The following is a 230686-nucleotide window of genomic DNA, read 5'->3' as shown; positions in this document are numbered from 1 at the left end:
CAATACGCTCAGAGTGACAAACACCATGTCGCCCACCGCTGATTTACAGGTGAATTTCATTCCTATTTCCGGGATTGACAGTATTTCCTATACGGCTTCTCTGGGGCCTTACGAGACCTTGCAACTGCATGCTCCGGAAGACTTTTTCGGATCCGCCGTCATGGACGGCGGGGGCCAACCCATCGCCGTGACCAATCAGTTCTCCGGGGAAGGGAACGCGGCGGTAGGCGGTTTCGCCACGGAGGCTCAGGAAGTCGCCATTCCGACCATTCCCCACGATACAAACGGATTCACCTCCAATATTTACGTTCAGAATTTGGGTTCGGATTCGACCGGCGTAACGGTAAACTATTACGGAGAGGACGGGACGTCGTTAGGGACAAGCAATTACGGCCTTTGCGGTAACCAGGGTTTTGTAACCTCGTCCTACTCATCGCCGCAAGGCGCCGCTCAGGCCGTAGTCACCAGCAGCGATCAACCCATCGCCGTTACGATAAAAAGCACCAATAACGACGGCGACGACGCTTTTGCTTTTCAGGGCGTCCCGGAATCGGATGCTTCCAAGCTGGTGTGTTTTCCAGGGGTTTTTAACGCATTCATGGGGGAAACTACGCTGATTTCCATCAGAAATTCAGGCGGTTCGGAGGCAGATGTCGATATAACAATTCGTAAGCAGGATGGATCCGTGGCGGTGTTTTGGGGGGAAACCATTCCGGCAGGAGGCAGCACGGTCGTCGATCTCAGCTCCATTGAAGAGTTGCCTAGCGGATTCGCCGGCATAGCCTTTATAGAGTCCGACCAGGACATCGTGTGCGTGGGAATAACCCGGGACGCCGATGGAAACAGTTTCGCCTACGAAGGCGGCCCCCTGACCAGCCGCAAGCGGGACGCCGTATCCACCCTGGTGTTTCCCGCCGTCTCTTCGAGTCCGTATGAGGCTATTGAAGAGTTGATTCAGGAATATGCCTCCAAGGATAATGATCTGGATTGCTTCATCCAAGCGCTGGGCGTGAAGTAGCCTTTTGCCTTTAGAATATTAACCCACCCCTTATTGCAACCCAAAACGCCCCCGGACGCATTTTGGCGCCGGGGGCGTTATAATTTCCGTTCAAAAAATCGGGGCGGCGGCTCAAGCGTCCGCCAAAAGCGCCTTGCGCTCTTCGTCAAAATCGGCGAACTCCAGGGCGCCTTTTCTCGGGCCGGGAATATTTCGCTTGCCCAAAGCAAGTTATTTTTGATATCGTACGGTATCGAACGAAATCCATCGTTCCTGTCTTCGCCTTGATTTCATTGCCATATTAAGGAGGGTTCTTCATGTTGATCCAACCTTTAAACATCCCCGGTAGACATTGCGCCAGCAGCGGCTTGCGCAACCTCGCTGCATTTCACGGATTAGGCTGGTCCGAGGCCATGTGTTTCGGATTAGGGGCCGGCCTCGGCGTCTGGTACATTAAAAGCAAAAGTCCGTCCCGCATGGTGCATGTGCGTTCCGCAGACATTGAGGAGCAGTTTTTCATTCGTATCGGCCAGCCCTTGCCGTGGGACAAGTTTAAAACCCCCGAAGAAAGCCATGAAGACCTGATCGCCAAATTAGGCTCCGGTCTGCCGGTCATTGTTCAGACGGATATATTTTATTTGCCGTATTACCAGTCCAGCACGCACTTTCCGGGACACATCATAACCGTCTGGGGTTATGATCCGGACAGGGAGGTGTTTTTAGTTACTGACACGGAACGCCCGGATTTGATTGAGGTGGCATACAGCGACATGGCAAAGGCCCGGTTCTGCAAGGACGTCTTTTTTGACATCAAGGGAAACTGCATGGCGCCTAAAATCCTTGCGGCTCCGGAAGACATGGGGCGAGCCGTGCGGGAAGCCATTGTTTTTAACAGCCGCGTGCTGATGGATCCGGCATGGAAGATGCAAGGTATGGAGGGATTAAAAACCTTTTTAAATGAGCTGGATCTCTGGGCTGGATTTGACGACTGGCAATGGGCGTTCCGGTTCGCCTATCAGGTGTTTGAGAAGCGTGGCACCGGGGGAGGGGGATTCCGGCTGATGTATAGGGACTTTCTGGATGAGTCGGCGCCCTATTTACCGGAAATTAACGACCTGGGGCTGCCCCAGCTTATGGGAGACGCCGCCCAGGCCTGGACGGATTTGGCCATGACTTGCAAAGAGGCGTCTGAAAAGGATGCGGCGGATGTCACGGACATTCGCAGGGATCTGGAAAATCTTCTTGCCGTAGAGACTGCTTACCATGAGACTGCTTTAAAGTTGGAAAAAGGAGCGTAAACGCGCGACAGTGAACGACCCGCCGGGCAGATTCTATAGGGCGGGCGAAAAATTCAGGCCTTGAAATCATTTTAGCGCATTCCCTTTTGGCGCAATTCATCAGGAGGAAATTGTGAATCAGCACCCGATTATACAAAAAGTTCTATCCGCCGGCAGAAAAGCATTAACGGAATCGGAGTCCAAAGCCTTGCTGGCTGAATACGGCGTTCCCGTGGTTGAGGAAAAAATTGCAGATTCGCCCGAAAAGGCGGGGGAGCTTGCTGAGGAGACTGGATTTCCCGTGGTTCTTAAAGGGCTGGGCGAAAGCCTTACCCATAAGTCGGAAATGGGGCTTGTGGCTGTCGGCCTGGCTGACAAAGACTCGGTCGCCGCTTCGGCCAGGGACATGAAGGGCAGGGCGGGCGATGCGCTGGAGGGTTTTCTGGTTCAACCTCTTGTTCGGGGGGACAGGGAGTTTGTGGCCGGACTTTTTACGGATCCCGTTTTCGGCCCGGTGGTCATGTTCGGGCTTGGGGGCGTTTTTACCGAAGCCCTGTCCGACGTGGTTTTTCGTTTGGCGCCCTGTTCGGAGAAGGATCTGGAGACCATGCCTGATGAAATCCAGGCTAAAAAGCTGTTGGGGGATTTTCGCGGGCAAGCGGCGGCTGACAAACAGGCCATCTTAAATGCTCTGGTCGGATTGTCCCGATTGGTGCAGGACAATCCCCAGGTGGCTGAGGTGGACGTCAACCCGCTTAAGATAGGGCCTGACGGGGCGGTCACGGCTGTTGACGCCTTGGTGGTTTTGCGAGAAGAGCAAAAAGAAGTCGCCCTTCCTCCCGCCATTGCACCCAGAGATGTGGCCCGGTTTTTCACGCCCAAATCCGTGGCATTGGTGGGCGCTTCCGGCACTGTGGGTAAATGGGGCTTTTCCATCGCCACATGCATTTTGGGCGGCGATTTTCCTGGGGATCTGTACTTGGTTAATTCCAAGGGCGGGGAAATTCTGGGTAGAAAGGTTTACAAAAGCGTGTCGGAAATCCCGGGGCCTGTAGACATGGCCTGCATCACCATCCCGGCCGCCCATGTAATGGGGCTTTTCCCTGAGTTTCAGGCCAAGGGCATCCGATATGCTCTCTTGATCACATCCGGGTTTGGGGAAACCGGACCGGAAGGCAAGATCCTGGAAAAAGAACTGGTCGCCAAGGCGCGGGAGCACGACATCATCATTCTCGGCCCCAATACCATGGGCCTGAACAATCCCCATAACACCTTTTATTGTACGGGAACCCACATTCGGCCCGAGCCGGGCGCCACCGCGTTTGTCTCCCAGTCCGGCAACATGGGCGGGCAGTTGATGGGTTTCGCCTTGGAGCAGGGCATCGGCTTGCGGGCCTTTTGCGGGTCGGGCAATGAAGCCATGATCTCCATTGAAGACAGTATGGAAGCCTTTGAAGTGGACGAACTCACCAGGACCGTGGTGTTGTATCTGGAAAGCGTCAAGAACGGACGCCGTTTTTACGAGAGCGCCCGGCGTTTAGGCAAAATCAAGCCGGTGATCGTCCTTAAAGGCGGCCGCACAGAAGCGGGCGGCAAGGCGGCTGCCAGCCACACGGGGGCCATGGCGTCCAACGTCAAGGTTTTCGACGCCGCATGCAAGCAGGCTGGCGTGGTCTCTGTGGAAAAGCCCATGGATTTGCTGGATCTTTCCGCCGTCTTTTCCGCGCTCCCGTTGCCAAAAGGAAAACGGACGGCCATCATGACCTTGGGCGGGGGCTGGGGAGTCGTCACCGCAGACCTTTGCAGCCGGTGGAATCTGGATGTCCCGCCTTTGTCGGACGACCTGGTCAAGACCATTGATAAAATCCTGCCGCCTTATTGGAGCCGGGCCAATCCCATCGACCTGGTAGGGGAAAACAATCCCCAGTTGTTTTTTGACGTAGCTCAGGAACTGGCTCATTGGGACGGCTGCGATGCAGTTTTGGTTTTGGGCATTGTCGGTAGAAAACTCGCCTTAAAGCGCTGGATAAGCAGCGCCTTGAAGACGGATCCCAACGCTGATAGAAAACAATTGGACGCCATGCACGACATGCTAAGCAATATGGAACACGATTTTTTCGTTCATCTGGCCAAACTCATGGACGAAACGCACAAGCCGTTTATCGGCGTCCGCATGGGAAGGTCGGAAGACAGCGGCACGGTGATTAAGGTTCCCGGCTGCAAGTACGAAGACGTATTTTTTGAAACTCCGGAGCGGGCGGTCAAGGCCCTTTCCGGCATGTGCGAGTACCGCGCCTTCCTGGATCGGGAAATAGGCGACTAAATAAAGTGCGTTAATTAAAGCGGGCGATGCGGCTTGTTTTGACTTAAGCCGCCGTCCGCTTTTTTTTATTATCTTTGCGAATCTTCGCCTCCCATTTCAGCATATTGAGGAATAAGCGTGCGTTTAATACAGCGTCCATGCCCTGCCTGCACGCGAATACGGCGTATACGTTTTTAGCCCTTGAGTTTGCGGCGAAGCTTCTGGCCAGCCAGGAGTGCAACTCGGGCTGGCTGTAAAGATAGCGGCTTCCCTGGCTTCTTCCTGAAAATCGTAGATAAGCCAATTGAGAGGTCAGCCTGCCGCGGCCTGAGTAATTCCTGATGCGAAAGGTGTCCGTGGCCGCAAAAGCTATATTTCTGGGCTTAAAAAATGCGATGGCTTGCGAAAACGCCTCCGGCCTTTGCCAACCGGTGTTCAGGAACTCCACGGCGCGGGCGAGGCCGCGTGTTTTGTCGTCCATCAAATCCAGGTACGCAAAGGACGATTCGTTTGGTTCGAACCATGGGGGAAAACGGCAGACTACTGCGCCAAGTTTTCCAGACTCCATGGCAGGACGCATGCCCGCCGTGAACATGTCAAATCCCATTTCCAGAATCTGCTTGGGAAACGCCTGAATTTGGCGTTTTTTCAGCAATTCCGCGTCCAGGTCTCTGGCGATGATGCCGGGAAGGTTTTTAGGTATGACGGGAAAACCGGTCAGCATTCCCGGAATCTGAAAATGAAAAACGAAGTGGTCCGGCGTCTGGTTCACCCAATGACTGACTATTTCCATGGTTGGGATTCGGAAAAAAGTAGAGGCTGTCTCCACAGTGGAAAAGCGGGACGCGTAATACTTAAGGAAATCCCTTTGCCCCAGGCCGGGGGGATAAAAGGCCCGTTCGCCTGCAAGGCTTGCATGTGTCCATCCTGCTGCGCCTACCCGTATCATGATTCATCAAAAGCCTATTCTTCGGTAAAAAAAGTGGCAGGAAATTCCCTGCCGGACTGCAAACAAATTGATTTAAAAAGGTCAACCGGGATACTTCAGGCTAAGTGGTAAAGTGGTCGATCAGGGTGATCTGATGTGAGAATACGCTTGGGTAACGAGCCGTAAGGTAGTGGGGTCCTTACGAGGCGCCTGAAGTTTCCCGGTTAATCGTTAGCGCGCCTGGGGGCGCGAATATTTCTTGCCAGTATGGAAACGCCGCGCAGGCCGAATCGGTTGACCACGCCCTCCACCACCAAAACGGTTTGGGACAGGACGATTTTGGCGCAGCGCTTGCCGACGTTTTCAAACACGGTCACGTCAAACAAGCCCCTGGCGTCCTCCAGGGTGATGAACATAACCCGTTTGCCGCTTTTGGTCGGCGGCGTATGAATGATGATGACCCTTCCGCAGGCTTTGACGTAGCGGCCGTCCTCGCACCACCTGATCCGGTCGCTTTCCATGCAGCCTTTTTCCCAGACTTCGGGCTCCACGGTTCTACACCTTTCGGATCAGCCCGGCCATTACGCCGAGCACGCGCACGTCGATAAAATCCTCTTCGGTGTAGCAAAAAGGCTTGTACCTAACGTTGGCGGGACGCAGTTCAATGCGGCTTCCGTCCCTGTGGAAATACTTGAGGGTAACCTCGTCATTCACCAAAGCGGCGACAATATCGCCGTTCCGGGGCGTGGCCGTGGGCTTGATGACCACATAGTCTCCGTCTTCTATATGGGCTTCGATCATGGAATCCCCTTCAACCCGTACGGAAAAAGCATCGGAGGAGCCGAAAAAAGCCCGGTCCACGTCCAGGGTGTCCATGACGTTTTCCACCGCAAGGATAGGCGCGCCTGCGGCGATGCGGCCCACCAAAGGGATTTTGCCTCCGGCGCCGGGCGGCGTCTTTAAAACCGTGATGCCCCGGTTTTTGCCCTTGGCCGACTGGATGTACCCTTTGTCTTTTAGGCCTTTCAGGTGAAAATGGGCCGTGTTGGGAGACTTGAACCCCAACTCGTCGCATAACTCCCGCACGGTGGGCGGATAACCGTGGTCAGCCGTGTATTCCATGATGAACTCAAAAACCAGGCTTTGTTTTTCCGTCAGGTCTTCCATGGAGATCCTTTATTTCATGCCGTCAAAGCGGTCGTTATGAAAAAGCATGGCGCCGCCGAACTGCAGGCTGGCCCTGGCCCTTTTGGCGGGGGGAAGGGGCGAAATCCCCTTGGAGGAAAAAGGCCGGCTTGTCATGGGCCTTGCTTTTTTTACCGCAAGGCCGAATTCCCGCCCGGCGTCGCCCACGCCGGACTCCAGAAGAAAGTTCCGCACCTCCCGCGCTACGAATCCGGCGACCACCATCAATATTATGGGAAGTATCCAATGCCTGTTTGCATTAAAAATCGTGATGAAAAGATCCATGACTTTGCTCCTTCGCTTTTTTGTCCAGGAGCGCGGCGGCGCCTGAACATATGTTCTATAGAGGGAGGTTATAGTACATATGTTCAGGTGTCAAGCCTTTTTCAGGAAAAATTTTAAATTATAATAAAATGCGGTTTTTTATCGCCCGAATAATCAACTGGCCCATGGATTCCTTGACCTCCGGCGTTTTTTCCAAAACCACCGGACGGTCCAGGCGGTAGAACCGGACCATGCGTTGGTTAAGGTAGCCTTCGGGAAAGGTGTCCAGGGGATTTTTCTTATGCATGGTGACGTAGGGCAGTTTGGGCAGCACAATGGGGCCTTCCCCGTCGGGCGGATTTTCCAACAGGGCCTCCCGGGCCAGCCTGGCTTTGTGGTGGTTCAACGTTTCTGGGATTAGGACCACTTGAAATGCGGCGTTCAGAATATGAAAGCCGAAAAACAGAATCAGGCATATGTTGGCGGCGGTTTTCATTTGAAACAGGGGTTTGCCTTTGACAAAAAAAAGGGATTCGCTGTTTTGCACCACGGCGATCATGGCCGGAACCGTCAGCAGGAAGATGAATAAAAATGGCGCGGTATAGGCCCGCGCGGCCAGCGGGGTTCCCATGGAAATGCGGCTGATGACGTTCATGATCAGCATGAGGCAAAAATTCATGAAGACGAGCAGCCCGAAAATCGCGGCGTTATTGGGAACAAAATCGTCTTTCTTTTTTCTGCGCCCCCAAATTCCCACGATCAGCCAGGCGATTAAAAAAGCCAGGACCGGAATCATATACAGCTTGGGTTTGGCAGTCTCCATCAGGGTGTTTATGAGCACCTGCCGGGCGTCTTGCCACAGGGGCAGGTCCGGCGCATTTATAAAGGCCCTTTTGTCTGCGACTCCGGGGGAAAGTGCGATTATCGCCAGCCCCGCTCCATGGAAGGCCAGGAACACGGCGTAGCACGCATACGGCATTTTGACTATTCGCCGGAAAATATACGCCGTGGTGCGCAACGCCTCTCCGGCAAATCCTCCCAGGTTCGGCGCTTTGGCGTCCGCCGCCTTGATCCCTAAAAACACCAGGCAAAGGCCAATGGCCATGGATCCGTATATTTCCTGGCATCCTGCGGCTAAAAACGAAAGCGCTCCCGCAAAAATCAGATTGCCTGCGCCGCCGCCCTTGGCGCAGCGATCCAAAAAAATCAAAACCAGGACGAAAAGGTAGAACGACGTCATATAAACCGACGGCCCCTGAATGCACAAAAGCACGTCCGCCTTGTAAGGAATTATCATGAGCACCATGGCCGTCTCCACGATGCACAGGCTCCAAAGCAGGCCTTTACGGACAACTCCGCCCTGGGCCTTGCTTCCCAAAAACCTTTTTTGCAGCAGATACAGGGCCCCGGCGATCAAAGCGCTTTGCACCAGCCCCAGAACCCTGTGCAGCGGGACCATGGTGTTGATTTTTTCCATCCAATACATGAGAAAAAACGAGACGAAACGGCCGTCCGACTCGTAATAATAATACTTGATAAAGCCCCAAACCCCATGATCCCTCATGAGCAGAATGTGCTTGAACTCGTCATCCACAAAATGATTGAAATATCCGTGAAATGCAACGATCGCGATGTACGCCAGACTAATCCAAAGCAGTATCTTGAGCCACGCGGTTTGAAACTCAAAAGCCCTGATGTCAGACCGCAACCCATTCGGCATTTCCACTCCACCCATCTAAAAATCTCCAACCTGGCAAGCGCTTAGGAATTACCATAGAAGCTATATGGAAAGATGATAGATAGGAATCGGAAAAACTGCAATGGAAAAACCCGGCCGGCCCCTTTTGCGGGCCGAGTCCGGGCTTTATGGTAGATGGCGACAAGGGTCCTTGATGAGAGTCCCCGCCACCCTAAAAATCTTGCAAGGCGGTTTCAGGAAGCTCCGTACTTCCTAAGGCGTCAGCAATCTAAAGAACGAAACGCGGGATTAGAACATTTCCAGCATCTTTTGCGGAACCTCGGGCTCGGACTTCACCGCTTCCCGGGCCAGTCTGGCTTTTCTTTGGGTTTCCGTCTCCACAAACAAATACACGCTCAGGCTGAAAATCACCAACGCCGCAAATAGCACGCCCATAATCAACATCCAAACCATCCGCGCCTCCTGCTCCTCATAAAAAATCCATGAAAGGCCCGCCGCATTTGAATGCAGCCGCAATAATATATCGGCCTGATTGGGCGGCGGCTTAAGTTTTTACAATTCGTTTACAAAAGATTTTCTTGACAGGAGGGCTTGTCGTGACGAAAATTGAATTTGAATTCAAATTCAAAAATCGCGGAGAGAACTCCGCAGAGGCTTAATAGAGGACGCTTTTAGCCATGACCGAACAAACCAAAGAAAACCGCATCCTGGACGCAGCCACCCTGGAAATCGCCGAAAACGGATACGCCAATGCAACCATGGCCCGCATCGCTAAAAGGGCCAATGTATCCAGCGGCTTGATTTATTTCTATTTTCCCAAAGGCAAGCTCCAGGTTCTTTTGTCCATAACCGTCCGCTTCTGGAAGATTTTGAACGACAGGCTGGAGACCCAGTTGGAAAGCATTTCCGACCCTGTCGCCAGAATCACCGAAGTGGCCCGGCTGGCGGAGTTCATGCTGGTCCGGGACAACAACCGGCTGTACCTGGCCAAAGTGCTCATCGAGGAATTGCCTCGCATGTTCATGATCAATGACGAGGAGCTTAAAGACACCCGGATGGAAATCACCATCCAGAACCGCAAGTTCATTCACACCATCGACTCCATCATCAAGGATGGACAGGATCAGGGAATATTTGACCGGGACCTGAACCCCAGCGCCGTGCGGCAGGTTTTGTACGGCGCCGTGGAAATGCTTTTGTACGGACTGTTCATCAAGGCCTCCCGGAACGAAGACCTGGGCTACGGCAAGGACGACGTCAAGCATACCCTGGACATGTTGATCTGGAAATTTTTATGCAAAACCCCGTAAGTCCTCCTTAAGGAAAAAGGAAGGGATATTATGGAAAAGACGCATATGACCAATCAGAACGCCTCCGGCCTCCACTCTCTGGGTTTGTGTCTGGGGGCCTCCACCATTACCATGGCTTCCATCATTCAAGGCGGCGGCGTTCCGTTTGAGGTGGAAAGAACCCTGGCATTGCCTCACGAAGGCAATCCCCGCAAGGCCCTGCTCAAAGCATTGGAGCAGTTCGACCTGAACGCTTACGACCGCATTACGGTCACGGGCAGGCGCCTGCGCAACCTTTTAAACCTGACTTCCATTCCCGAGCCCGAGGCCGTGGAAGCCGCTTATCAACTGTTTAAGCCCGAAGGCGAGCCCTGCCAGGCCGTTGTGTCCGCAGGCGGGGAAACCTTTATGGTTTACCAGCTTGGCAAGACCGGCCAGGTTTCCAATGTGCTCACCGGCAACAAGTGCGCTTCGGGCACGGGGGAATTTTTCTTGCAGCAGTTGCGGCGCATGAACGTAACGCTGGAGGAAGCCGCAACCTGGGCGGCCACGGAAACTCCGCACCATGTTTCGGGCCGTTGCAGCGTGTTTTGCAAGTCGGACTGCACCCACGCCACCAACAAGGGGATTCCCAAATCCCGGGTTACGGCGGGCCTGTGCCAGATGATGGCCAACAAGATTTTGGAGCTTCTTAAGAAAGTCGGCCGGGACCGGATTATGCTTACCGGCGGCACCTCCCAGAACCAGATGATGGTCCATTATCTGAAGCAGGAGATTAAGGACCTGGTCATTCCCGAGCACGCCTATTGCTATGAGGCCATCGGCGCGGCCCTGTGGGGCTTGGAAAACAAGACCCTGGCCTTTCCCGGCATGGACGGGCTTTTTAACGCCAACGCCGCCGTCATGGACATTTTGGAGCCCCTGGCCTCTTTTGAGGATCAGGTCCATTTTAAAACCATGACGACCGGCGAAGTGCAAAAGGGCGACGTATGCATTTTGGGCTTGGACGTGGGCTCCACCACCACCAAGGCCGTGCTGCTGCGCACTAAAGATAAGGCCATGCTGGCTTCCGTGTACCTGCGCACCAACGGCGATCCCGTGGGCGCTTCCCGCCAGTGCTATCAGGCCATTTTGGAGCAGGTGGAGGAAAAGGCTCCATCCGAGTCCATCTCCATTATCGGGCTGGGCGTTTGCGGCTCGGGCCGGCAGATCGCCGGGCTTCACGCCCTTACGGACGGGGTGATCAACGAAATCATCGCCCATGCTACGGCGGCCGTGCACTTTGACCCCAAGGTGGACACCATTTTTGAAATCGGCGGCCAGGACGCCAAATACACCTGGCTGACCAACGGCGTGCCTTCGGATTACGCCATGAACGAGGCTTGCAGCGCGGGCACGGGATCCTTTTTGGAGGAAGCGGCCTTTGAAACTCTGGGCGTGAAAATGGAGGACATCGCCGACATCGCCCTTCAGGGCCAGTCGCCTCCCAACTTTAACGACCAGTGCGCGGCGTTCATCTCCTCAGACATCAAAAACGCCATCCACGAAGGCATTCAGCACGAGGACATTGTGGCTGGCCTGACCTATTCCATTTGCATGAACTACTCCAACCGGGTCAAAGGCGCCCGGACCGTGGGAGAGCGCGTGTTCATGCAGGGCGGGGTCTGCTATAACCGAGCCGTGCCTTTGGCCATGGCCGCCCTGGTGGGCAAGCCTATTGTGGTGCCGCCCGAGCCCGGTTTGATGGGCGCTTTCGGCGTGGGTTTGGCTGTGCAGGAAAAAATCGAGCAGGGGCTCATGGCCCCTCAGACCTTTAACCTGAAAACCCTGGTCGCCCGGGACGTGGTCTATAAAACGCCTTTTATCTGCAAGGGCGGCAAGGAAAAATGCGACCGCAAATGCGAGATTGCGGTCATAGAAATTGAAGGCAAAAAATACCCCTTCGGCGGCGCGTGCAACCGGTATTACAACCTGCGCCGTGAAATCAAATACGAGATTGAAGAACTGGATCTGGTCCGCAAGCGCCAGGAGCTCATATTCCATAAGTACGGCGCTCCCCAGGGCGAGGCCAGGCAGGGAATTCAGAGAGGGACTGTGGGGATCAACCGCAGCTTTCTCACCAATACCTACTATCCCCTGTATTCCCATTTTTTCGCCAACCTGGGACTGGCCCCGGTTGTGCCGGACAAGCCCTCCCAGAAGGGTATCGACGCCAGAGAGGCGGCCTTTTGCTACCCCGGCGAATTGGCTCACGGATTTTTTCACACCATGATCCAAAACGATCCTGCGCCGGATTTTATCTTTCTGCCCCACTTCAAGGCGATTTCCATCACCAACGGTTTTAAAGCCTCCCAGGTCTGCCCCTTTGTCCAGGGAGAGCCCTTTTTTCTGGGCGCCACATTCGCCCGGGAAATCCAGGCCCTGGAGGCCAAAGGGACGCAAATGCTCACCCCCACCCTGGATTTTTCCAAAGGCGTTCACGCAGCGCGGAACGCCATGGTGGAAGCCGTCCACGCTGCGGGAATTCCCCGGAGCGAGGCCAGGGAAGCCTTTGACAAGGCCCTGGCCGTGCAGCAGGAGTGCATGGACGAAATGAAAGCCCTGGGCGCCAAGGCTCTGAAAGCCCTGGAAAACGATCCGGACAAAATCGCGGTGGCTTTGTTCGCGCGGCCGTACAACGGATTCGTGTCCGAGGCCCACATGGGAATCCCCCATAAAATCGCCTCAAGGGGCGTCATGGTCATCCCCTTTGATTTTCTGCCCCTGGAAAACGAACGCACCAAACGGCATATGTACTGGGGCATGGGCCAGCTCATCCTAAAAGCGGCCCGGTTTGCGGAAAAGCATCCCCAGTTGTTCGGGACATTCATCACAAACTTTTCCTGCGGCCCGGACTCCTTTGTGGTCGGATATTTCCGGGACATCATGGGGCGCAAGCCGTCCCTGACCCTGGAACTGGACAGCCACACGGCGGACGCCGGCCTGGAAACGCGCATCGAGGCATTTTTGGATATCGTGGCGTCGTACAGGCAGCTTTCCCGCCTGAAGACCATGGCAAAGCCCAAAAAACTTTTCACCCCGGCCTCCGTGGGCTTGGAGAAAAAAGGCCCCTACGTCATAACGTCCTCGGGAGAAAAACTGCCCTGGACGGACCCCAGAGTGACGGTTATGCTGCCATCCATGGGCAGGATTTCCAGCGAGGCCGCGGCGGCGGCCTTCCGGGGCATGGGGCTGAACGCCGTGGCCCATCCGCCCTCGGACGAACGCATTCTTAAGCTGGGCCGGGCCAACACCTCGTGCAAGGAGTGCCTGCCTTTGATTCTCACCACAGGCACCTTGCTCAGCTACCTGGAAAGGGAGAAGCGCGAGGACGAAATCCTCATTTATTTCATGCCCACGGCCTCGGGGCCGTGCCGGTTCGGCCAGTACCATATTTTTATGGAGGACCTGATTAAAAAGCGGGGAATCCCAGACGTGGCCTTGTTCTCCCTGACCGCGGAAAACGCGTATGCAGGCATGGGAGGCAATTTCCAGGTTTGGGCCTGGAGATCCCTGGTGACGGCCGACGTCATGGAGGACGTGCGCTCCATGCTTTTGGCTTGCGCCACAGACACGGATTACGCCATGGCGGTTTTCGAGGAGGAATGGACCAAAATCCTGGCGGCCCTGGAGACGCAGAGCTTCTTCCGGCTCAAAAGGCAAGCCCTGGCTTCGGCCAAAAGGCTTGGGGCCATCCCAAGAAAGACGGCGGCTGAAGACGTTCCCGTGGTTTCCCTGGTGGGGGAAATCTATGTGCGCCGCGACTCCCTTTCCCGCAGGAAGCTGACGGAGAACCTGGCCAAGCGGGGCATAGCCGTGCGTTGCTCCCCCATCGCTGAATGGATTATCTACTCCAACTATTTGGTGGAAAAAGGGCTTGTGGAGGCGCCGGTCGGCTTTAAGCAGAAAGTCATCCAATCCATTAAAAAACGCTTTTTGGCCCATAGCGAGAAGCGCATCAAGGAATGGCTGGCGACCAGCGGCCTGGTTCCCGACCATACCGTGGACATGGAAGGCATCATGAACTGCGGAGGCGCCTTTATTTCGGAAAACCTTACGGGGGAGGCCATCCTCACTGTGGGCAGCGCCCTGTACGAAGTGGGCTCCCATACCTGCGGGGCCATCGCAATCGGGCCCTTCGGGTGCATGCCCAACCGATTGAGCGAGTCCATTATGGCCCGGTCCATGACCAGGGAGCAGAAAATCAGACTGACTTCCGGCAACGGCAAGCTGACCCGCATTTTGTCAGACACGGAAACCCTGCCGTTTTTGGCCATAGAAAGCGACGGATCGCCTTTTCCACAGGTTATTGAGGCGAAATTGGAGGCCTTTTGCCTAAGGGCCTTGCGGCTTCACGATAAAATGGCTATGAACAGGGAGTTGCATTAACGCCGGGACTCTGCAAAATGCGGCGCAAAGGATCTCCCTATGAGATCAACTCAACTTGCGAGGATGACGTTCTCCCGTTGATTTGGAAAATCAATGAGGGCGAAAAACTATTTGGCGGCGAAACGGCCGCCCAAAGGGCTCCCTCCCCCTTGACGGGGGAGGGTTGGGGTGGGGGTGACATTTTATGCTTCTCGCGATAATCCCCCCCATCCTGTCCTTCCCCCGCCAGGGGGGAAGGGACGAAGACTCCTGGGCTTCCGTTTTAAGGCGGATCTGAGCTTGACGCCAAATCATCCGGTTTCAATCTGTTTTATTTTCGGAAGTTGAATAATTGATTTGTACAAAGAACGCACATGGCCCCGTTTCCGCGTTGTTATGAGAGTCCCGGATTCAACGAACAGGAAGAAGCCAAGTGACCGCACAAAACGCACCAATGGACTATCGAAAAAAGGGCTTGCTCGTCCTGGCGGGCATAGCCCTTTTTCTTATCCTGTTTACGGCCCTCGCGTCCTTTCTGGACCTGGACCGGAAGGTTACGGCCCTGTTTTATTCGCAGGAGCAGGGATTTTTTCTGGCTGAAAAACAGCCCTGGTTGTGGATGTACCACCAGGGGACGCTGCCCGGCGTGCTCTTTCTGGTGGGGGGCTTGTGCCTGTGGTTCGGCGGGTATTTTTATTCCGGCCTGATCAAATGGCGCAAATACATGCTGCTGGTCTTTTTGACCGGGGTGATTTCCAGCGGAGTCCTGATTAACGGCGTGCTCAAGCCCTATTGGGGCAGGCCAAGGCCTGTGGAGATCACGGAGTTCGGAGGCGAGTGGCAATACCACAACGTGTTCGATCCCGGCGATCCTGGCAAGGGGCAGAGTTTTCCCAGCGGACACGCCGCCATGGGCTTTGCTTTCGTGCCCTTGCTGTTTTTTCGGAAAAAATCCCGCGCGGCCTTTGCCGGGGGCGTGGCCAGCCTGGGCTTCGGCGTGTTGATGGGCGCCACAAGGGTGGTTCAGGGCGCTCATTTTTTGACTGACGTGACGTGGTCGGGCGGGATCAACTTGTTCGTAGCTGCGGCCCTGTATTTTTTCATCCTGAAAATTCCCGAAAAGGAAGAGCCCGACCCGGACCGGAAAGCCTCGGTCGTCAAAAAGCTGGTTTTCGCGACCATTTTCGTGATCCTGGCCTTTAGCGTGTCGTCCTCGTATTTCACCCGGCGTCCTATTTTTGAGACCTTCAAGAAGGATTTGACCATCAGGCCCTATGTGCAGGAATTGGTGGTGCACACGGATTTCGAGCCGGTGCATGTGGAAGCCCGCTATGCGCCCGGGGAGGCCAGCCGCCTTCTTGTGGATTCCAAGGGATTCGGCGTTCCCTCCCTGGACCTGGACGTGCATCCGGACTCCAGGCGGATTGGAAACGCCCAGCACATATATATTTCCATAGGCATCCACGGAAAATACGTGGAAATGAATCATTCCTTGACCGTTATCCTGCCCCAGAGCCTGGAAAACAGGGTTAAGGTGCGTTTTGAAACAGATGAAAAACCGCAATAAGCCGGCGATAAAACTCCGGCGTGCAAGGAAAGTTTGACAAGCTCCATGGATAATCAAAAGCAATGCATGGTTTCACGAAAAGCCGTGGCCCACGGATTTCAAATTCGTCATTTTCTCCGGGCCGCGCCTGAAGACGGCGTCCTTTCCGGCTGGGTTTTTCTTTACGGCGATGAAGACGCCAAATACAGCGGAAATTTTGACAATTACGTCACCGTAAAGATTAAAACCATCCTCGAGCACAACCCGTGCGTGTCCCCCTACCTGGATTTCTCCGAAGGTTCGGAATTCATTATAAACGAGAACAACGGACAGGTCATTCCCCTGCATGAAGAAGAAGAGCCTGCGGAGCCGGAGGCGCCTGCGCCCAAGCCGGAAGCGCTTGTCTTGGAGCAGGAGGAGTACCCCAAGGCGCCCGAGTCGGAAAAGGCCCCCTTTGCCCTGGAACAGGAAGATTACCCACGGCCGCCGGAGCCGCCTAAAGAGGAGAAGCCTCTCCCGCCCGGCGGGAAAAATCCTGAAAACCAGGAAGGTTTCGGCGAGGACTTCAAGCCCCGGAGGTCCAAAAAGCCCCGGGTCAACATCAATCCCCTGGTGTGGGCGACGCACTATCCCGTCTGGCCTGCCGTGACCGGGCTCAGCTTTATTCCGGCCGTTCTGATCATGACCCTTGTCTCCCAGTGGATAGGCGGCGCCCTCCTGGGTCTGTGCGTTCTGGGAACCGTATTTTATTGGATTTCAGTATATTCCCGGTTTCGCAACGCCCGGGTGTTGCCGGCCATCGTCATATCCGCATCCCCGCCCATGGCCGCCGTGACCATGGATCTGGAAAAAGGGCAAAGCAAGCGCCCTGCAGTCCGCATTCTCGAATTTCCGGCCACAAAAAAGGAACGGGAAAGCCTGAAAACCGGCCTGCGCCTGCCTGCCGCGGCCAAGCGGATTGAGCAAAAAGGAAAGGACGGCAAGCCTTATTGGGCGGATTTTTCCTTTGTGCTCATGAACTGCGCGGTCAGCGACAAAAAGGCTTTGTCCCAGTTGCTGCGCAGTTTTCCCGATCGCCAATGGGAGGAGTTGGAGTCCCGCATCGCCATGCTGCCTCCGCCGTACGAGCCGGGCTTGTACACCATGCCGGATAAATAGGTTTTGGCCCGAATCTTGTATATTCAAATTGTCGGACAGGATGGCCGGGAGGCCAGTCAGACCGGTTTTGCTTAAAATGCAACGGCCCCGTGCGTTTAAAATTGCCGGGAAGCCCGCGCTTGTTGTATTCTAAGCATGAAAGGGGGCGCTAAGCTCCCTTGCCGGACGAATGGAGGTCATGCTCTTAAAGGGCTGCTGAACCAGTCTCCTGCGCCGCATTGCCGATTCCGGGGCCTCGCCCCGCCGAATCTTCTCCTGCGCTCTCTCGCCTGAAAAACCAAGCCCTCTTTTAATCGCAATCCATGGATAAAGGACGCAGGCGCACCTGTGCCTGCCTGGCAATAACGGATTGGGAAAGGAGGATTCGCCATGAAATCAGACAAAACTTCATTGTTCCGGGACCTGGAGGAGCATTTTGTGGAAAGGGTCATGTACAATGCCGGCAAGGAGCATTTGCCGGACGGCCGCGTGATTTTTTCCCAGGGGGATCCTGCCGAACGGGCCTATTTCCTCATCAAGGGAACCGTCGAACTGACCATCGGGAGCGAGGGCCGTTTGGTGTACACCGCCGACAAACCCGGGGAGTTCATAGGATGGTCCAGCCTCACGGGCGGGGACGTGTATTCCGCCACAGCCACCACAGTGGGCAACACCCGGCTGCTTTCCATCAAACGGGAGGATTTATACGAGGCCATGGAACGGTATCCGGCCTCGGGCATGATCATCTACGAGCGTTTGGCGGCCATTCTGGGATCTCGGTTGATCCGGATTTACCAGACCATGTCCGAAAGCTACGGGGATTTTCCGCTGCCCATGGACAAGGACCAGCCCTTGCATTTCATCGCCGCGGAGGCGTGATCCAGAAGGCTAAGGGGACAAAGAAAAAACTTCGCTGACTGAATGATAAGCAGGGCGTCCAAAACGGGCGCCCTTTTTTTTATTGGTAAATCTTCCCGGAGGAAGAATTTGATTTCACGTTCCTAAATGCTTCCATACCAAATTGCTTTCAAACAAGTAATCATATCCTTGGGAAAACCCAAAGAGGACACTGGGTCCCGGCTTGCGGGACGGTCTTCAAAAGCAGACCGTCCCTTGCCGGGATGACGAACTTTTTGGGTTGGCGAAAGTGCAGAGAACGCTTGAAGCCCTTCTGTCAGGGTAAAAGAGCATCCAAGGCCCTATGGCTGCTATAGCCTCCGTTCTCCGTCATCCCCGTGAAGGGAGGCGGCGGGATGATTGCGTTTTTTGCAATCATCATGACGCACTCCCGGAAACGGGGACCCAGTGTCTTTGCGGAATGGCGGTTGGGTATGGAATAAAGGCCATGAAAGCGAATGAACAAATTACTCGAATGACTGCGACTTGGTATCATTCTTGATTTTTATTCTGTATAAGTTGTACGCTTTTTGCGAAAAAGTGAATTGACGGTTTTTCGAGGGAGGATTCCGGCCTTTGGTTCAGCCAAACTTTTCCCCAACAATTCCAAATTTTCCGTTGACAGGCCGGGATGCTTGGCGTATAAGGCTTCTCACGCTCCACTTCGGGCGGGCTCGCGATCGTATAGATTTGCAGGCTTTTTGACAGCCTTTCAAGGCGCGTGTTAATTGAAAGGCGGTCCTTCTTCCCCAGTAGCTCAGTTGGCAGAGCAAGTGGCTGTTAACCACTGGGTCCGCGGTTCGAGTCCGTGCTGGGGAGCCAAAAAACAACACCCGGTCCTTTTGGGCCGGGTTTTTTTATTGCCTGGCCCCTCTTTTTCCTATGAAGTCCTAATAAAGAGCTTTTGTTCGGTAGTTAGTGGATTATGCAGGATGTCCCCAAAAACTTGTCCGTTCTCAAAAATTTGTCACTCCAGAATTAGAGAATTAGTTTGTAACTCAAAAACTTTCGGGATTGGAAGTAATGTTTTGAAATCAATTAATTACGTTGGAACATAGGACCTGTCTATATACCAGAGCCGAGAGTCATGGTCCCTTCCGCCCCTGGCGGAGGATGGACAGGATGGGGGGCGCACAGGAATACTAAATAATAGTAAGCGTCCAATGAACCACCCGGCAGAGGTAAGAATCAATCGTTGGTGAGGTTAAAATCGGGGGTTGGCAGGAGCGATAGGTAATCTTCCCAAGAGGTCGCCAAGGGGAGGGTATTGTCCACGGCATTGTCAGATTAAGTCGTAGCTACTTCAGGTTACTTCACTTCACATTGCAGGATTTCCGCGATGAGGATGGCCTCGGCAGTTTTCCGCATGCTATTGCATGTCTCCAGGCTTTTTTCCTGAATCCAGTGGAAAGCCTTGTCGCGGGAAAGCCCCTTTTTTTTCATGATAATGTTTTTCGCCTGTTCAATTATTTTTCGGGTTTTCAACTCCTCTTTTATGAGACGAGCACGAACCATGTGCTCCGCTTTTGTAAAGGCGCTTGTCGCCTGACAAGCTACACCTTTTAATAAGGATATGTCGGCCTCCGTGAAGTCACGCTCTTCACGGGTATAGCAATTCACCACCCCCACAACTTCATTTTGTCCGGTCAGCATCGGTATGCTGAGCATGGACATAAGAGAAAGCCTTACCGCCATCTCTCTCTCCTTGAACCGAGGTTCCTCCAATAGTTTTCTAATTGCCATGAGGTCCTTGGTCGCAGCCACATGCCCCACAACCCCTTCATTTATGGACAGGGTTGGTTTCTTAATACAGGTTCGATCAATAGATTGGGTCGCCGCAAGCCGCAAGACCCTATCACTTGGTTCGTGAAAAAGCCACAAGGAACAAATGTCGACACCAGTGACTTTAACCGCGGCAAAAGCAATGAGTTTCAAAATGTCATCAAGAAAAAAGTCGGCTGCAATATTGCGGCTTATCTCGTCCAAGGTTTTGCTGAAGTAATCACTTGTCCCAGGATTGACTTTTTCCATATCTATTGATGTTAACATGGCTTTGAGGGAGTCATCAAATTAGTCTGAAATAATGAACGTCTTCATAGCCCGTCACTCCTTCATCCAGATATTCATGAATCAGTTCTTCAAGAGTATCGTAGCCGCTCCCAAAGTATCTTAGTTTTGAGAAAAAAGGTCGTTCCTTTTCCATATTAACAATAATGGCGAAATGTTTCGGAAAAACGGGGTCTCCCAATACCATTAGGTATTTTTCCCTATTATTGGAAATTTTATACCCAGGCGTGATATCCGTCTTATTAATTTCGACAAAATTGATTTTTAAAAGCTCCGCGGCATAACACTCGTCAATATCCTGCATCGATAAAAAGTCGTCCGCCTCACAACAGCCTAAAACATACAGCGCAACGCTGAAAGAACTAATCTGATCATAAATCGGATTCTCTCTTGCGGACATATTTTCAACTTCATCCATCCGCTCCATCATAAGCACAGAATCGATATCCAGCCCATTTGTTGTTTCAGCCGCATAATGCCCATCTTGAAAATAATAATTCATGGCCAACCTCCTTTTCCAACACATTCGTGCATAGTAGCTGCCAGAATCAATTTTGTAATTCTGGCAGCCCCTATTGCGTTATTTTCTATAGGCTCAGCGCTTTATTTACGATTTTCTCGCAACAATGCATCAAATCCAACCACGAAGTTTCATGGCTTCAACTACGCGCTCAACAGCGACTACATAGGCTGCCTTGCGCATATTGATGGCGAATTTTTTGGAGGTATCCAATACGGATTTATACGCCACCGTCATTTTGTCATCCAAACGATGGCGAACAGTTTCCTCACCCCAATTGTACATGTAGGCGTTTTGCACCATTTCGAAATAGGAAACCGTAACCCCGCCCGCGTTGCACAGAAAATCCGGTATTACGTGGACCCCTTTTTCATACAGGATTTCATCCGCTTCCGGAGTCGTGGGGCCGTTAGCCAGTTCGGCAACGATTTTTGCCTTGACATTCGGGGCGTTTTTCTCGGTGATGGCGTTTTCCAGCGCCGAAGGGATCAGAATGTCCACATCCAGTTCCAACAAATCGTCGTTGGAAATGTTTTCCGTATTTGGGCAATCGACGACTGAGGATGTGTCTTCTTTGAAGGTGCATACCCCTTCCTGATCGATGCCATCCTTGCAATACACAGCGCCCTTGCTGTCGCTGACGGCGACAATTTTACAGCCAAAAAGATCCCGGGCCAGGCTTGCCGCAAAATTTCCTGCGTTTCCGAAGCCCTGCACGGCAACGGTAGCCCCTTTAAGATCCAGGCCTAACTCCCTCGCTGCCTCGCGAATGGTATACATTCCTCCTCGGGCAGTTGCATCTCCCCTTCCCAAGGATCCCCCCAGGTTAATCGGTTTGCCGGTTATGACGCCGAATTGGTTCCGGCCGATGATCGTGGAGTACTCATCCATCATCCAGGCCATTACCGCCGGTGTTGTATAAACATCGGGCGCAGGGATATCTTTTTCCGGCCCGATTATCTGGTAGATCGCCCTGACGTAGGCGCGGCTTAAGCGTTCCAGCTCGGATTGAGACATTTCTTTTGCATTGCACACCACCCCACCTTTTCCACCGCCGAGAGGGAGGTCCAGGAGTGCGCATTTCCAGGTCATCCACGCCGCAAGGGCGCGCACGGTATCAATGGTTTCGTCGGGATGAAAGCGAAGCCCCCCTTTTGTTGGCCCCCTTGAATTATTGTACTGCACCCTGAAACCCTGGAACACCTTTATGGAGCCATCATCCATACGCACCGGCATGGATACGTGGGCTTCAAACATGGGGTTGCGGAGAAGATCATGCACATGGGGTTCCAGCCCAAGAATTTCCGCACAGTCAGCAATTTGTTTTCGTGCAATTTCAAAAGGGTTTTGGCTCGACATCCGGTTGCCTCCTTTTTTAGGTTGAGGTTGATACATTGTTCCAAATCCTTTCCAGCATAACCGGCCCTTATTGGAGCAAGGGGCGTACCAACTCCGGCGACGGAGCGGCAATATCTTATAATGGATTGTATTTATTATATTAAGGTAATAGTTAGATAGTGCTCTCTGCAAGGAAGGGAAGGCGTAAAGGCAAAATAATTGTGCAATACTTGAACAGCGCTGGTTGTCTTTTGAACTCATCCTACTGGAGGACGGAGCCGGGAGGCCTATTTCCCTTCATCAAGAAAACACACCGCTTTTTGATTTTTCGAATCGGCTACTATTTTGGCGTATTTTCCGCCGGTTGCTCGGTGCACGTCTATGACCTTGATAAACTCCGCATATTGTGATGCTTGGGGGAGAATTTCACACAGGATATTTGGGGAAGAATTAAAAAAAGTGAAATTGTATTGCGTTGCGGGATTGTCCGGGTAGACTGGGAGGTAGATTATTTGTGATTCCACAAGATCCAGGAAAAAATGGGTGCCATAGGAAAGCTCCGGAGTATGTCCAGCCGTTTCCAAAGCGATTTCCACCAGGGCCGAGGTATTGTTTATGTCAGCGTAGGAGGTGTTAACGCCTAGATTGATGTTGGAACTGCCCCATCGGCCAGGACCAGCTATGATGAACCTGTGTTTCGCAAAGGCAGCGTGCCGGTTCAGGTCGCCCACCACGCGTCCCAGGGATTTTTTCACCTCCAGTGAGGCCCTGTTCGCATAAGCCTTGGGATCAATATATAGGATGTAGCGGATTTTGTCCGCCACCCCTCCGGGAATCATGCGCGTGGTGCGAAAAAGAACGCTTTGTGTTCGCAAATCCTCGGGGGGCATAGCATCTTCTGGAACTTTGGCTCCCGGCAGTCTCATGGGGCGGCACTGCAAAAGATTGATTCGAACCTCGTTGTCCGCGCCAATGGAAGCGGTTAATTCCGTATCAACCGGATACCCATAGGCCTTCTCCAACTTGGCGGTCATTTCCCGCATTACCTGGATAAAATTCGTTTGTCTGATAAGGAGGTTAAACGTCAGCACCGAATTTTTAAGGTCTTTGAGCAAGGCGCTGGCGGGATCCCGCACATATCCATGCTCGACCATGGAAACGAAAAGATGCAAGCCAGGATAATCCCCTCCTGCGACTAAGTCGTTAAATCTTTGTGTGTGAAACTTATTTTGGGAAAGATCAAGAACGTCCACACGGCGCTGTGAATAGGCTGAAATTTTGGCCCCAACCTCCTGGCGCAGTTCCGGGTGGCTAAGAGCTATTATACGCGGGTAGTCGCCTCCAACCCGGTCCACAGCGCGGGTGCCCAGCCCGAAGACAAGGCGAACCATGCCCTGCAAGGGATCAATCCGGTCGGTCCATCGGTAGAGATTGTGAGAAAAAGCCACGCCGGCCATTTGCGGGAAAAAAAATTTTTTGTAGTTGAAGCCCGAGACTCGCTGGACCAGGATGGCCATCTGTTCATCCGACTCCCCAAGTCCCCTCTGCCTCCGATAGGCCAGGGCGTCCGGGTTCACCGCGCTGGCATAAACCAGCTTCACCGCCCGCAGAAAATCATCCATGCGTTGTTCCGGAGTGTCTTGATTGACGCAGAACTCGCTTCGGTATTTACCAGCAAAAGCATTGCCGAACCCATCTTCAAGCAGACTGCTTGATCGCACGATAATCGGAGCCTGTCCGAAATATTCCAACATGTCCTGGAATTGCTCCATGATTTCAGGCGGGAATTTTCCAACCAGAAATCGACGCTCGACCTCCTCAAATTCCTCTTGTGTTATCTGGGAACTGCGTGTGAGGCGCATTCTAAGCCGGAACAGACCATTATTAACCAAGAAACTGAAAAATACGTCCGAGCCTATATAGAAAGAGTCATGCTGCTCAAGCACCTTTCCGAAATTAACTTCCCCTGGCGCATCCAGGAGAATCCGGCGCGCCACCAGCATTCCGGAGGCTTTTCCACCGATTCGGCCGGAGCCGATCATCCGATATCGGATGTCAAACAGATCTTGTAAGGTGAGGTAATCGTCAGCGAGCCGATTAAACTGGGGATGACTTCCGATAATCATCCGGGCAAACTCCATTTTCAGGGCGTCCCTCTCTTGAATCCGCTCCGGGGCGGTGATCTCGGATTCCTCAAACTGGGCAAGTTTCCTATAAACCTCATCCCAAGGCACGAAGGAATCTGCTTTGCGCCGCAATGGCTGCCTGCTGGCGTGCGCCAGGACCACGGACGCCTCGCTGCTTTGGGAAAGGGGGGTTAAGGACGTGCCATGGAACTTGTGGGGGATAAACATTTGAGGAGAATATCGGTCCAATACCTTGAGAGCCTGAATGTAGAGATGTCCTTGCACGTAGTACACATCCATCAGCACCTGCGTGGTGCTTCGTATCTTGGATAGTGCAACGTGGGAGTGCTGGCCTCGCGTTAAAGCAAAATATGCTATGGTTTTCATTTCCCGCAGATACGGGCACGTCACCTGAAAAAAATTGGCCAGCAGTTCGTCCGTGGCCCAGTCTTCCACTAGGGCCGATAGATTGTCAAACACGTAAAAGGTATGGGGGCCGTGCTCGTCAATGATGTTGCTCACCTGGGTGCAGAAACTGTCGAAACCAAGGCCTGGGTCTACTTCCAGGGTGAGCAGACCTTCCCGAGGCTTCATGATCAAGGGATGCGCGGCGAACCGTATGTATACCAGTTTGCGGTGGTGATCCAGAGCCAAGTCTGCAAAAGCCCGTGCAAGAATAGAGTAATTCTCCAGGCTGTCCACCCGCCAGACTACGTTATCGCCTATCCGAAGCCGGTCTATGATTTCATCAAGCGCCGGAAAGCCGCTGCTAATTTCTTCCGGTGATCTTTGGGTTGTTTCCATACGGCCCAAAAGCTCCTTGGCTTTTCATTACCAACTTGGATGCAAACTTAACCTGCCAGCACAAAAAGAAAAGATAGCATATTACGCGACGCAAAGTGAGGCGGGTCGGGATTTCGATTAATCATAGCTCTTTTCATTGAGCTTTTTAATTCGGCTTCGCAGGGTGTTCCGACTGATTCCAAGCATTTTAGCGGCCTGAACTTGGTTGTTGCCGCAATTCTCTAAGGTTTTTTTTATCAGCGCCTCTTCCACCGTATCCATGACTTTGGCGTGCGCATCTTGGTTTGCAATCTTCATGATTCCGGTGATGAGCTCGTCCAGTTTCTGTATTAAATTCTCCGGTAGGTGCTCCTTGCCCTGGCCCTGAACGCAATTCTCCGACTCCCGCTCCATCGCTATGAGATTTTCCTCCACAATGATTTCTCCGGAGCAAAGGAGAACGGCGCGGCGGATACAGTTTTCAAGTTCTCTGACGTTTCCAGGCCAGGAATAGGCTTGAAGTCTTTCCATTACTCCGTCCGAAACATGCTGGACCGGCTTAGAATACTCCTTGCTGAATCGGCTGACAAAATATTTTACCAATTCCGGTATGTCTTCAGCACGTTCCCTGAGTTCAGGCATGTCAATGGAAATAATTTTTAACCTCCAATAGAGATCCTCCCTGAACCGGCCATTTTTCACTTCCTCTTCCAAGTTTTTATTGGTTGCCGCTATGATTCGGACATTAACCCTTATCGTTTCGGCACTCCCGAGCCTCTCAAAGGCCTCCTCCTGAAGCACCCTCAGAATTTTTGCCTGCGCGGATGGGGACATGTCTCCAACTTCATCCAGAAACAAGGTTCCGCCATCGCACCGTTCAATTTTCCCAATATATACACGATCCGCTCCCGTAAAGGCCCCGCGCTCGTAGCCGAACAATTCGCTTTCAAAAAGAGAGTCCGGTATGGCTGCACAGTTGATGGCCATAAAGGGGCGGTCTTTGCGAACGCTGTGGTGATAAATCGCTCTTGCAACCAACTCTTTTCCCGTGCCGCTTTCTCCTCCTATCAGAACAGAAACGTTTTTTTCAGCCACTTGTCCGATCAGCTTATAGACATTCTGCATCTTTTTGCTGCTGCCGATAATGCTCAATGCCCCTCTTGCCGCAGTGGGGGACGGTTCTCCCCCCGACTGTGGAAAACGGACGACCTCCTTCATCTGCCGATTGATAACGAGGGCATCATAGCTGATTTTGCTCAAGTCCTTTCTGTCGAAAGGTTTGGGAAGGTACTCATAGGCCCCTATCTTCATGGCCTCGATGGCTGTTTCCGTTGTCCCGTAGGCCGTCATGATGATAACAGGCGTTTTAACCTGTGATTTTTTAATCCTTTTGAGCGTATCAAGCCCGTTGAGCCCCGGGACTTTGTAATCCAGAAGGATCAGGTCAAAAGGTTCCCGGGCGATCAGATCCAGGGCGGACAGGCTGTCCGTGCATACTTGGACCTTATAACCCTTTCTTGAAAAAAAACGGTTAAGAAAGTGGGTTAGTCCCTCATCATCATCAATGATCAGTATCTTTTCCATAATGTTTCTAAAATCCTCAGTGCTGCTCTGTTGGAAGAAAAATGGAAAAAATCGTTCCTTTGCCAACAGTGCTTTCCACACGCAGCCCTCCCCCATGGCGCTGTATAGCGCTGTGAGCCATCGACAGTCCGAGCCCGGATCCAGACGCTTTTGTTGTAAAGAAAGGATCAAAGACGTTGGGGATGTTTTCTTCTGAAATACCAGACCCTGTGTCTGATATGTCCACCCTGACGCACGATACGTCCTTTCCATCTATTTGAAAAGAACCCATTTTGGCAGACACGTCAATTCGGCCCTGGAGTTCCATAGCCTCCAGTGAATTGATCAGCAGGTTGATAAGGGCTTCTTCTAAAATTTTTTTGTCTCCCTGTATTTTGGGTAAATTCGCGCCAATTTTTTTATACACAATGCATTCTTGTTTATTGGCCATAGGCCTGACAACGGAAAGAACGTCTTCTACTACCTGCTGTATATCCATGGATGAAAATACCAATTTTTGAGGCTTCGCAAAGTCGAGAAAACGGTTGATGGTGTTTTCTATTCTCGTTACTTGCATCATCGCGATCATAAAATCCTCTTTATAATCGGGCGATATCTCTATCTCGCTCTGAACTGATTCCAGAAAAAGTTTGATTGATGTAAGGGGGGTTCTTATCTCATGAGTCACCCCCGCGCCCAGACGCCCCAGCGCTGCAAATTTTTCAGACCTGGCCGCTGCCAGCCTCGATTGTTGCAACATGATATCCGTTTCATGCAACTCCGATTCTTTCAAGTCCACTTCCTTTGCAAGGGAGTCCTGTCTCTCCTTAAGCTGTAACGCCATGTGGTTAAATGCTTGATAGAGTAAACCGATCTCATCCTTTCGGTCGGTCCGGACTGCAGCCTTGTCAAATTCTCCGTCGGCGAGAATGTTTGCGGACCTGCTCAAATCTTTTATAGGGCTGATCAGGTAACGGGAAATAGCCCAAGCCAATACCACCGCATAGCACAAAGAAAACGCCGCTATTAAAAAGAAGTGGCGTTTCAATATTTGGGCGCTTTGAAAAGCCTCGTCCCGGTCCTGCTCGACAACAAGGTACCAATCGGTCCCCGGCACTTTCCGAGAGGTTCCTAACACCTCAATGCCGCGATAGTCCAAGTAGGCCGTCTCTCTGTCTTGCGAGACGAATATGTTTGTAAAACTTCCAGAATGGGAAATATTTTCCGTCAAAATCCTACGGGGGTCGTTGTGCGCCAAAAAGGCCCCATTTTTGTCCACCAAGTAGCATTCCCCTGTTTCGCCAAGACTTACTTTCAGGATGATGTTCAGGATAGAGCTCGTCCCCACTGTGGCGAAAACGGTCCCCCGTGCATGGCCTTTTTCGTCAAGAATAGGGGCGGCAATACGAAAAGCGGACTCCTTATCTCCAGGCCTGAAAGTAATTTCTGACATGAAGTAACTGTCTATGGGGTACTCAAGGCCATCCCTCCATTCCTCGCCCGATTGCACACCTGTATTTCGAAAAACAATCTCCCCTTCGGAAGATATTACGAAAACCTCCCTGTAAACTTTGTAATTGGAACAAACGCTATTTAGATAAGGTCCAATTATATCAGGATCCATTGATCCGAGGAAGGAAGAATCCGCTATCACTAAAAGATCGGCTCTGCGTTCCGTAAGCCAACGTTCAAGCAAGTTTACCTTGTCATCGGCCACATTGTTCATTTGGATGTTGACCATGCTGACGACGATTTCTTCTGCTGTTTTTAGGGAAAAAACTCCCACCGCCACCATCGGGATGAGGGATAGCGGCAAAAAAAGTGCAATCACTTTTATTTGCAGGTTATTTTTAATGCGATTATTCAACAATAAGAGTCCCCCTCTTTTGAATGCATGGTTTTGCTTATCACACTTGAAGAAAAGAAGGAAACAGGAAAGGATTGCAGGGGGGAACAGCTTTTGGCTCAATGTTTGCGACTCACTATAACATTCTCCCATATTCCGCTTTTCGCCTCCTTTTAGCCAGCCAAACCAGAAAGGAGTGCATGGATTTTGTGTCGGCCAGTAAGGCCCCAATATGGTCTTGCCGGACATGCCCCCCCTGTGGTTTTTGGGGTTTTTGGGGACGGGGTTTTTGGGGACGTCCCTTAATAAGCTAGTAACTTGACAACCAAAGCATAGTGAGGTAGGTTTGAGCATCATGCCTCGCAAATCCCGATTAGACGCGCCTGGATTATTGCATCATGTGATGGTCCGGGGCATCGAGCGCAAGCCGATCTTCGCCGACGACCAGGACCGGGACGCCCTGGTTGATCGCCTCGCATCTGTGCTGCCCGAAACCCAGACCGCATGCTACGCCTGGGTTTTCATGGACAATCACGCCCATTTTCTGTTCCGCAGCCCGCCCGCTGGAATCTCCCATGTCATGCGCCGCCTTATGACCGGATACGCCGGATATTTCAATCGCAGGCATTTCCGTCATGGCCCCTTGTTTCAAAATCGGTTAAAGTCCGTGCTTTGCCAGGAAAACGCCTATTTCAAGGAACTGGTCCGATACATTCATCTGAATCCCCTGAGAGCGGGAGCGGTTTCCGACCTCAAGGGCCTTGCAGCCCACCGGTATTGCGGTCATAGGGTCCTCCTGGGAAAAAGCCCATGCCCCTGGCAAGATGCGGAGTTTGTTTTGGCGTCTTTTGGAGGCTCCTTGCGCGCCTCCCGCAAGCGTTACAACGATTTTGTGAAGGCCGGGCTGACCATGGGCAGGCGAGAGGATCTGACAGGGGGCGGCCTGGTTCGGAGCCTGGGAGGATGGGACGCTGTGAAAGCCGTCTTTCCGTCCAAGGAGTCCAGGCAGAAAAGCGATCAGCGGATTTTGGGGGATGGGGATTTTGTGCAGTCGATCCTGAACCAGGCCAAGGAAAATCTTTCCGGCAAATACCTTTTGGCTGTCAAAGGCATCGACAAGAAAACGGCGTTGGAAAAGGCCTCGGCCCTTTTTGGCGTCGCGCCGGAGTGGGTTCTCGCCAAATCGCGGCAGCGGCCCCTGGCTGACGCCCGAAGTCTTTATTGCTATTGGGCGGCGAAAAAGTTGGGGGTGTCCCAGCCAGAACTTGCCCGCGAGTTGGGTATGTCCAGTGGAGGGGTAACCCATGCCGTGAATCGCGGCCGGAGAATAGCCATGAAAAACAAATATATATTGGATGGTTAAGTCTCTGGCGAGTATTCTTCAAATTCAAGTTAGTATTTTATTAAGGGACGTCCCCAAGAATTACACCCTTCCTTTGGTCGGAGGCGCTGATACCCACACTTATTTTACCAAATAGGAATAATAAATGAACGGCATCAAATATGTCAAAGAAAGAGGCATTTATCTTTGGGAAAATAAAGACCCCTATTTGAAAACGGGTTTTTTAACACTTACAATTGTTGCTGAAAATAAGTCCCTATTGACTGAATTTTTGGCAGTATTCTTGGAGAACATTGCCTATCTTTATAAAAGCATTTTAAGGTGGAAAACTTGGGGAGGGGAGTTCAAAGGTAACCGAATGCAGAAAAAAAAGCTGCTGGATTCACAACACACTCCTCCTCCTGGATGTAAAAGCGTATATGCACCAAATGAACTTGTTAAGAATGTGCCCTGCACGGTTTGTGAGTTATCCTTGCCATTTAATAGCTATCACTACGATTGTATGAGAAGGGGCAGAAAAGTCATGTTAGTGCTGCCCACGGACGATTTCTTCACCCCCAAACGCCTTTTTGAAGATGCAGTCGATTATTTACTCGGCTTAACAGAAAAGGAGCTTTTTGACTTTTTAGATAGGAGAAGGAATGCCATGGTAGCCCGCGCCTGGGAAGATGAAGACATCCACGCTGTTTTTCAGTTTATAGGAGGGGAAGAGTTGATAGAGCAGATATCGTATGAGATAGAGAAGGAAGGGATACCTACAGGAATTTTTAGGGGACGTGAAAGTTTAGGGGACGTCCCTTACTAAGTGAGTAACTTTTTATCTGTTTGAAATAATAAATAGGGTTTACTAAAAAACAAATAACTTATTGAATTTTATCTTTAAATATGCTAATTATGCTGGCATTGATGCACGAAAAATGGGCTTTTGGGCCCAAGAACCTTGCACCTTGTCAGGAGCTTTCATGTACATCCGCGATGCAAAACAAATGACCTTTGAAGAATTCATCCTGCCTTTCGGCGGCAAGCTGTCTCCCGAAAATCGCTGGGTCAAACAGGCGGAAGTGATGCCCTGAGATTCTATGGGACGTCCCTTACTAATTGATTAACTTTATATCATTCTGAAATAATGGGTAAATTCCCTCTTTGAAATCCAGCGCCTTGAGGGCGCTGGGTCCCGGGTTGCGGTACGATCTCCCAAACCAGACCGTCCCTTGCCGGGATGACGATCTTTCGGAGTAACGAAAATTCCGAGGGCTATTCCAAGCCCTTTTGGCTGCAATAGCCGCCAGTCTTCGTCATCCTCGTGACGCCGTCCCGGATGCGGGCGCCAAAAAATAACAAGGGGTTAGCTCAAACAGGGCTAACCCCTTTTATTTTTTATGGGCAAGTTTGGGCGGCAGACCGTCTTGGGTCAATCCTGCACCATATTCCACTGCTGCAAACGCTGTATGATTTCTTCGGCCTGGGTCATGATGCCGTCTATGAACTCCCTGACGCTGGGCAGGGAGTCAACCACGCCCGCATCCAGGGAAGCAGGACGCCCAGCATTCCGGTCAGGTTGTTTTCTATTTTCATGTCCCGTCGCTCCGCCCTTTATGTTGATCTACACGAGCCCTAACCGGTCAGCCGTTTTGTCCAGATGATACTGCACGTCGCCGAAAGCGGCTTCGCAGGCCTTGGCTTTTCGATAATAAAAATGCAGGTCGAATTCGTCGCAAAAGGAAATCGCCCCATGAATCTGATGGCTCAGGGCGGTCACCCTTTTGGCCGCTTCTCCGGTCCAGGCCTTTGCCATGGAGATTTCCGCGGAAGCGGGAAGCCCCCTGGCCACTCGCCATGCCGCCTGATAGGAAATGAAGCGGGCGCCGTCCACATCCACGACCATGTTGGCGCAGTGGTGCTGGATGGCCTGGAAGCTGCCTATGGCCCGGCCGAACTGCTTGCGGGATTTGGCGTATTCCACGCTTTGCTCGAAGGCCGCCTGGAGGACGCCCACTGTTTCGAGGCATTTCGCCAATGCCGCGAACTCCAGGAGGCCTTCCAGGTCTTCCCGCATTTCCCCCATCGTTCCCAGGATGTTAGCGCGCGGGATAAGCACATTCTTAAACGTTGCATTGCATTGTTTTTCGTAAGCAAAGGTGCTCAGGGGGGAGCTCTGGACGCCGGGGCTGCGGGGATCCACCATCACCACGCTTAAACCCTTGCCCGGCCCTTGTGCAACGCAGAGGATGTAGTCGGAGATATGGGCGTTCTCCACAAAAAGTTTGGCGCCGTTGAGAACCAAATCCTGGCCGGTGTCCGTAAGCGTGGTTTGAATATCGTCCAGCCCGTACCACTGCTGCGGTTCGGCGACCGCCAGGGACAAAATGAGATTCCCTTTGGAAATTTGGGGGAGCAGCTCCTTTTTTTGCTCTTCGGTTCCCAAATTTATAATAGCCGTAGCGCCAAGCGCCACGGTGGAGAAAAAAGGCCCGTTGCAGCAGACTTCGCCCATGGCTTCCAGGATGAGGGCGAGGTCCAGGAAATCGCCTCCCATGCCATCGTATTCCTCGGGAATCATGATTCCCTGCCAGCCCAGGACCGCCATTTTTTTCCAGACGTCCCGGGAGAAGCCCTCCGGGTCGTCGCGCATTTCCCGCACCGTGGAGACCGGGCATTCCTTTTTTAAAAACTCCCGGGCCGACGACTTGATAAAGCCTTGTTCCTTGGTCAAATCCAAATCCATTGATACGCTCCTTTTATCGCTTTTCCCATGGGAAGGATTTCCTGTTTATCAAGCCCTTACTTGGACGGCAGCCCCAGCCCCCGCGTGGCGATGATATTGCGTTGGATCTCCGAGGTTCCGGCGCCGATGGTGGCGGAGATGCAGTCCAGGTATCCCCTGGGCGCCATGCCGTTCATGGGCGCGCCCTGGGTGGGGTCCATCAACAGACTGTATGGGCCGAGGATTTCCATGCTGGCGTTGGCCAGCATTCGGCTCAACTCGGTGGTGACCAGCTTGAGGGCCGAGGACTCCACGCTGGGAATCTTCCCCCGGTCCAGCAGGGTGGCGGTTCTCCAATAGAAAAGATAGGCAATCTCCACCCTTGCGGCGATTTCGGCCAGCTTTCTCCGCACGTGGGGATCTTTGCCGAGAGGCTTGCCGCCCCGTTCCGTCTGCTTTACGTAGTCGCAAAGCATTTCCAGGCCGTGTTTGAAGGCGCCGATATTCACGATGAGCCTTTCGAAATCCAGGGCGGTCATGAGGTAGTAAAAGCCCATGTTTTCCTGCCCTATGAGGTTTCGGGCGGGAACGCGCACATTGTCAAAAAACACTTCGTTGAACGAGTGCACGCCTATAATGTTAATGAGAGGGCGAATGGCGACCCCGGGGGTATTGTTGTCCACCACCAGGATGCTCACGCTCCGGTGGCGATGCCCGTCCGGGTCGGTGCGCGCGATGACCCAGCCGTAATTGGAGGCGTGGGCCAGGCTGCTCCAGATTTTCTGGCCGTTGAGAACGTATTCGTCCCCTTCACGGACGGCCGTGGTCCGGATGGAAGCCAGGTCGGACCCTGCGTCAGGCTCGCTGTATCCCAGCCACATTTCAATTTCGCCCCTGGCGATTCCAGGGACCCAGTCTTCCTTGTTTTCCTCCGTGCCTATCTGCAGGATAGTGGGCCCCATGATGGCCGTGGCAATGTTCAAGCTGGGGGCGCGGTAGTAGCTGGTGCGTTCAAAATAGATGGCCTGCTCCATGTTGGAGAGGCCCCGGCCTCCGTATTCCTTGGGCCAGGAGACCGTAAACCAGCCTTCATCCACCATTTTTTGCTTGAAGATTTCCGCGTCTTGCCGATCCTGTTCGGAATCATATTCCATGGCGCCGTATCCGCCGGGCCAGCTTCTGGCTCGTTCCTGCCAGTCCGGGGGGAGGGCGCTTTTGATGAATGCTTCCAGTTCAGCTCTGAAAGCCAATTCTTTTTCCGTGAATTGAAATTCCATGCTTGCTCCTTTTTTGATCTGCAAAATCATGGGCGCCCGGGTTGAATCCTGCTTTCCGGCCTTTTTAGAAGCCTTCGAGCCGGGCGATCACCTGGCACATGACCTCGTCAGCCCCGCCGCCGACGGAAATAATGCGGGCGTCCCGATAAAACCGCGTAATCAGAGCTTCGTTCATAAAACCCATGCCGCCGAACATCTGGATGCAGTCCGCTGCGACTCCCTGCAAAACCTTGGCGGCTTTCAACTTGCCCATGGAAATCTCCCGGGTGCATTCCAGGCCCGCCATTTTCATTTGGACGATGTGATAGGTGAGGGATTTCAGGCACTCGATCTCGGTCAGCCACTGGGCCAGGCGATGCTGCAAAAGCTCCCGTTTGATTAACGGCTTGCCGAACACAACGCGCCCTTTGATATAGTCGAGCGTCAGGTCGATGATATCCTTGGCCACAATGTAGCCTCCGGGGATGGCGGAAAAACGTTCGTGCTGGAATTGCTGCATCTGGTAGATGAAGCCCTCGCCTTCCCGGCCTATGAGGTTTTCCTTGGGGATGCGCACGTCGTCGAAAAAAAGCTCGGCCGTGTCGCTGCTTCGCATCCCCAGTTTGTCGAGCTTCTTGCTGACCTGAAAGCCCGGCAGGTTGGTGGGAACCACGAACAGGCTAAAGGAATGGTATCCGGGATCGTCGCTTGTGCGGGCGAGCAGCGTGAGATAGTCCGCCTGGGTTCCGTTGGTGATGTAGGTTTTGGACCCGTTGATGACGTAATGGTCCCCGTCCTTTTTGGCGGTGGTGGCCAGGGCGCTCACGTCGGACCCGGCGCCCGGCTCCGTGACGGCGATGGAGGTCACCATGTCGCCCGCTATGGCCGGAACCAGATAGGTCTCCTTCAAGTATTCGCTTCCGAATTCATAGATGGCGGGCGTGGCCATGTGGGTTTGCACCGCAATGGCCACGGGCAGGCCAAGGCCCTGTATGTGGGCCAGCTCCTCCAGAAATACCAGTTCGTACCAATAATCCAGGCCCTGACCGCCGTATTTGGGATCGTACCGGATGCCCAGGAATCCCAGGTCACCCATTTTTTTGAACAACGCGTGCAATGGGGTTTCTCCGGTTTCCTCCCATTCGTCCAGGTTGGGGGCGATTTCCTTTTTCACAAAATCCCGAACCGATTTTCGAACCAGGTCATGTTCTTTAGTGAAATACATCTGGTCTGCCGTCTTGATATTTTGCGTTGTCATGGTTTCTCCCTCTATTTTCGTTGATGGAATAAGCAGTACGGTTAATACTTCAACTCTTGGAGTTGGAAGTAATGCCTTGAAATCAAGTAATTACGTCTGGACCTAAGATCTGCCTATATGCCAGAGCCCTATATTCATGGTCCCTTCCCCCCTGGCGGGGGAAGGACAGGATGGGGGGGACTCTGGAATGCCAAGTAATGTCACCCCCACCCCAACCCTCCCCCGTCAAGGGGGAGGGAGCTTTTTGAGAGTCGGCGTTGACGTCTAATTCCTCTATGCCTGTCACAATTTCCTAAATATCTGGAATATACTTCACTCCCAGAAATTGGGTTAATAAGGTTTATTTGAAGGCTGGCGCTTTCAGTCAGATTTTCAGGACTTGGGAAAAGAGCCCGGCTTGGGGCCTTCCGCCGGAGGACCGGCGAATACCTGAGCCACGGACATCCATTTTTCCGCCGTGTCTCCAATCACTTCCAGCTTGGTATCCTTAAAATGCCGGCGCTGGATGACCACCAGACAAAAATCCTCGGCGTCGCCCACAATTTTGTCCGCGGCCGTCTTATCGCCCCAGGTCCACAAGTCGCCCGAAGGCCCTGTCAATTCCACCCGCACTGGGGCGTCAGGAAGCGTCAGGTCCCGAACCTTGAAGCTCCAGCCAAAGGTGGCTACCCCAAGATGTGCGATATGCTTTAAGCGGTCCGTGGCCTCCCGCTTGACGCCCAGAGCGTCCACCACGTCCTGGCCGTGGGCCCAGGTTTCCATAAGCCGCGCCGTAGCGGAGGAGCGGGCGCTCATGGGGATGTGCCAGGGAAGGCGCTGCTTGGGATCGCATGCCAGATAGGCGTCGATCATGGCCTTGCGTTCCGCCCTCCACCACGAAAGAAGCTCCTGGTTGCTCCGGTTCATGCCGGGCTCCAGGGTGACTTCAAAAAGCCGGTCGAAATTTTCGATCATCTTGGTCATTTCCATGTCGAAAGATTCCTTGTCCGAAGCGGACAACCGGGCGATATAGTCGAAAAAAGCAATGTGGGCGATTTCCGCCTTGACGGTCCAACCGTCGAATGGCGTTACAATGTCCCATTCTTCATCGCTGATATTTGCAACAATGTCGTCCAATGCCTGGCCTTCGGCGGCCAGGTCCTCGCAAATTGCCTTCATGCTGCACTCCTTATTGGATTGATTTATTGAACCAGCCTTAATCTTTCTTTGGCTCGAACATGACTTTTTCGGTGAAGATGGTAACCGGAATGCCGTCCTGATTTTTTACAACATGCTTCAGGTTCACCAAATATTTGCCCTTTGACGTCACGCGGTCCACATAGGCCTCCACCTCCACCTGCAGGGTGTCGCCGGGAAAGGCCGGATATTTCACCACGGCCTCCAGCCCCACCATGCCGTGGAAGGCGCCCAGGTTTTCCTCCTGGGCCAGGGTATTGATGACGTCCATGATTCTGGTCGCGATCAGGCCCATGCCCAGCGAAATCAGCAAAGGCGCGGGAGCGAACCGTTTATTATGCAGGCCCGGCAGGGTTTGCTGGACAAACTCCATATCGATAAAAGGGGGCTCGTGCAGCCCGACCAGGTTTACAAAATTGACAATGTCGGTTTCGGATAGAGTCCTCCGGTGAGAGGTTATGCGGCAGACCTTCTTGTTTTCCTCGTTCACAACCACCTCAACTTTTCCTACCATGGCGCCCTCCTTTCCTAATTATTCGCCTTCCTCCTGAACAGAAGATCAGGTTTCAATGACAAACATCACGTCCCCGTCTTTGAGGGTTTGTTCGTTTTCCGCAAGGATCTCCACAATGGTTCCGTCGGCCGTGGATTTGACCTTTTGAAAAACCTTCATGGTTTCCAAGAGCCCCAGAATTTGTTTTTTCTTCACCACGTCCCCTACCTCGCAATAAGGGGGCTCCTCGGGAGCGGGTTTGCGATAAAAAACCCCGGACATCTTTGCTTTGACCTGTTTCTTTGCCATGCGTGCCTCCTATGGGAATTTCACAATATAATTTTTTTCGCGCAAATCAGGACGGCGCTGACCCATGCCGCTTGCTTCTTTCCGGCAGGGTTTCTTCCTTGTCCTCGGTGATGATCAGGGCTTCGATGATCATTTTCCTCGTGTCCTTGGGCAGAATGATTTCGTCCACCATCTGGTTGGACCAGGACATGGCCGCATCAAAGGCGTCGACTTTTTCTCTGGGGTATTTCCAGAAAGTTTCCCGCACATCCTCCTCAATGCAATCTCCCAGGACTTCCTTGTAATCCATGGTGGAAGCCTCCACCGCAAACTGGGCGATGGGCCAGGCGTAGGTGATGTCCGCACCCATCCCCTTGAGGCCGCTCATAAACAGGCTGCCGGCGTCTGCGTAAGATTGCCTGAGCACCACCCCGATTTTGGGAATGGTCGCCGTGGCGTATACGTCCAGAACCTTGCCTATGTGCCGGAGCACTCCGCGCACCTCCTCATCCTCTCCCGGGACGAGCGGCGGCGTGTCCACCAGATTCACCAGGGGGATGCTGTATGCATCCAAAAGCTGCAGAAAGCGGTAGTACTTGTCGCAGGCATCCACATCCAGCGCGCTTCCGGGGTATTTGGGATTGTTGGCCACAAGGCCCACGGATCGGCCGTCGAACCGGCAGAAACAGCAGATCAGGTTTTTGGCGTATTCGTCCTTGATTTCAAAATACTCGCCCTCATCCGCGATGGCTTTGATGACGTCGTGCATGTCATAGGTCTGGGAAAAGTCGTCCGGGACGATGTTCGCCAGTTCGGGGGTTTCCCGGTCCGGGGCGTCGGTTTTTTCCCACCTGGGGGGCTTGCGGCGATAGTTGGAGGGCAGATACCGGAGCATGTCCCTGCACATGAGCAGGGTTTCCTTGTCATCGTCTCCCACTGCGTCGCAGGTGCCCGTATATTGCATGTGATAGTCGGCGCCGCCCACGTTTTCGTCATAGACTTCCGACGTGGCCGCCTGGGTCTGGCGAGGCCCGCCCAGCCACAGGGTTCCCGAAATCCGGCTCATGAGCAAGAGGTCGCACAGGGTGGGCAGATAAGCGCCGCCGGCAATGCACGGCCCCATAAGCACCGTAATCTGGGGAATCACTCCGGAGTACCGGCCCTGCGTCCGAAAATACCAGTCTATGCCGGCGAAAGGCACGTCCTGGTAGCCCAGCCGCCCGCCTGATGAGTCCATCAAGTGGATCATGGGAAGGCCCCACTGGATGGCAAGCTCGTTGCCCCTTGCCAGCTTCATGAGGGTTTGGGTTCCCCCGGAGCCGCCCAGGACGGTGAAGTCCGCGGAATGGACCATTACGGTCCTGCCGTGTATCCGGGCTGTGCCGAAAAGCACCCCGTCGCAGGGGGCGTCCGACTTTCTGCCGTCAATGCGGACGCCCGTGGTGTTTACGCAGGTTCCCACTTCCTTGAACGAGTTGGGATCAACCAGGATATCAATGCGTTCGCGTGCGGTTAACTTGCCTCTTTTATGCTGGCGGTCAATATGCTCCTGTCCGCCTCCCAGCTTGTTTTTTTCCTGTATATCCAAATATTTTTGAATGGCTGCATCCATTGTTGCGCCCATGTTTCTTTCCTCCCGTCGCTTGATCAGGCCGGTTTGATGGCTCTTCTTTTCTTAGGCGTGAGTTCCCGCTTGCTGGCCGAGGCTTTCAAGGCTTTGACGATGCGCTTTCGCGTGTCCCTTGGGTCAATGACTTCGTTGACCGTGTAATAATGGGTGTAGGCCTTGCCGAAAGTCATGACGCTGAATTGCTCCCTGAGCGTGCTCAGGAGAAAGTCGTAGACTTCGTCATAGTTGCCGTCCTCCTTGGCTTTGGCCAATTGCTTATGGAACACGGCAAGCACAATGGATTCAGGGCCGGTGGGCGCGAACTCCGCCGTGGGCCATGCGAAAATAAAGTCCGGCCCCATTTTGGAGCAGCCCATGGTGATATTGGATCCCCCGTAAGAACGCCGCAGCACCAGGGTGATTTTCGCCGTGGTGACGTTGGCGTAACCATGGAGGTTTTTGGCGCCGTGGCGAATTACGCCCTTGCGTTCCCACTTATCGCCGGGCGGATAGGCCGTGGTGTCGGAAATGTTGATAAGGGGAATGTTGAAGGTGTCCAGAAACATCATGAAGCGGTCGTACTTGTCCGAGGAGTCCGGCTCCATGATGCCGCTCAATTCATCCGGGTTGCTGGCCACAATTCCCACGGGCATGCCGTCAAACCGGGCGAATCCGGCAATCAGGTTGGGCGCGAAATCCTCCTTGATTTCAAAAAATTCCCCATTGTCCACAATCAGCTCTATGACCTCGTGCATGTCATAGGTGAACTTGGGGTTGTCCGGCATGATGGTGAGCAATTTCTCCTCACGGCGATCCGGGTCGTCGTCCGAGGCGATTGTCAAAGGCTTTTCCCAGCAGTTTTGGGGCATGAATTCCAGCAGGCGCCGCGTGAGCTCCATGGCCTCCTCGTCGCTGCCAGCCAGAAGGTCCACCTGGCCGCTTTCCTCCATGTGGAAGTCCGCGTTTCCCGCGTCCTCGCTTTTCCGTTCGCCTCCCAGCCACATGAATCCCGTGTTTTCGTTCATGATGGTGAAGTCGGACAGGACCGGAATCTGGGCCATGGGGCCGGTGCAGGGGCCCAGGACCAGGGAAATCTGGGGGATTACCCCGGAATACAGGCAGTAGTTGCGGATCAACCGTGCATAGCCGTATAAGCCGATGGCGCCGTTTTTCAGGCTCATCCGGGAGCCTGCGCCGTCGAACATTCCGATGATGGGAACCTGCTCCTTGCCGGCCATGTCCACCAGTTCGGCGATCTTCCAGGCCCCTTGATCCCCCAAGGCGCCGGACATGACCGTGAAGTCCAGGGCGTAAATCATGACCTGGCGGCCCGCGATTTCGGCGGCGCCCATGACAACGCCGTCAGCCGGGGTGGGCTTGGATATCTGGCCGGAGGCCTCCCGGAAATCCCGCACCAGGGCGCCCATTTCCATGAACGAACCCTCGTCCACCAGAAGATCAATCCGCTCCCGGGCCGTGAGTTTGCCCAGGCTATGCTGCAGGTCGATGCGATCCTGACCTCCTCCTTCCAGGTTCTGCTCATGAACCGCGGCCAGCCGATCCATGAACCCGTCCATCCATTTTCCCATTTTTTGTTCCTTTCTTCGCAGGATATCCTAATAGATCGTCTTAGGCTCCGACGTTTGCCCGAAGCACTTTTTTGTCCAGTTTGCCCACGCTCGTCAGGGGCATTTCCTCGATAATCTCGATTTCCTTGGGAACCTCGTAGGGCGCCAGGTGCTCCTTGGCGAAGGCGATGATATCCGCCTTCAAGGCTTCCCGGTCGCCGTCAAAAGCGTATTCCGCGTCCAGCGTGACAAAGGCCTTGGCCAACTCCGAACCAGGCCTGTCGGGATTGGGCGCGCCGATCAGGGCCATGATCTCGATGGCCGGATGGTCCGCCATGATGTCTTCCACCTTTTTGGAAAAAACCTTGAAGCCGCTCACAATGAGCATGTCCTTGGTCCGGTCCACCAGGGTGATGTACCCGTCCTCGTCCATGAAGCCCACGTCGCCGGTGTGCATGAACCCCTCGGAGTCGACGGCTTTCCGGGTTTCTTCGGGCTTTTTGAAATAGGACTGCATGATCATGGGGTTGCGGACCAGGATTTCGCCCGGCTCGCCCAAAGGCGCCTCTTCGCCGGTGGCGGTATCGACGATTTTGACGTCCGTATTGGGAAGAGGCAGGCCGACCGCGCCCAGTCTTTTTTCTCCGTGGAGCGGATTCATGACCGCCACTCCCGTGGTCTCGGTCATCCCGTATAGCTCGATGAGCTTTCCCTGGCCGATAACGGCCTCCAACTGCTTTTGGGAATCCACGGGAAAAGGCGCGGCCGCGGAAACGCACTGGGCGAGGCTTGAATGATCGATGGTTTTAAACCGGGGCTGGGCCAGGAGCATGTAATAGATGGAAGGGACATTGCCGAAAATGTACGGCTTCTCCTTTTCCAGAAAATCCATGATCATGTTCACGTTGCGAGGGTCCGGCAGCATCATCTGGGTCATGCCGCAATAAATGGCGAAGGCGTTGACCATGAGGCCGGCGATGTGAAACATGGGAAAGGCCGACATGATCCCGACCTGGAGGCCGGTCCATTCCATATAATGGGTGGTGAGCAGCAATTCGGATACGAAATTCCTGTGGGTCAGAACGGCGCCTTTGGACGGCCCGGTAGTGCCCCCGGTGTACATCAGATAGGCTGCGTCATTCGGCCCGAGTTCCACCTCAAAGACCCCTGCGGCGTATTCCGGATCTTTGAGGATCGAGGAGAAGGCCATGACGGTCTTTCCGGGAAGAGGGCGCAGCTTGCCCGAGGGGACCTTCTTCAGCAGCTTGCCCAGGATCTGTTTGATTTTGGGCAGAAAGCCGGCCACGCTCGCCCCCACCACAAGTTTGAGGTGAGGCAGGCGGTCGGCCATGGGCGCCACCCGGTGGACGAAAAGCGCGTCCAGGGTTACCAGGCCCTTGATCTCGCCGTCGTTAAGCTGGTGCTCCAGCTCCTTGGGAGATAAAAGCGGCGACACGCCGGAACTGATGCACCCGGCCCGCATGATTCCGAGCCAGGCGATGACGTACTCCGGGATATTGGGCAGGTTAATGCCCACCACGTCTCCTTTGCGGAAGCCCTGCTTGATCAGCATGCGGGCGAAACGGTCGGCGTAGGCGTCAATCTCGCCGTAGGTGATCCTCACGCCCATGAAAATCATGGCCGTATTCTTCTTGAACCGGTCCATGGATTCATTGATGACCGTAACGCCGTCGGTTTCGAAAAGGTTCGGATCCAGGTCAGGAATCTCTTTGCCGTAGGATTTTCGCCATATCTGCTCCATTGCCATTCTTCCCTCCTTATCTTCAGTTCCGGTTGGGTTGCTTCCGATATTGGGATTGAACTTTGGATTAAAACCCTTCGAGCTTGGCGATCACGTCCTTCATGACCTCGTCGGCGCCCCCGCCGATGCCCAAGCCTATGGAGTCCCGATAGTACCGGGAGATAGGCATTTCCTTCATAAAGCCCATGCCGCCGTGCATGCGCAGGCACCCGGCGACCATGGAATTGAAAATCCTTCCGGCGTAGAGCTTGCCCATGGAAATCTCCTTGGAAGCATCCAGGCCGGCCATCTTGATGCGAACGATTTCATAGGAGAGTTGCTTCAGGCATTCGACTTCCGTGATCCAGTCCACCAACTGGTGCTGCAACGCCTGCCTTTTGATCAGCGGCTTTCCGAAGACCACCCGCTCCCTTAAATAGTCGACCGTCATGTCGATGATTTCCCGGGCGGCGGTGTAGATGGGAGGCAGCAGGGAAAAACGCTCGTGCTGGAACTGGCGCATCTGGTAGATAAAGCCTTCCCCCTCCTGGCCGATAAGGTTTTCGGCGGGTATTCTCACGTCATCGAAAAAAAGCTCCGCCGTGTCGCTGCACCAGACCCCGATCTTTTCCAGTTTGCGGCTGACATGCACCCCCGGCAGATCGGCCGGAACCACAAAAAGGCTGAAGGCATGGTAGCCGGGTTCGTCGCTGGTCCGGGCCAGAAGGGTGTAGAAATCCGCCTGGGTTCCGTTGGTGATGAACATCTTGGAGCCGTTGAGGACGTAACAGCTTCCATCCCTTCTGGCAGTGCTCTGGAGCGCGGAAACGTCGGAGCCCGCCGCAGGCTCGGTGACTGCAATGGCCCCCACCAGATCGCCGGAGATGGCGCCCCGCAGATATTTGTCCTTAAGGTATTCGCTGCCGAACTCGTCAATGGCCGGCGTGGCCATGTTGGTCTGCACGGAGATGGCGATGGCAAGCCCCAGACCCCGGATTCGGCCGAGCTCCTCCAGAAAAACCGTTTCGTACCAATAATCGAGCCCCTGGCCTCCGTATTTGGGGTCGTACCGGATGCCTAAAAAGCCCAGATCCCCCATTTTCTTGAACAACTCCTTCAAGGGGGTGATGCCGGCCTCCTCCCACTCATCGATATTGGGGTTGATCTCCTTTTTTACGAAGTCGGCCACGGACTTGCGGATCATGTCGTGTTCTTTGGTGAAATGGATTTGGTTGATGGATTTGACTTTTGAGTTGCTCGCCATGGTTGTCGCCCCTCCGATCGGCTGGAAGTTGTTTGTGAAAGCAAATTCGCCTGCAGGGAAAACGCCGCCCGTTCAAGACCTGGAATCCGGGGGATGGAGATAGTGTTATTGGATTAAGCACAAACCATGCCTAAGATAAATAGCCAGTTATATTAATATGTTGTAATGGCGAGTGTTGATTTGGCCCAAGAAAGCGGGGTGTTTTAGCCGAATACGGTGAAAAGTGGTTGCCAAATAAGGCGAAAATTTGATAGGTTTTTTCAGGGAATTCCAAAGCCTTCCATATCTCCATGAAATTTAAGGAGTTTTAAATTCCCGGAATTCCTCCCGCGATAAAAATTCGCCGAATACGGCGAACTTAACCAAGGAGCCTGGCCCATGGTCGACCCAAACGCCTTTTTTCGGGAAACCTCTCACCCCCTGAACGCCAACCTGGACCTTTTCCGCGCAGTGCGCCAATGCCGGCAGGCGCTAAAACGGTACATGCCCGCCGAAGGGCTGGCCATCATTCAGTTGGAGCCCTCCCTCAAGTCGGCGCGGCCTATTATCTGGGACCATGACGGCGGCATTCATTCGGATTTGATCGCGAAATCCGTCATCAGCATTCCCGTGGACACCCGCACCCAGTGGAAAAAATCCCCCCTGCCGGACGCCCGGATCATCAACCGCCCGGAAGACGATCCGGTGGGCTACTATTTTCAGGAGATCAGCGGGCAGGATTTTTCCAATTTGGTGGTCTTTTTGGAAAAAGACGGAGTGCGCATCGCCATTGCGGCGCTCATCACCGCGGACCGGGACCGTTACACTCAAAGGGATCTGGATTTATTTTCCATGCTGAAGGAGCCTTTCGCCAAGGCGCTGGACCATTATTTGCTCGGCCAGGAAATCATCAAGCTCCAGAGGACGCTGGACAACACGGCGGTGGACACCCGGGGCGGGATCGCCCTGGAGGAAATAATCGGCCACAGCTTTGGGCTGAAAAACGTGGCCAATCTCATAGAAATGGTGGCGCCCCTGGACAGCCCCGTCCTGATAAGCGGAGAAACCGGCGTGGGCAAGGAACTCATATCCGGCGCCATCCACAAAATGTCCACCCGGCGGGACGGGCCGTTTATCTGCGTGAATTGCGGGGCCATCCCCGAAACCCTGGTGGACAGCGAGTTGTTCGGCCACGAAAAAGGCGCCTTTACGGGCGCCATCACCCGGCGAAAGGGCCGCTTTGAGAGGGCCCAGCACGGGACGATTTTTCTGGATGAAATCGGGGAGCTCAAGCCCGACATCCAGGTGAAGCTGTTGCGCGTATTGGAAAATATGGAGATAGAACGCGTGGGCGGCTCCGAACCCATCCGCATGGACGTCAGGATCGTGGTCGCCACCCACAGGAATCTGGAAAACATGGTCAAGGAAGGCGCCTTTCGGGAGGACCTTCTGTTTCGCATAAACGTCTTTCCCATTGTCATTCCTCCCCTCCGGGCCAGAAAAGGCGACATCCCGGCCCTGGTGGATCACTTTATCCAGAAAAAATCCCGTTCCCTTTCCATCCACCCCATCCCGTCTTTAGGCGGCGACGCCATTGACATGCTCATGGACTACAACTGGCCGGGCAATGTGCGGGAGTTGGAAAACGCCGTGGAAAGGGAGTTGATCGTCAATCGCAGGGGTCCCTTATCCTTTTCCACCTTCCACGCAGTGTCCTTGGAACCCCCAAAAAAAGCTGAGGAGGGCCGCCCAAGCGAACTGCTTTCCCTGGACGACCTCCTATCCGCGCATATTATGCGTGCGCTGGACCAAACCAACGGCCGGATTAGCGGTCCTAACGGCGCAGCTAAAATCCTGGGAGTCAACCCCAGCACCTTGCGTAATAAAATGATTAGATTGAAAATACCCTTCTCCAGGGCGCAACAAAAAATTCGGGGTAAATGATGTTCCTAAAAATTGGTTTAAAAACCCTTGTTTTCAGTTAAGTTAGGATGGTTGCTTTTCAGAATGACACTGGGTCCCCGTTTCCGGGAGTACATCACGATGATTGCAAAAAAACGCAATCATCCCGCCGCTTCCCTCCACGGGGATGTCGGAGAGCGGCGGCTATGGCAGCCCAAAAGGGGAACCAAGCGCCCACGTTACTTTCGCCAACCTCGAAAAATCGTCATCCCGGCAAGGATGATCCGCTTTTCAGGATCGTCCGCAAGCCGGGACCCAGCGTCACTTTTCCAGTTTGGCTTTGAGTTTGGTTACTTGCTTGAAGGCGCCAGACCTTAAACCGCCTGATCCGAGCGCAGGACGACCTTGAGGATTTCGCCCGGGCGCCACAAGCGCATCCTGGGTCCCCAGGTTCCTGTGCCGCGGCATACGATGACGGCCATGCCGTCCACCTGGTACCGGCCGATGAATAAGGGATACTCCCGTTTCACCAAAAATCCGAAAGGCCAGATCTGGCCGCCGTGGGTGTGGCCCGAAAGCATGAGGTCCGCTCCGGCCTTTGCGGCGGTTTGGGCTCCGTCCGGCCGGTGGGACAGGAAGATGACAGCTGCATCCTCGGGGATTCCCTTAAGGGCTTTTTCCACATTAGGAAAGCTGGTGCGTTTGTTGTATCCGCGAACGTCATCCACTCCGGCCAGGATCAATCCCGGCCGCACCTCCCGCCAGTGGTCCGTGAGAACATTCATGCCAGCCGCCATCAAAAAATTGGCGCCGGTTCCCACGCTGCCGTAGCTCTCGTGGTTGCCTGTCACGCCCCAGACTCCCAGGGGCGCCTTCAGCATTTGCAGGGCCGGGATGACTCCCCATTCATGATCTCCGCGTCCCTCGATGATGTCGCCCACCGCGAAGATGATGTCCGGCTCCATGGCGTGAATTTGTTCAACCCGTTTTTCCATCCATCCTTTTCCCACAAGGGAGCCCAAATGCGTATCCGAGATGACTGCCGCGGTCAAACCGTCCGCCTCCGCCGGAAGTCCGGGCATCACAACCTCATGCTCCGAAATCACCGGAGGCCGCATTCCCTGGAACATGGCCGCCGCCGATAAAATGCTGGCGCAGATAAAGGCTGCGGTTCTCAGGCCGGGGACGAAGCGTTTCAGCCATAGGCCGAATCCGGTTAAAACATCCACGACTCCAAAGCAAAGCCAAAGCAGAAGCATCACGCCCATCCACTCAGCGCCGAAAAACTCCAGGGGATAGGCCCATTTTCCCACTCCCAGACGATCCAGAGCGTGGCCGCCCAGAAAAGCGCCCCAGGCGACGAACATCAGACAATAAACGTACTGCCGCGGAATGCGTTTGGAGACAAAGGGAATGGAACTGATTCTCCAGAAGACGTAAAAATGAAAAGCGGTCCAAATAGTAAGCAGCTTGACAAAAAACACCCGGCCCTCCAAATTTTAAAAAATTAAGGGTGCGAACGCCCTTAATTTTTTGTGCGTAGCCGCATTTATAGCAAGATCGTTAACAGTTGTACAAACAAACGGAGGGTAATTTACCCTGGAACGCATTATCCGTCCAGACCAATCGCTTTTATTGCAGCCCGAATTTAGGCGGCCTTACAAAACTCCCCTGGCTCTTAACAAAGGAATGGGGTCGATCAGGCGCCTGGTGAACCAGTCTTTTTTGCCGGCGTCGCCCAGGGCGATGGCCAGCAGTTCGGAAAAATGCATGACCGGAATTTTCTTTTTGGAAGTCACGCGCATTTCCAGGTTCAGGCTATGGGCAGAGGAGCTGCCGCAGCAGTTCCAATCTTTAAGTTCTACGAGTTTATAGCCAAGGCTTTCGCACATGGCGTGCAAGGGCTGGTTGTTTTCCTTGGCCGTGGTGGCCATGGAGCAGCCGGGAAAATACGGGATTCGTTTTGGGATTTTATTTGCCATCGTTGCGGGCAGATGGTGGAGCAGGTATTGCAGCCTACGCATGTCCAAATGGTTGTGCTGTTTAAAACGGTTTTTTCCTGGCCCAGCAGCACAAGGCGCAAAATCGCGGGAGGCGAATAGTCCATGGCTTGCACAAAAGGGCAGGTATTTTAGCAGGCCCGGCATTGGAAGCACATTCGCGAGTCCGTGTGGGCCAGCCTGTTGACTTTGTCGGCAAAGATTTTATCCAGCTTTTTAAGTTTTAGGGTGGGTTTCGCATTGTTTGAAGTATCCACAAGATTTCAGCATGAGCCCTGTCACAAAACCCCCCACAGGTTTCAATCAGTCGACAAATAGTTCTGTACTCAAGTAACGCTCTCCGGTGCTGGGAAGAATTGCTACAATCAACTTGCCTTTGTTCTCCGGCTTTTTCGCCGCTTCCATGGCGGCCCACACCGCTGCGCCGGATGAGATGCCGCATAAAACGCCTTCTTTGGCGGCAAGCAGGCGCGCAGTTGAAAACGCCTGTTCGTTGGTGACGGTCGCAACCTCGTCAATCATGGATCTGTCCAGGATTTCGGGCACGAATCCGGCGCCGATCCCCTGGATCTTATGAGGGCCTTTGGCGCCCCCCGACAACACGGGGGAATCCGCCGGCTCCACTGCAATGGACCGGAACTCCTTATTGCGTTCCTTAATCGCCTGGCTGATCCCGGTGATGGTTCCGCCCGTACCCACGCCCGCAACCAGAATATCGGCCTTTCCGTAAGTGTCCCGCCAGATTTCCTGGGCCGTGGTTTCCCGGTGGATCGCCGGGTTGGCCGGATTGGCGAACTGGTTGGGCATAAAGGCGTTGGGCGAGGACTTGACGATTTCCTCCGCCTTTTTGATGGCGCCGGCCATGCCTTCGGCTCCGGGAGTAAGCACCAGTTCCGCGCCAAGGTGCTTCAGGAGCTTGCGGCGTTCCATGCTCATGGAGTCGGGCATGGTCAGGCATAGCTTCTGGCCTTTGGCCGCGCACACAAAAGCCAGGGCTATGCCCGTGTTGCCGCTGGTGGGCTCCACGATCAAGGTTTCGGGAGTTATTTGACCGCTTTTTTCACCGGTCCGGATCATGGCCTCTCCAATGCGGTCTTTGACGCTGCCCAGAGGATTGAAAAATTCCAGCTTGGCCAGAATGGTCGCTTCAAGCCCCTGGGTAATTGCATTTAGCTTTACCAGAGGAGTTCCGCCTATGGCGCTTGCAATATTTTTTAAAACAGGCATGGCGTCTCCTTGTTAACGATAGCTGAGCGTGGGCGGCTCCATAATCACCCGGGTTCCGGGCGGTATGGACTCCGTCAGCCACACGTTGCCGCCGACGACCGAGCCCTTGCCGATCACGGTTTCTCCGCCCAATATGGTGGCCCCGGAGTATATGATCACATCGTCCTCGATGGTCGGGTGGCGTTTTTTGTTCCGCAAAGCCTCCCCGGCGTTTTTAGGCAGGGACAAAGCCCCCAGGGTCACGCCCTGATATATGCGGACGTTCTCGCCGATTTCCGTGGTTTCCCCAATAACCACGCCGGTTCCGTGGTCTATGACGAAACGGCCGCCTATGGCCGCCCCGGGATGGATGTCTATCCCGGTGAGGCCGTGGGCGTACTCCGTCATAGTCCTGGGCATAAGGGGGATGCCCATTTCGTACAGCTTGTGCGCTATCCGGTACACAAATATGGCGTACAGCCCCGGATAGCTGAAAATAATCTCGTCGTGGCTCTGGGCCGCCGGGTCCCCGTCAAAGGCGGCCTGGACGTCGGTCTCCAGGACGTCCCGGATTTCGGGCAGGGCGTCCAGGAGAGCCAGGGCGGCTTCAAAGCCGCGATCCCCGCAATCGCTGCATTCCTGATCGTAGCGCATGCAGTCGTGTCGGATGCTGTTTGAAATCTGCTGGGAAAGCATTTCAAACAGCACGGTCACGGTCCTGCCCAGGACAAAGCTCAGGTTAACCGGGTCCAGGCGCTCTTTGCTGAAGTAGCCGGGAAACACCACCTCCCGCAGCTTGTCGATGATCTCCTCCAGGTTCTCCGTGGACGGAATGGGATCGTAGTCCACGTGGGAGATGCACGAGTCCTTGCCGCAGTTATCCAGGATTTTGTCCACCACGCCCGGCAGCTTTTTCCGGTACTTGGCGGTCAACTCCTCGCCGACCCGGCACGTATGCTGGTCTTTTCGGTCGTCTTTCATAACAGCGCCTCCGTTATTGGGGCCTGTCGGCCCAGAACGGGGACATGTCCCTCAGCCGCTGGATCACAGGCGGCAGCTTTTCAATCACAAAGTCGATTTCCTCCTGAGTGTTGTATATGCTCAGGGAAAACCGGATGGACCCGTGGGCGCAGGTAAAGGGAACCCCCATGGCTCTCAGCACATGGGACGGCTCCAGGGAGCCGGAGGTACAGGCTGAGCCGGAGGATGCGCAAATGCCCAGTTCGTTCATCATCAGCAAAATGGCCTCGCCTTCCACGTACTCAAAGCTGATGTTCGTGGTGTTGGGCAGGCGGCTGTCCGGATTGCCGTTGATCCTGGCGTTGGGGATTTTTTCCAGCAGTCCTTTTTCCAGGCGATCGCGCAAAGCCGCCACCTGGAGGTTTTCCTTGGCCATGTTCTTGGCTGCCAGCTCCGCAGCCTTGCCCAGGCCGATGATGGATGCCGTATTCTCCGTGCCTGCACGGCGTCCCTTTTCCTGATGCCCGCCGATCAACATGGGCGAAAACTTGGTTCCCTTGCGGATGTACAGCGCCCCCACGCCTTTGGGGCCGTGGAGCTTGTGGCCGGAAATGGACAGCATGTCCACCGACGAATTGGCCATGTCGAGGGGGATTTTGCCCACCGCCTGCACCGCGTCCGTATGAAACACAATGCCGCGTTTTTTCACCTGGGCCGCGATTTCCTCAATGGGGAATATGGTCCCGGTCTCGTTATTGGCCCACATGATGCTGACAATGGCCGTGTCGTCGTCCAGGCTGTCGAACAGGAATTCCAGGTCCAGGTCTCCCTTGGCGTCCACCGGAACGAAGGTGGTTCTGTAACCTTTGGTCCCAAGGTGCTCCACCAGGCTTTTGATCGCCGGATGCTCCACCTTGGTGGTGACGATGTGCTTTTTCTCCGGATGGGCGTTCAGGGCCGCCATAACGGCCGTGCTGTCGCTTTCCGTCCCGCAACTGGTGAAAAGGATCTCGTCGGGGGAGGCGCCGATCAACTTAGCTACTTTGGCCCTGGCCTCCCGGATTTTTTCCGCCACCTGCCCTCCAAAGGAATGCATGCTGGAGGGGTTTCCGTACAACTCGGAAAAATAGGGCAGCATTTCCTGCAATACTTCGGGCGCCGTCATGGTCGTGGCGTTGTTATCCAGGTAAATGGTATCCATAATTAAACCTCCTCCACCACAAGGGTATCAACCACCAGTTCACGCAATTTGGCCTCCACGTGGCCTTTCAGGGTCGCCTGGGAAGCCTGGCAACTGGAGCAACGGCCCTGGAGCCTGACAAGGACCTTATCCCCGTCCACGTCCACCAGCTCGATGTCTCCGCCGTCCTGCTTCAGGGTGGGGCGGACTTCCCGCTCCAGGGTCTCCTGAATAAGCTGGATCTTCCGGATGTTAGTCAACGGAGCCGGTTTGGGCTTAACGTCTCCCTTGTAGGAGTCCAGGATTTCCTGGATGTCGGCGTGGCACTTCTGACAGCCGCCTCCCGCCTTCACGTAATTGGTGACCTCCTCGATGGAGGATAGGTTATGCTCTTTCACCACACGGTGGATTTCCTTGTCGGTCACGCCAAAACAATCGCACACAATCTGGCCGTCCGCCTTTTTGGCCTCCTGCCCCCGGAAATTGGAAATGGCTTTTTCCAGGGCGTCGCGGCCCATGACCGAACAGTGCATTTTCTCCCGGGGCAGCCCGCCCAGGGCTTCGGCAATGTCCTCGTTGCTCACCTTTTCCGCCTCTTCCAAAGTCATGCCTTTAAGCATTTCCGTGAGTACGGACGAGGAGGCAATGGCGCTGGCGCATCCGAAGGTCTGGAACTTCACGTCTTCAATTTTATTGTCGGAACCCAGCTTGAAGCTGAGCTTGAGTGCGTCCCCGCAAGCCAGGGAGCCTACTTCACCGATGCCGTCCGCATTTTCCACAACGCCCACATTCCGGGGGTTGAGGAAATGGTCTTTAACTTTTCCTGTGTATTCCCACATAGACACCTCCCGCCGCTTTGAAAACGGCCCCAAGCATATATTTATGATTTTAAAGCTGTTCTTGCATTATAGCATTTGGCTTCTTATCTTGAAAAGTACCACATTGTGGTATATACTTCAAGCGCATAAAATATGGTGCATGCTTAGGGAGCCTGTCAAGGGTAAACTTATATAGGGAAGTTTAAATTATTGCAAGGCGGGATTCCGATTATGGACAATGAACAATTTATATTGTTGCGAAAAGCCCTGAAAAAAACCCAGACGGCCCTGGCGGATCTGTTGGGCGTGTCGGTGAAGGCCGTGCACAGTTATGAGCAGGGTTGGAGGAAGATCCCGGCCCATGTGGAAAGGCAGATGTATTTTTTAATTTCCCGCAAGGAAAAAAAAGGAAGAAAGAAGGCGTGTTGGGCTGTAAGCAACTGTCCGCCCAAGGTGAAAAGAAGTTGCCCGGCCTGGGAGTTTCAGTCCGGGGATATGTGCTGGATGATTCATGGCACCCAGTGCCAGGGGCATTCCTCGCACGATTCCAAGGATGTCCTGGGACGGTGCCGGGAATGCGGGGTGATCAAGTCCTTGTCGCCCGCGTTTGACGATAAAGGAGCGGGGGAAGGAGAACCGAGCAAATGAAAATAGTCTCTATTGCGTATAGCAAGAAAAAGGGAACCCGTAAGACCTGCGTGCAGGAAGCCCTCTTGATCAAAGAGCACGGGTTGGAGAATGACGCCCATGCAGGCCCTTGGCATCGGCAGGTGAGTTTTTTGTCGGCCGAGGCCATTGACTGGGCCAAGGATAAGGGCCTGGACGTGGGGTTTGGAGATTTCGCCGAGAACATTTCCACCACGGGCATAGACTGGAAAAATGCGCCAATAGGCTCACGATTCAGGCTGGGTAAAGAGGCCGTGGTGGAAATCACCCAGATCGGCAAGGAGTGCCACAAAAAATGCGCCATTTATTATCAGGCCGGGGACTGCATCATGCCCCGGGAGGGCGTGTTCGCCCGGGTTTTGAATGGGGGAAGCATTTCGGTAGGGGACGCTGTAGAACAGATTGATACTGTTTAAGGTCGCAGCTTATAAATGCGATGCGCCGGAGCTTTCGCGCATGCGGTCGATGTTTGTCCTCTTAGACATTTTTCATAAATTCACCCTGCCTTCTTACTTCTATGTCAACCATTGGTAAAGTTTACCAAGTTATGATATGCATAACTGATTATGGGCGGTATTTTTGACTGTATAATTCCTGTCTCAAGTAGTTGGTATGGAGATTAAGCATGAAAAAGTTGGCATGTGTTGCATTGATGATCTGTTTGGCGTTCTCGATTGGTTGTGAAACAGCACGAAAATCCAATGTCAAGTATAGCGCCTCAACGTATAGCGCAAATAACCGGAGCCTGATGATCGGGAAATGGCTGGGGGAAATGGTGAATGATCAAGGAGAACAGCAAAAATGGCTAGTCACAAGATCATCCGACGGCACATACAAGGTTCAGTTTCAGACTTCAAAGCCAGGCGCGCAATACGTAAGGGAGCAAATCGAGGTGGGGATGTGGGGCGTATCCGGCCCGATCTATTTTACCATTACAAAAGGGGCGCTGAAAGGTGACCAGTTCTTGCCTGCGGACCCGGAAGATCCATTATATTATGATGCTTATGAAATAATATATCTTGATGAGGATACTATGAAATATCGTCACATCGATATGGACGTCACTTTTCAGGTTCACAAGGTCGCTGAGGATTTTGAATTGCCCTAATCTTTCTGGGCGGCTTTGAGTTTAGGAAAATAGCTGAAATTCTCCGGTGGAGTAGATGTTGTCGCCGGAGAAGATGCGGAAGGCGTACCCTTCATCCTGAGGCCACAGGCCGGCCTGGATCGCTTCCACGCCCCGGGGGATTTCCCGGGAAAATTGGACGACCATGCTTTGGATCTTGCCGCCCTGGGGAAAGGCCGAGGCGATGAGGGTTTCCAGGTAGTCAAAGTACACGGCGTTGTTGACGTGGCCCAGGGGATCGTAGTCGGACGGCCGGGTGGGGATGGTGCAGACGTGCTCGGGAACGGCTTTTTGGTCGGGCTTCCATTCGTCGATGCTCAGGTCCCAGTCAATGCCGGGCTCCTGGGTGTAGGTTTCGCTGGCGTGCTTTGGGGGGCGGACGATTTTTTTCCGGGCCAGGTCGATGAACAGCCAAAAGCTCTTGGCCGAAACTAAAACCTCATCCCCGCAAAGAATTTCAAAATCGCGATAGGCCCTAAAGGCCTTTTGACCCGTATGCCACGTGAGCACTTTCAGCTTTTCTCCCAGGGTGGGAGGCCGGTGGATTTGCACGCCGATCCTATGCAGAACCCAGGCGTTTCCTGAATTGATCAGATCCTTGGCGCCGAACCCCACCTGCTCCGAATGGATGGCCGCAACCTCTTGCAGATAGTTCACCAAGGCCCGGGGCCGCAGGGAAAAATCCGCCTTAAGCTCAAAAAACCGGGTTTGCTTTTCCAGTTCAACTTTCATGGGAATTCCATTCCCTGATTATGCCGCCGGCCGCGGCCTTGCCTTGTTCGTATCCTTCAAGGAGCACTTTTTTGTCTTTGCCCAAACGGCCGGGTTTGAAATTTTCCGGCGGGCAGATTTCCTGAATCCAAACGCCCGTTGGGGGTTTGCGAATCAGTTCTATAGATTCGTTGTAGCGCCGCACTCTATGGGACGCCGCCTGAGCCAGGGCCGGATAGTTTTTTAATTGGCGCGACAGAATTTTTTGCGAGAATTTTTCGTTTTTAAAATAACTTTTCGGCCTGGATCGGATGACCATAATTTTTTTTGCGCCCATTTTCAAGGCCTGCCTGATGGGAATGGGATCGGCCACGCCTCCGTCCACGCAAGCCCGGTTGTCGATCCGGGGAAATCCTCTATACAGAATGGGCAAAGCGCTGGAGGCTTTCAGGGCTTCTTCCAGGTCGTCCATGCCGGGCCTTTTGTAGACGGCTCGGCCGGTGTTCACGTCCGTGAGGCAGATGATGAACTCCTTGCCGGAAGCCATGATGGTTTTCAGGTCCAGGCGGACTTCCTTGATGGTGATATCCCACAGCCAGTCCAGGTCCATGAGGTGGCCGCATTTGAGGAAGCGGAATAAGCTGATGAATTGGGGGCGTAACGAGTAGTCTGTGAAGACTTTGAGGTTTCGGCCGGGCATTTCCGCCAGGAAGGCCGCCAAGTTGGCCGCCCCGGCGGAAACTCCCAAACACAAGTCAAAAGGATTAAACCCCTCTGCAAGGAAGCCGTCCAACACACCAGCAGCGAAGACTCCCCGCATGGCTCCCCCTTCGACGATCAAGGCTCGGGGAAATGGCCGATCTTTCCCAATGTGGTTCTTTGAATAATCTGTGGCCATTTCCCCTCTTACAATAGGAGCCTTGAAGGCGCCTTTTTCGGGCCGGCAACCGGATGACACCGGCCGAAAGGCTATATATAAAATCACCCTCCGAAGCAGTCGTCCGGAATCTCAATGGCTGCGCCGTTTCCTTCGTTCATGGCGTCCATCTTGCCCAGGGCGACGGGCAGCACATTGTAAATAAAGAACTCCGCAGTTTTAATTACGCCGGAGTAATAGGCTTTGTCCTTGCTCTTGGCTTTTTCCTGGGCCTTTACAGCTATATTGGAACGCCATAAGAGCATCCATGCCATGATCACGTCGCCGGTGGCCTCCATAAACGGAAAAGCGGAAGCGAATGACGTTTTAATCAGGGGGGTGGCAAGGTTTTTGGATAAGGACTGGGCGGTTTCTCCCAAACATGCCAAGGCGTTTGCGAGACGGTCCGCCATGGCGGAGAGCTCCGGAACTTCCAGTGCGGCGGTGATGCAGCTATTTACTTCGTTGGCGAATGCTTGAAACAGGGCGCCTCCGCGCATCTGCAGCTTGCGGCCCAAAAGGTCCATGGCCTGGATGCCGTCCGTGCCCTCGTAAATGGAGGTGATCTTGCAATCGCGTAAAAGCTGTTCGATGGGGTATTCCTTGGTGTAGCCGTAACCTCCGTAAACCTGCATGGCGTTGACGCACACGTCAAAGCTCCTCTGGGCGGAATAGCCTTTGACCAGGGGGATGAAAAAGTCAATGAGGTCCTGACGGTTTTGCGCCTGGTCGGAGTCGGGCTCGGCTTTCATCCAATCGAACAGGGACGCGGTGTAATATATAAAGGAGCGCATCCCGTCCACGTGGGCTTTCATCCAAGTAAGCATGCGGCGGATGTCGGGATGATTGACAATAGTAACGCTGGGGCTGTTTTTGCCTGCGGTCAGGTCTTTGCCCTGGATTCTTTCCTTGGCGTAGTTGCAGGCGTATAAATAGGCGGAAGAGGCGTAGGTAAAGGCCTGGAAGCCCACGTTCAGGCGGGCGTCGTTCATCATGTGGAACATGATTTTCATGCCTTCGCATTCCTGGCCCAAAAGCAGGCCCCGGCATTTGCCGGCGCCGCCCAGAGTCAGGCTGCACGTGGCGCTGCCGTGGATGCCCATTTTTTCTTCCACGCCGGTGCAGACCACGTCGTTGAAATCGCCCATGGAGCCGTCTTCGTTCACCCAGTACTTGGGCACGATGAAAATGGAGATGCCCTTGGTTCCTTCGGGCGCTCCCTCCACCCTGGCCAGGACCGGATGCACGATGTTTTCGGTCAACTGGTGTTCGCCGTTGGTGATGAAAATCTTGGCGCCGGAAATGGAATACGTGCCGTCTTCGTTTTTCACCGCCGTGGTGGTCAGCGCGCCCACGTCGGATCCCGCCTCGGGCTCGGTCAGGAGCATGGTGCCGCCCCATTGGGCGGTGTACAGCTTATCCAGGAAAAGGTCTTTTTGCTTCTGGGAGCCGAATGCCTCGATCATTTTGCCCGTGCCGTGGCCCATGGTGGCGTAGTTGACCAGACAGTAGTTGCCTCCCCACAGGTATTCGCGGGTGGGGAAGTTGATGAGATAAGGCGTGCCCTGTCCGCCCAGGTCCGGGTCTTCGTTCATGGCGGTCCAGTCGCCTTCCCGGATCAGGTCAAAGGCTTTTTTAAAGGATTCCGGAACCAGAACCTCTCCGTTGTCGAAGGTCACGCCGATTTTATCGCCGTCCGCGTTGGTGGGCAGGATTTCCTTGATGGCCAGGTTTCTGGCTTCGGTAATCATCATGTCGAACAGTTTTCTGTTCATGCCTTTGTAGACGGGCGTCTTGGTGAGCTGCTCCATGTCAAGCTGCTCATAAAGGACAAAGTCTATATCTCTTCTGTCTGCAAGTACCTGCGCCATTTGGTTGCTCCTTTTCGGGGGCGTAAGCAGTATGCCGTATTTATTGTGTTGCGGCGCCTGCTTTTAATGGACGTGGGGGGGGGATGCTCCATTAAAAGCAGGCCGCAATCGTTATATAGTAACACCCGGCGGCCAAGCCGCCGGATGGGGGCGCCGCTATTTGCCTTTAAACTCGGCCTTGCGCTTTTCCAGGAACGCGGCCATGCCTTCCTTCTGGTCTTCGGTGCCGAACAGCATGCAGAACAGGTCCTGCTCGATGTTAAGGCCGTCTTTCAGGGAGACGTTCAGGCCTTTGCGCATGGCTGTCTTGGCGGCCCGCAGGGCTACGGACGATTTGCTCATGAGCTTGCTTGCGAGCTTTTTGACTTCGTCCATCAGCTGGTCCTGGGGCACAACGCGATTGAGAATGCCGTAGCGTTCGGCCTTTTCCGCCTTCACCATGCCGCCGGTCATGACCATTTCAGCCGCCAGGCTGTAGTTGATCAGCCGGGGAAGCCTTTGGGTGCCGCCGCCGCCCGGGATAATGCCCAGGTTGATTTCAGGCAGACCTACGACCGCGGTCTCGGAGGCGATCCGAAAATCGCAGCAAAGGGCCAGTTCCAGGCCGCCGCCCAGGGCGTAGCCGGAAATGGCTGCGATGGTGGGCTTGGGAATGTCGGCCAGGCTTTCCTGAATTCTGAAAGAGCCGTCCGTAAGCTTGAATGCGTCGGAAATCGTCCCTTTGGACATGTGCTCGATGTCGGCGCCCGCCGCAAAAACCTTGTCAGAGCCGGTGAGGACGACCACGCGAACGTCGTCATCCGCGGCAGCGGCCGCTACGGCCTGTCCGATTTCGTCGAACACCACGTGGTTCAGGGCGTTGAGTTTGTCGGGGCGGTTCAGGCGGATCCAGGCGATGCCGTCTTCCGTGCTGTACAAGACATATTTAAGGTCCATGATATTCCCCTTGATGGCCTATATTATTTCTTGGAGTAGTCGTACCAACCCTTGCCGGTTTTCTGCCCATATTCGCCCTTGGTATAATGGGAAACCAATTGAGGCCTGGGCAGGTCCGCGGGATCGCCGCTGACCCTGAATGATTCCATGCCCATGGTGTAAGCCAGGTCGATGCCGGTGAGGTCCATGAGGGTGAAGGGGCCCATGGGATGGCCGGCGCCGTAAACGCACGCTTTGTCGATGTCTTCCACGGAGGCCACGCCCATTTCCAGCATCCATTGGGCTTCTTCGTAAATTCTGAGGAAAATGCGGTTCAACAGGAAGCCGTTGACTTCTTTCTTCACGTGCACGGCGACCTTATCCAGCTTGGTGCACAGATCCATGGAGATCTGGCAGGTTTCATCGGAAACGTGGGGGCCTTGAACCACTTCCACCAATTTCATGACCAGGGCAGGGTTGAAGAAATGGAGATTCAACACCTTTTCAGGCCTGGAGGTGGCGTCCGCAATGCGGGAGCTGACGATAGCCGAGGAGTTGGTGGCCAGGATGGCGTGGGCCGGGGCCATTTTGTCCAGGTCGGCGAAGATCTTGCGTTTGAGGGCCAAAACTTCCACAGCCGCCTCAATTACGTAGTCGGCGTCCTTGGCGGCGTCGGCCATATCGCTGGTAAAGCGCAGGCGGGCGCGGGCGGCCTTGGCGTCGTCTTCGCTCATTTTGCCTTTGGCCACGCGGCCGGGCAGGTAAGAGTCGGCAAAGGCTTCGGCCTTTTTCAATTGTTCTTCAGAGATGTCAAAGCAGGTGGTGTTGTACCCTTTAATAGCGCATTGCAGGGAAATCTGGTGTCCCATGTTGCCGGCGCCGATAATGCAAATATTCTTTACGTCATCGATATTCATTACATTTCCTCCATGATTAAAAAATTTATCCTGATTATGGGAGAGCCGCCCGCGTCCTTCACGCCCTTTGACCGAAGGAGAGATGAAGAACGCGGAGCGGCAGGCATGGCGCCTTAAGGCATGGCCGCCTTAAGCTGGTTATTTATTTTTGCAAGTTCTCAATCAGGGTGGCGACGCCCAGACCGCCTCCGCAGCAGGATGAGAAGAAGCCGTAGCGTCCGCCCCTGCGGATGAGTTCGCGCATGCAGAACATGCCGATGCGGGCGCCGGAAGCTCCGTTGGGATGGCCGTAAGCAATAGCGCCGCCCATGGGGTTCCATTTTTCCATGTCGATGGTTTCGCCCATTTGCTTTTCCACTTCCTTGATGACGGCCAGGTTCTGGACGGCGAATGCTTCGTTGCATTCCATGACGTCCATATCGGAGATTTTGAGGCCGGTGCGTTTCAGCATATTGACGACTGCGTAGGCCGGCCCGATGCCCATGATTCTGGGATCCACGCCGTAGTCGGCGCCGGCGACCCAGCGAGCCATGGGGGTGTATCCCAACTCTTCGGCCTTTTCAGCGGACATCATGAGCACGAAGGCGGCGCCGTCGTTGCGGCCGGAAGCGTTGCCGGCCGTGACCGTACCATCCTTGGCAAAGGCGGGGCGCAGTTTGGCCAGGCCTTCCAGGGTGGTGTCAAAACGGGGATGCTCGTCCTTTTCAAAAGCGAATTCCGGGGTCTTGCGCGTGGCCGGAATTGTGACGGGCACGATTTCGCCTTCGAAGTAGCCTTTTTCCCAAGCCATCTTGGAACGCATCTGGCTGTTGTAAGCGAATTCGTCCGAGGCTTCCCTGGAAACGTCGTACATTTTCTGCAGGTTCTCAGCGGTGATGCCCATGCCGATGCACTCTTCCTCCACCGGAGAAAGCATCTGGGGGAGCGGCATGGGCGGAATCAGGCGGTAAGGCTGCTGGGACATGGAGAATTTGGCCGGAATCTGGCTGTAGGCTTCGGAGCCGCCGGCGATGATGATGTCAGCCTGGTTGCACTTGATTTTCCATGCAGAGTGGTTGATGCTGTCAATAGCAGAGCCGCACTGCATTTCCACGTAAGATGCGGAGGTTTCGTAGCCCAGTCCGGCGTAAAGGGCGGACCACCGTGCGGGGTTCATTGCCTTGGAGTCGTGGGCGGCGCAACCCATCATGACCGTGTCAACATGGGCCTTTTCCTTGATCTTGGTTTTGTCCACAAGGCCTTTGATGCAAATGCCGGCCAACTCGGCGGCGGTAAAATCACGAATGGTTCCGCCCATGCGTCCAAAAGCGGTGCGAACAGCGTCCACAAATACGACTTCTCTTTCAGCCATTTTAAATCTCCCTTCAGGTAATCCGGTTTATTGTTTCAAGGTTCCTAGTGATGAATTCCATAAGCGATTCCCGGCTCATGCAGCCGAGTATCCTGTCCATTTCCTTACCGTTATTGAAAAACAAAAAGGTTGGCGTGCCTTTCACGTTGAACTTCTCGCAAAAACAGCTCATGAGTTCTTTTGAAATCACAAATACGCCCAGCGCATCTTCAAACTGTTTAACCGCCTGCTCCACAAGCGCCATCTGCTCGTGATAAATTTCGTTCTTGAGCATGCAGGCCATGAGGAGAGGGCGGCTCTCATCCAGTATGACCGCCTTCAACTCGTCCGGATTATGGATCGTAATCGGCCCTTGTCCGGACTGGTTGGAACTGCGTGTTTTATCGAAAGAATTGTTCAAGACCCGCTCCTGTTCTCCGGTCGTGTAATATCAAACAGCGTGCCAAGTCGGATTTTTGGAGCGGATAATGGGTGTATAGACAGGGATACTAGGGATTTACACAGTTGTGAAGAAAGAGGGCGCGACTAGAAAAAACGGGGCGAAAAGCGGGACATGTCACATAGGTGTGGCGGGTCAAAAGTGTGACATGTCACATGTTTTCCGCCGGAGACTGGATCCCGTACTTCTCGATCTTCCGATAAATGGTCTTTCGACTCACGCCCAACAGCCGGGCCGCCTTGGCCTTGTTCCAGCCGGTTCGCTTGAGGGCGTCGATGATTTCGTTGGGTTCGTCCGCCGCGGGCTGCTTTTTAAGGCGGGGGCCTGCCAGGGAATAGGCCTCGGCGATTTCGCCGGGGATGTGCTCCAGGGAGATCATTTTATCCCGGCAAAGCACGGTCGCCCGTTCGATGCTGTGCTCCAGCTCCCTGACATTGCCGGGCCAGTGGTAGTTCATGAAGGCGTTCATGACCTTGTCGGACACGCCGGGGATGGTTATGTTGAATTTCTTCTCAAACCGGGCTGTGAAATGGTCCGCCAACAGGGGGATGTCCTCCCTGCGCTCTCGCAAGGGGGGGAGTTTGATTTCCATGACGTTCAGGCGGTAGTACAGGTCCTCCCGGAACTCGCCCAGGCGGACTTTTTCCTTCAGGTCCTGGTTGGTGCAGGCGATGACCCGGACGTCCACCTTGATGGGCTGGACGTCGCCCACCCGTTCGAACTCCCGCTCCTGGAGAACGCGCAGGAGCTTCAACTGGATGCGGGGGGAGATGTCGCCGATTTCGTCCAGGAGCAGGGTGCCGGTGTGGGCCGCCTGGAATCGCCCCTGGTAGTCTCGTATGGCGCCGGTGAAAGCGCCTTTTACGTGGCCGAAAAGCTCGCTTTCCAGAAGGTTTTCGGCCAGGGCCGAGCAGTTGACCGAGACGAAGGGCTTGAAGGCCCGGCTGCCCGTATGGTGGAGGGCTTTGGCCACCAGTTCCTTGCCGGTGCCGCTTTCTCCGGTAATGAGCACGGTGGTTTCAAAGTCGGCCAGGTTTTCCAAAAGCTGGTATACGGCCTGCATTTTATGGCTGGCGCCGATGATGTTGTGGAACTGGTTGCGCTCCTGCAACTCCCTTTCCAGGTCCACCAGGCGGGTGATGTCCCGGATGACCAGCACGGCGCCCAAAAATTCGCCGTCCTGGCTTTCCAAAGGGGCGCTGGACAGGCTGACTTTTTGCTGGGGCCGTTGCTTATGGTTGCATTCCACCTGGAATTCCCGGATGGCGGTTTTGCGTTTGAGGGTTTCGGCCAGCACGTCCCGGCAGGCCTGACAGCAGTCTGTTGGGCACAGGGCGAAGGGGTTGTTTTTGACATTCTTTGCTGCGATGCCGCAAAGGGTTGCCGCCGCCTTGTTGGCGTCAATGACCTTGAGGTCCTGGTCCACGGTGACGATGGCGTCCTTGACGCTGCGGAAAATGGCCTCCAGCCGGGTTTTATGTTTGGCCAGCTCCATTTCGGCCTTGCGGCGGTCCGTCACGTCGCGCATGATGCATCGGTAGCCGTCGGGCTCGCCCTCCTTGTTTCGGCGGAGGGTGATGGAAATTTCCACAACGCTTTTGGAGCCGTCCTTGCGGGTGATTTCGTAATTAAAGGCTTTTTTGGGCTGGCCGGTGAGATACACCTCATTGAAGACGCGAAAGACCTGCTGGGCGTTTTCTTTATCCAGATAGGTTTTGTATCCCATGCCCTTCATTTCGCGGGCGGGATACCCTACAATCCGGCAAAGGGCGGGATTGAAATACTGGGTGAATCCGGCGAGATCGCACTCCACGTAGCCGTCTTCAATCTCCAGGAACACGGTCAAAAGAGCGTCCCGCTCCTGGGTGACTTTTTCCAGCAGTTCCAACGGATCTTGCGGTTCTTTTTCCTTGGCCATGGTTTGACTACCCGTTATCCGGCTCTTTGGCTTTTTTTAGATACTCTTCAACTTTAAAAGTAACTGCTTGAAGGTCTTCCTTGATTTCATGCTCCCAGACTCGCAAAACTGTCCAGCCTTTGGATTCCAGTTCCTGAGTGATTTTTTTATCCCGAACAACATTTTTTTCCAATTTGGTTTTCCAGAAATCCCTGTTGGATTGAGGCAATTGGCCATGAATCGGGCATAAATGCCAAAAGCATCCGTCAACAAAAACGATTAGTTTGGCAGACACAAAAACAATGTCTGGCTTGCCTGGAAGGTTATAATGAATGCGATACCTCAAACCTTTGGCCCATAAGGCTTTTCTTAAGCTGGTCTCAGGCTTGGTGTTTTTGCCTTTGATTCTGGACATGCACCTGGACCGCTGTGTCCTGGTCAGCACATCCGTTCTTTTCTTGTTCATTTATTAGGATTTATTCCTCGTCCTGCTCAACCGGATAGGAAAGCTCAAACTCCTTTCCGAATGTCAAGGCGCCAGTCTGAATGGACACCGAGTCAGGGCGAATTCCGGCAGGCAATTTCTTAAATGTCTCTATGACTGACACTGCAAGTTCTCTATTTTCCTGGCAGATTCTCATTTTGGCGCCTTTTTCGGAAACATTGTACAATCGATAGATATCATACCGTCTCGAAGCGCTGGCCATTTCAACAAGTTCGTTCATTGATACATGAATAATCCTGTTGAATTCACCCGTTGTTGACTTGGCGTCCAGGATCACCCCCGTTCCATCATTGTTGACCAACTCAAAATCGTAGGGTGCAACAGCATTTTTTTCCGAAACCCATTCAAACGACCTGAGTTCGCCAGCTTCAACTCGTTTCTCCAGGAAAGCATTCAGGATTTCCTCCCCTAAATGGCCTATATTTTCAGCCTCTTTCCTACGTCTTCTGAGTGTGCTTTGTGTAATCGGTCTGGTGGCATGCCGTTTGAACAGATTGGCCCTGCCGCCTGAGCCTCCCAAGACTGCATCCTCAAGATCGGAATCCAGAAGAAAGTCATAGACAGGGTGCTCCGGCGCAGGCCCTGCCTTGTCCACAATGGTTTCCAGATCAACATAAGGCAGTTCTGTCATGCTTTTTCTGCCCATCCACTCCAATATCACCTCATGGAGCACTCTGTCCTGCTCTTCATCAACTGCAATCATAAGAGTTTTGGCCCTTGTGGGCACAGGTGATCCTTCAAACTCAAAAAGGGCGTAGTCACCCTCTTTGAGAACGTTGAACCTTTCAGGCTCTTCATCCGGATTAGGAATATACTCCCCGTTAAGCCGCCAGTTTTTATATGATCCGGGCTGTTTGATGATTTTTCTCTGAACATTATAGGGAAGAGAGACACCCGGCCCTAAAAGGTATAGATCCAAAGGGACACGGTTATCGTGTTCCAGCGCCCACTCCGGAAGTTCCGGATACAGAATGTCAATGAATACATTCCGGTTTAGGTTGATTGCCTTTTGCTTTCCGCCCTTTTCCTGGTTAACGAATTGCCAATAGAAAATTGTCAGATCTGAGTTGGTCAGGCGCTTGATCGCCAGTCGTCTTTTCATTTATTCCCCCCTCAAGGCCTTTTTTATTTCAGCAGCCAGGGCGGCTGCCATCAGGGGAGGAACGGCGTTTCCAATCTGTTTGAATCCTGGATTCATGGTCCCACAAAAAATAAATCCATCAGGAAAAGACTGAAGTCGTGCTGCCTCCCTTACTGAAATTGTCCTAGCCTGCTCGCTGTCATAGTGAATATGTGAATAGCTATCCTTGCCAAGATGGGCCATCAAGGTTCTTGCCGGTAAATGGCGCTCCATTTTTCGCCATTTATTGGGAAACTTTCCTGGATCATAAGGGGGGACTATAGAGGCTTTCAATGTCTCGTAGTCCTGGCTGTCTTTTTCAATCCTTTTTCCATTTTGTTCCAGTTCATCCAGTTTCTCCCGCAGCATGTCCAGGGCGTGCTGGTATGCCTGTGGGTATTGGTCTCCGCTGTTCATGCGTTTAAACAGTTTGTAATCTCTGGGAAGGTATCGAATAACGTGATCATAAATACCTTTGTCATTCTCAAAACCGGGCCATGTTCTCATAAGGGTCTGATATTCATTCAGGGATGTGTCGTTGGTATACTCGATCAGTTCATTAAACCTTCTCGCGCCGCGTTTAAGTTTTCCTTCCAGATGCAAGGTGATTTTCGGGAGGTCACCCAATGCATCCTCCGCGCTGACAGCCCTGGCCAAGGACTCCCGGTTGCTCTCAGGCGCGGGGACATAAAAAGACGGCTTTTCAAACAGACCCCAGTTAATATTTTTCAGGGCAACCTGGCGTGAACCGTAATAGCCTTGGGGCAGATCAACCCAATGAGTGGGGCTTGGGAAAGTTACCTTCTCTCCCAATTCATTTCGGTAGGCTATAAGGAACATTCTTTCTCGCATTTGAGGGACGCCATAAAAAACTGAATTTAAAAGTGTATAGCTACATGTGAATCCTTCATCAACCAGGAATTCGCAGACTTCCTCGGCAATGTTATGCCCCCCATGATTCAGAACGTCAGGAACGTTTTCCATCAGAATGGCTACTGGCTTCAAGGTTTTTACATAGGCAAGATAGCGCAGGTATAGATTGTGTCTTGGGTCTTTAAGAAAGGCTTCTGGATGGGCTGCCACCTCCCTCAGCTTGGCTCTTCCCACGCGGGCAAATGCTTGGCAGGGAGGCCCCCCAACAATCACATCAAAAACCTGTTCCGGAAGCATGGGGAGGGCAAGTTGTCTGACAAGGTCCTCAGGATCTATTGCGGTGATATCAAGCGCACGGGCGTGAGTATTTTTTGTTGCGGAAGATGAATCCTGAAAAAAATTAAGTGCATGCGTTTCGGCTGCAATAGGGTCTATTTCCACGGCGCCATCTATGGAGAATCCATTTCTGTGAAATCCCAGGGAGATCCCGCCGCATCCGGCAAACAGATCAAGTAGTCGAGGCGTCCTGCCTCTCCTTAAAGCCTCCAGTTTGTCTGTGATAATTTTGCTGTCCATTTAATCCTGCACTCCAATATATTAAACATATCGGCCTGGAGGCTTCAAGGAAATGCTAATAACCCGTTATGATTTGATATTTGATATTTTTTCTGAACCGATGAAAAAATACCATAATCTGCGGTTGGCCTCAAGGATAAGATGTTGTTTCTCATTACTATCTGAATTAAAACATGAAATTGGTAAGTTGAGACAACGGACATTTATTGGGTTGAAGAATTTTCCACCTCCGTGTTTTTCGATTGATGCAAATGAATCATGACGGCTGATAGCGCCGCCGGAGTGATGCCCTCCATGCGGGAGGCCTGCCCCAAGGACACGGGCTTGAGCGCGCCCAGCTTGGCTTTCAGCTCGTTGGACAGGCCGTGAACCGCCTCGAAGTCAAAGCCTTCGGGGATGCGCACCCTTTCCATTTCGCGGAATTTTTCAATCTCGCGCAATTGCTTGGCAATGTATCCTTCGTACTTGATCGCTATTTCCACCTGGCGGGACACCCTGGGATTGATCGGCTCCGGGGAGGGCGCCAGCTTTTCCACGGCGTCGTAGCCCAGCTGCACCCGTTTCATCAGCCTGTCCAGGGGTGCGGCCTCCTTCAAGGGCGCTGTTCCCTTATCCTCCAGGTATTGATTCACTTCCGGCAAAGGCTTGATTATTGTGCTGCGCACCCGATCCAACTCCGCCTGGATCTGCTTTTTCCGCTCAATCAAGTCCTTAAAGGCGTCGTCATCTATCAGGCCCAGGCCGTGGCCGTATTCCATCAGGCGCAGGTCCGGGTTGTCCTCCCTCAGCATAAGCCGGTATTCGGCCCGGGAGGTGAACATGCGGTACGGTTCGGAGGTTCCGCGGGTGACAAGGTCGTCCACCATGACGGCCATGTAGGCCTCGGACCGGTCAGGCAAAAAGGGCGGCCTGCCCTGTATTTTGCACGCGGCGTTGATTCCGGCCCACATGCCCTGGGCGCCGGCCTCTTCGTAGCCGGATGTGCCGTTGATCTGCCCGGCGGCGTAAAGGCCTTTCACCAGCTTGGTTTCCAGGGTGGGCTTCAAGCCCGTGGGATTGAGAAAATCGTATTCGATGGCGTAGGCCGGCCGCATGATTTCCACCTGCTCCATGCCCGGAATGGAGCGGTAGAGCTTGATCTGCACTTCCAAGGGCATGCTGTTGCCCAGGCCGGAAACGTATATTTCCCGGGTGTGTACGCCCTCGTGCTCCAAAATGATCTGGTGGCTTTCCCGCTCCGGAAATTTGACGATTTTATCCTCAAAGGACGGGCAATACCTGGCCGAAACCCCTTTTACGATTCCCCCGTACAGCGCGGAACAGCTCAGGTTGTCCCGGATGATCCGGTGAGTCCTTTCGTTGGTGCGGCCCATAAAGCTGGACATGGGCGTTAAGAGGCTGGCTTTCGAAAACAAGGAAAAAGGCCTGGGGTTCTCCTCGCCTGTCTGTTCTTCAAAGCACGAAAAGTCGATGCTGTCCTTGGCCACTCGGGCGGGAGTGCCGGTCTTCATGCGGCCCATGGCGAATCCCAACTCCATTAGATGGGAGGCCAGGCTGTACGAGGCGAATTCTCCGGCCCGGCCGGCTTTCATGGACTTGTGGCCTATATGGATGACGCCGGACAGGAAAGTGCCGGTGGCCAGGATGACGGCCTCGGCCTGATATTCGTATCCAAAATGATCCACCACGCCGGCGACCCGGTCTCCGTCCAATACCAAGCGGTTGATTTTCGCCTGTTTAAGGTCCAGGTTGGGCTGATCCTCCACGCACTGCTTCATCATCTGATGATACATGTGCTTGTCGTTTTGGGTGCGCGTGCTTTGGACGGCCGGGCCTTTTCGGGTGTTCAGGGTGCGGTAGCTGATGGCGGTCCGGTCCGTCACCCGGGCCATGGCCCCGCCCAGGGCGTCCACTTCCTTGACCAGTTGGCCCTTGCCCGTGCCGCCTATGGACGGGCTGCACGGCATGCCCGCCACCGAATCCAGATGGATGGTGGTCAGGAGCGTCTTGCATCCCATGCGGGCGGCCGCCAGGGCCGCCTCGCATCCTGCGTGGCCCGCTCCGATTACTATGATGTCATACCGTTTACACATGTTGTTTGACCGTGTATAAGTCTCAAAGCGCAGTGAATAAATATTTGACTTATTTAAAGTGGAAATAAAAATAGAATCCCCATAAATAAGTGCGCTGCTCGGACTATTTAAGTTGAGGAAGCCCGCAAGTCTTCGTCCCTTCCCCCCTGGCGGGGGAAGGACAGGATGGGGGGGCATCAGAACGCTGCAGCGTGTCACCCCCACCCCAGCCCTCCCCCGTCAAGGGGGAGGGGGCAGGCGGCCTCTTTGCCGTTAAATTCGTTTTTGGTTGCAACAAACTCCTGAATCAATGGAGACAATGCCATTGCAAAAGCTCAAAATAATATAACACGAAGACTGCCATGAACGAAAAACCTTATAAAGATCTTGCCGGTTTTCTCCGGTCCAAATACGGTTGCAGAGTCCAGAAGATCACAGTAGACGCCGGACTTTCCTGCCCCAATCGGGACGGAACACTGGGCGTCGGCGGATGCATTTACTGCAACGAGAGGGGATCCGGCACCGGCGCTGCATCCCAAGGGCTTTCCATAACCCAGCAGATTGAACGTGGCAAGGGCACTTATGGAAAACGCTACAAGGCCAAGAAGTTTTTAGCTTATTTCCAGGCCCATACCAACACCTACGCTCCGGTTGAGCGCCTGGAGGCCCTGTACCGCGAGGCTCTTTCCGTGCCGGATGTGGTGGGGCTTTGCATCGGCACCCGGCCTGATTGCGTGGACGATGACGTCCTCGCCCTGCTGGAAAAACTCGCGGCTGACCACATGATCTGGGTGGAGTACGGCCTGCAGTCTTCCTGCGACAAAACCCTCCGCATTATAAATCGGGGGCATGACGCCGCCTGCTTTGCCGAAACCGTAAAAAAGACAGCGGGACGAAACATTCTCACCTGCGCCCACGTGATCCTGGGCCTGCCCGGGGAAACCCGTGAGGACATGCTGGAGACGGCCCGGTTTATAGGCGCCCTGCCCGTGGACGGAGTCAAGATTCACCTGCTTTATGTAATTCGCGGCACAGCCCTGCATAGGATGTACGAACAGGGGCGGTATCAGTGCATGGAACAGGAGGACTATGTGGAAACCGTCTGCCGGTTTATCGAATTGCTTCCGCCGGATATGATCATTCAACGGCTGACAGGCGATCCCAACAAGGACGAACTGGTGGCCCCTCAATGGTCCGTGGAAAAGGGGAAGACGTTTCTCCTTATCCACGAGGCCATGGCCCGGGAGAACTCCCGGCAGGGGCGGTTTTACTCCCCGTCCTGATCCTTGAACCGTTGGGCCACGGGATATCTTCTGCCCTCGCCGAAGGCCTTGGAGGTCAGCTTAAGCCCGGGCGCCGCCTGCCTGCGTTTGTATTCGTTGCGCACCACCCGCCGGACGATATCCCGTACGATTTTTTCCTCATAGCCCATGGCGATGATTTCCTCGGGATCTTTCAAATCCTCTATGTAGGCGTGCAGGATCGGGTCCAAAACCTCGTACGGAGGCAAGTCGTCCTGGTCGGTCTGGTCCGGCCTAAGCTCCGCGGACGGCGCTTTGGTCAGGATGCTTTCCGGGATGATTTCCCGGTCCTTGTTAAAATAACGGGAAACCTCGTAAACCAGCTCCTTGGGCAGGTCGGATATGACGGACAAGCCGCCGTTCATGTCTCCGTACAAAGTGCAATAGCCTACGGCCACTTCGGACTTGTTGCCTGTGGAAAGGACCATGGCGCCGGTTTTATTGGAAAAGGCCATGAGGATGGAGCCTCGGGTGCGGGCCTGGATATTTTGTTCGGTAACGCCAAAATCCTCCTTGTTGCAGAAGCTGAGGCTGCTCAGGAAGGTCTCGAAAATAGGCGTGATGGGGATGATCTCGTAAGGGCAGCCCAGGTTGTCGGCCAGTTCCTTGGTGTCCGTATAATTCTGCTGGGATGTGTATTCCGAGGGCATGAAAATGCTGTATGTGTTTTCCGGCCCCAAGGCTTCGGCGGCAACGGCCAGGGTCAGGGCGGAGTCTATGCCGCCGGACAGGCCCACCACCACCTTGGAAAAACCGCATTTGCGCACATAGTCGCCCACGCCGGTGACCAACGCCTTGGCCAGGGATTCGGCTTCGCTCTCGCAAACCGGGTGAATGTCTCCCTTGCCGGTTTCCGTGTCAAAGGTTACCAGGTCCTCTTCAAACTCTCCGGCCAGGGCCGCCAAATCGCCGCCCGGCGTATGCACCGTACTGGCGCCGTCGAATATCAGATGATCGTTTCCTCCCACCTGATTGACGTACACGCAGGAAAGGCGGTGCTTTTTGGCGAGATGGCTCATGATATTGCCGCGAACGGCCCGTTTTCCGGCATGGAAAGGGGATGCGGCGATATTGATGATCAAGTCCGTTTTTTTGTCAGCCAGGTCTTGAACCGGGTCCCAGTCGTAAAGCTGCTCGGGAAAAAGATCCTTGTCGTTCCAAGCGTCTTCGCAAATGGTCAGGCCGATGTTCATGCCTTTGTACATAAAAGGTTCGGCCTTGCCGCCGGGAGCGAAATACCGGGACTCGTCAAATACGTCATAAGTGGGCAGCAGCCTTTTGTGGACCACTTCCAGGATATTGCCGTCCTCAAAAAGCATGGCGGCGTTGGCGATGGGCTTGCCGGGGGCGCCTCCCACCCGATCCACAAAACCCAGAATAACGCCTATGTCATGGATGTCGTCCAACAGGCTTTGGACGGTGTTCTGACACGCCCGGATAAAACTTTTTCTTTCCAGCAGATCCCTGGGGGGATAGCCGCATACGGACAGTTCCGGAAATATAACAAGGTCGCAGGAGAGATTTTTCGCCTTTTGGGCGAATTCCTGAATTTTACTCCTGGCGCCTTTAAAGTCGCCGACAATGGGATTAATTTGAGCCAATGCTATTTTCATTGAAAAGCCTCCGTTCAAACACGGTATAGATATTTTGCGAGGCATTTTCAAGACCCATGCTGCGGGTTGCGCCGAAAAAGCCTTGACCTTGGTCTGTATACCGCCATAATAACGAAAAATTCCATCCTTAGTATAGCATTTCCATGGAGAGGCCTTGAATAAAAAATCGGGATTTCAAAACATCGCTGCTTTTTGCCTTTCAGCCATCCCCTGGCTGGCTTTTTGGGCGGCGATCACGCAAAACACGGCGGATCCGGACCTTTTCGGTTACCTGTCCTTCGGCCGCCTGTTTTTTGAGTCCCATGGATTTCCCTATGAAGACGTTTTTTCCTATTATCCGGTTAAAAACCCGTGGGTTTACCACGAGTGGCTGACCGGCGTGATTTTTTACAAAATGTATAAAGCATTAGACCCCTGGGCGATTCAGGCTTTGAAGTACGCCCTGGCGTCCGGCTGCCTGGGCTTGGCCTGGATGACCGCCAGGTTGAATAAGGCGGACGGCAAGGTCGTCGCAGCCGCTGCTATGATGAGCGTTTGGGTGCTGACCCAGGGCTGGAGCCCGGTCCGGGCCCAGGCATTCACCTATTTTTTCTTTGCGCTGACTTTATACGCGTTGGAAAGGGTGCGCCTGCACGGCGCGGTGAAAATGCTATGGGCGGCGCCTTTTATATTTTTGATTTGGTGCAATCTCCACGGCGGCTTTCCGGCCGGATTGGGAGTACTGGCCATCTATGCGTGCTGGTTTTGGGCCGGCGGCAAAAAAAGAGAGGCGGCCGCCTGCACAGCGGCGCTCGCCGGATCGGTCTTGGCGACTTTGGTTAATCCTTACGGGATCGATTATTGGATTTACCTCAGCAATTCCCTTTTTATGTCCAGGCCCTTTATCGTGGAATGGTGGCCGCTTCCCAAAACTTTGGCTCATGGATTTTATCTGCCTGCGAGCGTCTTTACGCTGATTCTGTTTTTATACGCCGCTGTTATGCTTCCCAAAATGTTCAAGGATTGCAATCCCGGAGCCGTGCTTTTGCCTGTATTGGCGGCGCTCGCTTTTTTGCATCATCGCCACGGGGTTTTCTTCGCTCTGGGATTCATCGCCCTTGTCCCCGGATATTTGTCCATCAGAAAGCCTAAAAAAATATGGGGATGGGCGGCGTCGGCCCTGGCCGCCTTTTGCCTGGCGGGGAATATGCTGCTGGCCGGATATCAGGGCTTGTATTTATTTTCAGGCTCTCCCTTTGCTTTGAACGCCCCCTCTTACGAGCAAGCCCCGGTGAATGCGCCTTATTGTCCCACGGGCGCTGCGGATTATTTGCTGGCTCGCGGCATGAAGGGCAATGTGCTGACGGACTTCCATTGGGGGGAGTATTTGATGTGGCGGCTGCATCCAAGTTTTCGGATTGCTGTGGACGGACGCTACGAAACCGTGTTCCCGGAGGGAATTGTGAACGAACATTTTTTATGCTTTGAAAATCCTCGGGTGAGAGCCAAGGATTTTTTCGCCTATCTTGAAAAATATCCGACGGACACGATCATCACAACGGCCCAAAGCGCGGCCCATGGCCTGTTGGCGCAAAACAAGGGCTGGCGCCTGATTTATCAGGACCCTGGAAGCGCGCTGTTTGTGCGAAAGAAATAAGGATTTTTTTGCTGATATTCTAGTCCTTGGCCAGGTGGCGGATCAGCACCCGGTAGTCGTCTCCGGCAATGTCTATGAATTTGACTCCTACCCGGTAGCCTCCGGATTCGTCGTCCTTGTCGTTCCGGACGACTTCCACCTTACAGGAAATGGGATTGGAAGCCCTGGATATGGTGACCCCGGTCTGATCGTCGTCTGCTTCGGAATTGGTAATGCGAAAAGCCAAACTTAACTTGGCGCCGACATCATACCGGGAGGGAGAGGAAAAGCTGAGGCCGCTCACGCTGATGTCTTTGCCTTCGGCTTCATGCTCCAGTTTTTCGGAAACCGGAAAGATCTTCCCGTTGATATCCACTGAAATTGTTTTGGAAAAACGGGGAAACTTTCTCCTGTCGCCGTTAAAATCGTTCATTATCAGCTCCGTAGGGAGGCCCGGTGCAGACTTCCTCCCGCTTCAGGTGATTTGCCCTGCATAGCATTTGCAAACAGGATCCATTGAATTGGTATCCCCGTAAATATACTATAAAGGACGCCTTGGATACAAGAGATACCATGGCATATTTTGGTTCATGGGCCAAACTTTCGTTTACAGTCTTGACTTTGCTTGGAAGTCAGTATAATTATAGCTAAAATAAACAAGTCTGCTCCCGGTGTTTTTGAGGGAATTTGCGTCTGAATCGGAAAGCAAACGGGAGAGTAAGCACAGTTCACCCCTTTCCAGGACAAGGCTATGAAGAAACCGAGAACGCAAGAGGAAATCGATCTGGTCAAAAGACAGATTCTGGATGAGGCTCTTGATATCATTACAGAAAGCGGATTCTCGTCGCTGACCATGCGGGCTATCGCTTCCGGCATAGGGATGACTGCCCCCAACATCTACAATTATTTCGTCGGCAAGGACGAAATATACATCACCTTGGTTATCCAGGGCTTTCAAACCATGTACCAGCAATTGCTGGATGCGGCGGCCTCCTATGACGACCTTAAGGAAAAGGGCCGGGCGTTCATTCAGACTTATTTGAAGTTCGGCATGGAAAACGCCAGCCACTACGACATCATGTTCACCCAGCCTACGCCCAAGTACGACGATTACGTGGGCACCCCGTTCCAGGATCTTTCGGAAGTGGAGCTAAAAATCTCCATGGACATTGCGGCGTTGGCCGAAAAGCTCATTAAAGAGGCCGGGGGCGCCGACATGGAGCAGGAAGCAGTGTCCGACAAACTATTGGCTTTCTGGAGCATGCTGCACGGCATGGTCAGCCTGCACAATTCCAATGTGGCCTCCTACGTGGTCAAGGACGTGCGGGCAACCTGCGACAGAATCACGGAAGACATGCTGAACTTGTTTTTTCCCAACCTTTAGGTCCATGCCAGATGAAGCCGGGCTACTTGATAAAATTCGCCGCCTGCCTGCTCACCGTTCTGTTGTTTTGGCTTCCTGCATACGGCATGGGCCCCAAGCCCAAGGTGGATGAAACGCAAACCGGAGCCGGGGAGGACTTCACCGATCCCGCCACGGGCATGGAATTCATTTGGATTCCGGGCGGCCCCTATTTTATGGGCTGCGGGGACTGGGCCGGAGATTGCGACCTGGACGAGGAGCCCGCCCACGAGGTCCAGCTTCAGGGTTTTTGGATATCCAAAACCGAAGTCACCCAGGGGCAATGGAAAAAAATCATGGGCTTTAATCCCTCCCATTTCGACCTGGGGGACGATTATCCCGTGGAAAACGTTTCCTGGACCAATGCCAAGGAGTTCGTCCGCAGGCTTACCGTTGCCAATGACATGAAATATTGGTTCGACGTTCCCTCGGAAGCGCAATGGGAATACGTCTGCCGCAGCGGCGGCCAAGCCGAGCAGTTTGCAGGAACCGCAGACCCTTTGGAGGCGGCCTGGTTTTTGGAAAACAGCCAGGGGACAACCCATCCCGTGGCATCGAAAAAGCCTAACGGGCTGGGGGTTTACGATATGTCCGGCAACGTGTGGGAATGGTGCCGGGATCAATATGACGTAAAAGCGTACGCCAAGCATGAACCCAACGACCCGGTTTTTCGAGGGGAAGAGCCGTATCACGTCATTCGCGGAGGGGCCTTTAATTTTAACGCTTTCAATGTCCGGTGCGGAGTCCGCAACGACAGCGCGCCCGGAGATCCCTACTACGATATTGGATTTCGTTTGGTTCGAACGTATTGATTAGTTGGAGTATTGATTAATTTGCGGCCCCTTTTGGGGCCTCTCGATTTTGCGGAAATCCATAGAACATGAGAATGTTTTTAATGCCGCTTGTATTGGCGGCTCTATTATTTAATCCGACCATGGGCCTTGCAAATTGCGAAGAGGCCCGCACCATGGCCGCCCAAGCTCAGGCATTCTTTGAAATGCAACCCCAAAACAGCCTGGAATTGCTTGGAAAAGCCCATCAACTATGCCCCACTGATTACGCCATTCAATATAATTTGGGCCTGGCCTTATACCTGACGAACAAGCCCGGGGAATCCTACAAAGTATGGGCGGCGCTGGCCATGCGTCACGCCGACTCCAAATTGCTCGTCAACCTGGGCTGGCTCGCCCTGGAATTGGGCCGCCCGGAAGAAGCCGAAGAGTGGCGCAAAAAATCCGAGGAGCACAACGCCTCCGATCCCAACGCCGTGGCCCTGCACGTGGAAATTCTGTTCGCCCTGAATAGGCCCAAGGAGGCTTTGGACATCGCCGCCCTGAACAAGGGCAGGGTGCCGTTTAATATTTCCCGGGATCACCTGGAAAAGGTCACCGCCGGCATCCGCCAAACTTATGAGGACGGCGACAAATCCGAGGCTGCAGACCAGTTAAGGGACGCCATTCGGGAATATCCGGAAATTAAAAAGCTCCAGTCAGCCCGCGACCTCATGCGCATTTTGTTTTTCGACCGCAAGGTGGAAATGTCCGGGGAGGAAAAATAAAACCGTGAAAAATTATTTGGTTATTTGTCTCCTGGTTTTGTTTTTTCTTCAGCCCGTAGCCGCCCCGGCTTCGGAAGTGGGAATCGACGTGGAATGGGAGCCCATCGCGGGAAGCGACTCGTCGTCCTTTTTGCCTCCCAATCCGGGGCAAACCGGCCAAACCTGGATCGAGCCGGCCACCGGCATGGAGTTCGTGTGGATTCCCGGTGGATGCTTCACCCAGGGAACCCCCACCACGGAGCGGGGCCGGTATCACGACGAAGGCCCGCAACGTAAGGTTTGCGTGGACGGGTTCTGGATGGGCAGGACCGAGGTGACCAACCTCCAATTCCGGCATTACAAAATCACTCACGACAGCATGGCCTTTAAAGGCCGCTCCCTGAACGCAGACCAGCAGCCCGTGGTTTATGTAAGCTGGCGGGACGCCATGGCCTTTTGCGACTGGCTGACCGAGCAAAGCGGCTTCAAGCACTCCTACACCCTGCCCACCGAGGGCCAGTGGGAATACGCCTGCCGGGCCGGAACGACAACCTCCCGATACTGGGGAAACAGCCCTATCAACGCCTGCAATTTCGCCAATATGTCCGATAAAACCGCCCGGGAGGAATGGAAAACCTGGACCCCCAACAAATGCGACGACGGCTACGCCGTGTCAGCGCCTGTGGCCACCTTTCAGCCTAACGCATTCGGCCTCTACGATATGCTGGGCAACACTTGGGAATGGTGCCGCGACTGGAAGGGAAAATATCCCGAAAAGGGCGAGACCAACCCCACCGGCCCGTCTTCCTCCGAGCTGGGAAAAATCGTCCGGGGCGGATCCTGGGACAACGCCGCCAACGGCATCCGCTGCGGCAACCGCAGCTACGCCACCATCGGGTTTGAAAGATACAACAACGGGTTTCGGGTGATTAGAATTCGGTAATCTATAAAAATGCCCCTAAACCCGGTCCTCCATTAGCATTGGATGATTTCTGATAGCCCACGAAAGCATGAAGGTTCGACTCTTGCAGCGCACGCTTTTCCCATGGCGACGCAAAGGTCAAGACTCTGGATTCCCGACAGGGGCGCTCGGGAATGACGGTCCAAGGGGAGCATGGGCGGGCCTGAATAGATGACGAACCGACCAAGTCGTCATCCCCGCGAAGGCGGGGACCCAGCGTTCCGTCCCCATGCCCTTTTCTTTGACAGGTTGTTCAAGATTTTCAAGAAGCGGGGGATATGCTATATATTATTCAGGAAACATCATTGATGTTTACAATCAATTATTGATGGAGAGGTGAAGCCATGGACAAGTCGTTGGCAGAGCAAATACTTGCCTTGGAGCCCGCCGAGCGAATGCGGCTTTTGGACATTATCCATAGAAGTCTGGAAAAGCCTGACGCAAAGATCGATGACCTCTGGTTTGACGAAGCGGAAAAACGCTTGCAGGCCTATAAGGCTGGAAAGGTCAAAGGCGTTCCTGCGGATAAAGTATTAGGGCCGTAGTCATGAATATCCTGTTTGATCCTCTGGCAGAGCAGGAATACCATGACGCCTTCGAGTTCTATGAAACTAGGAAAATAGGCCTGGGAGAGGATTTTAAGAACGCCATTAGAACAGCTCTTCGGATTATTGAACTTCACCCGGAAGCTGGGCCGGAAGTCAGACCTTGTATTCGAAAGATACTTGTCAATCGCTTCCCTTACAATCTCATCTATTCTATTACCGACCATGGATTATACATTCTCGCCGTTGCCCACGCCCGCCGAGCGCCTGAATATTGGGTTGACAGAACATCATAACCTATTTGGATGCACATTGGCCGCGAAAGCACTATGGGCACGTGCTCTATGGTTATAGATTGTTAGAAAGATTCGCCAAGGGTATGTCTGGTGGAAATGTAGGGGGCTAATGCCCTGATGGTTGGCCTCATTTTGCAAGAGGTGAAACACAAGCCATGATTAATATTCGCACTTTCTTGCTTGTTGATAAAAATTTTATCCCTTTGGAAGAGTTTTCAGGCTCCTTTCGGGATAAATATTACATTGATGGCGGCATAACTCTCTCCATTTATAATACTCCCGTTTTGACTTTGGAGATGTGGGACCTCGTAGACCTGTTATGGGTGAATATTGTTGACCAATTGGAGGCTATAGCTTTAGGCCAAACAGTAGTTGTTTGTTTTCCAGATTGCCCTTTACAGTTATTATTTCAACCGATTGGAGTCAATTCCGTCAATGTAAAGACGAACGCAAAAAATAGTCTATCTGCAATGGCTCCAAAGGACATGTTGATCTCATGCTTGTGTTCTAGTGGATGGAGGTTTTTTAAAAGGATGATGGACCTTGCTCCTGCACATTCAGGTATTTGGTTGGCAAGTTTGGATAAAATTGAGAAGGTTAGTAAAAGTGATTTCTGGGCATAGTTGAATAGCAGGTATGATCTATGGGTTTCACTAAATTTCACGGGACGTCCTTAAGAAAATAATAAACTTAGTATCTCCTTGTATTCACAACCTATTCCAATATGGTTTCGGCTTGGATGAGAGCATTTCTAATACAAAAAGGGCGGCGTGGGTTTTGAAATGCTATTTGCTGAAGGCTTTGGAAACATAGCTGGTTTGGGCAAACTAAGCGGTTTCTAATGCACGTAGGGCTTAAATAAATGTCGCTGCGCGACCCCGGCAGGATACGGCTCTGCCGGGGCTACCCAACTACTCTTCCGGGGCGCCGTCGATTCACGCAAAAAAAGCGTCCTGCGGATCCCTGCGGCATAAAACAAAGACGCTGCCAGGGCTGCCCAAGTGTATTGGAAACGCGGCCTTCCAAACATCCTCTATATCGTCGGATTGCTCCGCATGAAAGGATGGGCGCCCACCAAGTTTTTATGGAGACTTTTACCCCTGCCTTATCCGGATTTCTATCCCGGCTCCGCGTAATCCGACCTACATGTCGCTGTGCGATCCCATAGGGATGCTGTCTTGCCTGGGGGGCCAGAACCCCAAGGACAATACGGGACACCCCTTCAGGACGCTCGGGAATGGCGGCCTTTACAGTCACGCGCCATGATCAGGCAAGAATTCGCTACGATTGAGCGACAGTTCACGATTTGCAAGAAGCAGGGGATGTGCTATTATTGATCCATGAAAGAACGTTGGATAGACAAGGTTTTGAATCATAAGGGGATTTTTGCTGAAGGCGGCGGAAAGGCCCAAAAGATAAAAAAATGGCGGAAGTGCATGGGAATCGAACCCACCCGGGACGTTGTTAGCGCCCCACACCGGATTTGAAGTCCGGGAGCCCCACCAGTGAGCTGCGCACTTCCGCGAAGCACTCTTGGTACACTATGCGCCCTCGGATTGTCAATGACTACTCGACGGTTTTCCATGATTCGCAATTAATAGAAAGGTTTTTTCAATGATACAAATAGACAGGCTTTCCGATTTCTTCTCCACTGTCGTGCAGATAGACTCGGTTTCCCGGGAGGAAGCCCGGGTGGCGGCCTATCTCACCAAGGAATTTGAGAAGTTGGGCGCGTCAGTGGTCATGGACAACGCGGGGGAGGCCGTGAACGGCGACTGCGGCAACCTCATCGTCCGGTTTTCCGGAACCGTGGATGCGCCGCCCTTGCTTTTGAGCGCCCACATGGACACGGTGGAGCCGGGCCGGGGCATCGTCCCTGTGCTGGAGAACGGAATTTTCACCAGCCAGGGCGACACCATTCTGGGCTCGGACGACAAAAGCGCCGTCGCCATATTGCTGGAAATCTGCACTGTCCTAGTTGAAAACAAGATTCCCCACGGCCCCTTGGAGCTGGTCATCACCGTGTGCGAGGAAATCGGGCTGTTGGGGGCCAAGAACTTTGACATGTCCCAAATATCCGCCAAGTACGGCTACGCTTTGGACGCCCGAGACCCGGACGGCATCGTCACCCGGGCGCCTTACGCCAACCGCATTGAATTCAAGGTGCACGGCATAGACGCCCACGCGGGCGCCAAGCCGGAAGACGGGATCAACGCCATCCTGTTGGCCAGCCGGGCCATTGCCGGTCTGGAGTTGGGCCGCATTGACGAGGAAACCACGTGCAACCTGGGCCTCATCAAGGGCGGCGTGGCCACCAACATCGTCCCCGGACTGGTGGAGATCTGCGGCGAAGCCCGGTCCCATAACCCGGACAAGCTGAAAGCCGTCACGGAAAAGATGACCTCCGCGTTTGAGCAGGTTATCAAGGAGGAGCGCTCCAAGCTGGCCGACCCCGGCGACCGCCCCTTTGTGGAGTATGAGGTTTTCGAGGATTTTGCAGGCATCAACATCCCGGACGACCACCCGGTGGTGGTCATGGCTAAAAAGGCGGGCAAGAACCTGGGCCGGGAAGTGTCCACCCGAATGTCCGGCGGAGGCGCGGACGGCAATGTTTTTTGCTCCCACGGCGTCATGACCGGGGTCATGGGCACGGGCATGAACGACGTGCATTCCACCCGGGAGTCCGTGGCCGTGGCCGATATGGTCAAGTGTGCTGAGCTGCTTCTGGAAATTATCAAGATCCATGCGGAAGAGCGCTAAAGATGACCGAAAAAAACCTGATAGCCTATTTTGACTGCTTCTCCGGCGTCAGCGGGGACATGACCCTTGGCGCCCTCATGCATCTCGGCGTTCCCAGGGAATGGCTGGAAGAGCAATTGCGCGCCGTTCCCCTGGAGGAATTCCGCCTGGAGCTGGAAGATAAGACAACCCACGGCATTACGGGCAAGCATGCCAAGGTGATTGTGGAGCACGAGCCCCACGCCCGGCATTTCGCCACGATCCGGGATATCATCACCCTTTCGGATTTAAGCCCCTGGGTGAAGGAAAAAGGCCTGGCGATTTTCAGCCGCCTGGCCCATGCCGAAGCCCAGGTGCACGGGCAGACTGTGGATCACGTCCATTTTCATGAAGTGGGCGGAACCGACGCCATCGCCGACATCATCGGCAGCCTGTTGGCTATGGAATACCTGGGCGTTTACGAAGTGCAGTCATCCCCTCTGCCCCACGGAACCGGGTTCGTTCGATGCGCCCACGGCATGCTGCCCATCCCTGCGCCGGCCACGGTTCTGCTGCTCAAGGACTGCCCCACCTATGGCACGGACGTCCCGTGCGAACTGGTCACGCCCACGGGCGCGGCCATCGTATCCACCCTGGCGGCCAGGTTCGGGCCTCAACCGCGCATGACCATTCAGGGCGTAGGATACGGCATGGGAACCCGAGTGCTGGAAAACCGGCCCAACGGCCTCCGCGTCATCCTGGGCAAGCCCGAATTGCTGCTGCAGACCGATACGGTGCTGACCGTTGAAACCAATATCGACGACATGAACCCGGAGATTTTCGGGTACGTGCAGAAGAAGCTGTTTGAGCAAGGCGCTCTGGATGTGGGCTGGATTCCCATGTTTATGAAGAAAAACCGCCCCGCCACTTTGGTGCGGGTGCTGTGCCCCATACACGCCAGGGACGAAATCGCCCGCACATTGCTCATGGAGACGACGGCCACGGGAGTCCGTTTTTTTGAAACGGCCCGGGAAAAGCTGCCCCGGGAGGAAATCCTTTTGGACACTCAGTTCGGACAAATCCGGGCCAAACGCATCACATGCCCGGACGGGTCCGTGCGCATCAAGCCCGAATACGACGCCTGCGAAAAAATCGCCCGGGAGCAGGGCGTCCCCCTGGTGCGGGTCTATGAGATGATCGGAAAGAAATCCGGATTGATCTGAGAAAATACGTTCGCAATCAGTAAAATGATTGGTGCTGTACATCTGCAATTCCTCCCCGTCCGACTTGCGCCGCGCTATATGCACGGATTAACGCCCGGACGGGGTTATTTTTTTTGCCAGGAGCCAGTCTCCATGCCCTCTGACCATGACCCAAAAAAAGCGCCGGCAGAGAGTGCAGAGGGCATTGCCGACCTCCATTGCAGCATTCATGCAATGAACAATTGACAAGGGTTGGATTTTATGCGAATTTAAATTTGTCCGATCGTTTAATTTTTCCGCACGCACTGCAATTCCTGGGGGATACGCCTTAATCACAGAAAAAAAAGGGGGGAGAGGTCATGGCAAGATCCGGCTGGATATTTCCGGTAATCGAAAAAACTTTTCCAAGAAGTATGCGCTGGATGGGGCTCACCAAAGTTCCGATTTTAAAACGCCTGATTGAATACATGTTTTTTGAAGGGGACCACCTGATCGTCTTGCCCCGGAATGAGGTGGTGGAAGTAAACCGAGCGGTTGACGACCCGGGACAGATGGCCTTGCCCACGGAGTTGGTGGACCAGTTGATAGACAGCATGGAATACCACTTTGTGATGGACTTTTGCCTGTGCCGGATTTCCATGCCTTGTGAGGATTATCCCAGGGATCTTGGCTGCATCTTCATGGGCGAAGCCGCCCGGGGCATCAATCCCAAGTGGGGCCGTTCCGTTTCCAAGGAAGAGGCCAAGGAGCACATCCGTAAATGCCAGGAAGCCGGCTTGATTCACGCCGTGGGTAAGAGCAAACTGGACACCGTCTGGCTGGGAATAGGGCCGGGGGAGAAACTCCTGACCATCTGCAACTGCTGCCCGTGCTGCTGCATCACCCGCGTCATTCCCCATACGCATGAGGTGTTTCAGGAAAAACTGGTCCGGGCGCCCGGTGTGGAGGTCATGGTCAATCAGGAGGAATGCGTGGGCTGCGGAACCTGTGTGAGCAAGGCCTGCATCCTGGAAGCCATCAGCCTGGTGGACGGCAAGGCGGTGATCAACCAAGCCAATTGCCGGGGCTGCGGCCGGTGTGCGGAGGCCTGCCCTACGAACGCCATCACCCTGACCATAGACGGGAGCCTTTTTGTTCAGGAATCCGTCCGGCAGATCGGGGCGGTGGTCTCGTTTGAATCCGAACAGGCGGCAGCCTCCGGCTGATTTAATTATTGGAAATCCTTGGACTTCCAGTCCACTTTGCCGGGGTTGGAGCTTCCCGCCTTTTCGGTGGACATGGAGAACTGCGGACCGTAGCTGGTCAGGGGATTAGTCAATGACTTCGGTTCATTGTCATTTTTATCGCCGCCTTTTCCCTTTTTCTTGTCGTCCTGGTCGTTCATCTCCTCCATGGCTGTTTTGATTTTCTCTTCCAGCTCGGGATTGCCCTTTGCCAGGCTTTGGGCCTTTCTAAGATGAAAATCGGCGTTTTTCATGTCCCGCCGTTTCATGTGATAGATCCCCAGGTAATAATGGGCCTGGTCCAATACGTTCATCCTGCCGTAAACCTGGCCCAGATAATAATACACCTCGGAGTTCCTATTGCTGAGCTCACGGGCTTTTTCCAGGGAGGCTGCGGCGTCCTGGAGCGCGCCGGACTCCATGTGCACCCTGCCAAGCAGGAAGTAGGCTTCCGGGACCTCCGGGGCGGCGGTAATGGCGTTGGTAAGCGAGGCTTTGGCTTCCGGGAACAATCCCGCCTCAAACTGAGCTTTGCCCAGTTCCCGTAAAATGTCGGCGTCAAAAGGCGACAGGGCCAGGGCCTTTTTCAATTCCTCCACAGCCTGGGTGCGCTGGTTGACCCGGGCCAGCAGGGTTCCGTAGCCGTAATGCAGCAGGGGCAAATTGGGGTTCTTCTCCACCGACCGGGCCATCTTTTGCAAGGTCAGGCTCGGATCTCCGTATAATGCAGCCAGCCGAATGCGCATTTTATTGTACGCGTACTCATCCAAATTCCGTTTGACGGTTTGGGCCTGGGGATTGGATTGCAGCCAGGTGTTGAGGTTGATGAAACGGTCCTCCACGGCGGGGTGCGTGGTCAGGTAGCCCGGCACCTGATCCTTGCCGAACCATGTCTTGGCGCGCATGACCTTCATGGCGTCCACAAGCCCCTGGCCGCTGTATCCGGCCTTTAATAGGTAGCTGATGCCGATTTCGTCCGCCTGCGCTTCATCAGCCCGGCTGTAAGCCAGCATGGCGCTGGAGCCTCCTGCGGATGAAAGCACCGCGCCGGCGGGAAATCCGGCCACAAGGCTGGCGATCATGCCCACGGCCGTGGCTGCGGAAATCTTTTTGTTTTTGTCGATTTTTTCCGAAATGTGGCGGCAGGTCACGTGGGCGATTTCGTGCGCCATGATGCCGGCAAGCTGGTCCTCGCTGTCCAAGGCTGCAATCAGGCCGGAATTGATCACCACAATTCCCCCGGGACCTGCGAAGGCATTATATACGTCTTCGTTCGCTACAAAGAACTTGAATTCAAACGGCTGGGCCGGAACCGCTTCCAGGAGGTTCTTCCCTATTTGGCGAACCGGCTCCACAATAACCGGGTCTTCAATGAAATCCATATTCTGCTCAAGGTACTTCAGGTACTTGTCGCCCAGTTCTTTTTCCTCGGATACCGTCATGGCGAGGCCGGGAGCGGCCAGGGGGCCGAGCATTAAAAAAATAATGAGCAGATAAAATGAATTTTTGAGGGATGGCATAACGTCCTTCCAGGGGCGGCTTTTAGATAGGTTGGAATCTTTAACAATTTCATCCAATTTCTACCATACTTTAACCATCATACAGTCCATTGTCGAGGATTTTGTTCCCCGGCGCTTTTGGATGGGCAATGGGCCTTGATCTAACCCGGCAGTTGGGGCATAGTGAAGCAAATTAAACTTTTCACCATTTTCAGGGGGGAGTATGAGCGATTACATTCTTGCCATTGACCAGGGCACAACGGGCTCCACGGTTTTGCTTCTTGATAAAGACCTTAATCTGGTTTCCCGGGGATACCGGGAATTCCGCCAGATTTATCCCAAGCCGGGCTGGGTGGAGCACGATCCGGGGGACATCTGGAATTCCGTAACCGGCGCAATCGCCGACGCCCTTAAGGAATGGGGCATGGAAAACCCGCCCATCAAGGCCATCGGCATTACCAATCAGCGCGAAACCTCCATTATTTGGGACCGCAGGACCGGCAGGCCCATGCACAACGCCATTGTCTGGCAATGCCGCAGGACCGCCGATATCTGCCAAAAGCTGAAAGACGGAGGCCATGAAGACCTGTTCCGGCAAAAAACCGGTCTGGTGCTGGACCCGTATTTTTCCGGCACCAAATATAAATGGATTCTGGATCAGGTGACCGGTTTGCGGGAGTCCGCTTCGGCGGGCAAGATAGCCGCCGGAACCGTGGACTCCTACCTGGTGTATCGTTTGACCGGCAGTCAAAGCCATGTGACCGACGTTTCCAACGCCTCCAGAACGCTTCTTATGGACATCCATAAAGGGGACTGGGACCCGGAGCTTTGCTCCATTCTGGATGTGCCGCAGTCCATCCTGCCTAAAATTGTCGGTTCAGCCGAGGTGTATGGTTACACCAAAGGCGTGCCCGGCCTGGCCGACGGCATCCCGGTGAGCGGCATGGCGGGCGATCAGCAGGCGGCATTGTTCGGCCAGGCCTGCTTTACTCCCGGCGAGGCGAAATGCACTTACGGCACCGGAGCTTTCATGCTCATGAACACGGGCGATAAACCGGCCATTGGATCGGGCGGCCTGTTGGGCACCATCGCCTGGAATTTGGACGGAACCATGCAATACGCCTCGGAAGGCTCGGCCTTTATCGCGGGCGCCGCCGTGCAATGGCTGCGCGACAGCCTGGGCTTTATCGAAAGCGCTTCCCAGGTGGAGGCTTTGGCCGCCAGCGTGCCGGATTCGGAAGGCGTGATTGTGGTTCCCGCCTTTGTGGGCCTGGGCGCCCCCCATTGGAGGCCCGAAGCAAGGGGCATTATGACCGGCCTCACCCGCGGAACCACCCGCGCCCATATCACCCGCGCCACCCTGGAGGGCATCGCCCTGCAGAACGTGGACATCTTAAAGCTCATGGAAAAGGAAAGCGGCCGGGATATCAAGGCGCTCAAAGTGGACGGCGGCGCTTGCGCCAATAACCTGCTCATGCAGATGCAGGCGGATTTTCTGGGATGCACCATAGTGCGGCCCAAGCTCGTGGAAACCACGGCATTAGGCGCAGCCTTCCTGGCCGGCCTGGGCGCCGGACTTTTTTCCGGAGTGGATGACATCCGCGCTTCCTGGCAGGAGGACCGGGTTTTTGAGCCCAAAATGAAGGATGCCGAGCGGGAGGAAATCCTGGCCCGTTGGAGAGAGGCGATCAACAAAGCCTGATTCGAAAAAAATGATTTACTTCACGTCCAAGGGAGGGCAGGAAATGCAATCGGTGATCGTGGTTTTTTCCCAGACCGGCAACACCTTGAAACTGGCTGAACGCATCCGGGAAGGCATTGCAGCCGAGTGGGGCGAATGCGAACTGGTCGCCCTGGAAAAGGCGGGCGGAATCGATTTTGCCGAATATGATTTGGTGGGCCTGGGGTGCCCCTCGTTTTATTGCAAAGAGCCTTTTAACGTGACGGATTTTATCGAGGCTCTGCCCCAGCTTGACGGCAAGAACTGGTTTGTGTTCGCTTCCCACGGATGCGAAATGGGGCCGGTTTTGGTTTCCATGGCGGAGAGGCTGGCCGAAAAGGGCGTGACGGTCATCGGCTCCACCCATGTTTACGGGGACGCCTTTCTGCCCTTTTATCCCCATCCCACATACACCACCGGCCACCCGCTGGAAAAAGACCTGGATCAGGCCTGCGAATTCGGCAAAACAATGGCGAAAAACTGCGTCGCCATCGCCAACGGGCAAAAGGATTTGATCGCCCCTCCGACCCTGGAGCACATCCCGGATTGGGCGCAAAAGGACCGGGTGAACCTCAGCCGGGAAATCATGCCCAAGATCATGCCCAGGTTCACCATCAATCAGGACGAGTGCATCCAGTGCGGCCAATGCGAAGACCTATGCCCGGTGGATGGAATCGACATTTCCGCCGACCCTCCCAAAATCCAGGAGCCATGCATCTACTGCTTCATGTGCGCCAAGTCCTGCCCGGAATGCGCCATCGAGGCGGATTGGTCGGGTATGGTCAAAATGGCGCCTGGCAATTATGCGCGGTATCTTGTCTCGTTAAAAGCGGCCGAAGCCCGGGGGGAATTTCAATTTATGGTGGATCCCGAGTCGATCAATTTCGACGACCCCATGCACGTCCAACAAGCCAGGAAAAAGGGTTCTTGAGCCTTTAATCATGTCGGGTTTGAAGTCCAAATACGTTCTTGGCGACCAAACACCTTGCCGCCGGACTTCGTAACCCGACCTACGACTTGGCTCCGTGATAGGCGCAGGCGATTGAAACCGAACGGCGATTTTCAAAAGGACGCTGGGTCCCCATTTACGCCATTGCTTCATGATGATTGCAAAACAACCGCAATCATCACGCCTCCATGGCTTCACGGGGATGACGGAGAGAGATGGCCGTTGCATTTTACGGGTCGTGGATGAGCCTTCGCCCCAACCGTGGGGAAACAAGCAACCTCAAACATTGCTCCTACCACATTCGTTCGTCATCCCCGCAAGGGCGATCCGCTTTTTGGGATCGACCGCAAGCGGGGACCCAGCGTCGTTTTAACAAAACGGCCGACAGCGCTTTTGTTGATGTTTAAGCAAATTGCCTGTTCAGGCAATTCTACAAATCAAAAAAGGGGAGCCTTTCGGCCCCCCTTTTTGATTCGTCTTGCTCCCATGCTCCAGCGTGGGAGTGTATTTTTTTGAAGGCTTGAAAGTCAGCCTTGTTTTTCGCCTTATGCCGCCTTGGCGATCTTGACGGCGCACACCTTGTATTCCGGGATCTTGGCCACGGGGTCCAACGCAGCGTTGGTGAGTTTGTTGGCCGCCGCTTCCGCATAGTGGAAGGGCAGGAACACGGTGCCGGGGCCGGTCATGTCGATGACGCGAGCCACCGCCGTGATTTCGCCGCGGCGGGAGGCGATGTGAACCTTGTCGCCGTCCTTGATCCCGTAAGACACGGCGTCTTCCGGAGACACTTCCACAAAGCACTCGGGCGCGGCCACGTTGAGCCCATCGGACTTCATGGTCATGGTGCCGGTGTGGTAGTGGTAGATCACGCGGCCTGTGGTGAGGTACAGGGGATATTCTTCGTCCGGCTGCTCGGCGGGCGGAATAAAGTCGATGCCGTGGAAAAGCCCCTTGCCCCTGGTGAACTGCCCTTTGTGCAGGATGGGCGTGCCCGGATGGTCCGGCGCGGGGCAGGGCCAGTGCAGGCCGTCCTTGTCAATGCGTTTGTACGACAAGCCGCCGTAAGAAGGCGTGACCCGGGCGATTTCGTCGAAAATCTGCTCCGGGTTGTCGTACTTCATCTCGTATCCCATGCGCGCGGCGATTTCACAGGTAATTTCCCAATCCTGCTTGCAGTCGCCGGGGGCGTCCACGGCCTTTCTCACGCGCTGGACTTTTCTTTCCGTATTGGAGAAGGTGCCGTCTTTTTCGGCAAAGCAGGCGGAGGGCAGGACCACGTCGGCTTTGGCCGCCGTTTCGGTCATGAAGATGTCCTGGACGACCAGGAATTCCAAATGCTCCAGGCATTTTTCGGCGTGGTTCAGGTCCGGGTCGGAGACCAGGGGATTTTCGCCGATGATGTACAGGGACTTGATCACGCCGTCATGAGCCATGGGGAGCATGACCGTGACGGGCAGGCCCAGGTTGCCGGACATGCCGGTAACGCCCCATTCCTTCTCCAGACGGGCTTTGACGTCCGGATTGGTTACGGGCTGGTACGCCGGGAACACGTTGGGCAGGCCGCCCATGTCGCAGGCGCCCTGGACGTTGTTCTGGCCGCGGAGAGGGTTAACCCCGCCGCCCTGGATGCCCAGGTTTCCGGTGAGCATGGAAAGGTTGGCCAGGGACTTTACGTTGTCCGTGCCGCAAATATGCTGGGTGATGCCCATGGCGTAGCAGATGCTGGCGCACTTGGCCTTGGCGAAAATCCGGGCGGTTTCCTCAATGTCCTTGGCGGGAATGCCCGTGATCTCCTCAGTATATTGAGGCGTGAATTTTTCCACCGCGGCTTTCAGGTCTTCAAAACCTTCGGTCCGGTTCGTCACATAATCCTTATCGTAGAGATTTTCCTTGATGATCACGTGCATCAGCCCGTTGATCCAGGCCACGTCGGTTCCCAGGTTCTGTCTGAGCCACTTGTGGGCCAGCTTGGTGATGGGAATCTGACGCGGGTCAACCACGATAATCTTGGCGTTATTTCTCTTAACCGCCCTTTTGGCGTAAGTGGACAACACGGGATGGTTCTCCGTGGTGTTGGAGCCGGTGATGAGAATCACCTCGGCTTTTTCCACATCGCCGATGGGGTTTGTCATAGCTCCGCTTCCGAATGCTGCGGCCAGACCGGCCACTGTGGAGCTATGTCAAAGACGGGCGCAGTGGTCCACGTTGTTTGTCTTGAGGACCGCCCGCGCAAATTTTTGGGCCAGATAGTTTTCTTCGTTGCTGATGCGCGCCGAAGTCAGAACGCCCATGACGTCTCCGCCGTGCTTTTCCTTGATCTCGGAAAACCTTTTGGCGACCAGGTCCAGGGCTTCGTCCCAAGAGGCTTCGCGGAACTTGCCGTTCTCCTTGATCATGGGGGAAGTAATGCGGTCCGGGTGGCCCACAAAATGGTATCCGAACCGGCCCTTGACGCACAGGCTGCCGTAATTGGGGGCGGCTTCCACGCCTTCCACCTTGACGATCTTGTTGCCGCGCACATGGAGTTCAAGCTGACATCCGACGCCGCAGTAGCTGCACGTGGTGCGGACTTTTTTGTCCACTTCCCAGGGCCGGAGACTGTAATGCACGTCCTTTTCCACCAGAGCGCCCACCGGACAGGCCTGGACGCACTCGCCGCAGTAGACGCAGAATTCGTTGGCCAGGGGATAGGAGGCGTCCTTGTCGTTGCGGTTCCAATCGATGGCCAGGTTGACTTGCACCTCGTTGCAGGCCGCTTCGCAGCGTCCGCACTTGATGCAGCGGGAGTAATCCCTCACAAAGAAGGGATTGGCCAAATCTTTGGGATATTCCTTGTCCGAAGGAATGTTCTGTCCCTGCACCTGATATTTGAAAGCCAGGTCCTGCAGCCGGCAGTCTCCCCAGACCGGGCAGAGATCCGTGGTTTCGTCGGATTTCTGGGCGCCCAATTGAAAATCGGTCCACGCTGCGTCGCTGGTTCCGCACACCGCGCAATTGTGGTTGCCGGTGTTGAGCATTTTTTGGATCGCCTCTTTACGGGCTTTGATGACCATAGGAGACTCGGTGCGGACGTTCATCCATACGTCTGCCGGGGTTTCACAGGCGCGGAGCATTTGCACGCCATTTTCCCCTCCGGCGACTTCCACCACGCAAACTCCGCAGCCGCCGTTGGATGTCGCCCTTTTGAGATAGCACAGGGTGGGGATGTCCAGGCTGTTAGCTTGCGCAACGTCCAGGATGGTTTGCCCCTCGCGAAAAGGAAAGCTCCTGCCGTTAATAGTGATATTGCCTTTAGATTTCATAACACCTCAGTGATGCTGAAAAACAGGGAGCGGCTGCTGTCTTTCGCCGGCCCCATTCACATTGAAAATCCAGTTTCTCTGGATTGTATCTCCATATGTTGCCGCATCATTGATATATTAGATCTATAGGAATTGTCAATTGGGATGCGTTTGATCAATTTTGACATAACGTAAAAAGTAATGAGAATTCCGTTCTTGCCTTCCTGGCCTTGTCGTGGTATCGCCAATACCGGTGAAAAGTCCGCCGGGGAGGGACTGGTGGACTATTTCATGGGTTGGCCGCAAAAGCGGTGATGTCAATATTCAATAACCCGTAAGGGTAAGCATACAACAGGAGAAAATACCGGTGTTAACAGCGTTTTTAGTCTTGGGAGTCCTGGGGTTGATTATTGGAGTCGGACTGGCTGCTGCTTCCAAAATCTTTTATGTCTATGTGGACCCGCTGGTTCTTGCGATTGACGATGTTCTTCCCGGCGCCAACTGCGGCGGCTGCGGCATGCCGGGATGTTCGGCCAACGCCGAGGCTATTGCCGCGGGTAAAGCGTCCCCCAGCAGCTGCGTGGCGGGAGGCGAGGAACTGGCGGCGGCCATCGCCGCCATCATGGGCGTTTCCGTGGCTGCCACGGAGCCGGATATCGCCAAGCCCGGCTGCTATTACGGTGTGAAGGACGCAGCGACCAAGTTCGTTTATGAAGGAATTCAGGATTGCCGGGCTGCGGCCATGATCAACGGCGGCATGAAAGAATGCACCGTGGGCTGTCTCGGCCTGGGAAGCTGCGTCAAGGCCTGTCCTTTCGGCGCTTTGGAAATGGGCGAAGACGGCCTGCCGAGAGTCATTGCTGAAAAATGCACCGGCTGCGGCACCTGCGAAAGAGTCTGCCCCAAAGGCATTATCAACATGTCTTCGGTCACTCGCCGGATCATCAAGGAATATACCACCAATGATTGCACCACGCCGTGCCAGCGCGCATGTCCTGCAGGCATTAACATTCGCGGCTATGTGGGCGCCATTGCGGAAGAAAAATTCGAGGATGCGGTTCTGATCATCAAGGAGCGCAATCCCTTCCCGGCGGTCATCGGAAGAATCTGCCCCCATCCCTGCGAGACGGAATGCCGCAGGAATCTGGTGGACGAGTCCGTGGCCATCAACTACTGCAAACGTTTTGCCGCTGATTTTGAAATGCAGTCCGGCAAACGCCTTCTGCCCTACAAAGCCCCCGAGACCGGCAAGCGCGTGGCTGTGGCCGGCGGCGGCATCCAGGGCCTGACGGCTGCTTTTTTCCTGGCTCGTTTGGGCCACGCCCCCACGGTATTGGAAGCCACCGACACTCTGGGCGGGCTCCTGCGTACGGCCATCCCGGAATATCGTTTGTCTCAAAAGGTTTTTGACTGGGAAATCCAGGGCATCCTGGATATGGGCGTGGAAGCCCAGATGAATACGGCTTTGGGCCGGGACGCCTCCGTGGCCGAATTGCTGGCCGAAGGGTACGACGCCGTACTGGCCGCCCCCGGCGGCTGGGACGGAAGGCTGAGCAGGCCCGAGGATAAGGAACCCAAACAGGTGCTGCCCAACACCAACCTGTTGATCGACGTGGCCAAAGACGCGGGCTCCGTAACCTGGGGCGAGAGCGCAATCTTTGTGGGCGGCGGCGCAGCCGTGGTGGATATTGCAGCCCAGACCAAGGCCAAGGAAAAGACCCTGGTGCTCAGGGGCGCTGCAGACGACGCTTTGATCGCCAAAGCCAAGGAAAAGGGCGTCAAGCTGGTTCAGAATTCCGCTGTCACCAGGCTGTTCGGTCAGGATGCGGAACTGAAGCAGGTGGAGATCATGGATCTCACCTCCAACGAAAAACAGGTCGTATCCTGCAGCAACCTGATTCTCGGCTCCGGCCGCGCCCCGGAGATGGTTTTCATCCGCAAGCCTGAGGAATCCGACGGAACCGAATCGCCGGCCGTTCCCGCCGAAGGACCTCTGGAATGGATCGGCGCGCCCCCTTACAAAAAGCCCAAGGACGACTTCAGTCCCGGCCTGCTTGCTCCTGCCGATCCGGTCAGCGATTACTCCGCGGCGGTGGAAGCCATTGGCGCCGGACGCCGCGCGGCTGCTTCGGTCCACATGATCATGAACGGCGAAGACGCCTTCCTGCCCGAAAATGTGGTTACGCCTTCGGTCTATGTCCAGGACGTTTTCATGCTGGACGCCGTGCCGCCCATTCCCAGGGAAATCATGCCCTTGCAGAAGACGGGAACGGAAGACGCTCCGGAGCTGGAAAAAGGCTACCCCAAAGAGCAGGCGGTAGCCGAAGCCTCCCGCTGCCTCCAGTGCGGCCTTATCTGCTACCAGAAAGGCAAAAGAGCGGCGTAAGCATTCATAAATGAACATCAAACCGGGAGGCGGCCCCAAAGCCCCTCCCGGTTTTTTTTCGCCCGGACATTTGGCCCGCCCCCCAACCGCCTTGCAATAATTTTCAAAAGGGTTATATTTATTTGTGAACGGTTTGCATAAAATCGGGGCTATCAACCCGGGCTGCCCCCGGGAGACGGAAGGTGAAAAATGGCGGACGATATCGGCGTTGTAGTTGGCGTGTACGGAAAAAAAGTCAGGGTGAAATCCCACAGAAACGAATGCTGCGACCATTGCGAAGCCCGGGACGGTTGCCGGGTGATGGGCGGCGGCAAGGATATGTTTTTTGAGGTGGAAAACAGCCTTAACGCCCAGATGGGCGATCAGGTCAAGGTCCGGGTTTCGGACAAAGCCTTTTTAAAAGCCATCTTTCTGGTGTACGTCATTCCCATGATCGCCTTTATCGGCGGCGCCTTTTGGGGAAACAGCCTGGGCGAGCCCCTGGGCATGGATCCTTCCGCCACGGCGGCCCTGGCAGCCTTTGGATTGATGGGCGTGGTCTTCGCCGTGGTGCGCGTGATAGGCAACCGGCTGGGCCAAAAAGCCGGCTACAAACCCAGGATGGTCTGCATTACAGCCCGGGCCGGAGACGTCCAGGAATTCGCCCCGGCTTCCTGCCCCAGTGAATAGTATACAACGCGGTATCCCCAGGAATAGCTTGTCAAATTGCAAAAGGCCTTCTCAATTTTCGGGAAGGCCTTAATATTTTTACGATTTATTTTCCATTCTCCCAGCCCGCATTTTATTATGGCGCGAGGTGGAGTAGAGTTTACGAAACCCAACAAAAAAAATTGTCGGGTTTGAAGTCCACCAGCGTTTTTGGTCGCGTGAAACGCCAAGCCGGACTTCGTAACCCGACCTACAATCTCTCCAACGGAAGCGCAGGTTGGGTAGAGCTTGCAAACCTTTCCTACGGAGGCTGCCTATTTTTGCCGGAATGATGATCAACGCCGGATGCATACGTGCGAAACCCAACAAATGGGCTTCCACCCTAAAGAGATTACCTCCACCTTTGCAGATCGTCATCACCGCATAGATGATCCGCTCTACAGTGTCGGCCGTAAGCTGAAACAAGGACTAACCTTCCTCGTAGCGAAAGATTTTTCCTTCGAAATTGCGAACCAGGACGGCGTTTTCTTTTTGTTCGACGATGCTTTCGGGCAGGGGGGCTTTGCCGCCGCCTCCGGGAAGATCCACCACGTAATGGGGGATGGCCGTGCCGGGAATGCTTCCCCGTAAAGCCTGCATGAGTTGAACGCCCCGGCTTATGGGAACGTGAAAATGGGCCGCGCCTTTCACCCGGTCCAATTGATGCAGATAATAGGGCCTGACGCGAATCCTCAGCAGTTCCTCCATCAACTCCCGCAATACCGCCTCGTGGTCGTTCACTCCCTTTAACAGCACGGTCTGGCAGCCCAGGGGAACGCCCTGATCCGCCAGGATGCGGCAGGCCTCCTCCGACTCGGGTGTGATTTCCCTGGGATGGTTAAACTGAATGTTCATGTACAGGGGATGAAAATCCGCCAAACCCTTGGCCAGCTCCGGCGTAATTCTTTGGGGCAGAACCCCTGGGATCCGGGAATGAACGCGCAGGGTGCGGACGTGGTTTATGGCGCGCAGCCTCCCCAGTAGATCCAGGAGCTTGTCGTCTTCCATCACCAGGGGATCGCCGCCGGAAAGCACCACTTCCCGGATTTCCTGATTGGAACGGATATAGTCCACGCCCTGGGCCAGGGCTTCCGCCGTGACCGGTTTTACGCCGCCCACTTTGCGCTTTCTCAGGCAATGGCGGCAGTATACGGCGCAGCGGTTTTCCACCTGAAACAATACGTGATGGGGGTAGCGATGGATCAGGCCCGGAACCGGGGACTGGTCTTCTTCGCACAAAGGGTCAGGCGATAGGCTTGCGTCGGAAAGCTCTTCTGCGCTGGGAATGACCTGCCTGCCGATGGGATCGTTTTGCTCGCGAATCAGGGACAGGAAGTACTTGGTGATCCGCATGGGATAGGTTTCCGCAGCTTTTCCCATGGCCTGAAAATCTATGGGAAGAACCCGGGACAGTCCGTCCGGGGAGATTATACAGTCCGCCATGGCCTGGAGCCAGGGAGGAAGGGAGGGCGTGACGGAGCTATCTTTCATAACAAAAAAACTACGCCTGCTTGAGCAGGTGCTCCAGGGCGGGAAGCATTTCAGGGTGTTTGAACGTAAAGCCCGCATCCAGCAGGCGTTGGGGAATCACCCTTTGCCCGTGCAGCAGGGTGTCGCCGAACTCGCCCATGATCAGCTTGAGAATAAAGCCGGGAACCGGAATGAAAGCGGGGCGTCCCAATGCTTTGCCCAAGGCCTTGGCCATGCCTTTGTTGGTGACCGGATTGGGCGCGGTAAAGTTAAAAACCCCTTCCAGCTCCTTGTTTTCCAGGAGGAACACAAAAGCGGAGGTCAGGTCGTTTGCATGAATCCACGAAAACCACTGTTTGCCGCTTCCCAAAGGCCCCCCAAGGCCAAATTTGAAGGGAGGGATCATTTGTTCCAGGGCGCCGCCGTGAGCCTGCATCACCACCCCGAAACGGGTGATCAGACGGCGCACCTTTTTGGCTTCCGCCTTGGCGGCTTCCGCCTCCCAGTCCTGGCAGACCAGGCTTAGAAAGTCGTCTCCCGGGGGAGAGTCTTCGGTCAGCTCTTCGTCTCCGGTAAAGCCGTAATATCCTGCGGCCGAGGTGTTGATGAATGTGAATGATGGATTTTCCGGCAAGGCTTCCACCACCCGGCGGGTGGTCAGGATGCGGGAATCCAGGATGTCCTGCTTGTATTGCGGATTCCACCGGCGGAAGATGGTCACGCCGGCGAGATTGACGACCGCGTCGTGGTCGTGCAAGGCCTGCTGCCACGATCCCGGCTCTTGGGCGTCCCCGCTTACGTAATGATATTTGTCGTGTTCTATTCGGCCTTTTCCCCGTCCCCTGGCCATGGCGGTCACATAGTGGCCTTTTTCCAGCAGTTTCTTGGACAAAAGAGTCCCTACAAAGCCGGTGCCGCCGACTATGAATACTTTCATATATCACCCTTGTTTGAGTGGCCCGCATGAATGCGGTTTGGGCGGCCATTGCCGGAGAACCCGGCGTCAATCCGCCTCTCATCCCTGAGGTTTCATACAACAATACACTTTGTTTGCCAACCAGGTAAAGGGCGGGAGAATCAGGCCCCATCATGTTGTGGCTTTGGGGGGGATTTGGAGAGAGGGGGCGGCACATGTGCAGCCCCCTGGTTAAAATGCGTTATTTCACCAGCATACGCATGTCCAAAGGCATAACGCCTTTTTGAAATACGCGCACCGGGTTGAGGTCAAGCTCCTGGATTTCGGGAAATCCGGCCATCAGGCAGGAGATTTGGCGCACAAGATCCACAAAGGCGTCAACGTCCGCCGGCGCCTGGCCGCGAGCCCCTTGGAGCAGTTTGTACACCTTCAAGCCGGAGAGAGCCTCCCTGACGGCGCTTTTGCGGGCCGGACAGGGGATGGTTGCCAGGTCTTTGAAGATTTCCATGTAGATTCCGCCCATGCCGAAGACGATGACCGGGCCGAACACCTCGTCCCTTTTTGCGCCGATGAACAGGTCGTGTCCTTCAGGCGCCATTTCGGCGATGCGCACACCGTCGAACCGGGCTTCCGGTGCGTGGGACTTCAGGTTGCTTCGAATGGATTCAAACGCCGCCTTGGCTTGCTCCAAATCCCGGACGCCGAGCTTCACCCCGCCAACGTCGGACTTGTGCAAGGCGTCCGGGCTGACCACCTTCATGACCACCGGGAAGGGAATGCCGTTCAAGGCCTTCTCCAACTCATCCACAGAGGCGGCCGCGGCGGATTTGGGGGTGGGAATGCGGCAGGCCTGGAGCAGTTCCATGGATTCCTCGCCCAAGGGCCCCTTACGGGCCTCCAGCCATTCCCGGGCTTCCGGAAGGCCGGCCAGGTCTTCGGCTCCCCGGCAGTCCTTCATTTGCTTTTGGCGGGTGTGATATTTCATCTGAAAAGACATGGCCCGGACCAGTTCCTCGGGGCTGTTGAAAATGGGCACGTTGATGGCCTGCTTAAAAGGCGAAAGATTGGGGGTGACCAGCGCCGCGCCCAAAGGTTTGCCCGAGGAAAGAATGGCGCCCCAGGACTCCTTGGACAGGTCGGTGCGGAGCATCATCTTGAAGACGCTGTCTCCGGAAGGCATGTCCGGGGTAAAGCTGACATACATGGCGCCGTCCACCTGGTCGGAATGCATGACCTCGCAGATGACGTGGGCCACGAAATTGGGATCGTAGATGTCTCCCAGGTCCAGGGGGTTGGAAAACTTGATGACGCCGGCATTGGAGAAATTGCGCAGACTTTCGTAAAACGCCTCACCGGGATCGGCGAATTCAAAGCCGGATTCTTCGCATAGGTCGGCCATCATGACGGAAAGGCCTCCGGCCGGGCTCATGACCACCACCCGGGGGCCTTTCATGGGCGGCAGTTTAAAGGCTTTGGCCACGGCCATGAAATCGTGGAAATGCCTGATGCGGATAATGCCGGAATCCTTGCATATGGCGTCGAGAATATGGTCGTCGCTGCTTACGGAGGCCGTGTGGCTCATGGCCGCCCTCTTACCGGAGTCGGTGGTGTTGGATTTGAAAACCACCACGGGCTTGTTGATCCTGGAGGCCATTTCCGCCAGTTCCCGGCCCCGGGTAATGCTTTCCAGATACATGAAAATGATTTCCGTGTCCGGGTCCTGTCCGAAGTATTCCAGAAAATCCACTTCATCCAGGTCTAACTTGTTGCCGATGCTGGCGAATTTCGCCATGCCAAGATTCTCGGCCTTAAAATGAGTCATAATCATAAGACCCACGCCGCCGCTTTGACTCACCACGGAAATATTTCCCAGGGGCGGCTTGACCACCGGGGCGAAGGGCAGGCAGAGGCCGTTTTTGACGTTGGCCAGGGTCAGGCCGTTGGGGCCCACAAATCGAATGCCGTATTTCCGGGCTGCATCCAGGGTTTGTTGGGCCAGGTCGTCCCCATGGCCTCCGAATTCCGAAAAACCCCCGCTGGGTATGGCCATGCGTTTAACGCCCATTTTACCGCAGCGCTCCACCATGTCCGGGACCAGCTTGGCCGGGATCAGGGTGTAAACGATGTCCGGGATGATGGGCAACTCTTCGATTTCGCGAAACATCTTGACGCCGTCCACATAGGCGTCGTTATTGCGGCCGTTGACTCCGAATATTTGCCCCCGATAGCCCCAGCGGAGCATGTTTTCCAGGCTGAGCCGGGGGATGTTGGATTTGTTGGAGGACAATCCCACCATGGCGATGGACTGGGGGTTGAACATTTTTTCCATGCGAAAAACTCCTTGCAAAAACCGGCAGGGCTGATCCGTCCGGGCTTTTTGCCGCCAGCCCCGGCGATTGTAAAATTGAGCGGCAGTCGCTGTATAGCCAAAGAAGTATCAGAGGGCAAGCCCATAAAAAAGCCCTATCTTGCATCCTGCATCATATTGGTTAGTTACCGATATGAATTTTCCACTACAATAAAAATATTTATTGAGGCAAATTCACTTTTTTGCTTCCCAAGGCGTGGGTCGATTCACACTATGTTAAATGATAATAGTCTGTTATGTCAAATCTAAGGCTTGGCGAATTTCTGAAGGGCGGCATCCTCTCAGCCTCCCCGATCCAAGCAAAGGTCCGTCAACTTTCAAAGATGCTTTTGCGAAATGAGTTAGGTCAGATTGAAACGGTCCCGCAAGCGGCGGGAAAGTTCCCGCACCACGCCAAAGGCCTTTTCCACGGTGACCTCGCCGTCCGGGTTGATCAGGCAGCAGGTGGCCGGGGAAATCAGGCTTTGGGCGAAAAGCATGTCCCGGTCCACGCCCCGGGAAGCCAGTTCATCCCACAGGCTCACCAGATAGTCCTCCAGGGAGACGATGCCTTCTTTTTCAAAAGGCTCCACGTTGGTGGGAACGATTCCCCAGACCAGGGTATTGCCCTTTTCCAAAAATTTCTTGATGGCTTTATGGTACGAGGTGAACACGTTTCCGTTGGAGTACACGTCCAGGGACAGGATGTCCATGTCCAGGCCTAAAAGAAAATCCCAGGAAGGATTGCCGCATAAATGAACGCCCCGGGGCCGGTCGATCATGGCGAAAAACCGGTCCAGGTCCTTTTTGGCCTTCATGTCGTCATAGCCGGATAAGGCGGAGAATATGAATTGCAGGCCCGGCTCGTCGACAAACATGAAAGCGTTGGGGTTCAAGGCCTGCAGGCGGGTGAGTTGCACGTTGACCCTTTTGGCCATGAACTCCATCATAAAGGGTCGAACCATGTCGTCGAAGATAATGGGCCGGTCGTTTTCGTCCTTGACGTTAAACCCGAAGCTCACCGGTCCTTCCAGTTGCCCGCGCACCGCCTTTTTTTGAGACAGGTCCATCTCCAGAAAACGATGGTGCACCGCAGAGTATTGGGGGCTTACGTCAAAATACGCCGGCTCCTCAAAATGAGCCATGGCCTCTTCCAGTTCCAGGGCGAATTTCTCGGTGGAAAAGCTCAGCAACTGGTTTTCCATGTCCAAAACAATGCCCGGAAAATGCTCCGAAGCCTGGACGTACATGTCTTCATAATACGAAAGCCTGGGCAGCTGAGGCCAAAATGGGACGTCCAGGGACCACGCGAGGTCCAAAGCCCTGTTTGCGTCCGTGTGGGGCATGACGGCCATGGCCGTAGTGCGAAGATTTCCGGGTATGGGCATGCTTATCCTCCTGTTTTATGGTCGTTTTGGCAATGACATCGGCATTCGTGGTCACGGCATTCCCTGACTTCAATGCTTACATGGGCCGCGTTGGGCAAATCCGCGAGTCTGGCCTGATACTCCCCGGGCCGGCGCCCCTCCCCGGTCACCACCGTGGCCAGGATGGACACCTCCTTGGAGCCCAGCCTCCATACATGCAGGTCGGCGATGCGGCTTTCGCCGTCCGACTCAATCAACTCCACGGCCTGCTTGCGGATTTCCGGGTCAATCTCGCCGTCCAGCAGAATCAATCCCGTGTCTTTGAGCAATCCGTAGGCCCACCTGCTTATAAGCAATCCTCCCACAATTCCCATGACCGGGTCCAGAAAAGACCAACCAAGGTACCTGCCTGCCAAAAGAGCGGCCAAAGCGAATACGGAAGTCAACGTGTCGGCTATGACATGCAGATAGGCGGCTTTGTAGTTTTGATCCTGGTGTCCGTGACCATGGTCGTGGTGATGATCGTGGTCGGGATCATGGTGATGGTGGGAATGGCCGTGGTCGTGTCCGTGCTCCCCGGAGTTGTGCAGAATGAAAACGCTGGCGCCATTCACGGCCAGGCCCACGATGGTCACCAGAATGGCCTCGTCAAAAGCAATGGACACCGGGTTGAACAAGCGGGAGACGGACTCGTAAATCATCCACAAGGCCGTGGCCCCCAAAAACAAGGCGCTGGTGTATCCCCCCAGAATTCCGAATTTGCCGGTTCCAAAGGAAAACCTGCTGGATTCCATGTGCTTCCTGGCCAGCAAATACGCGGCGTAGCTGATGCCCAGGGCGAAGGCGTGGGTGCCCATATGCCAGCCGTCAGCCAAAAGGGCCATGGACCCGGTGAGGTATCCGGCTGTTATTTCGATAATCATGGTGGATGCGGTGAGCAAGACCACCATGAGGGTGCGCCTTTCGTTCCTGCCGTCAGACTCGCCGAAGTGGTGGCCGTGGGCGATCTTGTTTACTGTCTTTGAATGCAACTTCCCGTACTCCCGGTTAACGTATTTTTTGTAAGTGATCGATGAGTTCGTCGATTATGGCCTGGTCGTTTTCCATGGCCGCTTTGGCAATGCAGCCTCGGAGATGATCTCCCAACACCTGGGTCCACACTCCGCGCAGCGCCCCGGAGGCCGAAGCGATCTGCCGCAAGACCTCGATGCAGTCCCGGTTTTGCTCCACCATCTTGGCGAGGCCCCGGATTTGTCCCTCGATTCTCGCCAGCCTTTTGATCAATCTTTCTTTATCCTGATCTGTGCCGCACAAGCTCATGGCTTTCTCCCGGTTAGAGTTCTGATATAGGATATAGGGGTATACCCTATGTGTCAACAGCGAAAATCAAAGCAAGGAAGATATTAGGGAACGAAATCGAAAAAATCCGCGCGTTCGAAAATTAACAGGCCGGGAAAGGCCGCCGGCCGCCCTGCTATAAGCGGCGGCCGGCGCTGGTCTTATTCTTCTTGGGAAGTGCATGGGAAAACGGATGGGAAAATCATTCCGCATCCGATTGATAGGTCAAGAGGTATTCCAGGTAAGCGTCTGAAAAATTGATTTCCAGCTCCACCCAGAGGGGCAGGTGGTCGCTCATTTGGAAGGTGCGCCATTCGCCGTAATATTCCTCCAGGGAGGCGTCTGACTTGCGGGCGGCTTCAATGGCTTTTATTTGATTTTCGGCCTTTTCCCGTTTCTTTTTGGATGTGGCCTTGGCCAGGTCGGCTTTGGCAATATTCAGCTTTGCTTTTAGCTGTTCTTGGATGACGGGCTTATACGTTTCAAAATCATCCGGGCGGTATACGCTGTCAAAGAATTGAAAGACCCTGTCTTCGCGTTTGGGCTCCAGCAGCTTTACTTCATTTTTCCGGGACCGGAAGGAAATCTGGTCATAATATTTCGTCCGGTCCCTGTTGCTGCCCATCCGGTTGCGGACGGCGGTGAATCCGTTTTTCTCCAGGGCGTCGAACCCTTTGCTGCCGGGTTCCAGGATGTTGAAGTCGCCCACCAATATCTGGTTGGCGTCGCTCATTTTGGCTTCCTTGGAGAGGTACTTGGCCACGGCTTTGATTTCCTCCACCCTGCGGGCGTAGGCTTGGGACTTGGTGGATGCGGAACCGTAATAAATATGCACGGTGGAAAACAGGAATTTAAACCAGCCGGACTGGAATTGGCATCCAAAGGGCGTCCGGGCGAACTGGCGTCCTTTGTCCGCAGCCTCGCTGATGAGCATTTTGTCGGGCAGGACGAGTTCCCCGGCGACGCCTTTAAACTTCACCTTGTCCTTGTCGTAGACAAACCCGAGCCTTTCCCTGTTGCCGCCCAGTCCGCTGTGGGTTACGTCCGTGACAATATAATCGTACTGATAGCCCAGATGATGCATGAGCCTGTCCAAAGGGGCCAGGTCCTCACAGATTTCCTGCACGGCCAGAATGTCGAAACGGGACATGATTTCCGCGATATAATAAAAGGACTCCTCCATCCGGGGGCCGTAATTGAAGCGGTCGTCGTCAAAGTTGCGGATGTTCCAGGTTCCCAGTATCAAAGACTCCGAGGTTTTTTTTCCCGGAAAATTCACTGCATCAAACTGGGCGCGCAAACGCTGAATACCCGCAATCGTGCGTTGGCGATCTTCCATGGGCATTCCCTTGAGCGGCTTGTAAAACGGCATGATTTCACCTCCTGAAAATAAGGTTGGCGGACGCGTGCAGCCGGGATGCTGACGGACGAAGCATCTCCACAGTGTGGCCGGCTTTCTGAAAATTTAAAAAATCTGACTAGTACTTTTAGTATTACCGTGGCGGCGGAAAATTTCAATAAATTTTTTCGTTTAAAATCTCTTCCATATGTCATGAAAATGTTAATCCGTCGCAATGGGACGGTTTTGGTGCGGATTCTGTTTTCTTGACTTATAGTACATATGTACTATATTATGATTCTAAAAACAGGCTCCTGGCCGGCGGCTTTGAGGACTTTCCCCCACCCCGGCCCGGGGCCTTTAGCGTCTGCAACCGGAGAAAAAGCGTGTTCGCTCATTTGCACGTCCATAGCGGGTTTTCGTTCATGTACGGAACCTTTTTGCCCGAAGCCCTGGCCGCAAAAGCCAAGGAGGCGGGGTTTACCGCCGCGGCCCTTACGGATAAAAACGGGGTTTACGGGGCCGTGCGTTTTTGCGCGGCGGCGGAAAAGCTCGGCGTGCATGCGGTGATCGGGACGCAGTTGAGCATCGAAGGGCGGGACGACCTGGTGCTGCTGGCCAAGTCGCCCAAGGGATACAATAATTTATGCCGGCTCATCACCCTGGCCCATGAGTACGGTCCGCGGGATCAGCCCGCCTGCCCGGAAAAATTTCTGGCTTTGCACAGCCGGGATATCGTCTGCCTGACCGGAGGCAGGGACGGGAGGTTTTTTAAGCTGGTGGAAGGGGCGGATGGGTCGCAGTACCGCCGGGCCTGCGGCTGGGTCTGGCGTTTGCAGGAAATTTTCGGCAAGGAGAATGTGTATGTGGAAATTCAGAACGCGGGAACGCTTTACGACGCCCGCATCATGCACATCATGGCCAGGGTGGCCGAAAAGGCGGGGGCGCCTTTGGCTGCGACCAACGACGTGGTTTGCCTGGAGCCCGGCGATCTGCCCGTGCATCAGGCCCTGGTGGATATCCAGAACCAGGTGCATCATCGCGCCTGTCAGCCCAGGGAAAGCAGGGAGTATTATCTGAAAAGCCAGGAGGACATGGCCAAGGTGATTCCCTATCCCCAGGCCCTGGAAAATACGGGGATCATCGCCCATGAGTGCCGGGCCATGCTTCCCCTGGGAAAAAGCAGCCCGCCTGTGTTTCCCGTCCCGCCGGGCATGTCCCAGGACCAAGCCCTGGCCAAGCTCTGCTACCGGAGTCTGGCCAGGCGCTTCAATCCCCTGGACCTGGAGGTCCTGCAGCGTCTGGAAAAAGAACTGGGGCATATCCGGCGGCGGGACTTATCCGGGTATTTTTTGCTGGTCAAGGAGATCCATTCATTCGCCAGGGACCGGCGCATCCGGGGCACGGTGCGGGGCAGCGCGGCCGGGTCTTTGGTGCTGCACCTGCTTTTGGGCGGGGTGAACCCTTTGGAGCATCGCCTATTGTTTGAACGATTTTTGAATAACGGCAGACTGGACATGCCGGACGTGGATATGGATTTCGACTCCCTGCGGCGGGACGAAATTTTTGAATATCTGATGGAGAAATATCCCAATCAGGCCGCCATGGTGGCCACGGTTTCCACCTTTCGGGCCAGGGGGGCGCTGCGCAGCCTGGGCAGGGCCTTGGGATACTCCTATGAAAAAATCGACCGCCTCACCCAGTTCGTGCCCTATTTTCTGCGGTCCCACGACATCCGCAAGGCCATTGAGCGCATGCCGGAATTGGAAGGCAGCCCCTTGCTTCAGGAAGACGAACTCTTATGGCTGGCGGAGAAGATCTCGGGCCTGCCCCACAATCTTTCCGTGCACTTGGGCGGCATGGTGCTTACGCCCGGCGAGATTTTCAACTGGAGCCCCTTGCAGACCTCGCGGAAAGGCATTCCCGTGGTCCAGTTCGACAAGGACGACGTGGAAGCCCTGGGTCTGGTCAAGCTGGATATCCTGGGGCTGCGCATGCATTCGGCCCTCCAGGCCGGGGTGGAGTTGCTGGAGAAAAAAGGCGTTCGCCTTTGCCTGGACGAGGTTCCCCTGGACGATCCGGCGACTTTCCGCATGCTTCGCACCACCGATTCGGTGGGGGTGTTCCAGGTGGAGTCCCCGGGGCAGCGGCAGCTTTTGGGGCGGCTTCAGCCCCGGCATTTTGAGGACATCATCGCGGAAATCTCCCTGTTCCGGCCCGGCCCCATGTCCGGCGCCATGGTGGAGCCTTACGTGCTGCGAAGAAACAACAAGGAGCCCGTGACCTATCCCCATCCCGACCTGAAACCCATCCTGGAAAGCACCTTCGGGGTGGTTTTGTTTCAGGAGCAGATTCTGGAGATCGCCCACGACATCGCGGGGATGCCTTACGGCGAGGGGGACCGCATGCGGCGCTCCCTCAGCAAGAAAGCTCCCCGGGCGGTTTTTCGGGAAATGGAGGATGCCTTTGTAAAAGGGTGCTTGAAAAAAGGGTACGACAATCCTACGGCCCAGGCTTTTTTCGACCTGGTGGCCAGCTTTATGGGGTACGGGTTTTGCAAGGCCCATGCGGCGTCTTTTGCGCACATCACGTATCAAAGCGCGTACTTGAAAACCCACTATCCCCTGGCTTTTTATTTTGGAATCCTGAACGCCGAGCACGTGGGCTCCTACCCCCACAGCGTGATCCTGAACGAGGCCAGGCGCATGGGAATTCCCGTGCTTCAGCCCCATGTGAATAAGAGCGGCGCGCAGTATCTTGAGGAAAACGGGGGCATACGCATCCCCTTGATTCGCATCAAGAATATCGGACCGAAATATTGCGCGAAAATCATTTTGGAACGGGAGAAGGGGTTGTTTTTAAGCGCGGACGACTTTACCAGGCGGGTTTCTTTGCCCGCCAAAGCCCGGTTCAGTCTGGAAAAGGCCGGCGCCCTGAAAGGCCTGGACGGCGCCTGGAACGCGCCGCCGCCCGTGTTCCGGGACCCCGTGGTCACCTCGCCGGGCCTTTCGCCCCACGCGGCGAGGTGAGAATTTTTGAGGGGAGGCGGTTGCTCCGGTTACACAAGAATGTTATTAAAAGATCATATTGATTCTTAAAAGAGAGATAGTCCCGAGTGGTTAAAAGCAAAGATCCAGAACACTTGGAGTAGGTAACTTATTCCAAACCTAAACTACGGTTAGGAAAGAAAAACGAATATTTGTTTGGGTTTTGTTTTGCATCAAAAATGCTTTTCAGGGGATTAAAGGTTGAATGATTCAGCAATAGTCCCAATGGGCGGGTAAGTCAGTGCTTCGGCTTATCACATCACAACAATGAGGTGATATATGGCAGATTCAATAGCGATAGCAATCTCCGTTCTTGCGCTGGCTATATCGGGGGTAACTGCGTGGCTTACTTTGCTTCGCAGAGGAACTGTTAGGATGACGCAACCCACTGTTATCTTTTTTGGCCCCGATGGTTCTATCTCTTTCAAGGAACAACCTCTTCCGAAAGTCTACTTACGAACATTGCTTTTCTCCACCTCGAAACGTGGGCGGGTCATCCAGAGCATGCATGCATCGCTAACGAGGAACGAGTCACAGCAAAATTTCAATATTTGGGTTCATGGCGATGACAAGCTGGTTAGAGGAAGTGGGTTATTCGTTGGTGAAACTGGCGTAGCAGCCAACCATCATTTCTTAACTCCTATCGACGGAAACTCCTTTCGGTTCTTGTCGGGTAAATATTGCTTAAAAGTATATGCACACTTGGTTGGCGACTCAAAACAGGTGCTTTTGTTCTGTCAGGAATTGGATGTGTCATCGGAGATGGCGAAATCTCTGGAGGAACCCGGAACTGGACTCTATTTCGATTGGGGACCGGACTCCGCATCTTATCTGCAGCATATAGAAAAGCGTTTGCCATCTCCTGCACCTGAAAAATTATTAGAAGCGTTAGCTTTTGTCGGCAGAGATAAAAAAGACTCGCCATGAAATTCCGACTTATGCCATGTGACATTTGCTGAGAGCCTCTGGGCGCAGTTGTTGTGCGCTATGTTTTTGATAGCGCTATTGACTTGGATGAATGAAGTGTATATTTATATAGAAGGACGAAAGCGTTCGATATGTCAGTGAATTTTTATTCAGGGACTGATTCCCATGACCGTCAAACTTGAAAATCTGCTCCAGGCAATCCTATCTCATTATGAGGGGAGTCTCGACGTCTCCACCTTGACGAAAATGGTCTACCTCGTGGATCTGGAGTCCGTCAGGAGGCATGGAGTGCAGATTTCCTGCATTGAATGGGTTCGGGATAACTGCGGCCCCTTTGGGAGTGAAGTACAAAATTGCGCTTTGCAGAATCCGGACATTTTTGATGTAAAGAACGAAAAGAACGGCGACAGCCTGATTAGTTTGAAAGATAGGACCTCGCCTCTCTCCAAAGTTTCTCCTGACGCCCTTGATCTTGTCAGAACCGTTATTTCCAACGCCCCCAACCCCAAGGAAAATTACCGGAGCTTTGTGGACTATGTCTATAAAACGGCGCCTATGCTGCTTTCCACGCAAAACGGCCCCCTGGATGTAGTCGCTTCCATATTATCTGAGCAGGAAGTGGACGAATTTATTCATTCCGTGGCGGATGATGAGGAGTGGCAGGCTGCCATGGACTATCTGGCCGTCAATTGAACTGCCTCAAGCCGGAAACCATCATTCTTTTCAACCAAAAAGCCCTGCGTGCGACCGGTGCAGGGCTGGTTCTGAACCGCGCCCAGGTGAATAATCTTCGTTCATATGTGGAAGCAACCGTGGGCTACCACGGTTTTGATGAACTGGAGACCTTCTGCCTTGCCGCCTACCTGATAGTCAAACAGCACAATTTCAGGGATGGTAACAAAAGAACGGCCCAGCATGTTTTGCTGAATTGTTTGCGGCAAGCCGGCTGGACGTATACGGGCAGGCCTATTGATCTGGCCCGCAGGATTGTGGAATTAAGCAAATCCGAGGCAAACCGAAAGACGGAATCCATCCTGGAATTATCCTATTTTTTAAAGCCCAAACTTCAAAAGAGACAATAACTTTTTTACTGCAACTCATCCCTGACGGAAATGCCCTGGCTTTTCAGGTGGTCCTTGATTTCCGGAATGGTGTAGGTTCCGTAGTGAACCATGGAGGCGATGAGGGCCGCGTCGGCCTTGCCCTCTTTGAGCACGTCGGCCAGATGTTGAGGGATGCCGCCGCCGCCCGAAGCGATGACCGGGATGTTCACGTTTTCCGAGATAAGCGCGGTCAGTTCCAGTTCGTAGCCTTCCTTGGTGCCGTCCGCGTCAATGGAGTTGAGGCAGATTTCCCCGGCGCCCAGGCGTTCGCCTTCCTGGGCCCACCACAGGGCGTCGATGCCCATGTAGGTGCGGCCGCCGTTGATGACGATTTCGTAGCCGGAGGGGATTTTTTCGGACTTTTCCACCTTTTTCACGTCCATGCCAAGGACCACGCACTGGTTTCCGAACGCTTCGGCGCCTTGGGTGATGATCTTGGGATTCTTGACCGCAGCGGAGTTCACGGAGATTTTTTCCGCGCCGGCCAAAAGCACATCGCGCATGTCCTCCACCGAGGAAATGCCGCCGCCCACGGAAAAGGGGATGAAAATGGTTTCGGCCACGCGGCGCACCACGTCGATCATGATGCCCCGCTTTTCGTGGGACGCGGTGATATCGTAGAAGACCAGTTCGTCGCAACCGGCTTCATAATAGATACGGGCCATATCCACGGGATCCCCGATATCCACATTGCCTTTGAACTTGATTCCTTTGGTGGTCTTTCCGTCCCGGACATCCAGGCATACGATAACGCGTTTGCTTAACATGGCTTTCCCCTGTTTCTTAAAATGATTAGAGCCGCCGTGCGGCCCTTGTTTGCCTTATGGCACAACACGCCGTGCATGTAAAGAGCTTGAAAAGCCTCCGGTTATGGTATGCACAAGGGCCTTAAAAACCCTTGAGTCTTCCTATCCCGCCAGTCTTCCTATCCCGCCCTTGCGGACTATGCACTTGCATGGTATCATTCAAAACGAAACGCAAGGGCCTGTTTGGCGCCATTCTTTTTTAAGATGAAAAGCGCCGGGGCCTTTGCCTTGCCGCCAATAGCCATTATGCAGGGGGGCGCCCGTGGCTATCTTGTTCGACATCCAGCGCTTTTGCATCCATGACGGTCCGGGGGTGAGGACCACCTTGTTTTTCAAGGGCTGCCCCTTGCGCTGCCAGTGGTGCCAGAATCCTGAATCCCAAAATCCAAAGCCGGAAATCGCCTTTTATCAGGAAAAATGCGTGGGCTGTTTTGAATGCCTGGAGGCGTGCCCCCGGGAGGCCATTTTAAGCCTGCCGGACCAACGCGTAGACAGGAACAGGTGCGACGCTTGCGGTAAGTGCGCCGAGGTTTGCACTCAGGATGCCTTGCGCCTTGTGGGCGGGGATTGGGACGCGGAATCCCTGCTGGAGGAGATTGCCGCTGACCGGGATTTTTTTCTGGATTCGGGCGGAGGCGTCACTCTTTCCGGGGGCGAGCCTCTCCTGCATGGGGATTTTTTGCTGGAATTTCTTTCCCTGGCCAAGTCCGAGGGGATTCACATAAACCTGGAGACTTGCGGCATGGCCGGATACGAGGTCCTGAGCAGCCTGACGCCTCTATTGGATTTGGTGTACTTTGACCTTAAACTCATGGACTCCCAAGAACACGCCCGATATACCGGCGCGCCAAACGCTCGCATTCTGAACAATTTTTCCCTGTTGGCTGAGGAGTTTCCCGCCGTCCAGGCCCGCATGCCGGTCATTCCCGGTGTGAACGATTCCGGGGAAAATATCTTTCAAACAGCCGCCTTTTTGCGTCATAATAACAAAGACAGCATCCACTTGCTGCCTTATCACAACCTGGGGCAGTCCAAGCTCACCCGCCTGGACGCCGGAGCCGAGCCGTTTTACATCCGGGACATCCCGGAGGATTATTTGATCCGAGCCAGGGAGGCCTTTGAAAAGGAGGACGTCCATGCCATTGTCTACGAATAAAAAGCAAGCCCGCCCTGCCTCGCCCGGGCTGTTCCTGGTTCAAAAAAAAGACCGCGTAACCCGCCTGAAAGAAGCCGTCCAGGCTGCAACGCCGGGAATTTGCACGGAGCGCGCATTATTGTGGACGGAATATTTCAAGGACAAGGCCAACCGGACTAAGCATGTTTACGTGCAAATGGCCGAGGCCCTGGCCCACTCCCAGAAAAACCGCTCCATCGCCATTCATCCCGGCGAGTTGATTGTGGGCAATTACACCTCCCGCAGGGTGGGGGGGCTGTTGTTCCCGGAACTGCACGGGCTGGTGGTCATGCAGGACCTGTTCAAGTTCCCCAATCGAGAAACCAACCCCCTGGAAATCTCCCGCCTGGACCAGGCCCGCCTGCTGTCCATCGCACCGTTTTGGGCCACCCGGATGCTGGCCGTGAAGACCTGCGACTCCTGGTTGGACACTTTTTCCTTGGTCCTGAATCAGCTTATGGGGAATTATTACATCATCAACGAAGCCGCCGGGATTTCCCATATCGCCCCGGATTACGAAACCCTCTGCCGCCTGGGAACGGACGGCATCGCCGCAAAGGCCGCCAAGCTCCAGAAGCAGAACCTCATGGACGCGGACAAGTGGTATTTTTACGAAAGCGTGAAGATAGCCGCCGAGGGGCTGGCCGCCTTTGGAGAGCGTTACGCCCAATTGGCCGGGGAAATGGCGGAAAGCGAATTGGACGAAGATCGTGCGGCGGAGTTGAAAGGCATCGCCGAGGTTTGCTCACGGGTTCCGAGAAAAGGCGCCAAGACCTTCCGCGAAGCCCTGCAATGCTGCTTTTTCGCTCAGATCGCCATCAATAACGAAAGCCTGGACAACTCCGTCTGCCCCGGCAGGATGGACCATTATTTATATCCCTATTATGAAAAGGACCTGAAAACCGGCCTCCTGACCCGCGAGGAGGCCAAAGAGCTTGCGGGCGCCTTTTCCGTAAAGATGTCCGAGATCGTGCCGGTTTTTTCCAAATACATCACAAGGACCCATGGGGGCTTTTTTAACGGCCAGATAGTCAACGTGGGGGGAACCCACAAAAACGGCAAGGACTCCACCAACGAGCTGACCATGATTTTTTTGGAAGTCATGGACGAATTGCGCATGCGCCAGCCCAATTACACGGCCCGGGTCCACAAAAACTCCCCCAAAGAATACCTGGACAAGGTTTATGGCATTCTTTCCAACGGCGCCAATTCTCCGTCCATTTACAATGATGAGGTGATTGTTCCGGTCCTGAAGCAAAACGGCGTGAAAATCGGCGACGCCCGAAATTACACCCCCGTGGGATGCGTGGAGCCTGTCGCTCAGGGGGTATCCTTCTCCTCCACGGACGCGGCCTTGTTCAATACGGCCATTATCCTGGAACTGGCCTTGAATCAGGGACGGCGGCTGGGCAGATTCGCCCGGATAGGCGCCAAAACCAAGCCCGTCTCCCAGATGACATGCATCGAGGACGTCCAGGAAGCCTTTGAAATTCAGATGTTTCATGGCATAAACCGACTGCTGAAGGATTTGCAGGCCATCGAAATCGCCAACGCGGAATATCATCCCACGCCGCTATCCAGCATGCTTTTGGACGGATGTTTGGAAAACGGGGCCTGCTCCACCCGGGGCGGGACGCGCTACAATTTTTCCGGCATTCAATGTGTGGGGCTGGTGGACGCGGGGGACTCCCTGGCCGCCATCCGGCAGGCTGTGTTTGAGGATAAAAAGCTCAGCATGGAAGAGTTGGCCGGCCATCTGAAAAATAACCTGGCTGACGACCGCTGGCGGCATTATTTGTTGAATATGCCCAAGTTCGGCAACGACGATCCCGAAGCCGACGTCTGGACCGCCTACGCCCTGGACGTTTTCAATGCAGCCCTGGACGGAAAGACAAGCACTCGGGGCGGCAAGTACACGGTGGGCGTTTATTCCGTCACCCTGCACGAGTATTGGGGGACGGTGGTCTCGGCCCTGCCAAACGGCCGCAGAAATGGCGAAAGCCTGTCCAACGGCATGTCTCCCTCCAACGGCCAGGATCGTAAAGGCCCCACGGCCGTGTTGAACTCCATGAACCGCATCGACTATTCAAAGACGGATAACGGCATCAATTTCAACATCAAGTTCGATGCAAACACCGTGGGAAGCCCGGCCGGCTGCATGGCCATGAAAAGCATCTTCTCCACCTATTTCAAGCGCGGAGGCATGCAGGCCCAGATCAACGTGCTGGACCCCAAGGTTTTGATCGAAGCCAGGGACAACCCCGAAGCCTATCCCCATTTGCTGGTTCGGGTGTCCGGTTACTCGGCCTATTTCAACGACCTCACCCCGGCCATGAAAGAGGAAATGATTCGTAGGACCAGCATGGGGTTGTAAAATAAAGGCTTATTTGGGCTCGTGGTCGGGAAAGTTTTTGTAAAAGGCCTGTTTGACGTCTTCCGGGACCCGGTTGGCCGGGCAGGACAAATGAAAGCACCGGTTGCACTGGGTCCTGACCAGAATCCAGGCGGCGGTAAAAAACGCCCATAAATTCCAAACCAGCATAAGCCATTGTTTTCCGATGACGAAAAACGGAACGAAATACAAAAACAGCACGGCGACGTAAATCAGCCATGCCGCCTGCTCCCAGGGGGCCATGGGCTTGGGATTGTACGCGGGAAGTTTGGGCAGCCCCCAATTGGCGTGGCAGCGAAGCGTTGCGCCGGGCTCTTTGTACGCCGGGCAATGGCGGCACAATAGCCATGCTTCGACATATCCGAAAAACACCACGCACAAGCCGGCCCACACAGCCAGACCCGACCAATGCCCGCCGGAAATCATGCCGGCAAAAAAGGGAATGGCCCATTGGACGAATAAGACGAAAAAATCCGCCAGGTCGGACAGGCTGGCGTAGCAAATAAGTTCGCCCTTGATTTCGCATTCCTGGCAGGACTCCCTGGCGCAGGCTGCGGCTTTTTGTTTCGGCGAATTATTCATGGCATCCTCTCTCGCTAAAAGCTAAAAAGGTAACTCGACTTTCTGTATAGCTGGCGGTTAAAAGTGTTGGATGAACCTGCGCGCGCACGGTTTTTTTGAAGAACGAAACTCGGGAAAGCATAATTCACGGGATTGCTACAAAAAGCATCATGCACAGAACCATCCAACCTACAAAACCTACTGAAATAAATCAAAATATCTCTGGGTAGAGAGTAGGTCGGATGGTTCTGCGATAGATTTTTCCCGCTTTATGTTTAGGCGCATAAACCATTGCTGCGCCGATTTGAATCCTATGCCCTTTTTCGCAGGTTCATCCGACAGCATTTTGCGTGTAATCCCGAAAGTTGAGGAGGTATTAAAAAAGGTCAATCAGGAAAAGATAATCTCCCTTTCCATGGCGTTGATGTTGGTCAGCAGCTCCAGCACGCCCAGGGGCTTGTGGTCCGGCAGGTAGGCGATGATGGTCCGGTGGAAAATGGGCGTGCCGTCAGGCAGTTGCAAATGCTCCGAGGCGTAATGGTCGCAAAACCAGGGCCGGGTGACCTGCCGAATCCGGGCCACGTCTACGTCCATGGCCGCGGACGCAAGGGGCGCTTTCCGCCATTGATCCAACGGGATCTGATTGTACCTCCATAATGGGACGAACATCCTCGCCAGGTCAATGCGGCTTTTATCCTGGCTGGAAATGAGCAAAAATTGTGTTTCGTATATTTTTCCGTCTTGTAACATCTCTTCCCGGGAGTCAAAATGGCCCATGACGCGGTTGGGGGGATCGACGAATCCGTCCGACAAAAATCGGATGGCGCCAAGCTCCAGCCGTTGCCTGAAATCATCCAAGGAGGAAGTGGGAACCCAAAGGGCTTTTTGCGGGCTTTCCCGGACCACCGTGCCGACGCGGGGCTTTTTTATGACCAGGGACTCCATCTCTAAAAGCTCCAGGGCCCGGCGTATCATGCCATGGCTTACGCCGGTCTGTTCCGCCAGTTCGTTAATGGTGGGAATTGGCGAGCCGGGCGGGCGGTCTCCGGAAATAATTTCCTGTTTTAACTGAAGATAGATTTGAAAATAGAGGGGAATGTTTCCCTTTTTAAAGGCCATAAAAGTTTCCTTTGCCGGAAGGTTTGATTTTTTTAATTGACAAACAACCTGGAATTTAGCAACTTCAATTTGATTTTGTCAATTTTATATCAAATTGAAGTTTTTAGAGGGGATTGTCAATGAAAAAAATGAAAGCAGCCTGCCTGACCAAAATACCAAAAGAAATTGAAGTCCGGGAAATCCCCGTCCCGGAAATCGGGGAAAATGAGTTTCTGGTCAAGATGCACGCCTGCTCCCTTTGCTATACGGACGTCAAGGCGTGCGTGCACGGCAAACATTTTTATATTGAGCTTTACGGCCTTCCCTGGACTCCGGGTCATGAAATGGCCGGGGAGATTGCGGTGGTGGGCGATCGAGTGACTGGCTACTCCGTGGGGCAGCGGGTGGCTGTGGCGCCTTTCAATCCTTGCCTGGAATGCCCGCCCTGCAAGCTGGGGGCTTACCGGTTTTGCCATAAGGCGCCGGGCAGTTTTGTACAGCCTGGCGGATTTGCGGAATATTTCAAGGTTCCCGGAGAGGGCGCCCATTTGCGGACGCTGGTCCTGCCCAACGCCGTCTCCTACGAAGAAGCTGCCCTGGTGGAGCCTGTGGCGTCCTGCCTGCACGCGGTTCGCAAAGCCGGAGTTCCTCAGGGATCCACGGCAGCCGTCATCGGCGCAGGCCCCATGGGCCTGATCTTGATGCAGCTTGCCAAAGCAGAGGGCGCGGTCAAGGTGTTCATGGTGGACGTGGACGACCAGCGGCTGGAGCAGGCTTTGGATTTCGGCGCGGACGAGGTGATCAACTCGGCCAAGGAAAACGCCAATCAGGCAATCCGGTTGAAGACCGGCTTTATGGGCGCCGACGTGGTTTTCGAAGCTGTGGGAAGCGCCCAGACCTATTTGCTTGCCCTGGAAATGGCCCGGGGCGGCGGCGCGGTGAGTTTGTTCGGCGGCATGCCCGGCGGGTCCACGGTGGAGATTCCGTCGGACCTTTTGCATTATCATGAATTGACCATCACGGGTACGTCATCGTTTTCTCCGGACGATTACAAAAACGCCCTGGAGTTGATCGAGGCGGGAAAAATCGACGTCAAACGCCTGATCTCCCACCGGTTTGACAGCCTGGACGGTGTGCTGGAAGCCGTCAATCTGAGTCTGGACAAGCAGGGATTGAAAAAAGTAGTGCTGCTTTAAAATTAGGGGGAGGAGTTATGAAATTTGAGGACTTGACGCCATTGGCCGTGGGACGGGTTTCCGACGTGTACGTGACGCAGGACAATCTTGTGTTTAAACTGCTGCACGATACCGTGCCGGATTGGAAGGTGGAGGAGGAGTTTGAACGCTGCCGGATTGTAGACAAGGCCGGCGTTCCTTCTCCCAAGGCTTTGGAAATGCTGGACATGAAAGGCCGCAAAGGCATTCTTTTCGAATGGGCGGGCAAACAGGATCTGTTGAAAGCCAAGTTGGGCAACCCTTTGAACCTGTGGTCCGGGGCGAAATTCATGGCTTCCGTGCATGCGGATTTTTTAAGCCGCGAGGCGCCCGATCTGCCGGATATCAAGGACGAAGCCTGGCGCATGGCGCACGCGGAGCTTCCCGAGGGGACCATCAAGCCGGAGCAATTCGACCTGCTCAGGCGCTACCTGGACGGCCTGCCTGACGGAAACGCAATTTGCCACATGGATTTTCACCCCTCCAATATCATGCTGACGGATGACGGAGGATACTCCGTCATCGATTGGGCCGAGGCGGTGAAAGGATGTCCCGAAGCGGACGCGGCCATGACTTCCTTTATGCTCGCCAATGCGGAAACCGCGCCGGGCAACAGCTTTGTGATGGAAATCATCATTTCCATATTCCGCAAGGGCTTTGAAAAGCAGTATCGAAAGCACATACAGTCCATGATGGGCTTTTCCGCAGACGGCTTTGAAAAATGGACCTTATTGCTGGGCGTCTTCCGCATGGCCATGTGGAAACTGGACAGCGAAAGGGAGTTCCTGGCCAATCTGATTCGGGAAAACCTGGAAAAGTTGGCCCAATAAGGAATCGAACAACGATTATTGAGAGACGCTCATGTTAGTTACCTTATCTGAAATATTGGCGCCTGCGCAAAAGCATAAATACGCAGTGATCGCTCCGGATTTTATAAGCATCGGCATGCTTAAGCATTATCTCCGAGCGGCGGAAAAATACGGCGCCCCGATTATCGCCAGTTATCCTCCCTTGCCCATTGACCGGTTCCGCCGTTTTGACCGGTGGATAGGCAAGATCAGGACTCTTTGCCAGGATTCCACGGTTCCGGTGTGCCTCCACCTGGATCACGGCAAGGACGTCCAAACCTGCTTACGGGCCGTCGCTGCCGGTTTTACCAGCGTGATGATTGACGCCAGCGCCTTTGAATTTGACCTGAATCGGAAAATGACTCGGCAGACGGCGCAGGCGGCCCGCCAGGCGGGAGTTTCCGTAGAGGCGGAAATCGGCCACGTGGGCGCCAATAAAAACAGCCTGGAAGGCAAGGCGGAGGAAAGCAACCTGACGGACCCCGATCAGGCCGCTTTTTTCGCCCGGGAAACCGGCGTGGACGCCCTGGCGGTGTCAATCGGCACGCTTCACGGGACCTACAAAGGAGAGCCTCGCATTGATTTTGACCGCCTGGCGGCCATCAACGAGGCCGTGGACGTTCCCTTGGTGCTCCATGGCGGATCGGGAACCGGCGAGGACAACCTCCGGCGATGCGTTGCCGGCGGAATTTGCAAGATCAACGTGTTTACGGAGCTCATCAAAGCCTATCTGGCGGCGACCAAAGCGGGTTTTAATCCCTTGGTAAAAGGAAACGCCGGATTTCATCAATACAATGCGGTGGACAAAATCCTGGAGTTTTATTTTACAATCTCCGGCAGCATGGGCGTTGCGTCCGCCTAATCAAATATTTCAGGGAGAGCAAAAACAAGCAAAGGAGCAGCCATGTTACTGGAAAAAGAACGAGAACAAGTGGTTGTATATTGTCAAAGGATGATCTCCACGGGGCTTACCGTGGGCACAAGCGGCAATATAAGCATTTATAACCGGGAGGAAGGCCTCATGGCCATCAGTCCCAGTTCCATGGATTACATGGTCATGGAGCCGGTGGACGTGGTGGTTCAGGATTTGGACGGAAATGTGCTGGACAGCCCACGACGCCCGTCCTCCGAGTCCGACCTGCATCTGATCTGTTACAAAAACAGGGAGGACATCAACGCGGTGGTGCACACCCATTCCCCCAACACAACCACCCTGGCGATTCTGGGCTGGGAGCTTCCGGCGGTCCATTACAACGTGGCGTACAGCGGCGGCTCCACCATTCCCGTGGCGCCGTATCGCCTGTTCGGGACTATGGAGCTTGCGGAAGTCGCGTTGAAAACCCTGAAAGGCCGTTACGGCTGCCTGCTGGCCAATCACGGCGCTCTGGCCGCCGGATCCGGCATCAGCCATGCATACGCCTTGGCCGAGCAAATGGAGTTTTGCGCGGAGATTTACCTGAAAGCCAAAGCCGTGGGCGAGCCCAATGTTTTGAGCGAAGAGCAGATAATTGAAGTTATCGGCAAGTTCATTGCCTATTCCAGTCAGGAAAAATAGCAGCACTGAAGTGCGGACGGACGAATCATGCAGTACAAAAGAGAAGACCTAGTTAAAAAAATCAGCGCGGAAGATTGGGACCTGATTATCATCGGCGGCGGCGTCACCGGCGCCGGCATCCTGCGGGAAGCGGTCCGGCGCAACCTGAAAACCCTGTTGGTGGAGCAGCGCGACTTTGCCTGGGGCACCTCCAGCCGATCCGGGCAGTTGGTGCACGGCGGCCTGCGGTATCTCCAGCAGGGGGATTTCATGCTCACCTATCAGTCGGTCCGCGAGCGGGAAATGCTTTTGCAGGAGCTTCCCGGCCTGGTCAAACCGTTCGGCATGATGATGGCCGTTTATAAAGGCTCCCTGCTGCAGCGTTTGATCGTCCATGCGGGCCTTTTGACCTACGACGTCATGAGCCGCAAATTTCGGAAGCACACCTATTCGGTCAAGGAAATGCTCAAGCGCTTTCCCGGCCTCAGAGAAAAAGGCCTGGAATGCGGCCTGTTGTTTTACGAATCCGTGACGGACGACGCAAGGCTGGTGCTTCGGGTTTTGCAGCAGGGGAGGGAAGAAGGAGGCGTCGCTCTTAATTATTGCAAGGTCACGGATTTATTAAAGGAAGAGGGCAGGGTGTGCGGCGTGGAACTGGAGGATACGGTCTCCGGCGGAAAAATGCAGGCCAAGGCCAAACAGGTGATCAACGCAACAGGCGCGTGGGCCGACGATTTTCGGAGCAAGGTGAGGAGGAAAAACTCCAAACACATCCGTCCCTTGCGGGGCAGCCACCTGGTTTTTTCCGCGGAAAGATTGCCCGTTTCCCAAAGCATTGTGATCACGCATCCGGTCAGCAAACGGCCGGGGTTCATCTTTCCCTGGGAAGGCCGGGTCATAACAGGCAACACGGACATCGACCATAGAAAAAAATTGAACGAAGAAGCCGCCGCAACATCCGGCGAGGTGGACTATTTGCTGGAAAGCGTTCGGCATTACTTCCCAAAACTGGACATAACCCGCAAAGATATTATAGCTACCTATTCGGGCGTCCGTCCCGTGGTGGGATCGGGCAAGAAAGACCCGTCCAAGGAATCCCGCGACCACGTGGTCTGGCAAGAGGACGGATTGCTGACCGTAACCGGCGGTAAGTTGACCACCTTTCGGCTGATCGCCCTGGACGCCTTGAAGGCGGCCCAGCCTGCCTTGGGAGATCTGCCGGACCTGGACAAAAAACAGCGCGTGTTTTCGCCCGTAAAACCCTTGTCCGCCGAAGCCGCAGGTCTGGACAGGGAGATCTTGACCCGCCTTCAGGGCAGGTACGGCGCCCGGGCGGAAGACTTGATCAAGGACGCCCAGCCCGGCGAGTTGGAGAAAATTCCGGGCACGGAAACCCTCTGGGCGGAGTTGCGTTGGGCCGCAAAAAATGAAATGGTAGTGCATTTGGAGGATTTGATGCGCAGACGCACCCGCATTGCGGTTTTGTTGAGGCAAGGCGGTGTAACGCATCTGCCCGGAATCAAGGAAATTTGCCAGCCGCTTCTTGGCTGGGATGACGAGAAATGGAGTCAGGAAGAGAAGCAGTATTTGCAATCGTGGCAAAAGTACAATGGGGTGAAATACTGAATCAACTTGGAACAGGAACTTGCCGCGCGAACTCGCCCCTTGGGGAGGGATGACGTTCTTATTGCAGAAAACTGATTCTTGCCTGATGAAATGACGCAGGGCCGTCCAGTCCGCCTTAGCTCCTTAAAATCCCAAAACAGGAGGGCGGGCGGTCCTGCGTAATCGCAATCCCAAAATCCGCTTTTTCAGCCAGTCGAACTCTCAGCTTGCACTACAAAAAAGAGCATACAGTTTTTGATTGATCTTTTTTCTCACAATAAGTACGCTTAGACAAAGCAAATGATATCAGTTGACTACCCCTTGAACGGAGGGTATCTTGGAATGGAGGAAAGGGTTTCCGGGTATTTCGAGGATCATCGTAGCGTTTATCCTGCAAGGAATCCTGATCTTAAAAGGCAACAGTACCCAGATGAAGTAACTCAAATTGGGGCCGAAGAAGGCCTTTTTGAAATTGAATTTCCTTGCCCGGAAAAGATAAAGTTCGGCGCTGCTCCGAAGTCAAGAGAAGATGAAGCAAAAGCAATGCAAACAAAATATTTGTGGGTGGTGGCTATGGAGAATGTCCCCGCCGCCCTTGAATATTGTGGTAATGGGCGGCATTTTGAACGAGGGCGACTATCACACACAAATCTCACAGGCGGAAAAGCAGCTCATACCGCAGGAGAATTATGGTTTTATGACGCCCGTACAGTGGTGATTAATGGAGGATCTTCTCGCTATAAACCTCGTAATTCAGAAGAGTTGGCGAGTGCTGCTCAAGCCTTTAGGGATGCTGGCTTTTCAGTTGCCAGCATGGGCTGGGATAATGAAACAGCAAGAGAGTTTCGTTTTTTAAGAGGTGAACCTGAATGGCTGGATTAGATAATCTTGAGCTTGCCCTTATTTTCGGTTTGGACAGCAAGGGTGAAACACCGGAGGAAAGAGCTCGTTCCTCCCAAAAACTTTTTGTCAGAAGCCAGGATCAAATTGCTGAATATAGCCCGGCCTCCACAGGCCGGCGCCTTTCAGCATGGGAAGCCTATAAGGCGTACGGGCTTCCTGTTTTACAGGAAATCGCCTCGTATGGAAGCGCTATCTTACCTGCTAATCCCGATGAGCCTGCTGCGACATTGGCTGATAGAAGAAAACAGATTGGCTATACGGAGTCCGAACTTGCCCAACGTGCTGGGCTAAGTATTTCAGATATCAAAAATGCGGAAGATCCCATGACCCGAAATCCAATCCGAGTTCTGGAGAAGATCGCCCAGGAACTGGCTCTGGATGGACATAAGATTTCCTTTGCACCAAAGGCTGGCGGAGATGACCGTTTAGGATACAGATTGCGAGATCTCAGGAATACCGGGGAACCTGCCTCAACAGAGTTGATATCCCGGTTATGTGAAGCTGCCTGGGTCATCATGAAGCAATATCAGTTGAGAGAATGGCTTTTTCCTCTCAAGGAATTTATTGGTTTTACTCCGTCTGCCAACTATGGAGCCCCCGGTTATCCGGCTTGGCGCCATGGATATTATTTGGCGCAGGAAACCCGAAAGACCTTGAGTATCCCTTTTAACCAACCTATCTCAAATTTGCGCACCCTGGTCGAGGATGAGTTAGGGATACCAGTGGTTCAGTTGCGGCTTCCGAAAGGGTTTGCCGGGGCCACGATTGCCAATGGAAATGACAGGGGCATAGCTCTTAATATCGTCGGGGAAAATAGGAGTGAATGGGTGCGCCGTATAACGCTCGCCCATGAATTGGGCCACCTGTTATGGGATCCAGATGAAAATCTGACAAGCCTGCAACTTGACAGGTATGACGATCTGGAAGAGGCTCCCTGGCAGCAAACGCAATATGTGGAGCAGAGGGCAAATGCCTTTGCTGTCGAGTTTATAGCCCCGCAAGAGGAGGCCTTAAAGATTTTTAAGGCCCACGAAAATTATAACGCTGGACTTCGCGCAGTTATGGAGACTTTCGGCCTAAGCTATACAAGCGCCAAATACCATATATGGAACGCATCTGACCGTTCTGTCGAGTTGGGTCAATTGACTGTAGACGACACAACGCCGACTGATGATTGGAAGGGCAGAGAATCGTTCTCCATTGACTATTTCAAGCCGGAGTCGACACCGGACAGCAGACGTGGAGAGCAATTTGCAGGTTTTGTGTTTCATGCAAATGCAAGTAATTTGATCTCACTGGAAACGGCAGCGGATTATCTTGGATGCACGATCGATGAATATGTTGCCAACCTTGATTTTTTACGGGAATTTTTTTCTTACTGATTATCCGTCGAAAAATGTCAATTCATTCTTTTAGGCAGGGTTCTTTATGCGTAGGTATTGTCAAACAACACACAGATTTTTCAGTTCCGACAAGAGCATCCACGAGAAAGGCTCTCTTTGGCAGGGAAACACGGCCCGGTTGGTGTAAAGGGGATCCGCCTCCAGATCGTACCGGGAAGACGCCTTGGCCTCTTCCCACAAGGCCGTATGGGGAATGGGCGTGTAATGGGTGAGCACTGGCCGGATTCCCGCCTCTTTGACGATGGAAATGGACTCTCTCACCGCGTCGTAATCCTGGTTGGGCAGGCCGATCAGCAAATAGGCCCCCACAACGCTGGCGTCAAACCCGGCTTCCTGCATGTTTTTCGCGCCGTCCAGGAACTCCTGTCGGGTAATTTTGGCGTCCATGCCGTTGCGTTTTGAGAAGACCGCCGTCTCCAACCCCAGGCGGATGGTTTTGAATCCCGCCTGGAACATGGTTTTGGTCGTCCGCGGGGTCAGGTTGCGGATGTGGACTGCGTTGGGCGTGTGAAAGCGCCAGTTCAGGCCTCGGGAGAGGATTTTATCCATCAAGGGCAAAAAATACTTTTCCGGCTGCACCAGCATAGCGTCGTCGTAAAACACGTAATCCCGAAGGCCGTAGCGTTCGTGCCAATAAAGCATTTCCGCAAACACAGCGTCAGGATTTCTCCGTAAAAATTCCGGGTTCAAGAACCCCGAGGCGCAATAATGGCAGCGAAAGGGGCATCCTCGCGAGGTCAACACGGGCGCAAACACGGGAGTCCCCTCCAGATCCAAAGCGGGGTAGGGGAACTCGTCCAAAGCGCCGGACCTGACAGGGTTTTCGGCGCTCCAGCCTGTACGGCGATTGGCCAAATCCACAATGCGTTCGTCAGCCAGGCCCGTAAAAACCTCGTCCGCCCCCGAAAAATTTCGTGCGTGGTCCGTCCATAAAGTCGGGTAGGTTCCGCCTAAAACCAAAGGGACGTCCGGCCAGATTTCCTTGGCAAGAGCGATGGCCTCAAACACTCCCGGATACCAATAGGCCATGAGGGAGGTGACCAGGATCAAATCCGGCTTGTCCATGCCCGACAAATCCCTGCGCACCTGTTCCGGCTCCAGGCCGTAGCGGGAAAAGCGCCGTTTGACGTCCCCGAGGATTTTCGGCGTGGGCAGGGCTTGCTTGAGGTACGGGCCGGCGCCGTAGCGGTTTTTTTTCAGATGGGATGTATCCGGCCTGCCCAGGCAGTCGTAATAGGATACGGCAAAGCCGGCTTTTCGCAATATGGCCAGGATGTAATACAGCCCCAGGGGCCTGGCCCACACGTCGTAGGCTGCAAAGTCGTGAATCCAGGGGTTTAGGCCCAGTATGCGGGGCGGGGATGCGTTCATGGTCTTGGCGTTATGGGGTTCATCTTGAGGCATGGGAGTGCATAGCATACAAGTCAGGGCGTAGGGAAAACAAATTTTGAGCTTAACCGGATATTAATTTGACTAAATTGAAAATTTCTTTATCATTAAAGGTTAATCGCCGCGTGCGGCTTTAATATATACTTAAACGAAAGGATTTGGAATCATGGCAAAAGTGGCTTTTGTAGGTTGGAGAGGAATGGTTGGCTCGGTGTTGATGGACCGTATGAGGGCTGAGGGCGATTTCAAGACTACCGGTCTTGATCCCCTCTTCTTCACCACCTCCCAGACCGGACAAAAGGCCCCGGATGTTGGACTGGGCGAGTCCCTGCTCCAGGACGCCATGGACGCGGACAAACTCCTGCCCATGGATATCATCGTCACATGCCAGGGCAGCGGATATACCAAGGAAATGCATCCCAAGCTGAGGAGCATGGGTTGGGACGGATACTGGATCGACGCGGCCTCGGCCATGCGTATGGACGACGACTCAGTCATCGTTCTGGATCCGGTGAACAGGCCGGTCATTGACAAGGCTCTGGCTTCGGGTGTGAAAAAGTACATCGGCGGCAACTGCACGGTCAGCCTCATGCTCATGGCTTTGGGCGGACTCTTCGAGAATGGCCTGGTGGAATGGATGACCTCCATGACCTATCAGGCGGCCTCGGGCGCCGGAGCCAAAAACATGCGGGAGCTCATCGCCCAGATGGCTTCCATTTCCGGCGCCAGCAAGGCGCTGTTGGACGATCCCGCTTCGGCCATCCAGGATCTGGACAGGACCGTCCTGGAAACCATGCGCTCCGGGGATTTTCCCACGGACAATTTCGGCGTGCCTCTGGCCGGCAGCGTCATCCCCTGGATCGACTCGGAACTGCCCAGCGGCCAAAGCCGGGAAGAGTGGAAGGGCCTTGTGGAAACCAACAAAATCCTGGGAACCGAAAAGCAGATTCCCATTGACGGCCTGTGCGTCCGCATCGGCTCCATGCGCTGCCACAGCCAGGCTTTGACCATCAAGCTCACCAAGGACGTTCCCGTGGATGAGATTGAGGACATGCTGGCCAAGGCCAACGACTGGGTCAGGGTCATCCCCAATAACAAGGCGGATTCCATGAAGCTCCTGAGCCCCACGGCGGTCACCGGCGGCCTGGAAGTGCCGGTGGGCAGAATCCATAAGCTGAACATGGGGCCTGAATATCTTGGGGCCTTCACCGTGGGCGACCAGCTTTTATGGGGCGCTGCCGAGCCTCTGCGCAGGATTTTGCAAATCATCCTGGATTTCATGGGATAGGTCGAAACAAGGCTTATTTTAAGGAAATGGTATGAGTTAGAACGATAAGGCCGAGGCGGGGAGATCCTGCTTCGGCCTTTTTAACGGGAAAAAAGGCCGTCCTCAAACCTGATTTTCGGGCGGAGGCGCGGTTTCGCAAGGCGTTTCCCCCAAAAATCCTTGAAAAGGCCTTGTATTTAACCATTCGTAAGGGTATACCGATTACCCTTGGGAAAGAATCGGACCGGCGATCCGTTTTTTTTCCCGCGGCGAGGGGAACGCCGCAAAATGGGGCGGAAATGAGCGACCGCCCCGGTTTTTTGGGCTTCACATTAAGGGGAAAGGGAGCATGGACCGGACATCCGAGGCACAGCGCAGGGAACTTGTAGCCAACCGCGAAACCTTGAAGCGCATATTCATCATGCGCGAAGACGACTCGGCCAAAGCCACCTTGTTAAAATACATGGAGCAGATTTTTTTCGGGCTCCAGGATTTTTTAAGAGATCACGTGGGCATTACCGAAGAACGCAGCCTGCGTGAAATGGCCTCCCGCTTCCAAAACAGCCTGATCAGCGAACAGCCGGAAAAAAAACTGGCTGACGTCATCACCGAACTGGTGGAAGACATCGCTCCCCACGCCGTAAACGTGGCCTCGCCTTATTTTGTGGGCCACATGACCTCCGCCATGCCGTTTTTTATGGTCCACCTCGCCGCTTTTGTGGCCGCCCTGAATCAGAACGTGGTCAAGCTGGAAACCTCCAAGATCGTCTCCATTGTCGAAAAACAGCTTCTGGCTAAAATTCACCGGATGATCTACCAACAGAACGACGCGTTTTACTCCCGCCACATCCAAAGCGTGGATACGTCTTTAGGCGGATTCACCGAAGACGGCACCCTGGCCAATATGACCGCCCTATGGGTGGCCCGAAACAACATCCTGAATCAGGCCGAAGGCTTCGCTGGCGTGGAGCAGGAAGGCATGTTCGCCGCGTACCAGGCTTTGGGCATTGAGCGGATGGTGGTGCTGGTTTCCCAATTGGGGCATTATTCGCTGCGCAAGGCGGCGGGCCTTCTTGGGTTGGGCAATAAAAACGTCATCGGCCTGCCCATTGACGCAAACAACCGGGTGGACGTGGACGCCATGGCCAGGGCCGTCAAGGAAATCAACTCCGATCCCAAAACCCGGATTATGGCCGTGGTGGGCATCGCGGGCGCGACCGAAACCGGGTCCGTGGACCCCTTGCCCAAGATCGCCGAAATCTGCGCCGAGCATAACATCCATTTTCATGCGGACGCTGCATGGGGCGGCCCGACCCTGTTTTCCGAAAAATACAAGTATCTTCTGGAAGGCATCGACATGGCCGACTCGGTGACCATCGACGGGCACAAACAGTTTTACATGCCCATGACCTGCGGCATGGTGTATTTTAAAAATCCCTGGGCCATGGACGCCATCGCCTATCATTCCACCTACATCGCCAGGCCGGGCTCCGTGGATTTGGGCATCAAATCCCTGGCCGGCTCCAGAGCCTCCACCTCCCTGATCCTGGACAGCGCCCTTAAGGTGATGGGCGTCAAAGGCTACGGCATTCTGGTGGAGCACGGCATCGGGCTGGCCAAGCAATTCGCCAAGGAAATCCGGGCCAGGGAGGATTTTGAACTGGTCACCCCGCCGGAGCTGAACATCCTCACCTATCGGTACGTGCCCAAGCGTTTGCAGGAAAGATTGAAAAACGCCGAGCCCAAGGAAGTCGTCAGAATCAACCAATGCCTGAACGCCTTGAATATCGTGCTGCAACGGGATCAGCGCGAGGCCGGAAAGAGCTTCGTTTCCCGGACGACCTTCCGGCGGCCGCCTGAGCAAGGCGGAGACGTGGTGGTTTTGCGGACTGTGTTAATGAATCCCATGACCCGCCTGCGCATTCTCAAGGAAATCCTGGACGAGCAGGAGCAAATCTGCCAGACCAAGCTGGGCAAGGCCTTCGGCGCCATTTGCTAGCCTCTTCCGCCCCGGCGGGGAAGCCAGGATGGGGAAATCAATTATTACCATGCTTCCTATCTTTTGGATAACGCCGGCATCGTAGGTTGGGTAGAGCCCCGCGAAACCCAACAAATTCCGCCGCGAAGCGGCATCCTTGTTCTTGGGCGGCGCCGGCAGAGCAGTATCCTGCCAGTGTGCGCAGCATACGTTTTTTCAGGCCGGGAATGGGGACGATGGTAAAAAAAATAAAAAAGCCATTGTAGCAGGCGCCTGATCTGTCCGGAATGACCGTTAATCCTGCAATTTTACCGCGAAGCGACCCGACGAAACAATGCCAAGCCGCTTGATGAACGAAAGTCCACCTTTTATTTCCCCCCTTGTTTTCTGCGCCTTCTACGGTTAGAACAAATAATCGGAGGGGCTGAATAACGTCCGGGAGGAAATGCAGCGCCTTGGAGATCCCGGCGAGATTTCACCTCAAAACATCTTTGTCAGAAAATTTCTTACACAGGAATCAGAGTTCCAAGAATTTTCCTGAGCCCTATCCTTAATATATGATGAGTCCATCGTGGGTATTTCCGTCCCCTCGACCGGAACGGCAGGGGGATCAACTTTTATTCCAAAACAATCAGACGAGCAAAAGGAGCGTGTCATGAAAAAGCGGTTAGTTTTCTTGTGTGTGGTGATGACGGCGATGGCTCTTTGCCTGGGCGGATCCACCGCCTTCGCCAAGATGTACAAGTTTTCCGGCGGCCCTTCCGGCGGAACCTTTCAGTACTATGCCAGCGCCATTACTTCTCTGACCAAGGATTCATTGAAAGGCTCGGGCATCAAGGTCCTGGCCAGCTCCTCGGGCGGATCCATTGAGAACATCCGGCTGATCAACGCCAACCGGGCTCAGATGGCCGTCGCCTATTCCGGCCATGTTTTCCAGGCTCGCAACGGCAAGCTGAAGAATGACGACCGCAAGTACGAAAACGTTTTGGCCATGTGCTATTTTTACGGCGCCCCGGCCCAGTTGGTGGTGCGGGCCAACTCCGACATTAAAAAGACCACGGATCTCCAGGGCAAACGCGTGGGCGTGGGCAACGCCGGCTCCGGCGCCGCGGCCAATTGCGAACTGTTCTTCACCGAGCTGGGCATCTGGGAAAACGTGGATCGCCGCTTTCAGGGATACCGGGCTGCAGCCGACGCCTTCAAGAACAAGCAACTGGACGCCTTCTGGGTTTTCGTGGGCTATCCCAACGCCTCCGTTATTGAAGCCGCCCTCCAGACCGACATCCGCCTGATCGACGTTTACAAAGACGCCGAAGAAATCGGCATGTTCAAAAAATACCCCTACTTCTCCAAGGTTGTCATTCCCGCCGGCACTTACAAAGGCGTGGACGAGCCCACCAACACCTTCCAGGATTCCTCCCTGTGGGTTGCAAGCCCCAGCCTGACCGAAGAAGACGCTTACAAGCTGCTTTCCACGGTCTTCAGCGATGAAGGCCTGAAGTTCATGGTGGAAACCCACAAATCCGCCAAGGCCATGAGCATTGAAAACGGCATCAAAGGCATCATTACTCCTTTGCACCCCGGCGCCGAAAAGTTCTGGCGCGAGAAAGGCGTATTGAAATAACAGCAGAAATTTCCGGGGCCGTCCTTCTGGGGCGGCCCCGCCCAAGCCCGGGGCAGAGGGCGTTTCCGGGAAAAAGACAGGAGTCCCGGGCTTTCCGCAGGGGAAGAATACAGGTGAGCCATGTACGATACACTTAATCGCTTTGAAAAAGTTATATTCAGCCTCATGTCGGTTTTTCTGGTGGGGTTTTATTCGTATTCCGCAGTGCTGCGACCGGCGGCCAACCAGTTTCATGTGGGCATATATGTTGTCATCACGTACATGCTTATTTTTCTTCTCTACAAGAGCAAAATTCCTTTTTTGCGGGTGCTCGATTACGTGCTGATAATCCTGTCCGCTTTGGTGTGCGGCTATTTTATGTATAATTACGAGGCCCTGAACTACCGGGCCGGCGCCGAAACCGACTTGGACAAATACGTGGCCGTCGTGGGCGTCCTCATAGGCATCGAGGCGGCGCGCAGGGCGGTGGGATTTGTCTTTGTGATCATTGGAATCATCATGATTCTCTACGGCGTCTACGGCATGTACATGCCGGACCTCATCGCCCACCCCGGGGACACATTCATCGGCATCTGCACGTTCATTTATTATCAGGCGGATGGCGTGTTCGGCATCATGGCCAACGTGCTGGCCACCTATGTTTTGCTGTTCGTACTGTTCGGCGCCTTTTTGGAAAGCTCCGGGGCGCAAAAGTTTTTTATCGATTTTCCCCTGGCCGCCGTGGGCCATCGCGTGGGCGGCCCCGCCAAGGTGGCGGTCATCGCCAGCGCCATGTTCGGCTCCATTTCCGGCAGCGCCATCGCCAATACGGTTTCCACGGGCGCCTTCACCATTCCGCTTATGAAAAAGGCCGGGTTCCGACCCCACGTGGCCGGAGGCATTGAGCCCGCCGCCTCCATCGGCGGCATGTTCATGCCGCCCATCATGGGCGCAGGCGGATTCATTATGTCCGAGTTGACCGGGGTGCCGTATTCCAGAATCATGATCATAGCCATATTTCCGGCGCTCATGTATTTTTTCAGCGTGTTTGTCATGATTCATTACGAAGCCAAGATTCATAATATCCGGGGCGATAAGTCGGAGATCGGCGCAAAAGAGATTTTAAAAAAGGAATGGTATTACACGGTCCCGCTTCTTTTAATCACCGCACTCATGCTGATCGGCTATTCCCCCGGCTTTGCGGCCGTCTTGGGCATCTGCTCCTGCATTCTGCTCAGCTGGGTGAAAAAAGATACGCGCATAGGTTTAAAAGGCTTTGTGGAGGCTTCCCGTCAGGGCGCGGAAAGCAGCCTGAAAGTCGGCGCCACCGTGGGCGTCATAGGAATAATAATCGCCGTACTAACATATAGCGGTCTGATTCTGACATTTGCCGATATCGTCATAGACATTGCCGGTGGACGCCTCTTTCTGACCATCCTGCTAATTGCACTGGCCTCCCTGATCCTGGGCATGGGGGTTCCCGTCACAGCGGCCTACCTTATCACTGCAGTTGTGGCCGTGCCTGCGCTCACCCATTTGGGCGTAAACGAAGTCGCGGCTCACATGATCGTCTACTGGCTGTCCCAGGATTCCAATATCACGCCTCCGGTGTGCATTGCGGCCTTTGCAGGGGCGACCATCGCCCAGGCCAATATGTGGCGGACGGCTTTCGCCTCTTTCAAGTTCGCCAAATTTTTGTACCTGGCGCCCTTCCTGTTTGGATACGTGCCGGGATTCTCCCTGAACGGGTCTACCGGAGACATCATCAAGGCCATGGTTCTCATCGTATTTGGGACTTGGTTCTTTGCGTATCTTTTGAGCGGGGCCTGGTATTACACCCTGTTCAAAAAAGAGCCTGCTCCGTACAGGGATTAAAAGAAAACACGGCCTCACGGCCATTATAAGGAAGACCGGAGCGCCCCTGGCGCAGGCCTTACCAATCGCAGTCATTCCATTTTTTCATTGGCTTGGAAATGCTCCGGTGATATTTATCCCGGAGCATTTTTCCGTAATGACAATAGGGACCGGCGAAGAATGGCCAAACGCTCGAATAAAAAAGAGAGCCCGGAAGGCGCCCTGAGGCGGATCGTCTCCGTGCTTGCCCTGCTGGCGTTTTTGTCCATTGTTACGGGCGGGGTGCTTTATGTCTCCTTTCTGCAAAAGGCCGCAGTTTCCGAAGCCGACCATCAGGCCGTCAATCGGATCAAACTGGTCGCCAGGCACCTTTCCGATTCCCTGACCGAAAATGAGAGACCCGTAAAGACCCTGGCGGGCATGCGGCGTATCGTCAGGGCGCTGGAAACCACGGACCTGGAAGCCACCGAACAGGCCAACAGGATTCTGGACCATTTCAAGGAAACCCTGAACGCAGACGTCTGCTACCTTATCGACGTCACGGGCCTGACCATAGCCTCAAGCAACCGCCATTTTACGGACAGCTTCGTGGGCAAGAACTTCGGGTTCAGGCCATACTTTCAAAAGGCCATGGAAGGCCGCACCGCCACCTATCTCGCCCTGGGTTCGGTCTCGGACAAGCGCGGAGTGTATTCCAGCCATCCGGTCATGGGCTCGGACGGCGAGCTTGCGGGCGTGGTGGTCATCAAGGCCCTGGTGGATTTGATCGAAAGCTCCCTCACTTCCCGGCCCGAAGAGGACGTCCTGGTGGCGGATCCCAACGGCGTGGTGTTCATTTCCAGCAAAAAGCAATGGCTTTTAAAGACCCTTTGGCCCCTTAATGAAAAGCAGATCAATCAGGTCCGGGACTCCCAGCAGTTCGGTCCGGGCCCCTGGTCCTGGATCGGATTCAGGCCCACCGACTCCCCGGATACGGTGGAGCTGAAAGGCGCCCGCTTTCTGATGCATGAAGAGCCCATCCGCTTTTTTCCGGGATGGTCGGCCTATTACATCCAGAGCGAGGAGGCCATCTCGCAGCGGGTGTCCAGCAACCTGTTCCGGGTGACCGGCATCGTGGTCATTACCAGCATCGTGCTGGTGGGGCTGTTGGTGTTTTTGCTTTACACCCGGGCTTTGGTGGAGATCAATCGCCGAATAATGGCGGAAGGCGCCTTGCGACAAAGCGAGGAGCGGTATCGCGCCATTTACCACAATACGCCGGCCATGCTTCACTCCATCAATTCCAAAGGCCGGCTGGTCAGCGTGAGCGACCACTGGCTGAAGGCCCTGCAATACGAAACCGGGCAGGTGATCGGCAAGCATCTGGGGGATTTCATGACGCCGTCCTCCGCCGAGTACCTTGGGGAAACCATGATGCCCGAGTTCCTGCGCACCGGGGAATGCATTGACGTCCCGTATCAGTTCGTCAAGAAAAACGGCGAGGTGATGGACGTGCTGCTTTCGGCCATTGGAGAGCGGGACGAGGAGGGAAACTTTGTGCGCTCCCTGGCCGTATCCGTCGACGTGACCGAGCAGAAAAAAGCCCAGGAAGCCCTGAACCAGGCCCAGGAGAAGCTCAGTCAGCATTCCCAGGAACTGGAGCGGCAGGTTTTTCGCAGGACCGAGGAAATTTCCAGCATCCTCAAGTACACTCCCAACCTGGTTCATATCAAGGACGCCGACGGCCGTTACATTATGGTCAATCGGCGGTACGAGGAAATTTTCGGCATCTCCAACGAGGACGTTCGAGGCAGGACGCAGCACGAAAGCATGCCCAGGGAGTATGCGGACGCATTCCGGGAGGTGGACCACCGGGTTTTGAGCGAAAAAAAGCCGGTTCGGTCGGAATATGTGGTTCGGGTGGACGGGGAGGACCACAGCTATTTGTCCGTAAAGTTTCCCATTTACGACGAGCAGGGGCGCATCCACGCCATCGGCGGCATCTCCACGGACGTCACCGAGATAAAAAAGGCTCAGGAAGCCCTGCGGCGCCTGTCAAACCGCATGATCATCAGCCAGGAGGCCGAGCGCCAGGCCATTGCCCGGGAGCTTCACGACGAGCTCGGCCAGATCCTCACCGTGCTTCGCATGGACGCGGTCTGGTTTAAAAAGCGGTTGAAAGATTCCGACGCCGCCACGCAGGAGCGGGCCTCGGCCATGTGCGAATTGATCGATAAAACCATCGAGGATGTGCGAGGCATAGCCGTGCGCCTGCGGCCCGGAGTGTTGGACGACCTGGGCCTGGTGGACGCCCTGGAATGGTACACCAGCGATTTTGAGCGCCGCACCGGCATTACGTGTATTTTTGAGCATGACAATATTCCCAATCTGGGCAACGCCATTTCCACCGCCGCTTACCGGATCGCCCAAGAGGCGCTGACCAACGTGGTGCGCCATGCGTCCACGGACCGGGCGGATGTAAGCCTTTCCTTTGATCAGGAGGAGTTCACCCTGATAATTTCAGACAACGGGGTGGGATATGACGGCGGCATGGTGGAAGAATCCGAAGGCCTGGGCATCGCCGGCATGAGGGAGCGGGCCATGCTGGCCGGTGGAACCTTGGAAGTGGAAGCGGGCGAGGACGCCGGGAGCCGGATTATTTTTCGGATTAAGGTTTCCGGGGCGAATAAGGAGAAGTAGCATGATACGGGTTTTGCTTGCAGACGACCATGTAATAGTCCGGGCGGGCTTGCGCCGGATTATTGAAGACAGCGAGGACATCAAGGTCATCGTGGAGGCCTCCAACGGCAAGGAAGCCATTGACCTTACCCTGGAGCATTGCCCGGACGTTGCGGTTGTAGACATCTCCATGCCCGGCATGGACGGCCTGGAGGTGGTCAGCAGGCTGCACGCCGAACTTCCCGACCTGCCCATGCTTATCCTGACCATGCATGAAGAAGAGCAGTACGTGGTGCGCGCCATCGAGGCGGGCGCCATGGGGTATATGACCAAAAAATCCGCGCCGGAACAGCTTGTCACCGCCATCCGAAAGCTGCATTCAGGAAGCCGCTTTCTCACCGAAGAGGCGGCCGAGCTTCTGGCCTTGCGGGTTTCCAGGTGGTCCAAGGGGGGGTCGCTTCTGGACTCCCTGTCGAAAAGGGAATTGCAGGTCTTGCGCCACTTGGCCTCCGGCCATACGAACCGGGAGATTGCAGACTCCTATCACATTAGCGTTAAAACCGTGGACACCTATCGCGCTCGTCTGCTAAAAAAACTCAACCTGCGCAACAACGCGGACATCTCTCGGTTCGCTATTCAGAACAACTTGATCAATCCTTAAGCAAAACCGGACCTTGCCGGCTGTTTGTAATATTGGAAATTTGCATACGTTGTATTCATGTCCTATATTTATAATGGGAGTTTTTATAATTCCTAACCCATAATTTTTTCTGGCCCGGACAACCGGGCTTTTGAGGCCGGATGACACAGGAAATCAAGGAACTCAAAGAATCCAGGGAGTTTTTAAACCTGCTCCTGAATAACATCAACACAGCCGTGCTGGTGGTTAACGAAGAAATGCGCATTCAGCAGGTGAACGGATTTTTCAAAAGCCTTTTCGGCATTTCCGATATGGAGGATCCGGACCTTACCTTCGGCCAGGTTGCGGGATGCACTTTTTCCGTGGAGGAAAGCAAAGGCTGCGGAAACACCACCAAGTGCGCTCAATGCGCCTTACGGAAAAACCTGGTCAACGCCCTGCTCAGCGAGGTGCCCGCGGACAAGGTTTCTCTTTCACGCACCTTTTACATTGACGGCGTTCCCCAGGAAAAACACCTGGAGTTTTCCACCCGCTACATTCGCTTTCATGACCGGCCCATGGTGCTGGTTCTTATCTACGACGTCACGGAGCTGACGCTTCAAAGGATGCGCTTGAGCGAGAAACAGGAGCAGGTGCAGCGGGATTTAAAGAGCGCCGCGCTGATTCAAAAAGGGCTGCTGCCCACCTCCGCGAATTGTCAAAACGGCCTGGAACTGGGCTGGAAATTCGCTCCATCCACCCATGTGGGAGGCGATATTTTCAACGTCCTCCAGGCCCCGGGGCCGCTGACCGCATTGTACATGGTGGACGTGTGCGGCCATGGTGTGGCCGCTTCCCTGGTGGCGGTGACCATCTCCCAGCAATTGCAAAACCTGTCGTGCCGCCATTGCGGGGGCGCTCTTCCCTTGCCTCCCGCAGCCGTCCTGAACGAGTTGGAAGAGGTTTTTCCCTTTGAACGTTTCGACACCTTTTTCACCTGCGTATACGCCCAGGTGGACGAGGCCAGAGGCTTGGCTGCGGTCTCGGCTGCCGGGCATCCCGCGCCTTTATTGATCAAGCGGCACGGAACCGTGGAGAAAATTGCGGCCAAAGGCCCGGCAATAGGCCTGGGCTCCTACAGCAAGTACGAGCAAGCCATGGTGGATTTCGGCCCGGGGGATCAGATTTTGCTGTACACCGACGGCGTGACAGAAGCATTGGGGATGGATGACACCCGCTTTGGGACGGAGCGGCTTTTGGAAATCGCCGCAGAGCATGGGGGGCGCCCTCCCCAGGAATTGGCCGATGCGGTTTTTAAGGCGGTCGCCCAATTTGTGGGGCCTGTGGGCTTTGATGACGACGTGAGCATTATGACTGTGAGATATATGCCAGCCTATTAATTCAAACTGCCGCTTGCCAGAGAATTTTAAGTAGAAAAAACCTTGACCTGCCTGTCCATGCCCCTTATCCTGAAGAACAGCATATAATCCTTTATAAAAAAAACGGGCGCTTATGAAGAGATATCTCAAATCTGCTTTGCTGATTCTTTTCGGACTGGTTGTCGCTTTTCCTTTGTTCAGCCTGACCTACTACACTATGGTGCGCACATCCACGCCTCAGTTTTGTGCGTCATGCCACGAGATCCGTCCAGCCTACGACTCCTGGAAGACATCCACCCACGTCAACAACGACAAAGGCTTTGTGGCCGATTGCATGGACTGCCACTTGCCCGCTCCCCACGACACCTGGGATTTCTTTTACGCAAAAACAATGCATGGCCTTAAGGACGTCGCCATGCATTTCGCCGGCGGCGAATACGACCGGGCTGAGCAGCGGGAAAAAGCCTACGCCGCCTTTAAAAACGATCAGTGCATGAAATGCCATCGCAACCTTTTGTATATCCCCAACAAGCGCGGCGCCATGTTGGCCCACCGGACCGTGGTCTACCCCCGGCCGGGATATGAAAAACGCTGCGTGGACTGTCATAGGAACCTGGTCCATGTGGATCGGAATGTATACGGTTACAGAGAAAATCAGCCCCCATACCGGGGCCTGGGACTTTAAATCAGATAGGGAGGCGTCATGAACCGGAAAATTTCCAAGCTCGTTTTACTCGCGGGCGTTTTGCTGTTGGTTTTGGCGTGGGGCGCCGTCACGGCCGCCGAGCAGGCGAACATGCCCAAGGCAAAGGAATTCAGGATCGAACGGAGCATGTCCAAAGAGGCCATGGCCTGCCTTCAATGCCACAAGACGGAACACCCGGGACTGTTTGCGGATTGGGCAGGCAGCAGGCATGCCAGCGCCAACATAACGTGTTTGGACTGCCATCAGGCGGAGGAGCATGACGCGGACGTCTCGCAAATTCATTATAAGCAATACGAGCGTGGGGACAACCCGTGGGGCAGCAAGGAATACCGCGTTCCCGTCGCTGCGGCGGTCACTCCCAAGGATTGCTCCCGTTGCCATCCGGACGAGGCGGTGCAATACTCCAAGAGCAAGCATGCAAACACCACGGAAATCATCTGGAAAATCGATCCGTGGCTGAACAATGGCATGAATTCCGATCTGGAGCGTCAGGCCGGCTGCCTCTACTGCCACGGCACGGTGCTTAAAATCAAGGACGGCAAGCTGGATCCCTCCACGTGGCCTAATGTGGGCGTGGGGCGCGTGAATCTGGACGGCAGCCTGGGAAGCTGCACAAGCTGCCACACCCGGCATCGCTTCTCTGTCATGGAAGCCCGCAAGCCCGAGGCCTGCGGCCAATGCCACCTGGGTCCGGACCATCCGCAAATCGAAATTTATACGGAATCCAAGCACGGGGATATTTATTCGGCGTTCGGCGACGACTATAACTGGAACGCCTCTCCCGGAACCTGGACGCCCGGGGTGGATTATCGCGGCCCCACCTGCGCTTCCTGCCATATGTCCGGCGCGGGGACGGTCATGACCACCCATGACGTCACCGAACGCCTGTCTTGGGAGCTCCAGGCGCCGTTGACCGTTCGCCCCCAGGATTTCAAACCCTTCCCGGCCCAGAACAACTGGCAGGAGGAACGGAGCAAAATGCAGGAAATCTGCATGCAATGCCACGGGAAAGCCTGGGTGGAAGACCATTACACCAAAATGGACGGCGTGGTCGGCGAATACAACGACGTGTACTTCAAACCGGCCAAAGCCAAGCTGGACGAACTCTACGAAAAAGGCCTGCTGGACAAATCCAAGTTTTTCGATGAAAGGCTTGAGGTGGAGTATTATGAATTGTGGCATCATGAAGGCCGCAGAGCCCGCATGGGCACGGCCATGATGGCCCCGGACTACGCTTGGTGGCATGGCTTTTATGAATGCAAAAAACGCTATAACAACTTTATGGAAGAAGCCAACCACCTGATTAAAACCGGCGAAAAAGCCTATGTGGCAAAAGACTATCCCAACGCCACGGGCGACACCACAAAGCCCAAGGAGATCTTCGGGCAATAAACCGGACGCAAATTGCATCAGCCAAAACGTATGAAATAAAAAAAGGGGCTTGGAAACAGGCCCCTTTTTTGCGTTATGATTTCTTTGGGAAAGCGCAGCGGCTATTTCGCCTCCCGCAGGGAGCTCAAAAACATGCCAATGCCGCCGAATAAAAGCACCAGGATCGTTAAAATGTCAAAGGCGCTCATGTGCTTCATGGTCAGGTGGATGCTGGTTATGACGCCCACTGTCAGCATGACCAGGGACGCTCCGGCCAGAACCCAGCCGATCAGGCTTTTCGAATTGTAAAAAATGTAGCCTATTCCAAAGATAAAGGGGATGAGGACCATGCCGCTGGTCAGGCGCATATTCCATGATCCCAGCCCGAATGTATAAAGTCCGTATCCCAGGCCGAACCCGCTGCGCACCGTAATGTTATCCAGGAACAAATATCCTCCGGCCACAATCATGATCAGCCCAAGGACAAATCTGCCCGTCCCTCCGCTCGTTCCTCCTGCTCCTCGCATAGAACCCGCTCCTTTTGCACTGCGTTGCTTTGGATCAGCCGCCCCCGCGGTTTGGATTGCCGGAACGCCTCGCCCCTCTGCGTTCCGGCCAAAATGTATCATGGAGAGGTCTGCAAAGCAAGACGCCGCATCAGGGACAAATCCCTGTTGCGGCGCGAGTCTTTGAATCGTTGTTATGGAATCTTAGAGCAAGCCTCCGGCGGCCATGATGTCCGGCACAAGCTCCTCCTTGCCGATGGCCATGATGTGCACGCCGTCGCAGATGTTTTCCTCCACGATTTGTTTGATCTGGCGGCCGGCTATCTCAATGCCTTTTTTAATGGCGCCGCCCTTGGGGGCCGAGGCCATTTCGTCGATGAACTCCTGGGGTACGGTCACCCCGGCCACGTTTTTGTTCATGAACCGGGCCATGGGCGCGGAGGTGAGGAGGATGATTCCTGCCAGCACCTTCACCGGGAACTGGCGGGCGTACTCCATGAAGTTCTTGAAGTTTTCCAGGTCGTAGACCGCCTGGGTCTGGATGAACTCCGCCCCGGCTTCGATCTTTTTCTCGAACTTGATCAATTGGGGCTGGATGGGGTTGGCCTCGGGCGTGACAATGGCGCCTGCGCAAAAGGATACGGCGCCGTCCAGTTCGTTCCCGGCCATGTCCTTGCCTTTTTCCAGCTTACGCACCGCCGCGACCAACTGGCTGGAATCCAGGTCGAACACGCCTTTGGCGGTTTTGTGATCGCCCAAAACCACGGAGTCTCCTGTCAGGCACAGCACGTTATTGATGCCCCGCTGATGGGCGAACAAAAGGTCCGCCTGAAGCGCCAGACGGTTCCGGTCCCGGCAGGTCATTTGCAAAATGGGCTCTCCGCCCATTTCCTTGACCATCAATGCCGCGCCCAGGGAGGGAAAGCGCATGACCGAACTCTGATGATCCGTCACGTTCATGGCGTCCACCTTGTCCTTGAGCAATTCAATATGGTGGGCCATTTTTTCAAGGTTCACGCCTTTGGGCGGTGCAACCTCGCTGGTGACCACAAATTTACCCTGGTCCAATGCCTGTTTGAATTTGGACGCCATGAGCGGACTCCTTTTTCATCAGGTTTGAAAAATCAAAGGACTGCCTGCCTTATCCTTCCAGCAGAATCTTGCCCGGAGACGGTTCGCCCTGGTGATTCCGGGGGGGCTGGAACCGTTTCATCAGGTCCAACTGCCCGATCTCGGCCAGGCGATTGTAGATCAATGTCCAGGCGCAATCCTTGTTTTTATCGATTTCGCATTTGCCGTTGTTGGTGCCGCCGCACGGGCCGTTGATCAGCCCTTTGTGGCAGGCCGTAACCGGGCAGATGCCGCCGGTTTCCCCCAGCACGCAGGTTCCGCACTGGGTGCACACTTCGTTGAACTGGCCCACGCCCGTTTCCTTGCCGATGAACAGAGTGTCCAGGGCCGGGATCACCATTTTTTGCAACTGGCTGGCGATGTTCTGGACGCCGAAAGCGCAAGACATGATAACCAGGGCGCTGGCCTGGTTAATCTGGCCGGAAAACGCCCGGAGGCCCTCGTGGGTCAGGTTATCGCAGGCCACGGGCAGGACCGTGGATCCGGTCACCAGTTTGCCTTTGGAAGCCAGATACTCCTGCATGGCCTGCACCTGCTCCGCGCCGCCTGTGTTGGTGAGGGTGGTGCAGGTTCCGCAGCCGAAAATGAACACCCTGTCCTGGTTTTCAAGCAGCCTGTCCAGTTCCTCGTCGGGTTTTTTTCGCGTAATGGAACGGATCATGAGGCTTCCTCCTCTCTTTCAAGGTCGCACCTAAGGCAGCGAACGGCTTCCCGCAACGCTTGCTCTCGGGTGAATCCCTTTTCGATTTCCCTGAAATCATGCGCCCTTTCCTGCGTATCCTCCAAGGCGACTTTGACGCGGGGCGCCTCCTTGCCGCCTTCTTCGTCCTCCAGGGCAAGGCCTGCGTCCTGTATCAACCTGGTCTTCCGGTCCGGAGTATGAACCCGGCCCTCGTCGCCGGAAAGGTACTTGTCTATGGCTATGGCGGCCCTGCGGCCGGAGGAAATGGCCCGGATGACAAAGGTGGGGCCGGTGGTAAAGTCTCCGCCGGCAAAGATGCCGGGGATGTTGGTGGCCAGCCTGTTTTCGTCCACGGCCAGGGTTCCCCACAAGGCCCGCTCCAACTGCTCGTCCTGGGAAAGGAAGGACATGTCCGCCGCCTGGCCGATGGAGATGATGACGTTCTCCGCCTCCACCATGCGAATTGTGGAGTCGTCGCAGGTGGGGTTGAACTTTCCGTCATCGTCAAAAACCGAATCGCACCGGGAGAATTCCACGCCCTGCACCTTTCCGGCTTCGCTGACTATCAGGCGCGGGCTCCAGCTGGGATTGATCACAATCCCTTCCTCCATGGCCTCGTCCACCTCTTTGTCCCAGGCGGGCATCTGGTCAAAGGATTCCAGGCAGAACACCTGCACGTCGGAGGCTCCCACCCTGAGCGCGGTGCGGGCCACGTCAATGGCCACGTTGCCGCCGCCGATCACCACCGCCCTGCCTGACAAGGACACAGGGTTTTCCCCTTTGACCTGGGTCAGGAACTGCAGTCCGTAGAACAAGCCGTCCAGGCCATCTTCCTCGCCGGGGATGCCGATGGTTTTGCTGGCCTGGGCGCCCGCCGCGATGAACACGGCCTTAAAGCCCGAGGCCATGAGATCGTTGACCGTATGGTTGGCGTCGATGGGCGAGTTGTATTGAATTTCAACGCCCTTGTTCCGGATGTATTGGATTTCCTGCTCAATGACATGCCTGGGCAGGCGGAATTCGGGCACGGTGATCCCCAGCATGCCGCCGCCTTTGGGCGCAGCTTCGAATACCGTGGCTTTGTACCCCATTTCCGCCAGGAAGTATGCGCAGGTAAGTCCGGCCGGTCCGGCGCCGACCACCGCCACTTTTTCCTCCCGGGTGACCGGGAAGGGCTCGGCTTCAACGCCCATGTTGTCAAAATACCAGTCCGTGGCGAAGCGTTTTAACAACCGGATGGCCACGGGTTCGTCCAGCTCCCCCCGGCGGCACTTAAACTCGCACGGATGGATGCAAATGCGGCCGCACACGGCCGGGAAGGGGTTGCGTTCCCGGATGATGTCCACGGCGTCCTGGAACCTGCCCCGGGCGATGGCCGCCACGTAATTGGGCACGTCAATGCCCGCCGGGCAGGCGTGCTGGCAGGCGGAAATCACCATGGATTTGCAGACCGCGCCTGCGCACCGGTTTTCCAGGATGTGGTCCTCGTATTCCTTGAGGAAATACTGGAGCGTGGATATGGCGGGCTTGGCGCAGTTCTGGCCCAGGCCGCACAGGGAGGCCTCGGTCATGGTCCGGCCGATTTCCTTGATGGTTTCGATATCCTCCAATTTGCCCCGGCCCGTGGTAATGCGGTTGAGGATTTCCAAAAGCTGGGTGGTTCCCAGCCGGCAGGGTGAGCATTTGCCGCAGGACTCGGACTGGGTGAATGCCAGGAAGAACCGGGCGATTTCCACCATGCAGTTGTTCTCGTCCATGACCACCATGCCGCCGGAGCCCATGATGGCGCCGATTTTCTGCAGGGTGTCGTAATCGATGGACAGGTTCAAAAATTGCGCGGGAACGCAGCCGCCTGACGGGCCGCCCATTTGCACGGCCTTAAATTTCCGGCCTTTGGGTATGCCGCCGCCGATGTCAAACACCACCTCGCGGATGCTGGTTCCTATGGGCACTTCCACGAGGCCCGTGTTGTTTACCTTGCCGGCCAGGGAGAAAATTTTGGTGCCCTTGCTGTTTTCCGTGCCCACCTGGGCGTACCAGCCCGCTCCGTTTTTCAGGATCAACGGCACGTTGGCGAAGGTTTCCACATTGTTGATGTTGGACGGCTTGCCGTCCACGCCGGATTGGGCGGGGAAGGGCGGCCTGGCCCGGGGCATGCCCCGCTTTCCTTCGATGGACGCCATGAGCGCGGTTTCCTCGCCGCATACAAAGGCGCCCGCCCCCATTTTCAGGGAAAGATCAAAGGAAAAACCGGTCCCCAGGATGTATTCTCCTAAAAGGCCAAGCTCCCGGGCCTGGGCGATGGCGCAGTTCAAATGCTCCACGGCTATGGGATATTCCTCCCGCACGTAAATGAATCCGTAGCGGGCGCCCATGGCGTATGCGCCGATGATCATGCCTTCGATCACCGAATGGGGATCGCCTTCCAAAATGGCCCGATCCATGAACGCGCCCGGATCGCCTTCGTCCGCGTTGCAAATGATGTACTTGGGATTGGCGGAAGACTGGCGGGCGAATTTCCATTTCAATCCGGCGGGAAATCCGGCCCCGCCCCGGCCGCGCAGCTTGGCGTCAATAACCTCTTGGGCGACCTGTTCGGGCGCCATGCCGGAAAGAACCCGAACCAATGCCTGATACCCCCCGGCCGCTATATAATGCTCGATGCTGGTGGGGTCGATCCTGCCGCACAGGGCCAGAACCCGGCGCTCCTGCTTCATGTAAAAGGGTATCTGGTCCCGGTAATAAATGGGCTTGTTGGTTTTTGGCTCCTTGTACGCCAAGCGGTCGATAAGCCTGTTTTGCTTGATAGTTAGGTCGATGATCTCCGCCGCATCCTCGGGGCCGACTTCCTGGTATTGGACTCCCAGGGGATCCAGGGCGATGACCGGCGCCCGAGCGCAAAAGCCGTGGCAGCCGGTGGAGCGCACCTCCACTTCCTTTTCCATGCCCTGGCGTTTGACCTCGTCCTGGAGCGACTGGAGAACCTCGGCGGCCCCGTACGCCCGGCATCCGGTCATGCAAACATGGATGACGTTCCGGGCCTGGCTTAGGGCGGCCTGCGTCTTGTTTCGGAGCCATTCCATCTGCCCGATGGAAGTGAGTTTATTCATTACCCATCCCCCTCGGTTTTTTCGTATTGTCCGATAACGTTATTGACCTTGTCCGGGGACAGCTTGCCGAAATAGGTCCGGTTGACCATCATGGCAGGCGCCACAAAGCAGGCCCCCAGGCATGCCACGGTTTCCAGGCTGAACTGAAAGTCCTCGCTGGTTTCCCCTTCCTCCAGATGCAGGTGTTTTTTTACGCTGGACAAAATGCTTTGGCCGCCCTTGACGTGGCAGGCCGTGCCCCGGCACACCCTCAAGACGTACTTACCTTTGGGCTTGAGGCTGAATCCCGCGTAAAAGGTCACCACGCCCTGCACTTCGGAAGGCGGGATGTTCAATGCCTCGGCGATCGGTTCAATGGACTCGGGAGGCACGTAGCCGAATTCCTCCTGCACGGCCTGGAGCAGGGGGATGAGCCCCCATTTGACGTCTTTGTATTCTCCGATGATGCCTCGCAGTTTGACCATGTCGATTTCTTTAGGTTTCATTGCTTTTCTCCACATTCACCGGAAAGGATTTACACCCGGAATAAACCGCGCCGGGCGTCTGTGAAATATCCAATAAGCCCGCCAGGGAATGGCCGGCCGCGCCCGCCGGCGTTCGCAACAGGCCTTCGGGAAATCCGAAAACCAGCTTGGCGGTTCCTTGCATGCTTCCCGTTTGCGATACCACCCTGACGGCGTCCCCGTTTTCTATGCCTAAACTCGCTGCGTCCGTGGGGGACATCTCAATGGAGGCCCGGCCGTCCCAGGCAATGATCCGGGAGGACTGGCCGGTTCGCGTGCCGGAACCCAGGTGCAAACGGATTGAACCTGCAATAGCCGTAAAATCAAAGCCCGCCGGAGGCTTTTCGCCGTCCCAGCACACGGGTGTGGTGAAGGCCATGGGTTGATCGTCCTGGAAGGCGTCTTTCACCCACGAAACCGGGGAAGTTAGGTATTGCTCCCCGTAGGATGGAATCAACCGGGCGATTTCCTTTTGAATGTCCCTGACATCCGAATACCGGGCGTCCATGCCCAGCTTTTGGGCGAGCATGGCCAGGATTTCCCAATCCGGCCGGGCGGCGCCGGGCAGGGGCAGGGCGGGTTTAAAGGATTGGACGCGGCCTTCCATGTTGGTGAAGGAGCCTGCCTTTTCGGCGAAGACCGCGCCCGGGAGAATCATGTCGGCCAGTTGGGCGGTTTCGGTCATGAGGATGTCCTGAACCGCCAGGAAATCCACCTTTTCCAACGCAGCCTTTACAAAGCCGGGATCAGGAAGGCTGCGCGCCGGATTTTCCCCCATGATATACAGGGCCTTTAAGTTGCCCTTGTCAGCCTCGCGAATCATTTGCACCAGGGAGAGCCCGGGATCCGGCGACATTTTGGATCCCCAGGCGCTTGCCCAGGTTTTGCGGGCTTTTTCGTCAGAGAGGGAAGAACGGCCGGGTAGGCCGTCCGGCGCACAGCCCATGTCGAGCGCGCCTAATTGGTTGTTTTCGCGATGTAAAATATAGATGCCGGAGGCGCCCTTATCCAGGCTTCCGGTAATCAAAGCCAGATTGACGACCGCGTCCAGGGTTTCCTGTCCTTTAGGCTGCTGGAGCACTCCCTGGCCGACGACAAAGGCGATTTTCTTGCCGGAAATCATCTCGGCGGCCTGCTCCAGTTTCTCCAGCTTCAGCCCGGTGGTCTTGGCGGCTCTTTCAAAGCTGATGGAGCTGAGCCCGGTCCTGAAAAAGGAAAAGCCCGTGGTGTTCTCGGCGGTGTAGGTTGCATCGTAAGCCTTTTTCTCCAGCAACAGGGCGGATATGGCGTTGACCATATCCAAATCCCTGCCGGGAGCGACGGGGAGGCGCAGGTTGGCGAAGCGGTTGAGGTCCGTCGGCAATGGGTCTGCGACTATGAGCGGGGTTCCGTTTTGCGCCGCCCTTTTGATGTGGTATCCGGCCACGGGCACGGAGTTTCCCGGGTTGGCGCCAATCACAAAGATCGCCTCGGCCTGCTCCAGGCCTTTTAAGGGGCGGGCGCGGAATCGGCCTCCAAGCCTTTGGTCCAATTGAGCCGCCAGGGGAAGGCCGAAAAGATGGCCGCCGCTGTCGATGTTGTTGGTTTCCAATAGGGAGCGGGCGATTTTCTGGAACAGGTAGTTTTCCTCGTTGGTGCATTTGGAGGAGCCCATAAAACCGATGGTTCGGGGGCCGTGCTCCTTTTTGACGGACAGGAGCTTTTCGCTGAGAATTTCAATGGCTTCCGTCCAGGAAATCTCCGTCCATTCCCCGTCCTTTTTGACCATGGGCGAGGTCAGGCGATGTTCGGATTGTAGAAAATCGTGGGCGAAGTGGCCCCGCACGCACAAGGTCACTCCGTTGACCGTGTCCGTTCTGGGGGAGGGCGTTACTTCCACGACCTGCCCGTCCGTAACGCCCAGGCTGACGGCGCAGCCCGCGGCGCAGAAGCCGCAGATGGACTCATGCTCCTTTTGGGGAGTTCCCACGTAGCGGACGTTTTTCATGGTCAGGGCGCCGGTGGGACAGAGGGAAACGCAGGTTCCGCAAAAGGTGCATTCGGATTTTTCCAAAGGCTGTTCGAACAGGGTCGCGGGCCGGGCGTCGAAACCCCGGTGGTTGTAGTCGATGGCGCCGGCGCAAACAAGTTCGTGGTCGGCCCTTATGCACTTGCCGCACAGGATGCATTTGGTCAAGTCTCTTATAATAAAAGGATTGGCCTGCTCGATGCCCTTGTAGTTGTGCATGGGGTAAAGGCCGGTCTGGCCAACGCCCAGTTGGGCGGCGATCTTGCGAAGGTCGCAGTGATTGCCCTTGGAGCAGACCAGGCAGGACTCGGGATGCTCGGCCATGATCAGCCGGATGATGTTCCGGCGATGCCGCACGACCCGTTCCGAGTGGGTTTGGATTTCCATGTCCTGGGAAACGGGCGTAACGCACGAGGCGAAAATCCGTCCGCTTTTGGCGTCCTCCACGATGCAGAGCCTGCACGCCCCAAACGGCTTTAGCTGGGGATGATGGCATAAGGTGGGGATGTCAACGCCCTGGGCGGTGCAGGCGTCCAGGAGGGAGGTTTCCGAGGAGCATCGCACGGTTTTCCCGTTGATGGCGAGTGTGACGTTTCTCAAGACTCACTCCTTTCCATGACCGGAGGCCTCTGCGGCCGCCGCCTGAAGGATCAGGAAACATGATGCGGAAGCGTGAGTGTTATTTTAAGGACCCGCCTAACGCAGTTTGGCGGCGTCCAGGTAATGCTTGAGTTTGTCGGTTCCGCCGATGCTGATGATGTGCACACCGTCGCACAGGTCTTTGAGGCCCTTGGCCAGATCGGCGAAAAGTTCTATGCTTGCTTTTTGCTTGTCCGGGGCTTGCGCCAGCTTTTTGATGACCCAGTCCGGCACCAGGCCCGAGCGAATATGGCGGTTGAGGAAGCGGGCCATGCCCGCGGTGCGCAGGATCATGAGTTCGGCGATGACCGGTACGCCGAAGGTGTTGGCCTGTTTGAGGAATTTTTCGAAGAGGTCCAGATCGAACACAGGAGTCGTGAGAAAGTATCCGGCGCCCACGCCTGTCATTTGCTCCATTTCCTTGAGCTCCAGCTCCGGGACGTTTCTGCCCCAGCCCGACTCCACGCCCGAGCCCAGCAGGAATTCCGCCCGCTTGTCCAGGGGCTTGCCTTCCACGCTGTGGCCTTCCCGCATGGATTTGAGCACGGAATCCAGCTTGCCCGCATCCACGTGGAAGAACATCATTTCCTGGAGGCTGTCTCCGGTAATGCGGTAATCCTCGGTGAAGACCAGGAGGTTTTCCACTCCGGCGTCATGGGCGGTGAGGAGGTCCTTTTGGAGCTGAATGCGGTTTTTATCCCGGGTTGTGGTCTGATAAATGGCGTCAAAGCGGTTTTCGTTCAGGATTTCGCAGGTTTTGACCGTGTCGCCCACAATGCCCTGGATGTCGGATTCCGCAATGGAAACCCCGTCCACCCGGCCGCGAATCTGCTTGAGGTTGTCCAGAAGCTCCTGGGGATTTTCGTCAAACGGGGCCTGAACTTCCGAGGTGACCACAAAGAGTTTTTTGTCCAATGCTTCCTTGAGTTTCATGCCTGCCTCCTTCCGGCCTTGGGGGCGGCCGAAGTTCGCTCCGGCGTCCGGTTTTTCCGGGAGACGCCGGCGGCGGATTATTCCTCAAGCCCGAGCAGGCGGGCCACCTCCCCCTTAAGCTGAGCCAGGGGCAAGGGTTTGGAAAAGCAGACGTCCGCGCCGTATTCCTTCATCTTGGCGAATTTTTCCTCGTCCAGATACGCGGACAGAACAATGATCTTGGTGTCTTTGGTTTCCTCGCCGGTTTTGATTTTTCGGCAGACTTCGTAACCCTTGATGTCGGGCATCATGATGTCCAGAATGAGCAGATGAGGCTTGAAATGGTTGACCTGCAACCCGGCCTCGAACCCGTCGGAAGCGGAAATGACCTCGTAGTCGAAGGCGTCTTCTTCCAGAGCCTGGACAATGGTTTCCACAATAATGGGGTCGTCGTCCACCACCAGGATGCGCTTTTTGACGTCTTCAGGCTCGGTGTCGGGAATGGGAATGCCCTGCTTGCGCATGAAGGCTTCAAGGTCGTCCTTTTTGATGCGCCGGTGTCCGCCCACGGTCTTGTAGGCTGGAATGTGGCCGGATTCGATCCAGTTGATGATGGTTTTGGGGGAAACGTTGCAGATTTGGCTGGCTTTGAAAACCGTGAGTATGTCTTCCATGGTCGGCCTCCTTGTGGTAGTGCAGGCTCGTTAATTTACATTTATTATAGTTTTTTTATTTAAGTCAAGAAATTTTTTTGGGCCTTCCCACATAAAATTTCCCTGCAATTTATCTATAATTACTATTAATTATTCATAATTATAAATAAATATATTTCTAAGGGGCATAATTATAATATTATAAATTCTAAAATAAGTATAATAAGTGAAATATGAAAAACGCCCCTACCCAAATCATCCGCCCCCTGGAAAAATCAGTCATCCTAAGAAAGGGCGGCGGCTTTTTAGAATAAATTGAACAGTAGTTGAAATTAAGGGCGTCCTCCTTTCTTTTCCTTGTAAAACTCCAGCAAAAAGGGTAGGATGCTCCCAAACCTCTGGGGGGAGAGTTCTTTTCATGCACCTGTTCAAAAAAGCCGACCTGACCGACACCGTTGATTTCTACAAAAGCCTGCTGGATAAAATGCTGGAAGGGGTTTATTTCGTAACCCCCGATCGCGTCATCACCTACTGGAATTCCGGGGCGGAGAAGCTCACCGGATACCGGGCCGAGGAAGTGACCGGCAAGACCTGCTCCGACAACATCATCATGCACGTGGACCGCTGGGGGCATAACCTGTGCGGGACCGGATCGTGCCCCGCCCAAAAGACCATGCAGGACGGCAAGGCCCGGGAAGTGGCCGTGTCCTATCACCACAAGGACGGCCACCTGGTTCCGGCGGTGGCCCGGTTCATTCCCTTCAGGGACCGGAGCGGGGCCATTGTGGGCGCCGTGGAAGTCTTTCACGACACCACCCCGCTCATGTGCGAGAAAGATAAGGCCGACAAGCTGCGCCGCCTCTCTCTGGTGGACTCCCTGACCAACCTGGCCAACCGGAAAATGGCCGAGATCCGTCTGGCCGCCAAGTTGAATGAGTTTTCCCGCTACGGCTGGCCCTTCGGCATCCTGTTTTGCGATGTGAACGACCTGAAGCAGGTGAACACCCTGTACGGCAGGCCCGTGGGGGACCAGGTTTTGAAAGCCATCGCAAGGACCCTGGAAGGCAATCTGCGCACCTCGGACTTCATCTCCCGGTGGGGGGACGACGAATTCCTCATCATCCTGGCCAACGTGGACAAGCAGACCCTGGCCAGGGTGGCCCAAAAAGTGGAAAGGCTGACCGCCAACACCAAGGTTCATCTGGATCCTCTGGACCGGGGCAAGGCCGTAAGCGTGACCAATTCCATCGGAGGCGTCATCGCCCAACCCAACGACACCGTGGAAACCCTTCTGGCCCGCGCCGACGAGCTCATGTACCGCAGCCGCCACGCCGGCGTTAATCAGGTTTCCGGATAGGGCGCCGCCGCAGGCGAAGCGCCTTGGGGGTGATGGTCATTCCTTTTCCCTGGCCGGGGAGGGGCCGGATAAACTTTGTTCACCCATGTCATGCCCGGCTGGGCGCCTTCCAATATGGAATACCACCATCCAATATTGATTTTATCATGCAATTAGAGCGGGCTTTTTCTATAGGACCGGCCTTTTGCCCCCCCCCTTGCAAAACCGTCCTTGACTTTCGCTTCTCGCATCAGGATAATCAAACACTTCCTATTCACATCGCCCAAATTTTCAGTTTCTTGAGAGTCGGGCCCCCGTTCATCAGGCGACCTGAAAGGAAACCGCCATGATAATGCAGAGCAGGCGTTCTTGCGTCTTCAGCTGGACTGCGGCAACCTTGGTTGCCGTATTCGCGTCCATGGGAATTTTTCCCCAATGGGCCTTGGCCGAACTGCAGTATGTCCCCCAAAAGGAATCCCTGTATTTTGTTTTTCAAAAGCCCTATGTTATGGACTTCTCCAAACTGTTGGCCGCCTGTCCGGAAACTGCGGACACGGATGGAGACGGCCTGCCGGACAGGCTGGAGAAGATGCTGGGGACCGATCCGGAGTCGAGCGATTCGGATTTCGACCGCCTCACCGACTATTATGAGGCAGAAAATGGGTTGAATCCCTTGAAGCCGGATTCCAATGCCGACGGGCTTTCCGACTATCTGGAAGTCCATGGCGGAGGCGGCCTGGACACGGACGGCGACGGCATCCCCAATGCGTGGGACGGGGACAACGACAACGACGGGGTGTACGACCCCCTGGACCTTTCCCCCTTTGCCTGCACCATTGCCAAGCCGGAATATCATTTCAGGATCCACTCCACCGGGAAGCCCACCTATATCAATATTCAGGTGCGCCCCAGGGACCCGGACAGGCTGCGCCTGCCCTTTCAGTATTTTGACTGGGAAGACGGGGACGACAAGGGCACCATGCAGGACCGGGACAACACCAAGGAGGACGTGTGCATCACCCCGGCCCTGGAGGTGACTGCCAACCATCTGCCCTCCACCGGGGACCTGGACAAATACGGAATCTACGTGGTGGATGGAAAGGCCTACATTCCCCTCTATACCACGGACCATTTTGGTTCGCCCTCGGCATTTAACGGGCGGATTTTCTATCCCGCCACGGGCTCTGCCCGGGACATCGACCTGAACGCCCGGCTTATCTGGATGGTCACGGGAAAGACCGACCAAGGCATGGTGGCCCCGGGCAATCCCTTCTCCGCCCCCTCTTACTACTCCAGCGACACTGCCAGCATGGGCGGGGGCCTGGCCCTGGCCGACATCAACCGGAACGGCGCTCCGGACCTGGTGTTCATGGGCGTGGACGCCGCGGATGCTGAGGATTCCCTGTCCTACCAGATCGGGTGGGACCTGAACGCCCAGGGCTATCCCTCGTCATGGAGCGCAAAAAAAACCATCCCCAGCGGCGCCTGGACCATCCAGGGCGCGGACCTGGCCCTGGCGGACCTCGATGGCAATGGCATGCAGGAAATGATTCTCATGTACGTGGACAATCCCGGCGGCTCCAACGCCTTCCGCTACCAGATAGCCTGGAACCTGGACGCCAATGGGGACCCGTGGACCGGGTGGGGCGCCCTGACCCAATCCCCACAACTGGGCGCCGAAAACGTCGGCGCCGGGATCGCTACAGGAGACATCAATGATAATGGATCCCGCGACTTTTTATTCACCGCCATCGACGCGGACAGCCCGGACAGGGACTTCAACTATTACATCGGTTGGGACGTGGGTTCATCCAGCGGGCAGCCTTCCTCCTGGAGCGGCATGATGACCGCTCCGGGCGTCATCACCAACACGATTGGCGCGGGTGCGGAGTTGGTGGATCTGGACAGCAACGGGGAATTGGATCTGGTTCTCATGGGAATCCAGGAGCAGGAAGGGGCCGACCGCATGTTCTTCCGGGTGGGATGGAACCTGGACAGCGCGGGAACTCCGGAATCCTGGAGCGGGGTATCGGGAGGGCCTTACTTCAGCGGGTTGACCGCCGGGGGGGGCATTGCGGCCGGCGATGTGGACCTGGACGGAACCCCGGACCTGATGTTGGGGGCCATTGACAGCACCAGCGGAACCTCGAATCGCTTCCTGGCGCGCCTTCAGAGCAGTTTCAGTAATTCCATGGGAAACGCTCCCATCAACCTGGCCAAATATGCGGAAGACGCCGTCCTGACCGGATTCACCGTGGAAGAAAACCACGGCTCGACGGTTGGCCTCTTCTACGGGGACGACCAGGGCCAGGTTTTGTTGGCCAACACCCAACTGGGCTACGAGTTCCTGCGAGGCCAGACCTCCCTTTCCCAGGAGCCGGGCCGCCTGGGCTCGCTGGGAATCTCGGTGAATTCGGACGTCCGGAATTTCGGGCATCAGGACGAGGCCATGGCCGCCTTGTCAGGCGCCATGATACCCGCAGCTCTGGGCGCCCTGCCGCCCGACATCGTAACGCCTGTGATCTGCGCCTTCGAAGACCAGTCAGCCAGCGTGGAAATGAGCGAAACGGCCCCTGAAAACCGGTACCATGGCAATACCTTTGTGGTGGATATGGCCAAAGCCCCGGTGAGCACAGGCAAACGCATTGTAACCCCCTGGTACGACACCACCACGCAGGCCGAACTGGGACTGGACGAAGTGGCGGGAGCGGCATACGTGTACGCCCAAGCCTCCGGCATGACCGGGGAGGAGAAAAGCAACCTTACGGACATGGTCATGGCCTGGAACGCCGGGGAGTCGGCCATGAGCCGGATGGACGAGGACATGGACCCGGAGCCCCCGGAAACCAGCAAGGTCATGCGCCAACTGGTGGAAGGGGGAAGGAGCATGGCGGCTGTCGGCAGGATCGCGGTGGGCGTGCGAGGCTCCTACAAGGCCGCCAAAATACTCCGGGCCGGGTTTCGTTCCATGTCCATGCTGAAAAACTTCAAGATCATGTTCGCTTCTGTGTCCCAGGCCAAGGTGGGCACGGTGAGCAAGATGGACCGGGTGATCAAGGGGGCAGGCGCCATGGGCTGGGTGGTGACGGCCGGGGTGGCTTTTTACGCCTTTTTTCAGATCGCCTCCTCCCACGGATGGTCCAGGCTGGGCATCTTTTCCGGCGCCATGTTCGCCACGCTCATGACAGCCTACGCCATTGGGCTTTGGGCTTTGTCGTGCATTCCCATTGTGGGGGGGATCATATCCGGCCTGGTGGCATTGTCCGACCTCATCATGGGATGGGTCTCGGGAACCGGGTGGTCCCAGGCCCTGATGGAAGACATTGTGGGTTTCTTTGTGACCAAGTCTGAGCTAAGCAAAGTGGAACTGGAGCTGATTGACAGCGCGGTCAATATTACAGATCTGGACGGCAATGGCCTGGACGTGGGGGACAAAATTGAAATCACGTCCCGTTTTCAGGAATATGTATACCGTTACGGCCCTGGATACACGGATTACTGGGAAAGCAGCTACGTCAAGCCCTATTACGAACTGGCGCCCGGAATTGCAGCCTACGGGGACCATTGGGAAACCATAGAGGATGAATACTGGGACTACGACAACTACTATTTTATGCGCATCTGGAAGGTCGGCGTCTGGATTGAACCCCCCGCCCAAATGCCTTCCAACAACTATAAGTTTACCGTCTATCTGAATTCCGACTACAAGGCCTACTACGAGGAATGCTCCTCCGGTTGCGACGTCCACAGCTCTTCGGGAACGGTGTACTCCGAGCCTTCCACCATTTATTTTGACGTGCTGCCCAAAAACCTGGAACAGTTCCTTGGCTGGACCGTCATCACCCCCCTGGATACGGACGGGGACGGCTACCTGGACGTGGACCAGGACGGGGACGGCGTGCCGGATGTGGAATTGGATTCCAACGGCAATATTTGCTATTCCTGCAGCCCGCATATGTGGGATTCGGACGTGGACGGACTGGCCGATCCCTACGAAAGAGAGGTTTCCCTGACCTATACGAATGAACGTGAGGGGGACAGGGACGGCGTCCCGGACGGCGTGGAAGTGGTGCTGGGAACCAATGCCAAGAACGAATTCGGGCACGAATCGGACGGGGACTGGCTCCTGGATATTTATGAAATCCAAGGATGGAATATTACCATCCCCCTGGGGGACGCTACAATCCCCATGCATGTTTATTCCGACCCCACAAAAATGGATACGGACGGAGACGGGCTTCCCGACGACTGGGAAGCCCTATACAGGACCAACCCCCATAGCAGGGATACCGACGGAGACGGCATTTCCGATTTTGACGAGCAGGATATCAACCGGCCCATTGGCCCCCCCTTGGTGAGTTTTACAGGAACCGTGGGAAACGTGGAGTTCCCTTCCCGCATTGTTTCCAGCATACGGCCGGATTCGGCCTTTCTGACTTTGTTCGCATGGTATCGGCCCAGCATTGAGATCCGGGCCCTGAACACAATCGCCAGCTACACCGACGGCATCAAGTCCGACCTCACCGGGGTTCAGGAAGGTTTCTATCAAGGGGGAAAAAGATGCATTGATTTTATCGCTTCCGGCTCCGGGGTGACTTTCATCCGTTATTTCAATTATTGGGATGACTACGAAACCATGCCGGCTGATGAGGACATGCCCATCGTGGCCGTCGTCAACACCACGGGCGGATCCGGTTGGCTCGCCACGGGGGACGACAAGGACGCCGACGGACTTATTGACTTGAACGAGTATATCGGCTGGCCCGTGGCCTATCACGACAACCAGGGCGATCAATCCTATGTGGCCTCCTGCGATCCCACCATGAAGGACACGGACCAGGACGGCCTGACCGACGCCCAGGAATACGCCGCAGGCACAGACCCCAGGGACCCGGACACAGACCACGACTGCCTGACCGACAAACAGGAGGTGGACCTGGGAAGCAACCCGCTGCATTCCAACACGGACAGCGACCCCTACCTGGACGCCGAGGAGTTTATTGCTGGCATGAACCTCCTGTCCAGAGACTCGGACGGGGACGGGGTGATCGACAACGTCATCCTTGGCGCGGTCATCGACCCCCTGGCCAACCTGCCCATGGAACTGCACAACGACACGGCTCAAACCCCGCCCAACCAGCCGGTGACCGTGGACGTGCTGGCCAATGACATCTATTACAGCAGCGGCGTCCCAACCATCACCGGGACAACCTCGCCCAAGCACGGTCAGGCCGTGACGGACGGGGAAACCGTGACCTACACGCCCACAGCCGGTTATACGGGAACCGACTATTTCAGCTACACAGCCTCCCACCTTGGTAAAACGGCCACCGCCAAGGTGAACTTGACCGTCGCCGTTCCCAACGAAGCGCCCAAGGCCTACGCGGATACCTGCTCGGTGGAATGGAAAGGGACAACATCCATTGTCAACACGTATTGGACCTCCGTGCTTCATAACGACGTGGACCCGGAAGGGGCGCCCCTTACAGTCACCCTGACGGTTCCCCCGCTGCACGGCTCCGTCACCCTGAACATGGACGGAACCTTCACCTACCAGCAGGACGGAACGGCGGCCCCCCAGGACGTGTTCAAATACACGGTCAGCGACGGGACCCACACCAGCAACCAGGCCTCCGTGCTCATCAATATCGACCTGACCGGCGATGCGGACATGGACGGATTCCAGGACTGGGAAGAGGAGGAAGCGGGAACCCTGCCGGAAGATCCGGACACGGACAAGGACGGCTTAATGGACGGGGACGACCCGTATCCCCTGCTCGGGATTGGAGACCTGAACGGAGACCGGACCCTGGGAATGGACGATCTCATCCTGGGCCTGCAAATCCTGGCCAACAATGCCCCGGATTTTGCAGAAATTCCCTATAACGGCCCGGGCAACGACGTGGACGGCGACGGGGTGATCGGCGAGGGGGAAATCCTGTTCCTGCTCCGGCATGAGGCCGGGCTAAACCAGTAGGAGCACACTGCAAACGGCGGAATAAAACGGGAGAAGGCATTAGCCTTCTCCCGCATAAGCGTGCACCCCCACGTCGTCCAGCCTCGCGCTGGTTCGGTTAACGCGACTTAATCGTCGTCGTCGTCGTCATCGTCGTCATCGTCATCATCGTCATCATCGTCATCTTCTTCCGGGACGTACTTGGTGATGAAGCTGGTGTCGAAGTTTCCCGCCTTGAACTCATCGTCGTCCATGATGATCAGATGCAGGGGGATGGTTGTCTTGATGGGGCCTATGATGAATTCCTTCAAAGCCCGTTTCATAACCTGAATGGCGCCTTCCCTGGTCAGGTCGAAGGCCACTAACTTGCCGATCAGGGAATCGTAAAAGGGCGGCAGTTCATAGCCCTGGTACAGATGGCTGTCCAGGCGAACGCCGAAGCCCGCCGGCGGATTGTAATCCTCGATGGTTCCCGGGCTGGGCATGAAATGCTTCTCCGGATCCTCCGCGTTGATGCGGCATTCAATGGCCCATCCGCGCAGGTTGAGGTCGTCGAAGGTGTAATCCAGGGTTCCGCCGGCCGCCAGCCGGATTTGCTCCTTGACCAGATCCACGCCCGTGACCAGTTCGGTCACCGGATGCTCCACCTGGATGCGGGAGTTGATTTCCATGAAGTAGAAATTCATGTCGCCGTCCAGGAGGAATTCCACGGTTCCGGCGTTTTCGTAATCCACTGCTTTGGCGGCGTTGATAGCCGCCTGGCCCATGGCCGCCCGCAATTCAGGCGTAAGGGCCGGGGAGGGGGACTCTTCCACCAGCTTTTGATACCGCCGCTGGATGGAGCATTCCCTTTCCCCAAGATGGATGACGTTGCCTTGCTTGTCGGCCAGGATCTGAAACTCGATGTGCCGGGGTTTGGTGAGGAATTTTTCCACATAGACTTCGTCGTTGCCGAAGGCGGTGCGGCCTTCCATCTTGGCCATGGGAAATTCTTCTTCCACCTCTTCGTCATTAAAGCAGATCTTAATGCCGCGGCCGCCGCCTCCGCCCGAGGCCTTGACCATGATGGGATAGCCGATTTCCTTGGCGAACTCCTTGGCTTCCGCCACCGTATCCACGCCGCCCGGGCTGCTGGGCGTAACCGGAACGCCGGCCTTTTGCATGGCTGTTTTCGCCGCGATTTTATCCCCGGCCAGGGCCAGGTTGTCGGGTTTGGGGCCGATGAAGGTAATCCCGTTTTCCTGGCAGGCGAGGGCGAAATCCTTCTTTTCCGCCAAATAGCCGTAGCCGGGATGAATGGCGTCGGCGCCGGTGTCCTTGGCCGCCTTGATGATATTATCAATGCTCAAATAGCTCTTTGCGCTGATGGCGGGACCGATGCACACGCTTTCGTCCGCAAGCCGGACGTGCAGAGATTCCGCGTCCGCTTCGGAATACACGGCCACGCACGGGATTTCCAGCTCCTTGCATGCCCGGATTACGCGCAGGGCGATCTCCCCCCGGTTCGCCGCCAGAATTTTCTTAAACATGGTCGCCTCTCTGGTTATTCCGTTTCGATGATGAACATCACGTCCCCGTCCTTCAGGGGCTGTTCATTTTCAGCCAGGATTTCCACGATCTTTCCGTCCGCCGTGGATTTGACTTTCTGGAAAACCTTCATGGTTTCCAGCAGGGCCAGGACCTGTTTTTTCTTAACCACGTCGCCCACTTCGCAATAAGCGGGTTCTTCGGGGGCGGGCCTTCTGTAAAAAACGCCGGACATTTTTGCTTTGACTTTTTTCTTTGCCATGGTTGCCTCCTGACAGTTTTATCGCTTGAGATGCAAGTAATTTTATACTGAATCCGCCGGCATGGGGTTAGGCGGCGGCTGAATTCCAGGTTAAGGAACGGGGAGGCTCGCCTCGGCCTGGTTATTGCTCCCCGTTCCCTGCTTCCCGTTTATGAGGGCATCGTGCCGTGGCACTTGGCCCTGAGGGGAAGTTCTTCCTCTTTATTTTTGAACAGCTCCAAAGATTGGATGATTCTTTTCCTGGTTTCTTTGGGATGGATGATTTCGTCCACCACCTGGGTGGTAAAGCCCCTGGCCACGTCGAACACGTCGGTTTTTTCCCGGCCCCAGTTCAGGTAGCCTTCGTAAGCGTCGTCCTCCATGCCTTTAACCACTTCCCGGTAATCCAGCTCCGAGGCTTCCACGGCGTATTGGGCGATGGGCCATGCCAAGGCTGCGTCCGCGCCCATGCCTTTGGAGACGCCCATGATCATGGCGCCGGCGTCGGCGTATGCTTCCCGCAGGACGATGCTGATTTTGGGAATGGTGGAGGTTGTGTAAACGTCCACGATTTTGCCGAAGTGGCGTAAGAGGCCTTTTTCTTCCTGCTCTTCGCCGGGAACGAAAGGCGGGGTGTCCACCAGAGTCACCAGGGGGATGTTGAAGGCGTCCAACACCTGGAGAAAACGGTAGTATTTATCGCAGGAATTGATTTCCATGATGCTTCCGGGCTCGGCCGGGTTATTGGCGACTATGCCCACGGGCTTGCCGTCCATGCGGGCGAAGCAGCAGATGAGGTTCTTGGCGTATTGGTCCTTGACCTCAAAATAATCGCCGTCGTCCACCAAAACCTTGATGACTTCATGCATGTCATAGGTCTTGGCCAGGTCGTCAGGAACCAGCTCCAGGAGCTTGTCCACATCACACAAGGAGTCGGCGGGTGCTTCCTTGACCGGAGGCTTTTCCCGGAAATTGGAAGGCAGATAGCTTAAGAGCTCCCTGGTTTTTGCAATGGTTTCCGCATCGTTGTCCCCGACAACGTCGCAGGTGCCGGAATGGGCTACGTGGTAATCGGCGCTGCCCACGGACTTGTCGATATCCTCGGACGTGGCGGCCTTGGCCTGCCTGGGGCCGGCCAGCCACAGGTTGGCGGTCTCCCGGCTCATGAGCAGGAAGTCGCACAGGGTCGGGGCGTAAGCCTGGCCTGCAATGCAGGGGCCCATGAGCACGTTGATCTGAGGCACGACGCCGGAACTGCGTGAGATGGTGCAGAAATACCACTCAATGCCGGCGAACATGACGTCCTGGTAGCCCAGGCGGCCTCCCGAGGAGTCCAGCAGCCAGACCATGGGAATGCCCAGCTTGGTGCATTGGATGATCCATTCGGAGCATTTTTGCAGGTGCTGGGCGCCTAAAGATCCGCCCAGGACCGTGAAATCGCTGGAATACACGCCAATGAGCCGGCCGTCCACCTTGCCCGTGCCGGTGATGGCGCCGTCGCAGGGGGCGTCCGTGGTTCTGCCGTCCATCCTGACGCTGGTGGTGTTAACGCAGGAGCCGACTTCCAGAAATGTGCCGGGATCCAGCAGGGCGTCAATGCGCTCCCTGGCCGTCATCTTGTTTCTGGCGTGCTGCCGGTCAACGTGCTTCTGGCCGCCTCCCAGCAGGTTTTGCTTCTGTATTTCAGCAAGCCTGTTAATTGCTTCGTTCATTCGTTCAGACATGTTTCTCTCCTTTTATGCAGGCTTGATGAAGCGTTTCTTTTCAGGAAGCTCTTCCTGCTTGTCCAGGGTGGCCACGATGGTGCGGTAGATCTTGGCGCGGGTGTCCCGCGGGTCGATGGCTTCCTCCACCATATAATAAGAGGTCCAGTCCATGGAGTGATGCATGATGTTAAACCGCTCCCTGACCGTAGCCAGGAGCATGTCATAGTATTCCTGACGTTTTTCCTTGCCGCCCTTTTCCTCGGCTTTCGCCAGCTCCTTATGGAAGATGGCTTCCACAATGGATTCCGGCCCGGTGGGGGCGAACTCGCCGCAGGGCCAGCCGAACACCACGTCCGGGTGCATCTGGGCGCAGCCCATGACGATGTTGGACCCGCCGTAGGAGCGGCGCAGGACCACGGTGATTTTCTGGGTGGTCAGATGAGAGTACGAATGCAGGTTCTTGGCGCCGTGGCGGATGATGCCCAGGCGCTCCCACTTGTCGCCGGGCACGTAGGCCGTGGAGTCCACCATGGTGATGATGGGAATGTTGAAGCAGTCCAGAAAATTCATGAACCGGTCGTACTTGTCGGCGGAGTCGATTTCAAAGACGCCGCTCATTTCGTCCGGGTTGTTGGCCACGATGCCGATGGGATATCCGCCTATGCGGGCGAAGCCCGTAACCAGATGGGTGGCGTATTCCTCCTGGACTTCCAGGAACTCGCCGTTATCCACGATCAATTCGATAATTTCGTGCACGTCATAGGTGAACTTGACGTTTTCCGGCATGACGTCCAGGATGGCTTCCTCCCGGCGTTCGGGATCGTCGCCCGAGTCCACGAAGGGAGGCATTTCCCAGCAGTTCTGGGGCATGTAGGCCAAAAGCTCCTTGGCTTTGTCTATGGCGTCTTCGTCGCTGTCCACAACAAAGTCGCACTGGCCGCTTTTTTCCATATGGAATTCCGCGGTTCCCGCCTCGTCGGACTCCATTGCGCCGCCCAGCCACAAAAAGGCGCTTTCTTCGTTGAAAATCCGGAAGTCGCCCATGACCGGCAAAGCCGCAAGGGGGCCGGTGCAGGGGCCCAGAACCATCATGATCCGGGGGCTGACGCCCGAATACTGAGACATGTACTTGAACAAACGGCCAAGGCCGTTAAGGCCGGTGTATCCGTCTTTGACGCTGATCCGGGAGCCTGCGGAATCCAGCATGCCGATCAGGGGCACGTTCCGCTCCCCGGCTTTTTTCACCAGGTCCGCCAGCATCCACACGCCGTCGTTGCCAAGGCCCCCGGCCATGACCGTAAAGTCCAGGCAAAAAGCCAGGGCGTTGCGGCCGTTGATTTGGCCTCCGCCCATGACCACGCCGTCGCCCGGGCTGGGGCGTTTTTTGCCGTCCAGGGGCGGGCGGGCGTCCCGGGTCAGGGCGCCCAGTTCGTCAAAGGCGCCCTTGTCAAACAAGAGCTCCATTCTTTCCCGAGCCGTCAGCTTGTTTAGGGAATGCTGCACCTCCTGGCGATCCTGGCCCCCGCCTTGCTGACTTTTCAGGCGCTTGGCTTCCAGTTTCTCCAGGTAGCCGTCCATCCATTTTCCCATGGTTTCGCTCTCCTTGTTACTAAATAAAATTGGAAATGATTTCCTTCATGATTTCCGTGGTTCCCCCTCCAATGGACAGGATGCGGTTGTCACGGTATAGCCTTTCCACCAGATGTCCGCGCATGTATCCGTAGCCGCCGAAAATCTGAACCGCATCAAAGGTTACTTTGTCGGCGATCTGGCAGGCGAAATTCTTGGCCATGGAGACTTCCTTGATTTGGGGAATCCCTCCGTTCATCTTGGCGGCCACCCGGTATGTGAATTCGGTGCTGGCTTCGATCAACGTGGCCATGTCCACCAGTTTGTGGCGGGTCACCTGGTAGGCGTTCAAGGTCTTGCCGAATGCTTCGCGCTGTTTGACGTATTTGACGCATTCCTCAAAAGCCATTTGCGCGGTGACATTGGCCATGACCGCCAGGGACAGGCGCTCGTTCTGGAAGTTTTCCATAATATAATAGAAGCCCTTGTTTTCCTCGCCGATGAGGTTTTCAACGGGCACCCGGCAGTTGTCAAAGTAAATTTCAGCCGTGTCGGAAGCCCACCAGCCCATTTTTTTCATGGGAGGGGAGGTGGAGTAGCCGGGAGTGTCGGACTCGATGACCAAAAAGCTGATGCCCTTGTGGCCGTCTCCGCCGGTGCGGACCGCCGTGGTGAGTTGGTGCGCCCTGGTCCCGCTGGTGATGAAGGTCTTGCTTCCGTTGACCACGTAATGGTCTCCGTCCCGGACGGCGGTGGTTTTCAGGTTGGCCACGTCGGATCCGCCGGAAGGCTCGGTCACGCCCAGGGCCGCGATGCGATCCCCCTTCAAGACCGGCGTGATGAATTTCGCCTTCTGCTCTGGGGTGCCGTGCCCCACAATGGGCGGCAGGGCGATGCCCAGGGAACCCAGGCTGGCGGAAAAACCTCCGGAGCCGGAACGCATCAATTCCTCGGCTGCGACGATGGTTAAAAACACATCCCCGCCCTGGCCTCCCAGTTCTTCGGGAAAGCCCAGGCCGATGTATCCCAGTTCGGCCGCTTTCTTGTAAAGCTCCACGGGAAAGGCTCCCTGCTCTTCCCATTCGTCAATATTGGGGACGATCTCTTTTTTGACAAAATCCCGGATGGCTTTGCGGAACATGTCATGTTCCTTGCCAAAATACTCTTGCGCTTTTACTGCATCGCTCATGGTTCACCTCGTTTGGATTGCGGCAGGCCGCGATTCGGCGCGCCAGTTTGTGTTTGCTGCAACTAGGAATATGCCGCCCCTCCATTATTATTGTCGGCGTTCCTACACGAGGGGGCTGGTCGTCAGGCCTCGACGTCCTCTGGGACGATGAGGTGCTTCAAGGGACATTGGTTCAATTCGTTTCCCGCGCCTACTCCCCGGACAAGGGCGTTCAACATGGGATCCACCCATTTCAGCAACTCCTCGTCCGTGGGATGCCCGAGCATGAGCCAGTTGGTGACCACGTGCTCCATGCTGCCCAGGCAGGTGGACCGAATAAGGTAGGGATCCATGTCGTTCCGGAACTCGCCGCATTCCATGCCGTCCCTGATCACCTTGTCCACGGTTTTTAAATGCTTGCGGATGGCCTGGTGGGCCTCCGTGTCGAGAAAACGACGGTTTTGCTTCAATATCAGCATGATAACCGCTGCGTAATCCCGGTTCTCAATATAAAAAAGAAGTTGAAGATACAAAATCGCCCGGAGTTTTTCCGCGCCGCCCCGGATCAGCTTGAGGTGGAAATCAATCTTTTCGCTCAAACGCTGCATGGCCTCCATGGGGATGGAAAACAGGAGATTTTCCTTGTTGCTGAAATACTCGTAAATGGAGGCTTCGGAAACGCCCGACTCTTTGGCCACATCCGGAATGGTCCCTTCCTGAAAGCCTTTTTCGGCGAAAACCTTGGCGGCTGCTTGGAGGATTTGGGTTTTTCGGAGTTCGGTTTTTTCTTTTCCGGTCACGGTCGGGTCCTGTGTTAAGTGGGTCGGGAGCGGGATTCGTCCCTGCGTTTAAAACTGAATATATTTTGGAAATATTCAGTTGTCAAGATTTTTTGCGCCGTTTGTAGGGCGATTCAGTCTTTTTCTGGTGGGGGGCTCTTGAAATCAAGGTTTTTCTGGGGGGCGCCTCTATTTTTCTATGGGGAGAGGCCGCCCTTTAGACTTGCAATGAAAAATAACCTGTGCTTTTTTAGCCATTCAAAGGCCTCCAACCCCGTAATTTATTCCGGAGAATACAATCATGCAGAAAATCATCAGGCTGCGCACCGGTTTCGCCAATGTATGGCTTTTAAAAGGAAAGCAAGGATATTTGATGGTGGACGCCGGCCTTCCCGGCAAGCACAGAATTTTATTCAATCGATTGAAGCGCCTGAATATTTCGCCTGAGGAGATCCGGCTGATTGTTATCACCCACGTGCATTTCGACCACGCGGGAAACCTGGCGGCCATAGTCAAACGCAGCGGATGCCCGGTGATCGTACACAAAGCGGAGGCCGGGGACCTGGCTGGCGGGCGCTGGCAGGTCCCCAACGGAACGATTCCGTTCACCAGGGCCGCGGTGCGGCTGGGCAGGCGGCTTCCGGGCCTGCTGGCTCGCTTGACCCAATTCGAGGCGGTCAGGCCGGATATAACCATAGAATCGCCCATGTCCTTAAAGTCCTGGGGTTTTGACGCGGACATCCTGCTCACGCCAGGCCACACCTCCGGGTCCATATCCGTTATGACCCATGACGGCCATGCCATGGTGGGCGATCTTGCCTACAACGAAATGCCGCGTTTTTATAAAAGGCGCATTCCTCCTTTTGGAAACGATCTAAACATTTTGAAAGAAAGTTGGGCCGTGTTGTTGGAAAACGGCGCGAAAACCATACATCCCGGGCATGGCGCCTCTTTTGACGCCGCGGAGTTGGATTAACGCCCCTCGGCTATTTTTATTTTTTCATTAGATACAGCATCTTATTAAAAGTTTGATACTCCGGTATTTGACATTGTCGAACACTTGTGCTACACGTTCATAGCTAAATACCATGTAAAAACCGTATTCGGCGAGGTCAAAATGCCTGGAATAATTTGGAACAGAGAGCTTCCTCTGTTGTTCAAACATCATGAAAGCCTGCGGGAGAACATCCCTTGGACCCCCCTGGTGGAGCAGGCGACGCCGGTGGAGCGTCTGGATGCTCTAAGCCGGGAGGCCGGGGCCGATATCTGGGTGAAACGGGACGACCTCACTTCTCCGGTGTATGGAGGCAATAAGGTCCGCAAGTTGGAGTTTTTGCTGGCGCATGCCCAGAAGAAGGGCAGCAAGGCATTGATTACCATGGGGGCTTTAGGCACCAACCATGGGCTGGCCACGGCCATGTTCGGAAAAAAGGCGGGCCTGGATGTGGTGTTGAAGTTGACGGATCAGCCCGTGAACGAGCATGTTTTGCAAAACCTTCGCCTATTTGCCTCGTTGGGCGCCAAGATGGATTACTGCGGCGGGGCTTCAGGAACGGTCTGGTCGTATTACATCGCCCACCGCCTGCAAAATGCGGGAGGCTATTATATTCCCGCCGGGGGCTCCAACTCCCGGGGAGTCCTGGGCTATGTGGAGGCCGGGCTTGAAATCGCGGACCAGGTCAGCCAAGGGGTCCTTCCCAGGCCTAAAAAGGTCTTTGTCGCGGCGGGTACGTGCGGCACTTTGGCCGGATTGACCCTGGGCTTTTCTCTGGCCGACATGAAAACCAGCGTCCACGGGGTGCGGGTGACGCCCACGTACATGGCCAATCGGAACAAGGTGATGGGGCTGGCTTTGCGTTCCCACGCCCTGCTCAAATATCACGGCGCTAAAATTCCCGAATTCCGGTCCAATGCGGGAAGCCTGGAAATCGATTCCCGGCAGTACGGCGCGGGATACGGCCACGAAACGCCCCAGGGCCAGCGGGCCGTGAGCATGGCCTGGGACCTGGAAGGCGTCAAGCTGGACCCCACCTATACGGGCAAGACCTTTGCGGCCGTACTGGACGAGGCCCCCAAGGCCAAGGGGCCGGTGCTGTTTATCAACACCTTCAATTCCGTGGACATGACCGATCAGGCGGAGGCCGTCGCCCCCGATTCCCTGCCCAAGCCGTTGGCGCAGTTTTTTCCCGCCGCCTGATTGCAGGCCTGTCCCCGGAAATCTCAAGCGCCCTCGGCGCTTTCTCCAGCCCAAAGAATCGTCATCCCGGCAAGGGCGATCCGCTTTTCAGGATCGCCCGCAAGCCGGGATCCAGCTTTATTAAGGACTTGCCTTGTCTATATTAGTTGTTTGAACGCAACAGGGAGCCAATAAGCAGGCCTCATCTTCTTGACTAAGGCTCCTCTATTCGATCCAATTCACCCGCTGCCTTTCCCTGGCCACGATGTTGTCCACCTGGCCGGCGGGATATCCCAAGGTCAATGAGGTCAGGATTTTAAACGGGTATTCCAGCCCCAAAACCTTCCGAACATAACTGTGATCCCAGGTAAGCCCCTTGATCAGGCTGACCCAGCAGGTTCCCAGACCTAACGAATGGGCCGCCAGGACCATGTTCTGGCCGCAAATGCCCAGATCCAAATCCGGAGAGCCGATGCCCCTCACGTCCTTTGCCAGGATGATGAGGGCGGGCGCCTTGAAAAAGGTCCGGTACTCGGGATCGCTGGAAATGGTGTTGATGCCGCCCAGGACCCGTTGATCCACGTCTCCCGGGGTTTTGCGGGAGAGCAGGTAATGGAGGGTTTTCTGCCATTTTTTCGGCTTGGCGTTTTTATCCCCCGGAACCTGTTTGTCCACCCACGGGTGGGGCATGAGCATCTGGGGAAAGAGCCGCACCCTTTTTTTGCAGATCTGGTCGATCTCCTCGATGACATCCGGGTTTGTGATGGCCACGAACTTCCAGGGCTGGTTGTTTCCCGCTGAAGGCGCGAACCTGCCCGCCTCGATGACCCGGTGCACCATTTCCTTGGATACCCTTTTTTTCTTATATAAACGGATGCTGCGGCGGTTGTAGATGACCTTTTCCGTTTCGGTCAGTTGGTCTTTATAGTCCTCGTACTTGGCGCCGTTGCGCGAATACAGGGGATCAGGAAAGGTTTTGCCGCCCTCGAACAGGTTGTCGTTTTTCCAAAAGCCCTCGTGCACCCGGTAATCCCCCAGGATGGTTATGGCGTCGTTGGGGCAGGAGGCGGCGCAGTTCTGGCAGCAGATGCACCGGAAATGGTCGTAGCGCTCGTTGGGCCGGGCTTTTTTGTCGCTGTTCAGCATCAATAGCTGGATGGGGCAGGAATTGACGCAGCGCCCGCAGCCGATGCATTTTTCGTCGTCCACCTGAAAAATCGGAAAATCAGTCTTGGGCGGAAAACTGATGTGTTTGTGCTTCTCCAACATGGTTTCGGTCCTCCCTATTCGTAGGTTTTTTCCAAAACCTGTGTTTTCTTAACCGCTCTTTCCAAGGTGTTGGGCTGCAGCCACATGATGGCGGGATTGACCTTAAGCAGGGATTTCATCTTGGCCCTGACCTTTTCCTCCAGGTAGGGCAGTTCTTCCTCGCGCACGTTTTCCGTATACTCGATTTTCAGCTTAAGCGGCGGGACCACCCGGGGCGGCGGCTCATCCAGGACAATGCGGAAGGCGCCGGTCAACTCTTTGGGGAAGGAGTGGATGACGCCTTCGATGGAAGCCGGATACACGGGCACGCCCTTGACCTTAAGCATGTCGTCGGCCCGGCCTACGATTTTATACCGGAACCCCGTTTTGCCGCAGGGGCAGGGATCGGTGAAAACCTGGTGGATGTCGTTCAGGGTGAAGCGCATGTCAAACCACACCGCGCCTTTGGGGTTGAGGGACGTGGCCGCCATAAGGCCTGTGGCGCCGTTTTCCATGGGTACGGACGCTCCTGTTTTGGGATCGATCAACTCGTAGTAGCACAAATCATCGGCCAGCCAATGCATGCCCTGGTAAATGGGATAGTCGCAGGAGCAGCCGTATCCGCCGCCGCCGTCATAGACTTTGGCGCCATACTCCGACTCCAGCTTTTGCCGGACTTCAGGAATGCCTGCGCCGGGCTCGGCGCCCAGCATCATGAGTTTGATGCCCAGATCCTTCACCGGATGGCCCAGAACCTCGGGGCATTTTTCGATCAGGTGCAGGGCCAGGGAAGGAGTCCCCGTGAAGATGTTGGCTTTGAACAGCTTGAGGAACTGGAGGATTTTCTCGGTGCCGGCCTCGGCCCCGATGGGTACGATGGTGATGCCGGGGAAATCCTGGAACCATAAAATCTGGGGCGTGCCTGCAGCGTGCATGGACAGGCCGAAACACAGGCCGACCCGGTCTCCGGGGCGCATGCCCATGCGCCATGCCACCCTGTGAAAAAGCTCCTTCATCTCCCTGATTCCCGCGTGGAAATTAGGGTAGGGCGTGGGAATGCCCGTGGTGCCGGAGGTGGTGGTGATTAAATACAAATCGTCCATGCGGGACGGGCCGAACAATTCGCGCATGAGCGCGTCCATGTCCAGCCCCACTTCCTGGATTATTTCCCGCAGATCCGCCTGCCCCGCCACGGGAATGGCCTGGGCGTAATCCTCAAAGGACTGGATGTCCTCGGGCTTGACGCCCGCCTTGTCAAAGCGCTTCCGGTTAAACGGCGTGTGCTCGTACTGCCATTTGAGCGCCGTTTTGAGCTTTTCAAGCTGCAATTCCTTGATTTCCGGCGTGTTCAGCTTGGTTTCAATGTCCATGTTCCAGTATTCGCGATTCAGATCTCCAAGTTCCATATTTGCACCCCCATATTTAAGATTTTAAAATATGAAAAGCCATGGCGGCGCCGTCTATCCCAAGGATTCCGCCGCCGTTTTGGGTCATTCCGATTTTTGGTTGGTTTTGCGCCTGGCGTTCTCCGGCGGTTCCCCGCAGTTGATTGACCACCTCGTATACCTGGGCCAGGCCGGTTGCGCCGATGGGATGGCCCTTCGAGGCCAGGCCGCCCGAAGTGTTGACGGGCATTTTGCCGTCCAGTTCCATGTAGCCCTCGTCGATCCATTTGGGCGCTTCGTGGGGCGGACAGATGCCCAATTCGATAAGCGCAATGATTTCCGAAGGGGAGGTGGCGTCGTGAATTTCGATCACGTCCACGTCCTGGGGCGTGATGCCGGCCGCTTTAAAGGCTTTCAGACCCACCCGCCGGGTCAGGGTGTCGTCCATGTCGTATCCCAGCTTGCCGCTGCCAAGGACGGACGCCTCGATCCAAATGGGCTTGTTGGTTATTTGCGCGGCTTTTTCCTTGCTGCAAACAATGACAGCGGCCGACCCGTCGGATACCGGTGAGCACATCATGCGGGTCAGGGGAAAGGAAACGTCGCCGGAGTTCATCACCTGATCCAGGGTGACCTCCTTGCGGTAATGGGCGTTGGGATTGAGTGCGCCGTTCTTATGGGACTTGACGGCAATCTTGGCGAAATGCTCCTGGGTCAGCCCGTATTGCTCCATATAGCGCCGGGTGTAAAAGGCGTACATGTCCATGAAGACGCTTTTTTTCGCGCCCGCCTCCTCCGAAAACACCTTGTCCGTCAGGCCCAGCTTTTCCTGGAAATCCTCCATGTATTTCTGGCCCATTTCAATGTCCATGGCGGTTCCCAATGCCATGTAGGACTTGAGCCGGTTTTCGTCGTAGAGCTTTTCGAATCCCACAGCCAGAACGCAGTCGAAAATTCCGGCGCTGACGGCGGTCCAGGCCAGATTCAGGGCCGAAGACGAACTGGCGCAGGCGTTTTCCACGTTGTACATGGGGATGGAGTCGATGCCCATGGCGCTTAAGGTAACCTGGGCCTTGATCTGCTCCTGGCCGGTCATGAGGCCAGGGGCGGCCGATCCCACATAAGCTGCTTCCAGTATTCCGGGCTCCACGCCCGCGTCTTCCAGGGCCAGTTCCACGGCGCCCCGAACCAGATCCTTGATGCCCTTTTCCGGGTGTCTGCCAAACGGCGTCATGCCGGCCCCGACTATGGCGACTTCTCTCATGCTGATTGCTCCTCGAGTTAAAGTGATTCTTATATGGTTATGAGTTGAACTTCGGATTGATGGTTTAAAGGTCCAGGTCAAGCTGCCAGAAGTAATCCTTCAGATCCCCCTTGGGCGGCTTTATGGCGTGCAGCCGGATTTTGTCGTTGGGGCATTGGGCCGCGCAAATGCCGCACCCCATGCATCGCTCCTCCCTAATTTCCGCCCGGCCGTTTGTGTTGCTGATGGCTTCCAGGGGGCACGCGGTTGTGCACACTTGGCAATGGCCGCAATTTTTGTCGGAGTTTTCGTCCACCACGGCTTTCCAGCCAATGGATCGGAACCGGTCCCGCAGGTCGTCCCGGGAGTTTTTCGCCAGCTTGAGGGCGGTGCAACAGCAGGGGCAGCAAAAGCAGATCTCCAGAAAGCGGTGCATGTCTTCGTCTTTGATCCCCCAAAGATATTGCTCGGCCTCGATCCACAGGGATTGCCCCACCAGGCCGGATTTAACGGCCCGGTCGATGTGCTCCATGGCCTCCTCCACCGTGGCTTTCCGGGCGATGCCTTTTTCCACCACCGCCCTGGAGCCCTCCCCGATAAAGATGCAACCAAGATCCTGGGGGTGGTCGCTGCAGTTCTGAGCGGAACGGCAAAAGCACCGGTGCATGATGGCGATGTAGGCGGTTTCGGACACGGCCTTTTTGATCAACTCGATGGGCATGGCCGTATTTTTGGAGTTTTCCGCAATGTCCACGTTCAGGTTCAAGGCCACGCCGCTGGTGAATTTCTTGCGGGAGGGCCGCAGGAACATCGCTTTTTCGTACAGGTAGCCTAGGACGGGATAATGGGTCAGCCTGCCTCCGGCGATAACGGCCTTGAAGAAGACAATAGCCTGGGAAATGCCTTGGTCTCCGGGCTTTATGGCGGTTTTGGACTTGATCCAGTTGTGTATGCCAAGGCCTTTTTTCTTGTGTTTGAACATATAGGGTTCCATGGCGAGTCCTCCGTTTCGCTGGAGCGGGTATGAGGATCTTGGGGACATGACCTTATCTCTGTATTGTCAATACATGTTCCAGGCATGGCGCCTGAGATAAGGATCGTGTCCCGCAAAATCAGATATAGCCTGAAAATCGGCGTGAATCCGTTACGCGGACTTGACGTTTACGTAACGGGCGATCCGGGTTTTGACGTCTTCCACGGCGTTGGGATTGTCCAAGGAAAGGTGCACGGCGCCGAGGGGACAATAGGTCGCACAGCGGCCGCAGCCGCGGCATGCGTCCGTTTGGACGGCCTTGCCGTTTTCTATTTTGATGGCGTCGAATCCGCAGGTGTCCAGGCAAACGCCGCAGCCATTGCAATCGTCCGTAATCGTCATGGTAAGGCCTTCCACGGGCGTCATGACGTGATCCAACTGCTCGGGCGGGATATGCTTGAAATAGGTCATCATGCAGCAGCAATGGCAGCAAAAGCACACGCTCAACAGCTTTTGCCGGTCCTTGACCAAAAAGATGTCGTTGTCCACGCGCACCTTGCCTGCCATGGGAACCAGCCCGGCGGATATGGCTTTCTCCACGTGGGCGTGGGCCTCCTCTTTAGTGGCTTTCCGGCTGATTCCCTTGGGGAATTCCAGGGTTGTGTCGCCCATGAACAAGCACCCGACCTCGTGGGTGTGATGCTGGCAGTTCTGGGCGGAACGGCAACCGCACTTATTCATGATGATCAGGTTGTCGGCCAGTTCGATGTAGTCATGGACCACTTGGGGCAGCATGACTTCGTTTGCGGCTTCCATGGTCGCGTTGACAGGAAGGTAGGTGAAGCTGTTTTTCTGCACGTCCATCCAGGGCATGACTTTGCGTATGCCCGGAACGCTGGTTGCGCGGATGGAGTTTTTCAAAACCCCCATGGCGCCTTTCAGCAGGTAATTGCGCTTCCATAAAAAGCCGACCCAGGCCTGGGAGAATTTTTCCTCCTTCACTTTTTGGTTGGCTTTCAGATAGCTGAGAAAGGTTTCCCGCGAGGTGTATTTGGGCTTCCACCCCGTGGCGTTTTTAAATTTGGCATTGCTGGAAAATATGGTGTTGCTGGCGATCACCAGCCAACCGGAGCTGGCGGGCAGCATGCGCAGCTTGAATGCCGCGTCGGCAATGGGCTTCAGCATGAACAAAGGCAGGGGCACGACCTTCAGCCCGGCCTTTCTGAAGGTCCAATAGGAGGACACGGCGTCGTCCGCGCCCACGTTATAAATCCCCGGCAAGTCGTGGGTGAAGGCCAGATGCAGGGCCTCGCCCAGGTCGTCTTCGTGAATGTAATGGATGTGGGCGACGCTTCCCAGAGGCATGGCCGTGACCTTGCTTTTGTAAACGTCGGTAAACATGTTGTTGGTGTGCGGCCCGAACAGGAGCGCCGCCCGGATGATAGTGAACACAATGTCGGGATGGCCCATGAAAAAATCCAGGGCGAAGGCCTCCACGTCCACCTTGCTTTGGTTGTAATAGCTCTCCTTGTTGCGGTAAACCGGCTGCTCCTCGTCCACGTACAGCGGGATTTCCTTGTACGCTCCGTACACCGTGTTGCTGGAGGTGTACACCACTTTGCGAACCTGATTCTTCACGCAGGCCTGGAACACGTTTTTGGAGCCCTGAATATTGATGTCAAAGGTCTTTTTTTTGTCCTGGATTTCGCTCACCACAAAAGCCAGGTGAAAGACCGTATCCACATCCCTGAACAGGTCCTCGATGGCTTGGCTCCTGATATCCTCCCGGTGGAACTCCACCTTGCTGAACCCGCCCCTCCAGGGCGTGACGTCGATTCCGATGATTTTTTCCACTTCAGGGTCGGCTTGCAGTTGCGGCAGGAGCGTGGAAGCAAAATAGCTGTTCACGCCTGTAATGGCGACGGTTTTCCCCATGAGATCCCCTCCTTTGAGATGTTTTGTCATCCCTAATGAGCAAGGGGCGTGCCAGCGCAGGAAAAAATTCATCCGAACGATGATTGTTAAGGAGCGGACCAATTCGCTTAATTCAAATATCCTGTAATATCAAATGCTAAATAGGTATGGGAACTGGTGAAGTTTTTGATATGGGAGTATTTAAGGCCTGGGGGAAAAGGGGCTGTCAGGATTTTATACCATATATGGTAAATATAATTATCGTATTTATTAATTTGGTTTTTTTGTTATCAAATATGTTAATTATCGGTTCTGCACAACCGCCGCAGGGCGGCTCACGCCGCCGTCAAGCCTCTTCCGCATATTCCTTTTTGGCCGCTCGGCCGAAGGGAATGCCCAGTTTTTTCAGGCGGTGCCTGAGCGTCATGGGGTTGATCCCCAGAAGTTCGGCGGCGCCGCCCGGGCCGTGGATTTTGCCCTGGGCGCTTTTTAAAGCCTGGGTGATATGCCGGGCCATGGCCTCGTCCAGGCTCAGGGAGGCCGGCGCCGGGGCTTCCTGGGGGCTGGAGGGCGCGGCGCTGGCCGAGGCCTCCAATCCGTCAAACTGGAGCTGCTGTCCGTTGTACAGGATAAGGGCCCGTTCCACGGCGTTTTCCAACTCCCGGACGTTGCCCGGCCAGTGGTATTCCATGAGTTTGTCAATCTGTCCGGGGGCGATGGAGGGGGGAATGCCCAGCTTCATGTCCACGGATTTTTTCTGGATGAAATGGGAGACCAGGGCAGGGATGTCCAGGATTCTTTCCCTTAGGGGCGGAATGTAGATGGGGAAGACCTTAAGGCGGAAATAGAGGTCTTCCCGGAATATTTTGTCCCGGATCATTTCCTCCAGGTTGCGGTGGGTGGCGGCGATGACCCGGATGTCCATGGGCAGGGTTTCCGTACCTCCCACCCGTTCGATTTCCTTTTCCTGGAGCACCCTTAGCAGCCGCACCTGGGCCTCCTTTTTCAGCTCCCCCACTTCGTCCAGGAAGATGGAGCCGCCGTCCGCCCGTTCGAACCGGCCCCTTTTCCGGACCGCGGCGCCGGTGAAGGCGCCTTTTTCGTGGCCGAAAAGCTCGCTGTCCATGAGGGATTCGGGGATGGCGCCGCAGTTGACGCCGATAAACGGCTTGTCGCTCCGAGGTGAAATCCTATGCAGGGCCTTGGCGATGACCTCTTTGCCCACCCCGGTTTCTCCGATCAAAAGGACCGGGCTGTCCTGGTGGGCCACCCGGCGGACCATTTCCATGACCGGCTTGAGGCCGGAGTCCGCGCCGATGACGAATCCGCCTGAAATCTGGTTCAATTCCTCCTGGTAGTACATCTGGTTGTCCGCCGCGATGTCCTTGAGCCTGCGGATTTCCCGCTGCTTAAGATGATGGGACAAGGCAAAGGCGAAGGGAGTGTTAAGGATTTCCAGGAGCCGCAAATGCTCTTCAGAAAACTGGGTTTCCTTGCCATGGATGATGGTCAGCTTGCCGATAATTCGCCCGTCCAGGTCCAGATCCATGATGACGCCGGGAAAGTCCGCCGTGCCTGATTTTTCCGCAATGTGCCTGGTGCCTTCGTAGTCCCCCAGCCTCCGGACCATCCACATCCTTTTGGAGCGGCTCGTGTAGGCTTCCATGTCCTTTTTCACCTGTCGGGTGTAAGGAATAATAATGGAATCCAATAGAATGCCGTCGTCCGAAACCCTCACCACCGCTTCAGCCATGTTGGTGGTGTTGTCGAAAATGTTAAGGATCACCTGATTCATGGGAATGTAATGTTTTAAAAAGAAGAAACATTCCTGCAGGGCTTTTTCAATATTTTCGGACCCGCAAATTCTGGATACGGCTTCCCGGAAGAATATATCGTCATTGGTCTTCATAATTATTCCTTGAAAAAGGGGGGGCAGACAGGCCGATTTATGGTACGCCAGGAAGGGGAATCCGTCAACCTGGCGCCAAGGGGGGATGGGCGCATCCAGTTTTATCCTTGAAAAAAAGCCTGGTACATGGCAAAATGCCGGTTTAAACTAGTTCCACGCCCCTGACGTGTAACCATAAACAAATAACGAAGGAAATCAACCATGAATCCCCTGGCAACAGAACTAAACCAAGACCTGGAAAAAAACGCCCCCAAAGTGCTATCCATGCTCGGCTCCGTCGGCAAAAATCTTTTCTTCCCCAAGGGAATCCTTTCCCAAAGCGCGGAAGCCAAAGAAAAGGCCCATAAGTTCAATGCGACTATCGGCATTGCCACGGAAGAAGGCCGGACTATGTATATTCCCTCCATTATGGAGTCCGTCACCGGCATTCCTGCGCGCTCCGCCCTTAGGTACGCCCCTTCGTTCGGCGTCCTGGAACTGCGTCAGGCCTGGCAAAAGCTGCTTTTTCAAAAGAACCCCAGCCTGCAAGGCAAGGCCATCAGCCTGCCCATCGTATCCCAGGCCATCACTCACGGCATCAGCGTGTTCGGCGACGTGTGGATGGACGCAGGCGACGTGCTGGTTCTGCCCGACAAGTTCTGGGGCAACTACAACCTGATTCTTTCCGTGCGCCGCGGCGTGCGCCTGAGCCATTATACCCTGTTCAACGATCAGGGCGGGTTCAACCTGGAGGCCTTTGAGGCCAAGGTCAAGGAGGAAGCGGCCAAGAACGACAAGATTACGGTCATGCTCAACTTCCCCAACAACCCTTCGGGCTACACCCCGACAAAGGAGGAAGCCGCAGCCATCGCCAGGATTTTGACCGAAGTTGCGGAAGCCGGAACCTTTGTCCTGGCCGTCTCCGACGACGCCTACTTCGGCCTGTTCTATGACGACGCATGCGCCAAGGAATCCATTTTCGCCCAATTGGCCGACGCCAGCGAAAACCTCATCGCCGTTAAGCTGGACGGGGCCACCAAGGAAGACTTTGTCTGGGGCCTGCGCGTGGGATTCATCACCTACGGCACGAAGATCCCCGGAGACCCGGCGCCCGTATACAACGCTTTGGAGCGGAAAACCGCCGGCGCCGTGCGCGGCTCCATCTCCAACGCCTCGCACCTGTCCCAGTCCATTGTGCTCAAGGCCATGGAATCCAAGTCCTACGACGAAGAGCGCAGGCAAAAGAGGGACATCCTGCAGGCTCGCGCCGTGGAAGTCAAAAGGGTGTTGGATGATCCCAAGTTCGCCGACGCCTGGGACGTGTATCCATTCAACTCCGGCTACTTCATGTGCCTCAAGCTGAAAACCGTGGATGCGGAAACCCTGCGCGTGCACCTTCTGGACAAATACGGCGTAGGCCTGATTTCCCTTGGACCCACGGACTTGCGCGTGGCCTTCTCCTGTCTGGAGGAAAAAGACGTGCAGGAGCTGTTCAACATCGTGCTGGCGGGAATCAAGGATTTGGAAAAAGGATAATCCAAGGTCGTTATGGCCAACAAGGACGGCAAATTCTTTGGGGCGCGCCTGGACCCCAAAGGCGCTTACGCCATGAAATGGGTGGCCCGGTTCGTGGCCATCGGCGTAGTGGCCGGACTGGGCTCTATCCTGTTTCATTTTTTATGCGAAGCGGGAATGCGATATTTTCTGGACGCCCTGGCGGGGTACCGGCCTCCGGCCGCCGCCGGGGAGTCCCACCGCATGTTCGAACCGGGCGTGAAAGAGCCGGTCCGTTGGATCCTCTTTCTCCTGCCGGCTGCGGGCGGTATATTCAGCGGCTGGCTGGTGTACACCTTCGCCCCGGAATCCGAAGGCCACGGCACGGACGCGGCCATTGACGCCTACCACAATAAAGGCGGCTTCATCCGCGGGCGGGTGCCCATCATCAAAACCCTGGCCTCGGCCATCACCCTCACAACGGGCGGCTCGGGAGGAAGGGAAGGCCCCATCGCCCAGATCGGCGCCGGGTTCGGCTCCTTCCTGGCCACCAAGCTCAAACTCTCGGACCGGGAGCGGCGCATCATGCTGGCGGCCGGCATGGGCGCGGGCGTAGGCAGCATCTTCCGGGCGCCATTGGCAGGCGCCTTGTTCGCCGCCGAAGTCCTGTACCGGGACCCGGACATCGAGGGCGAAGTGGTTCTGCCGGCCGGGCTTTCCGCCGTGGTGGCCTATTGCATCTTTTGCCTCACCTACGGCTGGGGCTCCTTGTTCAAAGCCCCTGTCAATTTTGTGTTTCGCGATCCCGCAGAGCTTTTGCCATACACCATTCTGGCCCTGGTGGTGGCGGCGGCGGGATGGGTTTACGTAAAATCCTTCTACGGCGTGACCGGCTTTTTCAAACGCCTGGCCCTGCCCAATCATTTCAAGCCGGTCATCGGCGGCTTGTGCACGGGCGCCATCGGCTTCTTTTTTCCCCAGACCCTGGCCTTCGGCTACGGTTACGTCCAATGGGCCATCTCGGGCGATCCCAGGGCGACCATCGGGTTTTTGCTGATCCTGGCTTTCGGAAAAATCCTGACGACCTCGTTCTCGATCGGCTCGGGAGGATCGGGCGGCGTGTTCGGCCCTTCGGTGGTCATCGGCGGCGCCATCGGCGGGGTGGTGGGCATGATCTTCCATCAACTGGGGTGGGTGGACCAGCCCGGCGCCTTTGTGATTGTGGGCATGGCCGGATTTTTCACCGGGGTTTCCAACACGCCCATATCCACCATTATTTTCGTTTCCGAAATGACAAGCTCCTACCACCTGCTGCTGCCAAGCCTTCTGGTCTGCACCGTGTCCTATCTGGTTTCGCGCAAGTGGACCATTTACGTCATGCAGCCCAAAAACCCCATTGCATCGGCCGCGCACGCCGGGGATTTTTTCGTGGACATCCTCCAGACCATGAAGGTCAAGGATTTGCAAGACTCCATCATTCAGACGCCGGGCATTCCGGAACAGATGAATTTTTCGGCTTTCAAGAAGTTTTTTGCAGGCACCAAACAGCATTATTTCCCGGTTTTGGACGAAAAAAAGCGCCTGACCGGCATATTCTCCAGCACGGACGTGCGCTCGGTTCTCTTTGAAAAGCATATAGAACCCCTTGTGATTATGCAGGATATCGCCATATCCGACATCATCACTGTTTCTCCCGAGGACGACCTCAATTCGGTCCTCAAAAAATTCACCATCAAGAACATCGACGCCATCCCCGTGGTGGACGTGAACGATCCCGGCATCCTCCTTGGCATGCTCCGCCGCCGGGAGGTCATCGCCTTCTACAACCAGCGCGTGGACGAAATGAAACGCACCAAATCGCAGGATTAGAATTGCTGATATACATTGATATCATAAGTAAAGTTGCATTGAGAAAAATTTCATAATATAACAATGTTGTACCCAATAGGTTTTTGTTGAAATAACAGTGGTATTATGTTAATTTTGACAATCTCGATAGCATCTAAATACCTGAATCTATAGTGTTCAACACTATGGCATTTTGGGGCCATACTGTTTAGTAGACGATGATAAGGAGGAGGCTCTGTGTCCCTTGACCAACAAATTCAGGATAATGCGGTTAATGTCCAGACAACATCGTATTCAATGTCTGTAAACGAGCTTGTTTCCATGTACAGAGAAGGAGAACTTGAACTCCATCCTGAATTCCAGCGATTTTTTAGGTGGTCGGTTGAACAAAAATCAAGGTTGGTTGAGTCTTTATTACTTGGAATTCCAATTCCTCCAATTTTTGTCTCTGAAAGGGAAGATGGAAAATGGGATGTAATCGATGGGGTGCAAAGATTGTCAACTATTTTTCAACTCATGGGCGAGCTTAAAGATGAGAACGGTGTGTATAGAGACGCGCTTACATTGACTAAGACCCATTATTTAGAGGATTTGGAAGGAAAAGCATGGAGTGACGAAAATTCTGACCGTGAACTGTCTGATGCATCCAAGATTAGGATTAAGAGGGCTCGCTGGGATGTGAATATAGTAAGAAGTACGAGTGATCAAGATGTCAAATATGAGGTATTTCAAAGGCTAAATAGAGGGGGGGCGGAAGCTACAGATCAAGAGGTTCGTAATTGTATGATTGTTATGGCTAACCCTGACTATTTCGAATGGATAAATCGAATTGCGAAATATGAATCTTTTCAAAATTGTTTAATGTTGACTGATAAGGCCTTGGAAGAAGCATTTGATTTGGAATTAGTAATTCGATTTGTTACTTTTGTGAGAAAATCAATAGATGATTTAAGAACAATCGATGAGCTTGGAGCATACCTAAATCGTGAAGCCATCAATCAGGCAAAGGATGGTGATTTTGATCGTGAACATTTTGAGTCAATCTTCATGCAAACATTTGATTTTTTATATGAAACTACGGGTGGTAATAGCTTTCGGAAGTTTAAGGAAAAGTACTATGGTCCGATGTTAGTTACTCTTTTTGAAGTTGTTGGTATCGGGATAGCTCATCGCCTTCTTATGGGGGAAAACTTACCAGACATGGACTTGTTTGTAGAGAAACACAGGGAATTGTGGGACATTTTAGCCGAGTTGCCTTTTCATGGATCTGGAGTAAGAGCCTCAACAAGAATTCCAGAAACAATTAAATTTGGGCGTGGGTGGGTTCAATTTGAAGATTAGAAGTGACCAGGAATTAGTAGACTTTTTGGCCGCTAGTAAGCAAAAGCGGAAGCGAGAGCTTGTTGCTTTTGTCAATGAATTATTGTTAGCCAAAAAGAAAAAAAATTATAATATCGCACGAATAAGCCGTTCTGCAATCGTCCTTTCATACGCTCATTGGGAAGGCTTCGTTAAGGATGCTTCCGAGGCATATGTAAATCTCGTGGCCCAAAAATCTCGGTCTTTCTCTAGTTATTCTAATAATTTTAAGGCGTTAATTTGTAGGAATGAACTGAGAATCGCAAAGGAGAGCAGTCGGAAAATAGGCCCTCATTTAAGAGTTGTGGAGAGATTTACAGAGAAATTGGATGAATCAATATCTCTTTCTACTGGGGGAGCTGTTGATACGGAGTCAAATTTAAACTCAGAAGTGTTCAGCAACTTATGTGAGAGCATGGGGATAGACTATGAAAAAAGATGGTCAACAAACGGGCCTTTCATTGATGATATGTTCAGTAGTCGCTGTAGTATCGCCCATGGAGAGCTTTATGAACCTGATGCTGTATACTCACTAGAAGTCTTACGTTTTGTTATCTCATCAATTGATAAATTTTCCACTGATATTGAAAATGCTGCGATCCAAAAGGCTTATTTACAAGCTGTTCACTGAGCACAATAGTATTTCAAAAATGAAGACATCTGTTGTTAACAGTTTAGGTGATAATCATCCCCCATATACCCAGAAATAATAGTAGACCCCGCCGATGACGACCGCGGCGGCCGTGACGGCTGCGCCGATTTTCCAGGCGGACCAGGGGCGCTCGCCCTGCACCTCTCCGGTGCGGGCGTTCACCACAAAGCGGTAGGTTTTGTCCTTGAACTTGTATGCGCTGATCCAGACGGGCAATAAAATGTGCTTGAAGGTGATGTCCGCGTAGCTGGTGTCCATGGAGTCAATGCGCTGGTGATCTCCGCCGATGTCCCTGCGGATTTCCCTCTTAATGCCTTCCGCCATGACGTCCCGGGCTTCATCAAAGCCTCCCTCCAGGTCGATCTGGTAGGTTTCCACCTGAAATCCGGCGAGGTATTGCTCCTGATAGGGAACCAGGTTGTTAAGATCCCAGGGCTCCAGCTTGTCGGTCTGCTTTTTGGGCAGGGATCTGCTGGCGAGAATCAGCACGTCGTCGAACAGCTTCCGAACCCGGCCGGATACATAGCTCCAGCGGGTTTCGGTGCGGGATTGGCGTTTGCCGTCGCTGTCCGTGTAGTGCTCGGTGTAATCGGTTCCTCTCTGGCCGCGGTAATTGGTGTAGGTGTCGGCGTCGTAGGTCCAGAACGGAATGTACATGCCCTTGATCTGATCCAGGGAGCGGGCGTATTTTTTCACCTGATTGGGGGCGAACCACAGGCCTTTCAACCACTTTCGGAAATTTTCCCGGGCCTGTTCGCGCTGGATTTCAAAAGGAAGCATGCTTTTGGGCTTGATGGCCTTGGAAACGCTGGCCTGGGCCATAAGCTGGGAGCCGCAAAAGGAGCAATGGCTGATGGACACGTTTTCTTCGGGCGTGGACTCGGCGCCGCAGGCCTGACACTTGACCGTAGTAACCTCTATGGACTCCTCATGCTCGGCGGATTTTCGCAGAAAATCATGAAAATCCAATTCTTTGATGTCTTCTTCAACCTGTTCAAAGACGTTTTTCGCCCCGCAATAAGGACAGATCAGCTCCTGGCCGGAGACATACTCCAGCTTTGCGCCGCAACTTGTACAAGGAAATTCTTTAACGCTCATAACATCCGATTTTTCATTAAAGCTAATAGAGAATGCGTTTTATCCAAAGTCCCGCCATCAACCCTGGGGCGGCTGCGGAGGCAAAGGAGGCGGCATGGCGCCGAAAAATCCGGCCAGCTCCGGAACTTCGCCGGCGGCCGTCCAGGCGGCCATGCCCTGTTTCCAGACCAAAGCGTCTTTGGCGACCTGCCCGGCCTGGATTTGCTGCTGGATGACGGCGAGATCAAAAGGCCCTGTCTGCTGGCCGCCCACGGCCACGTAAAACTGGACCGCCTGGGGGATGGGAGGCGGAACGCCGGGGCCGCCCTGCTGGGGCGCTTGCTGCGGCTGCTGGCCTTGCCCCATGGCTCCGGCCATTTGATTGGCCATGGAAAATCCCATGCCCATGCCAATGCCGGCGCCCGCGGTTCCTGATGGATTTTGGGCGGCGTCCTTGATGGAACTGGCCGTCTCGTATTGGGTGTAGGCCTGCATGTTGCCGATGGCCCGCATGGCGCCGCCTTTGTCGATAGCTCGTTCCACTTCCTCGGGCAGGCCCAGATCCTGCACCTGCACTTCGGTCAGTTGCAGGCCGAATTCCTTAAAAGAGGGATTGATGCGGTCCACCAGCATTTCGCCCAGCATCATGACTTTGCCTTCCAGATCCAGGATGGGAATTCCCGTCTCCGGCATGACTTCCTTGATGCGCATGCCGATTTTTCCCCGCAGGTTGGACGAGATTTCGCTGGTGGAAAAATTTCCGTCCGTGCCCACGATCTCCCGGATGAACTTGGCAGGATCCTTGATGCGCATGGAAAAAATGCCATAGGCGGTGACCCTGACGGCGCCGAATTCCTTGTCCCTCATGGTCACGGGGCCGGGCGTGCCCCATTTGAGGTCCGTAAATTGGCGGGTGCTGCAAAAATACACTTCCGCCTTGAAGGGGCTTTCAAACCCGTGCTTCCAGCCTTTGAGGGTGCTGAGGATGGGCAGGTTCCGGGTTTCCAGGGTGTAGGTTCCCGGCGTGAACACGTCGGCTATCTGGCCTTCGTTAATGAATACGGCCTGCTGGCCTTCGCGGACCACCAGCTTGGCGCCGTACTTGATTTCATTGCCGTAGCGCTCGAACCGGAACACCAGGGTGTCATTGGTGTCGTCCAGCCATTCTACAATATCGACAAACTCGCCGGTGAGCTTTTTCCACAGTCCCATGGGCTTTTCCTCATATAGTAAATTTTTTGTTTTAAATTTAATTGGTTCCTACGGTTCCACAGAGCTTGCATAAACCCCGACCTTGGACTCTTTATGGAACTTAACAAAACATGCCACCCGCCCCTTCTTGTGTCAATGATGAACTCCACTCAATCGTGTGAAATCAGACACATAAGCGCAGGCTAAAAAATGCCGGTATTGGAAGGATGAACGATAATTCAGGACAAAAAACCGGTTGTGGGCAAGAGCGTTGCGTTAAAATGGATGACGGCTTTTTGATAAGAAGTATAAATCAGGTTGATAAAGTGGGCGTTAATCAGGCGATTAATCCCTGAAATCCTGGGCGGAAATGTTGTAGCGGCGGAGGATTTGCTGGAGATTCTGGCGCTCCATGCCGCAATTCTTGGCGGCCTGGGTCACGTTGCCTCCGGTTTCCTTAAGCAGGGCGCCCAGGTAATCCTTATGAAAAGCCTCCAGGATGCTTTCCTTGGCTTCCTTGTAAGATTGGGCGGACAGGTCCGGGCCGGAAATTCTGGATGAAGACTGCGTTGCCGCGGGAGCGGTCTTGGGCGGCTCGAGCGTTCCCTCTTCCGAAAACAAAATAGCCTGGATGATGGTGTTCTCCAACTCCCGCACGTTGCCCGTCCAGGTTTGATTTTCCAGCCAGTTTACAAAGTTCGGAGACAAGGTCACGGGCAGTTTGCCCAGATCCTTGCAATGCTTGGCCGCCAGATGGGCGGCGATAAGCGGCACGTCGCCGTTGCGCTCCCGCAAGGGAGGCATGACCACAGGCACCACGGCCAGGCGATAGAAAAAATCCTCCCGGAACAGGCCTTCGTCAATGCGCTTTTGCAAATCCTGGTTGGTGGAAGCCACAATGCGCACGTTCACCTTGCGGGATTTATTGGACCCCAACGGCTTGATTTCCTTTTCCTGTAAAACCCGCAGCAGCTTGGTCTGGATGGAGGGCGTCACGTCCCCGATTTCGTCCAGGAACAAAGTGCCTCCGTTGGCTTCCTCAAAAAGACCCTGACGGCTGGTCGAGGCGTGGGTGAAGGCGCCTTTTTTATATCCGAACAACTCGCTTTCCAGGATGTTTTCCGGCACCGTAGGGCAGTTGATGGCCACAAAAGGGCCGGAGGATCGGGGACTGAGGGAATGGATAGCCCGGGCGGCCAATTCCTTGCCCGTGCCTGACTCGCCGGTGATGAGCACGGTCATGTCGGTCTGGGAGACGGTCTTGATGGTGTCGAACACCGTTTGCATGGCTGGGCTTTGGCCCACCATATTTTCAAAGGCGCGCTGCTGGCCGCACCAGCGGACGAGGCGGCGGTTTTCGGCAATCAGCTTGCTGCGCTCCAAGGCTTTTTCCAGACGGACCACCAGGGCTTCGTGATCAAAGGGTTTGGTCACAAAATCGTAGGCGCCTTTTTGGATGGCCTGAACGGCCACGTCAATGCTTCCGTGTCCGGTCATCATGACCATGGTCTGGTCCGGATATTGGGCCTGCACCTTTTCCAAAAGCTCCAAACCGTCCATTTTGGGCATTTTGATATCCGCCAGGATGAGGTCGAACCGGTCCTGTCCCAGAATCTCCATGGCTTCCAGGCCGGAGGCGGCGGTTTCCACGACGCAGTCCAGGTCCGGCTCCAGGCTGCGTTTGAGCAGGTGGAGCATGTCGGGCTCGTCATCCACTATGAGCAGGCGTCTTTTCATTAATCCTCAATGTCTGATTCCGGCGGTTCCACCGGCAGGGTGATGTGAAAGGCCGCCCCTTCTCCGGGAGCGCTTTCCACGCTGATGTCCCCGCCGTGGCTTTTGATGATGCCGTACGATACGCTCAACCCAAGCCCTGTGCCCTGGCCTGTGGGCTTGGTGGTGAAAAACGGGTCGAAAATCCGGGCCATGTTCTGCTTGGGAATGCCCGGGCCGTTGTCCTTCACCCAAATGCTCGCCAGCCCCTTTTCCGGGTTGAAGTCCGTAGCCAAAAGGATTTTTCCCCTGCCTTCCACGGCGTGGCTGGCGTTGATCACCAGATTCATGATGACCTGGCGGATTTTCTTTTTATCCACGTGGGCCAGGGGCAGGTCCAGGGAGTATTCCTTGGAGATGGCCAGGTCCTGGCGCCCGGGTTCATGATGCAAAAACTGCAAGACTTCGTCAATCACTTCGTGCAAGTCCGTAGGCTCTTTCATGGTTTCGCCGCCCCGGGCGAAGCTGAGCAAATCCTCCACAATGACTTTGCAGCTTTTGACGTGCTTTTCGATGATGCGTAAATCCGCGTGGCGCTCGTTTTCAGGATCTTCGTTTCGTAAAAGCAACTGGGTGTAGCCCAGAATAATTCCCAGGGGATTGTTTATTTCATGGGCGATGCCTGACGAAAGTTCGCCGATGGAGGCCAGCTTATCGGCTTGCGCCATGCGCGCTTCCATGAGCTTTTTCTGCTCAATGTCGCGGATCAGAAAATGGATGGTGTCCCGGGCCTCGTCCTCCCCCTGATCCAATCCGGCGGAAATGAGCACCCGTATGGTCGCGCCGTCATGGCGCATCAGGACCGCCTCTTCATTCAAAACAAAGCCTCTTTCCTCCAGGTCCTGGAGGATGGAGTCCCATTGTTGGGGATTATCAAAAGCGCGCTGAATGCTTGGTTTATGCTCTGCGTCGTCGTTTCCGTGAGAGTTCAAAGCCTTTTGGGAGGCCGGATTGCAGTCAAGGATCTCGCCGTTTCGGTTGGTGACCAGAATCAGGTCTCTGGAAACCTCAAAAATGCGCCGGTAGCGATGTTCGGATAAGGCCAAGGCCTGAGTGCGTGCGGCGACCAGGTTTTCCAGGTTTTGGTTCAGGTACAATAACTGTTGTTTGGATTCCTGGAGTTCGGCCTTGTCAGCCAGTATGCGGCGATTGATTCGAAAAACCCGTTCAAAAAACAGGGTCACGGAGCCCGCAACAAAAAAGACGGATGTATTGATCGCGCCGCTGTACGGCCGCAATGTCCCCCATAGGGCCGAGTGCCCGGACATCACCAGCAGTTGTTTTATGATATGCCCGCCGGAGCGGGATACGGCGAAAACCGCCAGTCCCCAGCTAAGCCACAAAAGATAGGTCCAGACAATATTTTGTTCGTCCCTGGCTCTCAGCTTTTGGGCTTTGCCCACGCACATGAAACTGAGAACGATCATGACGATGGACCCGAAAAAATCTATCAGAATCACGGGCATGGATGGCACGAGAAAGGTCATGGCGTTCACTCCTCAGCCTGCTGGTCCGCTAAAATCCTGCGCAGACCCAGGTAGAGAAACACCATGCCCGGCACGCACCAAAGGTGGTCCATTTTAAGAAAATAGTACAACGCCGGCAGAAAAGGCCCTTGGGTTTCAGAGCTCAGGTTCATGTGGAGCAACCCGTTGCGCTCAAAGGACACGATTGCCAGGTGTTCGTCCAGAAGGTGGGCGGCGAATGCATCAATATTCCAGATGAGCAGAAACAGGGCGCAGTAGCGAATCATGCGCCAGCCGGGCTGGGTGGTCAGGGCGGAAGCCTTTAGCCAATACATGAATATCCCCATGGCCGCCGCAAAGAAAATATGGGCGAACTGGTGGATATACAAGCCTTCCGGCGCCCCGTGAGCCTGTACGGCCCAGGCGGGGGACGCCGAAATAAGGCTTATAATACATACAAGCCAAAAGACTTTTCTTTTCATTTTCCTGGTCCGGGAATCCGGGTTTTTGCCTGGCTTAAACTTCTATTTGCTGGCCTGCAAGTCGGCCAGGGTAACCATTTCATCAGCATGGTCTCTCGCCATTTGTGACAATGCAACGGATTTGGCGAAAATAGGCAGCCGTTTTTTAATCTTTGAAAACAGGATGCTGGCTAAAATGTAGCAAATCAGGAACAGGAAGGCAAATCCGAGATCAATAGGAAGCCCGGGGAATGCAAAGTGCACGTCTTGAAACCGCCACTGCATCCAGCCTAGTGCAAAGGCCAGGGGCCATAGCGAAGCGGCGGCGTTGGCCATCCAAGCGAAAAAGTACTTGCCGAAAGCGTCGTTGGCTTCGTGGTTGGCGGCTTTGAAGGCTTTTTTGTTTTTGGCGGCCAAAGCCCTGAAGGAAAGGTTGTGCATGCGCACCATGGCATGGCTTTGGTCTTCCAGGTTCCTGGCGTTGGCCCAAATAGCGGCCTCGCTTGTGAGGGCGCCCAGAACAACGGCGTACAAAGCCAGCAGGCCCGTGCCCAGGTAAAAGCCCAGAATAGGGGGCTGCACCATTCTATAAGGGGCGATCAGGAAGCCATCCAGAAAGAGATATACTTGATAAAGCCATTCCATTTTTAACATCCTTTATACGTTAAAACAGCGTTGCCGGTTCAAATTAAAAGGGTCGAGGCGGCCCGGATAGGCCCGGGCCGCCGATAGCGCTTTTGATCAGAACGGAGGAACAATGCTGTATCCCAGGAAGCCCTTGGTGGTGTACCGCAGACCCACGTACAGGGCCAGAACCACAAACAGGCGTTTCAGCCAGATGTCCGGGATGTATTTGGAGGTCCGGGGGCCGATCATGGAACCTACGAAAATGCCGATCAGCTCCACGCCGATGAGCGGCCAGTAAATGGTCACGCCCTGAACCACCATGTAGGTGAAGATGCTGATAATCATGCCCACGAACACCGTCAGGGCGCTGGTTCCTGCGACCAGGAACATGGGCAGGCCGGCGATGGAGGTCAGGAAGGGCACGAACAAAAAGCCGCCGCCGATTCCCAGGAAGGAGGCCAGACCTGCGATGCAGAAGCCGCCGATGATCGGAACGATGGGGTTGAAGGAAAATTCCACGCCGTAGAACGTAAACTCCACTTTTTTGGCGCTCCAGCTTTTTACCTGGACGCCCATATCAGAGGCATCCATGGATTTTTCAGCGCCCTTGATGGCGCTTTTTTCAAACGCGTCGGCAGCCGACTTGGCTTCCTTTTTCCGGGCCTGTCCCCGGGGGGTGGTTTCATAAAACAGGAACCCGCCGATGACGAAGACGATCAGGCCGAAGTAGCCCAGGTAAGCCTTCAGGGAAACCTTGCCGGCGGTCAGCCAGGGCACCAGCACGCTGCCGGCCACGGAGCCGATGGCCAGGGCGATGCCCAAAGGCAGCACCAAACGGCCCATCTTATAATAGTTGAAACTGGAAACCGCGGCGCTCAAACCGACTAACCATTGGTTGGACACCCGGATGCTGTCCGTAATCAGCTTGTTCAGGGCCGGAGCGGTTTTTTTGAAGCCCTTGCCGTAGTCGGCAAGGCCGAACACCGTAATGTGGCCCACACCCGCCATGATGCCGCCGAAAGCGCCCACCGTCGAGAAAATCCAGCCTACCCAGATGGCCCACAGAAAGCCGATCACCAGGCTGGGGGACGGAGCCCCGGGAATTCCAAGAAATCCGGGTTCGGCTTGCATGTTGATCTGTCCCGCTTCCGCGCCTTTGGGCGCTTGAGCGATAGCTTCCTCCAGGGACGCCGCCATCCCCGTCGCAGGAATCAGCGCCGCCGCCAAGAAAAGGACAATCAACAAAACCATCCATGTCTTTTGCGTTTTGTAAAACATTTAATCCTCCGTTTCTTCTGCACCCGTTTCATTCGGGTCTTATGATGAAATCTCGCCCGAAGCGCCGGGCTCCGGTGAGGATGAGCAAGGGGTGTGCCAAGGAGGAGAGAATGTTTATATGCTCTGGATAAGTATCTATATTTAAAGTCTTTTTGTCAAAAAGAGGTTGGGGGAATCTATTACTTCGGCGGGCGGAAAGAGAGGGGAACGCCGCAATTTTGAGAGATCGGGCGCCTGAAAAATTATGCATGGATGAATAAAGTATTAAATTTTAGTTAGTTAAGGACAAGCAAAAAAAGTATCCGGGTGCATGAAAAGTATGGCGCCTAAAGGCCAAAAAACAATCTATACGCGGAATGATCAATTTCCTTTGAATTATAATTGCTTGATTATATGAACTATATTGATAAGCATGGTTGCCTGGAGGCTGGTTCCGTCCACTATGGAGGGGCAAAATATTTGGTACGCTTATTGCTCTGTTGCTCTCCGGCATTTGGCTGAACTCGGGCCTTACGTCCTGGGTCCTGGTGGATAGCGACGATTTAGGAGAGAGTCATGGGAAAAGATGTATACAGCTTATGTTTTATGTGCAGCGTTCGCTGCCCGATAAAAGTGAATGTGGAAAACGGGCATGTTAAGTTTATTCAGGGGAATCCTCACGTGCCCGGGATTGACGGCGCATTGTGCCCCAGGGGCGCCGCGGGAACCGCGTTGTTGAATGACGACCAGCGTCTGCAAACTCCGTTAATTCGTGTGGGAGAGCGGGGCTCGGGCAATTGGAAGCCCATAAGCTGGGACGAGGCCCTGGATTATGTTGCGGAAAAGCTCCAAAGCGTGATCGACCAATACGGCGGCCGCAGCCTGGTGCTGGCGGAGCGCACCCAGTTGGCGACCCATGTTTCCAAAACCTTCACCAAGGCTTTGGGCTCTCCCAACCATTGCACCCACGACTCTTTGTGCAAAGGCTCGGTCAACACGGCTTGCAGAAGCCTGTTTGGATATACGGACGCCCAACTGGGCATTGACTACAAAAACGCCAAGCGCCTGGTGTTGTACGGCCGGAATATTTTCGAATCCATTTCCGTCAAGGAGGTCCGCACCCTTTTGCAGGCCATGGACAACGGCGCCAAGCTCACCTATATAGATCCCCGCGTGACCAAGACGGCGGTTAAGGCCGATCACTATTGGATGATTCGTCCCGGCTCGGATTTGGCCCTTAACTACGCCCTGATTCACGTTATTTTAAAAGAGGGATTGTACAACAAGGAGTTTGTGGACCGTTGGGTTTCCGGCTTGGATGAGCTGCGGGAGTTCGTCCAACCCTACACCCCGGAGTGGGCTGAGAAGGAAACCGGCATTCCGGCGCGATCCATTGCCGCTCTTGCCAGAGAAGTCAGCAAGGACATGCCCAAGGTGGTTTTTCATTTTGGCTATCGAGGCGCGCATCATGAAAACGAAATTTATTTCCGCCGGTCCATCATGATTTTGAACTCCCTCATGGGCAGCATTGAAACCCCCGGGGGATTTTTCTTTAAGAAGGGTCCCGGCGACGCGGGCGGCAAGGCGGCCCGTAAATTGACGGAGCAGGATTTTCCGCCCATGGAGCCGGTCCGCTTTGACAAGGTCGGCACTCCCGATCTGCCCCTGCCCGACAAAAACCATGGGGCTCCGCAGATGCTGCCCCACGCCATATTGAACGAAGATCCTTATCCCGTTAAAGCCTTGATCGCCTATCGGTTCGATCCTTTGATGTCCATACCCGACACCGCCCTGACCAAAAAGGCGCTGGACAAGCTGGATCTTATCGTCACCATAGACATTAACTACAGCGACATAGCCTGGTACTCAGACATCATCCTGCCGGAGTCCATCTTCCTGGAAAGGACCGATTGCATTCAGCAGGCCAACGGCGCCAAGCCTCAGATGTTCCTGCGCCGCAAGGCGGTGGAGCCGAAGTACGACACCCGGGAAGGCGCCATGATTCTCAAACAATTGGGAGAGCGCCTGGGCATCGGCAAATACTTCCCCTACGAATCCATGGAGGATTTGGTGAAATGGCAATTGGAGCCCACGGGATTCACCATGGAGGATTTCGACGCCAAAGGTTTTGTGGCGTATTGCAAGGACCCTATTTTTCAAGACAGGAAAGACGGCCTGAAGATTAAAACTCCTTCGGGGAAAATTGAGTTCGTGTCCTCCCTGCTGGAGGATGCGGGATTCCCGTCTTTTCCGCCTTACGAATCCATGCCCAGTCCGGACCAGGGCAGCTTCAGGCTCATTACCGGCAGAACCGCCCTGCACACCCACGTGTCCACGCAAAATAACGTGTACCTGAACGAAATCATGGGCGAGAATCCGGTTTGGATTCATAAGGACAAAGCCCGGGAAATGGGCATTGAGAACGAAAGCAGGGTCTCTATCCGTTCCAGCCGGGGCGCCTCGGTCTCCAAAGCCTTTGTAACCGATTGCATCCATCCCGAGGCAGTGTTTATGGTGCATGGCTTTGGGCACGAGGCCGGAAGGTCTCAACGGAGTTTTTCCAAAGGCGCTTCGGACGCTGCGCTTCAGGAAAGCCGCATGGATAAGATCGGTGGAAGCCCTGCGCTTCACGACACCTTTGTAACAGTTACACCAGCATGATATTTTTGGGAGGAAAGTATGAGCAAGTATGTATTGCTCCAGGAAGCAAAAAAATGCATCGGCTGCCACGCGTGTGAAGTGGCTTGCAAGGCCAACAAGGAACTGCCCCCCGGCCCCCGCCTTTGCCAGGTAATGGAAGTGGGGCCCCGCATGACGGGAGATCTTGCCCGGTCATCCCACATTTTTATGCCGTGCTACCATTGCGAGAAGCCCTGGTGCATTCCCGCATGCCCCACCGGCGCCATGCAGCGCAGGGAATCCGACGGAATCGTGTATGTGGACGAGTCCCTTTGCGTGGGCTGCAAAGCCTGCATCTCCGCCTGCCCCTGGGGCGCCCCCCAGTGGTACAAGGCCGCACGCAAGGGCAAGGTGGTCAAATGCGATTACTGCATGGACAGGATCGATCAGGGCCTTCAGCCCGCTTGCGTGACCGTGTGCATCACCGGATGCCTGCATTTCGGCGAGGCGAATGAAATCGAACCCGTCAGAAGGCAGCATTACGCCAAGACTCTGGCCGCCGCGGAATTGGGCGATTGATTTCATGTCGGGCCGGTTTGCTGCAAACAAGACAGATGAGAATCCACTTCAGGGAGTAAGATTATGAATTCAGGCTCATGCCCGGTGAGCGAGGCGTTGATAGAATTAAGGGAGCGGCTGGACAAGGGCGTTTTGTCCCATCCCAGATGCCGAACCATTGCAGAGCAGGCTTTAGGACTGATCCGGGACATCGCCTGGGCCAGGGCGGGAAAGGACCATCTGCAAGCCCTGGAAGGCCTGGCCGAACAACTGGTTGCATGGGAGGGCGATACCTCCTGTTCAGAGACGGGCCAGCACTTGAAAAGCGCCCTGCTTGAGCACCATGAAGCCTTTGCCAGCCACATAAAAACCAAAAACTGCCCCACGGGCCAATGCGTGCGCCTGGCGCCGGCCCCCTGCCAGATGGCCTGCCCGGCGGGCATTGACGTGCCGACCTACGTGACGCTGATCGGCATGGGCCGTTACGACGAGGCTATATCCGTCATCCGCAAGGACAACCCTTTTCCCTGGGTTTGCGGCCTGGTTTGCACCCGCCCCTGCGAGTTCATGTGCGTCAGGGGCCGTATGGACGAACCCGTGGCCATCAAGCCCCTCAAGGCCTTCGCCGCGGAACGGGCTTTTTCCACCCTCACATACAACAATCCGCCCAAAGCTCCGGACAAGGGTAGGAAAGTCGCCGTTATCGGCGCAGGCCCCGGCGGCATGTCCTGCGCCTATTATTTGGCGGTCATGGGCTATCAGGTAACGGTCTTTGAAGATTTGCCCGTTGCCGGCGGCATGATCATGGTGGGCATTCCACGGTATCGTTTGCCCCGGGAGGTGATCGACCGGGAAGTGGCCATGATCGAAGAATTGGGCGTGGAAATCAAATACAACACCCGGTTCGGCCGCGATGTGACCTTCGCCAGCTTGCAGGAAGAGGGCTATGAGGCTTTTTTCGTGGCCGTGGGCGCGCACGAGGCCTATTCCCTGAGCATTCCCGGCGAAAATGACTTTGAAGGAGTCCGGGACGCCATCGCCTTTTTAAAGGACGTGGCTCTGGGAGAAAGACACGCCCCGGGGAAGCACGTTGTCGTGGTTGGCGGCGGAAACGTGGCCATCGACGCCGCGCGCACCAGCCTGCGTCTGGGGGCCCGCAGCGTGGCCATCGCCTATCGGCGCGATAAGGACGCCATGCCCGCGGATCACGAGGAAGTGGAACAGGCGGAGCAGGAAGGCATCCATTTCGCCTACCTGACCATACCGGTCGAGGTGAAGGGCGAAAACGGCCATGCAACCGGCCTGAAATGCCTTAAGGCGGAATTGGTCGCCAAGCCGGGCTCCGACAGAATGGCGCCCCTGCCCATCGAGGGCAGCGAATTCGTCATGGAGGCCGACGCCATTATCGCCGCCATCGGCCAAAAAGTGGACGACTCCTGCCTGGCCGATCTCACGGCCGTGGACTGGACCCACAGGAACACCCTGTGCGTCAACAGCGTCAGCATGGAAACCACCATGCCCGGAGTTTTTGCAGCGGGCGACGCCGTGACCGGCCCGGCCACCGTCATCGAAGCCATCGGCGGCGGAAAAAGAGCGGCCCAGGGCATAGACCGGTATCTTTCCGACCTGCCTCAGCCTAAAACGCCGCCCGTGCCGGTGAGAAGAAGCATGCTTCCGCACCTGCAAACCTCGGCAGAAACCAAAATGACCCTGGAACGGCCGGAAATGCCCTTGCTGTTTTTGGATCGCCGCCGCACCACCTTTCAACAGGTGGAGTTGGGCTTTGACGAAGCCGCGGCCAAGGAAGAGGCCAGGCGCTGCCTGCGCTGCGACGTGTGCCTGCGGTGCGGCAAATGCGTGGAGGTCTGCCGGGATAAAATGAAGGTCAACGCCCTGGAGCTTGGCTATTTTGACTTTGACCATCCCGTAAAGACGGACTTTAGAAAAATCCAGGAAAAATGCATCCTGTGCGGCGCCTGTGCAACCAATTGCCCCAACGGCGCCATGCAAATCCGGGACGAGGACGGCTGGCGCGTCCTGAGCCTGTGCGGAACCCGCTTGAACCGGGCGCCCCTGGTCCAGTGCTCCATGTGCAAGGAGCCCCTGGGAACCGAAAGATATTTGGAATTCGTCAAGAATCGCGCCAGCCAGGGCGGCGTTCCTGCGTCGTCCATGTATCTGTGCGTGAATTGCGCCCGGAAAACCGGCGCCCATTCAGTTTCCGAAAATCTCCCCCATAATCACGGAGAAACGCCATGAGCCTTAAACAAGGACAAAAAGTGGAAATATTCCAATGCTCCAAGGACGAAAGCTGGGAGCAGTATATGGACGGCTTTGTCGGCCTCCATGGAATCATAACGGACCCCGACGCTTCCATCAACGATCCTGATGATCTTGTGGAAGTGAGCGTCGTAGGCAAGGGCACCTTCCGCCTCCCTCAGGATTGCCTGCGAGTGCTGGAAGACTGATTATCCCGTCCCCTTGCAAGACGGATAGTGTTGCAGCCGGGAAGTTCACGTTGTCAGCGGATAAGATGGGGCGGCCCCCCTCCCTCGGGCCGCTCGATCCTATCGATTCCCGGGATCGATTAGGGCGTTCTTTGAGTAAAATGATTTGCCCCCATTTTACCCGAAATTGCTTGATCCCGTTTTCCCGGCGCCCCGGACGCCCCGATCCCCCTTGCTCGGCGCGTCCTGATTGCAAGCAACGCGCGTCCGTTCACTACGGATAATCAGTCATAAAAAAGCAGGGGCTCGGATTTCGAGCCCCTGCTTATTCTTTTCTGGGGGAAACTTTTTGAAAAAAGTTTCCCCCAGACCCCCTTCAAAAACTTTTCAATCTTGGCGTTTTCAATTAGCTCGTCCCCATGCTTCGTGTGGTAATGCATACAGGGGCTGCTTAGGGGAGATTTCCTCCTCTTAGGCTGGTTGATGTTGGGTTCGAAGTCCACACCCGTTTTAGCCGGGGTGAAGCGCATAGCCGGACTTCTTAACCCAACCTATGTCTCTGCTTGACGCGGTGTAGGTTGGGTAGAGCTCCGCGAAACCCAACACATGAAACCATTGACAATTGGAACGCCGCAGGGATTTTGAAGTGGAAAGCTCTCCAAATATGGTCCCTTCTGTCCGCCAAGGGGGGGAGGTCCGAAGAATCTGTGAAGGACCGTGGGAACGGGAAGAAACAATCTCTCTTGGAGCATAAGGGGGGCTAAAAAGACCGTCATCCCGGCAAGGGCGATCCGTATTTCAGGATCGCCCGCAAGCCGGGACCCAGTGTCTTTGATGTGTATTTTACGCTTCCTAAACAGCGCGGGGACCGCGCAACTACGGGCCGGAGACCGGCCAACTACAGCGCGGAAACCCCGCAACTACAGGCCGGAAACCGGCCAACTACGGCGCGGAGGCTGCGCAACTACTTCAGGCCGGAGACCGCCCAACTACAGCGAGGAGACCTCGCAACTACGGCTGGTGAGGTAATGCCCTAAATATTCCGTCCTGCGTCGAAGCCGTTATGGACGGCGTCAAAGGCCAGGGCGATGCCGTTGGCGTCGCCGATGACCTGGAAGTCGATTCCCTTGGCTTTCAGGGTTTCGGCAAGGCCGTTAACCGGCTTGGCGCCCGCTGCCAGAACCACGGTGTCGGCCGGGATGGCGTATACTTCCTCGCCCGTCTGCACTTTGATTTCCGTGGGGGTGATTTCCAGGGCCTTGGTGCCCGTGCTTATGGAAATGCGCTGCCTGCCCATGTCCTGATGCATGACCCACTTGGTGCTTTTGCCGATGCCTGCGCCGATTTTATCCAGCATTTCGATCAGGGTGACGTCCACGGTTCCCTGGGTGGCCAGCTTGTACAGGGCTTCCGGGGTTTCAGCCTGATTCACCAGCAGGAACTTGATGGCGTCGCCGGACAGCGTGCCGATTTCCGAAAGATGCATGGCGGTTTCCACGCCCACGGCGCCGCCGCCGATGACGACCACTTTCTTGCCCACAGAGACTTTGTCCAAAAGCACGTCCCACGCCTGGACCACGTGGGGCTGATCCACGCCGGGGATGGGCGGGGCGACTGGCTCGGCGCCCGTGGCCAGAAGCACTACGTCAGGCTTTTCCTGATCAATCAGGGCTTCGTCAACGGCGGTGTTCAGCTTGACGTCCACCTTGGCGAGTTTAAGCTGCGTGGTGAGGTCCTTGGCCAGTTCCACGAATTCCTCGCGGCCGTGGGGAGCGCCGGCCAGATAAAGCTGCCCGCCCAGTTTGCCGCCTTTTTCGTACAGAGTCACGTCGTGGCCTTTTTCCTTGGCGGCCAGGGCGGCGGTCATGCCGGCCGGTCCTCCGCCGATGATCATGACCTTTTTGGGGGAGGCGGTTTTTTCAATGGCCTTGGAGCTTTCGTAGCCGGCCTTGGGGTTGCACATGCACTTGACGTGCTGCAGTTGGAACAGGCTGTCAAAACAGCCCTGGCAGCAGGCGATGCATTGGACGATTTCGTTTTCACGGCCGGTGCGGGCTTTTTCCGGCATATAGGGATCGGCGATGAGGGCGCGGCCGAAAGCGACCATGTCGCAGAAGCCGTCCCGGATGATTTGCCGGGCCACTTCCGGGGAATGGATGCGGTGGCTGGCGATAACCGGCACGTCCACCACGTCTTTGACGTTCTTGGCAAGATAAGCGTAAGTTCCGCGAGGCACGTTGGTGGTCATCTGGGGCACCCGGGCTTCGTGCCAGTTGCCCTTGACGCACAGGGCGTCCACGCCGCATTCCTCAGCCAGGATTCTGGCGTATTCGGTCAGTTCGTCGGCGCGCTGGCCGCCTTCCATGAAGTCGTTGTTGTCCAGGCGGACCATGACCGGATAGTCCGGGCCGACCTTCTCGCGGATGGCCTTCATGATTTCCACGCCGAAGCGGATGCGGTTTTCAAAGGATCCGCCGTATTCGTCGTCGCGAGCATTGGTGACCGGGGAGAGAAATTCGCTGATCAGGTATCCGGTGCCGCTCAGCACTTCCACGGCGTCGTATCCGCATTTTTTCACCCGCTCGGCCGACTCGGCGAAATCCGCGATGGTCTGCTTGATGCCTTCAAGCGTCAGGGCTTCCGGCGTTTCCCGAGTCATCCGGGAAGGGATGGCCGAAGGCGCCACGGGCATTTTGCCGTTCATCATGAAGGAATGGGAATACCTGCCCGCGTGGTTCAACTGGACCACGGACCTGGCGCCGCCATCCTGTATGGCCTTGGAAAGCCGCGTGAGGCCGGGCATGAACTCGTCCTTATGGGCGCCGATGTACATGCTGTTTCCGGCGACCTCGTTCACCGTGGCGTTGCCCACGGCGATCATGCCTGCGCCGCCCTTGGCGCGTTCCGCGTAAAAATCCACAATCTGGTCCGTCACCAAAAAGTCCACGGCCATGTTCAGATGCATGGCGGGCAGATAAATTCTGTTTTTGACTTCCATTTGGTTGATTTTGATGGGCTGAAACAAGGGATCCATGATTTTCTCCTCCTGACGGCTTGTTTTTTTCTGATCGTTCAAGGCTGCGACCCTGAGAACCATTCTTTGACGGTATATTTTTACAGCTTGACGGAGTAAATCAAAAGAGGCTATTTTGACTTTAACCATGCCAAATCAGACATGGGCGCCAGGAGGAGAAATATGCCGCACATCACATTGCTTGCTTACGAGAACTGCGCCGCTTCCGCCATTTACGGGTGCATAGACGCTTTTGGAATATCCAACCGGTGGTACGCGCAGCTTAACCGGGACAAGGAGAACGAGCCGCCCTTGTTTCAATGGGACATCGTCTCCCTGGACGGCAAGCAGGTGGAAGCGGACGGCAGGGTGATCGTCACGCCCCACGCCTCCATCCACGATATTGAGAAGACGGATTTCATCCTGGTTCCCGGCTTTCTTCCCCCCATCCGCTTTATCGGCAAGGCGCCCCGGGAGCTGACGGAATGGCTTCGCAAGCATCATGAAAAGCATGTGATGATAGGCTCCACCTGCACGGGAACTTTTTTATTGGCCGAGACCGGCATTCTGGACGGCAAGGTGGCCACCACCAATCTCAAGTTTTCCCGCTATTTCAAGCGTCTATACCCCAAGGTCAAGCTGAGGCCCGAACGGATTTTGACCGAAGACGGAGGCGTGCTTTGCTCGGGCGCCACCACGTCGTTCTGGGATTTGTGCATCTATCTGATTGAAAAATTCGGCTACGAGGAATTGGCGGACGTATGCTCCAAGGCCTTGCTGATGGAGCCTCGCAACAGCCAGTCCCCCTATTCCATATTTGAATTTCAGAAAGATCATACGGACGAGGTGGTCAAGGAAGCCCAGTGCTTTCTGGAGGAAAAGTTTCCCTCGCGGATTTCTGTGGAAGCCCTGGCCTGCGACATGGGCGTGAGCCCCCGGCATTTTGTGCGGCGTTTTAAGCAGGCCACCGGAGATTCGCCGCTGATTTATCTGCAGAGGGTGCGCATTGAGGCGGCCAAGCATCAATTGGAAAAGACGGCCCAATCCATCGAGGAGATCACCCAGCAGGTGGGGTACGAAGATCCCAACTCCTTCCGTAAGCTGTTCAAAAAAACCACGGGCCTCTCCCCCCGGGAATATCGCAACCGCTTTACCCGGTTGTTAAAGCCGGTGCCCATGAGATAGCTTTCTGAGATTGCTTCGCCTCCCCATGCTGAGAGAGCGGTCCGCCTATGGCGGGAAGAGAACCATGCCGGAAAAATTGTCATCCTGACTGTATCGTTAGTTTGAGGTTTTCGCTTCATCCAGCACGGTTCTGATCAATTTAGCCATTTCGGATTTGATGATCGGTTTCATGAGCAGCCCTTTGATTCCCGCTGCTTTTGCGTTTTCCTCGTTGATCTTTTCACTGAAGCCTGTACAAATGATAACAGGCATATCGGGCCTTATGGATCTCATTTTTATGGAAAGCAGGTCGCCGGTCATGCCGGGCATAGTCATGTCGGAAAGCACTAAATCAAAAGCATGGGGATTTGCTTCAAAGACTCTTAACGCCTCTGTGCTGCTGGTGCACGCTGTGACATGATAGCCAAGGCGTTCAATCATTTGTTTTTCAAGTTTGGCGACAGCTTCTTCATCATCCACCAGCAAAATTCGTTCATGGCCTCTGGGATCGCTTTCTGTCAGTGGCACAGGACCTTCAGATACGCTTTTTTCCATGATTGGCAAATGGATAGTGAAGGCGGTTCCGGATCCCAGTTCACTTTCAACACTGATGTCGCCCTTGTGCTCCTTAATAATTCCATAGGCTACGGCAAGTCCAAGGCCAGTGCCTTTACCCTGTTCCTTGGTGGTGAAATAAGGCTCAAAAATCTTATCCAGGATGGCTGGATTGATTCCTTCGCCGTTATCCGAAATGACTAATACGGCGTAACGTCCCGGGCCAAGCGGTTTGCTGCCTATTTCTTCCGCGCTTAGTCTGGTTTCCTTAAGTTGTACAAAAATTTCGCCGCCGGTTTTCTCTACGGCGTGATAGGCGTTGGTGATGAAGTTCATGACCAGTTGATGTATTTGCGTGGGGTCGGCAATCACAGGCCCGCAATCGGGCATGATATCCTGAGAGATTTGGATATCCGCCGGGATGGTCGATCTACTTAGTTTGAGGACTTCCCGGAGTATTTTTTGGACCAGAACCGGGATTTTTTTATGCTCGGATTGACGGCTGAAGGCAAGAATCTGATTTACAAGGTCGCTTGCCCGTTTTCCCGCCGTAAATATTTCCTGTGCGTTTTCATATTCAAGGCTGTCTGGCGGTAAATCTTCCAACAGAAGCTCGGACATGCCGACGATTGGAGAGAGCAGGTTGTTAAAATCATGAGCGATACCCCCTGCCAGGTTGCCAATGGATTCCATTTTTTGGGCTCTTTGGAGTTGGGCAATCAAGGATTCCCTTTCTTTTTCCATGCGTCTGCGTTGAATCTGCTCCCATGCGCTGCCTAACAGCAGCTCAAATTGACGAAGATCGTTTTCAGTGTAGGGATTCACCTTATTGGCCACAGCCGCGAGCATCACAATACGACCGCTGTCGAACACAGGAACAGATAAAAAGCGGGAAATGGCTACATGCCCTGCCGGACAGCCTTTCTTGGCGGGATGCGGCTTATTATAATCATTAATGATAATCGCTTTTCGATGTCGGACAGGCTCCCCCCAAACGCCTGACTCGGCAATGGAAAAAGTGATGGGTTTGTGCTGGATTGTGCATTGTTCCATGGCGGAAGAAGACCATGCGTGGATGTGCATGATTTTTTCGTCTTTACTCATAAAGCCCAAAAAACCAATTTTACTATCCAACAAATCAACCATTTTTTCCAGAATGATGTCACATATCTTTTTTTCCGAAATATCCGTCAGATTTTGAATGACATGGATAATTTCCAGACGCCCTTTGTTCAAGCGGTCTTCTTGTTGAGCCGCCTTTCGTTTTGTTATGTCCCGGGAAATTCCAATGACGGACTGAACGCTTCCCTCTTCGTTAAATTCAGGGTTGAGTTGCATTTCCAGGGAGACCCAGCCGTTCTCCAGTTCAACGTCAAAATCCACGCAGCGGACTTCCCCCGTCAAAAAAACCTCATCGATGCTGTTTTCCCATAATTCGCACAAGTGCTTGGGGAAACCCATTTCGCGGTGGGTCTTGCCCAGATATTGCTCCGGAGTCAGCCCTGTCGCCTCTATCGCTTCGCGGTTCGCAAAAATATGGCGATGGCTTCTGTCATAGCGCATAATATAATCGCCGGAGTTTTCCACAATAGCATTGTATTGGGACTCTCTTTGACGGAGTTCATTTTCCGCCTGTTTGCGCATGGTAATATCACGAGCGGTTCCCTGAAATTTCGATACCTGGCCGTTCTCGTCATGAAGCACTTTGCCGTGTATTTCCACTTGAACAGGTTCGCCGTTTTTTTTAAGCCACTCAGCTTCAAAAATAACGCCGGGTCCTTCCGTCCCTTTGGCCGCCTCCTCTGCGAACACCTGTTTGATATATTCCAAGTTTGTGGCGTCGCAATGATCAGACAAAGGGGTGTTTATCCATTTTTCCGCCGTGTACCCTGTCAGTTCTAAAATAGCAGGGTTGATATAGGTGAATTCAAGCTTTGGATTTAAGGTCCAGATTACATCCAGCGTGTTGTCCGCCAGCAGTCTGTATTGTTCTTCACTCTTTTGGAGTTCGGCGGTTCTGGCTGCAACCTGTTTGCGTAATGACCAGGACCACAGGAAAAAAGCCAGCAAGAGCAAAAGCAGGGGGATGGCGACTATGGCGACATAGCGAATGATAGCGGCGAGATTGGTGTGGGATTCCTCATACACTCCAAGCCACTTATTGCGTATACGGCGATATTCACCAGTTTCTTCTATGATTTTAAGGCCTTCGCTAAACTGCGCTAAGAGGGCTTTGTGGCCATTGGGGACGGCATAGCAGTATTCTGTTGTCAGAATTGGTTGACGGCCCAGTTCCAGATTCGTCCAATTATTTTTATTGATGAGGTATAGGGTGGTCACTCTGGCGGACAGTGCGCAATCGTATATTCCATTGGAGACGCCTCTCAAAACATCTTCCTGGGTATCTTTGAGCGAGATATGGTCCTTGAACCCATGTTTTACGGCATAGCTGTATATCATGTCGCCCCTTTGAACGACAATGCTTTTGCCCGTTAACTCCTTCATGCTCAAGGGAGGAGGGCCTTCTCCCTTGCGAGTTATCGCGACATAATGATTCAAGGTATGGGGCGGCGTAAAGTCGAATTTCAAATCACGCTCCGGACTATAAAACATGCCTCCCAAGGCATCTATGTTGCCATTTTCAAGATCTTCCACGGCCTTTGACCAGGGCCCCAGGCGGATTTCAATGTTCAATCCCATTTCCCGGGCGATGGCCCGCGTGAGATCAACATTCATGCCTGCCGGGAGGTTATTTTCGTTTAAAAATTCATAGGGTGGGTAATCGTAATCCCCTCCAATGATTATGCGGCGATTAGTGGGCAGCTGCAAAGCGGCAAACCATTTGGCGTGCAGATGACGATAGGTCCCATCCGCCATCACCAGGGAGAGACCTTCGTTCAGGAGAGCCAGGGTGTCCCGATCCCCCTCTTTGACCGCAAAGCAAAAATCCTGGCGAAAACCTTTGACAGGCTTATTGACGATTTTCAAATTGGTAAGTCGGGCTTCCTGGATGAGTCGCAGGGCGACCAGTCTTTGAATAACGACTGCATCATGCCTGCCTTGGGAGAGCTCAGACAAAGCCTGTTCAAAAGTGTCGGTAGTATGGATGATCGCTCCGCAGTCTTCTCGCCTTAAAAACTCCTCGGCGTTGTCGCTTTTCATGACAGCGACCTCACGCCCTTTCAAATCTTTCAAATCGCGGATGCCGGCCTCGCCCTTTCGAACAACAATGGCTCCATGTATGGACATGTAAGGGAAGGTAAAATCAAAAGCCGCTTCCCTTTCCGGGGTTCGTCCAACCAGGGGGAGAGCCTGTACTTCGCCCTGTTCCAGCCAGCCCTTCACTTGCGGCCAGGGCCCGGTTCGAAAAGTGACTTCCCGTCCCATGGACTTAAGCGCTGCACGCATAAGTTCCACGGAAAAACCGATTGCCTGCCCATTCTTATCGATTGCGCTAAAAGGAGGATAGTCAATTTCCGCCGCGGAGCTTAAAATCTGCTTGTTGCCGAACGTGTTTTCTTTCGCAAGGGCGTAATTGCCTCCCAGGAGGATGATAGTGAGACAGATTATGGTTAGTGCATGCGGAAAAGGGCAATACCTGTAAGAATGTATGCGGTCGGAAGTCATGATCGTCATTTCATTAAATATTCAAGCAGTCGGTTATCTGGGCCTCATCAATGCCATGGGTTGAAAAAAGAGGTATTCCCATTGTAAAATCAGGCCATGATAGTGAACAGAAATGGAAAGTGGAAAAGCAACTATCGTGCCAAAGTCCTTGTGCGATAGGATGATGGCAGACTATGCGAGCCTGGTAATTTCCATCCCGATCAATTTGAATCAAAGCCGGGATGGAATCTCGTCTCAAACACGGCTGTCTCGGTACAGTTGCAGCGAAGCTATAATTCCCATTTTTATTAGGATAGCTTGCGCCGCCGGCGCAGGGCAAGTTTTTGATGGAGAGTCTCAGTGTGAAGGGGCGTTTGGACCCTGTCTCCCGCAACCTCATCGCCGGTTTGCCTGGAAAGCGATATTGGCATATCCGCACTGAACTGGCTTGGCCGCTTCATGTATCCGGAAATGGAAAGGGAGGCGTTGAATAGCGCTTCCCGGGGAACGGGGGCGTCAAACGTTTGTCTTTCAGGACAAGGTGTAGTATCAGCCATAGAATTCCAAAGCGGCATTTGGCATGTTTCAAAGATCATGGAGGCTGATGAATGGGCATTGCAGCGGACATTGTTGTGATTGTGGTGACGGCACTGGCTGGCGGGCTGATTGCGCAAAGGCTTAAACAACCGCTGATTCTGGGCTATATCCTGGCCGGAGTCCTGGTGGGGCCTTATACCTGGGGCCGGATCAGCCCGGAGGAAATCCACAACATTGAGCTGCTGGCGGAAATCGGCGTGGCCTTGCTGCTGTTCGCCCTGGGCCTGGAGTTTTCGTTCAAAAAGCTCAAGCCTGTCAGCCGGATTGCGCTCATCGGCACGCCCATACAGATTATACTGATCATTGCCTACGGCTACCTGATAGGCCGTTTGTTCGACTGGGAGCCGATCCATGCATTGTGGCTTGGGGGCTTGGCCTCGCTGTCCAGCACCATGGTTTTGTTGAAAACCCTGGAAAGCCAGGGGTGGATGGGCACCCTGTCCAGCCGGGTCATGATCGGCATGCTCATCGTGCAGGATTTGGCTGTTGTGCCCTTGATGATCATCCTGCCCCAGATGAGCGATCCCAAGGCCGGCCTTCCCATATTGGGAGTGGCGGCAATCAAGGCTGTTTTGTTTCTGGCGGCGATGATTGTGGTGGGCGTCCGGCTTTTGCCCTGGGTCATGAAAAGGGTGGCCGGGTGGAACTCCCGGGAGTTGTTTTTGCTATCCATCACGGCCATCGGCCTGGGCGTGGGATACGGCACTTATCTTGTGGGGCTTTCTTTTGCTTTCGGCGCATTTGTGGCCGGCATGGTGCTTAGCGAGTCCGACTTCGGGTACCAGGCCTTGAGCGACATCGTCCCGCTGCGGGACCTTTTTGGGCTGTTGTTTTTCGCTTCCGTGGGCATGCTGCTGGACCTGAATTTTCTGGCGGCGAACCTGAAAACCATCCTGATGCTGGCGGCTTTGATCAGTATAGGAAAGTTCCTGGTTTTTTACTCGCTGTCCCATGCCTTTGGCTACGGCAACGTGGTTCCGCTTGCCGTGGGCTTCGGCCTGTTTCAAATGGGCGAGTTCGGCTTTGTCCTGGCCAGAACCGGCGTGGCCGCCCAGGCCATAGACCAGAATTTATACTCCCTGTTTTTAAGCGTGGCCATTGTAACCATGATTTTGACGCCCGTCGTCTCCCGTTTGACCGTTCCTTTGTACAGCCTGCAGAAGCGCCTGCGAAAAGACGTTCCCATGGAAACCATCCAAATTTCCGAAGAAAATATGGAAAACCATGTAATCATAGTCGGCGGCGGCAGGACCGGCCAATACGTGGGGCGCGTTCTGCAGCGTATGGACGAGGATTTTGTCATGGTCGAGCAGGATTTCAGGCAGGTGGAAAAGGTCAAAGAGCTGGGAATGGCGGTTTTGTACGGAGACGCCTCCCAGGAAGTCGTTTTGGAAGGGGCGATGGTGGACAAGGCCAGGCTGGTGTTGATAACCACTCCGGCCCTGGTGACTTCCCAAACCGTTTTGCGTTTGGCCAAGCATGCCAACCCGGATATACGCGTCATTGCCATGGCCGACTCTATGGAGCACATGAAATTGCTCAAGGAAGCCGGGACTTGCGACGTGGTCATGCCCAAGTATGAAGCAGGGTTGGAGTTCGCTCGCCAGGCCTTGATGGATTTGCACATTCCGGCCACGGAAATCCAGCGGTTCACCAACGCCGTGCGGCTGGATCTGTATGATTCGCTTCTCAGCCAGCATGTGGAATACTCCACCCTGGACCACCTGCAACGGGCCACGGATCAACTGGAGCTTGTCTGGGTTGAAATTTCCGAGAAGAGTTCCATGGCGGGGAAAAGCCTATTGGAGCTCCGGATTCGCACCGCAACCGGCGCTTCCGTGGTAGGAGTCGTTCGCAAGGGAATCCTTTATCCAAACCCGGAAGGGAGGCTGGCGTTTCAGCCGGGCGACATGGTCGCCATCATCGGCAATGGGGAGCAGGCCGCAGCCTTTAAGGAAATGGCCGCACCGGAAAAAGCCGTTGCATGAAAGCGCGTTGGAAAATCGCCTATTGCTTTTGAGAAAAGGTTTCCTTGAAGGATTTCGGCGGCGCTCCGTAAATCATATTGAAATCCCGGTAAAACGAGGAAAGGGACTCATACCCGCAATCCAGGGCGATTTCCGTGATGGCTCTTGCCGGTCCGCATAAAGCCAGGGACGCCATGAGGATCCTGTACAACCTGAGGTATTCGAACAGGGTGATCCGCATATCCTCCTTGAACCGCCTTGAAAGATGCCGGCCGGAGTAGGGCAGGGCCTTGGCGAAATCGTCCATGGACAAGGGCCGGAAATAATTTTTTTCCACAAATTCAGCCGCGTTCCGGGCCAAAGGCGTGCCCGCCTCGGGCAAACGCACTAAATTGGCCTGCTTTTCCATGTCTTCGGGCAGCGCTTTGAGGAACAAATCCAAACACTCCCTGTTCAGATTGCGGGAAAGATCCTGCACTCCCCATATTTTCAGCCTGTCGAATAACGCCGAATTCAAGGGGCTTATAAAAAACAAGCGAATTTCCTGCTTCAAACCCGGGAGCAGATCCTTTTTCAAATAAATGGATTTAAAGCTCACCGACTGCCCCAACACCACGGACCGGTGGGCCAGGCCCGCGGGAATCACTGCCGTCAAAGGCCCGAACATAGGCTGCCTGCGATTTTCGTCCACCAGCAAGGCTACGCCGCTTCGGATTCTCAAGACTTGATGGTGAGTGTGGCTGTGCAGATCCTCGCTGGAATATTCGGCCATGACCCCAGCCATGGTGCGCACGTCCAGGCCGTGTGGGATCAAATCAATTTGCTGGGCGATTTTTAGAGTGTTTCGCATAATTTTGTCCATAATTAGGAATAAAATGACTATTTTTCTGATGAAGGTCAAGGCCTTTTTGCGTATCATCCGTGACGTAAGCTGAAATGAAAACCTAACCAAAGGAGATGATATGAAAAAACGTCAATTGGGGGCAAACGGCCCCGAGGTTTCGGCAATGGGCCTGGGATGCATGGCCATGAGCGAGTTTTATGGGCCTTCGGATGACGAGACGTCCAAGAAGGTGCTATTGGCGGCTTTGGACATGGGGGTGACCATGCTGGACACGGCGGATCAGTACGGGTTCGGGCATAATGAGGAATTGATCGGCAAGACGCTCAAGGAGTGGAGCGGGAAGGTTTTTGTCGCCTCCAAGTTCGGCATTGTGCGCAAGCCCGGGGAATACGCCAGGACCATCTGCGGCAAGCCGGAGTATATCCGCCAGGCTTGCGAGGCCAGCTTAAATAGGTTGGATCGGGAATGCATCGACCTGTATTACGCCCACCGTATTGACGCAACCACGCCCATTGAGGATACCGTGGGCGCCATGGCCGACTTGGTGACGGAAGGCAAGGTGCGTTATATCGGTTTGTCCGAGCCTGCCGCCGAGACCTTGAAAAAGGCCCATGCGGTGCATCCCATCGCCGCGGTGCAGTCCGAGTATTCCCTGTGGACCCGTGAGGTGGAGGAGGAGATGCTGCCGGTCATGCGGGAGTTAGGCGTGGCCCTGGTTCCTTACAGCCCATTGGGACGGGGCGCGCTGACCGGCAAGCTGGACGCCGCCGGCATATCCAAAGAAGGGGATTTGCGGCCTTTTCTGCCCCGGTTTTCGGAGGAAAACTTTCAGGCAAACATGGAGCGAACCCAGGTGTTGCTGGACCTGGCCGCATCCAAGGGCGTCACTCCGGCCCAGGCCGCCCTGGCCTGGATACTGGCTCAAGGGGAGGATATCGTCCCCATCCCCGGAACCAGACGTTTGAAATATCTCCAGGAAAATCTGGGCGCCTTGGACGTTGTTCTGACCGGGGACGAAATGGACGAACTGAATCAGGCCTTCGCCCTCGGAAGCATCCTGGGGGACCGCTACACCGCCGAAGGCATGGCAGGCCTTAACAAGTGACCAATCTCTAATCCTCATCCATATGTAAAAATGGCGCAGTCCGTCCTTTTTGGGGGCGGACTGTGATGCATTTCCTATCCCTATCCCCTAATAATGTGGAATAATACGCTCAACCAACGGCCTGAAAATGCAATAGGCTCCGAAAAAATCCGCCTTTCCCTGGCCGTTATTAAAATTTTTTTAGGGGGTGGAAAGGAAGTCTTGGCCTATGTTATGATTTCGGTCATGAATCCCTTGCCGACCAACACGAATGGCGCGCCGTTCGAAAAATACTTAGTGAGCGCCTTAGGGTGACCATGAAAAAGCTGTTATTCCTCTTGATTTTCGCCGGGCTTGGAGCAGCCGCATATTACGGCCTTCAGGCGTCCGGATACACGATAATGATTTCCCGTCCTCCGATGACTCGAAGTCTTTCCGCGAGCCTCGCCCAGGCGGAGGCGCCGGAAAGCCAGACGCGAAAAAGCGAGGCGCCGCCCCCCCCATCCCCCGACATTGACATCCAAAACGAGGATCCTGACGAAGATAAATGGATTGTGGAGGAAGAAAGCCAGGACCTGGAGTTTCCCTCCGTGGCGGACGAGTACATCGTATACGAAGATGAACAAAGCCTTGACGAGAGTGAGGACGAAATCCGGGACGAGGCCGAAGCTCCAAGCATGGCGTCGGCTGCATCTTTAGTGCAGATGGACATCAACGAGCCGGTGGACGAATTTCCTTTGTCCCCCCCGGGCGACGAGACGGTTCCCTCTCTGTTGGATTCTTTAAGAGTCACCGGCCCATTGTATTTTTGCGGGGAGCAGGTTCCTTTGGACAACCCCGAGGTAAGGGAGCGTCTGGAAAAGGAGTTGATGCTTTCCTTATGGGACAGGCCCCAGGTGCTGCTTTGGATCAAACGCTCCACCCGGTACATGCCCATTATCGACTCCAAGCTGAAAGAGGCCGGCATGCCGCGGGATCTGCGATACGTGGCCGTGGCGGAAAGCGCTTTGAGGCCCCATGCGGGCTCTCCCAAAGGCGCTATGGGATTCTGGCAGTTTATAAAGGGGACGGGCAAGCGCTACGGCCTGGAAATCAACAGGGACGTGGACGACCGCCGGGAAATCAGGCGATCCACGGACGCCGCCATTTTGTATTTCAAGGAGTTGTACAAGCGGTTCGGTTCATGGACATTGGCGGCGGCCGCCTATAACATGGGGGAAGACGGGCTGGAGTCCCAGATTTTGGTCCAGGAGCAGATCAATTATTATCAGTTGTACCTTCCCCTGGAAACCCAGCGGTACATCTTTAGGATTTTATCGGCCAAGCTGCTCATGGAGCACCCGGAAAAATTCGGCTTTCACCTCAAACCCGAGGACTACTACCCTCTGATTGAGGTGGAGAACGTGGAATTCAAGACCGTTGCCAAGGCCCCCCTGACCCTGGTGGCCAAGGCGGCGAACACGTCATTCAAGCACATAAAGGACCTCAATCCCCATTTAAGGGGCTACGACCTTTCCGCCGGAAACCATAGTATTATGGTTCCCAAAGGCGCTTCGGACGGTTTTAACGAACGCTTTTTGACCCTGTTCTCCAAATGGTTCGAGCAAAAGGCAGGACACATCTACGTGGTCAAGCCCGGAGACTCCCTCACGCGCATCGCCGAGGCCCACGGCATCCCCCTGCCCACCCTGGCCATGTGGAACCGCATCAACCTGGACAAACCCATCGTCCCCGGCCAGCGCCTGGTGGTTTACAAACGAGCTGACAAGTAGGCCCCCTCCGGAAGCCAAAAGTGTAAAACTAAATTAACTCGCTTCTCTGCGGAATACATAGGTCGCCAGGGGCCGCCATCCCAAAAAAACAGGATACTTCCTGTGTCCCAGGATCATTTTTTAAATATACATATAATTTACATTGTGCGCCGAACTATATTGGCGTGATTGATCTTGATCATTTAATGCCTTCCTGCTAATGAAACAACAAATCTTAAACTAAAATCCAAATAGGAAGAATGCTATGGACGGCCATTCTGCTTGGATACTGTTGGTCACCCTGATTTTATTACTAGGCGTTGTGTGGCAAGGGGTGAAGGGCGAAAACACAATTAAGCCAGACTATATGACCTTATTGGTGATTTCTCTTGTTCTACTTGTAACATTGGCCGGTATAGGCCTGTATGGCGCCTTTGTTTTTGTGGAAGAATCCAAAGCATGGCTGCATTTTGTGGAAATTATTGTTGGCAGCGCAGCCGTTGGGTTGATTACTCTTGGCGTTAACTCGCAACTCCAATCGCGGGCGCTAAATCTCCAGGAACAAGAGCATTTGGCTCAATTCACAAAGCAAGCGCTCGATGATAAAGTGGTTATTAGGAAACGAATTGCCCAGTATTTCGCGGAGGTTACTCAGTCTGACAAGCTGCGAAACGGTTGGAGAAATTATTTGAAAGTTGTTGAAGTGGAGTTCAATAAGGAAAAGGAAAATGCAAAAGCGAAGCAAGATGAGATAAACATATTAAAAGAGCGAATTGCAAATCTCGAAAGTAGAAGCAACGAGACATCTACTGACGAATCTCAAGAACCCGGAAATACATATTATAAAGCAAAGACGGAATTACGTCGAGCATTAAGGGCAAAGGAAGAGGAACTCAATGGAATCAAAGAGCAACTAATCCCCTCTAAGGTCCAGAAATTTCGAGAAGATTTGATTGAACCTTTTGCTGATCTTGAAGGCGTGAATCTTCGGGGCAGGAATCTCCGAGACGTCGACCTCATGGGCGCCAATCTTGAGGGCGCGATGCTTCTTAACGCCGATCTCAACGGCGCCAACCTAAAACGCGCCAATCTTAAAGAGGCCAATCTTTTTGGAGCTGATCTCGAGGGCGCAAAACTCTACAAAGCCAATCTTTTGGGAGCCAACCTTGAGGTAGCTAATTTTCAAAGTGCAAATCTTGTAAAAGCGAATATTATGGGGGCAATAATCCATAAAACAAATCTTGATGATGGAATCCTCGTTGGAGCCAATCTTAAAGCTACCAATCTTTATAAGGCGAGCCTTAAGGGCGCCAATCTGATGGGCGCCAATCTTGAAGCTGCGAATCTTTACAAAGCAATTTTTGAAGGCGCCAATCTTTCCTGCGTGGATTTTAAAAATGCAAGATTTTATAGAACAAATGCTATGGGTGCAAACTTCAAAGACGCCAACTTTGAAGGCGCAGACCTTGAAGGCGCAATGCTGGTTAAAACAAATCTTGAGGGGGCGAAAAGCCTTACGGTTGATCAACTCTGCCACGCAGGGTCATTATTTCAAGCTGATATGGATGCGGAGTTAAAAGATATGGTCAAAAAGCAGTGTCCGCATCTTTTTGAAGAACCGCCTCCCGAATAATGTACAAGATTTACTGTGATTTACAGGTTACAGGGAAGGAACAGGGTTAAAAAAAATATGCTGCGCACACTGGCAAGGTACTGCTTTGCCGGCGCCACCCACAAAATGAGGTTTCCTTGGGAATGGGCGGTTCAGAATGAGGCTCCACGCGTGCGCGGCAAATAACATTGCCCGGACAGCCCATGTCGGGGGGCTGTCACTTCCTTTGCGCGAAGCGCATTTGAAAAGTTTTTGTCTTACTTTTTTCAAAAAGTAAGCCGCCGGAGGCAGGCTGTTAAGCAGTTTTGCAGTTCGCCGGAGGCGCAGTTATTGTTGCCTTTTCATCTTGTTAGCAGTTCGCCGGAGGTGGAGTTTATTCTTTCATCAATTGTTTTTTATTGGCTTTTACAAAGGCCTTGAGGTCGTCTTGCCAGGGCGGCATTATATCCAGGCCGAGTTCTTGAAAGCGTTGGTTTTCCAGGATGGAGTTGGAAGGCCTGCGGGCCGGGGTGGGGTAGTCTCTGGTTTCGCAAGGAGTCAGGTTATGCTTCACGTCCATCAGGGATAGAAAGGTCCCGGCCAGCTCATACCACGTGCAATAGCCCTGGTCCGTGGCGTGGAAGGTTCCCGTCTCTCCCGATTCGATCAACACCTTGATTTGTTTCGCCAGCGAATAGGCCCAGGTGGGGGAGCCGAATTGGTCGTTCACCACCTTGCGGAGGGCGGCGGGGTTTTCCTTGCTGAGCCTGAGCATGGTTTTCAGAAAATTCGGGCCTGCAGCGCCGTACAGCCAGGCCGTCCTCACAATGGCGTGCAGCGGGCACAAGGAGCGCACGGCCTCTTCTCCGGCCAGTTTGCTTTTGCCGTACGCGGATAAGGGGTTGGGGGAGTCGTCCTCGGTGTATGGGTGTGGAATGCTTCGCACGCCGTCAAAGACGTAATCCGTGGAAATATGGACCAGGAAGCCGCCGTATTTGCGCACTGCTCGAGCCAGATTTTCAGGTCCGATGGCGTTTACATCCCAGGCGTCCTGAAAATGGGTTTCGCATGAGTCCACCTTGGTGTAAGCGGCGCAATTGACAACAATATCGGGCCTGATTTCCTTAATCCGGCCCTCCACCTGAGATTTATCACGAATATCCAAAATATTGGAAGAAAATCCATGTATTTCATGCGTGGGATATAGAACCCGGACGCACTCAGTTCCCAAGAGACCCTGATTGCCGGTTATCAGTATCTTAAGATTTTCCATAGTTTATTCTACCCCATCGAAAATCATAGCGCAAGCCGGGCTTGTTAAGCGCATAAACAAAGGGGAAGGGCGCCTTGACAGTCGAGTCTAATCATGTTACGGATGCCGCCGGTTTTGTTGTGAATTCAAACTCTTTTGTCGTCATCCAAAAACTGGACCGGCAAGGTTAATCGGCAAAGCGACCAACTTGTTCAACTTCTCCAGGGATATGTTCAATGCACCCGGCGGATTGCGCATCTATTTGGCCCGTTGCTTCCATTGCCTGAATATGTCCATTGTTAGGAGAATTGTCCATGAGTAAAATATCTGCAGATCATGTTTTTACCTCAGAGTCGGTGAGTGAGGGCCATCCTGATAAAATTTGCGATCAGATTTCCGATGCAATCCTCGACGCCTGTTTGTCAAAAGACCCCAGAAGCCGGGTGGCTTGCGAAACCATGGCTGCACACGATTCCATCATTACTGCGGGGGAGATCACCTGCGGGGCTTGGGATGAAATCGACACGGAATCCATCGCCCGGGATGTTGTGCGGGAAATCGGCTACAATCGCGAGGAACTGCTTTTTTGGGACCAGGCCTTTCATTACAGCACCCATATTCATGGACAGTCCCCGGACATCTCCCAGGGCGTGACGGAAGGGGAAGGGCTTTTCGCCGAACAGGGCGCCGGCGACCAGGGCATGATGTTCGGCTACGCCACCAACGAAACCCCTGAGCTTATGCCTACGCCCATTGCCTTTTCCCACCGGATTTTGCGCCATCTGGAAACCGTCAGGAAATCCGGCAAGCTGGCCTATTTAAGGCCGGATTCCAAGTCTCAGGTATCGGTCAAATATAAAGACGGCAAGCCGGAGTACATCACCAGCGTCGTGGTTTCGCATCAGACCGACGACGTGTCCCTGGACCAGATCCGGGAGGACATTGTGAATGAAGTGCAGGAACTGCTGGAGCCCACCGGTCTGCTGCGCGCCGACACTTTGTATTACATCAACCCCACCGGCAAGTTTACCCTGGGAGGCCCCTGGGCCGACGCAGGACTGACCGGCCGGAAGATTATCGTGGACACGTACGGCGGCGTAGGCAGCCATGGGGGCGGCGCTTTTTCCGGAAAGGATCCCTCCAAGGTGGACCGTTCTGCAGCCTATTACTCCCGTTACGCCGCAAAAAACATCGTGGCCGCGGGCCTGGCCGACAAATGCGAAATTCAGGTGGCTTACGCCATTGGCGTGGCCAAGCCCATGAGCATTAACGTGGACACCTACGGCACCGGCAAGGTTTCCGAGGAGAAGCTCCAGGCCGTGCTGGAATCCGGGGAGATTTTCGATTTCAGGCCCGCCGGAATCATCAAGGACTTGGACTTGCTTCATCCCAACGGATGGTCTTACCAGAGGTCGGCGAGATACGGGCATTTCGGCCGGGAAATCTTTCCCTGGGAAAAGACCAATAAGGTGCAATCCTTGCAAAATGCGCTTTAGGTCTTATATTATAAATTTTCGCGGCGAAACGCGGCATAGCCGAACGGGCGCCGGGTTTCGCTTCCCAAAGAACATTATATAGAATTACAGGAGCCTTAAATGACTGACTCTGCACTGAAATACAAGGTCGCGGACATTGGCCTGGCTGATTTTGGACGCCGTGAACTGGAAATCGCCGAGCATGAGATGCCCGGGTTGATGGCCACTCGTGAGAAATACGGCCCCCAAAAGCCCCTGAAGGGCGCCAAAATCAGCGGAAGCCTGCATATGACCATTCAGACCGCCGTTCTTATTGAAACCCTGGTAGAACTGGGTGCGGATGTGCGCTGGGCCTCCTGCAACATTTTCTCCACCCAGGACCACGCCGCGGCGGCCATCGCCAAGGCCGGCGTTCCTGTTTTTGCATGGAAAGGCGAAACCCTGGAAGAGTATTGGTGGTGCACCAAACAGGCCCTGACCTGGCCTGACGGAACAGGCCCCAACCTGATTGTGGACGACGGCGGGGACGCCACCTTGCTGATTCACAGGGGATATGCGGCTGAAAATGACGCCTCTATTCTGGATGAACCCACGGACGTTCATGAACTCCAGTGCATTAACGACGTACTGAAAGCCACTCTTAAGGAAGATCCTCAGTTCTGGCATAAAGTGGCCGCCGAATGGAAAGGCGTTTCCGAAGAAACCACCACCGGCGTCAACCGTCTTTATCAGATGCAGGCAAGGGGCGAGCTTTTGACCCGGGCCATCAACGTCAACGATTCGGTGACCAAAAGCAAGTTCGACAACATCTACGGCTGCCGCGAGTCCCTGGTGGACGGCATCAAGAGAGCCACGGACGTCATGGTTTCCGGCAAGAACGCCCTGATTTGCGGATACGGCGACGTGGGCAAAGGCTCGGCCGAATCCCTGGCCGGCCAGAACGCCCGGGTGAGCGTGACCGAAATCGATCCCATCTGCGCGCTTCAGGCATGCATGGCCGGCTTCCAGGTGGTCACCATTGAAGACGCCCTTGCGTATACTGACATCTATGTCACCTGCACGGGCAACAAGGACATCATCACCGCCGAGCATATGTCCAAAATGAAAGATCAGGCCATTGTGTGCAACATCGGCCATTTTGATAACGAAATTCAAATGGACAAACTCAGTAACTGGCCCGGGGTGGAAAAAATCAATATCAAGCCCCAGGTGGACAAGTGGGTGTTCCCTGACGGACACTGCATTTATATCCTGGCCGAAGGCCGCCTTGTTAACCTGGGCTGCGCAACCGGGCATCCCAGCTTTGTCATGAGCTCTTCCTTCACCAATCAGACCTTGGCTCAAATCGATCTGTGGCAGAATCCCGGAGAAATTGGGGTTACCTGCCTGAGCAAGCAGTTGGACGAGGAAGTGGCCCGTCTGCACCTGGACAAACTGGGCGCCAAGCTGACCACCCTGACCCCGGATCAGGCCGATTACATCGGCGTGCCCGTGGAAGGTCCTTTCAAGTCGGACATTTACCGCTATTAAAAAGAAAAATCTCCGGCCTGCAATGTCCTGCAGGCCGGAGCATCTCAGCATATCGGCCGTTCAAGCCGCAGATTCACCCGGAAGGCCGCCTGCCTTCCGGGTTTTTTCATTTTTATCGGAAATAGGAGGGGGTATGGAAAGGATTACGGAAAACCTGGTTCGTTGTCCTTCGTGCAAGGGGGGCTATTGTTCCGTCAATCGGGACGAAAAGGACTTTTTCACCTGCAAGGTATGCGGCGAGCGATACCCTATCAGGGACGGGTTCGCGGATTTGGTCCCGGAGCTCCATTTGAGTAAAACCGCGGCCCAGTTTTTTATGGAGTCGCCCGCCATCGTCAACATCTACGAAAGCCGGTTATGGCGCAAAAGCCTGGCTGCGGCCATAATCCTGGGGATTTCCTTTAACAAGGAAGCGAAGCTCATATCCGGGGCGGCCAACATAGCCAACGCCGACTCGGTGCTGGACCTGGCTTGCGGTCCGGGCATCTATACGCGGGCCTTCGCAAGGACCATGGGCAAGGGCAGGGTTGTGGGCCTGGATCTCTCCGCTCCCATGCTGCGCTGGGGCGCCGCCCGGGCGAAAAAGCAGGGCCTGGACAACGTGGTTTATGTTCGGGCCAGTGCGTTGGACCTGCCCTTTGAAGATGAGAGTTTTGAAGCGGTCAATTGCTGCGGGGCGTTGCACTTGTTCCCGGACCCGGACAAGGCTTTGGAGGAGGTCGGCCGGGTTTTAGCGCCCGGAGGCTGCTTTACCGTGGCGGCGGTCCGCAGGGGACATGGATTGCTGGGGGCCGTCAGGGAAAAGTATACACGCAGCATGGGCTTTCGGGGATTTACCTCCGATGCGCTGTCCCAAACCTTGGAGCGGAAGGGTTTTTCAGGAATTCATTGCCATCATGACGCCCGGCGGTGGATTATCATGAGCGCCGTCAAACAATAAAAAAACCGGTCAATCCACTTTGGTTTAACCAATGGGGATTGACCGGAGAATATTTTGCCGTAATCAGGACAAAGGAATCCCGGCTTGTTATCGCCCGGATTCCAAAAGCAAAGACCTCGAACACCCTCTTGTAAAGCGTGGACAAAGTATAAAGTATCCCGAGTATCCTTGGCAATTAAAAAATTGAGGCCCCGGTATGAAAAAACTCACACCAGACATCTGCATGAAACAATGAAATAAACACGGCTGAAAAGGGGCGTCTCCGGGCAAGGGAGGCGCCCTTTTTTGGGCTTTGTGGAATCTTATGCCTGAAAAACCACCCTGCCCGCCTGCAAAACCATGGAAGGCTTGAGGGCGTTTGAGGCTGTTTTCAGAGGATTATCTGGGAAAACCGCCAAGTCAGCAATTTTGGGGCTTTCCACGGTTCCCAGATCGTTTTCCATGCCAATAATGTGGGCGTTGTTTATGGTCGCCATTTTCAGGATGTCTGCGGTTTGCAACCCAGCCTCTTCCAAAAGGACCATTTCAAACCCGAGGTTTCCGGGAAAGACGAACGGCACGCCGCCGTCGTTTCCGCAGCCCATTTTGACCCCCGCTTCATACAGAGCCCTGATATTGGCCACGCCCTGGTTGGCGTATGCATTGAATATGGAAGGGCACAGCCAAGGGATGAGGTGATGCTTTTCGTAGGAGTCGGGATCGGAAAACTTGCGGCAAAAATCCATGCCGCCCTCTACGAACACGGGTTCGCAGAATTCACCCAAAAAGCCCTGCAAGGTGTCGCTTCTCAGGTTATTGTAAAAGGCTGTGCTTTCCGTACCCCAGTTTTCGTCCCCCCTTACGGGGAAAACGTAACCGTAAGGAATGCTGATTGTCGGGACGACATAAGTCCCTTGGGAGATAAGTTTCTCCAAGGCTTCGTCCGGGACGGGGGCGTCGCACACCATGTGCTCCAGGGTGTTCACCCCGCCGTACAGGCCTTTGCCCAGGCCGCCGATCTCCATATGATGCATGGCTACCGGCAGGCCGCATTTGGCTGCTTCGTCGCAGACGGCGGCAACCATTTCCTTGTCCATGAGGGGCAGGTCGTTGCAGGGCAGCAGGAGCTTGGTTTCCTGCTGGAACAGTTTGATTGCGTCGGCGCCTCCGGCGGCTGAGGATCGCACGGCCTTTCTGGCTTCCTTGATGCTGCCCACGTTGTGCCAGGATTCCCAGGTGGAGAAATTGGTGAGCATGTCCCCGTAGCCGTTGTTAATGTCTATGGCCACGGATCTCATAATCCGGGGGCCGGCGATTTTGCCCCTGTCCATGCGTTCCTGGAGCCATTGGACGCCGGAAACCCAATCCGCCACGGAAAGCATATCCCTGACCGTGGTGACTCCATGCTTGATGCATTCCTCGGCGTTTCTTTCCACCTGGCGTTTGTACGAAAACAAAGCCGCCGGACTGACGGCGATGCTGCAAGGCGCCGTCATGTGGCAGTGTGCATTGATGAGCCCGGGCATGACGTAGCCGCCTTGCAGGTCAATTTCCTTGTCCGCCTGCACGGAAGGCCAGTCTTCCTTGGTGTACAGTTCGGCGATGCGTCCCTGCTGAATCAGGATGCAGTTTTCCCGGCGGATCGTCCCGGTTTGAACGTCCACTATGGAAAGATTGGTCAAGGCCAGTTTTTCGTCCGGCTTCACCAGGGCTTCGGGCAATTGGTAGCGATTGGTGGTTGATGCGCAGGATCCCAGCAGTAAGGCGCTGCTGACGGCCGAAGATACGGCCAGAAATTGACGGCGATTCATTTTTCCCCTCCGTAAAAGATTAAACCCTCCCTATCTGGATTCGCCCTCAATTTGCAAAATATACAGGGCTTCGTCAAGCCCGATTTGCTGCAGTGCGTCAATTGCGGCGCTTTTATCCAAGCCTACGGGCTCTAAGCCCGCAACAACCTGCAGGCATACTATGGCGTCAGCCAGGCTAAGGGCGCCGTCTGCATTGGCGTCCCCGTGACACACCCCGGTTTCGCAATCGCCCAGGCTCACCCAGTCCGTCTCTACATATTCGGAGTTTCTGGCTTTGACGCGGAAGGTATAAGCGTTTTTGGTCGCAAGTCCGCTGCTGGTCCATTGGGCGTCCGCGGTCCAGCCCGAGGCTTCTCCAGTGGTTATGTTTTCGCAAAAATACTCCGTGCCTTCCGGGTTGCCCCCTGTGTCCCAGGCGGCCTCAATTTTGTCGCAGCCTTTTGGTTGCAAGGCGCCTGCTCCCGGCGCCAGAGCCAGGGTGACTGCGCAAGCCTCAGCGATCGTTTCAGTCGGGTTTCCTGCCCCGTCATAAGCGTAGACCGTGTAGCAGTATTGATGGTTGGGCTCCAGGCCGTCATCCGTATAGGCCGTGGACTCGTATCGGCTGTCCGAATCGTTTCCGCCCGTCCCGCCGGTGGGGCTTTGGGTGAACGAAAATTGATAATAGACGGGGTTTTCCCATTGATCGACAGCGGAAAAGGACTCCATGGCAATGGATGACTCGTTGACAGCGTAGGGGGCCTTTGCCCATTCCAAAGAATTTTCCGCAGCAGGAGGCGTTGAGTCCAATAACAGACGAACGGTTTGGTTCCATGAAAGGTCCGTAAAACTCAATACCTGGGGATAGGTGTAACTGTGATCCCAGTAATCCGGAGGAGGCAAATAGATTGTCAGTCCCCGCATGCTGGTTTTGTCCGTGTATTTGTAACTGCCGTAATAGCCGTCATGGACGAAATAGTTGACGCAAGCGGCTCCAAGCACCTGGCTTTCCAAATCCGCCGCTGCGGAAATCACTTGAGCGTCCGAGATTTCCTGTTGGGCGTGGTAAGCCAGGGAGCCCAGGTCCAAATAGAGGGGGCCCTGGATCATATTTTCGGTTGCAAGGTAGAAATCGGCCCTTTCAGCAAAAGGGATTAGGTCCATTTTTTCCAGCAGGACGGAGGAGAAGTTTTCCAGGGCGCTGAAAAAAGGCGCCATAAGGGTCAGGTCCCAGGCGGAAAGGGTTGCCATGTAGTCGTATGAGCCGTAAAAATTCTCGTAAGAGTCGACAAGCGCCGAAGCAAGGGATCGGGCGTCGGGAGCATTGTCCGCCGTTAGCCTCTGGCCTATATCCGCGTAATCAAAGCCTTTGGCGCTGACGTTGTCGCCTGACGCCACGAAATAGCGGGCGACATTCCTCAACTCGTAAGCCACTTCCACCATGCCCATGAGGCAGGCGTCCATGGCGACGACATCCACGGTCAGCCCTGTCCCTTCAATGGCGCCGGAAACTTCGGTCAGGCTCAGGCTGTCGCTGCCGGAGGTGTTGTCGTAGCTTATCGCCTTAACGGGGAAAGTTTTCTCATCCTCCCCTGCGGGCGGAGCCGTTGACTTTTTGGAAGCCAATCGGGCTGCCACGTGGGGCGGCAAGGGCAGCTCCATTTCCGCGCCGGTGAAAGGGGCGTCCCGTTCCTCCGCTGGCAAAGACTTGTATTCTCCCTGCCAACCGCTGCCGTGATCCCAAAGCACCAGCACCGAATGCTCCGCGGGAAAATCCGTAAAGGCGGTTTCCGCAAATGCTTGCAAGGTGGATTGGTCGCCCATGTTTTGCTCCCCCCAATCCTGATACAAATACACGTCCGAGCGCACCGTGTCGGGGGTGACGACATACATCCTGGTTCCGAACCAATTGTCATGGGTCCAGTCATAGCCGTTGATTCTATCGAATAGAACGATGAAGTTTATGTACTCGTTGGTTCCCTGCGGATGCAGTTCGTCGTAAAAATCTTCAATGGCATAGGGCTCCAGATTATTGTCCCCGTTTAAAAACAAAGCAAAGGTGACTCCGGCCAGATTGGCTGTCAGCGTTTTTTGAATGGAGGCAGGGTCAAAAGAGGCGTCGCCGTCAAAACGGGCGCGAATGGGATAATCGCCTTCCGGGAATGCGGAATCCACATAATAGAAGGTTTTTGCTACGCCTAAGTAGTCCGTTGGATAGCCGCCGTCATCTTCGTTAATTATACGCCATGCGCCGTCATAATAGATATCAAAATAGATTGCGGCGTTATAGATGGGATCGCCCGACGCATCGACCAATTTGGCTTCCAATAGGACGGGCATACCCAGGTTGGATTGCTTGTCTTTAAAATGGGAGACGGAAAACTGGCAGGGCGCTGCCGCCCATGAAGAAAGCGGAAGGGCAAGGCAAATTGTCAAGATTGCAATCAGGAATAAGGGACTGCGTATGGCCGAACATACGGCCGGTAATAGAAGGCGATTCATTTTTCCCCTCAGTAATATTAATTCCGCTTTATCTGAATTCGCTCTCAATTTGCAAAATATACAGGGCTTCGTCAAGCCCAACTTGTAATTCGGCGTCGATTGCCGTGTTTTTATCCATGCCTTCCGGCGTCAGGCCCGCCGCAACCTGCAGGCACAGGATGGCGTCGGCGACGTCTATCCGATAATCTTTGTTGACATTGCCGGGGCATGTCCCCAGGCAGGCGTTGCCCAAAGATTTCCATTCCGTCTCCACACCATCCAAATTTTTCGCCTTAACCCGGAATTTGTAAAATTGATCCGATGCAAGTCCGGAATTGGACCATTGAGTCTGCGTTATCCAGCCCGAAACATCGCCGGTTCCAATATTTTCGCAATAATATTCGGTGTGATCCGGGTTGCCGTTCGGGGACCAGACAACCAGGATTTCATTTTCATTGGTTGCGGAAAAATCCCCCGGGCCCGGCGTCCGGGCCAGAGTGACCGCATACGCACCGTCTATTCTGTCTGTTCTGTGTCCGGCGCCGTCATGAGCGAAAGCAGTATACAGGTACTCATGGTTGGGCTCCAGGCCGTCGTCCGTATACACGGTGGATGTGTACCGGTTGCCCGACCAGGTGGCGCCTGTTCCACCTGTAATGCTATATGGCTCGAACTGGTAGTAGACGGTATTATCCAGGTAATAAGTTTGCCCGTTATAGGTAATGACGAATTGATCCGTTGCGGAAAAGATTTCCATGGTAATTGCCGACTCGCTAAGGGCGCTGGGCGCCCTGACCCATTCCACCGGACCATCGGGAGAAGGAGGAGTATGATCATAGTCCAACCTGATGAATTTGTTCCAGGATTGGCTGGCGAAGCTGAGCGCCCTTTCATCTACGTAATGGGGATTAAACTCCAATGGAGGGGGCCAATAGATTGACAGGCCGGTCATGGCAGTCATGTCTGAGTACGGTCGCGTATAACCGGTTCGAATGGTGGAGCTGTGCAGCCAATAGTTAACCCGGGCGGCGCCTTCTAACTCGTTTTTCAAGGCCAGGGCGGCGTCACAGACCATATGATTCGGCATTTCCTCTTGTATATGATGGGCAAGCGATCCCAAATCGTAGCAGTGCGAGTCATCAATCAATGATGTGGCTTCGCGCGTGGCTGCTGTAAAATAAATATCACGAATGCTGTGCATATGCGCCAGAAACGTCGTGGACAGATTCTCCAAAGCCGAAAACACCGACGCCATTTCTTTGAGATCCCATGCCGACAGAGTGCATTGATAAATATAGTCCGAGTAAAAGTTGCCGTAAGACTCCACCATTTGGTAGGCCATATCTCGGGCCGTGGAGCAGTTTCCCATGGCAATCCTGTTTCCCAGGTCGTCATAGTCAAAACCATCCAGGGGAACGGTTTCCATCGAACCCACAAAAAAATTGGCTACGTCCTTAACTTCATAGGCGACTTCCACGGACCCCATCAGGCAAGCGTCCATTGCCAGGACATCCACGATGACCCCCGCTTGCTTTAGCGCTCCGGACAGTTCGGTCAGTCCTAAGTAGTCATTTGCCGGATAGTCATAGCTCACTCCCTTAACCGCCATGTCCTCCTCAGCAGCCATTGAGGCGACGGCCTTTTTGGAGGCAAGGCGGGCGGCTGTTTGATGGGGAATGGGGAGTTCCACATGCGCGCCTATAGTGATCGCGTTGGCGTTATCCTTGGTCAGGGTTTTGGTTTCCGGCTGGCTATACCATCCATTTCCATGGTCCCAAATGACCAACACGTTGTTTTGTGCGGGAAAGTCCTTAAAAGCGGTTTCCGTAAAGGCTTGCAGAGTGGATTGGTCGCCCATATTCTGCTCTCCCCATTCCTGGTAAAGATAGGTCTGGGAAGCGACGGATTCCGGGGTGACGATGAACATTCTGGTTCCATCCCAATATCCGTCATCAACGTAAACTCTCCCATAACCATCGAATAAAACAATGAAATTAACATTATTATTTACGCCATGGGGGTATAGCTCGGTATAAAAATCATCCATGGCATGGGGCTCCAGATCATTATCTCCGTTTAAATACAGGGCGAAGGTAATTTCCGCCTTATTGGTCGTGAGAGTCTGATCCAGAACCGCGCTGTCTGACTTGGCGTCGCCGTCAAAACGGGCGCGGATTTGATGGCTTCCTACGGAGAGCGTCGGGTCCACATAATAATAAACGTTGGCCGCGCCGGTGGAGTCCGTTATGCAGCCGCCGTCATCCCCATTGATTACATGCCAGGCTCCGTCATGATAAATGTCAAAATAAACTATCGCTTCCGGAATGGGATCGCCCGAGGCGTCCACCAATTGCGCCTTCAGAAGGACGGGCATACCCAGGTTGGATTGCTTGGCCGTAAAATAGGCGCCGGAAAACTGGGCCGTTGCGGCCGCCCAGGAAGAAGAGATTATGGCAAAGAAAAAAATCGGAATTAAGATCAGCGGAAGTCGAGCCGGAAAAATTTTAAACAAAGCTGCGTTCCTTTGCAATTAATTAACTGAAAAAAATCTCCTTATCTAAGTTCGCTGTTAATTTGCAAAATATACAGGGCTTCGTCAAGCCCAACTTGTAATTCGGCGTCAATTGCCTTGCTTTTATCTATGCCTTCCGGGGCCAAACCCGCCGCAACCTGCAGGCACAGAATGGCGTCGGCGATGTTAACGACGCCGTCTGTGTTAATGTCTCCCGCGCACGGACCTAATTCAAAATCTCCCAGACTCACCCAATCGGTCTCTATATTTTCCGAATTTCTGGCTTTGACTCGGAATGAATAGGTCGCGTTTATTGCCAGACCGGCGCTTACCCACTCTGCATCCGTAATCCAGCCTGAGTTATTTCCCGTGGTCATATTCTCGCAATAGTATTCCGTACCGGCAGGATTATTTCCCGGGTCCCAGGCTGCGAGGACCTGATTACAATTTTTGCGGGTCAGGCTTATTGCTGCGGGCGCCTGGGCTAAGGTTACGGCGCAGGCCTCGCCGGTGGCGTCGGTTTCATTCCCTGCTCCGTCGTGGGCGTAAACCGTGTAGCAGTATTGGTGGTTGGGCTCCAGGCCTTCATCCGAATAAACAGTGGATTCGTAGCGATTGTCAGAATCGCTTCCGCCCGAACCGCCCGTGGGGCTTTGGGTGAATGTGAACTGGTAATACACCGTGTTGTCGAGATAATAAGTTTGTCGGTTATAGGTAACGACAAATTGGTCCGTGCCAGTAAAGGACTCCATGGAAATGGATGAATCACTCAACGCATGGGGCGTCTGCACCCATTGCACCGTGCCTGTAGGAGCCGTACTATCATAAATCAGTCTGATGACCTTGTTCCATGATTGATTGGCAAAACTGAGGGCGTTTTCATCCACATAGTTGGGATTAAAATTGCTTGTCAGGGGCCAATACAATGACAGGCCGGTCATTCCGGTCATGTCCGAATAGATTTTTCCCCACCGGGTTCCGCTTTGAATCCAATAATTGACCCGAGCCACCCCTTTTATCTGGGATTCCAAGGCCTGGGCGGCGGCGGCAACCTGGGTGTCCGATATTTCCTGTTGTATATGGTAGGCAAGCGACCCGAGGTCGTAGCAGGATGTGTCATCAATTAAGTCTTCGGCGGCGGACCTGAGCGCTGTACTTTCTCCATAAGGAATTTGCTCCAATTGCGCCAGAAAGGCCGTGGACAGATTTTCCAAGGCCGAAAACAAGGACGCCATTTCCGTGAGATCCCACGCTGACAAAGTTGCGTTATAAGTATCCCCTAAATAATAGTTTTTGTAAGACGCCACCATTTGGTAGGCCATGTCCCGGGCGGTGGAAGCGCTCCCTGAGTCAATCCTGTCACCCAGGTCGTCATAGTCAAATCCCGCTACGGAAATGGTTTCCGCCGAAGCCACAAAAAAATTTGCAACGTCTTTGAGTTCATAGGCTACTTCCACGGTTCCCATCAGGCACGCGTCTATTGCCAGAACATCCACGATGACGCCTGCTTGCTCCAATGCACCGGACAATTCGGTCAGCCCGAGGTAGTCCCCTGCTGACGAGTCGTCATAGCTGACGCCTTTATATTCCCTGTTTTTTTCAGCGGCATCAAAGACGGCGGCTTTTTTAGAGGATAACCGGGCGGCGACTTGTGAAGGAATAGGGAGTTCCACGTGCGTTCCTTGAGTGGCCGTGCTGGTGTCATCCGCAGTCAGGGTCTTTGATTCCGGCTCACTATACCAGCCGTTTCCATGATCCCAAATCACAAGCACATTATTTTCAGCGGGAAAGTCCGTGAAGGCGGTTTCTACAAAATTCTGCAAGGTGGATTGGGCGCCCATGTTTTGCTCGCCCCAATCCTGATACGGATAAGTCCCCGCCGCCACGGCTTCCGGGGTGACGATGAACATCCTGGTTCCGGTCCAATATTCGCCGTTGTAGTAAACGCTTCCATCGCCATCGAATAAGACAATGTAATTCACGTCTTCGTTCGTTCCATGGGGATACAGTTCGTTGTAAAAGTCATCTATGGCGTAGGACTCCAGATTGTTATCTCCGTTTAAATATAAGGCGAAGGTAATTCCGGCTTCATTGGTCTCAAGGGTTTGCTCAAGAACCGTGCTTTCCGACTTTGTATTGCCGTCAAAACGGGCGCGGATTTGATAGTCGCCAGCGGAGAGAGTCGGGTCCACATAATAATAAACGCTGGCCGCGCCGGTGGAGTCGGTAATGTAGCCGCCGTCGTCCTCGTTGATTACATGCCAGGCGCCGTCATGATAAATGTCAAAATAGATTGTCGCTTCAGGAATGGGATCGCCCGAGGCGTCCACCAGTTGGGCTTTCAGGAGGACGGGCATGCCCAGGTTGGATTGCTTGGCGGTGAAATACAAGCCTGAGAATTGCGCTTCGTCCGCCCTGGCGGAAAGAGGAAAGCCAAGGAAAATGGTCAAAATTACGATCAGCGGGAATCGAGCAAAACAGTATTTTAACAAAGCTACCGTCCTGTAGTGATTTAATAAATGTCAGCCCCTAATTGCTACTGTCGGCATCTGCGCCTTGATGGTAACACGAAGCGCATGCCTCCCCAATTCCCCCAATCGTATAATAGTGCATAAATAAGATTTAGTCCATACTTGAGAAAAATTACTAAAAGACCGGGGCTTTCCGGCAGATGCTGATCCTGCGCCAAGAGATTAAACCAGCACCGCCCCTGCTTGCCCCTTATGCCTCAACACGTTGGCCATGCTTATTTTTTCCCCCGTCCTGTGGACGTGGCAGCCAAAGCCTTGCAACACCTTTTCCAGGTCCGCGGCGTCATCCGGGCCAGGAGCTTTGTCCACGCAAAGTATGGTTATGCCGACGCCCAACTCCTCCGCGGGTTGAAGCTCCCGGAGATGATGAAACAAGGATTCCTTGTCGCACAAAAGAATTACGGAGCGATCCGGGTTTCCCAGCGCGGCGCCGATGGCGAAGGGAAGGCCTGCGCCCGCCGTCGCCCCCTGGCTCATGACGTGCCCGCCTGCATGTTTGCGGCTTTTCAGAAAAGCAGGGGCAATAGCCGCCGGCGCTCCGTCCGCCACCAAAATACAGTCCTTAAGAGAGTCTCCGTCCAGCAATTCAAAGGCGGTTTGCGTGCGTTCATCCGCTGACTTCAAAATTTGCTGCGCTGCGGCTTCGCCGGTTTTGAGGGCTTTGTTTTTCCACGCCACAGGCTTGCGGCCTTTGCGTTGAGCCAACGCCTCGGCCAGGCGATTAAGCGCGGATTCGGGATCGGCGAACACCGGGACCGCCGTTTCTTGGCCCAGCATGGCGTCCGGGTCGGTCTCCACTTGAATCATCGTCGCATTTTGGGCGATTTTCAGGATTTGTTGCGATTCGGGGTCAAGGCCGACTATCAGCAGGCAGTCGGCCTGCTCCAGGATTTTTTCTCCTGCTTCCGAGTTGGCAAAGCTCCCGGCATCCCCAACAAAAAAGGAGTCCTCCGCGTCAAAAGCTCCTGCGGAAAGACGGGTTCCTAAAAAAGGAATCTCCAGCTTTTCCAGGCATGCTTTAATCTGGGGGAACCTGCCGGCCCGGCCCATTCCCTGGCCGATAAGGGCTATAGGCCTTTTCGCCTGGCTAAGAAGGTCGCATGCTTTTTCCAGGGACGGGGCGTCGCCCGGAATCGGTCCGATATACCGGGACTGATGGGGCGGCGGCAGCAGGCGGTTTTTCCGTTGAGAGGTCAGAAAACGGTGCTTGAACAGCACGTCCACGGGGATGTCCAGGTGGACGGGGCCGGGCGCTCCGGACGCGGCTTCGCGAAAGGCCCGGTTGATTAGTTGAGGAATCCGCTCCCAGTGATAGATGATGGCGTTGAATTTGGTAATGGGGGAAAACAAAAGGTCCTGCTCGCAGGCCTGGAGGTTTTCCTGGTTGGGCTTCATTTTGTAACTTTGAACCTGGGGCGCAATGGAGATCACGGGCAGGTAGTCAAGCCAGGCTTTTAGGAGCCCGCCCACTTCGTAAACCACGCCGGCGCCCACCGTGCACATGGCGACGGCGGGCAGGCCTGTCGTGACCGTATATCCGCAAGCCATAAGGGCCGTGGACATCTCGGATCGGGGCGTAATGACGTCAATGGAGGGGTTTTTGCCTATGGCGTCGTAGATGGTTCCCATTTGTCCGCCGATAATGGAAAAAACGTATCGCACGCCCTGATCCACAAGGGATTTAACAACTATTTCTCCGCCGGTGGTTATCTTCATGATTACACCCGCCTTTTCGCCATGGGGTTGAAGCCTACAAGCGCCTTTCGGACGTAGGACGCCTGGTGCAAGGCGCGGCTCAGGCCCATGTCCCTTCCTTTCCAAAGGCTTTTGACCAGTTTGACGGGATTGATCTGCGCCCCCTCGAACTCCACCATGGCGAAGCTCAAAAGGCTGTCCGGCAGGTTTTTACAATCCGTCACGCAATCGATCAGGGCCGGGCCGCCGGATTGAACCGCCCGCTCATAGGCCGGGGCCAGCTGGTCCGCGGACTTGACCCTTTCCGAATGCAGGCCGAAGCCCGCCGCAATCCTGGCGTAATCGATGTCCGGCAGGCAGGTTCCCACATAATTGCATTCAAACAGGGAATCCTGGAGGGCCTTGATCATGTTCCACGAAGAGTCGTTGTTGACCACAATGGTGATGGGCAGGTTCAGGCGCTTGATGGTTTCCAGTTCGCTGACAGCGTAGAGGCAGGAGCCGTCCCCGGTGATGAGCATCACCCTTTTTTCCGGCGCAGCCAGGGCCACGCCAATGGCGTAGGGAAGCCCTCCGCCCAGGGCCGCCATGCCAAAGGGAAAGAACGTCTGGCGGGGGCTCATGCCCGGTCCGTACATGGCCGCGTACAACGGCGTGTTGCCGCCGTCGATGACCATGACCAGGTTTTCTTTTTCCACTATCTTGCCCATTTCAAGGGCCAGGAGTCCCTGGTGCAGGGCGCCCCAGGGGCGGCTTGCGAAATTGTGCAGCCTGGTTTTACGCCCCCGTTTCAGGTTGGATAGAAAAAGCCTCCAGTTCGTCCACTCGTCCGGAGCGACAAAGGACGAAGCCTCCAGCATGTCCGCCATTTGCGCCAGGACTGTCTTGACGTCGCCCAGAACCGGAATTTCCGGGCTTATGTTAAGACCTATCTGATTGGGATTGTTATCCACATGGATGAATTTGATTTTTTGGGACCACAGCGGCGGCAGGCCGAATCCTTCCAGGCCGGAAAAACTGCAGCCCAGGGCAAGAACCACATCCGCCTGTTTGATGGCTGCGTGGAAAGCCTCTCCCGCGGTATAGCTGGGCCCGCCCAGGCAATAGGCATGATCGGCCGGAATGGCGCCGATTCCCGCCATGCTGGTGCAGCCGGGGACGCCGTACCGCTCCATGAATTGCACAACATCCAGGCTGGCGCCGGAGGCTTTGACTCCCCCGCCCGCCATGATCAGGGGCTTGCGGGCCGTTTGCAACAGCTTTACGGCCTGAGCCAGGGCGCTTTCAGCTCCCTCCGTGCGTAAGTGCGTAAGTTTTCGGTGCGCTACAGGGCCTTCCTGAGGCAGGCCGGGAATTTCATCTTCAATTTCCCGCTCTAAAAGCCCGGCTTCGATGTCCAGGTGAACAGGCCCCCGGCGGCTTCCCTGACTGTAGGTTACGGCGTCCTGAAAGGCTTTGGGGGCATCGGCCAGGGAGGAAACGCGTTTTCTCCACACCGTAACCGGTTCAAAAACCCGGTTGGCGTCATAAGCCCAACGGTTCACCCCTTTATTTGCATCTGGCCGCTGGTCTTCGCACAAACTGATGGAAATAAGGGGAATCTTATCAGCCCAGGCGTTGGTGACGCCGGCGATTTGGCACAGGCTGCGGCCGTGGCATTCCGTCAAAACCGCGGCGAACCGCCCTGACCTGCGGATATACCCGTCCGCCATCATGGCGGCCGCGGTTTCATCCCTGGCATGAATCACGGTCATGCCGTCAATGCTGGCCAGGCTTTTTACTACCGGTTGCAGCCTGGGCGCGGCAACCGTGAATACAAAACCGATTCCGGCGCCGGCGATGCTGCGCGCCAGGACCTGGCTTCCTGATAGAGTCTTCATTAAAGGCGCCTCATAAGTCTTTTTATTTCAAATTGTTGTGAAAACAGTTTTACGATTGTGATTGTCAAGGCCGTTTGACAAGCGTTGATGCAAATGGTTTCTCCGGTCAAACCCATAATCTGATTTGCCCAATCTATCAAGTTATTGTGAACCAATTACCGCAAGAATGCGGAAAGATTTCATTTTGGGTCCGCTATTATCAAGCGGTTTTTTTAACGGGCTGCAAATCCTGCCGTCAAAGGCGGTAAACGGGCATGGATATTGCTTCTCAATACCCTGGAAAACGGCGGTTTTAATTTGTATGAGGAAATTTAATTGAACAAAAATATAGGTTCGGGGCAAAAATTGGTGCGGGTGCTGCAAATAGGATTTCTTGCGCCCACCATCATTGCAATTATAATTGTTGGATATGCTTGGGTATCCCATCAGTATGACATGTTTAATGAAAAGGCTTTGGACCTGAAAACGCACCTGAATAGTCTGTACATGGAGCGGGTCAAAGAGGAGGTGGAGAACAGCCTTGAATATGTCGACTATGCAAAATCTCAGACAAAGGACCGATTAAAAGCATACATCAAAGACAGGACATATGAGGCGATCGCCAGCGCTGATTATATCTTTCGCCAAAATGCTGACAAACCCCTGGAAGAAAAGGCAAAAAAAATTATCGATTCGCTTAAGCCGCTTCGGTTTAAAGACGGCCGAGGATATTACTTCGCCGTGGACTCCCAGGGAATAGCGCGCCTGTTGCCGGCAATGGAGGAACTGGAAGGTGAATATATTGGAGATCTTACGACTCAAGAGGGTACGAAAACCGTATGGCGTATAATCGAAGAGGTCAGTCGGGAAGGGGAGGGCTATTTCGAGTACTCCGCTACCAAACCGGGTTTTGCAGGCGTCAATCATCACAAAATCTCTTTTATAAAATATTATCCCCCATTGGATTGGTATATGGGCGCCGGGGAATACCTGGATGATGTGGAGAATGAAATTAAGGATGAAGTATTAAGTCGTTTGGATACGGTCCATTTCGGCCAGGACGGATATATTTTCGCTGCAACATACGATGGGGTTTCACTGCTGGGTCCGGCCAAAGGGAAAAACGTCCTTAAAGATGAAAATCACTGGGGCCGTGAAACCGTAGAAAAAATGATATCCACAGCCAAAGCTGGCGGCGGGTTTGTGGAGTATTCCGTACCAAACCCAAATGGGAGCGGGCCCATTGAGAAGATTAGCTACGTTAGGGAGGCGTCCGGTTGGGATTGGTATATCGGGGCAGGCATGAACCGCCCTGAGATTGAAAAGGAACTGGCCGTCAAAATCGTTGCTCTGAAAAAAATCGCCAATAGAAACGTTGCAACAATAGTTCTGGTTCTATTCCTGGCTTGCATGGTCATCCTGACGATTAGTTATGTGCTGGGAAAGGGCCTGGAAAAAAGTTTTTTGGAGTTTGAGGGCTTTTTTAGAGAGGCCGCCCACCAGGACATTCTCATAGATTTGCAACGGATCCATTTTCAGGATTTTGCCAACCTGGCCGCATCGGCCAATGAAATGATAACAAAAAAGCGCCTGGCCGAAAACGAAGCCAGAATCGCCAGGCTCTACCTCCAAGACCTTATCAATTCCATGCCCTCCATTATCATTGGAGTGGAAAAAGAAGGCCGGGTGCATTCATGGAACAGCAAGGCGGAACAGGCCGCCGGCGTGACCTCCTCAGAGGCTTTAGGCCAAATGCTTGACCAGGTCTTCCCGAATTTCGCCCAGTATATGGGGCATTTGAAAAGCGCCATCCAGGATCGGCGCATCCGCCACGAAGAGAAAGTCGCCATGATTATGGACGGCCGGGTTCATTTTTGGGACCTGACTATCTATCCCTTGATGAGCGGGGAAATGGAAGGCGCCGTGGTGAAAATGGACGATGTGACGGAGCGGGTTCGCTGGGAGGAATTGATGATTCAGACCGAAAAAATGGTCTCATTGGGAGGGCTTGCCGCAGGCATGGCCCATGAGATCAATAATCCTCTGGCCGTCCTCATGCAAAATTCGGAAGTGATAATCCACCGGATGACGGGCGATAATCCGGCCAGTGAAAAAGCCGCCCGGGAATGCGGAACCACGATGGACGGCATCCGGGTCTTCATGGAGAACCGGGGCGTTGTGCGCATGCTCAAAGCCGTGCGCGAGGCCGGGGGGCGTATTTCGGCCATAGTCAGCAATATGCTTGATTTTGCAGGGAATCAGGATAGCGGCTTTTTCCCGCAGAATATCGCAAGGCTGCTTGATAAGACCATTGAACTGGCTTCCAGCGATTATAACCTCCATCGGCGGTTTGACTTTAAAAGCATATCCATAATCAAGGAATACGACGCAGCGCTCCCGGGAGTCCCCTGCGACCCCTCAAGGATTCAGCAGGTGGTTTTCAGCCTGCTGCAAAATGCGGCCCAGGCCTTGAATGACGTGGAAGACCCTTCGATCATCCCTTCCATTACCATTAAGACTTCCCTGCAAGGCCCATTGGCGCGCATTGAAATTTGCGACAACGGCCCGGGCATGGACGAGGAAACCCGCAAACGGGCTTTTGAGCCCTTTTTCACGACGAAAACCGTGGGAAAAGGCACGGGCCTGGGGCTTTCAGTGGCCTATTTTTTAATCACCGAATTTCATGCCGGAAAAATGCAGGTGCAGTCCGAGCCGGGTCAAGGGACCTGTTTTATGATCGATCTGCCCCTGGAGCTTCACAATTAAAAAGGCCTATCGCCTCTTTATCATGAATTCGCTGCGGATGAATCCAAACTGCTCGTACAGCCCGTGGGCGTCTTTGGTTTTCAGGATATGCGTTAATTCTGCGATTTGGGGGTGCTCCATGGCCGCCGCCACAACTTTTTTTCCCAATCCGCGGCCGCGGTGGCTTTGTTCAATGATTACGTCGGCCAGAAACGCCGTCGTGGCCCCGTCCGTCACCGCCCTGGCAAAGCCCACCTGCTCGCCGTCCAGATAAACGCCGAAGCACAGGGAGTTTTCAATGCTTTTTTGAACGGTCTCCAGGCTTCTGTCCGCAGCCCAATACGAAGTGCGCAAAAAACCGTGCACTGCAGCAGGGTTGATTAAAGACTTGTCATCCGAAATGACGTAATCAAGATGCTTCCATTCCATAACCACGCCCGTTGTGCGGCCCAGGCCGCCCTCAAAGTATTGCATCCAAACTGTTTACACCGGTTTTCAAATACAGAGCGCCCGTGATATACAGGCTTGTCAGCCGGATCTTAAAAAAAGTATATCCGGGAATCCCCCAATATTCAAGGAGTCTTGCCCATATGAAAAAAGTCCTGTTGTTTTTGGCCCAAGGGTTTGAAGAATACGAGGCCGCCGTGTTCACGGACGTTTTGGGGTGGAGCCGGGTTGTGGGCGACGTCCCGGTGGAGGTGGTCACGGCCGGACTCCGGCCGGAAATTCAATGCACCTGGAGCTTGATCGTCAAGCCCCAGGCGCAGTTAAAGGATCTGGATCTTGCGGAGTTCGACGCCCTGGCGATCCCGGGCGGCTTTCAGCGCGCCGGGTTTTATGAAGACGCCTACCACGAGGACTTTCTGGAGGCCGTCCGCCATTTTGACAAAACCGGAAAGCCCATCGCCGCCATTTGCGTGGGCGCCATGCCGGTGGGGAAAAGCGGCGTGCTGAATGGGCGGAAAGCCACGACCTATCATCTGGTAAACGGCCGAAGGCGCAAGCAGCTCGCCGAGTTCGGCGCTGTGGTTTTGGATCAACACGTGGTCGTGGATCGCAATATCATCACGTCCACCGGCCCCGCGACCGGCCTGGAAGTCGCATTCACCCTCCTGGAGATGCTGACCACCCGGGAAAACGTGGAAAAGGTCCAGGAGGCCATGGCTATAATCGACCCCAACCCCTTATAATTCCAGCTTATACTCCCGGAAGCAGGGCTTGCCCTGGTGACGCAGGCAGCCGTGCACCTCGGGAGTGACGGTGTATTTGATTCCCAATCCCTTAAGCCAGGCCTCCACACGGTAGAATATGCCGCAGTCGTAATCGTCCAGGGCGCCCAATCGTTTAATGCCCTTGTAGGCGAAGCACCCGTTGTCGGGCTCTTCCCACCGGATGATATCGGCTCCGGGATAAATGCGCTTGAACTGCATGAAATCCGCTCCAATCAGGTCGAATCCGCCCTCGATGAATTCCCGCAGTTGCTCGTAAGCGGTCACCTCTTCCATGCCCAAAGCCTTTTTAAGGCGAGGAACCTCAAAAGCGCTCATGGCGAGAATCGCCTGCCTGTTCAGATCGCTGGCCGCCTTGGCGCCGTATTTTTGAAGGACGCTGGCGAACCAGCTCCCGTCGTGGGTCATCCAGCCCATGCACAAAAGTTCCCTCAATTCCTTCTTATCAATGGTATCCAGCCTGCTCATGTCTCCCTCCTTGCTTGTGCTGCGCCTTCATAGCCTGCCAGGCCCCATGGCCGATAAGCTCCTTGGCCTGTTCTATTTCCGTGTAGGCTATTCCCTGCACCCAAAGCCGGGTGAACTCCTGGCAGGGCCCCAAAATAATGGAAATCCCCACGTCCCTGGGGATAGGTCGCAAGCGCCCCACAGCCATGTATTTGTCGAGAAATAATCCGATAACCGGGATGAAATCCTGATTGGACATTTCAATACGGGCTTCGGAATCCTGCATAAAGTCCGCATGGCGCATATTCAGCAGAAATTTCGCCCAGGCGGGATTGGAGGCGATCCAGTCAAGATGCCGGCCGACCATCCCCCGCACGCCTTCCTCGGCGCCCGGCCCGCTTTCCAAAAAGGCGATCATCCCTTCCTGATAATCCTTCAGGCCTTCCATGTAGACCGCCGCCGCCAGCAATTCCTTGCTTTTAAAATGGTGATACACGCTGCCGTAGGACGCCCCGGACCGCTGCCGGATCTCCTGCATGGTCGCGTCCGTAAAGCCTTTTTCATTGAAGATTTCCAAGGCCGCCAGAATAATCCGCCGTTTTCTTTTAGGCGTTGCTTTATTGGGTTTTCTTGTGGTCGCCATGTTTCCCCGTTCAAGAGTTTTATTAGATTTATAATCTAAACTAAAAATCTAATCAAGGCAAAAAGGCAGACGAGACGCTCCGTAACTTAGCCTGATTTTTGGCTACGGCATTGAACTGCTTGATTTTTAAAGGGAAATAATAATGAAGGAAGAGGCGGCGGGAAACTCCTTTTATGAAAAAAGAGTTTTCCCCCGGATTTTTTTTACAGCGGTTTTATTGCTGCTGCTGCTGCTGCTGTTGCTGTTTGAGCATGGCCATGTATTCGGATTGCAGCTCCCGGATGAGGGCGCGCAGGGTCCATGTTTCGGACGTGGGGGTGAGCGCGGCCCACAGTTGGCGGGGCAGGCCCAGGGTTTTCCAACCGTTCATGATGAGTTTGAGCTCTTTTTCCGTGATTCCGCTCATGATAACGGCGGGGGGCATTTTTCCCTCCTGGCCTTTTTGGCGGCCGTCAGGAAGGGCGACCAGTTCGGAGAGGAGCGTATCTCCGTCTTCGGGGGTGCAGAAGACCACGGGCGTATGCGCCTTCACCTCGGTTTTCAACATGTTCAGGAAGGCCTTCTGGGCGTCTGCGGAATAGCCGCAGACCAAAAGGGTTCTTGGGCCGTACATGGGTTGATCCGAGTCCGCGACCCGGGTCATGGTATTGTCTGACATCCGGTTTCTCCCAAAAAATCCGGGGAAGCCCGCAGATACAGGCTCCCCCGGAACGTTTATAAAAGTTGTTATTTTACTTCGCGAACTTCCACCCGGCGGTTCCGGCGCATGTTGGCTTCGGAATCATTGGGAACGATGGGCTTGGTAAAGCCCCATCCTTTGGTGGAAAGGCGGCCGGCGTCCACGCCTTTGTCCACCAGGATTTTTTTGACGGATTCCGCACGGCGTTCGGAAAGGCCCTGGTTGTAGTCCTTGGCGCCGCGATTGTCCGCGTGGCCCTGGAGTTCAATTTTCATTCCGGGGTTATTGTTCAGAATCGGAATCACCTTGTATACCAGAGGCAGATACTCGGGCTTGACGTCGGCTTTGTTCGTATCAAAGGTCAGGCCCATGATTTCCCAACAGCCGTTTTCATTGACCGCGGCGCCTTTGGGGGTGAAGGGGCAGCGATCTTTGAAATTAGGAACGCCGTCGCCGTCAACGTCATTATTGGGCTTGGGCGGAACCGCTTTGGGCTGGTTGTAGAAAACCTGGTTGACGAATTGGGTCATGCCTGCGCCGGAGCAGAGGTCTTTGGCGTTAAAGGCTGCGTCGCAGCCGCCGATTTTGGCGATGCCGCTCAAAATTTCCTTGCCCGAGGCGTCAGCGCCCACGGCGATGGTTGCAATGCAGAGCTTTCCGCCCAGGCGATCCTTCAGCTTCCTGGCCGCCTTGACAGCATCGTCGCTGGGGTGTCCGTCCGAAAGGATGATAAGGGCGGTCCGGCCGGACGTGGAGCACAGGTCCTTGTCGGCTTCCGTGATGGCCAATCCCATGGGGCTGGGTCCGTTGGGTCCCCACAAGGGCATGACGGCGTTAGCGAATTCCGTCGAGGAATATGTGGCGAATCCGTACTGCAGGTCGGTCTGGGGGCCGGAAGGCACGGCGTTCAGTCCGTAGGTTCTAAGGCCTGCTTTGAGGTCCAGGTTGGCGACGGCCTGGTTCATGAACAGGACGATTTTTTTGGCGCAGGTGAATTTTTTCAAGCCTCCATAAGATCCTGCCATGGACTCGGAGCCATCCAAAATCACGTAAAAAGAGTCAACTTTCGGGGTTTGGCCTGGAAAGCTGAACTCAAAGTTTTGGTCCGCGGCAATAGGGCAGGCGGGTTTGGGGCCTGTCGCACAACCAAAGGCGGCGGCCGCAATAGCAACAAGTAGAACGAGTTTGACAAACAGTCCGCGTTTCATCATGATTTCCTCCTTGGGGGGGTGAAAGCAAAAAATCGGGAACCTCATTGTTGAAACATCACATTGAAAAGCAAGTTTATTTAAAAAAAATTAGCACATCTCTTCGGATTATGGCAAGGTGAACGTGAATATCGGCACAGTCCCCATCCTCGGCAGGCCGATTACCCGGGAAAAATCGAAATCAAAAATCGGCAAATATGTGAAATAGCGCACACATTGCTCCCTTTGACGCGTATATGGATTGCACTCTGACAGGGTGTGTGCTAATATTTTAGAGTTACTCGTTGACGAAATGGTACAGGAGCGGGGTGCAAATGAAAAACATCCTTTTGGTGGACGACGAAAACTCCCTGATTATGAGCATGGCTGACGGACTGGAGTCCCAGGGGGATCAGTTCAGAGTTTACACGGCCAATAACGGCAAGGAAGCCGTGGACACCCTGGAAACCAAGCCCGTGGACCTGGTTGTAACAGATCTTCGCATGCCGGAAATGGATGGTTTTGAACTTCTGGCCTATATTAACGACAATAGGCCGTCCACGCCCACCATTGTCATGAGCGCATTCGCCACGCCCCGCATCGAAGACAAGCTCAAGGAGCTGGGCGCGCTCCAGGTCCTATCCAAGCCTTTGGATTTCGAACGGCTGTCCGAAGCCATCAAGCAAGGCCTGGATCATGTGTTCCAGGGGGGCTCCCTGGCGGGAATTTCCGTAGGCAGCTTTCTGCAGTTGATGGAGGCGGAGCAAAAAACCTCGCTTTTGGAAGTGCTTTCGGAAGACAAGCAAAAAGGCTTTTTCTACCTGGACGAAGGCCAGCTTCACGATGCGGTCTGCGGAGATATGCAGGGGGAAGAGGCCGCCATAGAAATGCTCACATGGAAAGGGGCGCAGATCCGTTTCAGGTCCCTTCCTGAGAAAAAACTGAAGAAAAATATCCATCAAGGCCTCATGAGCCTGCTCATGGAAGCCTCCCACCTGGAAGACGAACGGGCCGGCGCTGAAGCAGGGCCTCCCTCCGAGTCTTTGGGCGAACCCGATGACCTCTCTTTGGAAAACGTGGGAGAGGACGGAGATGAAAGCGTTCTTGCGGACGACCTCTCGTTGGAAGAGGGATTGGGCGAGGGCGACGTGGTTTCCGGTGACTTAGGCGCGGACGATGTCGATTGGCTGGTGGAGGATCTTGCGCCTGACGAAGGCGACACCGTGGTGGAAAAGGTTCCTGGCGCCGACGAAGAAGGCTTGTTCGGCGCGGATGATGAAGACGATGTCGTCGTGCCGGACGATGAAGACCCGGAAGGCGAATCAACCCAACAAATGGTTGTGGATGGGTTTGGCATCGGCGGAAGCTCGGATGAGCCGGACGACGCCCTGGAAGATGACAGCGATCTTTTCGATATAAACGACGCCGCCATAGACG

General features: G+C 54.6%; 173 protein-coding genes, 2 tRNA genes and 1 pseudogene (2 of these 176 running past the window's edge). 76 read left to right on the top strand and 100 right to left on the bottom strand.

Annotated features, from left to right (window positions below):
• From G491_RS0104185 to G491_RS0104175, 3 genes are all read left to right on the top strand, one after another.
• Nucleotides 1–1018, top strand: partial view of a DUF5719 family protein gene (locus G491_RS0104185; RefSeq protein ID WP_028313692.1) — the 3' portion only. It extends 386 nt beyond the left edge of the window; the window shows 1018 of its 1404 coding nt (coding positions 387–1404); the start codon falls outside the window, past its left edge; it ends in the stop codon at nt 1016–1018.
• 296 nt (nt 1019–1314) lie between these two features.
• Nucleotides 1315–2295, top strand: coding sequence for a BtrH N-terminal domain-containing protein (locus G491_RS29370; RefSeq protein ID WP_015947440.1), 981 nt, complete (start codon nt 1315–1317; stop codon nt 2293–2295).
• Between the two features lie 112 nt (nt 2296–2407).
• Nucleotides 2408–4597 carry an acetate--CoA ligase family protein gene (locus G491_RS0104175; protein WP_028313691.1) on the top strand — a complete coding sequence of 730 codons (2190 nt, stop codon included), beginning with the start codon at nt 2408–2410 and terminating at the stop codon, nt 4595–4597.
• A gap of 43 nt (nt 4598–4640) precedes the next feature.
• Here the strand turns inward: G491_RS0104175 and G491_RS0104170 are convergent, their stop codons facing one another.
• The 6 genes from G491_RS0104170 to G491_RS35290 form a co-directional block, all read right to left on the bottom strand.
• Entirely contained in the window at nt 4641–5525 is an 885-nt protein-coding gene (locus G491_RS0104170) for a DUF72 domain-containing protein (RefSeq protein WP_084511291.1), read from the bottom strand.
• Nucleotides 5526–5728: 203 nt separating this feature from the next.
• On the bottom strand, nt 5729–6055 hold the full coding sequence (locus tag G491_RS0104165) for an OB-fold nucleic acid binding domain-containing protein (RefSeq protein ID WP_028313689.1): 327 nt from the start codon (nt 6053–6055) through the stop codon (nt 5729–5731).
• 4 nt (nt 6056–6059) lie between these two features.
• Nucleotides 6060–6671 carry a transcriptional repressor LexA gene (gene lexA / locus G491_RS0104160; RefSeq protein WP_015947436.1) on the bottom strand — a complete coding sequence of 204 codons (612 nt, stop codon included), beginning with the start codon at nt 6669–6671 and terminating at the stop codon, nt 6060–6062.
• Nucleotides 6672–6680: 9 nt separating this feature from the next.
• A complete protein-coding gene (locus G491_RS0104155) occupies nt 6681–6974 on the bottom strand; it encodes a hypothetical protein (RefSeq protein ID WP_028313688.1) in 294 nt (97 codons plus the stop codon).
• 118 nt (nt 6975–7092) lie between these two features.
• Nucleotides 7093–8688 carry a hypothetical protein gene (locus G491_RS0104150; RefSeq protein WP_028313687.1) on the bottom strand — a complete coding sequence of 532 codons (1596 nt, stop codon included), beginning with the start codon at nt 8686–8688 and terminating at the stop codon, nt 7093–7095.
• 252 nt (nt 8689–8940) lie between these two features.
• A complete protein-coding gene (locus G491_RS35290) occupies nt 8941–9105 on the bottom strand; it encodes a hypothetical protein (RefSeq protein ID WP_015947433.1) in 165 nt (54 codons plus the stop codon).
• Nucleotides 9106–9329: 224 nt separating this feature from the next.
• Here G491_RS35290 and G491_RS0104140 point away from each other — a divergent pair, with 224 nt between their 5' ends.
• From G491_RS0104140 to G491_RS0104115, 6 genes are all read left to right on the top strand, one after another.
• Nucleotides 9330–9962, top strand: a complete 633-nt coding sequence (locus G491_RS0104140; RefSeq protein ID WP_028313686.1) for a TetR/AcrR family transcriptional regulator — start codon at nt 9330–9332, stop codon at nt 9960–9962.
• A 30-nt stretch (nt 9963–9992) separates the two neighbouring features.
• The gene (locus tag G491_RS0104135; protein WP_084511289.1) at nt 9993–14369 is read left to right on the top strand and encodes an acyl-CoA dehydratase activase; all 4377 of its coding nucleotides are present in this window, start codon (nt 9993–9995) and stop codon (nt 14367–14369) included.
• Nucleotides 14370–14781: 412 nt separating this feature from the next.
• Entirely contained in the window at nt 14782–15915 is a 1134-nt protein-coding gene (locus tag G491_RS0104130) for a phosphatase PAP2 family protein (protein ID WP_169829384.1), read from the top strand.
• A 45-nt stretch (nt 15916–15960) separates the two neighbouring features.
• Entirely contained in the window at nt 15961–17052 is a 1092-nt protein-coding gene (locus G491_RS0104125) for an immunity protein Imm33 domain-containing protein (protein ID WP_028313683.1), read from the top strand.
• Nucleotides 17053–17421: 369 nt separating this feature from the next.
• The gene (locus G491_RS0104120) at nt 17422–17910 is read left to right on the top strand and encodes a Crp/Fnr family transcriptional regulator (protein WP_015947428.1); all 489 of its coding nucleotides are present in this window, start codon (nt 17422–17424) and stop codon (nt 17908–17910) included.
• A gap of 764 nt (nt 17911–18674) precedes the next feature.
• A tRNA-Asn gene (locus G491_RS0104115) sits at nt 18675–18750 on the top strand.
• A 486-nt stretch (nt 18751–19236) separates the two neighbouring features.
• On the opposite strand, the gene G491_RS0104110 is transcribed toward G491_RS0104115, so the two are convergent.
• The 6 genes from G491_RS0104110 to G491_RS0104085 all read right to left on the bottom strand — a co-directional run bounded on the left by G491_RS0104110 (nt 19237) and on the right by G491_RS0104085 (nt 28420).
• Nucleotides 19237–19959 (bottom strand): GAF and ANTAR domain-containing protein, encoded by a 723-nt coding sequence (locus G491_RS0104110; RefSeq protein ID WP_028313682.1) that lies wholly within the window; start codon nt 19957–19959, stop codon nt 19237–19239.
• 34 nt (nt 19960–19993) lie between these two features.
• Nucleotides 19994–20497, bottom strand: coding sequence for a hypothetical protein (locus tag G491_RS0104105; RefSeq protein WP_028313681.1), 504 nt, complete (start codon nt 20495–20497; stop codon nt 19994–19996).
• Nucleotides 20498–20626: 129 nt separating this feature from the next.
• Nucleotides 20627–22114: a Glu/Leu/Phe/Val family dehydrogenase gene (locus G491_RS0104100; RefSeq protein WP_211239131.1), complete on the bottom strand. Its 1488-nt coding sequence runs from the start codon at nt 22112–22114 to the stop codon at nt 20627–20629.
• A gap of 26 nt (nt 22115–22140) precedes the next feature.
• Complete coding sequence (locus G491_RS0104095; RefSeq protein WP_028313679.1) at nt 22141–24783, bottom strand: PEP/pyruvate-binding domain-containing protein; 2643 nt, start codon at nt 24781–24783, stop codon at nt 22141–22143.
• A 117-nt stretch (nt 24784–24900) separates the two neighbouring features.
• A complete protein-coding gene (locus G491_RS0104090) occupies nt 24901–26427 on the bottom strand; it encodes a sigma-54-dependent transcriptional regulator (RefSeq protein WP_248635313.1) in 1527 nt (508 codons plus the stop codon).
• A complete protein-coding gene (locus G491_RS0104085; RefSeq protein WP_211239130.1) occupies nt 26363–28420 on the bottom strand; it encodes a cache domain-containing protein in 2058 nt (685 codons plus the stop codon). Before G491_RS0104085 ends, G491_RS0104090 begins: the two co-directional genes overlap by 65 nt.
• Nucleotides 28421–28526: 106 nt before the next feature.
• On the opposite strand from G491_RS0104085, the gene G491_RS0104080 reads away from it, so the two are divergent.
• Nucleotides 28527–29534, top strand: coding sequence for a transposase (locus G491_RS0104080; RefSeq protein WP_028313676.1), 1008 nt, complete (start codon nt 28527–28529; stop codon nt 29532–29534).
• 124 nt (nt 29535–29658) lie between these two features.
• On the top strand, nt 29659–30318 hold the full coding sequence (locus G491_RS0104075) for a hypothetical protein (protein WP_028313675.1): 660 nt from the start codon (nt 29659–29661) through the stop codon (nt 30316–30318).
• 798 nt (nt 30319–31116) lie between these two features.
• On the opposite strand, the gene G491_RS0104060 is transcribed toward G491_RS0104075, so the two are convergent.
• The 10 genes from G491_RS0104060 to G491_RS0104015 all read right to left on the bottom strand — a co-directional run bounded on the left by G491_RS0104060 (nt 31117) and on the right by G491_RS0104015 (nt 42870).
• A complete protein-coding gene (locus G491_RS0104060; protein ID WP_028313674.1) occupies nt 31117–32238 on the bottom strand; it encodes an acyl-CoA dehydrogenase family protein in 1122 nt (373 codons plus the stop codon).
• Nucleotides 32239–32294: 56 nt separating this feature from the next.
• Nucleotides 32295–33494, bottom strand: a complete 1200-nt coding sequence (locus G491_RS0104055; RefSeq protein WP_028313673.1) for an acyl-CoA dehydrogenase family protein — start codon at nt 33492–33494, stop codon at nt 32295–32297.
• Nucleotides 33495–33558: 64 nt separating this feature from the next.
• Nucleotides 33559–34731, bottom strand: coding sequence for an acyl-CoA dehydrogenase family protein (locus G491_RS0104050; protein WP_015947425.1), 1173 nt, complete (start codon nt 34729–34731; stop codon nt 33559–33561).
• A gap of 372 nt (nt 34732–35103) precedes the next feature.
• Nucleotides 35104–35889 carry a TIGR03084 family metal-binding protein gene (locus G491_RS29365; protein WP_035217583.1) on the bottom strand — a complete coding sequence of 262 codons (786 nt, stop codon included), beginning with the start codon at nt 35887–35889 and terminating at the stop codon, nt 35104–35106.
• 37 nt (nt 35890–35926) lie between these two features.
• On the bottom strand, nt 35927–36421 hold the full coding sequence (locus G491_RS0104040; protein ID WP_028313671.1) for a MaoC family dehydratase: 495 nt from the start codon (nt 36419–36421) through the stop codon (nt 35927–35929).
• A 45-nt stretch (nt 36422–36466) separates the two neighbouring features.
• Nucleotides 36467–36709: an acetyl-CoA carboxylase biotin carboxyl carrier protein gene (locus G491_RS0104035; protein WP_028313670.1), complete on the bottom strand. Its 243-nt coding sequence runs from the start codon at nt 36707–36709 to the stop codon at nt 36467–36469.
• Nucleotides 36710–36755: 46 nt separating this feature from the next.
• Nucleotides 36756–38312 carry an acyl-CoA carboxylase subunit beta gene (locus G491_RS0104030; protein ID WP_051327021.1) on the bottom strand — a complete coding sequence of 519 codons (1557 nt, stop codon included), beginning with the start codon at nt 38310–38312 and terminating at the stop codon, nt 36756–36758.
• Between the two features lie 23 nt (nt 38313–38335).
• Nucleotides 38336–39886 (bottom strand): acyl-CoA carboxylase subunit beta, encoded by a 1551-nt coding sequence (locus G491_RS0104025; protein ID WP_051327020.1) that lies wholly within the window; start codon nt 39884–39886, stop codon nt 38336–38338.
• Between the two features lie 40 nt (nt 39887–39926).
• Nucleotides 39927–41633, bottom strand: coding sequence for an AMP-binding protein (locus G491_RS0104020; RefSeq protein WP_028313667.1), 1707 nt, complete (start codon nt 41631–41633; stop codon nt 39927–39929).
• Between the two features lie 61 nt (nt 41634–41694).
• Entirely contained in the window at nt 41695–42870 is a 1176-nt protein-coding gene (locus tag G491_RS0104015; protein WP_051327019.1) for an acyl-CoA dehydrogenase family protein, read from the bottom strand.
• Nucleotides 42871–43248: 378 nt separating this feature from the next.
• Here G491_RS0104015 and G491_RS29360 point away from each other — a divergent pair, with 378 nt between their 5' ends.
• On the top strand, nt 43249–44793 hold the full coding sequence (locus G491_RS29360; RefSeq protein WP_035217581.1) for a sigma-54 interaction domain-containing protein: 1545 nt from the start codon (nt 43249–43251) through the stop codon (nt 44791–44793).
• 332 nt (nt 44794–45125) lie between these two features.
• Here the strand turns inward: G491_RS29360 and G491_RS0104000 are convergent, their stop codons facing one another.
• The 7 genes and pseudogenes from G491_RS0104000 to nifU form a co-directional block, all read right to left on the bottom strand.
• Nucleotides 45126–46235: a metallophosphoesterase gene (locus G491_RS0104000; protein ID WP_028313664.1), complete on the bottom strand. Its 1110-nt coding sequence runs from the start codon at nt 46233–46235 to the stop codon at nt 45126–45128.
• 174 nt (nt 46236–46409) lie between these two features.
• Nucleotides 46410–46775 (bottom strand): heterodisulfide reductase-related iron-sulfur binding cluster, encoded by a 366-nt coding sequence (locus G491_RS0103995; RefSeq protein ID WP_157467953.1) that lies wholly within the window; start codon nt 46773–46775, stop codon nt 46410–46412.
• 20 nt (nt 46776–46795) lie between these two features.
• Nucleotides 46796–46858 (bottom strand): annotated as a pseudogene (locus tag G491_RS36700) (hypothetical protein); the annotation flags it as partial.
• Nucleotides 46859–47054: 196 nt separating this feature from the next.
• The gene (cysK, locus tag G491_RS0103985) at nt 47055–47978 is read right to left on the bottom strand and encodes a cysteine synthase A (protein WP_028313662.1); all 924 of its coding nucleotides are present in this window, start codon (nt 47976–47978) and stop codon (nt 47055–47057) included.
• Nucleotides 47979–47990: 12 nt separating this feature from the next.
• Nucleotides 47991–48938: a serine O-acetyltransferase EpsC gene (gene epsC, locus G491_RS0103980; RefSeq protein ID WP_015947414.1), complete on the bottom strand. Its 948-nt coding sequence runs from the start codon at nt 48936–48938 to the stop codon at nt 47991–47993.
• A gap of 13 nt (nt 48939–48951) precedes the next feature.
• Nucleotides 48952–50118, bottom strand: coding sequence for a cysteine desulfurase NifS (gene nifS, locus G491_RS0103975; RefSeq protein WP_015947413.1), 1167 nt, complete (start codon nt 50116–50118; stop codon nt 48952–48954).
• A 2-nt stretch (nt 50119–50120) separates the two neighbouring features.
• Complete coding sequence (gene nifU / locus G491_RS0103970) at nt 50121–50936, bottom strand: Fe-S cluster assembly protein NifU (RefSeq protein WP_028313661.1); 816 nt, start codon at nt 50934–50936, stop codon at nt 50121–50123.
• A 210-nt stretch (nt 50937–51146) separates the two neighbouring features.
• Here nifU and G491_RS0103965 point away from each other — a divergent pair, with 210 nt between their 5' ends.
• The 3 genes from G491_RS0103965 (at nt 51147) to G491_RS0103955 (ending at nt 52689) form a co-directional block, all read left to right on the top strand.
• The gene (locus G491_RS0103965; RefSeq protein ID WP_028313660.1) at nt 51147–51563 is read left to right on the top strand and encodes a helix-turn-helix domain-containing protein; all 417 of its coding nucleotides are present in this window, start codon (nt 51147–51149) and stop codon (nt 51561–51563) included.
• The gene (locus G491_RS0103960) at nt 51560–51997 is read left to right on the top strand and encodes an MOSC domain-containing protein (RefSeq protein WP_028313659.1); all 438 of its coding nucleotides are present in this window, start codon (nt 51560–51562) and stop codon (nt 51995–51997) included. Before G491_RS0103965 ends, G491_RS0103960 begins: the two co-directional genes overlap by 4 nt.
• Before the next feature lie 209 nt (nt 51998–52206).
• The gene (locus G491_RS0103955; protein ID WP_028313658.1) at nt 52207–52689 is read left to right on the top strand and encodes a hypothetical protein; all 483 of its coding nucleotides are present in this window, start codon (nt 52207–52209) and stop codon (nt 52687–52689) included.
• Between the two features lie 21 nt (nt 52690–52710).
• On the opposite strand, the gene G491_RS0103950 is transcribed toward G491_RS0103955, so the two are convergent.
• From G491_RS0103950 to mnmG, 12 genes are all read right to left on the bottom strand, one after another.
• The gene (locus tag G491_RS0103950; RefSeq protein ID WP_028313657.1) at nt 52711–53439 is read right to left on the bottom strand and encodes an acyl-[acyl-carrier-protein] thioesterase; all 729 of its coding nucleotides are present in this window, start codon (nt 53437–53439) and stop codon (nt 52711–52713) included.
• Nucleotides 53429–54316 (bottom strand): patatin-like phospholipase family protein, encoded by an 888-nt coding sequence (locus tag G491_RS29355; RefSeq protein ID WP_035217743.1) that lies wholly within the window; start codon nt 54314–54316, stop codon nt 53429–53431. The genes G491_RS0103950 and G491_RS29355 overlap by 11 nt, the downstream gene beginning before the upstream one ends.
• Nucleotides 54317–54399: 83 nt before the next feature.
• Complete coding sequence (locus tag G491_RS0103940) at nt 54400–56205, bottom strand: acyl-CoA dehydrogenase (RefSeq protein WP_028313656.1); 1806 nt, start codon at nt 56203–56205, stop codon at nt 54400–54402.
• Between the two features lie 156 nt (nt 56206–56361).
• Entirely contained in the window at nt 56362–57141 is a 780-nt protein-coding gene (locus tag G491_RS0103935) for an enoyl-CoA hydratase/isomerase family protein (RefSeq protein ID WP_028313655.1), read from the bottom strand.
• A 23-nt stretch (nt 57142–57164) separates the two neighbouring features.
• The gene (locus tag G491_RS0103930) at nt 57165–58037 is read right to left on the bottom strand and encodes a 3-hydroxyacyl-CoA dehydrogenase family protein (RefSeq protein WP_028313654.1); all 873 of its coding nucleotides are present in this window, start codon (nt 58035–58037) and stop codon (nt 57165–57167) included.
• Between the two features lie 142 nt (nt 58038–58179).
• The gene (locus G491_RS0103920) at nt 58180–59388 is read right to left on the bottom strand and encodes a thiolase family protein (RefSeq protein WP_028313653.1); all 1209 of its coding nucleotides are present in this window, start codon (nt 59386–59388) and stop codon (nt 58180–58182) included.
• A 13-nt stretch (nt 59389–59401) separates the two neighbouring features.
• On the bottom strand, nt 59402–59788 hold the full coding sequence (locus G491_RS0103915; RefSeq protein ID WP_015947401.1) for a thioredoxin family protein: 387 nt from the start codon (nt 59786–59788) through the stop codon (nt 59402–59404).
• Between the two features lie 190 nt (nt 59789–59978).
• Nucleotides 59979–61745 carry a sigma-54-dependent Fis family transcriptional regulator gene (locus tag G491_RS0103910; protein ID WP_028313652.1) on the bottom strand — a complete coding sequence of 589 codons (1767 nt, stop codon included), beginning with the start codon at nt 61743–61745 and terminating at the stop codon, nt 59979–59981.
• A gap of 7 nt (nt 61746–61752) precedes the next feature.
• Entirely contained in the window at nt 61753–62190 is a 438-nt protein-coding gene (locus tag G491_RS0103905; RefSeq protein WP_028313651.1) for a very short patch repair endonuclease, read from the bottom strand.
• Between the two features lie 10 nt (nt 62191–62200).
• Nucleotides 62201–63331, bottom strand: coding sequence for a protein NO VEIN domain-containing protein (locus G491_RS0103900; protein ID WP_028313650.1), 1131 nt, complete (start codon nt 63329–63331; stop codon nt 62201–62203).
• On the bottom strand, nt 63332–64798 hold the full coding sequence (locus tag G491_RS29350) for a DNA cytosine methyltransferase (protein ID WP_035217576.1): 1467 nt from the start codon (nt 64796–64798) through the stop codon (nt 63332–63334).
• A 203-nt stretch (nt 64799–65001) separates the two neighbouring features.
• Nucleotides 65002–66891, bottom strand: coding sequence for a tRNA uridine-5-carboxymethylaminomethyl(34) synthesis enzyme MnmG (gene mnmG, locus G491_RS0103890; RefSeq protein WP_028313649.1), 1890 nt, complete (start codon nt 66889–66891; stop codon nt 65002–65004).
• A gap of 341 nt (nt 66892–67232) precedes the next feature.
• Between mnmG and mnmL the strand changes: the two genes are divergently transcribed.
• Complete coding sequence (gene mnmL, locus G491_RS0103885; protein WP_028313648.1) at nt 67233–68153, top strand: tRNA modification radical SAM protein MnmL/YtqA; 921 nt, start codon at nt 67233–67235, stop codon at nt 68151–68153.
• Here mnmL and G491_RS0103880 read toward each other — a convergent pair.
• Complete coding sequence (locus tag G491_RS0103880) at nt 68138–69784, bottom strand: NAD+ synthase (RefSeq protein WP_028313647.1); 1647 nt, start codon at nt 69782–69784, stop codon at nt 68138–68140. The two genes, mnmL and G491_RS0103880, sit on opposite strands and share 16 nt — an antisense overlap.
• Nucleotides 69785–69938: 154 nt before the next feature.
• Between G491_RS0103880 and G491_RS0103875 the strand changes: the two genes are divergently transcribed.
• A complete protein-coding gene (locus tag G491_RS0103875) occupies nt 69939–71420 on the top strand; it encodes a hypothetical protein (protein ID WP_028313646.1) in 1482 nt (493 codons plus the stop codon).
• 19 nt (nt 71421–71439) lie between these two features.
• On the opposite strand, the gene G491_RS0103870 is transcribed toward G491_RS0103875, so the two are convergent.
• Nucleotides 71440–71832 (bottom strand): PilZ domain-containing protein, encoded by a 393-nt coding sequence (locus G491_RS0103870; protein ID WP_028313645.1) that lies wholly within the window; start codon nt 71830–71832, stop codon nt 71440–71442.
• A gap of 318 nt (nt 71833–72150) precedes the next feature.
• On the opposite strand from G491_RS0103870, the gene G491_RS0103865 reads away from it, so the two are divergent.
• The 7 genes from G491_RS0103865 to G491_RS0103835 all read left to right on the top strand — a co-directional run bounded on the left by G491_RS0103865 (nt 72151) and on the right by G491_RS0103835 (nt 76763).
• Entirely contained in the window at nt 72151–72783 is a 633-nt protein-coding gene (locus tag G491_RS0103865) for a TetR/AcrR family transcriptional regulator (RefSeq protein WP_015947394.1), read from the top strand.
• Between the two features lie 11 nt (nt 72784–72794).
• Nucleotides 72795–73613 (top strand): formylglycine-generating enzyme family protein, encoded by an 819-nt coding sequence (locus tag G491_RS29345; RefSeq protein WP_051327018.1) that lies wholly within the window; start codon nt 72795–72797, stop codon nt 73611–73613.
• A gap of 83 nt (nt 73614–73696) precedes the next feature.
• Nucleotides 73697–74359, top strand: coding sequence for a tetratricopeptide repeat protein (locus tag G491_RS0103855; RefSeq protein WP_157467947.1), 663 nt, complete (start codon nt 73697–73699; stop codon nt 74357–74359).
• Between the two features lie 4 nt (nt 74360–74363).
• Complete coding sequence (locus tag G491_RS0103850) at nt 74364–75281, top strand: formylglycine-generating enzyme family protein (protein ID WP_028313643.1); 918 nt, start codon at nt 74364–74366, stop codon at nt 75279–75281.
• A 362-nt stretch (nt 75282–75643) separates the two neighbouring features.
• Complete coding sequence (locus G491_RS0103845; RefSeq protein ID WP_028313642.1) at nt 75644–75844, top strand: addiction module protein; 201 nt, start codon at nt 75644–75646, stop codon at nt 75842–75844.
• A 2-nt stretch (nt 75845–75846) separates the two neighbouring features.
• On the top strand, nt 75847–76140 hold the full coding sequence (locus G491_RS0103840; protein ID WP_028313641.1) for a type II toxin-antitoxin system RelE/ParE family toxin: 294 nt from the start codon (nt 75847–75849) through the stop codon (nt 76138–76140).
• 155 nt (nt 76141–76295) lie between these two features.
• Nucleotides 76296–76763: a hypothetical protein gene (locus G491_RS0103835; RefSeq protein ID WP_028313640.1), complete on the top strand. Its 468-nt coding sequence runs from the start codon at nt 76296–76298 to the stop codon at nt 76761–76763.
• An 801-nt stretch (nt 76764–77564) separates the two neighbouring features.
• Here the strand turns inward: G491_RS0103835 and G491_RS0103830 are convergent.
• A tRNA-Sec gene (locus tag G491_RS0103830) sits at nt 77565–77662 on the bottom strand.
• Between the two features lie 92 nt (nt 77663–77754).
• On the opposite strand from G491_RS0103830, the gene G491_RS0103825 reads away from it, so the two are divergent.
• The 3 genes from G491_RS0103825 to G491_RS0103815 all read left to right on the top strand — a co-directional run bounded on the left by G491_RS0103825 (nt 77755) and on the right by G491_RS0103815 (nt 81265).
• Entirely contained in the window at nt 77755–78900 is a 1146-nt protein-coding gene (locus G491_RS0103825; protein ID WP_028313639.1) for a M20/M25/M40 family metallo-hydrolase, read from the top strand.
• A 2-nt stretch (nt 78901–78902) separates the two neighbouring features.
• The gene (gene larC / locus G491_RS0103820) at nt 78903–80081 is read left to right on the top strand and encodes a nickel pincer cofactor biosynthesis protein LarC (RefSeq protein WP_035217573.1); all 1179 of its coding nucleotides are present in this window, start codon (nt 78903–78905) and stop codon (nt 80079–80081) included.
• Nucleotides 80082–80482: 401 nt separating this feature from the next.
• Nucleotides 80483–81265 (top strand): 4Fe-4S binding protein, encoded by a 783-nt coding sequence (locus tag G491_RS0103815; protein ID WP_169829382.1) that lies wholly within the window; start codon nt 80483–80485, stop codon nt 81263–81265.
• 5 nt (nt 81266–81270) lie between these two features.
• Here the strand turns inward: G491_RS0103815 and G491_RS0103810 are convergent, their stop codons facing one another.
• Entirely contained in the window at nt 81271–82803 is a 1533-nt protein-coding gene (locus G491_RS0103810; protein ID WP_028313636.1) for a M48 family metallopeptidase, read from the bottom strand.
• A gap of 202 nt (nt 82804–83005) precedes the next feature.
• Here G491_RS0103810 and glpK point away from each other — a divergent pair, with 202 nt between their 5' ends.
• Together glpK and G491_RS0103800 are read left to right on the top strand one after the other, a co-directional pair.
• Complete coding sequence (glpK, locus tag G491_RS0103805; protein ID WP_028313635.1) at nt 83006–84484, top strand: glycerol kinase GlpK; 1479 nt, start codon at nt 83006–83008, stop codon at nt 84482–84484.
• A 43-nt stretch (nt 84485–84527) separates the two neighbouring features.
• Nucleotides 84528–85433 carry an EFR1 family ferrodoxin gene (locus G491_RS0103800; protein WP_035217739.1) on the top strand — a complete coding sequence of 302 codons (906 nt, stop codon included), beginning with the start codon at nt 84528–84530 and terminating at the stop codon, nt 85431–85433.
• Nucleotides 85434–85996: 563 nt separating this feature from the next.
• On the opposite strand, the gene fdhF is transcribed toward G491_RS0103800, so the two are convergent.
• The gene (fdhF, locus tag G491_RS34845; protein WP_084511282.1) at nt 85997–88753 is read right to left on the bottom strand and encodes a formate dehydrogenase subunit alpha; all 2757 of its coding nucleotides are present in this window, start codon (nt 88751–88753) and stop codon (nt 85997–85999) included.
• Nucleotides 88754–89099: 346 nt separating this feature from the next.
• On the opposite strand from fdhF, the gene G491_RS0103785 reads away from it, so the two are divergent.
• Together G491_RS0103785 and G491_RS0103775 are read left to right on the top strand one after the other, a co-directional pair.
• Nucleotides 89100–91118 carry an RnfABCDGE type electron transport complex subunit B gene (locus G491_RS0103785; protein ID WP_028313631.1) on the top strand — a complete coding sequence of 673 codons (2019 nt, stop codon included), beginning with the start codon at nt 89100–89102 and terminating at the stop codon, nt 91116–91118.
• 189 nt (nt 91119–91307) lie between these two features.
• Nucleotides 91308–91787 carry a SoxR reducing system RseC family protein gene (locus G491_RS0103775; RefSeq protein WP_028313630.1) on the top strand — a complete coding sequence of 160 codons (480 nt, stop codon included), beginning with the start codon at nt 91308–91310 and terminating at the stop codon, nt 91785–91787.
• Between the two features lie 78 nt (nt 91788–91865).
• On the opposite strand, the gene G491_RS0103770 is transcribed toward G491_RS0103775, so the two are convergent.
• From G491_RS0103770 to G491_RS0103735, 8 genes are all read right to left on the bottom strand, one after another.
• Nucleotides 91866–92231 carry a hypothetical protein gene (locus tag G491_RS0103770; RefSeq protein ID WP_028313629.1) on the bottom strand — a complete coding sequence of 122 codons (366 nt, stop codon included), beginning with the start codon at nt 92229–92231 and terminating at the stop codon, nt 91866–91868.
• Nucleotides 92232–92234: 3 nt separating this feature from the next.
• Nucleotides 92235–93296 carry a KamA family radical SAM protein gene (locus G491_RS0103765; RefSeq protein ID WP_028313628.1) on the bottom strand — a complete coding sequence of 354 codons (1062 nt, stop codon included), beginning with the start codon at nt 93294–93296 and terminating at the stop codon, nt 92235–92237.
• 10 nt (nt 93297–93306) lie between these two features.
• The gene (locus tag G491_RS0103760; RefSeq protein ID WP_015947359.1) at nt 93307–94212 is read right to left on the bottom strand and encodes a TIGR01777 family oxidoreductase; all 906 of its coding nucleotides are present in this window, start codon (nt 94210–94212) and stop codon (nt 93307–93309) included.
• A gap of 220 nt (nt 94213–94432) precedes the next feature.
• A complete protein-coding gene (locus G491_RS0103755; RefSeq protein WP_028313627.1) occupies nt 94433–96520 on the bottom strand; it encodes an acetate--CoA ligase family protein in 2088 nt (695 codons plus the stop codon).
• Nucleotides 96521–96900: 380 nt separating this feature from the next.
• Entirely contained in the window at nt 96901–97926 is a 1026-nt protein-coding gene (locus G491_RS0103750) for a uroporphyrinogen decarboxylase/cobalamine-independent methonine synthase family protein (protein WP_028313626.1), read from the bottom strand.
• A gap of 2 nt (nt 97927–97928) precedes the next feature.
• Complete coding sequence (gene dmeF, locus G491_RS0103745) at nt 97929–98936, bottom strand: CDF family Co(II)/Ni(II) efflux transporter DmeF (protein WP_028313625.1); 1008 nt, start codon at nt 98934–98936, stop codon at nt 97929–97931.
• Nucleotides 98937–98952: 16 nt separating this feature from the next.
• Nucleotides 98953–99225, bottom strand: a complete 273-nt coding sequence (locus G491_RS0103740; protein WP_028313624.1) for a metal-sensitive transcriptional regulator — start codon at nt 99223–99225, stop codon at nt 98953–98955.
• Nucleotides 99226–99445: 220 nt separating this feature from the next.
• The gene (locus tag G491_RS0103735; protein ID WP_028313623.1) at nt 99446–100615 is read right to left on the bottom strand and encodes an endonuclease/exonuclease/phosphatase family protein; all 1170 of its coding nucleotides are present in this window, start codon (nt 100613–100615) and stop codon (nt 99446–99448) included.
• A 353-nt stretch (nt 100616–100968) separates the two neighbouring features.
• Here G491_RS0103735 and G491_RS29340 point away from each other — a divergent pair, with 353 nt between their 5' ends.
• The 4 genes from G491_RS29340 to G491_RS0103715 all read left to right on the top strand — a co-directional run bounded on the left by G491_RS29340 (nt 100969) and on the right by G491_RS0103715 (nt 105638).
• Entirely contained in the window at nt 100969–103611 is a 2643-nt protein-coding gene (locus G491_RS29340) for a DNA polymerase III subunit alpha (protein ID WP_051327017.1), read from the top strand.
• A 297-nt stretch (nt 103612–103908) separates the two neighbouring features.
• On the top strand, nt 103909–104556 hold the full coding sequence (locus tag G491_RS0103725) for a hypothetical protein (protein WP_028313622.1): 648 nt from the start codon (nt 103909–103911) through the stop codon (nt 104554–104556).
• A 165-nt stretch (nt 104557–104721) separates the two neighbouring features.
• Nucleotides 104722–105249, top strand: a complete 528-nt coding sequence (locus G491_RS0103720) for a type II toxin-antitoxin system antitoxin SocA domain-containing protein (protein ID WP_028313621.1) — start codon at nt 104722–104724, stop codon at nt 105247–105249.
• Nucleotides 105246–105638, top strand: coding sequence for a Fic family protein (locus G491_RS0103715; RefSeq protein WP_028313620.1), 393 nt, complete (start codon nt 105246–105248; stop codon nt 105636–105638). Before G491_RS0103720 ends, G491_RS0103715 begins: the two co-directional genes overlap by 4 nt.
• Before the next feature lie 5 nt (nt 105639–105643).
• Here G491_RS0103715 and hisF read toward each other — a convergent pair whose 3' ends face one another.
• Nucleotides 105644–106426, bottom strand: coding sequence for an imidazole glycerol phosphate synthase subunit HisF (gene hisF / locus G491_RS0103710; RefSeq protein ID WP_028313619.1), 783 nt, complete (start codon nt 106424–106426; stop codon nt 105644–105646).
• A gap of 301 nt (nt 106427–106727) precedes the next feature.
• Between hisF and G491_RS0103700 the strand changes: the two genes are divergently transcribed.
• Nucleotides 106728–107621: a glycyl-radical enzyme activating protein gene (locus G491_RS0103700; protein ID WP_028313618.1), complete on the top strand. Its 894-nt coding sequence runs from the start codon at nt 106728–106730 to the stop codon at nt 107619–107621.
• Nucleotides 107602–110013, top strand: a complete 2412-nt coding sequence (locus tag G491_RS0103695; RefSeq protein WP_028313617.1) for a pyruvate formate lyase family protein — start codon at nt 107602–107604, stop codon at nt 110011–110013. Before G491_RS0103700 ends, G491_RS0103695 begins: the two co-directional genes overlap by 20 nt.
• Nucleotides 110014–110022: 9 nt before the next feature.
• Here G491_RS0103695 and G491_RS0103690 read toward each other — a convergent pair whose 3' ends face one another.
• Together G491_RS0103690 and G491_RS0103685 are read right to left on the bottom strand one after the other, a co-directional pair.
• Nucleotides 110023–110613, bottom strand: a complete 591-nt coding sequence (locus tag G491_RS0103690) for a hypothetical protein (RefSeq protein ID WP_028313616.1) — start codon at nt 110611–110613, stop codon at nt 110023–110025.
• A 369-nt stretch (nt 110614–110982) separates the two neighbouring features.
• Entirely contained in the window at nt 110983–111711 is a 729-nt protein-coding gene (locus G491_RS0103685; protein ID WP_028313615.1) for a GntR family transcriptional regulator, read from the bottom strand.
• Nucleotides 111712–111830: 119 nt separating this feature from the next.
• Here G491_RS0103685 and G491_RS0103680 point away from each other — a divergent pair, with 119 nt between their 5' ends.
• The 7 genes from G491_RS0103680 to G491_RS29325 all read left to right on the top strand — a co-directional run bounded on the left by G491_RS0103680 (nt 111831) and on the right by G491_RS29325 (nt 119176).
• On the top strand, nt 111831–112886 hold the full coding sequence (locus G491_RS0103680; protein ID WP_051327016.1) for a zinc-dependent dehydrogenase: 1056 nt from the start codon (nt 111831–111833) through the stop codon (nt 112884–112886).
• Nucleotides 112887–112903: 17 nt separating this feature from the next.
• Entirely contained in the window at nt 112904–113734 is an 831-nt protein-coding gene (locus G491_RS33345) for an aminoglycoside phosphotransferase family protein (RefSeq protein ID WP_028313613.1), read from the top strand.
• Between the two features lie 31 nt (nt 113735–113765).
• Nucleotides 113766–114614 (top strand): class II fructose-bisphosphate aldolase, encoded by an 849-nt coding sequence (locus G491_RS0103670; protein ID WP_028313612.1) that lies wholly within the window; start codon nt 113766–113768, stop codon nt 114612–114614.
• A 42-nt stretch (nt 114615–114656) separates the two neighbouring features.
• A complete protein-coding gene (locus G491_RS0103665) occupies nt 114657–115307 on the top strand; it encodes an L-fuculose-phosphate aldolase (RefSeq protein ID WP_028313611.1) in 651 nt (216 codons plus the stop codon).
• A gap of 27 nt (nt 115308–115334) precedes the next feature.
• Complete coding sequence (locus G491_RS0103660) at nt 115335–116912, top strand: glycerol-3-phosphate dehydrogenase/oxidase (RefSeq protein WP_028313610.1); 1578 nt, start codon at nt 115335–115337, stop codon at nt 116910–116912.
• A gap of 321 nt (nt 116913–117233) precedes the next feature.
• Nucleotides 117234–117773 (top strand): hypothetical protein, encoded by a 540-nt coding sequence (locus G491_RS33340; protein ID WP_051327015.1) that lies wholly within the window; start codon nt 117234–117236, stop codon nt 117771–117773.
• Entirely contained in the window at nt 117761–119176 is a 1416-nt protein-coding gene (locus G491_RS29325; RefSeq protein WP_051327014.1) for an ImmA/IrrE family metallo-endopeptidase, read from the top strand. Before G491_RS33340 ends, G491_RS29325 begins: the two co-directional genes overlap by 13 nt.
• Before the next feature lie 60 nt (nt 119177–119236).
• On the opposite strand, the gene G491_RS0103645 is transcribed toward G491_RS29325, so the two are convergent.
• A complete protein-coding gene (locus tag G491_RS0103645; protein WP_248635309.1) occupies nt 119237–120601 on the bottom strand; it encodes a B12-binding domain-containing radical SAM protein in 1365 nt (454 codons plus the stop codon).
• Nucleotides 120602–120752: 151 nt separating this feature from the next.
• On the opposite strand from G491_RS0103645, the gene asd reads away from it, so the two are divergent.
• The 9 genes from asd to G491_RS0103595 all read left to right on the top strand — a co-directional run bounded on the left by asd (nt 120753) and on the right by G491_RS0103595 (nt 134042).
• Complete coding sequence (asd, locus tag G491_RS0103640; RefSeq protein ID WP_028313608.1) at nt 120753–121874, top strand: aspartate-semialdehyde dehydrogenase; 1122 nt, start codon at nt 120753–120755, stop codon at nt 121872–121874.
• Between the two features lie 328 nt (nt 121875–122202).
• Entirely contained in the window at nt 122203–123852 is a 1650-nt protein-coding gene (gene panP / locus G491_RS0103630; protein WP_028313607.1) for a pyridoxal-dependent aspartate 1-decarboxylase PanP, read from the top strand.
• Nucleotides 123853–124486: 634 nt separating this feature from the next.
• On the top strand, nt 124487–125455 hold the full coding sequence (locus G491_RS0103625) for a TAXI family TRAP transporter solute-binding subunit (protein ID WP_028313606.1): 969 nt from the start codon (nt 124487–124489) through the stop codon (nt 125453–125455).
• 120 nt (nt 125456–125575) lie between these two features.
• Nucleotides 125576–127309 (top strand): TRAP transporter permease, encoded by a 1734-nt coding sequence (locus G491_RS0103620; RefSeq protein WP_028313605.1) that lies wholly within the window; start codon nt 125576–125578, stop codon nt 127307–127309.
• A 159-nt stretch (nt 127310–127468) separates the two neighbouring features.
• On the top strand, nt 127469–129967 hold the full coding sequence (locus G491_RS33335) for a sensor histidine kinase (RefSeq protein ID WP_051327013.1): 2499 nt from the start codon (nt 127469–127471) through the stop codon (nt 129965–129967).
• Nucleotide 129968: 1 nt separating this feature from the next.
• Complete coding sequence (locus tag G491_RS0103610) at nt 129969–130607, top strand: response regulator (RefSeq protein WP_028313604.1); 639 nt, start codon at nt 129969–129971, stop codon at nt 130605–130607.
• A 140-nt stretch (nt 130608–130747) separates the two neighbouring features.
• On the top strand, nt 130748–131965 hold the full coding sequence (locus G491_RS33330) for a PP2C family protein-serine/threonine phosphatase (RefSeq protein WP_051327012.1): 1218 nt from the start codon (nt 130748–130750) through the stop codon (nt 131963–131965).
• Between the two features lie 112 nt (nt 131966–132077).
• Complete coding sequence (locus G491_RS0103600) at nt 132078–132629, top strand: cytochrome c3 family protein (protein WP_028313603.1); 552 nt, start codon at nt 132078–132080, stop codon at nt 132627–132629.
• A gap of 18 nt (nt 132630–132647) precedes the next feature.
• The gene (locus tag G491_RS0103595) at nt 132648–134042 is read left to right on the top strand and encodes a multiheme c-type cytochrome (RefSeq protein WP_028313602.1); all 1395 of its coding nucleotides are present in this window, start codon (nt 132648–132650) and stop codon (nt 134040–134042) included.
• A 101-nt stretch (nt 134043–134143) separates the two neighbouring features.
• On the opposite strand, the gene G491_RS0103590 is transcribed toward G491_RS0103595, so the two are convergent.
• The 8 genes from G491_RS0103590 to G491_RS0103555 form a co-directional block, all read right to left on the bottom strand.
• Nucleotides 134144–134548, bottom strand: coding sequence for a hypothetical protein (locus G491_RS0103590; RefSeq protein WP_028313601.1), 405 nt, complete (start codon nt 134546–134548; stop codon nt 134144–134146).
• A 183-nt stretch (nt 134549–134731) separates the two neighbouring features.
• The gene (locus tag G491_RS0103585) at nt 134732–135619 is read right to left on the bottom strand and encodes a methylenetetrahydrofolate reductase (RefSeq protein WP_028313600.1); all 888 of its coding nucleotides are present in this window, start codon (nt 135617–135619) and stop codon (nt 134732–134734) included.
• A 49-nt stretch (nt 135620–135668) separates the two neighbouring features.
• A complete protein-coding gene (locus G491_RS0103580; RefSeq protein ID WP_028313599.1) occupies nt 135669–136319 on the bottom strand; it encodes a methylenetetrahydrofolate reductase C-terminal domain-containing protein in 651 nt (216 codons plus the stop codon).
• Nucleotides 136316–139450 (bottom strand): FAD-dependent oxidoreductase, encoded by a 3135-nt coding sequence (locus G491_RS0103575; RefSeq protein WP_028313598.1) that lies wholly within the window; start codon nt 139448–139450, stop codon nt 136316–136318. The genes G491_RS0103580 and G491_RS0103575 overlap by 4 nt, the downstream gene beginning before the upstream one ends.
• Nucleotides 139450–139935: an NADH-quinone oxidoreductase subunit NuoE gene (gene nuoE / locus G491_RS0103570; RefSeq protein WP_015947324.1), complete on the bottom strand. Its 486-nt coding sequence runs from the start codon at nt 139933–139935 to the stop codon at nt 139450–139452. The genes G491_RS0103575 and nuoE overlap by 1 nt, the downstream gene beginning before the upstream one ends.
• Complete coding sequence (locus tag G491_RS29310) at nt 139925–142561, bottom strand: molybdopterin-dependent oxidoreductase (RefSeq protein WP_051327011.1); 2637 nt, start codon at nt 142559–142561, stop codon at nt 139925–139927. Before G491_RS29310 ends, nuoE begins: the two co-directional genes overlap by 11 nt.
• Before the next feature lie 96 nt (nt 142562–142657).
• Complete coding sequence (locus G491_RS0103560; protein ID WP_028313596.1) at nt 142658–143533, bottom strand: methylenetetrahydrofolate reductase; 876 nt, start codon at nt 143531–143533, stop codon at nt 142658–142660.
• A gap of 77 nt (nt 143534–143610) precedes the next feature.
• Nucleotides 143611–144186, bottom strand: coding sequence for a response regulator (locus tag G491_RS0103555; protein ID WP_028313595.1), 576 nt, complete (start codon nt 144184–144186; stop codon nt 143611–143613).
• Nucleotides 144187–144583: 397 nt separating this feature from the next.
• Between G491_RS0103555 and G491_RS0103550 the strand changes: the two genes are divergently transcribed.
• On the top strand, nt 144584–145522 hold the full coding sequence (locus G491_RS0103550; protein WP_051327010.1) for a sensor domain-containing diguanylate cyclase: 939 nt from the start codon (nt 144584–144586) through the stop codon (nt 145520–145522).
• Between the two features lie 325 nt (nt 145523–145847).
• Complete coding sequence (locus tag G491_RS0103535) at nt 145848–151478, top strand: Ig-like domain-containing protein (protein ID WP_169829381.1); 5631 nt, start codon at nt 145848–145850, stop codon at nt 151476–151478.
• Between the two features lie 107 nt (nt 151479–151585).
• Here the strand turns inward: G491_RS0103535 and accC are convergent, their stop codons facing one another.
• From accC to G491_RS29295, 6 genes are all read right to left on the bottom strand, one after another.
• Nucleotides 151586–152986 (bottom strand): acetyl-CoA carboxylase biotin carboxylase subunit, encoded by a 1401-nt coding sequence (accC, locus tag G491_RS29305; RefSeq protein ID WP_035217562.1) that lies wholly within the window; start codon nt 152984–152986, stop codon nt 151586–151588.
• A 14-nt stretch (nt 152987–153000) separates the two neighbouring features.
• Nucleotides 153001–153246 (bottom strand): acetyl-CoA carboxylase biotin carboxyl carrier protein, encoded by a 246-nt coding sequence (locus G491_RS29300; protein WP_015947315.1) that lies wholly within the window; start codon nt 153244–153246, stop codon nt 153001–153003.
• Nucleotides 153247–153395: 149 nt separating this feature from the next.
• Nucleotides 153396–154949 carry an acyl-CoA carboxylase subunit beta gene (locus G491_RS0103520; protein ID WP_028313592.1) on the bottom strand — a complete coding sequence of 518 codons (1554 nt, stop codon included), beginning with the start codon at nt 154947–154949 and terminating at the stop codon, nt 153396–153398.
• Between the two features lie 12 nt (nt 154950–154961).
• Entirely contained in the window at nt 154962–156521 is a 1560-nt protein-coding gene (locus G491_RS0103515; RefSeq protein ID WP_051327009.1) for an acyl-CoA carboxylase subunit beta, read from the bottom strand.
• A 19-nt stretch (nt 156522–156540) separates the two neighbouring features.
• Nucleotides 156541–157689, bottom strand: coding sequence for an acyl-CoA dehydrogenase family protein (locus tag G491_RS0103510; protein WP_015947312.1), 1149 nt, complete (start codon nt 157687–157689; stop codon nt 156541–156543).
• 122 nt (nt 157690–157811) lie between these two features.
• Nucleotides 157812–158468, bottom strand: a complete 657-nt coding sequence (locus G491_RS29295) for a TetR/AcrR family transcriptional regulator (protein ID WP_015947311.1) — start codon at nt 158466–158468, stop codon at nt 157812–157814.
• 280 nt (nt 158469–158748) lie between these two features.
• Between G491_RS29295 and G491_RS0103500 the strand changes: the two genes are divergently transcribed.
• Together G491_RS0103500 and G491_RS29290 are read left to right on the top strand one after the other, a co-directional pair.
• Nucleotides 158749–159423, top strand: coding sequence for an MBL fold metallo-hydrolase (locus G491_RS0103500; protein ID WP_028313590.1), 675 nt, complete (start codon nt 158749–158751; stop codon nt 159421–159423).
• Nucleotides 159424–159564: 141 nt separating this feature from the next.
• The gene (locus tag G491_RS29290; RefSeq protein WP_051327008.1) at nt 159565–160644 is read left to right on the top strand and encodes a 1-aminocyclopropane-1-carboxylate deaminase/D-cysteine desulfhydrase; all 1080 of its coding nucleotides are present in this window, start codon (nt 159565–159567) and stop codon (nt 160642–160644) included.
• A gap of 204 nt (nt 160645–160848) precedes the next feature.
• Here the strand turns inward: G491_RS29290 and G491_RS0103490 are convergent, their stop codons facing one another.
• The 6 genes from G491_RS0103490 to G491_RS0103465 all read right to left on the bottom strand — a co-directional run bounded on the left by G491_RS0103490 (nt 160849) and on the right by G491_RS0103465 (nt 169295).
• Nucleotides 160849–161892: a nitroreductase family protein gene (locus G491_RS0103490; RefSeq protein WP_028313589.1), complete on the bottom strand. Its 1044-nt coding sequence runs from the start codon at nt 161890–161892 to the stop codon at nt 160849–160851.
• Between the two features lie 14 nt (nt 161893–161906).
• Complete coding sequence (locus G491_RS0103485; protein WP_028313588.1) at nt 161907–163277, bottom strand: phenylacetate--CoA ligase family protein; 1371 nt, start codon at nt 163275–163277, stop codon at nt 161907–161909.
• A gap of 16 nt (nt 163278–163293) precedes the next feature.
• The gene (locus G491_RS0103480; protein WP_028313587.1) at nt 163294–164520 is read right to left on the bottom strand and encodes a thiolase family protein; all 1227 of its coding nucleotides are present in this window, start codon (nt 164518–164520) and stop codon (nt 163294–163296) included.
• 64 nt (nt 164521–164584) lie between these two features.
• Entirely contained in the window at nt 164585–165493 is a 909-nt protein-coding gene (locus G491_RS0103475; RefSeq protein WP_028313586.1) for a 4Fe-4S binding protein, read from the bottom strand.
• Between the two features lie 150 nt (nt 165494–165643).
• Entirely contained in the window at nt 165644–167407 is a 1764-nt protein-coding gene (locus G491_RS0103470; RefSeq protein WP_028313585.1) for an NAD-dependent epimerase/dehydratase family protein, read from the bottom strand.
• Nucleotides 167408–167732: 325 nt separating this feature from the next.
• Nucleotides 167733–169295: a sigma-54 interaction domain-containing protein gene (locus G491_RS0103465; protein WP_028313584.1), complete on the bottom strand. Its 1563-nt coding sequence runs from the start codon at nt 169293–169295 to the stop codon at nt 167733–167735.
• Nucleotides 169296–169496: 201 nt separating this feature from the next.
• Here G491_RS0103465 and G491_RS0103460 point away from each other — a divergent pair, with 201 nt between their 5' ends.
• From G491_RS0103460 to G491_RS0103445, 4 genes are all read left to right on the top strand, one after another.
• A complete protein-coding gene (locus G491_RS0103460; protein ID WP_028313583.1) occupies nt 169497–170810 on the top strand; it encodes an aminotransferase class I/II-fold pyridoxal phosphate-dependent enzyme in 1314 nt (437 codons plus the stop codon).
• Between the two features lie 12 nt (nt 170811–170822).
• Entirely contained in the window at nt 170823–172637 is a 1815-nt protein-coding gene (locus tag G491_RS0103455) for a chloride channel protein (RefSeq protein WP_028313582.1), read from the top strand.
• A gap of 216 nt (nt 172638–172853) precedes the next feature.
• Nucleotides 172854–173957, top strand: coding sequence for a DUF262 domain-containing protein (locus G491_RS0103450; protein ID WP_035217559.1), 1104 nt, complete (start codon nt 172854–172856; stop codon nt 173955–173957).
• Nucleotides 173947–174606 (top strand): MAE_28990/MAE_18760 family HEPN-like nuclease, encoded by a 660-nt coding sequence (locus G491_RS0103445; RefSeq protein ID WP_028313580.1) that lies wholly within the window; start codon nt 173947–173949, stop codon nt 174604–174606. Before G491_RS0103450 ends, G491_RS0103445 begins: the two co-directional genes overlap by 11 nt.
• 54 nt (nt 174607–174660) lie before the next feature.
• Here G491_RS0103445 and G491_RS0103440 read toward each other — a convergent pair whose 3' ends face one another.
• From G491_RS0103440 to G491_RS0103410, 7 genes are all read right to left on the bottom strand, one after another.
• A complete protein-coding gene (locus tag G491_RS0103440; RefSeq protein ID WP_028313579.1) occupies nt 174661–175725 on the bottom strand; it encodes a hypothetical protein in 1065 nt (354 codons plus the stop codon).
• Between the two features lie 57 nt (nt 175726–175782).
• On the bottom strand, nt 175783–176916 hold the full coding sequence (locus G491_RS0103435) for an SPFH domain-containing protein (protein ID WP_028313578.1): 1134 nt from the start codon (nt 176914–176916) through the stop codon (nt 175783–175785).
• A gap of 324 nt (nt 176917–177240) precedes the next feature.
• Nucleotides 177241–178632: a sigma-54-dependent transcriptional regulator gene (locus G491_RS0103430; RefSeq protein ID WP_028313577.1), complete on the bottom strand. Its 1392-nt coding sequence runs from the start codon at nt 178630–178632 to the stop codon at nt 177241–177243.
• Nucleotides 178632–180155 carry a two-component system sensor histidine kinase NtrB gene (locus G491_RS0103425; protein ID WP_028313576.1) on the bottom strand — a complete coding sequence of 508 codons (1524 nt, stop codon included), beginning with the start codon at nt 180153–180155 and terminating at the stop codon, nt 178632–178634. The genes G491_RS0103430 and G491_RS0103425 overlap by 1 nt, the downstream gene beginning before the upstream one ends.
• A 5-nt stretch (nt 180156–180160) precedes the next feature.
• Nucleotides 180161–180616 (bottom strand): hypothetical protein, encoded by a 456-nt coding sequence (locus tag G491_RS0103420; protein WP_028313575.1) that lies wholly within the window; start codon nt 180614–180616, stop codon nt 180161–180163.
• 42 nt (nt 180617–180658) lie between these two features.
• On the bottom strand, nt 180659–181240 hold the full coding sequence (locus G491_RS29285; protein WP_051327007.1) for a hypothetical protein: 582 nt from the start codon (nt 181238–181240) through the stop codon (nt 180659–180661).
• A gap of 96 nt (nt 181241–181336) precedes the next feature.
• Nucleotides 181337–182500: a sulfite exporter TauE/SafE family protein gene (locus tag G491_RS0103410; RefSeq protein ID WP_015947292.1), complete on the bottom strand. Its 1164-nt coding sequence runs from the start codon at nt 182498–182500 to the stop codon at nt 181337–181339.
• 555 nt (nt 182501–183055) lie between these two features.
• On the opposite strand from G491_RS0103410, the gene G491_RS0103405 reads away from it, so the two are divergent.
• The 4 genes from G491_RS0103405 (at nt 183056) to G491_RS0103390 (ending at nt 188124) form a co-directional block, all read left to right on the top strand.
• Nucleotides 183056–185140, top strand: coding sequence for a molybdopterin-dependent oxidoreductase (locus tag G491_RS0103405; RefSeq protein ID WP_028313574.1), 2085 nt, complete (start codon nt 183056–183058; stop codon nt 185138–185140).
• A gap of 18 nt (nt 185141–185158) precedes the next feature.
• Nucleotides 185159–185677 (top strand): 4Fe-4S dicluster domain-containing protein, encoded by a 519-nt coding sequence (locus G491_RS0103400; RefSeq protein ID WP_015947290.1) that lies wholly within the window; start codon nt 185159–185161, stop codon nt 185675–185677.
• A 63-nt stretch (nt 185678–185740) separates the two neighbouring features.
• The gene (locus G491_RS0103395) at nt 185741–187915 is read left to right on the top strand and encodes an NAD(P)-binding protein (protein WP_028313573.1); all 2175 of its coding nucleotides are present in this window, start codon (nt 185741–185743) and stop codon (nt 187913–187915) included.
• Entirely contained in the window at nt 187912–188124 is a 213-nt protein-coding gene (locus G491_RS0103390; protein ID WP_015947288.1) for a hypothetical protein, read from the top strand. The genes G491_RS0103395 and G491_RS0103390 overlap by 4 nt, the downstream gene beginning before the upstream one ends.
• 1012 nt (nt 188125–189136) lie before the next feature.
• Here the strand turns inward: G491_RS0103390 and G491_RS0103380 are convergent.
• The gene (locus tag G491_RS0103380) at nt 189137–191137 is read right to left on the bottom strand and encodes an oxidoreductase (RefSeq protein WP_084511276.1); all 2001 of its coding nucleotides are present in this window, start codon (nt 191135–191137) and stop codon (nt 189137–189139) included.
• 162 nt (nt 191138–191299) lie between these two features.
• Here G491_RS0103380 and G491_RS29280 point away from each other — a divergent pair, with 162 nt between their 5' ends.
• Complete coding sequence (locus G491_RS29280; protein WP_035217556.1) at nt 191300–192301, top strand: GlxA family transcriptional regulator; 1002 nt, start codon at nt 191300–191302, stop codon at nt 192299–192301.
• A gap of 96 nt (nt 192302–192397) precedes the next feature.
• On the opposite strand, the gene G491_RS36070 is transcribed toward G491_RS29280, so the two are convergent.
• Nucleotides 192398–196462 carry a transporter substrate-binding domain-containing protein gene (locus G491_RS36070; RefSeq protein ID WP_211239129.1) on the bottom strand — a complete coding sequence of 1355 codons (4065 nt, stop codon included), beginning with the start codon at nt 196460–196462 and terminating at the stop codon, nt 192398–192400.
• Between the two features lie 587 nt (nt 196463–197049).
• Here G491_RS36070 and G491_RS0103360 point away from each other — a divergent pair.
• Nucleotides 197050–199026 carry a monovalent cation:proton antiporter family protein gene (locus tag G491_RS0103360; protein ID WP_028313571.1) on the top strand — a complete coding sequence of 659 codons (1977 nt, stop codon included), beginning with the start codon at nt 197050–197052 and terminating at the stop codon, nt 199024–199026.
• Nucleotides 199027–199045: 19 nt separating this feature from the next.
• Here the strand turns inward: G491_RS0103360 and G491_RS0103355 are convergent, their stop codons facing one another.
• Nucleotides 199046–199855 (bottom strand): helix-turn-helix transcriptional regulator, encoded by an 810-nt coding sequence (locus G491_RS0103355; protein WP_043809219.1) that lies wholly within the window; start codon nt 199853–199855, stop codon nt 199046–199048.
• Nucleotides 199856–199967: 112 nt separating this feature from the next.
• Between G491_RS0103355 and G491_RS0103350 the strand changes: the two genes are divergently transcribed.
• The 3 genes from G491_RS0103350 (at nt 199968) to G491_RS33320 (ending at nt 204317) form a co-directional block, all read left to right on the top strand.
• The gene (locus G491_RS0103350) at nt 199968–200954 is read left to right on the top strand and encodes an aldo/keto reductase (protein WP_028313569.1); all 987 of its coding nucleotides are present in this window, start codon (nt 199968–199970) and stop codon (nt 200952–200954) included.
• Between the two features lie 296 nt (nt 200955–201250).
• Entirely contained in the window at nt 201251–202705 is a 1455-nt protein-coding gene (locus G491_RS29265) for a lytic transglycosylase domain-containing protein (protein WP_051327005.1), read from the top strand.
• A 244-nt stretch (nt 202706–202949) separates the two neighbouring features.
• Nucleotides 202950–204317, top strand: a complete 1368-nt coding sequence (locus G491_RS33320) for a pentapeptide repeat-containing protein (RefSeq protein ID WP_051327004.1) — start codon at nt 202950–202952, stop codon at nt 204315–204317.
• A 352-nt stretch (nt 204318–204669) separates the two neighbouring features.
• On the opposite strand, the gene rfbD is transcribed toward G491_RS33320, so the two are convergent.
• Nucleotides 204670–205548 (bottom strand): dTDP-4-dehydrorhamnose reductase, encoded by an 879-nt coding sequence (gene rfbD, locus G491_RS0103330; protein WP_028313567.1) that lies wholly within the window; start codon nt 205546–205548, stop codon nt 204670–204672.
• A 293-nt stretch (nt 205549–205841) separates the two neighbouring features.
• Between rfbD and metK the strand changes: the two genes are divergently transcribed.
• The 3 genes from metK to G491_RS33315 all read left to right on the top strand — a co-directional run bounded on the left by metK (nt 205842) and on the right by G491_RS33315 (nt 209472).
• Entirely contained in the window at nt 205842–207023 is a 1182-nt protein-coding gene (gene metK, locus G491_RS0103325) for a methionine adenosyltransferase (RefSeq protein ID WP_028313566.1), read from the top strand.
• 99 nt (nt 207024–207122) lie between these two features.
• Nucleotides 207123–208532: an adenosylhomocysteinase gene (gene ahcY, locus G491_RS0103320; RefSeq protein WP_015947272.1), complete on the top strand. Its 1410-nt coding sequence runs from the start codon at nt 207123–207125 to the stop codon at nt 208530–208532.
• A 133-nt stretch (nt 208533–208665) separates the two neighbouring features.
• Nucleotides 208666–209472, top strand: a complete 807-nt coding sequence (locus G491_RS33315) for a methyltransferase domain-containing protein (protein WP_051327003.1) — start codon at nt 208666–208668, stop codon at nt 209470–209472.
• 302 nt (nt 209473–209774) lie between these two features.
• Here the strand turns inward: G491_RS33315 and G491_RS0103310 are convergent, their stop codons facing one another.
• From G491_RS0103310 to G491_RS0103285, 6 genes are all read right to left on the bottom strand, one after another.
• On the bottom strand, nt 209775–211262 hold the full coding sequence (locus G491_RS0103310) for an amidohydrolase family protein (RefSeq protein ID WP_028313565.1): 1488 nt from the start codon (nt 211260–211262) through the stop codon (nt 209775–209777).
• Between the two features lie 30 nt (nt 211263–211292).
• Nucleotides 211293–213677: a clostripain-related cysteine peptidase gene (locus tag G491_RS0103305; RefSeq protein WP_248635307.1), complete on the bottom strand. Its 2385-nt coding sequence runs from the start codon at nt 213675–213677 to the stop codon at nt 211293–211295.
• A 94-nt stretch (nt 213678–213771) separates the two neighbouring features.
• The gene (locus G491_RS0103300; RefSeq protein ID WP_028313563.1) at nt 213772–216234 is read right to left on the bottom strand and encodes a clostripain-related cysteine peptidase; all 2463 of its coding nucleotides are present in this window, start codon (nt 216232–216234) and stop codon (nt 213772–213774) included.
• A 41-nt stretch (nt 216235–216275) separates the two neighbouring features.
• Nucleotides 216276–218684 (bottom strand): clostripain-related cysteine peptidase, encoded by a 2409-nt coding sequence (locus G491_RS0103295; RefSeq protein ID WP_248635305.1) that lies wholly within the window; start codon nt 218682–218684, stop codon nt 216276–216278.
• Between the two features lie 243 nt (nt 218685–218927).
• Nucleotides 218928–220481: a thiamine pyrophosphate-binding protein gene (locus tag G491_RS0103290; protein WP_028313561.1), complete on the bottom strand. Its 1554-nt coding sequence runs from the start codon at nt 220479–220481 to the stop codon at nt 218928–218930.
• A gap of 2 nt (nt 220482–220483) precedes the next feature.
• Nucleotides 220484–222340, bottom strand: coding sequence for a thiamine pyrophosphate-binding protein (locus G491_RS0103285; RefSeq protein ID WP_028313560.1), 1857 nt, complete (start codon nt 222338–222340; stop codon nt 220484–220486).
• Nucleotides 222341–222655: 315 nt separating this feature from the next.
• On the opposite strand from G491_RS0103285, the gene G491_RS33310 reads away from it, so the two are divergent.
• Nucleotides 222656–225085: a cache domain-containing protein gene (locus G491_RS33310; RefSeq protein ID WP_051327002.1), complete on the top strand. Its 2430-nt coding sequence runs from the start codon at nt 222656–222658 to the stop codon at nt 225083–225085.
• Nucleotides 225086–225091: 6 nt separating this feature from the next.
• Here G491_RS33310 and G491_RS0103275 read toward each other — a convergent pair whose 3' ends face one another.
• Nucleotides 225092–225538, bottom strand: a complete 447-nt coding sequence (locus G491_RS0103275) for a GNAT family N-acetyltransferase (protein ID WP_248635303.1) — start codon at nt 225536–225538, stop codon at nt 225092–225094.
• Nucleotides 225539–225654: 116 nt separating this feature from the next.
• Between G491_RS0103275 and G491_RS0103270 the strand changes: the two genes are divergently transcribed.
• Complete coding sequence (locus G491_RS0103270; protein ID WP_028313558.1) at nt 225655–226254, top strand: DJ-1/PfpI family protein; 600 nt, start codon at nt 225655–225657, stop codon at nt 226252–226254.
• On the opposite strand, the gene G491_RS29245 is transcribed toward G491_RS0103270, so the two are convergent.
• The 4 genes from G491_RS29245 to G491_RS29235 all read right to left on the bottom strand — a co-directional run bounded on the left by G491_RS29245 (nt 226249) and on the right by G491_RS29235 (nt 229273).
• Entirely contained in the window at nt 226249–226761 is a 513-nt protein-coding gene (locus G491_RS29245) for a DUF6125 family protein (RefSeq protein ID WP_051327001.1), read from the bottom strand. The two genes, G491_RS0103270 and G491_RS29245, sit on opposite strands and share 6 nt — an antisense overlap.
• Nucleotides 226739–227383 carry a TetR/AcrR family transcriptional regulator gene (locus tag G491_RS29240; RefSeq protein WP_051327000.1) on the bottom strand — a complete coding sequence of 215 codons (645 nt, stop codon included), beginning with the start codon at nt 227381–227383 and terminating at the stop codon, nt 226739–226741. Before G491_RS29240 ends, G491_RS29245 begins: the two co-directional genes overlap by 23 nt.
• A 214-nt stretch (nt 227384–227597) precedes the next feature.
• Nucleotides 227598–228041 (bottom strand): DUF3783 domain-containing protein, encoded by a 444-nt coding sequence (locus tag G491_RS0103255; protein ID WP_028313557.1) that lies wholly within the window; start codon nt 228039–228041, stop codon nt 227598–227600.
• Nucleotides 228042–228109: 68 nt separating this feature from the next.
• Nucleotides 228110–229273, bottom strand: coding sequence for an OmpA family protein (locus G491_RS29235; protein WP_051326999.1), 1164 nt, complete (start codon nt 229271–229273; stop codon nt 228110–228112).
• A gap of 311 nt (nt 229274–229584) precedes the next feature.
• Here G491_RS29235 and G491_RS0103245 point away from each other — a divergent pair, with 311 nt between their 5' ends.
• Nucleotides 229585–230686: the beginning of a response regulator gene (locus tag G491_RS0103245; RefSeq protein WP_028313556.1), read on the top strand. Its footprint extends 1673 nt past the window's final position; the window shows 1102 of its 2775 coding nt (coding positions 1–1102); its start codon is at nt 229585–229587; the stop codon falls past the right edge of the window.

This window comes from Desulfatibacillum aliphaticivorans DSM 15576, assembly GCF_000429905.1.
Taxonomy (GTDB): domain Bacteria; phylum Desulfobacterota; class Desulfobacteria; order Desulfobacterales; family Desulfatibacillaceae; genus Desulfatibacillum; species Desulfatibacillum aliphaticivorans.
The sequence above is the reverse complement of the archived record's forward strand: the minus strand, read 5'-3'. Positions and strand labels throughout refer to the sequence as shown.

Excerpts from the sequence above, each read along its gene's own strand:
- G491_RS29370 (WP_015947440.1), top strand. The coding sequence starts at position 1,315 with ATGTTGATCCAACCTTTAAACATCCCCGGTAGACATTGCGCCAGCAGC.
- G491_RS0104170 (WP_084511291.1), bottom strand. The coding sequence starts at position 5,525 with ATGATACGGGTAGGCGCAGCAGGATGGACACATGCAAGCCTTGCAGGC.
- lexA (WP_015947436.1), bottom strand. The coding sequence starts at position 6,671 with ATGGAAGACCTGACGGAAAAACAAAGCCTGGTTTTTGAGTTCATCATG.
- G491_RS0104155 (WP_028313688.1), bottom strand. The coding sequence starts at position 6,974 with ATGGATCTTTTCATCACGATTTTTAATGCAAACAGGCATTGGATACTT.
- G491_RS0104150 (WP_028313687.1), bottom strand. The coding sequence starts at position 8,688 with ATGGGTGGAGTGGAAATGCCGAATGGGTTGCGGTCTGACATCAGGGCT.
- G491_RS35290 (WP_015947433.1), bottom strand. The coding sequence starts at position 9,105 with ATGGTTTGGATGTTGATTATGGGCGTGCTATTTGCGGCGTTGGTGATT.
- G491_RS0104140 (WP_028313686.1), top strand. The coding sequence starts at position 9,330 with ATGACCGAACAAACCAAAGAAAACCGCATCCTGGACGCAGCCACCCTG.
- G491_RS0104135 (WP_084511289.1), top strand. The coding sequence starts at position 9,993 with ATGGAAAAGACGCATATGACCAATCAGAACGCCTCCGGCCTCCACTCT.
- G491_RS0104125 (WP_028313683.1), top strand. The coding sequence starts at position 15,961 with ATGGATAATCAAAAGCAATGCATGGTTTCACGAAAAGCCGTGGCCCAC.
- G491_RS0104120 (WP_015947428.1), top strand. The coding sequence starts at position 17,422 with ATGAAATCAGACAAAACTTCATTGTTCCGGGACCTGGAGGAGCATTTT.
- G491_RS0104110 (WP_028313682.1), bottom strand. The coding sequence starts at position 19,959 with ATGGAAAAAGTCAATCCTGGGACAAGTGATTACTTCAGCAAAACCTTG.
- G491_RS0104105 (WP_028313681.1), bottom strand. The coding sequence starts at position 20,497 with ATGAATTATTATTTTCAAGATGGGCATTATGCGGCTGAAACAACAAAT.
- G491_RS0104100 (WP_211239131.1), bottom strand. The coding sequence starts at position 22,114 with ATGAGTTCAAAAGACAACCAGCGCTGTTCAAGTATTGCACAATTATTT.
- G491_RS0104095 (WP_028313679.1), bottom strand. The coding sequence starts at position 24,783 with ATGGAAACAACCCAAAGATCACCGGAAGAAATTAGCAGCGGCTTTCCG.
- G491_RS0104085 (WP_211239130.1), bottom strand. The coding sequence starts at position 28,420 with ATGTCCGGCAAGACCATATTGGGGCCTTACTGGCCGACACAAAATCCA.
- G491_RS0104080 (WP_028313676.1), top strand. The coding sequence starts at position 28,527 with ATGCCTCGCAAATCCCGATTAGACGCGCCTGGATTATTGCATCATGTG.
- G491_RS0104075 (WP_028313675.1), top strand. The coding sequence starts at position 29,659 with ATGAACGGCATCAAATATGTCAAAGAAAGAGGCATTTATCTTTGGGAA.
- G491_RS0104060 (WP_028313674.1), bottom strand. The coding sequence starts at position 32,238 with ATGGATTTGGATTTGACCAAGGAACAAGGCTTTATCAAGTCGTCGGCC.
- G491_RS0104055 (WP_028313673.1), bottom strand. The coding sequence starts at position 33,494 with ATGGAATTTCAATTCACGGAAAAAGAATTGGCTTTCAGAGCTGAACTG.
- G491_RS0104050 (WP_015947425.1), bottom strand. The coding sequence starts at position 34,731 with ATGACAACGCAAAATATCAAGACGGCAGACCAGATGTATTTCACTAAA.
- G491_RS29365 (WP_035217583.1), bottom strand. The coding sequence starts at position 35,889 with ATGAAGGCAATTTGCGAGGACCTGGCCGCCGAAGGCCAGGCATTGGAC.
- G491_RS0104040 (WP_028313671.1), bottom strand. The coding sequence starts at position 36,421 with ATGGTAGGAAAAGTTGAGGTGGTTGTGAACGAGGAAAACAAGAAGGTC.
- G491_RS0104035 (WP_028313670.1), bottom strand. The coding sequence starts at position 36,709 with ATGGCAAAGAAACAGGTCAAAGCAAAGATGTCCGGGGTTTTTTATCGC.
- G491_RS0104030 (WP_051327021.1), bottom strand. The coding sequence starts at position 38,312 with ATGGGCGCAACAATGGATGCAGCCATTCAAAAATATTTGGATATACAG.
- G491_RS0104025 (WP_051327020.1), bottom strand. The coding sequence starts at position 39,886 with ATGGGAAAATGGATGGACGGGTTCATGGATCGGCTGGCCGCGGTTCAT.
- G491_RS0104020 (WP_028313667.1), bottom strand. The coding sequence starts at position 41,633 with ATGGCAATGGAGCAGATATGGCGAAAATCCTACGGCAAAGAGATTCCT.
- G491_RS0104015 (WP_051327019.1), bottom strand. The coding sequence starts at position 42,870 with ATGGCGAGCAACTCAAAAGTCAAATCCATCAACCAAATCCATTTCACC.
- G491_RS29360 (WP_035217581.1), top strand. The coding sequence starts at position 43,249 with ATGGTCGACCCAAACGCCTTTTTTCGGGAAACCTCTCACCCCCTGAAC.
- G491_RS0103995 (WP_157467953.1), bottom strand. The coding sequence starts at position 46,775 with ATGCGTAGGCTGCAATACCTGCTCCACCATCTGCCCGCAACGATGGCA.
- cysK (WP_028313662.1), bottom strand. The coding sequence starts at position 47,978 with ATGCCTGTTTTAAAAAATATTGCAAGCGCCATAGGCGGAACTCCTCTG.
- epsC (WP_015947414.1), bottom strand. The coding sequence starts at position 48,938 with ATGAAAGACGACCGAAAAGACCAGCATACGTGCCGGGTCGGCGAGGAG.
- nifS (WP_015947413.1), bottom strand. The coding sequence starts at position 50,118 with ATGGATACCATTTACCTGGATAACAACGCCACGACCATGACGGCGCCC.
- nifU (WP_028313661.1), bottom strand. The coding sequence starts at position 50,936 with ATGTGGGAATACACAGGAAAAGTTAAAGACCATTTCCTCAACCCCCGG.
- G491_RS0103965 (WP_028313660.1), top strand. The coding sequence starts at position 51,147 with ATGGACAATGAACAATTTATATTGTTGCGAAAAGCCCTGAAAAAAACC.
- G491_RS0103960 (WP_028313659.1), top strand. The coding sequence starts at position 51,560 with ATGAAAATAGTCTCTATTGCGTATAGCAAGAAAAAGGGAACCCGTAAG.
- G491_RS0103955 (WP_028313658.1), top strand. The coding sequence starts at position 52,207 with ATGAAAAAGTTGGCATGTGTTGCATTGATGATCTGTTTGGCGTTCTCG.
- G491_RS0103950 (WP_028313657.1), bottom strand. The coding sequence starts at position 53,439 with ATGAAAGTTGAACTGGAAAAGCAAACCCGGTTTTTTGAGCTTAAGGCG.
- G491_RS29355 (WP_035217743.1), bottom strand. The coding sequence starts at position 54,316 with ATGGCCACAGATTATTCAAAGAACCACATTGGGAAAGATCGGCCATTT.
- G491_RS0103940 (WP_028313656.1), bottom strand. The coding sequence starts at position 56,205 with ATGGCGCAGGTACTTGCAGACAGAAGAGATATAGACTTTGTCCTTTAT.
- G491_RS0103935 (WP_028313655.1), bottom strand. The coding sequence starts at position 57,141 with ATGGACCTTAAATATGTCTTGTACAGCACGGAAGACGGCATCGCCTGG.
- G491_RS0103930 (WP_028313654.1), bottom strand. The coding sequence starts at position 58,037 with ATGAATATCGATGACGTAAAGAATATTTGCATTATCGGCGCCGGCAAC.
- G491_RS0103920 (WP_028313653.1), bottom strand. The coding sequence starts at position 59,388 with ATGGCTGAAAGAGAAGTCGTATTTGTGGACGCTGTTCGCACCGCTTTT.
- G491_RS0103910 (WP_028313652.1), bottom strand. The coding sequence starts at position 61,745 with ATGGCCAAGGAAAAAGAACCGCAAGATCCGTTGGAACTGCTGGAAAAA.
- G491_RS0103905 (WP_028313651.1), bottom strand. The coding sequence starts at position 62,190 with ATGAACAAGAAAAGAACGGATGTGCTGACCAGGACACAGCGGTCCAGG.
- G491_RS0103900 (WP_028313650.1), bottom strand. The coding sequence starts at position 63,331 with ATGAAAAGACGACTGGCGATCAAGCGCCTGACCAACTCAGATCTGACA.
- G491_RS29350 (WP_035217576.1), bottom strand. The coding sequence starts at position 64,798 with ATGGACAGCAAAATTATCACAGACAAACTGGAGGCTTTAAGGAGAGGC.
- mnmG (WP_028313649.1), bottom strand. The coding sequence starts at position 66,891 with ATGTGTAAACGGTATGACATCATAGTAATCGGAGCGGGCCACGCAGGA.
- mnmL (WP_028313648.1), top strand. The coding sequence starts at position 67,233 with ATGAACGAAAAACCTTATAAAGATCTTGCCGGTTTTCTCCGGTCCAAA.
- G491_RS0103880 (WP_028313647.1), bottom strand. The coding sequence starts at position 69,784 with ATGAAAATAGCATTGGCTCAAATTAATCCCATTGTCGGCGACTTTAAA.
- G491_RS0103870 (WP_028313645.1), bottom strand. The coding sequence starts at position 71,832 with ATGAACGATTTTAACGGCGACAGGAGAAAGTTTCCCCGTTTTTCCAAA.
- G491_RS0103865 (WP_015947394.1), top strand. The coding sequence starts at position 72,151 with ATGAAGAAACCGAGAACGCAAGAGGAAATCGATCTGGTCAAAAGACAG.
- G491_RS29345 (WP_051327018.1), top strand. The coding sequence starts at position 72,795 with ATGAAGCCGGGCTACTTGATAAAATTCGCCGCCTGCCTGCTCACCGTT.
- G491_RS0103855 (WP_157467947.1), top strand. The coding sequence starts at position 73,697 with ATGCCGCTTGTATTGGCGGCTCTATTATTTAATCCGACCATGGGCCTT.
- G491_RS0103845 (WP_028313642.1), top strand. The coding sequence starts at position 75,644 with ATGGACAAGTCGTTGGCAGAGCAAATACTTGCCTTGGAGCCCGCCGAG.
- G491_RS0103840 (WP_028313641.1), top strand. The coding sequence starts at position 75,847 with ATGAATATCCTGTTTGATCCTCTGGCAGAGCAGGAATACCATGACGCC.
- G491_RS0103835 (WP_028313640.1), top strand. The coding sequence starts at position 76,296 with ATGATTAATATTCGCACTTTCTTGCTTGTTGATAAAAATTTTATCCCT.
- G491_RS0103825 (WP_028313639.1), top strand. The coding sequence starts at position 77,755 with ATGATACAAATAGACAGGCTTTCCGATTTCTTCTCCACTGTCGTGCAG.
- larC (WP_035217573.1), top strand. The coding sequence starts at position 78,903 with ATGACCGAAAAAAACCTGATAGCCTATTTTGACTGCTTCTCCGGCGTC.
- G491_RS0103815 (WP_169829382.1), top strand. The coding sequence starts at position 80,483 with ATGGGGCTCACCAAAGTTCCGATTTTAAAACGCCTGATTGAATACATG.
- G491_RS0103810 (WP_028313636.1), bottom strand. The coding sequence starts at position 82,803 with ATGCCATCCCTCAAAAATTCATTTTATCTGCTCATTATTTTTTTAATG.
- glpK (WP_028313635.1), top strand. The coding sequence starts at position 83,006 with ATGAGCGATTACATTCTTGCCATTGACCAGGGCACAACGGGCTCCACG.
- G491_RS0103800 (WP_035217739.1), top strand. The coding sequence starts at position 84,528 with ATGCAATCGGTGATCGTGGTTTTTTCCCAGACCGGCAACACCTTGAAA.
- G491_RS0103775 (WP_028313630.1), top strand. The coding sequence starts at position 91,308 with ATGGCGGACGATATCGGCGTTGTAGTTGGCGTGTACGGAAAAAAAGTC.
- G491_RS0103765 (WP_028313628.1), bottom strand. The coding sequence starts at position 93,296 with ATGAAAGATAGCTCCGTCACGCCCTCCCTTCCTCCCTGGCTCCAGGCC.
- G491_RS0103760 (WP_015947359.1), bottom strand. The coding sequence starts at position 94,212 with ATGAAAGTATTCATAGTCGGCGGCACCGGCTTTGTAGGGACTCTTTTG.
- G491_RS0103755 (WP_028313627.1), bottom strand. The coding sequence starts at position 96,520 with ATGGAAAAAATGTTCAACCCCCAGTCCATCGCCATGGTGGGATTGTCC.
- G491_RS0103750 (WP_028313626.1), bottom strand. The coding sequence starts at position 97,926 with ATGCCCATACCCGGAAATCTTCGCACTACGGCCATGGCCGTCATGCCC.
- G491_RS0103740 (WP_028313624.1), bottom strand. The coding sequence starts at position 99,225 with ATGAGCTTGTGCGGCACAGATCAGGATAAAGAAAGATTGATCAAAAGG.
- G491_RS0103735 (WP_028313623.1), bottom strand. The coding sequence starts at position 100,615 with ATGCCGTTTTACAAGCCGCTCAAGGGAATGCCCATGGAAGATCGCCAA.
- G491_RS0103725 (WP_028313622.1), top strand. The coding sequence starts at position 103,909 with ATGGCAGATTCAATAGCGATAGCAATCTCCGTTCTTGCGCTGGCTATA.
- G491_RS0103720 (WP_028313621.1), top strand. The coding sequence starts at position 104,722 with ATGACCGTCAAACTTGAAAATCTGCTCCAGGCAATCCTATCTCATTAT.
- hisF (WP_028313619.1), bottom strand. The coding sequence starts at position 106,426 with ATGTTAAGCAAACGCGTTATCGTATGCCTGGATGTCCGGGACGGAAAG.
- G491_RS0103695 (WP_028313617.1), top strand. The coding sequence starts at position 107,602 with ATGCCATTGTCTACGAATAAAAAGCAAGCCCGCCCTGCCTCGCCCGGG.
- G491_RS0103690 (WP_028313616.1), bottom strand. The coding sequence starts at position 110,613 with ATGAATAATTCGCCGAAACAAAAAGCCGCAGCCTGCGCCAGGGAGTCC.
- G491_RS0103685 (WP_028313615.1), bottom strand. The coding sequence starts at position 111,711 with ATGGCCTTTAAAAAGGGAAACATTCCCCTCTATTTTCAAATCTATCTT.
- G491_RS0103680 (WP_051327016.1), top strand. The coding sequence starts at position 111,831 with ATGAAAAAAATGAAAGCAGCCTGCCTGACCAAAATACCAAAAGAAATT.
- G491_RS33345 (WP_028313613.1), top strand. The coding sequence starts at position 112,904 with ATGAAATTTGAGGACTTGACGCCATTGGCCGTGGGACGGGTTTCCGAC.
- G491_RS0103670 (WP_028313612.1), top strand. The coding sequence starts at position 113,766 with ATGTTAGTTACCTTATCTGAAATATTGGCGCCTGCGCAAAAGCATAAA.
- G491_RS0103665 (WP_028313611.1), top strand. The coding sequence starts at position 114,657 with ATGTTACTGGAAAAAGAACGAGAACAAGTGGTTGTATATTGTCAAAGG.
- G491_RS0103660 (WP_028313610.1), top strand. The coding sequence starts at position 115,335 with ATGCAGTACAAAAGAGAAGACCTAGTTAAAAAAATCAGCGCGGAAGAT.
- G491_RS33340 (WP_051327015.1), top strand. The coding sequence starts at position 117,234 with ATGGAGGAAAGGGTTTCCGGGTATTTCGAGGATCATCGTAGCGTTTAT.
- G491_RS29325 (WP_051327014.1), top strand. The coding sequence starts at position 117,761 with ATGGCTGGATTAGATAATCTTGAGCTTGCCCTTATTTTCGGTTTGGAC.
- G491_RS0103645 (WP_248635309.1), bottom strand. The coding sequence starts at position 120,601 with ATGCCTCAAGATGAACCCCATAACGCCAAGACCATGAACGCATCCCCG.
- asd (WP_028313608.1), top strand. The coding sequence starts at position 120,753 with ATGGCAAAAGTGGCTTTTGTAGGTTGGAGAGGAATGGTTGGCTCGGTG.
- panP (WP_028313607.1), top strand. The coding sequence starts at position 122,203 with ATGGACCGGACATCCGAGGCACAGCGCAGGGAACTTGTAGCCAACCGC.
- G491_RS0103625 (WP_028313606.1), top strand. The coding sequence starts at position 124,487 with ATGAAAAAGCGGTTAGTTTTCTTGTGTGTGGTGATGACGGCGATGGCT.
- G491_RS0103620 (WP_028313605.1), top strand. The coding sequence starts at position 125,576 with ATGTACGATACACTTAATCGCTTTGAAAAAGTTATATTCAGCCTCATG.
- G491_RS33335 (WP_051327013.1), top strand. The coding sequence starts at position 127,469 with ATGGCCAAACGCTCGAATAAAAAAGAGAGCCCGGAAGGCGCCCTGAGG.
- G491_RS0103610 (WP_028313604.1), top strand. The coding sequence starts at position 129,969 with ATGATACGGGTTTTGCTTGCAGACGACCATGTAATAGTCCGGGCGGGC.
- G491_RS33330 (WP_051327012.1), top strand. The coding sequence starts at position 130,748 with ATGACACAGGAAATCAAGGAACTCAAAGAATCCAGGGAGTTTTTAAAC.
- G491_RS0103600 (WP_028313603.1), top strand. The coding sequence starts at position 132,078 with ATGAAGAGATATCTCAAATCTGCTTTGCTGATTCTTTTCGGACTGGTT.
- G491_RS0103595 (WP_028313602.1), top strand. The coding sequence starts at position 132,648 with ATGAACCGGAAAATTTCCAAGCTCGTTTTACTCGCGGGCGTTTTGCTG.
- G491_RS0103590 (WP_028313601.1), bottom strand. The coding sequence starts at position 134,548 with ATGCGAGGAGCAGGAGGAACGAGCGGAGGGACGGGCAGATTTGTCCTT.
- G491_RS0103585 (WP_028313600.1), bottom strand. The coding sequence starts at position 135,619 with ATGGCGTCCAAATTCAAACAGGCATTGGACCAGGGTAAATTTGTGGTC.
- G491_RS0103580 (WP_028313599.1), bottom strand. The coding sequence starts at position 136,319 with ATGATCCGTTCCATTACGCGAAAAAAACCCGACGAGGAACTGGACAGG.
- G491_RS0103575 (WP_028313598.1), bottom strand. The coding sequence starts at position 139,450 with ATGAATAAACTCACTTCCATCGGGCAGATGGAATGGCTCCGAAACAAG.
- nuoE (WP_015947324.1), bottom strand. The coding sequence starts at position 139,935 with ATGAAACCTAAAGAAATCGACATGGTCAAACTGCGAGGCATCATCGGA.
- G491_RS0103560 (WP_028313596.1), bottom strand. The coding sequence starts at position 143,533 with ATGAAACTCAAGGAAGCATTGGACAAAAAACTCTTTGTGGTCACCTCG.
- G491_RS0103555 (WP_028313595.1), bottom strand. The coding sequence starts at position 144,186 with ATGGAAGACATACTCACGGTTTTCAAAGCCAGCCAAATCTGCAACGTT.
- G491_RS0103550 (WP_051327010.1), top strand. The coding sequence starts at position 144,584 with ATGCACCTGTTCAAAAAAGCCGACCTGACCGACACCGTTGATTTCTAC.
- G491_RS0103535 (WP_169829381.1), top strand. The coding sequence starts at position 145,848 with ATGATAATGCAGAGCAGGCGTTCTTGCGTCTTCAGCTGGACTGCGGCA.
- accC (WP_035217562.1), bottom strand. The coding sequence starts at position 152,986 with ATGTTTAAGAAAATTCTGGCGGCGAACCGGGGGGAGATCGCCCTGCGC.
- G491_RS29300 (WP_015947315.1), bottom strand. The coding sequence starts at position 153,246 with ATGGCAAAGAAAAAAGTCAAAGCAAAAATGTCCGGCGTTTTTTACAGA.
- G491_RS0103520 (WP_028313592.1), bottom strand. The coding sequence starts at position 154,949 with ATGTCTGAACGAATGAACGAAGCAATTAACAGGCTTGCTGAAATACAG.
- G491_RS0103515 (WP_051327009.1), bottom strand. The coding sequence starts at position 156,521 with ATGGGAAAATGGATGGACGGCTACCTGGAGAAACTGGAAGCCAAGCGC.
- G491_RS0103510 (WP_015947312.1), bottom strand. The coding sequence starts at position 157,689 with ATGAGCGATGCAGTAAAAGCGCAAGAGTATTTTGGCAAGGAACATGAC.
- G491_RS0103500 (WP_028313590.1), top strand. The coding sequence starts at position 158,749 with ATGCAGAAAATCATCAGGCTGCGCACCGGTTTCGCCAATGTATGGCTT.
- G491_RS29290 (WP_051327008.1), top strand. The coding sequence starts at position 159,565 with ATGCCTGGAATAATTTGGAACAGAGAGCTTCCTCTGTTGTTCAAACAT.
- G491_RS0103490 (WP_028313589.1), bottom strand. The coding sequence starts at position 161,892 with ATGTTGGAGAAGCACAAACACATCAGTTTTCCGCCCAAGACTGATTTT.
- G491_RS0103485 (WP_028313588.1), bottom strand. The coding sequence starts at position 163,277 with ATGGAACTTGGAGATCTGAATCGCGAATACTGGAACATGGACATTGAA.
- G491_RS0103480 (WP_028313587.1), bottom strand. The coding sequence starts at position 164,520 with ATGAGAGAAGTCGCCATAGTCGGGGCCGGCATGACGCCGTTTGGCAGA.
- G491_RS0103475 (WP_028313586.1), bottom strand. The coding sequence starts at position 165,493 with ATGGAACCCTATATGTTCAAACACAAGAAAAAAGGCCTTGGCATACAC.
- G491_RS0103470 (WP_028313585.1), bottom strand. The coding sequence starts at position 167,407 with ATGGGGAAAACCGTCGCCATTACAGGCGTGAACAGCTATTTTGCTTCC.
- G491_RS0103465 (WP_028313584.1), bottom strand. The coding sequence starts at position 169,295 with ATGAAGACCAATGACGATATATTCTTCCGGGAAGCCGTATCCAGAATT.
- G491_RS0103460 (WP_028313583.1), top strand. The coding sequence starts at position 169,497 with ATGAATCCCCTGGCAACAGAACTAAACCAAGACCTGGAAAAAAACGCC.
- G491_RS0103455 (WP_028313582.1), top strand. The coding sequence starts at position 170,823 with ATGGCCAACAAGGACGGCAAATTCTTTGGGGCGCGCCTGGACCCCAAA.
- G491_RS0103440 (WP_028313579.1), bottom strand. The coding sequence starts at position 175,725 with ATGAGCGTTAAAGAATTTCCTTGTACAAGTTGCGGCGCAAAGCTGGAG.
- G491_RS0103435 (WP_028313578.1), bottom strand. The coding sequence starts at position 176,916 with ATGGGACTGTGGAAAAAGCTCACCGGCGAGTTTGTCGATATTGTAGAA.
- G491_RS0103430 (WP_028313577.1), bottom strand. The coding sequence starts at position 178,632 with ATGAAAAGACGCCTGCTCATAGTGGATGACGAGCCCGACATGCTCCAC.
- G491_RS0103425 (WP_028313576.1), bottom strand. The coding sequence starts at position 180,155 with ATGACCTTTCTCGTGCCATCCATGCCCGTGATTCTGATAGATTTTTTC.
- G491_RS0103420 (WP_028313575.1), bottom strand. The coding sequence starts at position 180,616 with ATGAAAAGAAAAGTCTTTTGGCTTGTATGTATTATAAGCCTTATTTCG.
- G491_RS29285 (WP_051327007.1), bottom strand. The coding sequence starts at position 181,240 with ATGGAATGGCTTTATCAAGTATATCTCTTTCTGGATGGCTTCCTGATC.
- G491_RS0103410 (WP_015947292.1), bottom strand. The coding sequence starts at position 182,500 with ATGTTTTACAAAACGCAAAAGACATGGATGGTTTTGTTGATTGTCCTT.
- G491_RS0103405 (WP_028313574.1), top strand. The coding sequence starts at position 183,056 with ATGGGAAAAGATGTATACAGCTTATGTTTTATGTGCAGCGTTCGCTGC.
- G491_RS0103400 (WP_015947290.1), top strand. The coding sequence starts at position 185,159 with ATGAGCAAGTATGTATTGCTCCAGGAAGCAAAAAAATGCATCGGCTGC.
- G491_RS0103395 (WP_028313573.1), top strand. The coding sequence starts at position 185,741 with ATGAATTCAGGCTCATGCCCGGTGAGCGAGGCGTTGATAGAATTAAGG.
- G491_RS0103390 (WP_015947288.1), top strand. The coding sequence starts at position 187,912 with ATGAGCCTTAAACAAGGACAAAAAGTGGAAATATTCCAATGCTCCAAG.
- G491_RS0103380 (WP_084511276.1), bottom strand. The coding sequence starts at position 191,137 with ATGGATCCCTTGTTTCAGCCCATCAAAATCAACCAAATGGAAGTCAAA.
- G491_RS29280 (WP_035217556.1), top strand. The coding sequence starts at position 191,300 with ATGCCGCACATCACATTGCTTGCTTACGAGAACTGCGCCGCTTCCGCC.
- G491_RS36070 (WP_211239129.1), bottom strand. The coding sequence starts at position 196,462 with ATGACTTCCGACCGCATACATTCTTACAGGTATTGCCCTTTTCCGCAT.
- G491_RS0103360 (WP_028313571.1), top strand. The coding sequence starts at position 197,050 with ATGGGCATTGCAGCGGACATTGTTGTGATTGTGGTGACGGCACTGGCT.
- G491_RS0103355 (WP_043809219.1), bottom strand. The coding sequence starts at position 199,855 with ATGCGAAACACTCTAAAAATCGCCCAGCAAATTGATTTGATCCCACAC.
- G491_RS0103350 (WP_028313569.1), top strand. The coding sequence starts at position 199,968 with ATGAAAAAACGTCAATTGGGGGCAAACGGCCCCGAGGTTTCGGCAATG.
- G491_RS29265 (WP_051327005.1), top strand. The coding sequence starts at position 201,251 with ATGAAAAAGCTGTTATTCCTCTTGATTTTCGCCGGGCTTGGAGCAGCC.
- G491_RS33320 (WP_051327004.1), top strand. The coding sequence starts at position 202,950 with ATGGACGGCCATTCTGCTTGGATACTGTTGGTCACCCTGATTTTATTA.
- rfbD (WP_028313567.1), bottom strand. The coding sequence starts at position 205,548 with ATGGAAAATCTTAAGATACTGATAACCGGCAATCAGGGTCTCTTGGGA.
- metK (WP_028313566.1), top strand. The coding sequence starts at position 205,842 with ATGAGTAAAATATCTGCAGATCATGTTTTTACCTCAGAGTCGGTGAGT.
- ahcY (WP_015947272.1), top strand. The coding sequence starts at position 207,123 with ATGACTGACTCTGCACTGAAATACAAGGTCGCGGACATTGGCCTGGCT.
- G491_RS33315 (WP_051327003.1), top strand. The coding sequence starts at position 208,666 with ATGGAAAGGATTACGGAAAACCTGGTTCGTTGTCCTTCGTGCAAGGGG.
- G491_RS0103310 (WP_028313565.1), bottom strand. The coding sequence starts at position 211,262 with ATGAATCGCCGTCAATTTCTGGCCGTATCTTCGGCCGTCAGCAGCGCC.
- G491_RS0103290 (WP_028313561.1), bottom strand. The coding sequence starts at position 220,481 with ATGAAGATAACCACCGGCGGAGAAATAGTTGTTAAATCCCTTGTGGAT.
- G491_RS0103285 (WP_028313560.1), bottom strand. The coding sequence starts at position 222,340 with ATGAAGACTCTATCAGGAAGCCAGGTCCTGGCGCGCAGCATCGCCGGC.
- G491_RS0103275 (WP_248635303.1), bottom strand. The coding sequence starts at position 225,538 with ATGCAATACTTTGAGGGCGGCCTGGGCCGCACAACGGGCGTGGTTATG.
- G491_RS0103270 (WP_028313558.1), top strand. The coding sequence starts at position 225,655 with ATGAAAAAAGTCCTGTTGTTTTTGGCCCAAGGGTTTGAAGAATACGAG.
- G491_RS29245 (WP_051327001.1), bottom strand. The coding sequence starts at position 226,761 with ATGAGCAGGCTGGATACCATTGATAAGAAGGAATTGAGGGAACTTTTG.
- G491_RS29240 (WP_051327000.1), bottom strand. The coding sequence starts at position 227,383 with ATGGCGACCACAAGAAAACCCAATAAAGCAACGCCTAAAAGAAAACGG.
- G491_RS0103255 (WP_028313557.1), bottom strand. The coding sequence starts at position 228,041 with ATGTCAGACAATACCATGACCCGGGTCGCGGACTCGGATCAACCCATG.
- G491_RS29235 (WP_051326999.1), bottom strand. The coding sequence starts at position 229,273 with ATGATGAAACGCGGACTGTTTGTCAAACTCGTTCTACTTGTTGCTATT.